Consider the following 214,329-nt stretch of genomic DNA (forward strand, 5'->3'; position numbering starts at 1 on the left):
CGATCGAGCAGCAGGCGGCGGTTGGGCAGGCCCGTCAAGGCGTCAAAGAAGGCCAGGCGTTCGATCTCTTGTTCTGCTCGCTTTCGGTCCGTGATGTCCATGGTGAAACCGTGGGACACCACCGAGCCATCGGGCTCGCGGTGGGGTATCGCATTGGTCATGTGCCAGCGCACGCTGCCGTCCGGCATGCGCACGCGGTACTCGCACTGCCAGGGCACCAGCTTGCGCACCGAGGTGATCGCAGAGCGCTGCACCTGCGGCAGGTCTTCGGGCAGCACGCGGTGCATGAGCACGCCATGGTCGGCGGTCACCTGGCTGGGCTCCACCCCCATGAAGTCGCGCACCGCATCGCTGATGTACTGCACGCTGGTGCCACCGTCCGCATGCAGGCGGTACTCGTAGATGAAGCCCGGAATGCGGCTGGCAATGCGCTGGATGAACAACAGCTGCTCGCGCAGCTGTTCTGCGGCGCGGTGCTCGTCCGTCACGTCCTGCACCACCCCCATCACCACCTGCACGCCGTCGCGCGGCAGCGTGCGCTGCACGCGGGACCGCATCCAGCGCACTTCGCCATCGGGGCGGCGCCAGCGGTACTCCACATCCAGTCCGGCACCTGGCACGCGGGGCGTGTCAAATACATGGCGGTCCTCGGGCAGGATGCCACTCACAGCGCGCTCAGGGTCCACCCATTCCTGCTGCTCAAAGCCCGCGATATCGCACAGGCCCGGGGACCACAGCAGCACCGTCTCACCGGGGTCTTCGATGCGGCGCCAGTGGCCAGTGCGTGCCAGGCTCTCCATGGTATTGAAGACCTCGGTCTGCTCGCGCAGTTCGCGGCGCACCTCTTCCAGGGCACGTTCGGACGCTGCCAGCGCGGCACGCAAGGTCTCGGCCTCGGTGGCATCGCGCACGGTGACCACAATACAGTCCGTGGTCACGCGGCGGGCTGACAGGTCCCAGGCCAGCAGCAGCCGACCCGGCTCGCGCACCACCTGGCGGCATTCGAGCGGCGCGCCCACGCGGGCCACACCCTGCAACTGGTCCATGAGGGGGGTGCCCGCCAGCAGGTCGAACACCTCGCAGGCGTCAGCGCCCGGGTTGCGCACCGCGCCCAGGCCGGGCATGCGCCGTGCGGCAGCGTTGGCGGCCAGCAGCAGCAGACGGCCGTGCTGCAACCGAAATTCCATCAAGGCCACCGGAACGGCGTCGACCAGCGCTTGCAGACGCGCCTGCGCCATCGGCTCTATGTGGCCCTCGCCGATGGGGGCCAGGAGATCGGTCAACAGTTCGGACGAGATCACGGTCGCTCTGAAACCTTTGAAGCCTGCGGTGGGTATGAATCCCGCCTGGGCAAGGCGGGGCCGACGGTCACAGTCAATGCGCCAGCATACAGGCAAGAGTATGTCAAAACGTAACAGTCATTGAAAACCTGTGGCATTTATCCGAGGGAAAACCCGAGACCCCCGGTACAGCACGTCGATGACCATGCGCACCTCTTGCACCGGGCTCCGACACCTGCCGCGCGCAGTGAAACCGGCCGGGGGCGAACTGCTACAGTCCACGCCTCATTTCCCGGCCCCCCAGCATGTCCGACACGCTTGAGCACCACACCCCCATGATGCAGCAGTACCTGGCCCTCAAGGCCGGGTATCCCGAGACGCTCCTGTTCTACCGCATGGGTGACTTCTACGAGGTCTTCTGGCAGGACGCAGAAAAAGCGTCGCGTCTGCTCGACATCACGCTCACCCAGCGCGGCCAGTCGGGCGGCCAGCCCGTGCTGATGGCGGGGGTGCCGTTCCATGCGCTGGAGAACTACCTGGCCCGCCTGATCAAGATGGGCGAGTCGGTGGCCATTGCCGAGCAAGTGGGCGAGGTCGGCGCGGCCAAGGGGCCGGTGGAGCGCAAGGTGGTGCGCGTGGTCACGCCCGGCACGCTGACCGATACCGAGCTGCTGTCCGACAAGTCCGAATCGCTGCTGATGGCCGTGCACCAGGCGCCCCGCGCGCGCTGCGGTTTGGCGTGGCTCAGCGTGACGCAGGGCCGCGTGTTCCTGGCCGAATGCGCGCACGACGAACTCGGCGCCTGGCTGGCCCGCGTGGCGCCCAGCGAGCTGATCTACAGCGCGGGCGTGACCGAACGCTTCGAGCAACAACTGCAGGTGCTGCGCCAGGGTGGCGCCTTCACCTGCCCCATGAGCCCCCGGCCCGACTGGCAGTTCGACAGTGCCTTGGGCGAGCGCAAGCTGCTTGAAAATCTGGGCGCCGCAAGCCTGCAGGCCTGGGGTGCGCAAGACCTGGGCGAGGCCCACGCCGCCGCCGCCGGGCTGCTGACCTATGCCGAGCACACGCAGGGCCGCACCCTCACCCATGTGCACAGCGTGCAGGTGCAGCGCAACGACGACCTCATTGACCTGCCCGCCACTACTCGGCGCAACCTGGAACTCGTCAAGACCCTGCGCGGCGACGATGCGCCCACGCTGTTTTCGCTGCTCGACACCTGCATGACCGGCATGGGTAGCCGCCTGCTCAAGACCTGGCTGCTGGAGCCGCGCCGCGACCGCGCCGAGGCGCGCCAGCGCCTGTCGGCCACCACCGCGCTGCGCGGTGCGGGCGGCGCCGGTGGCGGCAGCGGCCCCTGGGCCTTGCTGCGCGGCGAACTCAAAGGGGTGAGCGATGTGGAGCGCATCACCGCCCGCATCGCCCTGCGCCAGGTGCGCCCGCGCGAGTTGGTGGGACTGGGCAAAACGCTACAAAAAGCAGAGCTTCTAGCGCTTAATGGACAAGCGCTGGAGCCCTATTTGATTCAAATTTTTAGCCATCTGCAGCCGCCCGAGGGCTGCACCGGCCTGCTGCAGGCCGCCATCGCCGAAGAGCCCGCCGCCCTGGTGCGCGACGGCGGCGTGATCGCCAACGGCTTCGACACCGAGCTGGACGAGTTGCGCGCCATCCAGACCAACTGCGATGCCTTTCTGCTGGATCTGGAAACCCGCGAGAAGGCGCGCACCGGCATCCCCAACCTGCGCGTGCAGTTCAACAAGGTGCACGGCTTCTATATTGAAGTGACCGGCAGCCACCTCGACCGCGTACCCGACGACTACCGCCGCCGCCAGACGCTGAAAAACGCTGAGCGCTTCATCACACCCGAGCTGAAAACCTTCGAGGACAAGGCCCTGTCGGCCAACGAGCGTGCCCTGGCCCGCGAGAAATGGCTGTACGAGCAGATCCTCGACCAGCTCCAGCCCCACGTGCCCGCCCTCACCCGCCTGGCCCAGGCGCTGGCCACGCTGGATGTGCTGTGTGCGCTGGCCGAACGCTCACTCACCCTCAACTGGTGCGCGCCGCAGTTCGTGCCCGAGCCCTGCATCGAGATCGAAGGCGGCCGCCACCCGGTGGTCGAAGCCCGCCTGGCCGAGACATCCAGCGGCAGCTTCATCGCCAACCATACGCGGCTCAACGCCAACACGCGCATGCAGGTCATCACCGGCCCCAACATGGGCGGTAAATCGACCTACATGCGGCAGGTGGCGCTCATCGTGCTGCTGGCCAGCATGGGCAGCCATGTGCCCGCCGCCAGCTGCCGCCTGGGGCCCATTGACGCCATCCACACCCGCATCGGCGCGGCCGACGACCTGGCCAACGCGCAGTCCACTTTCATGCTGGAGATGACCGAGGCTGCGCAAATATTGCACGCCGCTACGCCCCACAGCCTGGTGCTGATGGACGAGATCGGCCGGGGCACCAGCACGTTTGACGGCCTGGCCCTGGCCAGCGGCATTGCCACGCACCTGCACGACAAGACGCGTGCCTTCACGCTGTTTGCCACGCACTATTTCGAGCTGACGGACCTGCCCGCCAAGGCGCGCCACGCCATCAACATGCATGTGAGCGCTACCGAGAGCGGCACAGACATCGTGTTCCTGCACGAGATCCAGCCCGGCCCGGCCAGCCGCAGCTACGGTATCCAGGTGGCCAAGCTGGCGGGCATGCCCTCGCCCGTGCTGCACCACGCAAGGCATGCGCTGGCGGCGCTGGAAGAGCGGGCGGGTGAAGATGAATTGCAGGTGGACCTGTTCGCCGCGCCCGAGGTGCCTGAGAGCGCGGGCGCCAGCCCGCTGGAAGCTGCGCTGGCAGGCATCAACCCCGATGCGCTGAGCCCGCGCGAGGCGCTGGATGCGCTCTACCAGCTCAAGAAGATGGCGGGCTGACGCAGCAACACAAACCCCACCGCTGGCGGGCGAAGGACGACCACCGTCCCGCGCCGCAGCCGACCTGTCCGGCTCAAAGGTCCTGCGCCACCGGCGCCAGCTGCCCCAGCATGAAGGTGATGAACGGCGGCACACATTGCAGGTGCCCTGCCACCGGTTGTGCGCGGCACTCGGTCAGGCTGACCAGGTCGCCCGCACCGCGGTCCCGCATGGCGCGCACGGTGCTGACCGAGCTGGCGTAGGGCACGGTGCGGTCATCGCGGCCGTGGTACAGGCGTACAGGCACGTTGGGTTTCCAGTCGTAGACGTTGCTGGCACTGGCGAGGGCCAACACGTCGTCGGCCAGAAAGTAGTCGATGAAGCGCGTGTCATAGGCCACGTCGGCATCGCCCGGGATCAGCGCGCGCAGCAGCAGGCGGCGCACCTCACGTTGCACACTGCTGCCCAGATGGCGCAAGAAACCGGGGTTGATGAGTGCGCCGATCACCGGCTGTTCTTGCCGCACCAGGTCCACCAGGCCATCCATGGTGGTCTGCACGTTGTAGGGCCCCGCGCCCGCCACCACCATGCGCAGCTGCTGCAGATGGGGCGATCCGCCCGCCTGCAGCGCGCGGTGCGTGGCCATGGTGACGTAGCCGCCTTCCGAGTAGCCAGTCAGAAAGAGCTGGCCGTTGTCCGCCACGTTGGCCTGGCCGCGCCAGGTGCGGGCGGCGGTCAGAAAATCCGCTGTGGCGGCGGCCGAGGGCGCCGCCAGCAGATAGGGGTGGGGTGTGCCCTTGGAGGCCCCAAAACCCACGTAGTCGGGCGCCAGCACGATATAGCCCAGTGACGCGAGCACCACCGACACCTCGGACGCCACCGCGTTGTTGCTGGGCGCCTCGGAGTCGCGGAAGATGGTGCCGTGCTGGTAACTGAGCACCGGGCTCTTGGCGCCGGCTGGCTTCTGTGGAACGCTGACCAGCCCCGAGGCGCGCACCTCCTTGCCGTCGGCATCGGCAGTGAGGTATTCGATCCGGTAGGAGGTGACGTTGTAGCGCGGCACCACATCCTGGGCCAGCGACTCCTTCGCGGCCAGGGCTGCGGCGATGCCAGCGGCCGGCACCGTGCCAAGCAAGGCGGCGGATTCGAGCTGGCCGGAACGCACCGGTGCGGGGGGTGGTGCCGGAGGGTTGCCGCCATCGCCAGGGTCTTCTGCGCCGCCCCCGCCGCAGGCCGCCAGCAATACAACCACGGCCAGCGCGCAGGCGCGGCGGGTTGCAGACAAGATCAGTGGGTTCAACACGGCAAGGCCCCTCCAGGTGAAGCGACGGATGATAGAAGCGGCGGACATCCGCTGCCTGGCCCGGGAGGAATAGCCCTTTGGCCCCGGCGATGGACGTCGCCTTGCCCGCCGCTGCGGCCCAGGACAGCCGCGAACGGCCGGGATCAAATATTTTTGATAAAAATGGCTTCTAGCGCTTATCTGAAAATCATTTATTGCTATCAATTTTGATTATCCGCTATTGAACACTGGATGGCCGTCCCGCACTACCTCCCGCGGGGGTGTTCCCACGCCGGACTAAACTCGCGGGTTTCCCTCTTCCAACGACCCCACTCCGCTCATGACGTATTGCGTCGCCATCAAACTCAACGCCGGGCTGGTTTTCCTGTCCGATTCGCGCACCAATGCCGGCCTGGACCAGATCAGCTCTTTCCGCAAGATGATGGTCTATGAGAAGGCGGGCGACCGCTTCATGGTGCTGCTGTCGGCAGGCAACCTGTCCATTTCACAGTCGGTGCGCGAGATCCTGCAGACCGAGCAGCTCAAGGACGGTGATTCGGGCGAGACGATCTCGATCTGGAACGCCAAGAGCATGTTCGACGCAGCCCGCGTGCTCGGTGCTGCGGTGCGCCATGTGCACGAACGCGACGGCGCGGCACTCAAACGCTCGGGCGTGGACTTCAATGTGTCCATGGTGTTCGGCGGCCAGATCAAGGGCGAGGGCATGCGCCTGTTCCAGGTGTATTCGGCTGGCAACTTCATCGAAGCGACCTCCGAGACGCCTTACTTCCAGGTGGGCGAATCCAAATACGGCAAGCCCGTGCTCGACCGGGTGCTCACACCCGAAACCCCGCTGGACGAAGCGGCCAAGTGCGCACTGGTGTCCATGGACAGCACGCTCAAGTCCAACCTGTCGGTGGGCCTGCCGCTGGACCTGGTGGTGTACGAGGCCGACAGTTTCTCAACCTCGAAAGTGGTCTGCATCGATGAGAACAACCCCTACTTCCGCATGTTGCACGACAGCTGGGGCCAGAAGCTGCGCCAGGTGTTCGACAGCATCGAAGACCCGGCCTGGGGCGGGGGCGCAACCACCGTACCCATCATGGTGAACCCGGCCCGCAGCAAGCCGCTCAAGAAGATCACCAACCACACTGACAAGCTGATCTGATTCCTCTGACGGCGGGGTTCGCTCTGCCGCCTTACCTGCAACCTGGTCCCCCGCCGGCCCCCCCATGCTCCCCATTGTTTTCTCGCACGCCAACAGCTTCCCGGCCAGCACGTACCGCGTGCTTTTCAAGCACCTCAAGGCCCGGGGGTTCGAGGTCAGCGCGGTGGAACGCTACGGACACGACCCCAAATACCCGGTGTCGAACAACTGGCCGCATCTGGTGCAGCAGCTGGCGGACTTCGCCACACCCCAGGTGGAGCGCCTGGGCCAGCCCGTATTCCTGGTGGGGCATTCGCTGGGCGGCTTTCTGAGCGTGATGGCCGCAGCCCGCCACCCCCACCTTGTGCGCGGTGTGCTGTTGATTGACTCGCCCCTGCTGGGCGGCTGGAAGGCCAACGCGGTCGATGTGGCCAAGCGCACCCAGGTCGTGGGCTCCATCTCGCCGGGCAAGGTGAGCCGGCAACGGCGCTTCAGCTGGGCCAGCAACGAAGAGGCGCTGGAACACTTCCGCAAGAAGAAGGCTTTTGCGCACTGGGACCCCGAAGTGCTGGGCGACTACATCACCCACGGCCTGGTAGACCACGACGGCAAGCGTGTGCTGGGGTTTGACCGCGCGGTGGAAACCGCCATCTACAACACGCTGCCCCACAACCTCGGGCGGCTGCTCAGCGCCCACCCGCTGCAGTGCCCCGCCGCCTTCATCGGCGGGCGCGATTCGGACGAGATGCGGCAGGTGGGCATGGCCATGACGCTGCGCATCACCGAGGGACGCACCATGATGCTGGACGGCAGCCACCTGTTTCCCATGGAGCAACCCGTGGCCACGGCGGCGGCCATCGAGGCGGCGCTGCTAAACCTGGCGGCCACAACCTGCCGCCGGTAGTCCTTTCTGCCATTTCACGGGCGCTTCGCGGGGCGCCAGAATGGGGTGAAGGGGCAAACAGAGGGAGAAAATGTGCGCTGTCGGCTGTTTCTCAGGGCAAATAGGCAGGAGCAATCTCGCCACAATCCCCTACACTGAGTGTTTGTAACAACATGTAGGTGCCTTATGCCCCCCAATTCACTGACCTTCCGGCTGCCAGTGCTGATTTCTGGGATAGCGTCGGCTTGCCTGATCTACAGCTCGATTGGCCTTGGTAAAACCGTCACTCTCGCTATTCGGTCCCGATCATGACTTTGCCCGCAGCTTCGTCGGTTCTACCGGAAACACCCGCCTACGATCCAGCAGCGATGCGTTATCAAGCTGATCCGCTGGCAGATGCAACCATCGCGGCAATCGTGGGCAGTTGGGAGTTGCCTGCCGGTGAAGCCAGTCTACAAACGCTGCTCGCGCTGAACGCCGACCGCATGCGCCATCTGCAGACCACGACGATGCTGTTGAATACCTGGACCAGCAACGCAGCGCTTGTGGATTGGACACCACCGGACGGCACGTCGCCGCACATCGTTGAGGCACTTCGCGGCTACCTTGACGCTGGGCGCGGATTGCCAGAGTGGAGCGATGCGGCAAAAATCACGCGTGGCGAAAACGTCTTTACTGAGCACGGCCCACTGTCGGTCATGTCGCTGTTTTGCGCGAGCTTGCCGGACTGCTACATTCAGCCGAAAGCCGCCGCCGTGTTGCAGATTTCCGGGCAGCTCACGACCAATGCCGACTACCGCATCCGCTCAACGGCGGCGATGGTGTTCCCGGTCATGCTGCGCGGTGGGCTAACGACACCTGAAGGACTGGGCGTTGCGCAAACACTCAAAGTGCGCCTCATCCACGCCACCATCCGCAACCTGATGCTGCATGGCGCGCCGCAAGAAATGGTCAATGCGGTGGTGCAGCCCATCGCCACCCCGGCCGCAGAGGCAAGCCAGCAATCCATGCATGGCGCATTTCTGGCGAACGGCTGGAACGTCTCGCGTGACGGACTGCCGAACAATCAGGAGCAGCTTGTGTTTACGCTCCTAACGTTTCACTTTGTCTTCCTGCGGGCCATGCGCACACTCGGCATCGGGCTGTGTGCGGAGGATGAGGAAGCCTATCTGCATTGCTGGAATGTAGTCGGCTGCCTACTGGGGATCGAGCCAAAGTGGATGCCATCTACCTACGCCGATGCCGAACGCTTGTTTCTCGACATCCAGACGCAATGCCTCGCTGACAACGTGTATCCGGGGGGCACCGACGCGCGCCCGGCGCTGGGCGGTGCGCTCATGGATTACATGAGCGATTCGATCCCGTTCAAACTGCTCAAACCCTTTCCCGCGTTGTTTACGCGCTACCTGTGCGGCGGCGTTGTCGCCGACGCGCTAGGCATCTCCAACAGGCTGCCGCTGGTTTCGCGCATCCTGTTCGCTGTGTTGATGTCCGTCAGCCGATTGATCGATTCGGTTGTTCGCCTTGTCGTTCCGCAGTTTTCGCTAAGTCGCATGTTCTCGCGGGTCGTCGGGTATCACCTGTTGACCAGTTTCCTGATGGATCAAACCCGTCCGCTGAAACTTCCAACGCAGCTGCTCACCCAGATGCATGCAACCGTCGGCACTTGGGACGACGACGCAAAGGCACCACGCTGGCTCAACCGCTTGGAAGATCGATTGACTGTACGCGGTCGGTGGGGCCGTCATGGCAGTTGACCGCATGTGGCTCGGGCGATGGCTGGCGTGGGTGCTCATTGCCGTGACGCAATGGGTCACTTCAACCTGGGCGGCCGAGGCGACCACCCCGGCCTCGCGACTTTTGCTTCAGCCCACAACACCGGTCAGCGAGGCCTGGCCCTTTGTGACGGTGCTATCGGAAAAGCAAACGCCCCTGACTTTGGCCGGTGCTCAGGCGGCAATCTCTGAATTCGAGCGTCCGCAAACAAGCTACGCCACGCTCGGTGTGCAGGCGCAGCCAACCTGGCTGCACGTTCCGTTCCGCGTGGGAGCAGTCAGCGGAGTGGCCTCCCAGCAATGGGTGATGAACATTGACTACCCCCCGCTCAACCGCATTGATGCCTACATCACCCAAGATGGGCACACCCTGCAGAAGGCAGAACTCGGCAGCCTGCGTACGTTCGCTTCCCGGCCCCTGTTCAGCCGTTCGCACGCGATGCCGCTGGATCTCGCCGCTGGCGACTACGACCTGATGCTGCGCGTCGAATCGCGCGGTGCGAGCATTCTGCCCATCGAATTCATGCAACCCAGCGCATTCCATCGCGCCAGCGTTGCCGAGCAGATGTTGCGTGGCATTCAAGTCGGGTTCTTCCTCTGCATGCTGATGTACAGCTTCGCGCAATGGGTGGGAACGCGGGAGTCACTATTCCTCAAATACGCGCTTCTGGTCACCGGATCGTTCCTGTTTGCCCTGCTCCTCTCTGGCGTCGGTGCGCAATGGGTCTGGCGCGACGTATTCTGGTTCGAAAGCCATATGGCAGGCATCGGCTCGCTGGTGGCAGTGGCAGGCACCTTCCTGTTTCTTGGGGACGTACTGCGCAAGCCACATATCGGCGCTGCCGGTGAACCTGCAGACCGTTTCCCGCGCCTCATGAACAGTGGAGCAGCGCTGTGCGGCGTGCTGCTTGTCATTTATTGCCTTGACGCATTCAATACACGACTGCTAACCGCCATGATCGTGCTGCTCGGACCGCTGCCGCTGCTGCTGAGCCTGCCGCGCTTCATGTCCAAAGTCACCAAGGGCGACGCGATTGGGCTCTACCTGTTGCTTGCATTCGCCTTCTATATCACCACCGTGGTGGTCACGACCACAACCATCCGCGGCAAGCTTCCCGCAAATGTGTGGACACTGCACTCGCTGACGTTCGGCGAGATGTGCCACATACTCGCCTTCACTTTGGTGCTGATCGTGCGTGCGACCGAACTGCGCAAAGCCAGCGAAAACGCACGGACCGAGCACGAGGTGATGCGTTCCATGGCGTACGCGGACGCTCTGACCGGACTGCCCAATCGCCGCAGTCTGACTGATGCCATGTCGCTGGCGCTGGTGAGTGCCTCACCGCACCACATGCTGGCTGTGTATCTGATTGATCTTGACGAATTCAAGGAGGTCAACGATACCCGCGGACATGAGGTTGGCGACCAGTTGCTGATTGAGGTGGCAAACCGCCTGCGCGCTGGTACGCGCAGCGGTGACGTCGTGGCGCGACTGGGAGGCGACGAATTTGTAATGATTGCCGGCGGCCTGCGCGATCCGGCACAGGCAAGGCAAATAGGAGAATATTTGCTCTCGCTATTCGAGACTCCGGTCCGCGTCGCAGGCGAGGAAATGCGAATCGGGCTCACCATAGGCTATGCCATCGCGCCAGAGGCTAGTCACGAAACAGCCACACTGTTACGAATGGCCGATGGTGCGTTGTATCAAGGCAAGCAGAGAGGCAAGGGACGATTGCAGCAGGCATGAGCGCGTCACGCCCGTGGCGGCCATGTGTCCTTAAAACGTTTCACGCAGTACAAATCAACGATATACAGCTGTGTTAAAGGTCACGCAGCGCTGCTGCCCTCCGGGAAATACGCGGGTGAATTGGTGCTCACCCCATTGCGCTGATCGCCCCGCATTGCCCAGCTCGTATCGCCTCGCGCCCCCACCGACATCGCCACTGCGGTGTGCTGCTCCGAACTCGCCCATCGCGAGGGGCGGAGTGACAGCGATGGCGCAGATGCCGGAGCCCACATACAGATCCAGGGCAGCGGATGCGAATACCGGAGCTAACCTGGTGATGATCGGCACAGCGAAGAGCCTGAAAGCCGTGGCCGTCCATGTACTGGGTCACAACAAAGACACAATGCCGGCGTCAGGACGTCAGAAGCATCTGGAAATGCTTGCGTTCAAGGACGTTCTGACCAGCAACTCGGCGTTTCGGACAGGACCAGCAGGCGCCGGTTGCGCGAGTCGATGGCAGGATCGTCGACTTCTTCAGTTTCTTTGCGAATGGCGAGGCGATGCAGCAATGTCACGGCGGCCTGGACTACGACGATTCACACGACGTGAAAGCCTATGCCAAGCTGATCAATGCCGCCATCGCGGCATGGAATCCATCCATGGTTTCAAGCGACTGACGATGGTGCACTCCACAACGAGACAAGCGCCGCGCCGGCTCGCATCTGATGCCGGTGATGATCCGCAGCAGCTGATCCGCCTCGCCAACACGGCCATGTACGCTGGCAAACAAAGCGGCAAGCATTCCATTCTTCGCAACCAGGGCGACCTGGCACTGTCGTCATGATGCAGGCGCACACCCAATGCCCCTGGCGGGTTCTGCCCCTGTTGCAGCGCCGGGCTCCAGGCTTGTTCCGTGGCCTGGGCTGGTGCCTGCCATGGCTGCTGTTGGTCATGGCGTTGACGCTTGCAGGCCCAACAGGTGCAACAGCGGCAACCCCACTGGAACTGCGCGACGACAGGCCTTCCATGGAGGCATGGCCCGCTGTGTCGGTGCTGGCCGATCCCTCGGGCACCCTGCTGGTGGAGGACATCCTGGCGTCGCTCTCGCGCTTCGAACCACCGCCGGGGACCAGCGGCACGCTGGGCGTGCGCACCGAGCCCGTGTGGTTGCACATCCCCGTGATGGTGTCGCCCAGCTCCAGCGGAGCCTGGGTGCTGGACATCGACTACCCGGTACTCCAGCGCATTGAGATATACCTCACCATCGACGGCCATGTGACCCAGCAGGCCACACTGGGCAGCCTGCAGCCCTACACCCAGCGCCCCCTGCGCAGCCGCTCTCACGCACTGGCGCTGAACATGCTGCCGGGGCACGCCTACGACGTGCTGCTGCGCGTTGAAACCCGGGGCGCCATGGTGCTTCCCATCACCCTGAGCAAACCCACCGAATGGCACAGCAAGGCCCTTAACGAGCAAATGCTGCAAGGCATCCTGACCGGCCTGGCGCTGTGCCTGATCATCTACAGCCTGGCGCAATGGCTCAATCTGCGGGACGTGCTGTTTATCCAGTATGCGCTGCTCATCACCGGCAGCCTTCTGTTTTCACTGCACCTGTTCGGCCTGGGCGCGCAGTATCTGTGGCGCGACATGCCCTGGATGGAGGTGCATGCCGCCAGCCTTGCAGCACTGGCCGCCACCTGCGGCTCCTTCCTCTTCATCAGCCAGGCATTGGCGGGCGAGCGCCCAGAGAGCTGGCTGCGGCGCTGCATGCGCGGCGGCGCCGTGGTGTGCGTGGCACTCGCCGTTCTGTATGCGCTGGACGTGCTGAGCACCCGTGCGGTCACCGGGATCGTCAGCATTCTGGGGCTGGTGCCGGCGCTCATGGGGATTCCAGGCTCTGTGCGCCGCGCCCGCAGGGGAGACCCCGTCGGCACGACCCTGCTGCTGGCCTGGTTGCTGTATTTCCTGGCCACCGCCACCGTCATCGGCGTGATCAGGGGGTGGGTGCCAGTCAACTTCTGGACCTTGCATTCCTTCCAGTTTGGGGCAACCCTCGACATGCTGCTCTTCATGCGTGTGCTGGGACTGCGCACCAAGGCCCTGCGCATGGCAGCCGTGGACGCCAACCGCGAACGCGACGCCATGCGATCCCTGGCACACACCGACCCCTTGACCGGCCTGCCCAACCGGCGCGGCCTGAACATCGCACTGGCCTCGGCCCTGCCTCGGTGCGGGCCCGACAAACTTCTGGCCGTGTATGTGATGGACCTCGATGGTTTCAAACCCGTGAACGACCAGCATGGCCATGACGTGGGCGATGAGCTGCTGGTCGCGGTGACCCGGCGCCTGCAGGGCCATGTCCGCCAGAGCGACGTGGTGGCGCGCCTGGGAGGCGATGAATTCGTGGTGATGACGGGCCATCTGGGCAGTGCACAGCAAGCCCAGGAACTGGGCCACAAACTGCTGGACGCCTTTCGCACGCCCTTCACGCTGGGGGATGTACAGGTGGAAGTGGGCTTGACCATCGGCTACGCGATCGCCCCGGACGACAGCAACGACGCCCAGGGCCTGCTGAAGCTGGCGGATGCAGCGATGTACAGCGGCAAGCAAGGCGGCAAATTCTGCCTTCGGCGCAATACGGGCGACCTGGCGCTGTCTTCGGCTTGAACACACAACGGATGCTCAGTGTCTGAGCAACAAGGGCCATTCCGAACTGGTCAAACGGCCGAGCTTCCGTTAAACACGGGACTTCGCGTTCTCACCAAGGATTGTTCACCATGGCCCATCGCAAAAGCCCCGCCCGCATTGCCAAAGACACCCGCATTGCACATTTCCAGTCGCTGGCAGCCAGCCAGGCCACAAAGAATGCGCTCGGTGCAACCCTGACCTGGGATGCCGTGGCGGCACTGGAGGCCAAGCTGGTGGGCCGCATCGTGTTGCCGTCCAGCCCCGACTACAACGCTGCGCGGCAAGAATCCAACCCCGCGTTTCAGGCCTATCCCGAAATCATCGTGTACTGCGCGTGCGAGCACGACGTGCTCGAATGCCTCGCCGTGGCCCGCGCCTACCAGGTATGGGTGGCCGTGCGCTGCGGTGGGCACAGCACGGCGGGCTACTCTGTCAACAGTGGCATGGTGGTGGATCTGAGCGATATGAGTGGTGTGGTGTTGGACCCACCCAGCGCCCGCGTGCACGTGCTGCCAGGCACCGACTTCGACCATTTCAACGGTGCCATGAACCATACCGGTTGGCATGTGCCCACGGGAGCGTGTGGCAGCGTGTGCGTGGGAGGCTTCGTGCAAGGTGGCGGCTACGGCTACACGTCGCGGGCCTTCGGCATCCAGAGCGATGTGGTGGAGTCGTTCCGGGTGGCGCTTGCCAATGGCACCATCGTCACCGCCAGTGCCCAAGAGAACCCGGGCCTCTACTGGGCCATGCGGGGTGGCACGGGGGGCAATTTCGGCGTCCTGCTTCAGGTTACCTACCGCATGCACCGGCTTGACCAGGTGTGGGCCTGGGCCATCAGCTGGGATGCCGCGCATGCGGCTGAGGTTCTCACGACGATGCAAGCCCATTACATGAAAACCGGCGCACCCGATGCCCTGGGCTACATGATGAATCTGGGCTACCAGAACAGCACACCGGTTTACATGGTGCAAGGCATGTTCTGCGGCACACGCGATGAGGGCATGAAGGCCATTGCGCGGCTGATGGCGATACCAAGCGCACAGCTGCTGGTGGACAAGACGGGCACCTACCCCGACATGAACATCTGGCTGGAAGACCACCCCTACACCTTGCCAGACAACCTGCCGGACGGCGTGGCGGAAACCAAGGCCTGCGGCTACATCAGCACACCGCTGTCAACGTCGGACTGGCAACGCATCATCGATTACTTCAAGACCTCGCCAAACCCATGGTCACTGGCTTATCTGGAGCCCTATGGTGGCGCAATCAACCGCTATCCCGTGGCAGACAGCGCGTTCATCCACCGCCATGTGGATGCGGATCTGGTGGTGGACGTGTTCTGGACCAATGCCACCGAGCGAGCCCAGATGGAGGCCTGGCTCGATGGATTCATGAACCTGGTCAAGCCCTTCCTGAACGGGCACGTGTACCAGAACTACCCCGACGCAGGACTGCAGGACTTTGCCCAGGCCTACTGGGGCCCCGCGTACCCGCAGCTGCAACAGATCAAGGCCCAGTACGATCCCGAGAATTTTTTCCACTTTCAGCAGAGCATCCGCCTGCCCACGAAGTAGAAACAGGGCTGCAGAAACCGGGCGACAGGGGCCAGGAGCCCTTGAGCTCAAGAACCCGTGATTTCAGCGTAGTGGAGCCGGCCCTTGCCCGCGCGCTTGGCGGAGTACATCGCCTGGTCGGCGCGGTTCATCAGAGCATCAATGTCACCCTCCAGCGGGGGATGTACCGCGACACCGATGCTCGCGCCGACAAACAAATCACGCCCCTCCACGGCCATGGGCTGGTGCAGGGCTTCGATGATGCGGTGGCCGATGGTGTCCGTCACATCGCGGGTGACATCCCGGTCCAGCATGACCAGGAATTCGTCGCCCCCCAGCCGCGCCATGGTGTCACCCGTACGCACGGTGCTGGCAATGCGTTGGGCAACAATGCGCAGCACCTCGTCCCCTGCGCGGTGGCCTTCGGCGTCATTCACGCCCTTGAACCCATCCAGGTCGATGAACAGCAATGCAACAGACCCGGCATTGCGCCGAGCCTGGGTCAAAGACTGTTCCAGGCGGTTCTGAAAAGCCGCGCGATTGAACAGTCCCGTCAGCGAATCGTGGTTGGCCAGGTAGTGCTGATGGCGCGCAATCTGGATCTTGGCCGATACATCCTGGACCAGCGCCATGATCGATGTGACCTGCCCCTGCGCATCGGTCAGCGCGGAGTTGAACCACTCGCAATGCACCTCGCTCCCGTCGTCCCGCACAAAGCAGGTATCCGCACGATTCTGGGACTCCTGCCCGGACTGCAAGCGCTGCAAAGCACTTTGAAGCCCTTCGTCCTGGGATGATAGGTTCACAAGTTCGGTCAGCAACCGCCCCTCCAGCCCCGCGACATGCAGCCAGCCCATGAGCTGCACGGCCCGCTGCGAACAGTGCAGGAGCCTGAGGTTGTGGTCCATCTCCAGCACCGCAAGCGGGCTGTTTTCCATGTGCGAGGACAGCCGCTGGTTGGCGGCGCGCAGTGCATTCATGGTGACCTGCAACTCGTGGACGTCGAGCGCCGTGGTCAGGAAACCATCCACAAGCCCATGCCGGTTGTGCCAAGGGGTCAGGCAGATGGTGCGCCATTCATCAATGCCATAGGGGGTGCGCAAAAGGCGCTGGTACTGCACCCGTTCGCCCTGCAGAACACGCTCGACAAAGGGCATGAAACGGGCGCAATCGCTCTCGCCATACACATCGACAAGAGATTTCCCAATCAGCTGCTGGGGCACCGTGCCGAACCACCGGGCGTATTCATCGTTGACATAGATCATGGTCAGACTGCGGTCGACCACGGCCATGGTTGCACCGGCGCTGCGTGTGATCAGATCCAGCAAATCCGCCTTGGACCAGGAATCCTTGGCGGCGGCGTTGGGGGGCTGCGACAACTCAGGCTCGTCTTGCATCATGCGGCGAAAGCCCCGGCGGGGAAATGATCATCAACAGAGGAGGCAATCCAACGCCGCCCTCCTTGGCGGTGGCCGCTTCGCATTGCCTTGCTACAGGTAACAGGGTGTCAACGCCAGCTTATCACTTTCGGCCAAAACCGTTGCCCACGCAAGCCGCAGGCGCCCACCGCAGAACGGCTCTAGCGGCAGCAGCGGTACGCCAGACCCACGGACACGGAATACCCGGTGGGTTCCACCGTGAGCGGGCTGCGGCGTGCATCACCCTTCAGTTGCGATACACGCGCCGCCCCCAGCGCCACCCAGTGGCGATTGATGGCGGACATAACCTCCACGCCGGCGTCCACGCTGTAGAGGCCCGCGCCCGGATCAAATGCCGGCAAAGCACCTGCACCGCCGCCAGGCACACCAAAATGGCCCCGGAGGTAGGTGTGATCCGCGAAGCTGGCACCGATCCCGAAGACCACCTTGGTTTGCTCCGTCACCGGCCATGTATAGCCTACGCTGGTGGACAGCTGCGCGCCGCCGTCTCGCCCCAGAATGTCTTGCGAGAGGCCCGCCCCCACCGACCAGCGTGGTGTCAATGCATAGCCTGCACTCACCCTCGCGCGCAGTGTGGACCGGACAGATGGCAGTCCCACCAGGATCGGGGCATCCGAGCCGTCCCGGCCTTTGTCGATGCGCAGCGATGCGCTCAGGTGGAATTGATCTCCCTGCGCCAATGTCGCACTGGCACCCGATTCGCGCGGGCCCAGCCCATGCCCCATGAAGGCACTGCCACGCGATGTACTCAGCCTGAAGCGTCCGTATTCAACAGCCCATGCAGGCCGCAGGCTGTTCTTGCGCCCGTCACCGCCCGCATAGTCCGGGCTGGAGCCAACAATGGCGCCCAGCGCATAGTTGAACAGGGGCTTGGGCGGCGCTTCGGGAGCAGGCACATCCTGAGCATACGCCAAGGGCCCAGCACAAAGGCCCGCAAATATAGTGGCGCATGAAACGAGAGAAACCAGCGGTGCAGGACGGCTCATCCGTGAATTATCAATCCGCCCAATGCACCCATCCAGTCCATGCGGTCACCAAAACAACGATGCCAAACACGATGCGGTAGTACGCAAACGGTACAAAGCTGTGGGTACTGATGTAGCGCAACAACCAGCGCACACACAGCCAGGCACTCAGGAAGGAAAAGACCAGCCCGGTGACGAACATGGGCAGATCGGCCGCTGAAAGCAGCGCGCGTTCCTTGTACAGGCTGTACACCCCGGCGCCAATGAGCGTGGGAATGGCCAGAAAGAACGAAAAGTCGGTGGCAGCCTTGCGCGACAAACCCAGCAGCATGCCGCCGATGATGGTGGAGCCGCTGCGGCTCGTGCCCGGCACCATGGCAAGACACTGCACCAGGCCCACCTTGAGGGCGTCCAGCGGCGTCATGTCATCCACCGACTGGATGCGGGTGGCGGCAGGCGATCGGCGCTCTGCCCACAAAATGATGAAGCCACCAATGATGAAAGTGCTGGCCACCACCACAGGGGTGAACAGATGGGCCTTGATGGCCTTGCCAAACAGCAGGCCCAGCACCACGGCAGGCAAAAAACCGATGACCACATTGAGCACAAGCCGCTGCGCCTGCCGCTGCGTGGGCAAGGCCACCAGCGTGGCGTGGATCTTCTGCCAGTACACCAGGATCACCGCAAAGATCGCACCGGTCTGGATGGCGATGTCAAACACCTTGGCCTTGGCATCATCAAACCCCAGCAGGGAGCCCGCCAGGATCAGGTGCCCCGTGGAGGAAATGGGCAGGAACTCGGTCAGGCCTTCGACCACGCCCATGATGGCGGCCTTGACCAGCAATACAACGTCCACGCACACTCCTTGAGATAAATTTGAATCAAATAAGGCTCTACCGCTTATCCATCAAGCGCTAGCAGCTATCAAAACAGGAGTATATGCCCAACAACCTGGCGCGGCCTTCAGGCAGGGGGTTGCCATGGTGACTGCCACCCGCCACCCAGCGCCTGCACCAGCGTCACCACCGCCAGCTGGCGGTTGACCTGCAGCTGCAGCAGCGCGCGTTGGGCGGACAGTGCAGACACTTGCGCTGTCACGACCTCGGTGTAGCTCACCTGCCCTTCGCGGTAGCGGTTGAGCAGTTGCTGCGCCGTGCGTTCGGCGGCCGACACGGCCTCGCGCCGCAAAGGCTCCTGTTCTCGCAGCGTGCGCAGCACGGTGAGCTGGTCTTCCACGCTCTGGAAGGCCGTCAGTACCGTCTGCCGGTAGACGGCCACACGGGCGTCGCGTGCAGCCTGCGCCTCATCCACGCGGGCAGCCGTGGCACCGGCATCAAACAAGGTCTGTGCAATGGAAAGCCCCAGCGACCACACGGTGCCCGACGCTTTGAAAAGATCCGCCACGCTGCTGCCACCGCTGCCGAGTGTGGCGCCCAGGCTCAGGCTGGGAAAATACGCCGCGCGCTGGATGCCGATCTGCGCATTGGCGGCGGCCACAGCCCGCTCCGCCGACGCGATGTCGGGGCGGCGCTGCAGCAAGGTCGACGGGACGCCTGACGGTACCTCGGGCACTTCGGCCACCCACGGTGCGCGGGGCAGTGCAAAGTCAGCGGGAGCCCGCCCCGTCAGCACCGCCAGGGCATGCTCGAACCTCGACCGGTTCTGGCGCACGGTGGCCAGGTCGGCCCGGGCGTTGGCCAGCTGGGTCTGAGCCTGCAGCACATCGGTCTGCGCCACCACTCCGGCTGCGTAGCGGTTTTTTGCGATCTGCAGGCTGCGCTCGTAACCCTCCACCGTGGCCTCCAGCAGCCCGATTTCAGCATCGGCCTCGCGCAGCTGGAAATAGGCCGATGCCAGGCTGCCCACAGCGGACAGGCGGGCCGACGCAAGGTCAGCCTCGCTGGCCTGTGCACTCGCCTGGGCATTGTTGACGCCGCTTTCGAGCCGCCCCCACAGGTCCGGGGCCCAGTCCACCCCCAACGAGGCTTGCGTGGTGGTGCCGGATCGGGTGGCCCCCTCGCCGCCCGAGCGCGTGGCTCCGCCCGACAGGCTGACGGAAGGCAGCAGCCCGGCGCGCTGCTGCCGCACCACGGCCTGCGCCTGGGCATAGGCGGCCACTGCCGCAGCGATGTTCTGGTTGGAAAGCTGCACCTGCTCTGCCAGTCGGTTCAGCTCGGCGTCGCCGAACAGCGCCCACCAGGGTCCACGGTCCAGCGCATCGGCTGGCACGGCAGGCGCCCAGGTGGCGCCCGCCTCCTTGAACGCCGCAGGCACCAGCATTTCGGGGCTCTGATAGGGCGGTGTGACAGAGCAGGCCGAAAGCAGCGTCAGCGCAAGCCCCAGGCTGGCCAGCCGGGCGGCATGTGCGCCCGAGGTAAGTGGGATGAAGGGAAAATTCATGGTGCGCAATCAGACAGCGGCACCGGGGGCTCCGGCACGGCTCAGTTGTTGTTCATTGGGTGCGGGCTTGCGCAGCTTGTCGAGCAGCACATAAACCACCGGTGTTGTCAGCAAGGTGAGCAACTGGCTGGCAATCAAGCCACCGATGATCGCCACCCCCAGGGGCTGGCGCAGTTCAGAGCCCTGGCCAAAACCGACGGCCAGCGGCAAGGCGCCCAGCGCCGCCGCCATGGTGGTCATGAGGATGGGCCGAAACCGCAACAGGCAGGCCTCGCGCACAGCTTCCAGGGCCGTGAGCCCGCGCGCGCGCTCGGCGTCCAGGGCGAAGTCGATGATCATGATGGCGTTCTTCTTCACGATACCGATCAGCAGAAACACCCCGATGAGCGCAATGATGGTGAACTGCATGTTGAACAGCAGCAGCGCCAGCACCGCACCCACGCCTGCGGATGGCAGCGTGGTGAGCACCGTGATCGGGTGGATGAGGCTTTCATACAGGACGCCCAGCACGATGTAGATCACCACGATGGCCGTGATGATCAAGAACGCTTGCTGCCCCTGCGACTGCTGGGCACTGAGCGCCGTGCCCTGAAAACTGCCTCGCACGTTGGTGGGCATGGCAATGTCAGCCTCGGCCTGCCCAATGACCTGGCGCGCCTGCGCAAGCGAGGTCCCCGGGTCGATGTTGAACGAGATGGTGGTGGCCAGTTCGCCATCCTGATGGCTGATGGAGGTGGGAGACGCCCGCTCCACCACGCGCGCCACTGCGCTGAGCGGCACCATGGTGGACGGCGTGGTGCTGATGACGTTGCCCGTGGACGCGCCGCGCTGGCCGGGGTTGGCCGCCGTACCCGTGGCGCCGCTGGGGTTCGCCGCCACGTAAATGTCCTTGAGGGCGGGCGGCCCCCGCGTATATTCAGGCCCCCATTCCATGATGACGGCGTACTGGTTGAGTTCACCATAGATCGTGGCCACCGAGCGCTGGCCAAACGCGTTGTACAGCGCGTTGTCGATGGCCGATGCGCTCACGCCCAGGCGCGACGCACTCGCGCGGTCCACCTCCACATAGGTCTCCACGCCGTTCTCGGCCTGGTCGGTGTCCACGTCCTTGAGCAAGGGCTCGTCCTTGATCCGATCGGCCAGCTTGCCCGCCCACTGCTTGAGGTCCGCCATGTTGTCGCTCTTGAGCGTGTACTGGTAGGTGGAGTTGCTGGACCGGCCGCCCATGCGAAGGTCCTGCACGGGGTTCAGGAACACCCTGAGGCCAGTGATCTGGTTGAGCTGTGGCCGCAGACGGGCGATGACGGCAGGCGTACTGTCGGTACGCTGCTTGAGCGGCTTCAAGTTGACGAACATGAAGCCGCCACCCGCCCGGCTGCCGCCCGAGAAGCCCACCACCGTATCCACAGCCGGGTCCTTGCGGATGATCTCCACCGCCTCGCGCAACTTGCGCGCCAGGGCATCGGACGAGATGCTCTGGTCGGCCCGCAGGCCGGCATTGAGCTGCCCATTGTCCTGCTCGGGAAAGTACCCCTTGGGGATCTTGGCGAACAGGTACACGTTGAGCCCGATCACCGCCAGCAGGATGAGCACCACAAGACCCTTGCTGGCCAGGGCCCAGTCCAGGCTGTGTTCGTACCCACGCAGCACGCCCTGGTAGCCCCGCTCTGCCCAGCGTGCCAGGCGCGATGGGGGCTTGTCGCTGGCCGGGTCGTGCGCCCGCAGCAGCCACGCGCACATCATGGGCGTGGTCGTGAGCGAGATCACCAGCGAGATCATCACCGCCGCCGACAGCGTGACCGCGAACTCGCGGAACAGCCGGCCCACCTGCCCGTCCATGAACAGCAGCGGGATGAACACCGCTACCAGCGACAGGCTGATGGACAACACGGTGAAGCCCACCTCACGCGCACCTTGCAGCGCTGCCTCCATGCGGTCCATCCCGGCCTCGATGTGCCGCATGGTGTTCTCCAGCACCACGATGGCGTCATCCACCACAAAACCTGTGGCCACGGTCAGTGCCATCAGGCTCAGGTTGTTCAGGCTGAAACCCAGGAAGTACATCACCCCGAAGGTGCCCAGCAACGACACCACTGTGGCCACAGCCGGGATCACCGTGGCGCGCGCCTTGCGCAAGAAGAGGCCTACCACCAGCACCACGAGGGCAATGGACACCATGAGTGTCAGCTCGATCTCATGCAGGGACGAACGAATAGAGTTGGTGCTGTCGGACGCCACGGCCACCTGGATGTCCTGCGGTAGCTGGGCCTGCAAATCGGGCAACAGGGCACGCACGGCATCCACGGTCTCGATGATGTTGGCCCCCGGCTGGCGCGTGACCAGCACGATGATGGCGGGGTCGCCATTGAACAGACCCACCGTGCGGCGGTTTTCCACACCGTCCACCACGCGCGCCACATCCCCCAGCCGCACGGCGGCGTTGTTGCGCCAGGCAATCACGAGCGACTCGTACTCTGCCGCTTTGCGCGCTGGGGATGGCGTGTAGATCTGCAACCGGCGGCCATCCCCTTCGATGGCGCCCTTGGGCCGGTTGGCGTTGGAGGCCTGGATGGCTGCGCGCACATCTTCGGTGCTGATGCCATAGCGATTGAGCGCGAAGGGCAGCAACTCAACGCGCACGGCGGGCAGCGACCCGCCCCCGATCTCCACCTCGCCCACACCGTCCACCTGTGAAAGGCGCTGGCTCACCACATTGGAGACGGCGTCGTAGATCTCGCCTGGCGTGCGCGTCTTGGAGGTGAGTGCCAGGATGATGACCGGGGACGCCGCCGAGTTGCGTTTGCGGTAGGTGGGGTTGCTGCGCAGTGTGGCGGGCAGATCGGCCCGCGCCGCGTTGATGGCGGCCTGCACCTCGCGCGCTGCCGCGTCGATGTTGCGGTTCAGGTCAAACTGCAGGCTCACACGGGCCGATCCGTTGGAGCTGGTCGAGGTCATTTCGTTGACCCCGGCAATCACCCCCAACCGCCGCTCCAGAGGCGTGGCCACGCTGGTGGCCATGGTTTCGGGACTCGCCCCCGCGAGGCTTGCCGAGACCGAAATGGCCGGATAGTCCACCTGCGGCAAAGGCGATACAGGCAGCACAAAAAAAGCGGCGATTCCAGCCAAGGCCAGGCCAATGGTCAGCAGCACGGTGGCTACGGGCCGCTCCACAAAGGGGCGCGACAGGTTCATGGAGCCTCTCCGGCCTGAACCGGCGCCGCCGCCGTGCCCCGGCCTGACCATCGACGACCCAACCGGTCAAACGCCAGATAGATCACCGGGGTGGTGAACAGCGTGAGCATCTGGCTCAGGATCAGCCCCCCAAAAATGGCCAGCCCCAGGGGCCGGCGCAGCTCGGCCCCTTCACCCCAGCCCAGCATCAGCGGCAGCGCCGCAAACAGCGCCGCCAGCGTGGTCATGAGGATGGGGCGAAAGCGCAGCAATGCAGCCTGGTGGATGGCTTGCTGCGGCCCCATGCCCTGGTGGCGCTCCGCGTCGATGGCGAAGTCGATCATCATGATCGCGTTTTTCTTGACGATGCCGATCAGCAGGATGATCCCGATGATGCCGATCACCCCGAGATCATTGCCCGACACCATGAGCGCCAGCAGGGCCCCCACCCCGGCGGAAGGCAGGGTGGAGAGGATCGTGACCGGGTGGATGTAGCTCTCGTACAGCACGCCGAGCACGATGTACACGCACACCATCGCCGCCAGGATGAGCCACAGCTGGCTGGACAGCGATTTTTCGTAAGCCCCGGCAGCCCCCAGAAACTCCATCGACAGGCCCTGTGGCATGCCGATCTCCTTGGCGGCAGCGCGGATGGCGTCCACCGCGCTGCCCAAAGATACGCCCTCGGCCTTGTCAAACCCCAGCGTCGCCGCCGGGTACTGGGCCACGCGCGTGACCTGCAGCGGTGCCAGTTGCTCGCGGATGGTGGCCACGGCCGCCAGGGGCGTGGGTGTGCCAGAGCCCGTGCGCAACTGCAAGGTGCCCAGGGCCTCTGGCGTGTTCATGCCTTCCTGCTGCGCCTCCAGAATCACCCGGTACTGGTTGGTCTCGGTAAAGATGGTGGACACGATGCGCTGGCCAAAAGCGCTGTAGAGCGTGTCGTCCACCGAGCTGGCCGTGATCGACAGGCGCGATGCCGTGTTGCGGTCAATGTCCACGAAGGCCGAAAGCCCTTGCGCACCCGCGTCGGTCGTGGCGTTGCGCACCTTGGGCTCGCTCTGCAGCCGCAGGGCGAGTTTGCGGGTCCAGCCATTGACCTGCTCAGCGTCCACTCCGCCAATCGACACGCGGTACTCGGTGGGCCCGGTTTCCGCATCGATGGTCAGATCCTGCGTGGGCTGCAGGTACAGCGTGACACCCGCCACAGACCGCACATGCTCACGCAGCCGCTGCATGATGGCTTCCTGCGCATCCCGCTGCGGCTTCAAGTTGATCAGCATGCGCCCGGCGTTGAGCATGGTGTTGTTGGCCGCATCGACACCCACAAACGAGCTGAGCGACAACACATCCGGGTCCTGCAGGATGGCACGCACGGCCGCTTGCTGCAGTTCGGTCATGCGGGCATATGAGACATCTTGCGATGCCTCGATGCGCGCCTGAAGTTGCCCGGTGTCCTGCGTGGGGAACAAGCCCTTGGGAATCACCACATACAGCAGTGCCGTGAGTGCCAGCGTCATCACAGCCACGACCATGGTTGCGCCCTGGTGGCGCAGCACCCATTGCAGCCAGCGGTCGTAGCCCCCGATCACCCGCTCGAACCCCCGGTTGATGCGCCCTGCGACGCCCTGCGGGCCTCCCACGGGCTCCGGGCGCAGCCAGCGCGCCGCCATCATGGGCACGAGCGTGAGCGACACCACGCCGGAGATCAGGATGGTGATGGCCAGCGTGACCGCAAACTCGCGAAAGAGCCGGCCCACCACATCACTCATGAAGAGCAGCGGGATGAGCACCGCGATCAGCGACACGGTCAGCGAGATGATGGTGAAACCGATCTGCGTGGCCCCCTTGAGCGCCGCCTGGAACGGCGACTCCCCCTCCTCCAGGTAGCGTGCAATGTTCTCGATCATCACGATGGCATCGTCCACCACGAAGCCTGTGGCAATCGTCAGCGCCATCAGGCTCAGGTTGTTGAGGCTGTAGCCCAGCAGGTACATCACGCCACAGGTGCCGATGAGCGAAATGGGCACGGCCAGGCTGGCAATCACCGTGGCGCGCAGGCTGTGCAGAAAGAAGAAGATCACCAACACCACCATGAGCACGGCCAGAACCAGTTCCAGCTCCACATGGTGCACCGAGGCCCGGATGCCCGTGGTGCGGTCAGACAACACCTGCACCTTGAGCGACGCGGGCAGGCCCGCCTGCAGCTCGGGCAGCAGCTTCTTGATGTTGTCCACCGTGGCGATCACGTTGGCGCCCGGCTGGCGCTGCACGTTGAGGATGATCGCCGGAGTCTCGCCCGCCCAGGCGCCCAGGCGGTTGTTCTCGGCGCTGTCCACCACCCGCGCCACCTCCAGCATGCGCACCGGCGCACCGTTGCGCCACGACACGATGAGGTTCTTGTAGTCGTCCACCGTCAACAACTGGTCGTTGGCGTTGATGGTGTAAGAGCGCTGCGGGCCATCAAAGCTGCCCTTGGCACTGTTGGCATTGGCCGACGTGATGGCCGTGCGCAGGGTGTCGAGGCCAATACCGTACGACGCAAGCGCCTTGGTGTCGGCCTGGATGCGCACCGCAGGCCTCTGCCCGCCCGCCAGCGACACCAGCCCCACGCCTGATACTTGGCTGATCTTCTGCGCCAGGCGCGTGTTCACCAGGTTCTGCACCTCGGTGAGCGGCAACGTGTCAGAGCTGATGGCCAACGTCAGCACCGGTGCATCCGCCGGATTGACCTTGGCGTACACCGGTGGCGCGGGCAGGTCCGCTGGCAGCAGCGAGTTGCCGGCATTGATGGCGGCCTGCACCTCTTGCTCGGCCACATCCAGCGCCAGCCCCAAGCCAAACTGCAGCGTGATGATGGACACCCCCGAGGCGCTGGTGGAAGCCATGCGCTCCAGCCCCGGCATCTGGCCAAACTGCCGCTCCAGCGGAGCACTCACGGTGCGGCTCATCACCTCGGGGCTGGCCCCAGGGTACAAGGTCTGAACCTGGATGGTGGGATAGTCCACCTCGGGCAGTGCCGACAGCGGCAGGAAGCGGAAACCCAGCAACCCTGCCAGCACGATGGCAATCATCAGCAGCGCGGTGGCCACGGGCCTTTCAATGAACGGACGCGATGGGCTCATGCTGGCATCCGCGCTCAGGGGTTTTGCGCAGGGCGCTGACGGCGCTGGCGACCTTCACCCGAAGCGCCGCTGCGCGGGCTGCTGGCCCCCGCGCGGGGTGGGCGTGCGGCCTGCGCACCCGGCAGCTGCACGGCCATGCCATCCTGCAAACGGTCCCCGCCCTCGGTCACCACACGCTCGCCCTCCTTCAGGCCCTCGGTGATCGCCATCAGCCCCACCGTGGCCTGGCCGCGCTTGACCTTGCGCAGCGACACCGTGCGGTCTTCGTTGATGACATAGACATAGTCGCCATTGGCACCGGTGCGCACGGCAGTCACGGGCACCACCAGCGCAGGCACATTGCGCAGCAGCAGCTGCACGTTCACAAACTGATTGGGAAACAGCGCGCCCGCCGCATTCTCGAACCGCGCCTTGGCCTTGACGGTGCCTGTAGTGGTATCGACCTGGTTGTCCAGCGTAGAAAACCGGCCTTTGTCGAGCTCGGCCTTGCGGGTGCGGTCCAGTGCCGTCACGGCCAATGCATCCGCGCCGCCATGAGTGGCCTGGGCGGCCTGGATGTCTGCCACACGATCCTGCGGCACCGAAAACTGCACATCAATCGGGGCCACCTGGGTGATGGTGGCCAGGCCCGCCGCGTCCCCCGAGGTCACGTAGTTGCCCGCATCCACCGCGCGCAAGCCAATCCGCCCTGTGGCTGGCGATGTAATGCGCGTGTAGCCCAGGTTCAACCGCGCTGTGCCCTCCTGGGCCTTGTCGGTCACTACCGTGCCTTCCAATTGCTTGACCAGCGCCGCCTGGGTGTCCACATCCTGGCGCGCGATGGAGTCTTGCGACAACAGGGTGCGGTAACGCTCCAGGGTCAGGCGGGCGTTCTCCAGCTGCGCCTCGTCGCGCTGGCGGGTGCCCTGGGCCTGCATCAGTGCCTGCTCGAAGGGCCGGGGGTCGATCTGCGCCAGCAACTGTCCCTTCTTGACCATCTGGCCCTCGGTGAACAGCACCTGGGTCAGCATGCCCGACACCTGGGGCCGCAGCGTGACCGTGGTGGCCGGAATCACCGTACCCAGTGCGTCGACGATCACCGGCAAATCCGCCTTGCGCACCAGGGCGTCCCCCACCGTCACCATGGGGCGTCCACCCCCTGGAAAGCCCGGGCCGCCGCTGGATTCGCCATTGGCCCGCTCGATGAGATACCACGCGGCCCCCCCCACCAGCGCCACTAGTACCAGGGCCAGAAGACTCCCTACCCAGCGGGAACGTCGTGGCGGTTTGCCAGAGGGGGCGGGGGGAATCGCCGATGGCGGGGGCGCGTTGACTTCTTGGGGATTCATGGCGGTCCTGATTCGTGTTCTCGGGTGCAGGCTGGGCCGGGGTCCAACCGTACCGGATCGTAGAGGCTCATTTCGCGCTCTGCCTTGAACGCTGTGCGAAGAAAAGTAAACCTTGGGGTCAAAGCCATGGGAGCGGGGAGACCCATGCCCCAGCGACCGCCCCCGGAAGCACCCACAGATCACGCCGCGCTTCTGCATTTCGCGGCAGTCCATCCGCATTTCGTCGCAAGCCGCTGGAATCACTCCGGCGGTGGCGGCAAAGTCCGCTCCATTGAAGAACGAGCCCGGAGCACCGCCATGCAACTCACCCCCGTCATCGCCATCCACCTCGCCGCTGCGCTGGCAGCCACCGCCATCGGCCCCATCGCCCTGTGGGCCCGCAAGGGCGCTACCCAACGCCCCCGCCTGCACCGCGCCGCCGGGTACGCCTGGGTGACCCTGATGGTGGCCGCGGCTGTCTCTGCCATTTTCATCAATGGAGGCCATGGTCCCCGCTGGGGGAGCTTCGGGCCCATCCACCTGCTGATTCCGGTCACGCTGGGCCTGCTGGTGCTGTCCTTTGTCTTCCTGGCCCGCCGCAACATCGAAGGCCACCGCCAGACCATGCAAAAGGTCTACATCGGCGCCTGCGTGGTGGCCGGTGGCTTCACCCTTCTTCCCGGACGCTTTCTGGGGCACTCGCTCTGGTCTGCACTGGGCGTGATCTGACTCTTTCCTCCACCCCCCTATCCATCCCTACCCAGGAACCACACCATGCTGCTCAATATGATTGTTCACCAGCCTCAGGCGCTGATCCAGGTCGTCACCCACACCCCCTACTGGGTCTGGGGCCTGCTGGCTGCCTTGGTGGGGCTGGGAGCCAGCCAGCTGTACGACCGCACCGCCAGCCTGCGCCGGACCCAGCTCATGCCCCTGGGCATGGCCGTCTTTTCGGTCGCCGGCGTCCTGTCGGCATTCGGCAGTTCGGCGCCCATGGCCGCACAGGCCGTAGGCGTCTGGCTGGCTGCCGCCGCCGCAATCACCGCGCTGGCACTGTGGTTCCAGCCCACGGCCCCCACCGGCACGCTCTACGCATCCTCGTCGCGCAGCTTCTACGTGCCAGGCAGCGCCATGCCGCTCGCACTGATCGTCGGCATCTTTCTCACCAAGTATTTCGTGGGGGTCGAGCTGGCCATGCAGCCCTCCCTGGCGCGGGACGGCGACTTTGCCCTGCAGATATCGGCCCTGTATGGCGTGTTCAACGGCCTGTTCGCCGCCCGTGCACTGCGGATGTGGCGCCTGGCACAGCAAAGCGTGGTCTACGGCGCAGCCCCCGTGGGCACCTGAGCCCCGCCAGAACCCGCCACTTCCATCGAACTGCCTCACCTTGCCTGGAGACATCACCATGCGCTACGCACACCTCACCCAAGACCCCATCGAACGCCTGGCCCGCAAGCGCGCCGGGGCCAAGCTGGGCTGGTACATGCACGCCGGGGTCTATCTGCTGGTCAACCTGCTGCTGATCACCCTGTCGGCCGCCAGCGGCCGGCATTGGGCGGTGTACCCCGCACTGGGATGGGGCATCGGTCTGGTGGTGCATGGGGCGGTGGTGTTCCTGGTCGCGGGCGGCGGGCTGCATGAGCGCATGGTGCAGGCCGAGCGAGACCGCCTGGCACAGCAGGGCCCACGTCCTTGAACCCGCCAACACCCTCCATCCGCACGAAAGAAATCCCATGAAGATGCTTCGACGCCTGACCCTCGCCCTGCTGGCCCTGGGCGCTGCCGCCGCATGCCAGGCTGGCACCGGCCTGGCGGAACTGCCGGGCTTGCCGGGGGATGGCCCCGTCACGGTGTTCTACCCCAGCAGCAGCGCCGACGAACCCGTGCAACGCGGCCCCTTCCAGCTGCAGCTGGCCTGGCAAGGCACCCCCGTGCGGGGCAACGGCCGCCTGATCGTCATCACGCACGGGTCGGGCGGCAACCCGTGGGTACACACCGATCTCGCGCGCGCAATGGTGGCCGCAGGTTTTGTCGTGGCATTGCCCGAACATGCGGGAGACAGCTCCAAGGACCCGTCCACCCCCGGCCCCGAGAGCTGGAAGCGCCGCCCCGCAGAGGTCTCCCGCGCCATCGACACCGTGGCCCAGGACAACCGCCTGGCCCCGCTGCTGGCCCTGGACAAAGTGGGGGTCTTCGGCGGTTCCGCCGGTGGCCACACTGCCCTGAGCTTGGCAGGCGGCGCGTGGTCGCCCGCACGCTTCCGCCAGCACTGCGAGGCCCACATTGCCGAGGATTTTTCCTCTTGTGTCGGGTTTATTACCCGGCTGCACGGCGACTTGCTGGATGGCCTGAAGAAATGGTTTGCACTGGCCGTGATACGCCACCGTTTTGGCGATGAAACCGCCTACACGCACCAGGACCCGCGCGTGCAGGCGGCTGTGGCCAGCGTGCCCTTTGCGGCAGACTTTGACATGGCTACCCTCGCCACCCCGCGCATCGCACTGGGGCTGGTGACCGCTGGCATGGATGTCAACCAAATTCCGCGCTTTCACAGCAGCGCTGTGCTCTCTGCCTGCCAGGACCGCTGCACCCATGTGGCCCACCTGCCGGGCGCCAGCCACGGCGCCATGCTCTCGCCCATGCCGCCGCTGCACCTGCTCAACGATGTGCAAACCGCGCTGCTGGGCGATCCCCCCGGTTTTGACCGCAAGGTGCTGCCCGACGTGGATGCACGGATCGTGGCTTTCTTTGCGGGGCACCTGCTGCCACTGCAAGCGCCGCCACCGCTGCAGGTGGCGCACTGACCGGGCCTCAACAATCCACTCGCACCTCCCATCATGCTGCTCCTCTCTGCCGCCACACTCGGCCTGCTAGCCACCATGACGCCGTCCGCCACACTGCGGCCCCGCCGCCGGTACCCCATGCTCATCACAGCCATCCTCCTGACCGCAGGCCTTGCAGGCCTTGCCGCCGCCATTGCCTGGGGCGGCCCCAAAAACATCCCGCCACTGACCAGCGTCAACGACCCGTTCAAGGGCGTGGACTACAGCCGCGTTCCTCCGGCCCAGCGTTACACAGCGCGCGATGGCACATCGCTGGCATGGCACAGCTACAGTCCCCCCCAGGCAACGGCAGACGCCCCAAAACACCGAGTGGTGCTGGTGCATGGGTCTTCCGCGCGCGGACAGTCCATGCATGTGCTGGCGCAGGCACTGGCGGCCGAGGGGCATGCCGTGGCGACCCTGGACATACGGGGGCACGGCGCATCCGGCCCTCGGGGCCAGGCCGCCTATGTGGGCCAGCTGGAAGACGACATCGAAGACTTTCTGCGCGCCGTGCCGCACGCTGGCCCGCAAACGCTGATGGGGTTTTCGGCAGGCGGCGGGTTTGCGTTGCGTTTCGCAGGCAGCGCGCGGCAGGACCTGTTTGACCGCTATGTGCTGCTGTCGCCTTTTTTGCACCACAACGCACCCACATCGCGGCCTGACAGCGGCGGCTGGGCGTCGGTAGGCCTGCCCCGCATGGTTGCCATCACGATGCTCAACCAGATCGGTATCACCCGATGGAACCACCTGCCCGTGCTGAGCTATGCCCTCAACGATGCAGCACGCGAGCTGCTCACTCCCCGCTATTCATATACGGTAGCCACCAACTTCCGCCCCCACAACGACTACCAGGCTGACATCCGCAATGCCCGGGGCACCGTCTGCATCGTGGCCGGACAGGACGACGAGCTTTTCTACGCAGACCGCTTTGCCGATCTGTTTGCCCAGGCCGGCAAGCCCGTGCCCGTCACCCTCGTGCCTGGCGTCAACCACATCGGGCTGACGCTGGACGCCCAGGCTGTGGCCACGGTGGCGCGCCACGCCTGCCCTGCATAGCCCCGCCCCTAGAATCCCTGCAGCGCCACCCAGCTTCCAACCCTACCCCCCCGCCACTGCCATGTCCTCACCCCTGAGCCCCGAAGAGATCGAAGCGCTGGCCCGCCGGCGCGCCAGTGCCAAGCTGGGCTGGTACGTGCACGCCGTGGCGTTCGTGCTGGTCAACGCGGCGCTCTTTGCCATGTCGCGCTATGCGTTCGGTACGCGGCCCTGGTCGGTCTACCCGCTGCTGGGCTGGGGGCTGGGGCTGGGGCTGCATGGGGTATCGGTATTCCTGCTGGGCAGCGGCAGCGGCCTGCGCGAGCGCATGGTGCAGCGCGAGCGCGAAGCCCTGCAGCGCGCGCAGGCGCAGAAGCAAGACCCGCAGCGCCACAACCGGCCATGACACTGCGACACCAGTTCAACGGCATCAGCAAGCTACGGCACTACCTGCAGGTGGTGGCCTTCACGCTGGTCGTGGCCACCCTCCAGTACGCCTTCATGCCCGACAAGCCCTACGGGCCACCGGTGGTGTATTCGGTGCTGATCGGCACCTTCACCTGGGCCATCATCGACCTGGGCCGCGAGCTGATCCCATCGGCCGCCGAGACGGGCTGGCCGCAGGGCTGGCAGGGCATTGCGCTGGTGATTGCGGGCATCGTCATCGGCTACCTGGCGGGCACGCTGCTGGCGGATGCGCTGTGCGTGTACTACTTCCGCTTCTACCCGGCGGGCACCTCCTTGTCCGGGGCGGACCAGCGCACCTCCATCCTCATCACGGCCATTGCCGGGCTGGTGGGCAGCTACTACTTCTACGCCATGCACAAATCGGCGTACCTGGAAGACAAGATGGCCGAGGCGCGCATGCACGCCAGCGAGGCCCGCCTGAAACTCCTGGAAACCCAGCTCGAACCCCACATGCTGTTCAACACGCTGGCCAATCTGCGCGTGCTGATCGGCACCGACCCCGTGCGTGCACAGGAGATGCTGGACCGCATGATCGCCTACCTGCGCGCCACGCTCACCGCGTCGCGCAGCACCCAGCATCCGCTGGCCAACGAGTTTGACCGCCTGCGCGACTACCTGGAACTGATGGCGGTGCGCATGGGCCCGCGCATGGCCTATACGCTGGACTTGCCGGATGCGCTGCGGGATGTGCCCGTGCCCCCGCTGCTGCTGCAGCCGCTGGTGGAAAACGCCATCCGCCATGGCCTGGAGCCCCAGGTGGAAGGCGGCCACATCACCGTGCGCGCCAGCACGCGCCCGGGCCCCAGCGGCCCACTGCTGGTCGTCGAAGTCAACGACACCGGCGCGGGCCTTCCCGACACCCTGCCCATCTCGGGCCCCGGCCAGAGCTTTGGCCTGGCCCAGGTGCGCGAACGCCTGGCCACCTTGCATGGTGCTGCAGGCACTCTTGATTTGATAGCTGCCAGCGCAGGTGGAACAAGCGCCAGCGTCGTTTTTCCTTTGAAATCTGTCACCCCCCCATGAACCAGCCCGCCCCCCGCGCCCTGATTGCCGAGGACGAACACCTGCTGGCCGCCGCGCTGCAGCAGGAGTTGACCCGTGCCTGGCCCGAGCTGCAGATTGCCGCCACCGTGGGGGACGGCCTGTCGGCCGTCAAGCAGGCCCTGGCCTTGCTGCCCGACGTACTGTTCTTTGACATCCGCATGCCCGGCCAGAGCGGCCTGGACGCCGCCGTGGAGCTGGCCGACGCCTGGCCCACCGAAGGCCCCTCGGGCCGGCCCTTTCCCGCGCTGGTGTTCGTGACGGCCTACGACCAGTACGCCGTGCAGGCGTTTGAAGCGCAGGCCGTGGACTACCTGCTCAAGCCCGTGCAGGCGGCCCGGCTGCAAAAAACCGTGCAAAAACTGCAGCTGGCGCTGATGAATAAAGCGCAACCAGCTATCAATTTAGAAGCAACCATGGAGCAGCTGCGCCACCTGCTGACAGCTCCCGGCATCGCGTCGCCGCCCGCTGCAGCGGCACCGAGCAGCACCGCGCCCCTCACCCTCATCCAGGCCAGCAGCGGCAGCCAGATCCACATGGTGCCCGTGGCCGACGTGCTGTACTTTGAAGCGGCCGACAAATACGTGCGGGTGCTGACTGCGGCGCGCGAATACCTGATTCGCACGCCGCTCAAGGACCTGATCGGCCAGTTGGACACCCAGGTGTTCTGGCAGATCCACCGCAGCACCCTGGTGCGCGCCAGTGCCATCACCACCGTGACCCGCGACGAGGCGGGCAAGCTGCATCTGGAGCTGGCGGGCCGCGCTGAAAAGCTGCCGGTGAGCCGCCTCTACGCGCACCTGTTCAAGGCGATGTAGTCCCTAAGAACGTGTTCACGATCTCCCAGGAGTCGCGCAGCGGCCTTGGCGGGATGGGATGCTAGGCACGGTGCGCAGCCAATAGCCCGGCTATTGGCAAGCGCCGCAACGCCGCAGACCGCCCGCCAAGACCGCTGCCCGAAGGGTTGGAGCGAAATCGGGTGATTGGAAGCCCCGGCTGCTTGCATGGGCATGAGCCCATGCGGCGCATCCGAAGCATCCACTCCTCCCGATTGCGCTCCAACGCGACCCCTGCGAGATCGTGAACACGTTCTAAGAGTTTTTACCGATTGGTGGCCAGCAGCAGGCCACCCGCCCCCATGAAGAATCCGCCGGTGGCCTTGTTGAGGCGCACCACGCCCCGCGAGGTGCGGATAAACCGGCGGATCTGCCGGCCCCCGGCCGCGTAGACCGCCGTGGACACAAACTCGGCCCCCAGGTACACAGCCCCCAGCACCACAAACTGGCGCAGGGCCGGCTGGCTGGGGTCGATGAACTGCGGAAAGACCGCCGCAAACAGGATGATGGCCTTGGGATTGGTGATGCCCAGCAAGAACTCCTGCGCGATGAGCGACTGCAGACGCACCGGTGCGCCGCCTGCTTTCACCACACCTCCGTCTGCGCCGTCCACCACGTCCAGCCCACTGAACTCGCGGCTGCGCCACGCGCGCCAGCCCAGCCAGAACAGGTAGCAGGCCCCGACCCACTTCACGGCCGTGAAGGCGGCCTCGGACGCCAGCAACATCGCCCCCAGGCCCACCGCAGACACCGTCAGGAAAATCGCGAACGCCGCCACCCTCCCCAGCGTCGCCACCATGGCCGCACCAATCCCCGCGCGAATGCCGTTGTTGAGGCCACAGAAATTGTTGGGTCCGGGCGTGAGCGCAATGGCAACCGCCACCGGGGCAAAAAGAAGCGCGTCCATGGAACAGTCCTTCAGGGAACGGAAAAACACAAAACAGCAGTGCAGTCTAAAACAAGCGGAGGTTGCCGGCCACGGCGTCCGGCGGCGAGGACCCGGTTCAACCGTGGAGTTCCACCACCGTGCCCCAGGGCACACCCGGCAAGGCCTCGTAATGCGCTACCACCACCACGCGCCCGGGCTGGATGGCCACCTGCGCCAGGGCGCGGCCCAGGTAGGCCATCGATGGCTTGTCGAGCCCGCCCACCGGTTCGTCGATCAGGGTCAGCGGCGCCCCCGAGGCCAGCGCCCCGGCCATGAGCACCTTGCGTTTGCTGCCGGTGGACAGCGCATAGAACGGCTTGTCCAGATGTTCATGCAGGCTGAACCCTTCGGTGTGGACCGCCAGTGCAGCGGCATCCCACGATGGGTAACGCGCCGGAAGGCTGCCTAGCCAGCCACGGGCCGTGAGTTGGTCCAGGTCGCCCGAGCGGGGGTCGGCCCAGAAGACTTGTTGGGCATAGGCCTTGGGGGTTTCGCGCGCGTTCACACCCTGCAGCGTGATGCGCCCAGCCTGCGCGGTGAGTTCCCCCGCCAGCAGGCGCAGCAGCGTGGTCTTGCCACTGCTCTCGTCACCACGCACGAGCGCCAGGCCTGCGGGCAGCGCCGCCGACCACTGGTCCAACACCCCACATTCGGGGTAGGCAAAACACAGGCCCTCCACCTGCAACACCACGTTCTCAGACATCCTGCTCCCTTGGGTTGATGGATGGCGCAGGGCATTCTTCTTCTACAGCCTGCGCCGCCCTGCGATTCTAGAGAGCGGTTGGGTTTGTCTCGGCTGCGCCCGCAGCCAACCCCTGGCCTGGTTGACGCACAACCCCCACAACGCGGCGTCTGCGCCCGCCCATTGCAGCGGACCTACCGGGTGCGCGAGCCGGTCAGCACTCCACAATCGCCTTGATCACGCCGGCCTTGGGGTCCAGCAGGTCCTGGAACTTGGTGGGCACTTCGGCCAGGGTCAGACGGTGGGTGTTCAGTGCCTGTGGAATCAATCCTGCACGCATGGCGTTCAGCACGGTCTCAAAATCTTCGGCGGTGGCATTGCGGCTGCCCATCAGGGTCATTTCGCGTTTGTGGAATTCGGGGTCGGAAAAGGTGATGTTCGCGCCCACCACCGAGATCAGCACATAGGTGCCGCCATGCGCGACAAATTGGAAGCCGCGCTCCATGGCCTTGGGGTTGCCGGTGGCGTCAAACACCACGTCATAAAACTCACTGTCTGTCAGTGCTGCGAGTTGCGCCTCATCGGACTCACCCAAAGAAACACCGGCTCTCACTCCCAGCGACTGCGTGCAGAAGTCCAGTCGGTCCTGGCGCCCGTCCAGTGCAGTGACCGTGGCGCCGCGCAGCTGCGCAAAAATCATGGCCGCCATGCCAATCGGCCCAGCGCCCACCACCAGCACCCTCTGGCCTGGCCCCACGCCCGAGCGGCGCACGGCATGTGCGCCGATGGACAAAAACTCCACCATGGCGGCCTGGTCCAGCGACACACCCTCGGCCTTGTGCACAAACTGCTGGGGCACGCACAGGTATTCGGTAAACGCGCCATCGGTGTGCACGCCCAACACCTGGATGCGGGTGCAGCAGTTGGTCTTGCCGGCGCGGCAGGCAATGCAGGTGCCGCACGAGAGGTAGGGCATCACGTACACCGTGTCGCCGGATTGCAGGGCGCTGCCCGCAGGCGCGGTTTCCACAATGCCCGACAACTCGTGCCCCATCACGCGGGGGTAGCTCAGGTAAGGCTGGTTGCCGGTAAAGATGTGCAGGTCGGTGCCACACACGCCCACGCGCTTGACGCGCAGCAACACTTCGTCCGTCGCGCGTTCGGGCAGGGGGCGGTCGTGGGCACGCAGGGTGCCGGGGGTTTCGCAGACAACGGTCAGCATGACGGGTTCCTTCGGTTCAATCCAAATTCTGTGCATTCAGTTCGGCGCGCGTGGGCAGGCCTTCCATGTCGCCCACCACCTGCAGTGCGCGCGAGGCAATCCAGTTGGCGCGGCGCACGGCCTGCGGCCAGCCCAGCCCTTCAAGCTGCGCGCTGATGATGCCCACGGCAAACGCGTCACCGGCACCCACGGTGTCCACCACCACAGGCACGGTCACACCGGGCACCCGCCCTTGTTCGCCGCTGGCGGTGCGGAAGTAAGCGCCTTCAGCGCCTTGCTTGATGACCACGGCCTTGGCGCCCCGGTCCAGATACCAGGCGGCAATGTCGGCCGGGGTGGTTTGGCCGGTCAGCAGCCGGCCTTCGTCAATGCCCGGTAGCACCCAGTCCGCATGGCGGGCCAGGTCGTTGAGGGTGTTGCGCATGGTGGCCACATCGGGCCACAGGCTGGGGCGCAGGTTGGGGTCAAACGACACGCTGCGGCCGGCGGCACGCAAGGTCTGCATGGCGTGGGCCACCAGCTCGCGGGCGGCGGGCGACAGGGCGGGCGTGATGCCCGTGGTGTGCACATGCCTTGCGCGCAGCGCGTAATCGGTCTTCAGGTGCGCCACACTGAGCTGGCTGGCGGCCGAGCCGCGGCGGTAGTACTCGATCGCCGGGTCGCTGCCGTCCACGCTGCGCGACTTGAGCATGAAGCCGGTGGAGCGTTGCGGGTCCAACTCCACCTGCGAGGTGTCCACGCCCTCGGCCTCAATCGTCTTGCACACATAGCTGCCAAACGAATCCGTCCCCAGGCGGCTCACCCAGCCAACTTTGAAGCCCAGGCGCGCCAGGCCGATGGCCACATTGGTGTCGGCACCGGCAATGCGTTTGCTGAAACTTTGTACCTCGGCCAGTGGGCCGGGCTCTTGCGCGACCAGCATCGCCATGGTTTCGCCCAGGGACAGAACGTCGAGTGTGTCGGGCATCGTGCTCATGCGGTCAACTCCCCGTGGTTCACCGCTTCCAGGGTGGCCGCAACCCCGTGTGCTTGCAGCGACTGCAGCAAGGGCACCAGCGCCGCCGTGAGTGCTGCATGGCCCGCCAGGTCGCCAAACACCGGCGCATAGGCCAGCATGGCTTGCACGGTGTGCGGACTCACGCCTTGACCCAGCGACTGCTGGTACAGCGCGGTGAGCTGGGTGGCATGCGGGTCGTCAATGCCGTAGGCCTGGCCCAGTTCGTCCACGCCACGCAGGTAGTGCATCCACGCGGCCAGACCCAGGGCCATGCGCGGCACGGGCAGTTGCCGGGCCAGGCGGTCGCGCAGCGTGCCCAGCAGGCGCTGCGGCAGTTTTTGCGAGCCGTCCATGGCGATCTGCTGCGTGCGGTGGGCCAGGGCCGGGTTACCGTAGCGGGCCAGCAGGTTGTGGCGGTAGGCCGCCAGGTCCAGGCCCGGCAAGGCAGGCAGGGTGGGTTCAATCTCGTCGCGCATCAGCGCTTCGATGTGCGTGCGCAATGCGGGCTGCGCAATCGCCTCGTCCACGGTCTGCCAGCCGGCCATGGCGCCCAGGTAGGCGAGGCTGGAGTGGGTGCCATTGACCATGCGCAGCTTGAGCCTCTCAAAAGGTTCGGCATCGGGCACAAAACGTGCGCCGCCCAAGGTCCAGTCCGGTCGGTCTGCGGCAAATTCGTCTTCAATGGCCCAGTCAAAAAAAGGCTCGCCCAGCACGGGCCAGGCGTCAACGCAACCCAGCGCAGCACACACCATTGCACGGTCGCCATCGGTGGTTTTGGGCACGATGCGGTCCACCATGGAGCATGGAAAACGGCACTGGCGCTCTATCCACGTGCGCAAGGTGCTATCAATTTCTTCAGCAAAGCGCAGTACGGCGGCACGCAGCACACGCCCGTTGGCAGGCAGGTTGTCCAGTGACATGAGCGTGAGCGGCCCATGGCCTTGGGCGTGGCGCAGCTGCAAGCCGTAGACCAGCATGCCGATGGCGGAGCGGGGGGCGTGCGGGTGGGTCAGGTCGTGCACGATGTCCGGGTGGTCCAGGCGCAGCGTGCCGGTAGCGGGGTCATGGCAATAGCCTTTTTCGGTCACCGTCAGGCTCACGATGCGGGTGTCGGGGGCGGCTATCGCCTCCAGCACGGCTTGCGGGTTCTCGGGTGCTACCAGCAGGTTGCGCACGGCACCAATGACTTGCAGGCGCTGGCGGGGTTGGCCTTGCGCATCCGCATCACGAATCGCCAGTGTGTACAGCCCGTCCTGCGGCGCCAGGGCATCGCGGGTATCGGCTTGGCGCAGCGACACGCCGGTGATGCCCCAGCGCAGGTCGCCGGCGGCAATGGCGGCCTCGGTGGCAGCGGCCATGTGGGCGCGCATGAAGGCCCCTATGCCGAGATGCACGATGCCGTTTTTCAACGCACGGCGGTTGTAGGGCGGGCGCACCACGGCGGCAGGCAATGTACCCACCGTGGTGTCGTTCAATCGGTTCATGGCCGCCATCACCAGTTGGTCAGCGTACCGTCGTGCTGCAGGCGGTTGACCGGCAGGTAGGCACGTTTGTAGGGGTACTTGGCGGCCAAGGCCTCGTCGATGGTCACGCCGTGGCCCGGTGCCTCGCCGGGATGCATATAGCCGTCCTTGAAGCTGTAGGCGTGTGGGAACACGGCGTCGGTCTCGTCGGTGTGGCGCATGTATTCCTGGATGCCGAAGTTGGGCACCCAAAGGTCAAAGTTGAGCGCGGCGCCCATGCACACGGGCGACAAATCGGTGGCGCCATGCGAGCCGGTACGCACCTGGTAGAGCGCGGCCAAATCCGCAATGCGGCGCAGGTGGGTGATGCCGCCGGCGTGGACCACGGTGGTGCGGATGTAGTCGATCAGCTGGTTCTCGATCAGGTCCTTGCAGTCCCAGATGGTGTTGAAAATCTCGCCCACCGCCAGCGGCGTGGTGGTGTGCTGTCGGATCAGGCGGAAGGCCTCCTGGTTTTCGGCAGGCGTGGCGTCCTCCATCCAGAACAAACGGTAGGGCTCCAGGTCTTTGCCCAGGCGGCCGGCCTCGATGGGCGTGAGGCGGTGGTGCACATCGTGCAGCAGGTGGATGTCTGGCCCCACGGCCGCGCGCACCTTGTCAAACAGCTCGGGCGTGTGGCGCAGGTATTTCTCGGTGGACCAGTCGTGCTCGCTGGGCAGGTCGGCATCGGCCGGTTCGTAGAACATGGTGCCGCGGCCCACGCCGTACACCTTCTCCAGACCGGGCACACCACTCTGCGCGCGGATGGCGTTGTAGCCCATCTCCTTGTAGCGCAGCACTTCTTCCACGGTCTGGGTGATGTCTTTGCCGTTGGCGTGGCCGTAGACCATCACGCCGGTGCGGCTCTTGCCACCCAGCAGTTGGTAGAGCGGCATGTTGGCAGCCTTGGCCTTGATGTCCCACAGCGCCGTGTCCACCCCGGCAATCGCACTCATGGTGACCGGGCCGCGGCGCCAGTAGGCGCCCTTGTAGAGGTACTGCCAGATGTCTTCGATCTGCTGCGGGTCGCGACCGATCAGGCAGGGAATGACGTGCTCGGTGAGGTAGCTGGCCACGGCCAGCTCGCGGCCGTTCAAGGTGGCGTCGCCGATGCCGGTCAGGCCCTCGTCGGTTTCGATTTTCAGGGTGACAAAGTTGCGGCTGGGTGCGCAGATGATGACTTTGGCGGAAGTGATTTTCATGGTTTTGTCGGATGAGGAGGGGGTTACATCACGGCGCCCAGCGCCCAGGGGACAAATTCGTTTTGGCCGTAGCCATGCCGCTCGCTTTTGGTCTTGCGGCCCGAGGCTGCGGCCAGCATTTCCAGAAAGATGCGCTCGCCCAGCTGCTCCACGCTCTCACTGCCGTCGATCACGGTGCCGCAGTTGATGTCCATGTCCTCTTCCTGCTTGGCCCACAGTGCGCTGTTGGTGGCCAGCTTGAGTGAGGGCGAGGGGGCGCAGCCATAGGCCGAGCCACGGCCGGTGGTGAAGCAGATGAGATTGGCGCCACCCGCCACCTGGCCCGTGGCCGACACCGGGTCGTAGCCCGGCGTGTCCATGTAGACAAAACCTTTGGCGGTGATGGGCTGGGCGTATTCGTACACGTCCACCATGGGCGTGGTGCCGCCCTTGGCAATGGCGCCCAGGGATTTTTCGAGGATGGTGGTCAGGCCGCCGGCCTTGTTGCCGGCGGACGGGTTGTTGTCCATCTCGGCGTGGTGGCGGGCGCAGTAGTCGGTCCACCACTGCAGGCGGGCCTCGAGTTTGTCGGCCACGGCTTGCGACACGGCGCGCTGCAGCAGCAAATGTTCGCCGCCATAAATCTCGGGGGTTTCGGATAGCACGGCCGTGCCACCGTGGCGCACCACCAGGTCCACCGCAGCACCCAGGGCCGGGTTGGCGCTGATGCCGGAGTAGCCGTCGGAGCCGCCGCATTGCAGGCCCACCACGAGGTGGCTGGCAGGCACCGGTTCACGCTGCACGGCATTGGCCTCGGGCAGCAATTGCTTCACCACCTCAATGCCACGCGCCACACTTTTGGCGGTGCCGCCCGTGTCCTGGATGCTGAAAGTCACCAGCTTGGCACCTTCGCGCAGGCCTTCCTGCGCCATCAGTCCCTGGATCTGGTTGGTCTCGCAGCCCAGGCCCACCACGATGACTGCGGCAAAGTTGGCATGGCGGGCGTAGCCTGCGAGTGTGCGGCGCAGTACCTGCAGGCCTTCGCCCTCGCTGTCGGTGGCGCAGCCGGCGCCGTGGGTCAGGGCCACGATCCCATCCACCTGGGGAAAGGCAGCCAGGGCCTCGGGGTGGATGTCGCGGCGGAAGTGGTCGGCAATGGCGCGCGCCACTGTGGCCGAGCAGTTCACGCTGGTCAGCACCCCAATGTAGTTGCGCGTGGCCACACGCCCGTCGGGGCGTTTGATGCCGTCGAACGTGGCCGGGGTATCGACATAGGCCACGGGCCGCACATCGCCGCCCACGGCGTGGCCACGGTCAAAGTGGCTGAACGCCAGGTTGTGCGTGTGCACATGCTGGCCGGCCGCAATGGGCTGCGTGGCGGTACCAATGATCTGGTTGTAGCGCCGCACCGGCGCACCGGCCGCAATGGCGCGCACCGCGATCTTGTGGCCTGGCGGCACCAGGCCAGAGACGGTGATGCCCTCGGATTCGATGCGGGTGCCGCCCAGCAGTTGCTGCCGGGCGATGACCACATCGTCTTGCGGGTGAATGCGGATCACCGGATTCACTTGACCAACCCCATTTGCTGCGGCAACCACAGGGTGAGCGCCGGAATGTAGGTGATGGCGATCAGCGCCAGCATCAGCGGTACCAGCCAGGGCAGGATGGCGACGGTGGTGCGCTCGACCGAGAGCTTGGAGATGCGTGCCAGCACAAACAGCACCATGCCCAAGGGAGGATGCAGCAGGCCAATCATCAGGTTCAGCGTCATGATCAGGCCGAACTGGATGGGGTCAATGCCGAGCTTGAGCACGATGGGCAGGAGGATGGGCACCAGGATGGTGATGGCCGCAATCGTGTCGATGAAGCAGCCCACAAACAGGATCAGCAGGTTGGCCAGCAGCAGGAACACCCACTTGTTGCTGGTGATGGACAAAATCCAGTCCGCCAGGGCTTGGGCGGCCTGGGTGGTTGTGAGCAGCCAGGCAAAGATGGACGCCGCGGTCACGATGAACAGCACCGAAGCGGTGGTTTCAATCGTCTCGAACGTGGCCTGCGCCAGCGTGCGGAGGGTCATGGAGCGGTAGCGCACCAGGCCCAGAAACAGCGCCCAGATGACCGCTGCCATGGCAGCCTCGGTGGGGGTGAACCAGCCCATGGTCATGCCGCCAATCAGGATGACGGGCGCCATGAGGGCCAGCACGGCCGAAAAGTTGAAGCGCCAATCCAGCACCAGCAGGGCCACAAAGGCCAGGCCCGCGGCCACGTTGACCGACATGCCTGCTTTGACCGCCAGCCACACCGTCATGGGGAAGGCCAGCACCACCAGAATCTCCAGCGTGGCACTGCCCAGGCGAGCCCATTGGAAGGCGACGTCCCCACCCCAGCCATTGCGGTGGGCAAAGTAGGCCACCGTGGCCATCATCAGCACCGTCATGAACAGGCCCGGAATGATGCCCGCCACGAACAGCGCGCCGATGGACACGTTGGCCATCATCCCGTAGATCACAAAGGGCAGCGAGGGCGGAATGATGGGGCCCAGCGTGGCCGAGGCCGCAGTGACGCCCACGGCAAATTCGGTGCTGTAGCCGTGCTCTTTCATGGCCTTGATCTCAATCGCGCCCAAGCCGGCAGCATCCGCAATGGCCGTGCCGGACATGCCCGAGAAGATGACCGAGCCGATGATGTTGACCTGCCCCAGGCCGCCCTTCATCCAGCCCACCAGCGCCACGGCAAAGTTGTAGATGCGGCTGGTGATGCCGGCAATGTTCATCAGGTTGCCAGCCAGGATGAAGAAGGGTACGGCCAGCAGCGGGAAAGACTCGATGCCCGCAATCATGCGCTGGGCCAGCACGATGTCGGGCACGCTGCCCGACACCAGGATGTAGACCAGCGAGCCGCCGGCCATGGCCACCGCCACCGGCAGGCCACACAGCATCAGCCCCAAAAAGGAAACAATCAGGATCAGCATGGTGCAGGTTCCGTTCAGTCGGTGGAGCCGTCAAAGAAGCCAGGGTTTTGCAGTGCCGAGAAGCCGCGCCGCCAGTTTTCGATGGCCACCTGCACGGCCCGCAGGGCCATGAGGGCAAAACCGGCAAACGCGAGCCAGTACACATGGCTCTTGTTCCAGTCGATGGTGGTCATGGGTTCGTTGTTCACGGCCAATGCATAGCGTGCAACGAGCCAGGCCCCATAGCTGTAGAAGGCAATGGCGGCGATGTCTACCGCCGTCGACAGGGCCCGGCCTGCAGGAACGGGCAGGTAGCGGTAGACCAGGTTGACCTGGATGTGCCGCACCCGCCGCACACACATGGACGCCCCGATGAACACCACCGGCATCAGGCAGTACACGGCCAGCTCCTCGGTCCAGGCGAACGAGTCGTTCAGCACATAGCGGCTGAAGAACTGCAGAAATACCAGGCCGGCCATGGTCCAGAAAAAGCCCAGGCAAATCCAGTCTTCGACGCCGTAGACGGAAAGGTCGACCGTGTGCTGGTCGGCCTCCGCGAAGCTGGCCACCAGCGCTTCCGCGCTGGTTTCGACGGGATGCGACTCCGCCGCGCCGCCCGACAGGGGCAGGGAGCTGTGAAGCGTCATGGTGTTGCCTTACTTGATTGCCTGGATGCGGTCCCAGTCGGCTTTCTGGTAGCCGTACTGCTCAAACGGCACGTTCTTGAGCACGGTGTCGCGGAACTCCCCGGTGTTCACCTCGGTCACGCTGATGCCCTTGCTGCGGAACACGGCGGCCAGTTCGCTCTCGCGGGCGGCCACTTCCTTGGAGGCCTTGGCAGCGGCTTCGAGCGCCACTTCCGAGAACATCTTCTTGTCGGCGTCCGACAGTTTTTTCCACAGCCCACCCGCCACCACGGTGTTCAGGTGGTCCACGATGTGGCCGGTCAGCACGATGTGTTTTTGCACTTCGTAGAACTTCTTGGCCTCAATCGTGGGCAAGGGGTTTTCCTGCGCTTCCACGGTGCCGTTTTGCAGCGCCAGGTAGACCTCGGCAAACGCGATGGGCGAGGTGTTGGCACCGCAGGCGCGTGGCATGGCCAGGTAGGCCGGCACGTCGGGCACGCGCATCTTCAGGCCCTTGAGGTCGGCGCACTTGGCAATGGGTTTGTTGCTGGTGGTATGGCGGGTACCGTAGTAGGTGGTCGCAATGATCTGGTTGCCGCTTTTCTGCTCGTAGCCGGCGGTCAGCTCTTTGTAGATGTCACTCTTGGTGTAGGCCAGCAGGTGGTCCACGTTGCGGAAGGTGTAGGGGTAGTAGGTGACACCAATGCGCGGAAAGGCCTTGGCCGCAAAGCTTGAGCCCGAGATGATGATGTCCACCGTGCCCAGGCTCAGGCCCTGGTTGATGTCGTTCTCCTTGCCCAGTTGCGACGCGGGGTACACATCGATCTGGTAGCGGCCGGCACTGCGCTTCTTGATCTCTTCGGCGGCCCACACCGATGCGGTGTGGAAGGGCTCGCCCGGCTCGTACACATGGGCCCACTTGAGCTTGGTCTGCGCAAAGGCGGGGGCCGCAACCAAAAGGCTTGCAGCCAGGGCCAGGGTAATCCGTTGGAATGTCATGCTCTTTGTCTCCTGTTGTTGTGAATGTTGCGCAGCCGGGTCGTCACCGGGGTTTAGCCGGGAACAAGCTGCACCTTGGTACTGCGGCCTCTGTCCAAAGCCAGATCGAAGGCCGCTTTCGATTGGCTGATCGGCAACTGGGCGCTGATGAGCGGGCGCACATCGGCCCGCCGGCTGCGAATAGCCTGCACGGCCCAGTCAAATTCGATGTCGGCGCGGAAGGCGCCCACGTAGTCCAGCTCGCGCGACATGATGTCGTTGGCCGGGAAAGGAATTTCGGGCGGCAGCGTGCCCACCTGCACCACGCGCCCGCCGCGGCGCACTGCCGCCAGGCAGCTGGCCAGCGCGGCAGGGTGGCCTGCGGCTTCCAGCGCCACATCCACGCGGCCCTTCCAGGCCGTGGCATTGGGCAGGGCTTCGTCGGCGCCCACGGTCAGGGCCATTTCGCGGGCGCGCTCGCTGGGGTCGCAGGCAATCACGCGGCCGGCACCGGCCAGGCGCGCGGCAATGACCGACATGCAGCCGATGGTGCCCGCGCCGGTGACCAGCACGGTGGCGCCCAAAATTGCGCCCGCGCGGCGCACTGCATGCAGGCCCACCGACAGGGGCTCGGCACAGGCAATTTCGCCCAGGCTCACATCCTCGTCAATGGCAGTGAGCTGGGCCTCGTGCATCACAAAGTGCTCGCGGAAGAAACCGGGGATGTGCGGAAAAATGGCCGCGCTTCCCAGGAACACCATCTTCTCGCACAGGTTGCTGCGTCCGGCGCGGCACGCGGGGCACACGCCACAGGGGTGGGCAGGATTGACCGCCACTTTTTGCCCCGTTTGCACCTTGGTCACCCCTTCGCCCACGGCGTCCACCACGCCCGAGGCTTCATGCCCCGGCACAAAGGGCGCGCGGATGGCGAAGATGCCGGCGCGGCCATGCTGGTAGTAGTGCAGGTCCGACCCGCAGATGCCACCCGCACCCAGGCGCAGGCGCACCTGGCCGGGGCCGGGCTCCTGAAGGGCAAGTTGTTCCACGCTGAGGTTCAGCGGGCCATTCAGGGTGCAGGCAAGGCTCATGGTCAGGCGTCCAGTGGGTTCACGCGTCGGCGGGGCTGTTCCAGCCGGCCGAAAAACGTTGGTGCGAGCGGTCCAGGTGGCCGCTCATGGCGGCGCGGGCCATGTCGGGGTCTCGGGCGGCAATGGCGGCGACTACGGTGCGGTGCTCGTCCACCGCCTCTTTCCAGGTGGCTTCGCGCTCGAAGTGGCCGCCCAAGGCGGTGAACAGCGGACCGTTGCGTTCGTCAAAGAGCTGGGTCACCACCGCTTGCAGGGCACTGTTGTCGCTGGCCTGGGCAATGCGGATGTGGAAAGCGCGGTCGCCGCGGATGGGCAGGGTGCGCGCGGCAATGTCGGCCTCCATGTCGCGCAGGGTCTCCAACAGGTCGGGCACCAGCGTGGGGTCGGTGCTTTTAGCGGCCAGCGCGGCCAGTTCACATTCGATGAGCTGGCGTGCGCGGATGATTTCCAGCGGGCCGTGCGCGTTGTCCAGCAGGCGCACGCTCTCGCGGCCAATGACCACAATGCCCGAGCCCATGCGCACCTCGATCAGGCCCTCCACCTCCAGCGCAATCAGCGCTTCCCGTACCGACGGGCGGGACACGCCCATTTTTGCGGCCAGGTCGCGCTCGGCGGGCAGTTTGGATCCCACGGCAAATTCGCCGCTTTGAATGAGCTGGCGCAGCTGGTCGGCAATCTGGCGGTACAAGCGTCGGGGCTCTATGGGTTGAAAAGGCATGCGGAAATTGGCTCAAAGGTAAATTGGTCAGACCAGTTGGCCGCATTGTGAACGGATGGAAGTGCGGAAGGTTCAGGGTTTTCCCGGCAGGTGGTGCTGCGATACCAAAGCCGCCACAAAGGCTTTGCTATTAATTTAGGAGCTATAAAAGCTTATACAGATTGCGCTAGAGACCAAAAATAGTGCAAATTCGACACCGACACCGGCACCGTCAGGGGAGACTGGTGATAGGCGCAATTTGGTCGGCGTCCGGCGCAGCACCACACAAGCCTTGAGGGGCGAACTCCTCCCGGCCAAAGACTCCATCCAAGACAATCGGAGCGGGGGAGCCAAGACCTCGGCAACGAGTCGCTTCGTTCCCCTAGAGCGAGACACTGCTGACCTGTTGCCGCCGTTTGAGCAACCCGTTCTGACCAAACTGGCCCGGCAATACTCTTGGCGTGGCCCGCCGGCACATCACCCCGACGGCGTTGCTGGGGTGCTGGTCCTCGGCTGCGCCGGCCTCACCCGGGCATGGCGCCCTCTTGAATGACAAACATGAAACTGAGCTACCTGGACTTTGACTACAGCGAGGATGCGGACGGTGTGGGTACTTTTGATGCCATGGCCAGCGTGTCGTCCGCACAGATTCCCGCATTGCACGCGGAGATCAGTGCCGTGCTGGCCTGGGCACATCAGCATTTCCCCGATGCCTGCGGCCCCTCGGAAGATGGGGGCGAATGGCAATACGACCTGCAGGGTGCGCAGGAAGTCAGCACACCGCTGGTGCTGACATTTGATGAGTCCGCCGGGCAGCTGCACGCGGCGGCAGGCAGCCCCGCCCCACCCCGGACCACGATCACCCTGACGGTCAGCGGCAATGCGGCCTTTTGCGATGCGCTGCGCGAAGCCTTCGCGGTCGAATAAGCCTCCGCCAAGGGGTTAACCCCAGTTACCCGCAAAAGCCCCACGTTGCGCACAGGTTAGCGCATCGGCAAACGGCAAACTCTTGGCACCGCTACAGTTGCGACTCATCAGTTCAACTCATTACCGGAGAGTTTCATGCTGTCTCGTCGCCACTTCCTGGGTGCAAGCCTGGCCACCACCGTATACGCCGCGGGATCCTTTGTGCCCGTCTGGGCCCAGAACGCGCCCAACTTCGGCACGCCCACCCTGCCCAGCCCCGCCTTCCGCCGCATGAAGGTGGGCGATGCGGAAGTGATCGCGTTGAACGACGGCATCACGCGCCGCCCGCTGGGCGCGGAGTTTGTGAAGAACGCACCGCTGGCCGAAGTGCGCGCGCTGCTGGCCTCCCAGGGCCTGCCCACCGACTACATCGACGTGCCCTACACGCCGTTCCTGGTGTTGACGGGCGGACGCAAGATCCTCATCGACACCGGCCTGGGCGAGTTTGGCGGCGCCACCACGGGCAAGCTGCTCGACAGCCTGCGCGCCGCCGGCTTGCAGGCAGCCGACATCGACACGGTGCTCATCAGCCACTACCACGGGGACCACATCAATGGCATCCGCAACAAGGCCGGTGAGCTGGTGTTCCCCAAGGCCAAGGTGATGGTGCCCGCGGCCGAACACGCGTTCTGGATGGACGATGCCCGCATGGCCGCAGCGCCCGCAGGCATGAAGGGCGCGTTCGAGAACGTGCGGCGCACCTTTGCCACCATGCCCGCCGACACGCTGGTGCAGTTTGTGGCCGATGCGGAAGTGGCGCCGGGCATCAAGTCTGTGGCGGCCTACGGCCACACGCCAGGACACACGCTGTTTGAGCTGACTTCGTCAGGCCAGAAGTTCTTTTACGTGGCGGACCTGACCAATGTGCCTGCGCTGTTTGCCCGCAACCCCGACTGGGCCGTGACGTTTGACATGGACGCCGAGGCCGCGCGCAAGGTGCGGCGCGAGGTGTTCCAGCGCATTACCGCCAGCAACGCCATGCTGGGCGGTTTCCACTTCCCCTTCCCGGCCTTTGGCCGCGTGGCGGCGTCGGGCAACGGCTATGCCTTCCAGCCTGCCGCCTGAGCCCCGCGTTGCCCGCCGTGCGGTGTTGGGCGCCGGGCTGGCCTTTGCCAGCCTGCGCAGCTGGGCAGCCCAGGACGCGGATGCCGAGGCCCTGTTGCGCAGGGGTGGTGTGGTGGCAGCCTTCCGCCACTCGCTGGCCCCTGGCACGTTTGACCCACCCGGGTTTCGCCTGGGTGACTGCAGCACCCAACGCAATCTGAGCGAAGAAGGCCGGGCGCAGGCGCGGCGCGTGGGCATGTGGTTTCAACAAAGGCAACTGCAGCCGGGCAAGGTTTTTTCGAGCCCCTGGTGCCGCTGTGTGGACAGTGCCACCCTTGCCTTTGGTACGCCCCAGGTCTGGCCTGCGTTGGGCTCGCCCCACGGCAGCCCAGAGACCACGGGAGCGAGCCATCTGCGGGAACTGCGCGCGGGACTCTCTGCTGCATCGCTGCGGGCGGGCCGTTTTGAAGTGTGGTTCACCCATATGTTTGTGCTGTCCGATCTGGCAAAGACCAACACCAGTTCGGGTGAAGGGCTGATCCTGCGAGCAGATCGCAGCGGCAAGACCGAGGTGCTGGCACGCCTTGCGGTACCGGCCTGACGAGGTGACCTGCCGGCGCCCCTGAATGGGTAACGGGCGGGCATTGCAGCGGGCCGTTCGCCTACATCGGGCGCGAAAGAAGAGACTATCCTCAAGTCACGCTGCTGTGCCGGATGCCCCGGCATGCAGCGCACGAAGGACATGCCCATGGCAAACACCCAAAGCCCTCCCCTGCAGTTAAATACCCGCAACGCTGCCACCTGGCCCGCCCCCTACCCCGCGCCAGCGGCCCCGGAAGCCCAACCGAGCCATGACCGCGTGCGCATGGAACTGCAGATTGATCTGAGCTACGAGGTGGACCAGCACGGCGCTGATTTTGTCTTCAACATCCACGCTGCGCAGACACCCAACCAGTCTGTGAGTGCGGAACGCCTGGTCATCAACCAGCCCATCGCCCACCACGTTCATACCGATCCAGCCACGGGCAACCGCTACCTGCGGTTGCATGGCGAGCCTGGCACGCTGGAGCTAACGTATTCCGCCACGGTGGATATCAACCACTACCGCGTCGACCCCGCCCAACTGCCAGAAGTGCCGGTGAGGCGTCTGCCACAGGAGGTGATGGGCTACATCTACCCCAGCCGGTATTGCCAGTCCGACCGGCTGCTGCGCCTGGCTACGAATGAGTTTGGAGCCCTGTGGCAAGGGCACAGCCGGGTGCAGGCAATATGCGACTGGGTGCAGCGGCATGTGGCGTTCACGTCCAACACGTCCAACTCGAACACCTCTGCGGTGGACACGCTGGTGGAGCAGGTGGGCGTCTGCCGCGACTTCGCCCATCTCATGATTGCGTTGTGCCGCGCCATCAACATCCCGGCCCGCTTCACCACCGGAACCGACTATGGCGCTGACCCGGCCCTCGGACCGCCCGATTTTCATGCATATGTGGAGGTGTACCTGGGCGACCGCTGGTACATCTTTGACCCGTCTGGCACGGCGATCCCCATGGGCCTGCTGCGTTTTGGCGTGGGGCGGGATGCGGCGGACGTCGCCTTTGCCACCATCTTTGGTGGCGTGTGGGCCAAGCCGCCCGTCATCCGCACGACTGCCATCCAAGACGCAGCGCGGGGTTTTGAACTGCCTCGCCACTGCACGCAGGCCCTGTCCACCGACCATGGCGCGGGTGTGGCTGCAGGCGTGGCTGCAGGTTTTGTCACCCCCTAAAGGTCCTGCCAAACACCGGTCAAAATCCCGGCGACCCGGCTGTGGCCTAAAATCTCCCTTTTTTCCACCAACTCTGAGACCTACCATGGGCAACAAGATCGTCACCGAAGCAGACCGCAAGCGCACTCCCCGCCCTACGCCCGTGCCCGGCTACACCCTGCCAACCGGCGGCCGTGGCCAACGCGTGAGCCTGGAGCGCGGTGTGGCAACCCGCAGCAAGAAGAACCCTGGCAAGCGCTCCAAGAAGGGCGGCTGATCGCCAGATCGCCAAGGGCCGACTGCGGTGGGTCCTCTGCAAAAAGCCCTCGCCAGAGGGCTTTTTGCTTTTCAGGGCCGTCCTTGCCACCCGCAGGTTTGTACCGCGCCCCGGCAAACTGTTCAAATGTTCACCCATGATCACCGTCCACCACCTTGAAACCTCGCGCTCGCAGCGCGTTCTCTGGCTGCTCGAAGAACTGGGCGTTCCCTACGAGCTCAAGATCTACCAACGCGACAAGGCCACCAAGCTGGCCCCGCCCGAGCTCAAGAAGATCCACCCGCTGGGAAAATCCCCGGTGATCACTGACGGCAAGGAGGTCATCGCCGAGTCTGGCGCGATCGTCGAATACCTGGTGGAGACCTACGGCGCCCAGGCGGGCGGTGACCTGGCCCATCTGCAACCAGCGCCGCGCACGCCAGAGTACCGCCAGTGCCGCTTCTGGATGCACTACGCCGAGGGTTCGCTCATGAACTGGCTGGTGATGAAGCTGGTGTTCATGACGATTCCGACCCAGCCCATGCCCTTTTTCGTCAAGCCCATCGCCAAAGCCCTGTGTGGCAAGGTACAGGAAAAGGTGATTGACCCCAACGTGAACACCGCGCTCGACTTCATGGAGCAACACCTGGGCAACCACCGCTGGTTTGCGGGCGAGCACCTCACCATGGCGGATTTTCAGATGAGCTTTGCGGTGGAGGCCGCCCTCTCGCGCGCCAGCAAGGCCAGCGCCTGCCCCAACCTGCAGGCCTACAAACAGCGCATGGAGGCGCGCCCCGCCTACCAGCGTGGCATTGCCAAGGGCGGCCCGGTGGTGATGTCGGCCTGAGAACCTGCGGACAAGACATGCAAGACGAGCACGCGCCTGCGGCCACCTACTCCGTGCTTTTTGTGTGCATGGGCAACATCTGCCGCAGCCCCACGGCCCACGGCGTGTTCCGGCACAAGGTGGTTCACAGTGGTTTGGCCGATCAGGTGCGTGTGGACTCGGCGGGCACCCACAATTACCACCCCGGCGAGGCGCCGGATGACCGCAGCCAGCGGCACGCGGCGCAACGGGGCTACGACCTTTCCAGCCTGCGCGCACGGCAGATGCTGCCCAGGGACTTCGGGCAACACGACCTGATCCTGGCCATGGACTGGGACAACCTGACACTGGCGCAAGAGCGTTGCCCGCCAGAGCACGCCCATAAGCTGCGCCGCATGACCGAGTTCTGCCAACAGTTCGACAGCCCCGTGGTGCCTGACCCTTACTACGGCGGGGCCGCTGGCTTTGAAGAGGTGCTGGACCTGGTGGAAGACGCCTGTGAAGGGCTGCTGCACCACGTGCGGCAGCAGTTGCAGTTGCGGGCCCGGCCCCGTTAGTGCACATCTAAGCCGCGCGCACCCCACATACCAGCACACCCGGGTCGTTGTGCGCCAGTTCCCGGTCGTTCTTGGCCTGGGCTACTTCCATGTCGCGCGGCAGGGTCACGCCGTTTTTGACGGCCAGGATTTCGGCCATCACGCTCACCGCAATCTCGGGCGGCGTCTTGCTGCCGATGTAGATGCCAATCGGCCCACGCAGGCGCGCCAGGCTTTCTTCGGTCTGGTCGAAGTGTTCGATCATGCGGGCATGGCGCGCCTCGTTGTTGCGGCGCGAGCCGATGCCGCCTACATAAAACGCGTCGGTGTTCAGCGCCTCCAGCAGCGCCAGGTCATCGAGCTTGGGATCGTGTGTGAGGGCCACCACACAACTGCGCCGGTCTGGCTTGAAGGCCAGCACCACGTCGTCGGGCATGTCGCTCACCACGGTGGCAGCGGGCACGTTCCAGCTGCCACGGTATTCCTCGCGGGGGTCGCACACTGTCACCGCAAAACCATTGAACAACGCCATGGTGGCCAGGTACTCCGCCAGCTGGCCTGCGCCGATCAGCAGCATCCGGTACTCGGGGCCAAAGGTGTTGGTCAGCTTCTCGGCATCCACCACCAGCTCGGTCGGCGCTGCCGCAGGCGTCAGCGTGGCCACCCCATCGGCCAGGCGCACACTGCGCTGCATCAGGCGCCCGGCTTCCAGCGCGGTGATCAGTGTTGCCAGGCTATTAGGGTCAGGGTCGTACTCCAGCAGCAACTCCAGCGTGCCGCCACAAGGCAGCCCGAAGCGGTGCGCCTCGTCCGCGGTGACGCCGTATTTCACAAATGTCGGCGGGCCACTCGGAATGCAGTGGTCTTTGCCCACATTCGCCGTGGGAACGCCCTGCGCATAGGCCCGTGTATGGCGGTCAATCAGGTCGTCCTCAATACATCCGCCCGAGACCGAGCCCACCACAGACCCGTCTTCACACAGCGCCATGATGGAGCCCACCGGCCGGGGTGAAGAGCCCCAGGTGCGCACCACCGTCGCCAGCAGCGCCCGCCGCCCGGCGGCCCGCCAGCCCTGCAGCGTGCGCAACACCATTACATCCAGATTTTCCATCGTTTCATCACCCATTCATTGCCACGGCTCACTCAGAATTCCGCCATCCACACCCGCCGCGTATGAAGCCGCACGGCACCCATACCAGCGCCACCGTGGATCCGGCTTTGCCGGTCCACCGGAGGCGTCCCCCTCAGGGGGATGACGCGAAGCGGCACAGGGGGAGCCCAGTCCCCGGCACAGGGGGAGTCAATTGATCGCCCAGGCTACCAGCACCAGCGCCGCCGCGCCCACCACCCACACCCAAACCGGTATGCCGCTGGGGGGAATATCCTCCCCCGCCGACGCCGCCAGCGCCCCAGGCTCGGTGGGCGCTTCGGAAGAGGCCGCACCATCGTCCGCCGCTGCGCGCGGATGGCGGCGCTGCATCTCGTTGTCAAAGCGCTTGAAAAAATCCTCGGCCATGCTCTTGGCGGCGCCGTCGATGAGCCGCTGGCCCAGCTGCGCGATCTTGCCGCCCACCGTGGCATGCACGGTGTAGTGCAGCTCGCAGCTGGCCTGCCCTGCGGCATCGGCGGGCAAAGGCACCAGTTTGACTTGTGCATTGCCTTTGCCAAATCCAGCCACGCCACCCGACCCGTCAAAGGCAATGGTGTAGCTCTCGGGCGGCACGATCTCCGACAGCGTGATCTTGCCTGCGAACTTGGCAGACACGGGCCCAATCTTGAGCGCCATGGCGACGGCGTACTGGTTGTCACCGGTCGCCTCGACCTTGTCGCAGCCAGGGATGCACAGCTTGAGCACTTCAGGATCGTTGAGCGCCTCCCAGGCCTGCTGCTGGCTCACGGCAAGGGTGCGGCTGGCTTGCATTTCCATGGTGGATTCCTCTCGGTGTATGGACGATGGTTGTCTCTGAAATCAGTCACTGCCGGAGCACGGCAGCCAGGCTGGCCGCCAGGTCCTGCAGGCGGCTCAGGTTGTGCACGGCCACCATGCCGTGGGCCTGGCGGTGCAGCTCGGCCGCGCCGCGTGCCGTGGGCGCATAGCCCTCAAATCGCAACAGCGGGTTGAGCCACAGCAACCGGCCACAGTGGCGCCGCAGCCAGCCCAGTTCCTGCGCCAGCACCTCGGGCGTGCCCGTGTCCAGCCCGTCGCTGATCAGCAGCACCAGGGTGCGCCGCCCCACCAACCGCCGGGCATGCTGCAAACGCAGCTGCGCCAGGCTGTCACCCATGCGGGTGCCCCCGGCAAAGTCACTGATCGAATGGCTGGCCACCTGCAGCATCGCGTCGGTGTCGGCCAGGCGAAAGGCCGGCGTGAGGTCGGTCAGCCCGGTGCCGAACGCGAACACATCCCGGCGCACGGCGTCACCGGTGTGGCGCGGCGCGGTGGCTGCATGCAAAAAGGCGAGCAGCAGCCGCGCGTAGCGCTCCATGGAGCCCGACACATCCACCAGCACCAGCAGCGGCAGCGGTTGCTGACGCCGCTGCAGCAGCGGGATGCGCAGCACCTCGCCCCCGTTGCGGGCCGCGTGGTGCATGGCGCCCGGCCAGTGCGGGCGGCTTCCGCGCCCACCGGGCCGGGTACGTCGGGCCGCGTAGCGCGGCAGGGGCAAGGGCACCTCGCGCGCCAGGCGCTCCACCAGCAGGTATTCGCTGGCCGAAAGTTGGTTGAAGTCCGCGTGGCGCAGGCGCTGCAGGTCGCTGGCCGTCATGGCCGCATCGAAATCGATCTTCTCGTCCTCGCGCGGCGGGGGCGCGTTGCGGGCCGCACGCACGGGGGCCAGCGCCTCACTCACGCGCGGGCGGCGCTTGGCGGGCTCGGCCTTGGACTCCGCGCTGGGCAGCATCTGCGCGAGCAGCTTCTGCGCCACGTTGGGGTTGCGAAAGTACGCGTCGAACAACTCGCGGAACACCAAACGGTCCTGCTCGCGGCTGACCAGCACCGCCTCTAGTGCGGCGCTGAAATCCTCACGCCGCAGGCCCACCAGCATCACCGCCTGCTGGGCCAGCGCCATGCGGGCGGCGTCCACGCGCACTCCGGCGCGGCGCAAGGTACGGCCAAAGCCGCTCAGGTTGTCGGCCAGCTTGCCAGTCCGGGCATCGCCCAGTTGGGAAATGGTCTTGCCCTCTGCCACGGCTGCGCCCTCAGGCATCGACATCAGCGGGCTGCAGCAATTGCACCGCCATGTCGCGCGTGAGCGCCGCCACATCCTCGCGCTGCTTGAACAAAATGCCTGCGGTGTCGGACACCACTTCCGGGTCCACCACGATGGTGTCGAGCGCCACCAGCGCCTTGGCCCATTCCACGCTTTCGGCAATGCCCGGCGCGCGCTGGAAGGCGTTGGCAAAGGGCTGGCTGCGCAGCCGGTGCACAAAATCCGCCACCTGGATGGCCAAGGCGGCGCTGGCATCCGGCACCTGCGCACGCACGATGGCCAGTTCGCGCTCGCGCTCGGGGTAGTCCAGCCAGTGGTACAGGCAGCGGCGCTTGACGGCGTCGTGCAGGTCGCGCGTGCGGTTGCTGGTGAGCAGGGTGACGGGCGTGGCGCCGGCGCGCACGGTGCCGATCTCGGGGATGCTGACCTGGTACTCGCCCAGGTATTCAAGCAAGAACGCCTCGAAGGGCTCGTCGGCACGGTCCACCTCGTCGATGAGCAGCACCGCGCCCGGCGCCGGGGCCTGCAGGGCCTGCAGCAGGGGGCGGCGGATGAGGTAGCGGTCCTGGTAGACCTCGCGCTCGACCTGCGCCATGTCTGCCCCGCCTTGGCCCTCGGCTGCACGCATGTGCAGCAACTGGGCCGCGTAGTTCCATTCATACAGCGCCTCGCGCTGCTCCAGCCCGTCGTAGCACTGCAGGCGGATCAGGCTGCGCGCGAGCACCTCGCTCAGGGCCCGGGCCAAAGCGGTCTTGCCTACGCCAGGTTCGCCCTCCAGCAGCAGCGGGCGCTGCAGCTTGAGCGCCAGGTACACCGCTGTGGCCAGGCGCCGGTCGGCAAAGTAGCCCACGCGCTGCAAGGCCTGCACCAATGCGTCGATAGAAACCGGAATGGGTGCGGCGCTGGAGGAAGTCATTGCTACGTAATTAATAGCTACAAGCGCTTATGAATCAAGCGCTGGAGGCCAATTTCATTCAAAAACACCCACCCCCAGGTGCCGCGCGGTGGTGGCGGGTTCTCCCACCCATCAACCCAACATCTGCTCCACGGCCCGCTGGGTTTGCACGCTGATCAGGTTGGCGCGGTAGGCAGCACTCGCGTGGATGTCGCTGTTCAAGTCACCCGCGTCGATCTGCACCGCCGCGGCCGATGCTGGCGTGAAGTTCTGGTTGAGCGCAGCTTCCAGCCCTGCATGGCGGAACACGCTGCTGGCGGCGCCAGTCACAGCCACCCGCACGCCGCCATCCGTCTGAGCGACAAACACGCCCACCAACGCGAAGCGCGACGCCGCCTGCTTGAACTTCAGGTACTTCGCGCGCTTCGGAATCGGAAAGCGGATCGCGGTGAGGATCTCGCCCTCTTCCAGCGCGGTGGTGTACATGCCCACAAAGAAATCATCCGCCGCAATCTCGCGCTGGTTCGTGATCACCGTCGCACCCAGGCCCAGCACGGCGCTGGGGTAGCAGGCCGCAGGGTCGTTGTTGGCCACCGACCCGCCCAGCGTGCCGCGTGCCCGCACCTGCCTGTCGCCGATGTGCGCGGCCAGGTTGGCCAGCCCGGGGATGGCGGCTTTCACATCCGCGCTGTTGGCCACGTCCATGTGGCGCGTCATGGCGCCGATGACCAGCGCGTTGCCCTCGCGGCGGATACCGGCCAGTTCGGCGATGTTGTTCAGGTCGACGATCTTCTCGGGGTTGGCCAGGCGCAGGCGCATCGACGGCAGCAGGCTCTGCCCGCCCGCCAGCAGCTTGCCACCCTGGGCGATGAGCTGCGCGGCGGCGGTGGTGGACGATGGGTTTTCGAAGGTGAAGGCGTACATGGTGTGTCTCCTTAGGCCTTGGCTTGTTGGATGGCTTCCCACACGCGGTGCGGCGATGCGGGCATGTCGAACTCCTTCACACCCAGCGGGTGCAGCGCGTCGAGCAAGGCGTTGATCACCGCAGGCGGGGACCCAATGGCCCCGGCCTCGCCGCAGCCCTTGGTGCCCAGCGGGTTGTGCGTGCAGGGCGTGCACACGTGGCCCAGCTTGAACTCGGGGAAGTCATCAGCGCGCGGCATGGCGTAGTCCATGAAGCTACCGGTGAGCAGTTGGCCTGTCTCGCGGTCGTACACACAGTTTTCCATCAACGCCTGGCCGATGCCCTGCACCAGGCCGCCGTGCACCTGGCCTTCGACGATCATCGGGTTGATGATGGTGCCGAAGTCGTCCACGGCGGTGAACTTATCCACGCGCGTGCTGCCGGTGGCGGGGTCCACCTCCACCTCGCAGATGTAGGTGCCTGCGGGGAAGGTGAAGTTGGTCGGGTCGTAGAAGGCTGTTTCGTTGAGCCCGGGTTCGAGCTTGTCGAGCGGGTAGTTGTGCGGCACGTAGGCCGTGAGCGCCACCTGGCCGAACGGGATCTTCTTGTCCGTGCCGCGCACCGTGAACTCGCCGCCGCTGAAGTCGATGTCGGCGTCGCTCGCCTCCATCAGGTGGGCCGCGATCTTCTTGGCCTTGGCCTCGATCTTGTCCAGCGCCTTCATGATGGCCGCGCCGCCCACGCTGATGGAGCGCGACCCGTAGGTGCCCATGCCGAAGGGCACACGGCCCGTGTCGCCGTGCACGATGTCCACGTTCTCCACCGGGATGCCCAGGCGCGCGGCCACCACCTGTGCAAAGGTGGTCTCGTGCCCCTGGCCGTGGCTGTGCGAGCCGGTGAACACCGTCACGCTGCCCGTGGGGTGCACGCGCACCTCGCCGCATTCGAACAGGCCCGCGCGCGCACCCAGGGCGCCTGCGATGTTGGATGGCGCGATGCCGCAGGCCTCGATGTAGCTGCTGTAGCCGATGCCGCGCTTCAGGCCCTTGGCCTCGCTGGCCGCCTTGCGCGCGGCAAAGCCCGCCACGTCGGCCAGCTCTTGCGCCTGCGTCATGCACGCGTGGTAGTCGCCCACGTCGTACTGCAGCGCCACGGGCGTCTGGTAGGGCCAGCTGGTGATGAAGTTGCGCTTGCGGATCTCGTCCTGCGGCAGGTTCATCTCCCAGCCGCAGCGCGAGACCAGGCGCTCGAGCAGGTAGGTGGCCTCGGGCCGGCCCGCGCCGCGGTAGGCGTCGACCGGCGCGGTGTTGGTGAACCACGCGTCCACCTCCACATAGATCTGCGGCGTGGTGTACTGGCCCGCCAGCAGCGTGGCGTACAGGATGGTGGGCACGGCACTGGCAAAAGTGCTGAGGTAGGCGCCCATGTTGGCGTCGGTGTGCACGCGCATGGCCAAAAACTTGCCGTCCTTGTCCATCGCCATCTCGGCATGGCTCACATGGTCGCGGCCGTGCGCGTCCGACAGGAACGACTCGCTGCGGTCGGCCACCCACTTGATGTTGCGGTTGAGCTTCTTGGCCGCCCAGGTCAGGCACACGTCTTCGGCATACAAGAAGATCTTGGAGCCAAAGCCCCCGCCCACATCGGGTGCAATCACACGCACCTTGTGCTCGGGCAGGCCCATCACAAACGCCGTCATCAGCAGCCGCTCCACGTGCGGGTTCTGGTTGCTGACGTACAGCGTGTATTCGTCGTTGGCGCGGCTGTACGAGCCAATGGCGGCGCGCGGCTCCATCGCGTTGGGGATGAGCCGGTTGTTGACCAGATCCAGCCTGGTCACATGCGCGGCGTTGGCAAAGGCCGCATCCACGGCGCCCTTGTCGCCAATGGCCCACTTGTAGCAGTGGTTGTCGAGCGCGGCATCGTGCAGGCCTGCGCCGGCTACGGTGCCTGCTGCGGCATCGGCCACACTGACCACGGCGGGCAACACGTCGTAATCCACCTCCACCAGCTCGGCCGCGTCGCGCGCTTGCTGCTGCGTGAGGGCCACGACCATGGCCACGTGGTCGCCCACATAGCGCACCTTGCCCTGGGCCAGGATGGGGTGCGGCGGCTCCTTCATGGGCTGGCCATCGGTGCTGGTGATGAGCCAGCCGCAGGGCAGGCCGTTGATGTTGTCAGCCGCCACGTCGGCACCGGTGAACACGCCGAGCACGCCGGGTGCGGCCTTGGCTGCATCCACGTTGATGCTGTTGATCTTGGCGTGCGCGTGCGGCGAACGCACAAACACCGCGTGGCTTTGCGCCGCCAGCACCACATCGTCGGTGTACTGGCCCGCGCCGGTCAGGAAGCGATAGTCTTCCTTGCGCTTGAGCGATTCGCCGATGTGCGGCAGCTTGGAAAAGTCGGATGCACCCATGGTTCTTCTCCTTTGTGTTTAGGCCGACGCCATGGCTTTTTGGCCAACCTGCACTGCGCGCACGATGTTCTGGTAGCCCGTGCAGCGGCAAATGTTGCCTTCGAGCAGCTCGCGGATCTCGCCTTCGCCAACGTTGGGGTGGTTCTTGCACAGGTCCACCGCGCTCATCACCATGCCGGGGGTGCAGAAGCCGCACTGCAGGCCGTGGCATTCCTTGAACGCCGCCTGCATGGGGTGCATGGTGCCGTCAGCGGCTGCCATGCCTTCGATGGTGGTCACCTCGGCCCCCTGGGCCTGCACCGCCAGCATCGCGCAGGATTTGACGGCCCGGCCGTTCACATGCACCGTGCACGCCCCGCACTGGCTGGTGTCGCAACCCACATGGGTGCCGGTGAGCAGCAGGTGCTCTCGCAGCGCATGGACAAGCAGGGTATTGGGGGGGACGTCAACACTGGCAGCGCGCCCGTTGACCGTGAACTGGACTTGCATCTGGCTGTCTCCTGGAATGGTTTTGGCTGGATTGGCATTGCGCATCTTCTGCCGCGCCCCACCACCCATCCCTAGGGACAACCCTAGATTTCCGAGGGTCCTCGCTGGATATTCTCAAAATGAAACATGTTGCAGCGCACACCGGCGCATCATGCGCAGCTCAAGGATTCGGTTCACCATGCTGTCCTCCGCGCCCACCTCCCCCACCCACCGCCATGCGCTCATTGCACAAGCCCGCCAGACCTTGCTGGCGGACGGCGCAGCGCCCCTGCGCGCAGAGGTGGAGCCTTGGATTGCGCGGTCGTGGCAACGCTGCCTGGCCCAGGGGCTCCATCCCACCCAACGTGTGGCGTTTGATGCCGTCAGTGCCACGGCGCTTCGCCGCAGCCGGGAGCAGAACCAACACTTGCTGCGCGCGGCACGGCCCGTGCTGCAGCAGCTCACCCGCGCCATTGCGGGCATGCACTACTTCGCCATGCTGACCGACGCACGCGGCATCGTGGTCGATGTGCAAGGCCATTGCGACCAGGGCGACCCGCGCGCCAGCGCCATCGGCCGCGTGGGCATCGACCTGTCCGAAGCGGCCGTGGGCACCACCGCCATCGGCGCAGCGCTGGCCGAGCTGCAGCCCGTGTGGCTGCACCGGGGCGAACATTTTTTTGACGACAACGCCAGCTACAGCTGCGCAGGCGCCCCCCTGTTCGACCCCCAGGGCCAGTGCGTGGGCATGCTGGACCTGACCGGCGTGGATGTGCCGGAGCGGCCCGAGCTGCGCCACCTGGTGGCCCGGTCGGCCCGCGCCATGGAAGACGCCTTGCTGCGGCAGTTGCCCCATGCCCTGCTGCTGCGCGTGAACTGGCCCGGTTGCCCGCTGGGCAGCGAGGGCGACGGCCTGCTGACGCTGGACGGCGATGGGTTTGTGGTGGGCGCCAACAGCATGGCCCGCCAACTGGTGCCCCAGCCGCTGCGCACGCCGGGGGCACCCACCCATGCCAGCGACCTGCTGGCCCTGCCATGGGCCATGTTGTTCGATGCTGCCCGGCGGCACCCGGCGCAGCCGATCGATTTGCCCCTGTGGTCGGGCCTGCGCCTGCAGGCTTTGGCGCAACTGCCAGAACACGCCCGTGGCGCCAGCCCTGTCGCCACCCTGTCCCCGGTGCTGGCGGGGCCCCCCCCCGCCGCAGCGCCACTGCGCGAGGCCGAAACCGCCCTGATTCGCCAGGCCGTGCAAGACGCCCGTGGCAACGTGGCAGAAGCCGCCCGCGTGCTCGGCATCAGCCGCGCCACGGTGTACCGCAAACTAGGCCATCCCAAGGGGTTTTGATCGGCAGCGGGGACGCTGATCGGCGGTGCACAGCGAAAAATTTGAGCCAAATTTGCCCCTAGCGCTTACTAGAAAAGCGCCAATAGCTATCAAATAAATAGCAAACCACGCCAGCGACAGGTCTGGCGTCAGACCTCGGCCAAGGCCAGTACCACGGCGTTGTCTTCCACCACCAGCACGACCGGGCTGCCCGCGCGCAGGCCACTGCCGGGCGCCGCAAAGCCCACCATCTGCAAGCCACCCACAAGTTCGGCAGACACCTCGTCGCCGGATTCGCCCCGCACCACGCGCGTGGCTTTTGCTGGCAGGCGATGGGTACCGGGGGCATTGACCAATGCCCCCGCAGACGCCAGGCGCCCTCCCCGCTCCACCCGCACTGCCGTGGCCTTGCACAGCGCCTGCACGGCCAGCCCAGGCTGCAGATCCAGCAGCTCTGCGCTCTCACGGGTGATGCGGGAGGCCAGCACCGCACCATCTGCACCACCGGCACCATCGACCCCGAGGCGCAGCTGCACCCCCACGATCTGCCCCTGCATCAACAGCCGCTCGACCACACAGGGCAATTGGTTGCGCATGCTGGTGCGCACCGCCAGCCGCGCCAGCGCAGGGCCCGCGTGCGGCGTGGCCTGCCAGCGCGAGAGCACGGCCCCCCGCGCCTGCGCCATCGCATCGGCCGCCGCCAGCAGCTGGTGCCCCGCCTCGGTCAGCTGCGCGCCGCCGCCCCCCGCCCCGCCCACGGCCCGGGCCACCAGCGGCGTGCCCGCCAGGTTGGTGAGCGTGTCCACGGCCTGCCACGCCGCCTTGTAGCTCACGCCCACGGCACGCGCGGCCTGCGAGATGGAGCCACAGACGCCGATCTGGCGCAGGATGTCGATGCGTTTGTCGGCCAGGGCATGGCCCAGCGCATCCGTGAGGGAATGAGAAACAACAGGCATCCGTGGATGATGCCTGAGCGGCCCCTTCACGCGTTCTCTTCACGCAGCCTTGCGGTGCAGCCCCGTGACCGGTTTTGCAAGCTTCTGCTGGCGCGCCAGCGCGCCGTCCGCAGCAGCCTTCAACAACCGCTGGAACGAGGGGCATTGCGCGTGGCTCTCCGCCGGGCAGGCCGCCGCGTGCCGCAGGCCATTGCTCATGGCCTTGAGGCGTTTGACCATGGCATCGAGTTCATCGGCCTTGGCCGAGAGCAGTTGCCTGTCGATGCTGGGCTCGCCGCTGGGCAAAAACATGGCGCGGATGTCATCCAGCGAGAAACCCGCCGATTGACCGAGCGCGATCAGCGCCAGCTGGTCCAGCACGCCCGGCGCAAACCGGCGGCGCTCTCCGGGCTGGCCCACGGAGCGCAGCAACCCTTTTTCCTCGTAATACCGCAGCGTGGATGCCCGCAGCCCGGAGCGCTTGGCGACTTCCGCAATGTCCATCAAAAACCCCTTGACTTCAAGTTGACTTGAACTTCTATATTCCATTCAAAACCTCCTTCCGTCAACTTTTCGAGGTGTTTTGATGACTCTCTCACTGCAAGACATTCCACTCGCCATGCTCCTGGGCATCGGCGCCACCGCCGTCATGGATGCCTGGCTTTTGTTGCTCAAAAGGCTGGGTGTGCCCACGCTCAACTTCGCTTTCATCGGCCGCTGGGTAGGCCACCTGGTGCGCGGCCAGATCGCCCACGCCGCCATCGCCAAGGCAGCTCCGGTCCGGGGCGAACTGGCCTGGGGCTGGCTCACGCACTACGCCGTGGGTGTGGCCTTTGCCGGGGTGCTGCTGTTCCTGCAGGGCGCCGCCTGGGTCCACAGCCCCACCCTGCTGCCCGCGCTGGCCGTGGGCATGGGCACCGTGGCGGCGCCGCTCTTGGTGATGCAGCCCGCCATGGGCTCGGGCTTTGCCGCATCGCGCACCGCTACGCCGCTCAGGAACTGCCTGCGCAGCCTGGTCAACCACACCGTGTTTGGCTTTGGCCTGTACCTGTCCGCGCTCGCCATCGCCCTGGTGTGATGTCGCGACGACGCATCCCCACTCTTTTCCCCCTCGAAACCACCTGTCTGGATTCCATGCAATGAAAACCATCGCCATCATTTATCACAGCGCCCACGGGCACACCGCCCACATTGCCCGCCAGGTGCTGGAGGGCGCCCAGGGCGTGCCCGGCATCCGGGCCGATCTGCTCCAGGCCGAAGACCTGGCCCATACGCCCGATGATCTGCTGCGCTACGACGGCTTGATCCTCGGCTCGCCCACCTACCTGGGCGGGGTGTCCGGGCCGTTCAAGACGTTCATGGACGCCACCGGGCGTCTGTGGAAAACGCAGCAGCTCAAGAACAAGCTCGCGGCGGGCTTCACCGTGTCGTCACTGCCTGCGGGCGACAAGCAGTCCACGCTGCTGTCGATGTTTGTGTTTGGCATGCAGCACGGCATGGTGTGGGTGGGCAACCCCATCCTGCCGGAACAGCATTCCGGGGTGCCGTACGACGAAGCGGCCAACCGGCTGGGCTCCTGGTCGGGCCTGATGGCGCAGGCGGGCCATGGTGCAGCGCCAGACGCATTTGTGCCAGGCGACACCAAGACCGCCCGAATGTTCGGCCGGCATTTCGCAGAGACCCTGCAGCGCCTGGGCGGTGTGGCCATGACTGAGCAGCCTGGCGAGCAGGTCGCGGCATGATTCCCGCCCGCTACGGCCCCGTGCTGTTCAGCCTGATCCTGTCGGGCGTGATGTCGCTGCTGGTGTCCGGCATCTCCACGTTTCGTACCGTGCCGGTGGACCAGGGGTTTCTGGGTCTCTGGGCGGGTGCTTGGCTCACGGGGTGGCTGCTTGCCTTTCCTGCAGTGATGCTGGCGGCGCCGCTGACGCGCAAGCTGGTGACGCTGCTCACGGTCCGGGACCCCAACGGATCAGGACACGGATGACGTGTGGTGGCAACACCCATCGCTGCAGGGAAACGGCGTTTCGCACCGTCCAAAAAGCCGGTACGCTGTGGCCCCATGTCCTTGCCCGCGCTGCCCGCCCCACCCACCCTGCGCCTGAACCTGCGCACGTGGCTGCTGGGCCTGTCGTTGCTGACCACCCTGCCCCTGCTGGTGTTTGCGCTTTCGGTGGTGTGGGAGTTCAAGGAGTTCCAGCAGCGCGCCCTGGTGGAGCAGCTGGAACGCCACAGCGATGAACTGGCCCACGCCGTGGCCGAAAAGCTGCACAGCACCCTGGGCACCCTCAACGCGCTGGCCGAGTCCGACGCCGCCCTGGCGGTGGACGTGCCGAGCCTGTACGCACATGCGAAGCGCATTGTCGCGCGCGACCCCGACATCCGCGCCATCACCTTGGTCACCCAGGACCGCATCCTGTTTCTGACGGCCGCGCCCCTGGGCCGCACTGGCATGCCCGTGAACGCCGCCGACCGCGTAGAAGCGGCGCTGCGCACCCAAAGCCCCAACGTGTCGGGGCCGTTTTCCTCCCCGGTGAGCCCGATCCAGGTCGTGGCCCTCACCGTGCCATTGGCACGCGAAGGCGAGGCCACGTACGCCCTGCGCGGCATCTTGGCCGTGGAATCCCTCAACAGCCTCGTGGCAGCAGAACGCCTGCCCAAAGGCTGGATTGCCGGCATTGCCGACGCCGAAGGCACCGTGGTTGCGCGCAGCCATGATGCCGCGCGGTACGTGGGCCACCCGGCCAGCGCCTCGTTCCGGCAGGGCATCCTGGCCACAGGAAAACCCACCGCATTCCTGGGGTCCACACTGGAAGGCACCCCCACCATGAACCTGGTGCGGCCCGTGTTCGGCTTCGACTGGTACCTGGGCATGGCCGTGCCACAGACCATCCTGCACGCCCCTCTCGCAGAAATGCTGTGGCACATGGCCGGGCTGGGGTTGCTCTGGGTGGGCCTGTCGCTGGTGGCGGCCATGACGTTCTCGCAATATCTGCTGCGCCAGATGAAAACCGTGGCCCGCGCCATCAATCAAACCGGCGAAGCGCCGCTGCAGTCCAGCACGCCATTGCGAGTATCAGAGCTGGCCGCTCTCGTAGGGAAGTTCCACGCCACCCAACGCAGCGAAGCCGCCATGCGGGGCGACCGCGACGTGGCCGTGATCGCGCGCGAGCAGGTGCAGGACCTGTACGACCACGCACCCTGTGGCTACCACTCGTTGGACCAGGAAGGCCGCGTGCTTCGCATGAACCTGACCGAGCTGCGCTGGCTGGGCCTTCCTCTCGCGCAGGTTCAGGGCCGCGCCTACGCCGACTTCCTGACACCCACAAGCCAGCAGATCTTTCAGGAGCGCTTTCCCCAGTTCATGCGCGAAGGCCACGTCAAAGACCTGGAGATGGAGCTACAAAACGCCTCAGGCGCGGCCATGCCCATTCTGGTGAGTGCCACCGCGATCCAAGACACCCAGGGAAACTTTGTGGCCAGCCGTTCCACGGTGTTCGACCACACCGAAAAGAAGAGGGTGCAGGCCCAGCTGGAACGCATGGCACGCAGCGACGCGCTGACCGAGCTGAGCAACCGGCGCGACTTCTACGACAAGGCCGAACACGAAATCGCGCGCAGCCACCGGTCTGGCCAGCCGTTTTGTGTGCTCATGCTCGACGTAGATTTTTTCAAGAAGGTCAACGACCACTATGGGCATGCTGGTGGCGACGACGTGCTGCGGCAACTCGCTCGGCTTCTAGTGGCGCAGCTGCGCGTGGTGGACATGCCCGCCCGCTTCGGGGGCGAAGAGTTCGCAGTGCTCATGCCGGGCACCCCGCTGGCCGAGGCTACCCACGCAGCCGAGCGACTGCGCATTGCCCTGCAGGCCACGGCGGTCGCCCTGCGCGATGGCCAGGAGGTCTACATCACTGCCTCCATCGGGCTGGCGCAGTGGTGTGCCGACGACACGGGCATCGACGCCACACTGAAGCGGGCCGATGCGGCCCTCTACCGCGCCAAGGCGACGGGACGCAACCGGGTGTGCGTCGAAAGCTGAGGCCACGCGCAGGAGACTGGCGCCGAAGGGCGCGTCTATACTTTCGCTATTCACAAACAGAATAGCGCTTCTTGCGCCCTGCCCCCATGCCACATCCCTTCGCACACGCCGCTCGCACCTTCGTGGCGGTTGGCTTCGTTTTCGGCGCACTTCAAACGGCGCAGGCCGACACCGTTTCCGTCGCGGTGGCCGCCAATTTCACAGCCCCCATGCAGAAGATCGCCGCCGCTTTTGAGGCCGACACCGGCCACAAGGCGGAACTCTCGTTCGGCGCCACCGGCAAGTTCTACGCGCAGATCACCCACGGAGCGCCGTTTCAGGTGCTGCTGTCGGCCGACGACACCACGCCCGCCAAGCTGGAGCGCGAGGCCAAGGCCGTGGCCCACTCGCGCTTTACCTATGCCGTGGGCACGCTGGTACTGTGGAGCGCGCAAGCCGGCATCGTGGATGCGCAGGGTGATGTGCTCAAGAAAGGCAACTTCAAGCACCTGGCCATTGCCAACCCCAAGCTGGCGCCCTATGGCGCGGCGGCCATGCAGGTGATGGACAAGCTGGGCGTGGCCGACGCCCTGCAGCCACGCTTGGTGCAGGGGGAAAACATCGCCCAGACCTTCCAGTTTGTCTCCACCGGCAACGCGCAGCTGGGCTTCGTGGCGCTGTCGCAGGTGATGGCCGATGGAAAGATCCGCAGCGGCTCGGCCTGGCAGGTGCCCGCCAGCCTGCACGACCCCATCCGCCAGGATGCGGTGTTGCTGGCACCCGGCAAGGACAGCGCGGCGGCCACCGCACTGCTCACCTACCTGCGCGGCGACAAGGCGCGCGCGATCATCCAGTCGTACGGCTATAGTTTCTGAGGGAGCGCGACTACCAAAGCCCTTCTGGCGTGGGTGCCCCGTCTTGCCGTACCTCTGGTACTGTCTGCGCCGGAGCGCCCGGCCAGAGCCGCTTTGCTGAGCTTTGCCCGCTGCTCAACAGTCAACAAACATCCCCGACAATCCACTCGCTACAACCATGCCGTTTTCCAGCGCCGATCTGGCGGCCATCGGCCTCACGCTGCGGCTGGCGGGCACCACCATGGTGCTGCTGCTGGTGCTGTGCACGCCGCTGGCCTGGTGGCTGGCGCACACGCCTTCGCGCTGGCGCGGCCCGGTGTCGGCCATGGTGGCGCTGCCGCTGGTGCTGCCGCCCACGGTGATCGGGTTTTACCTGCTGGTCACGCTGGGCCCCAACGGACCCTTGGGGCAGTTCACGCAATGGCTGGGGCTGGGCACCCTGCCCTTTACGTTCTGGGGGCTGGTGGTGGGCTCGCTCATCTATTCGCTGCCCTTTGCCGTCCAGCCGCTGCAACACGCTTTTGAAGCCATTGGCCAGCGCCCGCTCGAAGCGGCGGCCACGCTGGGTGCGGGGCCGCTGGACCGGTTCTTTACGGTGGCGCTGCCGCTGGCGCGTCCGGGATTCATCACCGCCGCGATCCTGAGCTTTGCGCACACCGTGGGCGAATTTGGCGTGGTGCTCATGCTGGGCGGCAACATCCCTGGCGTGACGCGTGTGGTGTCGGTGCAGATCTATGACCATGTCGAGGCGCTGGAATACACCCAGGCCCACTGGCTGGCCGGGGGCATGGTGCTGTTTTCATTTGTGGTGCTGCTGGGTTTGAACCTCACTCGCCGCAAAACATCGTCGATGGTGCAGTGATGGAAGCCCCCGCCTCTTCCTCGCAGATCACCGCGCAGCTGAAGCTGGCCCACCCCGGCTTCACGCTGGACGTAGACCTGCAACTGCCCGGCCGTGGCGTGACCGCTCTCTTCGGTCCCTCAGGCTGCGGCAAGACCACCTGCCTGCGCGCCATTGCCGGGCTTACGCGCGCACAGCCTGGCCGTGTGGTGGTCAACGGTGATGTGTGGCAGGACGATGCACAGAAAATATGGCGGGCCGCACACGAACGCGGACTGGGTTATGTGTTCCAGGAGGCCAGCCTGTTCGACCACCTGAGCGTGCGCGGCAACATCGACTATGGCCTCCGGCGCACGCCCCCCCCACGCCGCAAGGTGGCGCTCGAGCAAGCGGTGGAGCTGCTGGGCATTGGCCCCCTGATGGATCGCAGGCCCCAGGCCCTGTCGGGCGGCGAGCGCCAGCGCGTGGCCATGGCACGCGCGCTGGCCACCAGCCCCCGCTTGCTGCTCATGGATGAGCCCCTGGCCGCCCTGGACGCGCAGCGCAAGGCCGAGGTCCTGCCCTATCTGGAACGGCTGCAACGCACCCTCGACATCCCCATGCTGTATGTGAGCCACGCCATCGACGAGGTGGCCCGGCTGGCAGGGCACATGGCGCTGATGCGAGAGGGCCGCGTGCTGGCCCAGGGCCGCACCGATGAACTGATCGTACGACTGGACCTGCCCCTGGCCCATGGCGACACCGCCGCTACGGTGATCGAAGGCACCGTGCAACAACACGATGCACACGACCACATCACCACCGTGGCATTCGGCGGCGGGCACCTGCTGCTGGTCAGCCCCGCGGCACGCGCCAGGGGTGAGCGCATCCGGCTGCGCGTGCAGGCGCGCGATGTGAGCCTGGCGCTCACCGCTCCGAGCGACACCAGCATCCTCAACGTCCTGCCAGCCACCGTGGTGGCCCTGGGCGAAGACAGCCCCGGACAGATGATGGTGGCACTGGACGCGGGCGCCATACGGCTGCTGGCGCGGGTCACCCAGCGTTCCGCCCAGGCGCTGGCGCTGTCCCCAGGGCTGGCCGTTTTCGCGCAGGTGAAGGGTATTGCCATCGTGAACTGACTGCGACATCCCAGGACCCTGCCCAAGCGCTCCAAGTGCGGCAAGGAAGCCGCGAGCCCCACCCGAGGGTCGTATGATGACCGCCAATAACAAGGGCGGGAACAAGGGGAGGAAATGGTTGCAAACTGGCATAACGCCACACTGGCGTTTGCGGTGGGATTTCCACCGCTGCTCCAAAGTCTGCTGTTCTGGATCTTCGCGTCGCTGGTGGTCCATGTGTGCCAGCGCCTGGTCGAACACACGGCTTTTTCAGTCGATCCATCAAGCCGTCGCATCAGCGCGTCGCAGGCCGCCCTGTGCATTGGCTGCATTGTCTGGGCCTTGGATGTGGTGGGCCTGTTGATGTATGCCGAGCTGGCGCACCATGTGCTGGAACTGGTGCCCGCGCTCAGCGGTCTGCTCATCATGGCCGTGAGTGCGCGCTTGACCATCCCCACACTCAGCACGAGCTCCAGCAAGGCACGCATCGTGTGGGCGGGGGCATGGCTTGCGGCCGGCATGCTGGCCGCGCACTTCACCATCACCTGGGGCCATGTGCAGAGCTTCTCGCAGGTGAACGGGCTGGCCATTGCGCTGTCGATGGCAACCGCCGTGGGCATTGCCGCCTACACGTCCATTCGCCACCGCTCAGCCAAACTGAGTGTGCTCACGCCCCATTACCGCACGCAAACCTGGGAAGACAAGGTATCGTGCGGCGCCGCCATCCTGGTGCTGCACTGGATGCTGGTCAACACCTTCGCACCACATTCGGGCAACCCGCATGGCGAGTCCGACGGCATTGCACTGTTGGTCATCGTGCTGGTGTTTGCCATCGCGGTCGCCATGGAGCAAATGAGCAATATGCGCTGGGACGCAGGCCGCCAGCAGCTCTTGCGGCGCGGGCTGTCGATGATGCGGTCATCGGCCAGTGCACAAGATGCCCAGCGCGACATGCAGCTGTCGCTCATTGCAGACCATCTGCACAGGCTTCTGCACCCGGAAAACCTGGCGCTGCACTTTCAGCCCATCGTTGATTTTCAGCAGCATGGGGTGCAGTTCGAGGCCCTGCTGCGCATGACCGACAAGACCCTGGGCGCCATCAACCCCGAAACCTTCCTTTTGGTGTGCGAGCTGCAGGGCAAGACGGCTGAGGTGGATCGCATGATCCTTCGCAACGCACTCGACAGCGCAAAGGCGTGGCAAGCCCGGGGCCTGGCCGACATGGCCATCAGCGTGAACGTGGCCCCCATCACACTGCTGGACGAGCGCTTTGCCCACTGGCTGCGCGAAGAACTGGCCCAGCGTGCCCTGCCGCCAACCACCCTCAAGCTCGAAATGACCGAACACGCCATCATTGCGCTGGGTTCGGAGATGGTGACCGCCATCCAAGACCTGAGCACCATGGGTATTGCCGTGTGGATGGACGACTTTGGCGCGGGCTACTCGTCGCTGGGCATGCTGGCCGACCTGCCGATTGCAGGCATCAAATGCGACCGCCTCTTCGTGCGAAAGCTGCCGCAGGACAGCCGACGCCAGAGGCTGCTGCGGCACATCAGCGCATTGGCCGGGGAGTTCGGCCTGTCGGTAGTGGTGGAAGGTGTGGAGACCGTGGAGGAGCTGCAGACACTGGCCGCCATCGGGCTGCACTGCATCCAGGGCTATGTGTTCAGCAAGCCCATTCCGGCAGCCAACGTGCCCGACTGGTACCACACCCACATGCTGCCCCAGCGCGCCGTGCTGCAGGCCTCGCTGCACCCGGCCGGTTCGGCCACGGCAGTGGTACACACACCGTTTTCAGCACCCCGAGCGGCCCTGGCACCGTCGTCCACCCACTGATCCATGGCAACACTCAAAACGCTGGTCCTGGGCGGCTACGGCAACTTTGGCGCACGCATCTGCCGCGCGCTGGTGGGCGACGCGGCCACGCGCCAACACATTGCCTTGCTGGTGGCAGGCCGTGATGTATCCCGTGCCCAAGCCTTGGCGAACACGCTGGGCCACGGCGCCCGGGGTGTGGCCCTCGACCACCAGGCCCCGGGTCTGGCAGCCACCTTGCGCCAGTGGGGGGTGGGCCTCGTCATCCATACCGCAGGGCCGTTCCAGGCGCAGGGCTACAGCGTGGCCCAGGCTGCCGCCGAGGCGGGCGCGCACTACATTGACCTGGCCGATGGCCGCCGCTTCGTGTGCGACTTTCCAGCCGCGATGCAGGCCGCGTTTGCTGCTGCCGGGCGCACAGCCATCGCTGGCGCCAGCACCGTGCCCGCGCTGTCCTCGGCCGTCATCGACCACCTGTGCGCCGGCTGGCAGCACATCGACAGCATCGATATCTGCATCGCCCCCGCGCAGCGTGCGCCGCGCGGCCAGGCCACGCTGGCGGCGGTGCTGAGCTACTGCGGCTTGCCCATTGATGTGTGGGCCGGCGGCCGCTGGCACCCCCAGCGGGGCTGGGCGCATCCCGAGCCCGTGCAGTTTCACCGGCTGCAGCCGCGCCTGGGGGCGGTCTGCGACATCCCGGACCTGGAGATCTTCCCGGACCACTACCAGGCCCGCGACCGCGTTACCTTCCGCGCCGCGCTGGAGGTGGGCCTGGCCCAGCGCAGCTTTGCCGCCATCGCGGCGCTGCGCCACTGGGGCGTGCTGCGCCAGCCCGAGAAGCTGGCCTGGCTGATGCACCACACCGGCGGTGTGCTGGACTTCCTGGGCACACCCCTGGGCGGCATGGTGGTGCGCGTGGCAGGCAACGATGCACAAGGCCAGCCGTGCCGCCGCGCATGGCACATCGCAGCCGACCACGACCACGGCCCCGAAATCCCCTGCATGGCCTCCATCCTGCTGGCCCGCCAGCTGGCGGCCGGACAACCCCTGCCGACCGGTGCGCATACCAGCACCAGCCTGCTGCCGCTGGCGGCCTTTGCGCCGGAGTTTGCAAAGTGGGGCATGGTGACGGATGTGGTGGATGAACCGGTAACACCATGAGCCTTGCACAACACAAGCTGCTGCGCTACAGCCTGGTGGCCGTCTGGCTGGCCACCGCCCTGGTCAGCGTATGGGAACTCCACGGCCAAAGCCGCGAGCTGCTGGTGGGCCTGCCCTCTGTGTGGACGGAAGGCCGCGCACCGTGGCTGCCCACAGCCATCATCCTGGCCGGGGCGGCTGCCGATGCCGCGCTGGGGCTGTGGCTGGCGTTCCGACCCGGACGCAGCGCATATTGGGCAGCGCTGCTGCTGATGGCCGCGATGACATTGTTGGCCACGCTCATCCACCCCGCGTGGTGGTTGCACCCCTTCGGGCCGCTCACCAAGAACCTGCCCATCGCCGCCATCCTGTGGGTGCTGCTGCAGGACACCACCACCTCGCCGCCCTATCCATGAGCCTGTACCTCACCCTCAAGTGGCTGCACATCATCTCCAGCGTGCTGCTGGTGGGCACCGGGCTGGGCTCGGCGTTCTACATGTTCTTCACCAACCGCAGCGGCAACGTGCAGGCCCAGGCGGTGGTCAGCCGCCTGGTAGTGCGCGCGGACTGGTGGTTCACAACCCCTACGGTGTTCATCCAGCCCGCCACGGGGCTGGGCATGGCGGCCATGGCCGGGCTGCCCTGGAGCACGCCGTGGCTGGCCGTGTCCATCGCTCTGTATCTGGTGGCCGGTGCCTGCTGGTTGCCCGTGGTGTGGCTGCAGCTGCGCATGCGCGACATCGCGGCGCAGGCGGCACACGGCGATGGCGTACTGCCCCCGCTGTACTGGCGCTACGCGCGCTGGTGGGAGGCGCTGGGCTACCCGGCCTTTGTGGCGATGGCCGTGGTGTTCTACCTGATGGTGAACAAGCCCAGCCTGGGGTTCTGAGAACTATCATCGCCCCATGCTGATCGAGACGCTGGACACCGCCCGCGACCTGGGGCGCCTCAAGGAAATTCTGGGTGTGATGGTGCGCCACGGGTTTGGGGATACCGTGCGCCGCCTTGGCCTGGCAGACCGGCTGGAGCGCGCTGGCCAGGCCCTCAACTGGACCCACGCGGCCGACCTGGCCCGTGTCGAGCCCCCCGTGCAGGTGCGACTGGCGCTCGAAGAGCTGGGCCCGGCGTTCGTGAAGTTCGGCCAGATCCTGGCGGGCCGGGCCGACCTGTTCGGACCCGAGTGGATCGCCGAATTCGAAAAGCTGCACAGCCAGGTGCCCTCGGTTCCCATTGACGCCTTGCGTCCGCAGCTGCGCGAAGACCTGGGCGCCGAGCCCGAAGCTGTGTTTGCCTGGTTCGACACCACACCGCTGGCTGCAGCCTCCATTGCACAGGTGCACCGTGCCCGGCTGCAGGATGGCACCGAGGTCATCGTCAAGATCCGCCGCCCCGGCATTGCCGACACCATCCACGCCGACCTGCGCCTGCTGCTGCGCCTGGCCGCGCTGGCCGAGGCCGAACTGCCCGCGCTCAAGCCCTACCGGCCCCAGCAACTGGTGCGCGAGTTCGCACGTTCGCTGCGCCGCGAACTGGATCTGGCGGGAGAGTGCCGCCAGGCCGAGCGCATTGCGGCCCACATGGCCACGCTCCCGCACATCGTGATCCCACGCGTGCACTGGGCCCACACCAGCGAACGCATCAATGTGCAGGACTTCATTGACGGCACCCCTGGCGGTGCACTGACTGCGCTGACGCCCGAGGCCGGGTTTGACCGCGCGGTGCTGGCGCGACGGGGTGCACAGGCGGTGCTCAAAATGATCGTGCAGGACGGCCTGTTCCATGCCGACCCACACCCCGGCAACGTGTTTTACCTGCCGGGCAACCGCATTGCTTTCATCGACTTTGGCATGGTGGGCCGCCTGTCGCAGCGCCGGCGTGACGAGCTCCTGCAACTGCTGCTGGGCATGGTGGAGCACCAACCCCAGGCAGTGGCCGATGTGCTGCTGGACTGGACCAGCGACGGGCCAGGCGTGAACCTGGGCCAGCTGGAAACCGAGGTGGAGGCCTTCGTGGACCAATACCACGGCGTGCCGCTGGCCCAGCTGAGCCTGGGCCAGATGCTGGCCGACGTGAGTGCCATCCTGCGCGAGCACCACCTGGGCTTGCCGCCGGATCTGGCACTGCTGATCAAGGCCTTCATTTCACTCGAAGGCATGGGCCGCAACCTCGACCCCCAATTCCACATGGCCACCGAGGCCCTGCCCCTGCTCAAGCAGGTGGTGCGCGAGCGCTACCAGCCCCAGGCGCTGGCCGGGCGTGCCTGGAGCACCTTGCGGCGTGCGCTGGCCACCGTGGAACAACTGCCGGACGACTTGGGACGGCTGCTGCGCAATGCGCGGCGCGGGCACCTGCAAGTGGGCATTGAGCTGGCCCACCTCAAACGTGTTGGCGACCAGATCGACCGGTCGGCCAACCGGCTCGCGATGGCGCTGGTGATTGCGGCGCTGATCATCGGCTCGTCCATCGTGATGACCGTCAAGGGCGGGCCCACGCTGTTCGGCCTGCCTGCCTTTGGCTTCCTGGGGTTTTTTGGCGCGGTGGTGGGTGGCCTGTGGCTGGTACGGGCGATCTGGCGCAGCAGCCACCACCGTGATGACGACTAATGTGGCAGCCCGCACAGCTTCCCCCGGCTAGAAACTGGCGCAACCCAAGCCAGTGCCACCGTGGAACCGGCTCTGCCGGGCCACCGGTGGCGTTCCCCTACGGAGGAGGTCCGGAGCGACTCAGGGGGATTTACTTGCCCGCGTTCGGGAAAAACAGCTGCTCGCCCCCAATCTTGTAGCCCGCGATAGCCTGCTGGCCAGCGGGCGACACCACCCAGTCCACAAACTTCTGCGCGTCTTGCGACTTCACATGCGGGTGCTTGGCGGGGTTGACCACCATCACGCCGTACTGGTTGAAGAGCTTGGTGTCGCCCTCGACCAGCACGGCCAGGTCGGCACGGTTCTTGAAGTTGAGCCAGGTGCCCCGGTCGGCCAGCACATAGGCGCCACTCGACGCGGCGATGTTGAGCGCAGGGCCCATGCCGCAGCCACATTCCTTGTAGCCGCTGCCCTTGGCGGCGTCGGCGCCCGCAAGCTTCCAGTAGCGCAGCTCGGCCGCGTGGGTGCCGCTCTTGTCGCCGCGCGAGATGAAGTTGCCGTTGGCAGCGGCCAGTGTCTGCAGGGCCTGCACGATGTCCTTGCCCTTGGCGCCCACCGGGTCGTTCTTGGGGCCCACCAGGATGAAGTCGTTGTACATCACGGCATAGCGCTTCACGCCCCAGCCATCCGCCACAAACTTCTCTTCGGCCCCCTGGTCGTGCACGAACAGCACATCCGCATCGCCCCGGCGCGCCATGTCCAGGGCCTGCCCGGTGCCCAGCGCCACCACCTTGGTGTCGAGCCCACTGGCCTTCTTGAACTCGGGCAGCAGGTAGCCGAACAGGCCCGATTGTTCGGTGGACGTGGTGGATGCCATGGTGATGCTCTGTGCGAAGGCAGGCCCATTTGCTAGCAAAATAATAGCTGAAATCGCTTTATACAAAAGCGCTGGGGCACAAAAAGGCTTGAAACTTGTCATCGCGGAGCCGCCCCAAGATGAAAAAGCCCCCCTGGTGGGCAGCGACCACACGAAGTGGGGAGCGTGGGGGTCAATTCTCGTCATACCAGTTCTCCTTTGACAAACAGACGGGCGGCCTCGGGCAAGGGGCCGTTGAAGAAATCGTGCACCGGCAGGTCGGCCACCAGGCGGCCGTGCTCCAGGTAGATCACGCGGCTGGCCAGGCGCTTGACCTGGCCCAGGTTGTGGCTGCTGAACACCATGGTCACGGGGTGCGCCGGGCCTGCCGCACTGTGGCTGGCCGCAAAGTCGGCCATCAGCGCCTCCACCTCGCGCTTGGCATGGGGGTCGAGGCTGGCGGTGGGTTCGTCCAGCAGCAGCACATCGGGCCGCAGCGCCCAGGCACGGGCCAGCGCCACACGCTGCTGCTGGCCACCCGACAGGGTGCGTGCGTTCTGCGCGGCAATGTCCTGCAGCCCCACACGCTGCAAGGCGGCAATGGCCTGCAGCCGCGCATCGCGCCACCGCGTGCCGCGCAGCCACAAGGCAAGTGCCACGTTGTTCTGCGCACTCGTGCGCAGCATGTGCGGGCGCTGGAACAGCATGGCCTGGCGGAAGGCCGCGTTGCATTGAAAGCCGCCGCCGCTGGCGTCGGCCAGGCCGTTGAGCACGCGCAGCAGTGTGCTTTTTCCACTGCCATTGGCGCCCACCAGTGCCACGTGCTCGCCGGGCGCGATGCGCAGCGTGACCTGGTCCAGCGCCTGCACGCGGCCGTAGCGCACCGTCACCTGGCGCAGATCGACCCAGGGGTTTGCCAAAGGCCCGCTCATGCCGCCACCCCCACGGGCGTGCTGGACGCAGAACCATCCACGCGTTCGCGCCAGCGCCGCACCAGCGCGATCAGCACATTGAGCGCCAGCACCACGGCCAGCAGGATGATGCCCAGCGCCAGCGCCAGGGGCAGGTCGCCCTTGCTGGTCTCCAGCGCGATGGCGGTGGTCATCACGCGCGTGAAGCCGTCGATGTTGCCGCCCACGATCATCACCGCGCCCACCTCGGAGATCGCGCGGCCAAACGATGCCAGCAGCACCGTGAGCAAGGCATAACGTTCGTCCCAGGCCAGCAGCAGGCTGCGCAGCAACGGGCCAGCGCCCATGGAGCGCAGCTGTTCGCCATGCGCGCGTTCGGCATCTTCCACCACCTGGCGCGTGAGCGCCGTAACCACCGGCAAGACCAGGATGGCCTGCGCCAGCACCATGGCCTTGAAACTGAACAACCACCCCAGCGAGCCGAGCGGCCCGCTGCGCGAAAGCACCAGGTACACCACCAGCCCCACCACCACCGACGGCACCGCCAGCAAAGTGTTGAGCACCGCCAGCGCGGCTCCCCGCCCGGCAAAGCGGGCAACGCCGAGCCAGGCGCCCAGCACCAGGCCCACGCCGCAGGCAATCAGGCAGGCGGTGGCGCTGACAGACAGGGAACGGCCCACGATGGTCCAGAGGACGGGGTCGGACGAGAGGGTGAGTTGCAGCGCTGTGCTCGCGCTTTCCGAGAGAGTGGACATGGGTTCGGCTATCGTAGGCACCCAAGCAATGTCCAGCGATATGAACTCCCGTGCATAGGGTCCAACTTCACTACACACTCAGCCGCGATGCAGGCAACGCTCTGATCCGCAACCCGCTGCCCGAACTGCTGCAGGCGGTGGCAGAACAAGGCTCCATCTCGGGTGCTGCACGGGGGCTGGACCTGTCGTACCGCCATGTCTGGGGCGCGCTCAAGCGCTGGGAGGAGCAACTGGGCGGCGAGCTGATCATCTGGGGCAAGGGCCAGTCGGCCCAGCTCAGCGAGTTCGGCACCAAGCTGCTGTGGGCCGAGCGCCAGGCCCAGGCGCGGCTGGCACCACAGATTGCCGCACTGCACGCCGACCTGGAGCGCGCGTTTGCCGTGGCCTTCGACCCCAACGCCCATGTACTCACCATGTACGCCAGCCATGACGATGCCCTGGTGGCGCTGCGCACCCACGCCGCCGCACAGGCCGATGCAGGCGCGCTGCACCTCGATATCCGCTTCACCGGCAGCGTGGACGCGATCCGCGCGCTGAACGAGGGCCGATGCACGCTCGCGGGCTTTCACACGGTGGAGCAACCCGCCGCCGATTCATTGACCGCACGCACCTACAAGCCGCTGCTGCAGCCCGGGCTGCACAAGATCATCGGCTTTGCCCAGCGCACCCAGGGCCTCATCGTGGCACCGGGCAACCCGCTCGGGCTGGGCAGCCTGGCCGACGTGGCGCGCACCGGCGCCCGTTTTCTCAACCGGCCGCTGGGCACGGGCACCCGCGTGCTGCTCGACGACCTGCTCGCCCAGGCGGGCCTTTCTGCCTCGGCCATCCAGGGCTACGCGCTCAACGAACCGTCGCACACCGCCATCGCCCAGGCCGTGGCAGCGGGAGCAGCCGATGTGGGCATGGGCATCGAAGTGGCCGCCCGGGCTCGCGGGCTGGATTTTGTGCCGCTGGTGCACGAGTGCTACCACCTGGCTTGCCTGAAATCCAGCCTGGACCAGCCCGCCACACTGGCACTGCGCACCTTGCTGCAGACCCCCGAATGGCTGGCCCAGATGGCCACCCTGCCGGGCTACGCCCCCTGGCACTGCGGCGAGGTGCAGGCCATGAACACGGTGCTGCCGTGGTGGCGCTTCACACGCCCTAAGCTCGCCCCGCGCGCACGGGCTTGAAGGCTGGCGGACCTCCGCCCAGCGCCCTCCCGGCGCCGGTCATAGCAAAAGAGATGCCGCCGGCAGTCCCCCTGAGGCTTTGCGGGCCTATCCCGGGTGCAAAACCCTTGCAGGCTGGAAACAGAGGATGGGGGGTTGCGCCAACGACGGGAAGGTCTGGTGAGAGGGGCTGTGGGGGAAGACGGCACAACCCCACCTAAGGAAAACCCCAGGTTTCCGCGTCAGGCTTTCTTCAGCGGCAAAGGGGTAGTATCCGCGTAACTTCCAGACACCAGCAGACCCAACAGCGCATTGGGCCTGCATCACCGTTTTTATACTCGCAGGAGACACCAAGTGTCAGCACTACTCAAATTGGCCCTGGGCATGGACTGGATTTCCAGCCAACTCAGCAAGATTGCAACCTGGACCGTCCTCGCCGCGGCGCTCATATCGGCAGGCAACGCCTTCATCCGTTACGGGCTGGACCTCAGCTCCAACGCATGGCTCGAAATCCAGTGGTACCTGTTTGCCGCGACCGTGATGCTGGGCGCCCCCTTTGTGCTGTACATGAACGAGCATGTGCGCGTGGACATCATCTACGGCAAGCTGCGTGGCAACAAACAGGTGTATGTCGACATTGCAGGGCTGGTCGTCTTTCTGCTGCCGGCCATGGCACTGATCGCCTACCTGAGCTGGCCGCTGTTCACCCGCGCACTTTTCTCTGGCGAGATGTCGAACAACGCCGGGGGCCTGATCCGCTGGCCCGCCATCATGCTCATGCCAGTTGGCTTTTCACTGATGTTCCTGCAGGGCCTGGCGGAGATCACCAAGCGCGTGGCTTACCTGCGCGGCATCTACGAGATGAACACCCACTACGAGAAACCGGTTCAGTAATCAGGCCCATCGCGCCCAACCATGAACCTGCGTTGCCGCTGAGCTGCCAAGCCACCCGCACCGCGATCTCAATTCCGGATTTTCAGGAACAACAAAATGCAAATGGAAAACTTTGCCCCGATCATGTTCGCGGGCTTGGTGGTGGTGATGCTGATCGGCTTCCCCGTCGCCTTCTCGCTGGCCGCGCTGGGGCTGGCCTCGGGCTTTTTCGCCATCGAGATGGGCTGGTTCCCGGCCGTCTTCATGGCCAACCTGCCCATCAACATCTTCGGGATTCTGAGCAACGAGCTGCTGCTGGCGATCCCGTTCTTCACCTTCATGGGCGCCATCCTGGAGAAGTGCGGCCTGGCTGAAGACATGCTCGACTCCATGGGCCAGCTCTTTGGCACCGTGCGCGGCGGCCTGGGTTACTCGGTGATCATCGTGGGCTTCATCCTCGGCGCCATCACCGGCACCGTGGCTGGCCAGGTGATCGCCATGGCGCTGATCTCGCTGCCCGTGATGATCCGCTACGGCTACAACATGCGCTACGCCACGGGCGTGCTGGCGGCCTCGGGCACCATCACGCAGCTGGTGCCGCCCTCGCTGGTGCTGATCGTCATGGCCGACCAACTCGGCCGTTCCGTGGGCGACATGTACCGCGGCGCCTGGGGTCCTTCGATCCTGCAAGTGCTGATCTTCGCGGGCTACACCTTCATGCTGGGTGTGTTCAAGCCCCAGCACGTGCCGGGCATCCCGAAGGAAGCGCGCACCATGTCGGGGGCCAAGCTCTGGCTCAAGTGCCTGCGCGGCATCATCCCCTCGGCCCTGCTGATCTTTGCCGTGCTCGGCTCCATGGGTGGCTTGCCCGGCATCGACACCGCCATCGCGACCCCCACCGAAGCCGGTGCCATGGGCGTCGTGGGCGCCATGATCCTGGCTGCCATCCACAAGCGCCTGACCTTGTCGCTGATGTGGGAGGCCATGCAAGGCACGATGCGCCTGACTGCCATGGTGGTGTTCATCCTGATCGGTGCCCGCGTATTCTCGATGGTGTTCCAGGGCGTGGATGGCGCCAAGTGGGTCGAGCATCTGCTGTCGGGCCTGCCCGGCGGGCAGATCGGCTTCCTGATCGTCGTGAACCTGTTCATCTTCTTCCTGGCGTTCTTCCTCGACTTCTTCGAAATCGCCTTCATCATCTTGCCGATGCTGGGCCCGGTCGCGGACAAGCTGGGCATCGACCTGATCTGGTTCGGTGTGCTGCTGTGCGTGAACATGCAAACGAGCTTCATGCACCCGCCCTTTGGCTTCGCGCTGTTCTACCTGCGCGGTATCGCCAACACGCTGTTCAAGGAAGGGCGTATTCCCAAACCCGTGCTCTCCAGCGACATCTACATGGGTGCGATCCCCTGGGTGATCATGCAACTGCTGCTGGTGACCATCGTGATCTTTGTGCCGCAGACGGTGACCATGTTCCTGCCCAAGCAGGAGATCATCGATACCGACAAGGTCCAGATCGACGTACCCGCCGATGACCTGATGCGCTCGGAAGGCACGCCCAATGCTGGCGGAGAAACCGCCGGCGAGAACCCTTTCGGCAACGCCCCGGCGGAAGCAGCGTCGGAACCGGCAAAGTGATGCACAGGCCCTCTCCAGCCCCCTCATTGCCATGCTGAACTTCACGCCACTGCCCCTGCCCGAGCCCTTTCGATTTGCACCAGAGGGCGGCACGGTCGTGGGACCCGCGTTTTCGCGCTCCTTCCGGCTCCTGGCCACCGTGATCGTGGGTGGATGCGCCCTGTGGTTCGCCCAGTTGTGGACGCGGGGCGCACTGGGCACTTCAGTGGGCACCGGCACCGGGTGGTTCATTGCGGGGCTTGCACTGATGGCCTGGACCTGGTGGAGCATCATGGTGAGCACCACTCGCCTGGACCAGCGAGGCCTGCACCAGCGCTGGGTGTGGGACAAGGAAATGGCCTACGACGACCTGGCCTACGTGCGGCTGATCCGGGTCCGTGGATTCAGCTGGCTCATCGCGCCGCGTCTGTATGTGCGCACCCTGGCGGGCAAATTCACCGTGTTCTATGGCGCTACACCGGCCTTGATCCAGGAGTTTGAACGCATGAGGACAGAGCTCAGCACCTTCCGGCAGTTCTGAGCTCTCACGGTTCGCAGCAAGGCGGGCATCCCAAAAGGGATGCCCGCCTTTTTTCATGGACCTTCGCAGGGCAGGCGAGCGTTCCATGCGGCCCCCAAGGCCTCGTGAAGACACTCCTGCACTCCTGCATGCCTTCGCCAGCTGAAGGCCTCTTTCGGAGCCTGCTGCACTGCACTCTTTCAAGGCACTCAAGGTGCTCTTTCACCTATCCGCAGTGCCACGCTAGAAGCACCTGCCGCTGCAGCAGAAACCAACTGACCTGGACCTGCCGACAAAGGGGACGGAGCCCCCTATGAGCACTATGAGCACTATGAGCACTATGAGCACTATGAGCAGTGAAAAGCCTGCTCTGTGTATGCTCCCGGCCCCACCCAGGAAGGCTGGCCAGCACTGCCTGTCTGGCCATTTCTGCCACGCTCATGTGGGTGCCTGAGACCCTGGCCCAGCCCCTTCGCCCGATCGCGGCGCTCTCTCCGCAAGATAGCCTGGAAGGCCCACTCGCCACACGCTCCAACGGCGCCCATAAAAAAACCGCGCCGAAGCGCGGTTTTTGTGTCGTGGTGATTAACCCGGACTCAGAGCTTGACGGTCTGCATGTAGCTGTCGAAGCGGCCTTCGGCCACGCGGAACCATGCCACCTGGTCACGCTGGAAGTTGCGGAAGTCCGCGTAGATCTTCTTCCACTCGGGGCTCTTGGCATCGTTCTCGGCATACACCTCTTGGGAAGCCTTGAACGAGGCGTCCAGCACATCCTTGGTGAAGGGCAGGAGCTTGATCTTGGCGCCAATCAGTTGCTTCAAGGCGACGGGGTTGCGGGCATCGTACTTGGCCAGCATGTCCACGGCGGCGTGCGACGACGCGGCCTGGATGATGGCCTTGTTTTCGGGGGACAGTGCGTCAAATGCCTTCTGGTTGATGAAGAAGTCCACCTCGGGACCACCTTCCCACCAGCCGGGGTAGTAGTAGTGAGGCGCCACCTTGTTGAAGCCCAGCTTCTGGTCGTCATAAGGACCGACCCATTCCGCCGCATCGATGGTGCCCTTTTCCAGAGCTTGGTAAATTTCGCCACCGGGCAGGCTCTGGGGCACCACGCCCATCTTCTGCATCACTTCACCCACCAGGCCGCCGCCCAGGCGCATCTTCAGGCCCTTGAGATCAGCGACCGACTTGATTTCCTTGCGGTACCAGCCACCCATCTGCGTGCCGGTGTTGCCACCTGCGAAGCTCAGCATGCCGTAGCCTGCATAGAACTCGTCCATGAGTTTGCGGCCGTTGCCGTGCATCATCCACGCGTTCATCTGGCGCGAGTTCATGCCGAACGGAATGGCCGAGCCCAGCGCGAAAGCGGGGTTCTTGCCGTAGAAGTAGTACGGCACGGTGTGGCACATTTCCACCGAGCCCTGCTGCACGCCGTCAGCCACGCCCATGGCAGGCATCAGTTCGCCGCCAGCGTGCACCGAAATTTCGAACTTGCCGCCCGACATGGCTTTCACCGCATTGGCAAACACCTCGGCACCGCCGTAGATGGTGTCAAGGGGCTTGGGGAAGCTCGATGCAAGGCGCCAGCGCACAGCAGCCTGCGCGTGAACAGCAGGCGCCACCCCGGCGGCCAGCACGCCAGCAATGCCCGCATGCTTGATGATTGAACGACGATCCATGTGGTTATCTCCGAAAACTCGATTGCACAACTTGGCGCGCAGGGCGGTAACCCTTGGCCCAAGAACTTTCTTACCGGAATCGATTGTAGGAACATGCCCTGTGCAGGATTTGCGGGTTTTCCCGTGAAATCCCGGCCATCGCCGAAGGGCTTCAGGGTTCTGCAAGCATCGGCCCCGATCAGTCAACAACGGCTGTTGAGTGCACGGCGCGCAAGCGCCACCGCAGACCGGCGAAACTGGCACGCCCCATGCCAGGGCAGCCGTGCAAGGGCCGCCCCGCCGCACTGGCTGCGTCCCCCTTCCCGAATAGCGCAGCAATTCGAGAGAAGGGGGAAGGCGCGAAGCGCCTCAGGGGGGGCCCCTATATCTTCTGCGCCGACATGAACGTGTCGTATCGCGCTTCGGCAAAACGAAACCACAGGATCTGGTCGCGCTGAAAGTTGCGCATGTCTCCGTAGATCCTTTTCCACTCGGGGCTTTTGGAGTCGTTGTGCGCGAAGACTTCCATCGAGGCCTTGAATGCGGCGTCCATGACGCTTTGCGAGAACGGCAGCACCTTGGTCTTGGCCGCCACCAGCTGCTTGAGGGCGGTGGGGTTCAGGGCATCGTACTTGGCCAGCATGTCCGTGTGTGCGATGGCAGCGGCCGCCTCGACAATGAGCTTGTTGTCGGCCGACAGGCTGTCAAATGCCTTGCGATGGATGAAGAAGTCGATCTCCGGCCCCCCTTCCCACCAGCCGGGGTAGTAGTAGTAAGGGGCCACTTTGTTGAAACCGAGCTTCTGGTCGTCGTAGGGCCCTACCCATTCGGCCGCATCGATCGTGCCTTTTTGCAGGGCCTGGTAAATCTCGCCCCCCGGAATGCTTTGCGGAATGGCACCGAGCCGGGACATCACATCGCCCACCAGACCGCCGCCCAGGCGCATCTTCATGCCCTTGAAGTCGCTGGGGCTCTTGATCTCGCGCAAGTACCAGCCCCCCATCTGTGTGCCCGTGTTGCCGCCTGCGAAGCTCACCATGTTGAAGCCCGCATAAAACTCGTCCATGAGCTTGCGGCCATTGCCATGGAGCATCCAGGCGCTCATCTGGCGGGCGTTGAAGCCAAATGGAATGGCCGAGCCCAGCGCAAAGGCCGGGCTCTTGCCATAAAAGTAGTACGGCACGGTGTGGCACATCTCGACTGCACCGCCCTGTACAGCATCCACCACACCAAACGCCGGCATCAACTCGCCCCCGGCGTGAACGGAGATTTCGAAGCGGCCGTTCGTCATGATTTTCACGGCCCTGGCGAACACCTCGGCGGCGCCATAAATGGTGTCCAGCGACTTGGGGAAGCTGGAAGCGAGCCGCCACCGGATGGATGCCTGCGCAAACACCGCCGGCGCCGCACCGGTGGCCAGCACCCCTGCGATACCTGCGTGTCTGATGAGAGAACGGCGATCCATAAAACTTGTCTCCAGGGGTGTTGTTGACAGGCAGGAACGCATGGTGCCATTGCGACGCCACGCAGGCCGGGGCCTGTTGCCTTTTGTCGCAATTGTAGAAGTAGGGAGGGCGGCGGCCCCTCTAGGTTTTCCCCTGCACAGCCGCCGCCACGCACAGCCGCCGTGTGCCGCCACGGAGGTCACCCGCTGGAAGGGCTGGCCAAAAAAGGAGACAACCGGAACGGGAAACAAGCGCGGCCACCCCGTACAGCGTCACAGGCAAAAACAACGCTCCCAGGCCGCCCCTTCGCCTGAGGGCAGGCCGCCGCCAAAGCCGCTGGAGAGCGCGCTAAGCCTGCAGAAAACGCTGCGCTATCGCGCGCTGGATGCCTGCGGCATCCAGACCCTGCAGCGCAAGCAGTTTGGCAGGCTCGCCATGTTCGATGAACACATCCGGCAGGCCCAGTTGCAGCACCGGGCGCACGATGCCCAGGGTGTTGAGCGCTTCGGTCACTGCACTGCCCGCGCCGCCCATGATCGCGCCCTCTTCCAGCGTGACCAGCGCATCGTGGCGCTCGGCCACTTCACGCAGCAGCGCCGCGTCAATGGGCTTGGCCCAGCGCATGTTGACCACGGTGGCGTCCAGCGCCTCGGCCGCTTCGAGCGCAGGGTACAGCAGCGTGCCAAACGACAGGATCGCAATGCGCGGCGCCTTGGCGTCGGTGCCCTGGCCCTCGCGGCGGATCTCGCCCTTGCCAAAGGGCAGGCTGTCCAGCCCCGCCAGCGGCGCCACACCGGCACCGCTGCCACGCGGGTAGCGCACGGCCACGGGGTGGTCCTGCTCGAAGGCGGTGCTGAGCAACTGGCGGCATTCGCGCTCGTCGGCCGGGCAGGCCATGCTCATGTTCGGGATGCAGCGCACAAACGGGATGTCATACGCCCCGGCATGCGTCGCGCCGTCCGCCCCCACCAGGCCTGCGCGGTCCAGCGCAAACACCACGGGCAGGTTCTGCAAGGCCACGTCGTGGATCAGCTGGTCGTAGCCACGCTGCAAAAAGGTGGAGTAGATCGCCACCACGGGCTTGACGCCCTCGCAGGCCATGCCGGCAGCGAACGTGACGGCGTGCTGCTCCGCGATGCCCACGTCGTAGTAGCGGTCGGGGAAGCGTTTTTCAAACTCGACCATGCCTGAGCCCTCGCGCATGGCGGGCGTGATGCCCACCAGGCGCGTGTCGTGTGCGGCCATGTCGCACAGCCACTGGCCGAACACCTGGGTGAACGTGGGCTTGGGTGGCGTGGCGGGCTTGGTCAGGCCCACGCTGGGGTCGAATTTGCCCGGGCCGTGGTAGGCCACGGGGTCGGCCTCGGCCAGCTTGTAGCCCTGGCCTTTCTTGGTGACCACGTGCAGGAACTGCGGGCCTTTCAGGCTCTTGATGTTCTCCAGCGTGGGGATCAGCGAATCAAGGTCGTGCCCATCGATGGGGCCGATGTAGTTGAAGCCGAATTTCTCAAACAGCGTGGCGGGCACCACCATGCCCTTGGCATGCTGCTCGAAACGCTTGGCGAACTCCAGCAGCGGCGGCACGGGGCGCAGCACGGTCTTGCCCACGTTTTTGGCGGCAGCGTAAAACTGCCCGCTCATGAGCTGGGCGAGGTAGCGGTTGAGCGCCCCCACGGGCGGGCTGATGCTCATGTCGTTGTCGTTCAACACCACCAGCAAGTTGGCATCGGCCACACCGCCGTTGTTGAGCGCCTCGAACGCCATGCCGGCGCTCATGGCGCCGTCACCGATGATGGCCACGGCATGGCGATTTTCGCCCTTGCGCTTGGCGGCCAGCGCCATGCCCAGGGCGGCGGAGATGCTGGTGCTCGAATGCGCGGTGCCGAATGTGTCGTACGCGCTCTCGGCCCGCTGCGGAAAGCCCGAGATCCCGCCCAGTTGGCGCAGCGTGTGCATGCGGTCGCGGCGACCCGTCAGGATCTTGTGCGGATAGGTCTGGTGGCCCACGTCCCACACCAGGCGGTCTTCGGGGGTGTTGAAGACGTGGTGCAACGCAACCGTCAGCTCCACGGTGCCCAGGTTGGAGCTCAAATGCCCGCCCGTCTGCGCGACACTTTCGATCACGAACCCGCGCAGTTCGGTGGCCAGGGCCTTGAGGTCTGCGCGCGAAAGCTTGCGCAGATCTGCCGGGTCATTGATGGTCTGCAGCAGGGGAAAGGACGTAGTTGACATTAGCTATTCTTTTTATAGCTACCAGCGCTTTACAGTCAAGCGCTAGCGGCCAATTTTGCATTGATTTCACTGCATGGGGCATGAACAGGGTGCAGCACGGATCATCGGGCCTGGCTCAATGCGAGCGGCGCACCACCATGTCCGCCAGCGCGCCCAGCGCACGGGTGTCGGGCAGGCCGCTGTGGGCCAGGGCCGCATGCGCCTCGGCCAGCAGTTCCTGGGCGTAGGCCTGCGCCCGCGCGAGCCCCAGCAAAGACACGTAGGTGGGCTTGTCGGCTGCGGCATCCTTGCCAGCGGTCTTGCCCAGCGTGGCGGAATCGGCCACCACATCCAGAATGTCATCGACCACCTGGAACGCAAGGCCCATGGCCGCGCCGTAGTCGGACAGCGCCTGGTAGGCCGCGCCCACGGCGTGGCCACACACCGCCCCCATGAGCACACTGCCCTGCAGCAACGCGCCGGTCTTGAGGCGGTGCATCTGGCGCAGCTGCGCTTCGGTCAGCGCAACCCCCACGCTGGCCAGGTCGATCGCCTGCCCGCCCGCCATGCCGGCCGAGCCCGCGGCCCGCGCCAGCAGCCTGCACAGCGTGGCCTGGGTGGCCGCGGGGATGAGGGTGTTGTCGGGCGTGAGCAGTTCAAACGCAAAGGCCTGCAGGGCGTCGCCCGCCAGCAGCGCCTGGGCTTCGCCAAACTGCACGTGCACGGTGGGCTTGCCACGGCGCAGCACATCGTTGTCCATGCAGGGCATGTCGTCGTGCACCAGCGAGTAGGCGTGGATCAACTCCACCGCACAGGCCGCGCGCAGCGCGGCATCGTCATACACCGCAGAGGCCGATGCGCCACTGCAGACCGCCTCGTAGGCTGCCAGCACCAGCAGGGGCCGCAGCCGCTTGCCGCCATCGAGCACCGCGTAGCGCATGGCGTCGCCCAGCCCGGCGGGTGCGCCATCGCCCACCCATTGCGACAGGGCCTGCTCCACGCGGGCCAGGTGGTTCTGGCTCCAGAGATTTATATCCAGGGGCTGGCTCGCAGAAGTCATTGGCACCGCGCTCATTCCTGGTTCCATGGTTGCAGTTGCCCTTCGTCCAGCACCTTGATCTGGTCCTGCACGGCATCCAGCCGCTGGCGGCAAAACGCCAGCAGCGTGGCGCCGCGCTGGTAGCCAGCCAGCATCTGGTCCAGCGGCAACTGGCCCGACTCGATGCGGGCCACGAGTTGCTCCAGCTCTTCCAGGGCTGCCTCGTAGCTGGCAGGTTCGGCGGGAGGAGCGGGGGTTGCAGGGGCCTTGGGCATGGAGGGGGCGGCAGAGCGCGGGTGAAAAACCGGTGATTTTAGGCGCACCGGTACACCATCCGTGTCAGATGCGGTCCGATCCGTGACGCCGCTCTATTTTCAGAAAGCGATGTTTTCTATTCACGTAGCAGGGGTGCGGGAATAACCCCACCGCCTATAATCCCATTCCAGTCGAGCCGGCTAGCCCCCTAGCCGGTTTCCTTTTTTCCAGATGCGCATTCCCAGGCGCACCTCCCGCACTTTCCCCCTGTGGGGAGTCTTTAGGTCAGGTCACCCATGTCTGATTTAAGTCTTCAACTGCAGCAGGCCGCAAGCCAACTACCAGTTTCAAGCTACTTTGACGATGCGCTGTTCCAGCGCGAGCTGGATTCCATCTTCCAGCGCGGGCCCCGCTACGTGGGGCACCAATTGGCAGTGCCCAATACGGGCGACTACTACGCCCTGCCCCAGGAGGGCGAGGGCCGTGCCCTGGTGCGCAACGCCCAGGGTGGCGTCGAGCTGGTCTCCAACGTCTGCCGCCACCGCCAGGCCGTCATGCTCAAGGGCAAAGGGTCGCTGAACACCCAGCAAAAGGGCAGCGCGGGCGGCAACATCGTGTGCCCCTTGCACCGCTGGACGTACAACCCCCAGGGCGAACTGCTGGGCGCACCCCACTTCGCGCACGACCCGTGCCTGAACCTCAACAACTACAAGCTGCGCGAGTGGAACGGCCTGCTGTTTGAAGACAATGGCTACGACGTGGCCGCCGACCTGGCCCAAATGGGCCCGCGCGCCGACCTCGACTTTGGCGGTTACGTGCTCGACCACGTGGAGCTGCACGAGTGCAACTACAACTGGAAGACCTTCATCGAGGTCTACCTGGAGGACTACCACGTCGGTCCCTTCCACCCCGGCCTGGGCAGCTTTGTGACCTGCGACGACCTGCGCTGGGAGTTCGGCAAGAACTACTCGGTGCAGACCGTGGGCGTGGCCAACCGCCTGGGCAAGGCCGGCAGCCCCGTGTACGAACGCTGGCACGAAGCCCTGCTGGCCTACCGCGAAGGCAAGCCGCCCAAATATGGCGCCATCTGGCTCACGCTGTACCCGCACATCATGGTGGAGTGGTACCCGCATGTGCTCACGGTGTCCACGCTGCACCCCATCAGCCCCACCAAGACGCTGAACATGGTGGAGTTCTATTACCCCGAAGAGATCGCGGCGTTCGAGCGCGAATTCGTCGAGGCACAGAAGGCCGCCTACATGGAGACCTGCATCGAGGACGACGAAATCGGCGAGCGCATGGACGCAGGCCGCAAGGCGCTGCTGGCGCGCGGCGACAACGAGGTCGGCCCCTACCAAAGCCCCATGGAAGACGGCATGCAGCACTTCCACGAGTGGTACCGTGAGGCGATGGGCTCGGACACCATCGACCCGGCCACGCCAAAACGCTGAATACGGCGGCAAAACCCCGCCAATCTGCAGGCCCGCCGTGGTCTGCTCTCATTACAATAGCTGCCAGTGCTTAAAAAATAAGCGCTGGCAGCTATTTTCATTTCTGCGCCCCACGGCGCGCTTCAAGAGATCACAACCCGATGCAAGCCCTCTGGATGGTGTTGGCCGCGTTCCTGTTTGCCAGCATGGGCGTGTGCGTCAAGATCGCATCGGACTTCTTCAACTCGGCCGAGCTGGTGTGCTACCGGGGCCTTATCGGCATGTTCATCCTGTGGCTGCTGGCGCGCTCGCAAAAGGTGCGGCTTGCCACGCAATACCCTGGCATGCACGCCTGGCGCAGCCTGGTGGGTGTGACATCGCTCGGTGCCTGGTTCTTTGCCATTGCCCACCTGCCACTGGCCACGGCCATGACGCTCAACTACATGAGCAGCGTGTGGATCGCCGCCTTCCTGATCGGGGGCACGCTGCTGGCCTGGCGCCCCTCGCCAGCCACCCCGCGCCCTGCCCTGCAAGGCCCGCTGGTGCTGACCGTGCTGGTCGGTTTTGTGGGCGTGGTGCTGATGCTGCGCCCCAGCCTGGACCAGAACCAGGCCTTTGCCGGACTGATCGGGCTGATGTCCGGCCTGACGGCTGCGTTTGCCTATATGCAGGTGGTGGCGCTGTCGCGCCTGGGCGAACCCGAATCGCGCACCGTCTTCTACTTCGCCGTAGGCTCTGCGGTGGCGGGCGGCGTGGGCATGCTGTTCACCGGCACCTCGGACTGGCCGGGCTGGCAGGCGTTGTGGCTGCTGCCCATCGGGGTTCTGGCAGCGGGCGGCCAACTGTGCATGACCAAGGCCTACGCCAGCGCCAAGACCCAGCGCGGCACCCTGGTGGTGGCCAATCTGCAGTATTCGGGCATCGTGTTTGCCGCTGTCTACAGCGTGCTGTTGTTTGGCGACAAGATTCCGCCCGTCGGCTGGATCGGCATGGCACTCATCGTGGGCAGCGGCATTGTGGCCACCATCCTGCGTGCGCGGGCTGCGCCCGGAGCACCTGCCGAAGAACACTGATGGATACGAAGTGACGAGCACACCGCGTACCAAGATGGCCACAATGGAACCCCTTTCGACGCACTCCGTCACTTTGCCCATTTTCTGCCGATGACCCCCTACACCACGCTCATCTCCGCCCCCGACCTGCAAGCCCTCATCGCCAGCGGTGCGCCGCTGATGGTGTTTGACTGCAGCTTCGACCTGATGCAACCCACGGCAGGCGCGCAGCAATATGCGCAAGCCCATATTCCCGGCGCCGTGTACGCCGACCTGAACAACGACCTCAGCGCCAAGCACGGTGCACCCGGCGCCACCGGCACGCTCACGGCACAAGAGGCCGACCAGCCCGCATCCGGCGGCCGCCACCCGCTGCCCAGCCGCGAGCGTTTTGCCATGTGGCTGTCCAGCGTGGGTTTTGCCAACGGCATGCAGGCCGTGGTGTACGACCGCCAGGGCGCGAACTACTGTGGCCGCCTGTGGTGGATGCTCAAGTGGGCGGGCCATGACGCGGTGGCAGCGCTCGACGGTGGGCTGCAGGCCTGGCAGGCCAACGGGGGTGCCGTGAACAGCGGCGACGAGCCCGCACATTTCCAGTCCAACTTCCAGCTGGGCGAACCCCTGCGCCAGCTGGCCACGGCCAGCGACGTGCTCGCACGCCTTCAGCAGCCCGGCCAGACCGTGATCGACGCCCGCGCTGGCGCCCGCTACCGGGGCGAAGTGGAGCCGCTGGACCCCGTGGCGGGCCACATTCCAGGCGCGCTCAACCGCCCCTTTGCCGAGAACATCGGCACCGACGGCCGCTTCAAGCCTGCCGCCGTGCTGCGCGCAGAGTTCGACGCCCTGCTGGCCGGCCGCAACCCCGCCACCGTGGTGCACCAGTGCGGCAGCGGCGTGAGTGCCGTGCCCAATCTGCTGGCGATGGAGGTTGCAGGCCTGGGCACGACCGCACTCTTTGCGGGCAGCTGGAGCGAGTGGTGCAGCGACCCCACGCGGCCCGTCGAAAAAGGCTGAGAGCAACCCCAAAAAAACTTCAGGCGCCGTGGCTGCGTCTTGCCGCACCACGCGCACTGCCTTGCGACACAACGCCTGGCCAAAACCGCCTCGCTGGGTTCTTTTTGCCGCTCTGAACGGGGGGGTGCCGGTCCGTATCAGGCGGCAAGGGTTGCAAAAGCGCAAAAAAGATGGTTTTGCAGGCGCTATCAAAACCATGAGCAGATCCCGCACACCCGGGCCCGAGGCCGCAGCAAGCCACACCCTGTGAAATGCCGGACGGTGCCTGATCGGCTTGTAGGGCAAATTCCTACATGGCCCACCGCGAAACCAGACACGCGGCACAGCCAAACCCCGACTTAATTTCTGATTGGGGCGGTTTCACAATCCATTTCAACGGATCACGCAAAACCTGCAATCAGCAGAAAACGCAAGACCCGGTACTGGAAAAAAGGAAGCTGCCATGACCAACGAACAACTCCTCGCTGAAATCCGCGAAGCCAACCTCACCTACCTGATGTTGGCCCAGACCCTGATTCGCCAGGACAAGGCCGAAGCCGTGTTCCGCTTGGGCATGAACGAAGAGTCTGCCGATATTCTGGCATCTCTGTCGGCAGCGCAAGTGATGAAACTGGCCTCCCGCAACACGCTGCTTTGCAGCTTCCGCGTGGACGACAACCTGGTGTGGAGCTTGCTCACCAACCACTCTGCCAAGAAGGTGGGCAACGAAGCCACCAACACGCTGCACGCCAACATCCTGATGGCCAGCCGCGTGTCGGAAGTGCTCTGAAGCATCTGCCCACGGCCTTCTTCTCCCAGTCTCCACCGAAAGCCCGCCATGTCCACCAACGCCCCCGCTGCCAAAGCCCCCGCCAAGAGCGTGCTGAACGAATCCAAACAGATCGAACGCGCGGCCATGCTGATCCAGATGGGTGCCCGCATGCAAGTGCTCGAATCGGAAACCACGCTGTCGTACGAGCGCCTGATCCGGCTGTACAAGGAGATCGCGGGCAAGTCACCGTCGAAGGGCCAGTTGCCCTTCTCCACCGACTGGTTCCTGACCTGGCAAGAGAACATCCACAGCTCGCTGTTCTTGAACATCTACGAATACCTGTCCAAGGGCGTGGACCTGGATTCGGTGGAGCTGCTGACCAAGGCCTACCGCCTGTACAACGAGCAAGTGGCCACGGCCGAGATCGAACCCCTGCTGTCGTTCACCCGCGCCTGGCGCCTGGTGAAGTTTGTGGATGCCGGCATGTTGACGCGCACCAAGTGCAGCCAGTGCAGTGGCCAGTTTGTGACCGAGCTGTACGAGAACCGCCACTTCACCTGCGGCCTGTGCAACCCACCCGCCCGCGCTGGCAAGAGCAAGACAGCCGGTGCACTGATGCTGCATTGAGAAATTGATGGAAAATAGCCTCTAGCGCTTTATTCACAAGCGCTAACAGCTATATTTTTTATAGCAAAAAAGAAACAGCCCCTCAAAGGGGCTTTCCTGCATGTGGCATGCAGTCCTCCATGCTCACCGCTCAACGCCCGGCCAGCAGCGCCCGCACGTTTTCATCCATCGGCACCGCATAGTTGTGCGCCGCCACCACGGTGTTGCCCACCGGGTTCACCAGCTTGAGGCTGATGTACACCACCGACGTGGACACCGCATACGTGCCCACCACCACGGCCTGCGCGTCCTGCGCCTGGCTCACCTCGCGCACCTCGCGCGAGAGCAGCAGCTCGCCCTGGTCGCGCTGCAGCAGCAGGTTCTCGCGCAGTTTCACCTCGGTCACCTTCAGGCCCCGGTGCACCATGCGGCCCGCGATCTGCTCGGAGAAGATGCGGCCCAGCCGCGATGACTCCGTGAGCCGATCCACACTGACCAGCGTGGCCACCAGCACGGGCTGGTTGGCGTCCAGCGGTGCGTATTGCAGCAGCGCATCGGTGGCGCGGTCGTTCAGCTCGATGAGGTTGCTGCGCGATATTCCGCCCGCCCGGTCACCGTAGTAGTAGCTGTGCATCGGGTTGGTCACGCAGCCCTGCAGCAGGCCCATTGCCACGAATGCCACCAACGAGAACGCCACAGCGGGCGCCCGGGTCGGCACCCTGTCGCAGAAGGATGGCCGGGCCGTCATGGTGCAACCACCCGCCAGGTTTTCACGGGCGTGGGCGGCGGGGGTGCGGGCGGGGGCGGCGGGGGCATCTCGGGCGCCTTGGTCTTGTAGAGCACCGAATCCTCCTGCTCGATGTAGTACACATCGGCGGTGCGCGCCAGATAGCGGTCCCCGCCCTCCAGCGACGTGGTGATCAGCACCTCGGTGCGCGTGGGGCCGCCTGCGGCCGGCCCGCTGATGGCGTACTGCGTGAGGTCGGTCACCAGGCCCAGGGCCGTGACACCGGCCAGCATCGAGCCCGCGCTCTGGTGGTACAGGTACCAGTCGCGCGCCACGCCCACGCCCAGCGCCAGGCGCGTCCAGGGCAAGGGGCCCATGCTGTTGACCCGCGCCTCGTGCTGCACCAGCTGCGTCTCGAACGTCATGGTGACCGCCGTAGGCTGGGTGGACAACGTCACGCCCTTGTCCAGCAGCCGCGTGATCAGCAGCTTGCGAAACCCGTTGTTGAAGCTCGTATCGCCCGCGGACGGCGCCACATAGATGGGGTACTCACCCGCAGGCCAAGCGCTAATCTTGCCGGCCACGCGGCTGGCCACGTCGTCGGCCAGCACATCCCAGTGGTGCACGGCGCGCGCCTTTTTCTGGTCGCTGACGGGGTAGTTGTCGGCACGCGGCACGTCCAGGGACGAGCAGCCCCCCAGCAGCAGCACGGCCGCCACGGCGGCGGTGGCAGCCGCCCAGAACGGCACCCGGGCGAGGGATCGGTGGTGTTTCATGCGCACGAGCCCCTGGTAGTGGTGGTATTGAAGGTGTCGGCGAAAAGGTGCATGCGGTCCAATGGCATTGCGCCATCCTAGTGGGGGGAGGCAGCGGCCATCGGCCAATAAGCGCCGGATTTGCATCGCACTTTGGCGGCGCCCCCTGCACAGCAGGGGTGGGCACCTACACAACCCCGGCAACACCTGCCGCACAATCCGCGCATGACCGCGCCCGCCGCCCCCCCGTTGCCGCCCAACTCATCCCCCGCCCCGCTCGCGGCCGAGCCCGCACCGGAGGCCGCGCCGGCAACCGGCAGCCCCGGCGCAGGCACGCCGCACCCACCGGCGCCACCACCGTTGGCCCCCACGGCCCAGCCCGCCCCTCCCCCACCATCCACACCCGAAACCACGGCAGCCGCCACCGGGGCCACCACTGCCCAGGCGCCCGCGCAGGCTGCCGCCGCGCCCACCCTCCACCCCGATGCGGCCGCCACCGCCTCCACCCCCGCCAGCGCATTCCTCCCCGGCCCGCTCATGCTCCACATGCCCGTGGACGTGCGCAACCTCTCGCTCGCGCTGCTGGCGCTGTTTGCCAGCGTGGCCCTGCTGCACTGGGCCAGCGCCGTGTTCATCCCCATCATGCTCAGCCTGCTGCTCACCACGGCGCTACGGCCCGTGGTGGAAGTCTTGCGGCGCTGCTACGTGCCCCGCTGGCTGGGGGCCGGTGTGCTGCTCATCGCCATCGTGTTTGGCCTGGCCAGCGCCGCCTGGTCGCTGAGCGACGGCGCCGCACAACTGGTGGACTCGCTGCCCGTGGCCGCCAAGAAGGTGCGCGACAGCATCAAGGCGCGCAGCGGCGCCAGCAGCCCGCTCGACACCATGCAAAAGGCCGCCACGCAGATCGAACAGGCCGCCAACGAAAACAGCGCCGCCGCCAGCCCACCCCGGCGCGGCGTGCAGCGCGTGGTGGTAGAGCGCCCCCCCTTCAACATCCGCGACTACCTGTGGAGCGGCACCATGGGGCTCATGTCTGCGCTGGGGCAGCTCACGGTGGTGGTGTTTCTCACCTTCTTTGCGCTGGCCTCAGGCAACCTGTTTCGCAGCAAGCTGCTGCGCATCGCGGGCACCAGCCTGGAGCGGCGCAAGGTCACCATCCACGTGCTGGAAGACATCACCAACCAGATCCAGCGCTACCTGATGGTGCAGGTGTTCACCAGCGTGCTGGTGGGTGTGGCCACCGGCCTTGCCTACTGGGCCCTGGGCCTGGAGAACGCCGCCGTGTGGGGCGTGGTGGCCGGGGTGCTCAACCTCGCACCCTACATAGGCTCGGCCCTGGTCACCGGCGCATCGGCCCTGGTGGCCTTCCTGCAGTTCGGCACCCTGGACATGGCCCTGGCCATCGGCGGCGCATCCATGGTCATCCACACGCTGGTGGGCAACCTGCTCACCCCCTGGCTCACCAGCCGCACCAGCAGCATGAGCCCCGTGGCCGTGTTCGTCAGCGTGCTCGCCTGGGGCTGGCTGTGGGGCCTGTGGGGCCTGCTGCTGGGCATCCCGGTGATGATGGCCGTCAAGGCCGTGTGCGACCGGGTGGAAGATTTGAAGGCGGTGGGGGAGTTGCTGGGGGATTGACGCGGCGCATGCAAGAGGTGCCGCCGATGCTGGCGCTGCGGCAGCGTGATCGTACGGAACGAGTGCCTGCGCCGCCCGGTACAGCCGCTATCGCCACGCGCGGCGATTGCGCATGCCCATCATTGCCAACAGGCCGCCCAATACCATCAGCATCCAGGTGGACAGGGTCGGAATCCCCTGGCTCAACAACTGCACAGAACCCGCATCGATGCAACTCCCCGAAACCCGTTGGAACCCACGCTGATCCTGCGTGATGCCACCCGGCAAAAGAGCCGTCGAGCCTGCGCAGATCGCCGCGCCGCCCTGAACCGGCAACATTGTTTGCGTCAAGCCTCCATTGTTGGCCAGCGGCCCCAGGGGCTGGGTGGCCGTGGTGACAAAGTTCAGCGTTCCCTGGCCGGTCTGGTCGTCTGCAACACCCGCAGCCAGATTGTGGAAGAACACGTTGTTGCTCGATGTGGTGAAGCCGCCGGAAAGCACGCTGGGGGAACTGCTTGCCGAGTTGTCGGCAAACACATTGTTGTGCAGCGTGGCGTTGGCATTGCCTGTCGCAAGCGCGGCGCCAGAACTGGCCACATTGGCCGAGAACGTGTTGTTGATGGCGGTGGTGGTTCCCAGATTGGAAAGCGCACCGCCCAGGCTCCCGGAGGTATTGGCGCGGAATGTGTTGTTGATGGCGGTCAGCAGGCCGCTGGGCTGGACATTGATGGCTCCGCCATTGGTTGGCGCGGTATTGCCAACAAACGTGTTGCCCGTCACCGTTGCGCTCCCAATGGCAATGATGGCACCACCGCCGACGCTGGAAGTCGTGTTGTTCGCAAATGTGGAGCCGGTCGCGGTCAACGTGCTGCCAGCCCCCACCCCTATGCCACCTCCATTGCCGGCGCTGTTGCCTTGCAACACGCTGTCCCGAAGATTCACCGTACCCGCCGTGATGTTGATCCCGCCCCCAAAGCCCCCTGCAGCCGCCCCGTTGGCGATGGTGACGGCCGACAGGGTGAAGACGCCCCCCGAAACGCTGAAGACACGCAAGGCGCTGGAGCCGCTGATGGTCAGGTTGGCTGCGCCAGGCCCCTGGACAATGAGGTCCTGCGAAACCGCCAAGGTCGATGCCAGAGAGATCGTTCCTGTCACTCCGGGCGCAAAAACAATGGTGTCCCCCACCGCCGCCGTAGCCATTCTGTCGCGCAGCGACCCCGCTCCGGCATCGTTCGTGTTGAGCACCGTCAACGTCGCCGCGCTGACGGGCCATCCGATCATGGCGAGCGCCAGCGCGCCCGTGAGTACAAAAGACCTGAAATACTGCATAGAGTCACCTGACGGGCAAAGGGAGCAGACGCCAAAACACGCCGCGTGGGCGTGCTTGTTACTCATTGTATCGATGAGACCCTCTTCCACTACTGCAGGAAAACGCCGTCTCGCCGCCTTGGTCGGCGCATGCCGGGGCCTTCGCATGCAGGGTCCGCGGAATGGGTGGGGGTCCACAAAGGGGTCCACAAAGCACAAAGGGGTCAAAAGCACAAAGGGGTCAGGTCTTGCCTTTTGCCATCCCAACCCCTTCAGATAAGAAAAGCACAAAGGGGTCAGGTCTTGCCTTTTGCCATCCCAACCCCTTCAGATAAGCACTACTCAGAACCAGCCAATATCGCAGCCCGATGTGCCGACACGATACGGCTGACCCGCGACACGGACAAGCCCAATTGGCGCGCGATCTCTGACAGGCTGATTTGTGACGCGTAGTGCGCCTGCACCAAGGCCTGATCCCTCGTGGGGCACTCGGCAAGCCAGTCTTGCAGGCTCTTGGGGCTGGCACGCTGTTGTTTGGGGATTTCTTTGGCGCTCACGGCGCGGTCACTGGTCAGCGCCTGCATGCGCAGCACGAAGTCTTCATTGCCTAGATACATTTGCTGGCGCAAGCCCTGGGCCCAAAGTTGAACCCCCTGCCCCGCTTGCACCAACGCGACATAAGCCTGGGCCGCCTGAGCCCTTGCCTGTGCATCCTGTGCATCGCGCCCCAGCAGATAGCCCCACACGGCCTGCGCATCCAGCCAATCAGGCGCAGGGCTCAGACCCGCCAGCGCGTGGTAACTGCACCACGGCCACTGGGCAGGATGCTCTACCAGGTGGGCGCGCACCCTGTTCAGCTCCACATAGCGGCACACCTCCAGAAGGTAGGCATCCCGGTCCACCAAGATGGCTTTGAACCGCCCTTGAAAAAGATGCCCCACCTTGCCGTGGCGCCGATTAAAGCGCTGGGTATAGACACCATTGATATGGCGCATCAAAAGCGACAAGTTGGGTTGCCGGGTGTGCAGCACAAAGTGGTAGTGGTTGTCCATAAAGCACCAAGCCACAGCACATGCATCAAAGCGATGCAGCGCTTGACCCAAAACGCTCAACAGGTTTTCGCGGTCAACGTCACCCAGAAAGATGGGTTCACGCCGGTCTCCCCGCGAAGTCACGTGATACACCGCACCTGGAAACTCGATTCGCAGGGGTCTTGCCATGTTCAATCCTTTGGAAACTCACTGATCAACCTGATGGTGCGAGAGAGTTTCTAGCGATTGAAGGCAAAAGGCAAGACCTGACCCCAATGATGCTCCGCCCCATGCCAGCCATGACCGGGCAGCGCCCCGGCATGTGCCTATGGATTGCACGGCGGTCATACTGCAGCCGCTGCCGGTGACGGTGCGCAAACGAGGGAAAATCGTCTAACCGAACAGTATTGAGACCTGAACCCAACGTTCAATGAGCAATAGCTATGACCGTGTGAACCTTCCCTGCAACAGCTTATTCACCTTGTTGTATAGAAATTCCATCACTACAAGGCTCACAACATAAAACGGCAGGAAGAGAAGTGCCCTCCATGAAAGATAGTAATCAACGATAGGTTGCCCATCCCCAAAAAAATTGGCAAAAATAAAAGCCAGCAATAAAAAAACCCCCACTCCGATCAAGTAGAAAAAGTATCTAATATTTTTCTCAAAATTCATACTCAAGCCTACCTTAACGGAACTGGAGTTCCTGGCGTCCTAAATGTTCCGGGAAACGGTGTTGGACGGAACGGTGCAGTATTATTTATAATAATTTTCGCCTCAACGCTATTGGCCCCTTGAATTCTGGCCATAAGCCCATTATCAAATCGAGTGGCATAAACCCCTCGACCATACAAATTATTTTGCCCCACACGTATTAAGCCGTCTTGTGTGATTTTTTGAGCAGCTTCGCGCGTAGTGAAATGATAAAGGGTCTGTGGCACCCTATAGCACGCCGCGATCCCCACAGCCGCCTCAATACCCACAGCGCCAACAATAGGCGCAGCTATTGCGCCAGCAATAACAGGCCCTCCGACACCTCGGAAACCCTCTCCTCTTTGAATAGCCTCATCCAAAGTGACACCGTTCTTTGCTCCCTCAAACGTTGTCAGATCGAGAAATAGCAGCCCATCTGGATCAACGAAGCTCAGTGGGTTTGCCGAGGCGTAGAGGTATCCATTCCACCCCCCATCCAACCCAATCGGATCCCCCTGCGTATACCGCCCCGTCCCCGGTGCGTAGCTGCGGTGGTAGTTGTAGTGCAGCTTCGTCTCCTTGTCGAAGTACTGCCCCGGATACCGCAGGTTGAACGTGACTTCAGGAATGCTGGTGGCCCCCGTCGTCGGTGTGGTCGTCTCGTTCGTGAACCGCTTGGCCCCAATGGTCGGCTGCTCATCCCCAAACGCACTGTATGCCCACTGCCATGCGGTTTGCCCATCGGCCTGGGTGAGTTTTCTGGGGGTGTTCAGGTGGTCGCTGTGGACGGCGTAGGCGGTCCCCTTGATCACTGCCGCTATCGGCATGGGGCCGCTGGCGGTGGGCAGGTAGATGTATTGCGCGGTGCCACTGCTGTTGCTGCCGCCTGAGCCGTATTCGCCCAGCAGGCTGCCGTCTTCTGCATACACGTAGCTAAAGCCCAGTTTCTCGGCGTCGCTGGTGCTGGGGCTCCAGAGTCTGCTCCAGAAGCTCAGGAACCATTGGACCAGGCCGGGCTGCTCGGCCTTGGCGGTGGTTTCTGCCTCGTCGTCATCGGCCAGCAGGTTGTTCAAGTTCTTGCCGGTTTTGCTGCTGGTGCTGCCGCTGCTTTGGGTGCCGCTGCTGTACAGCGGCTCGGTCTTGAACACGCGCTGGCCCAGGGCGTTGTTGGCGTATTTGGTGGTGGGCGCGTCTTCGCCTTCTCCCGTGCTGGCGCTTTCCAGGCGGCCTTCGCTGTCGTAGCGGTAGGTGGTCAGGCCGTCGCCCAGCAGGTGCGGGTGGTTGTGGCTGTGGCTGGCCGGGGGAATGCTGGGGAGGCTGATGGCCTGTGATGTGGCCCCGGCAAAGACAAAGGCGAAGGCCAACTGGGCGCCAAGCCTGCTTGCATTGCCGGGTTTGAAGCCAAATTGGCCGCTGGCGCTGGATGGGCAAGCGCTAGCAGCTATGAAGTTAGGAGTTTTCAATAGCTACGGGCCAGCATGAGTGGAGCATGTTGCGCTTCAGTTTTGAATCCGTACTTTTCCCTCCTCGCTTCTGCTTGAGGTTCCTCAACTAACGAACTCTTCCGTCTCCATCAAAAATCACGGTGTATTTTGATTTATTTCCATTATTGGAGTATGTATAAAACAATATTTGAGTGGGATACTCATCGTCGCTACATTTATCAGCACAAACAACCTTCAGTATTTTCATGCCTCCTCCATCTCGATCAATCCAGTTTAAAAACTGTTTTTCGGAAACATCATCATCGGGTTTGCCAAATAGCAACTTCAATTCATAAATTTTCTTCCCGGAGTAATTGATTCTCCACTTCTCAGGAGGTACATTATTTTTTAACTCACAACTTGACAAAAAAACAGTCCCCATCAAAAAAAACAATTTGACAAAGAGATGTTTTTGAGCACTTCGACTTATTGAATTCACTGGCACGTGCACCTCCTATATACGGCGATTCCTTGGGGGAATTTGTTTAAGTCCCAAGGCCAACTGGTCGTGTGAGAGCCCGCTTCAGTGCCCGCTCCAATTGTCGAAACCCCCGGAACTTTCACGATTGCTACATGCCCCGAGGAGTCAGGTGTCCAACGAGCTATAGCGACGATATCGCCCGGTCGAGGATCAGTCACCACCGGAAAATTCGGTATGGTTGCAGTAGGGTCTGCCCATTTTCCTGCACTAATCGGCATGCTCAACCAATTGCGCCGAGGTGCAACACCAGTTGATTCAAGAACATCATCAACGAAGGTATTGCATTTATTGGTATTTGGACCGGGGCGATACGGGGCACGCAACGAATAACGAGAGTCATTATTGAGTAATTCAGCTTGCTCAAGAATGTTTTCACACCGACAAAGACCGAAGGAATCAAAATAGCTCAGGGGGTCGGCATCTACATACCCAAACCGATTCCACCCCCCATCCAATCCAATCGGATCCCCCTGCGTATACCGCCCCGTGCTCGGCGCGTACGTGCGGAAGTAGTTGTAGTGCAGCTTGGTCTCGGGGTCAAAGTACTGCCCCGGATACCGCAGGTTGAAGGTGACTTCCGGGATGCTGGTGGCGCCCGTGGTGGGGGTGGTGCTCTCGCTGGTGAATCGCTTGGCCCCAATGGTGGGCTGTTCGTCTCCAAACGCACTGTACGCCCACTGCCATGCCACCTGGCCGTCGGGCTGGGTGAGTTTGCGGGCGGTGTTCAGGTGGTCGCTGTGGACGGCGTAGGCGGTTCCCTTGATCACTGCCGCTATCGGCATAGGGCCGCTGGCGGTGGGCAGGTAGATGTATTGCGCGGTGCCTGAGCTGTTGGTGCCGCCCGAGCCGTATTCGCCCAGCAGGCTGCCGTCTTCTGCGTACACGTAGCTAAAGCCCAGTTTCTCGGCGTCGCTGGTGCTGGGGCTCCAGAGTTTGCTGAAGAAGTTGAGGATTTGCTGGACGAGGCCGGGGGCTGGTTCCTGCTTGCTGTGTTCTTCTCCGTCGTCGTCTTCGGCCAGCAGGTTGTTCAGGTTTTTGTTGCTGCTACTGCTGCCGCTGCTTGGTGTGCTGCTGCTGTACAGCGGCTCGGTCTTGAACACGCGCTGGCCCAGGCCGTTGTGGGCGTATTTGGTGGTGGGGGCGTCTTCGCCTTGGCCGGTGCTGGCGCTCTCCATGCGGCCTTCGCTGTCGTAGCGGTAGGTGGTCAGGCCGTCGCCCAGCAGGTCGCCTGCGCTGTTGTATTGGTAGGTGACGCTGGTGTTGGCGGTGTTGCTGCCCGCCGTGGTGGTTTGCGTAAAGCCCAGCAGGCGGTTGTGGGTGCTGGCACTGCCGTAGGTGCGGCTGAGGGTGCCAGGGGTGCCCACGGTGGTGGTCTGGACGCTGGTTTTACGGTTGCCGTTGGCATCGTAGGTGTAGGTGGTGGTGCGCCCTGTGTCTCCAAACTGGATGATGCGGCCCGCCAGGTCGTACTTGACGGTCCAGAGCTTGGTGGCGTGGCTGAGGGTGCTGTCTTGGGGGTTGGTGCTGGCAGGCTGCCACAGGTCTTGGCTGATCGCTGTGATGCGGCCCGCTGCGTCGTACTGGTAGCCGCTGAATTCGGTGCTGGACACCTGGCCCGCGGTGTTGTAGCTGCGGGTGGCCGGGATGGCGGCCGCACCCCCGGGCAGGCTCCAGTTCCAGCCCGTGGGCTGGCCCAGGGGGTTCCAGGTGATGCCGGTGACCAGCGGCTGGCCCGCCCAGGTCAGGCCGGTGATCTGGCCGGTGGTGTCGTAGACGTTTTGCAGCACTTGCCCGCCGGGGTAGGTGGTGCTGGCGAGCAGGCCCTGGGCGTTGTAGCCGTAGCTGACGCTGCGGGTGTCGCCATTGATCAGGACCTGGGTCTTGGTGGTGACGCGGCCATGGGCGTCGCGCTGGTAGGTGGTGGTGCCGCTGGCGTCCACGATCTCGCCCAGGAACCCTTTACCCGTGGCCGTGAGGTCGTAGCGCAGGCTGGTGATGCGCCCTCCGGCGTGGGTGATGAGGGTGGGGCGGCCCAGCAGGTCGCGTTCGATGGTGGTGGCTTGGCCCAGGGCGTCGGTGATGGTGCTGGGCAGGCCCAGGGCGTCGTACTGGGCGCTCTCGGCACCGCTGTCGGGGCTGGTTTCTGTGGTGGCGTTGCCCAGGGCGTCGCGGGTGTAGGTGGTGGCTACGTTCTTGGCATCCAGGACTTTGGTGACTTGGTCCAAGGCGTTGTAGGTGGGTATGACGCCCCCCACTTGAGGGTTCCCCAACCAGCGCACGCGCCCCAGATAGTCGCGCGTGGACTGCGTAGCAAGGCTCTCACTACCCACGGCCTGGGTGCTGCCGGTGAGGTCACCATTGTTGTCATAGGTGTAGACGGTAGGCGCCGCGCCACTACCTACGGTCATGCTGGCTATGCGGTTGATGTTGTTGATAGTACGCGCCAGCTTCCAAACCAATTGCCCCTGGGCGTTGCGAACTTCTTCGTTCAGGCGATTGCCCATGTTGTCCAGCTCATAGGTGCCGCTGTTGCCCCGGTTGTCGCTCCAGCTAGTGAGGCGCTGGGCCGCGTCATACCCGAAGGTGACTTGGTAACCGTGGGGCTGCGTGGCGGTGGCGATCTGACCACTGGGCCGGTAAGTAAATGCAGTGACCAAACCACCACGATTAGCGCTGAGCACCCTGCCCAATGGGTCATAGGTGTAGGTGGACACCAGCCCATTGGGCGCGGTGTGGGTAAGCACACGGCCCGCGCCGTCGTGGGTGTAGGTGTCCACATGGCCCAAAGCGTTGGTTGCGCTGGTGAGGTTGCCAAGGCTGTCGTACTGGAACCCGGTGGTGGCGCCGTTGGGCGCTGTCTCTGTCGCCACAAGGCCCGTGGCATGGTAGGTCCAGCGGGTGGTGCGCGCCACACCGCCCGCACCGCTTTCTGAAACCGTCTGCGACAGCGGGTTGCCCTTGCTGTCATAGGTGTAGCTGATCACCCGCCCCTGTTCGGTGATGGTGGCGGGCGAACGGAACTGTGGGTGCCAGGCGGTGGTGGTGGTGCGGGTTTCGGACCGGTTGGAAGCCTCGGTATACGTGGTGGGTAGACGCCGGGTGGTATCCCAGGTGGCGCCGTCCGTGGTCCACAGCATGTCGTAGCTGAAGTCCATGAGACCTTGGGCGTTGTAGCTAATAGAGGTTGCTGGGCGCTTTTCTCCCGATGCCGGGGCCAGTGATGTTCCCGAGTAGAGCATCAAGTTAAATCTGGGTGAATATGAAAGCTTTCTTCTTGTCCCCAGAGGGTCAGTCACCCAGAAATTATCCGGTTCTGCAGGCTGAACCTGGTATCTATTCACACCGCTTGCGGACTCCGTCGCAGTAGCCCACCCCTCGGAGTCATATTGAAACGTGGAAATCCTTGTGCGATTTTCATCCAACACACCTGTCAGCAGGCTTGGCGCGGACGCTAGTTCATACAAATACTCTATGGCATTGCCATCGGCTTTACGAACAGCAATTAATCTATCTCGATCATAGACAAATGAAACCGTTTGGCCGCTGGAGCTGCGCACGGATTCAATTTTATCAGAGGCATCATAGAAAAACTCCAGCGAACGCCCAAAATTATTCTCTACCCGAAGCAGCTTGATTTCATCCTTGTAAAAATAGTCAGTGGTCCAGCCATTTCTCTGGGTCTGCCGAACGATTCGACCTTTGCGATTGAAAATATATTGCCTTTCTTGCTCCATATCATCAAACGACCAACCACCATTTGGCTGAATAATTAGGCTATGAAGCGAATTTCTGGCAATATAAGACCCGCCATTTTTTCGAAAGAAGTAATGATGTGATCCATCAGGCATCTGTATGCGAATCTGATCAAAAGCACCCCCCTCATCCTTGCGAACTCGCGTATAGGTGAGATTGAAATCATGATTATGAAGCCACCCTGCGCCTATATCACCCTTGTGTAGATTCTCGTAATTCCCTCCAAACCACAGCACTGCGTCGCGAACACGGTGACTGCGATAAAAACGCGTAAATTCAAGAGCATGAGGACGTTCGTCAACCAGGTCTTTTACAATTTCCACCTTCTCACGAATCGACGGCACAATAGGATTTCCAACCTTACCTGCATTACAAAGATCGCAAGCCATCGGATAGCGAGTGGTACTGGCCATACAGCCCGATGAATTGATATCAGAGAAATACGCCCCCGCAAAAGGTGAACACTGGGCAGTTCGATCTCCCCAAATATCGGCACCATAAGTAGTAGGCTCCATGCAGCGCCCCGTACTATCAGCGACGGATATTTTTGCAAGCAATAGACGCTTTGTCCTGACAGGCTGTCTCGACTGAACAAACGTGTCTACCACAACAATTTCTTCAGGACCAATTTCGTGACTTACACCACAGAGTTTTGTCATCCCCCTGGTCCAATATGCTATGGTGCTCTCAACCACCTCTTGCACTGTCGGAAAGAATGACCCGCTGGGAATCCCAGAGCGGTAAACCCAATCCGTAAATTCAGTGGGATGGAGAAGACAGTGATTCCGTCCTTTCGAATTTGTTTCAAGACAAACCGAATCGTACCGAGTTTGGGCAGCAACATTGCCAATTGATCCAGCGGAAATCGCCAACCCTATCAAAATCAATCGTGCAACTCTGCTTTTGAATAATTTTTTGAACAACAAAAAAATTGCTGCAGAAAAATAAATCCTCATACGACCCTCTCCATTTTATTTATTTCCTTGCAACTATTCTTAAATAGGCTGCTTATTTTTGCCACCCACCAGGCCCTACGACTTTGCGCATAGCTGCGGATTCCACCGCATTTCGACCATGAAATGGGAATACCCAGCCACCCGCCGCAGCGCCATTCTGGTTTATCCCGTATTCCTCAACCCCGCAGCAATCCCATTAATGGAAATATGAATCCCCGTCTGCACCCGTTCATCCCCCTGCCCCGCGCGCCAGCGGCGCACCAGTTCCACTTGCAAGTGGTGCAGTGGGTCGATGTACGGAAAGCGGTGTTTGATGGAGCGGGCCAGGGCCGCGTTGTGCGTGAGGCGCTGTTTTTCGCCGGTGATGCGCGTGAGGGCGTCGGCCGTGCGGTGCCATTCGGCTTCGATGCTGGTGAACACCTTTTTGCGCAGGCGTGCGTCGGTCACGAGTTCGCTGTAGCGTGAGGCCAGGGCCAGGTCGCTTTTGGCCAGCACCATGTCCATGTTGGACAGCAGCGTGCGGAAGAACGGCCATTGGCGGTACATCTTTTGCAGCAGGGCCAGCTGGGTCTTGGGGTCTTTGCCTTCCAGGTTCACAAACGCATCGACGGCCGAGCCAAAGCCGTACCAGCCGGGCAGCGTGAGGCGGCACTGGCCCCAGCTGAAGCCCCAGGGGATGGCGCGCAGGTCTTCGATCTTCTGGCTGGCCTTGCGGCTGGCGGGGCGGGAGCCGATGTTGAGCTCGGCGATCTCGCGGATGGGGGTGGAGTTGAAGAAATACTCGGTGAAGCCCGGGGTCTCGTACACCAGCGCGCGGTAGCTGCCCATGCTGGCCAGCGAGAGCTGCGCGGCGGCATCCAGAAAGGCCTTGGTGGCGGGCTTGGTGGGCTGCAGCAGCGTGGCTTCGAGCGTGGCGGCCACCAGGGTTTCGAGGTTGCGGCGGCCGATCTCGGGGTTGGCGTATTTCGACGCGATGACTTCGCCCTGCTCCGTCAGGCGGATCTGGCCACGCACGGTGCCGGGGGGTTGGGCCAGGATGGCCTGGTAGCTGGGGCCGCCGCCCCGGCCCACGGTGCCGCCCCGGCCGTGGAACATGCGCAGCTGGATGCCGTGGCTGGTGGCCAGTTCGTCAAACAACTCCACCAGCGCGATCTCGGCGCGGTACAGCTCCCAGTTGCTGGTGAAGATGCCGCCGTCCTTGTTGCTGTCGCTGTAGCCCAGCATGATGTCCTGCTCGCCGCCGCTGCGCTGCACCAGGGCGGCCACGCCGGGCAGCGCATAGAACTCGCGCATGATGGGCGCGGCATTGCGCAGGTCTTCGATGGTCTCGAACAGGGGCACCACGATGAGGTGGTTCTTGGACTCGGCATCCAGGGTGCCGCTCATCAGGCCCACTTCCTTTTGCAGCAGCAGCACTTCGAGCAGGTCGCTCACCGTTTCGGTGTGGCTGATGATGTAGTGGCGGATGGCCTCGTGGCCGAAGCGCTCGCGCATCACGCGGGCGGTTTCGAAGATGGCCAGCTCGCCCTGGGCATGGGCCGAATACTGGGCCCCCACCACGCGCAGCGGGCGGGCGTCGTTGAGCAGCTTGATGAGTAATGCGCGCTTGGCGGCTTCCTGCAAGCCTGCGTAGTGAGGCTCGATGCGGGCCGTGGCCAGCAGCTCGGCCACCACTTCTTCATGTTTGTCGGAGCTTTGGCGCAGGTCCACCGTGGCGAGGTGAAAGCCGAACACCTGCACGGCGCGGATCAGCGGGTGCAGGCGCTCTGCGGCCAGGGCTTCGCCGTGGTGCGACTTCAATGACGCTTCGATCACACGCAGGTCGGCCAGGAATTCATCTGCGCTGCCGTAGGCGTTTTGCGGGGCCACGGCGTGGCGTGCGGCCTCGCCGCCGGTCAAGTCCTTCAGCGACGCTGCGAGGCGCGCATAAATGCCGGTGAGGGCGCGGCGGTAGGGCTCGTCCACGCGGTGTTCGTTGGTGTCGGGCGAGCGCTGGGCCAGCGCCTCCATCTCGGCGGACACCTGCACCAGGCGGGCCGACAGCGACAGCTCGCCGCCCAGGTAGTGCACCTCGGTCAGGTAGTGGCGCAGGGCCACCTCGGCCTGGCGGCCCAGGGCGTAGCGCAGGGTTTGCGCCGTCACGTTGGGGTTGCCGTCGCGGTCGCCACCAATCCACTGGCCCATGCGCAGAAAGCTGTGCACGGGGTACTGGCCCAGCTCGTTTTCCAGGTCGGCGTAGATCTTGGGGATCTCGCGCAGGAAGGTGGCTTCGTAATACGACAGCGCGTTCTCGATCTCGTCGGCCACGGTCAGCTTGCTGTAGCGCAGCAGGCGCGTTTGCCACAGCTGGGCCACCCGGGCGCGCAGCAGGGCTTCGTTGGCGGCCAGCTCGCGGGGGGTGAGTGCGTCTTTGGCGCTGTTGTAGAGCTGGGCGCGCACCTGGATGTCGTCGCGCGTAGCGAGCAGCTGGGCGATGTCGCGCTCGGCGTCCAGAATGCTCTTGCGCTGCACCTCGGTGGGGTGGGCAGTGAGCACGGGGGCCACGTAGCTGCCCGCCAGCGTCTGCGAGATGGTCTTGGGCGCAATGCCAGCCCAGCGCAGGCGCGACAAGGCGACTTCGATGCTGCCCTCTTGCGTGTCGCCCGCGCGTTCGTGCACGGCGCGGCGGCGGATGTGGTGGCGGTCTTCGGCCAGGTTGGCCAGGTGACTGAAGTAGGTGAAGGCGCGGATCACGCTCACCGTCTGGTCGCCCGACAGGGACTTGAGCAGCTTCTTGAGCGCGCGGTCGGCCTCCTGGTCGGCATCACGGCGGAAGGCCACCGAAAGCTTGCGCACCTGCTCGACCAATTCGTAGGCGGCCACGCCCTCCTGGTCCCGGATCACATCGCCCAGAATACGGCCAAGCAGGCGGATGTCGTCAATCAGGGGCTGGTCCTTGTCGGATCGTTTCATGGTGCGTGGGTCTCCGGAGGTGGGTAGGTGACCTGGCGCCGCCTGCCCCCGCATCCCCCGGGGCGCACCGGCCCCAGTGCGGGCGCATGCTAGCATCGCCCGCCCCTGAATGATTACAAACAGGTTACGAACTTGAGCCTCGCCCATTCCCCCCTTTCCATCGTCATTGCCACCCGAGAGAGCCGCCTGGCGCTGTGGCAGGCCGAGCATGTACAGGCTCTTTTGCGCGCACGGGGCCACACGGTGGAGCTGCTGGGCATGACCACCAAGGGCGACCAGATCCTGGACCGCTCGCTCAGCAAGGTGGGCGGCAAGGGCCTGTTTGTGAAAGAGCTGGAGGTGGCGCTGGAAGAAGGCCGCGCGCACATTGCCGTGCATTCGCTCAAGGATGTGCCCATGGAGCTGCCCGACGGTTTTGCCCTGGCCTGCGTGATGGAGCGCGAAGACCCGCGCGATGCGTTTGTGTCACCCAACTACCCGAACATTGATGCCCTGCCCCAGGGTGCAGTGGTGGGCACCTCCAGCCTGCGCCGCCAGGTGCTGCTGCAGGCCCTGCGGCCCGACCTGAAGATCGAGCCGCTGCGCGGCAACCTCGACACCCGCCTGCGCAAGCTGGACGAAGGCCAGTACGACGCCATCGTGCTGGCGGCGGCGGGCCTGAAACGCCTGGGGCTCGAATCCCGCATCCGCTCTGCGTTTGCGCCCACGGCCATGTTGCCAGCGGCGGGCCAGGGCGCCTTGGGCATTGAGGTGCGCAGCGACCGACAAGACCTGATCGACGCGTTGGCGCCACTTGCGCACCAACCCACCTGGCTGACCGTGGCCGCAGAACGCGCCGTGAGCCGCGCCATGGGCGGCAGCTGCTCGATGCCGCTGGCGGCGCATGGCACGTTCACCGACGGCGTGCTGCAGCTCGACGCCGCCTGGGGCGACGTGGACACACAGGCCCCGCTGGTGCGCGCAGCGGCCAGCGCCGCCGTCACCACGCTGGCACAGGCCGAGGCGCTGGGCGACGCGATTGCGCAGCGCCTGCGTGCCGGTGGCGCGCGGGCGCCGAACCCCTGAATTGATTGGCCAAGCCATGCCCCGGGTGATCGTCACGCGGCCCGCCCGCGAGGCTGCACACTGGGTCAAGCTGCTGAGCGCGCGCGGTGTGGATGCCGTGGCCCTGCCACTCATCGCCATCGGCCCCTGCTGTGATGCGGCGGCAGAGCAAGCACTCACCTTGGCGCATGCCCGGCTTTCGCAGTACCGGGCGCTGATGTTTGTCAGCGGCAATGCGGTGGTCCATTTTTTTGAGGCGAATAAGGCCCCAGCGCTTGATGGACAAGCGCTAGCAGCTATAAAAACAAGAGCATGGGCACCTGGCCCCGGCACGGCGCGAGCGCTGGAGCAGGCCGGTGTGCCGCCTGGCTGCATCGATGGCCCGGCGCCGGATGCCCCCCAGTTCGACTCGGAAGCGCTGTGGCAGCAGGTCTTTGCACAGATACGGCCCGGCGACTGCGTGCTGATCGTGCGCGGGAGATCCGACACGCCCCAGGGTGTGCATGAAAGCCAAGGCAACGGCCGCGACTGGCTGGCACGCCAGATCGAGGCGGCGGGCGGCACAGTGGAGTTTGTGGTGGTCTACCAACGCGGCGCACCGCATTTTTCGGCGCACGAGGTGGCGTTGGCGCAACAGGCGGCGCACGACGGCTCCATCTGGCTGCTGAGCAGCTCTGAAGCCGTGGCCCACCTGGCCGAAGCCCTGCCAGGCCAGCACTGGGGCGCCGCGCACGCGCTGGCCACCCACCCGCGCATCGCCGAAGCGGCCCGCGTAGCCGGATTTGGCACGGTGCGGGAATGCCGTCCGGCGCTGGAAGACGTGGTGGCCTCGATAGAATCGGCCGCATGAGCTCCGCGCCCCCCAACGAACTGCCCCCCGCACCACCCGCAGCGCCCATGGCGGCACCCACAGCCCCCGGCCGGGGCGGTGCGGTGACGCTGCTGCTGGGCGCAGTGGCCGCGGCAGCGCTGGTGAGCAGTGGCCTGCTGTGGCAAAAGCTCAGCTCCATCCAGGAACAACTGGCCCGGCAGTCTGCAGACTCGGGCGCGCAGGCCATCGAGGCCCGCACCATGGCGCGCCAGGCCGAAGAACTGGTGCGCGAGACGGCCGCCCGCCTGTCGGTGGCCGAAGCGCGGGTGAGCGAAGTGGCACTGCAGCGCAGCCAGCTCGAAGAACTCATGCAAAGCCTTTCGCGCTCGCGCGATGAAAACCTGGTGGTGGACATCGAATCCGCCATTCGCCTGGCCCAGCAGCAGGCCCAGCTCACCGGCAGCCTGGAGCCCCTGGTGGCCGCCCTCAAAAGCGCCAACCAGCGCATAGAACGCGCCGCCCAGCCCCGTCTGGCACCCGTGCAACGCGCCATCGGCCGCGACCTGGACCGCCTGACCCGCGCCACGGTAACCGACACCGCCGGCCTGCTGGGCCGCCTGGACGACCTGGTGCGCCAGGTGGACGAGCTGCCCGTGCTCAACGCCGTGGCCCAGGCCGCCGCCACGCGCCGCCTGGCCGCAACACCCGCCCCAGAAGGCACCCCGCCACCCAACCAGGGCAACCTGGCCTGGTGGCAGGCCGCCCTGCAGCGCAGCTGGGAGGTGGTGCGCGACGAGGCCCGGGGCCTGGTGCGGGTGAGCCGCATCGACCAGCCCGAGGCGATTCTGCTGGCGCCCGAGCAGACCTTCTTCCTGCGCGAGAACCTCAAGCTCAAGCTGCTCAACGCGCGCCTGGGCGTGCTGGCGCGCCAGTTTGAATCGGCCCGCGCCGACCTGGCGGCCGCCACGGTGGCACTGAACAAATACTTCGACCCGGCCTCGCGCCGCACGCAGAACGCGGCCAGCACGCTGCAGACCGCCCAGGCCAGCATGAAGGCGGCCGAGCAGCCGCGCCTGGACGAAACGCTCTCTGCGCTGGCTACCGCTGCTGCTGGACGCTGACGACATGCGCGCAGCACTCTGGCTTTTGGCATTGTTTGGCGTGGCCGTGGCGGCCGCGCTGTTCGCGGGCAACAACCAGGGCACCGTCACCCTGTACTGGCCGCCCTACCGCATCGACCTGTCGCTGAATATGGTGGTGCTGCTGCTGGTGGGCGGCTTCGTCACCGTCTACGCGGCTCTGCGCGCCCTGGCGGCGCTGCTGGAACTGCCACACCAGGCCCGCCGCTGGCGCGTGCAGCAAAAGGAGCGCACCATGCACGCGGCCTTGCTGGATGCCCTGACCCACATGCTGGGTGGCCGTTTCATCCGCTCGCGCAAGGCGGCGGTGGCCGCGTTGTCACAAGAACACGCGCTGGCCAGCGCCGGGGAGGCCGTGCCCCACGGCCGCCAGCTGCGCGCCCTGGCCCACATGATTGCCGCCGAGGCATCGCACGCCCTGCAAGACAGCGCCACGCGCGAAAGCCATCTGCAGGACGCCTTGCAGGAGGCGCCGCTGCGCGGCAGCGTGAACGAGCAGGAAATGCGCGAGGGCGCCCAGATGCGTGCCGCCCGCTGGTCGCTGGACGACCGCGATGCCAACGCTGCGCTCGACCGCCTGGCCGCCCTGCCGCAGGGTGCCGCCCGGCGCACGCTGTCGCTGCGCATCAAGCTCAAGGCCACGCGCCTGGCACGCCAGACGCAGGACGCGCTGGACACCGCGCGCTTGCTGGGCAAGCACCGTGCGTTCTCGCCCGCAGCGGCCCAGAGCATCGTGCGGGGCCTGGCCATCGAACTCATCAACAGCGCACACGACACCGCACAGCTGCAGCAGACCTGGATGTCGCTGGAGTCGTCCGAGCGCAGCATGCCCGAGCTGGCCATCCACGCCGCGCAGCGGCTGGCCGCCCTGGGCGGCGATGCCACGCAGGTGCGCGCCTGGCTGCTGCCCGTGTGGGACCGCATGGTGGACCTGCCCGACGCACTGGCCGAACACCATGCGCTGAAGCTGGTCCGCGCGCTGGAGGCGGGGCTGGATGCGCTCGACGCCCCCTGGCTGGCCCGCATCGAATCAGCCCAGCAGGCCAACCCGCGCGACGCCCGCCTGCAGTACCTGGCGGGCATGGCCTGCCTCAAGCGCCAACTGTGGGGCAAGGCCCACCAGCTCCTCACGCAGGCGGCGCAGCAGCTGAGCGACAGCAGCCTGCGGGCCAGCGCTTGGCGCCACCTTGCAGAACTGGCAGAGAAACGCGGCGACGAAAATGCCGCTGCCGAGGCCTGGAAGAAGGCCGCGCTCAGCCGGTAAACGGCCTTTTGCAGGGGCTGCGCTTTCCGAGTGCCGTCCTTTGCCGCCCAAAGAACATCCCTCGCAGCCTGCCCAGACCGCAACGGTGGGGGCCACACCCAACCAGGGCATTCCTGGTGCATTCACCGCCGCCACTCCCCCGCAAATGCGCGCAGGTGCAACTTGCACAGCATTGGGGAACTTTGAGCGCTCAGGCCCTATCAATTCATTTTTTTTGAATTGAAGCATCAATCTGCCTGAAGCCGAATGCGGCGACGGCTTCCTACACTGCCCCATCGCTTGACGGATGTCAGCCCCGAACGGGCTGGCAGGTTCGCCCAGCACCCTGTTTGCCAGACCCTCCCATTCTTTCCCGATGACTGCCACCGCCACCCGCACCGCCGCCGACGCACCGCCCCGCCGCTACACGCGCACCGCCATGCTTTTGCACTGGGTGCTGGGCCTGGCGCTGATCGGGCTGTTTGGCGTGGGCATCTACATGACGGGCCTGCCGTTTTCGCCGCAGCGGCTCAAGCTCTACAACTGGCACAAATGGGCGGGTGTCACCCTCCTCGTGCTGTCGGTGCTGCGCCTGCTGTGGCGCGCCACGCACCGGCCCCCGGCCTTGCCGCCAGCCATCGAAAAGGCCATGCCGGGCTGGCAAAAGCTGGCGCACCACGCCACGCACGGGCTGCTCTATGCGCTTTTTTTTGCCGTGCCGCTGATTGGCTGGGCCTACAGCTCGGCCGCTGGGTTCCCCATCGTGTTCCTGGGCCTCTGGCAGCTGCCCGACTTCGTACCCGTGAGCAAGGAACTGGCCGAGGCCATCAAACCCTGGCACCAGATCACCGCATTTGCGATGGCGGGCCTGGTGGTGCTGCACATCGCGGGCGCGCTCAAGCACCAGATCGTGGACCGCGACGGCCTGCTCTCGCGGATGCTGCCTGGTAGATGAGGCCCCCCCCTCTGAACCGCTTCGCGTCCTCCCCTTCTCCTGCGGGAGGGGGACGCACCCGGTGGCCCGGCAAAGCCGGTTCCACGGATGCACTGGCGGATGCGCACCTGTCATGCACCAGCTGACCGCCCCACCTTCTCTTTTCTGTCTTTTGAACGGAGTTTTCGAATGAACCTGTCTTCTTCCACCCTGTCCCGCATCGTGCTGGGCGCCGCCCTTGCCATGGGCGCCCAGGCCGCCCTGGCCCAGCAACAACTGGTGCCCGCCCAAAGCGAAGTGCAGTTCACCGCGCGCCAGATGGGTGTGCCGCTGGACGGCCACTTCAAGACGTTCAGCGCCCAGGTGGCGTTTGACCCGGCCAAGCTGGCAACCAGCAAGATCGCGCTCACGGTCGATACCGGCAGCGCCACGCTGGGATCGCGCGAGACCGATGCCGAGCTGCCCAAGCCCACCTGGTTCAACGTGCCCAAGTTCCCGCAGGCGCAGTTCGAATCGTCCAGCATCAAGGCGCTGGGCGGTGGCAAGTTCGAGGTGGCGGGCAAGCTCACCATCAAGGGCAACGCGCAGAACGTGGTCGTGCCCGTGGCCCTCGTCCAGAGCGGCGCCACCACCACGGCCACCGGCACGCTGCCCATCAAGCGCCTGGCGTTCAAGATCGGCGAGAACGAGTGGGCCGATACCTCGATGGTGGCCGACGACGTGACGGTCAAGTTCAAGCTCGCGCTGACTGGGGTGGCCAAGCTTTAGCACCCGAGTCCCCGCCCACCAGCGTTTCACTCGTTTTTGTTTTCGGTTTCGTTCCGCGTTTTTCCTCTGTCGTCTCTATTCAGGAGTATTCACCCATGCGCAAGTCCCTGTTCTCCCTGCTCGTCGTGGCCGCTGCCACCGCCATGACCGCCGGTGCGGCCCAGGCCGCCAACTACGCCATCGACCCCACACACACCTTTGTGACGTTCGAGATTGGCCACTTCGGCGCCACCACCAACCGCGCCCGCTTCGACAAGAAGCAAGGCACGGTGGAGTTCGACCGCGCAGCCAAGAATGGCAAGGTGGACATCACCATCGACACCACTTCGGTGAACTCGGGCACGCCTCCCTTTGACAAGCACCTGCAAAGCGCCGACCTGTTCGATGCCGCCAAGCACCCCACCATCAAGTTCGTGTCCGACAAGTTCAGCTTCAACGGCGACAAGGTCAGCGAAGTGACCGGCCAGCTCACGCTGCTGGGCAAGACCGCCCCCGTGACGCTGAAGGCCACGCAGTTCAACTGCTACGACAGCCCCATGCTCAAGCGCGAAGTGTGCGGCGGCGACTTTGAAACGACCATCGACCGCACCCAGTGGGGCATGAACTACGGCGTGGAATGGGGCTTCCCCAAGAACGTACGCCTGGTGGTGCAGATCGAAGCCGTGAAGCAGTGAAGCAGTGAAGCAGTAAAGCCGCACAGCGCAAAGGCAGCAGGGGATGCGCGGCGCCCCCTGCCCCTCAGTGCAAGAACAAGAAGCCACCCGCAGCAGCGATGCTGCAGGTGGCTTTTTCTTTGGCAGTCCGTTACGTCCCCTGCGGATGCAGCGCATGCCACAGATCAGTCAAAAATTAACTTAACGTAAATCAATTACGAATAGTAGAATTGCAAAACCAATTCGAGGAGACTCTGCATGAACGCTGTCCTGAAGAACCCTGACCTGGCCACGCTTCCCCCGCCGGCCGCCATCCAGCAGTTGCACCACTACGCCTACAAGGCGCGTGATGCCGAGGAGACGCGCCAGTTCTACGAGGACATCCTGGGCCTGCCGCTGTACCACATCATCCAGAGCGACTACGTGCCCAGCACGGGTGAATACTGCCCTTACACGCACTTCTTCTTTCGCCTGCGGGACGGCTCGTTCATCGCCTTCTTCGACCTGGGCGACGACGTGAAGGCCGAGCCTTCGCCCAACACTCCGCTGTGGGTCAACCACATTGCTTTCCGCGTGGACACCGTGCAAGAGCTGGAGAACACCAAGAAGCGCCTGGAGGCCCACGGCATCGAGGTGCTGGGTGTGACGGACCACCACATCTTCCACAGCATCTATTTCTTCGACCCGAACGGCATCCGCCTCGAACTGTCGGCCCAGCTGGCGGACGAAGCACAGATGGCCAAGGACAGCACCGTGGCCCACGCCCGCCTGAACGAGTGGACGGCGCGCAAGCAGCAGTGGCGCAAGGAGCGCGCCGAAGGCAAGGCGGTAGAGCCGCTCAAGCCGCAGCAGAATGATCGGCCGGAGTTTGCGCAGCCGTAAGAACCTGCGTCGGGGGCCACGGGGTTCCCGGCAAAGAGGCTGGCGTGAAATTGTCGGGTGCCAATCCGCCAAAGAATTGAAAAAATAGCCACCAGCGCTTTTCTGTATTGATTTTTTAGCTATCAATACAGAAGCAACCTCACCCTCAGACGCAGGGGAGATGGCCAGGCACCTCCCTCGTGCGGATCATGCTTCCTGTTGCTGTTGTGCCCGCATGATCTGGTGGCGCTGCCAGTAGTGGCCCACCGTGGCGTTGAAGGAGTCTTTTTCCTTCTTCAGGCCAGCCAGTTTGATCTTGCTGGTCTTGGCGCCCAGGCCCAGGGCATTTTTCTCGGGGTGGGTCACGATCAACGCGTTGCCAAAGCTGCTCTCTTTGTATTCGAGCGCCTTCACCGCATCCCAGAACACGGTGGTCTCGTCGGCGCTCGTGCGGATGCCCTCGATGCTGACCTCTACGGTGTTGTCCCCCTTGAGCGCAAACACCACGGGTGGAAAGTAGCGCAGCACCAGTGCGCGCTCTTCATCGGTGGCGGGCTCGTAGCGGTAGGCAAGGCTGCGCTCGTGGTCTTGCGCGAACTGCTGCTCGTAGTCGCTCCACAGGCGCTGCTCGATCGCATCGGCCGTCAGGATCTCCTGCACCCAGGTGGCGGCAGGCGCACGCACGGCGATGGCGCCGTAGTCCTGCTCTTTCAGCGCCATGCCCACGTTGCGCAGGCGCTCTGGCATCGCGGGGTGCGTGTCAAAGGGGTGCGGCACATTAGCCGTTTTCATGGCGTCCAGAAAATCATCGGAGGCCGCATAGGGTGCCAGCCCCTGTGCCACAAAGCGGGCGATGCCCAGCGTGGTGTCGTCGTGCCGCTCATTGCGGCCAAACAGCTCAGTCTCGATCTTGTAGCGGTACTGCGCGTAGGCCGCGATCTTCACCAGCGACTGCGCAATGGCCGCAGGCGAAATGAGCTTGGCGGCCAGCCGGTCGGCCTTGAACTCACGCTCGCGGCTGTCGCGCGCCAGCGCGATCTCAAAGATCATCCGATACAGGTCCAGCAGCGGCGAGACCATGACCGTGAGCCCGCCCGTGCGCATGGCGTGCCGGTAGTGGTCGTACTGCACGAGCTTGGGGCCCAGCCGGGCGCTGCTCTGGGTATCGCCGCCACGCAGGTGGGCCAGCTCATGGCCGAACACGGCATCGGCTTCGGCCTGGTCCAGGATGCGCAGCAGGGGCAAGCTGACAAACAGCGTGCGGCCTGTGAGCGTCTGGTTGCCCACTGTGAGCGGCGCCTCGGTCACGAAAAAATTGGCGTCGATGCCGGCCACGATGTGCTGGGGCGGCTCGGTCTTGAGGCGCTGGGCCATGTGGCGGATGCGCTTCCACAGCAGGGGTGCATCGTCTTCGGACACCAGTTCGCCCACGGCCTGGTTGCTGGACTCCACCCGTTTGAAGATGCCCCTCACCGCCACCAGCACGCCCGCCGACACCACAAAACCCACGAGAAGCACGAGCTTGGGCGAATACTTGTGAAAGAAGAATGCCGTCACCCAGAACGACAGCCACACTGCCATCGCCCCTTGCACCAGCAGCGCGGCGGCGCTGGCATAGGTGGTCAAGCGCCAGCCGGTCACAAAGCTGGTGTACTGCAGCGTGCGGTCGGCAAAGGCCAGTGCGCCCAGGCCCAGCACGGCCAGCAGCAGCACGCCGCCGGCCACCAGGGTCCAGAACGACACCAGGCGTGCCATGTGGAACTGCCACACGTCGGAGTAGCGCTCGCACAGGGCTTCGCGGTAGTCCTGAGCCTCGGGCGAGGTGTTGTCGCAAATGGTGGAGGGTGGGTTGCTGCGGTAGTAGTCCTTGCGCGCCTGCTTCTCGGCGGGAGGCATGCCCTTTTCGGCGTCGATGCGCTGGCTGATGCCGGCCACAAAGCTCGCGTCCTGGTCGTGCTGGGCGTAGAGGGTGAACCCATAGGTCACCGCAGGGATGAGGAAAAGCGCCAGCAGCGCATAGACAAAGACCTTGGCCAGGCCCACGCGGAGTGCGGATTGAAGATTCATGAATGGGACCGATTGGTTGTATGTTTCATGACTTGCGCAAAACAAGGCTCAAGCAAGCGGATCACCCCAAGGCGAGGTGGCTGTTGCATCCCGATTTGCGGAAGTCTTATGTTTTTTGACCCGGATAAACGCATGGAGCCACGCCCCTCCTCTCCAGGGGCTCTCTCTCGCTCCACCGGGCGGGATTATCAAGACGCCACAGCGGGCCGGTCCAGCGACAAGGTAACAATTGGCGAGAAATGCCCGACAGGCGGGATGTGGGTGGGATGCGAGCGCGAGGGGAAGAACGTCTAACGCCGGTCGGCACTCCCGTAAAATGCCCGGTCAACCCTCTTGACCGTTGAGGCGCGCCCCGTGCCTGCCTCCACCTTCTGCCAAACCCCATGAGCACGCCCCAAGCACAACCCGGCCTCGACAGCCTGTCCAAGTCTTTTGAACCTGCCGCCCTGGAAGCCCACTGGGGCCCCGAATGGGAACGCCGTGGCTACGGCGTCGCGGGGTTCCGGGGCACCGGCGCCGCCCAGGCGGGCGAGCCAGCGTTTTCCATCCAGCTGCCGCCCCCCAACGTCACGGGCACGCTGCACATGGGCCATGCGTTCAACCAGACGATCATGGATAGCCTCACGCGCTACCACCGCATGCGTGGCTTCAACACGGTGTGGGTGCCGGGCACCGACCACGCGGGCATCGCCACGCAGATCGTGGTGGAGCGCCAGCTGCAAGAACAAGGCATCAGCCGCTACGACATGGGCCCCACCCCGCCCGAGGCGCGCAAAAACTTTGTGAGCAAGGTGTGGGAGTGGAAGGAAAAGTCGGGCAACACCATCACCACGCAGATGCGCCGCATGGGCGACAGCGTGGACTGGAGCCGTGAATACTTCACCATGGACGACAAGCTCTCCAAGGTGGTGACCGACACCTTCGTGAAGCTGTACGAGCAGGGCCTGATCTACCGCGGCAAGCGCCTGGTGAACTGGGACCCGAAGCTGCAATCCGCCGTGTCCGACCTGGAAGTCGAGAGCGAAGAAAAAGACGGCTCGCTGTGGCACATCGCCTACCCGCTGGCCGATGGATCGGGCAGCCTGACGGTGGCCACCACCCGGCCTGAGACCATGCTGGGCGACGTGGCCCTGATGGTGCACCCGGAGGACGCGCGCTACACCCACCTCATCGGCAAGATGGTGAACCTGCCGCTGTGCGACCGCCAGATCCCCATCATTGCCGATGACTACGTGGACAAGGAGTTCGGCACTGGGGTGGTCAAGGTCACCCCCGCGCACGACCAGAACGACTACGCCGTGGGCCAGCGCCACAAGCTGCCGATGATCGTGGTGCTGACGCTGCAGGCCACCATCAACGAAAACGCACCCGCCAAATACCAGGGGATGGACCGCTTCGTGGCCCGCAAGGCCGTGGTGGCCGACCTCGAAGCCATCGGCGCGCTGGTCGAGGTGAAGAAGCACAAGCTCATGGTGCCGATCTGCACCCGCACCGGCCAGGTGATCGAGCCCATGCTGACCGACCAGTGGTTCGTGGCCATGAGCAAGGTGAGCGACCAGGACCCCACCGGCAAGAGCATCGCGCAAAAGGCCATCGACGCGGTGGCCACGGGCGAGGTGACCTTCGTGCCCGAGAACTGGGTGAACACCTACAACCAGTGGATGAACAACATCCAGGACTGGTGCATCAGCCGCCAGCTGTGGTGGGGCCACCAGATCCCTGCCTGGTACGACGAAGACGGCAACGTGATCGTGGCCCGCACGGAAGCCGAGGCCCAGGCCAAGGCGCCCGGCAAGACGCTGCGCCGCGATGAAGACGTGCTCGACACCTGGTACTCGTCGGCCCTCGTGCCCTTCAGCACCATGGGCTGGCCTGAACAAGGCGACGCGCCCACCGACGACTTCAACCTGTACCTGCCCAGCACCGTACTGGTGACGGGCTACGACATCATCTTCTTCTGGGTCGCCCGGATGATCATGATGACCACGCACTTCACCGGCCGCGTGCCGTTCAAGCACGTGTACATCCACGGCCTGGTGCGCGACGCGCAGGGCAAGAAGATGAGCAAGTCCGAAGGCAACGTGCTCGACCCGGTGGACCTGATCGACGGCATCTCGCTGGAGCCACTGCTGGACAAGCGCACTACCGGCCTGCGCAAGCCCGAGACCGCACCCACCGTGCGCAAGAATACGCAAAAGGAATTTCCCGAGGGAATCCCGGCCTACGGCGCCGATGCGCTGCGCTTTACCTTTGCGGCGCTGGCCAGCCTGGGCCGCAGCATCAACTTCGACAGCAAGCGCTGCGAAGGCTACCGCAACTTCTGCAACAAGCTCTGGAACGCCAGCCGCTTTGTGCTGATGAACTGCGAAGGCCAGGACTGCGGCTTGAAGGAGCACACCAAGGAAGAGTGCCAGCCCGGCGGCCCGGCCCACGGCTACATGCACTTCAGCCAGGCCGACCGCTGGATCTCGTCGCTGCTGCAAAAGACCGAGGCCGAAGTGGCCAAGGGCTTTGCCGAGTACCGCCTGGACAACGTGGCCAACACGATCTACGACTTTGTCTGGAACGAGTACTGCGACTGGTACCTGGAGATCGCCAAGGTGCAGATCCAGAACGGCACCGAAGCCGAGCAGCGCGCCACGCGCCGCACGCTGATCCGCACACTGGAAGCCATCCTGCGCCTGGCCCACCCGATCATCCCGTTCATCACCGAAGCGCTGTGGCAGACGGTGGCACCCGTGGCAGGCATCCCTGGCGAGTCGGTCAGCATTGCCCGCTACCCCGAAGCCCAAGCCGCCAAGATCGACGAGGCTTCCATCGCCCACATGGGCCGTGTGAAGGGTCTTGTGGACGCCTGCCGCGCGCTGCGCGGCGAGATGAATGTCTCGCCCTCCACCCGTCTGCCGCTGTACACCGTGGGCGACACCGACTTCATGCGCGGCGTGGCACCCGTGCTGCAGGCCTTGGCCAAGCTCAGCGAAGTCAAGGTGTTCGAGGACGAAACCGCCTGGGCCGCCGCCGCCCAGGCTGCGCCCGTGGCCGTGGTGGGCGAAGCCCGCCTAGCGCTGTACATGGAAATCGACGTGGCCGCCGAGAAGGCCCGCCTGTCCAAGGAAATCGCCCGCATCGACGGTGAGATCACCAAGGCCAACAACAAGCTCTCCAACGAAGCGTTCGTGGCCAAGGCCCCCCCTGCCGTGATCGACCAGGAAAAGAAGCGCATCGCCGACTTTGGCGCCACGCTGGCCCGCCTGCGCGACCAGCTGGCACGCCTGGGCTGAAAGGCCGGGCAGCCTCTGGCCTGACACTTGCATATCCAAGACGACCACACAACACCCCGAACCCCGCCTTCAAGGAGCCCCATGACTGTTGCCACCACCGTCCGCAAAGCCGTTTTCCCCGTCGCTGGCCTGGGCACCCGTTTTCTGCCCGCCACCAAGGCGTCTCCGAAGGAAATGCTGCCCGTGGTCGACAAGCCGCTGATCCAGTACGCCGTGGAAGAAGCCTACGCCGCTGGCATCCGCCACATGATCTTCGTGACCGGCCGCAGCAAGCGCGCCATCGAAGACCATTTCGACACGGCGTATGAGCTGGAGGCCGAACTCGAAGCCGCCGGCAAGAAGGAACTGCTGGCGCTGGTGCGCTCCATCCAGCCCGACGACATGGACTGCGCGTTCGTGCGCCAGCCCCGCTCGCTGGGCCTGGGCCACGCCGTGCTGTGCGCCGAGCCGCTGGTGGGCAAGGAGCCGTTCGCCGTGCTGCTGGCCGACGACCTGATGGTGGGCCCCCCCGGCGGCCAGCCTGTGCTGGCCCAGATGGCCACCGCCTTCCGCCAGCAAGGCCGCTCGGTCATCGCGGTGCAGGAAGTGCCGGAAGACCAGGTCCACAAATACGGCATCGTGGCCGGCGAGCCCGCTGGCGGCCCGCTGATCCGCATTGAACGCATCGTCGAAAAGCCCAAGGCCGATGTCGCCCCCTCGCGCATGGGTGTGGCCGGCCGCTACATCCTCACGCCCGGCGTGTTCGACGAGATCCGCAACCAGCCACGCGGCGTGGGCGGCGAAATCCAGCTCACCGACGGCATCGCCCGCCTGATGCAACACGAAGCCGTGTACGCCTTTCAATACGAAGGCAAGCGCTACGACTGCGGCAGCAAGGAAGGGTTTCTGGAAGCGACGGTGGAGCTGGCTTTGCAACACCCGCAGGTGGGCGCGCAGTTCCGGGAATATCTGAAGACCTTGGCGCTGTAAGCCACAGTCCGAAATCACATTGGAAGCGCCTCAAACGCTTCCAAATTAATAGCTGCCAGCGCTTATCCAGAAAGCGCTGGCAGCTATTTTTACATCTAACGACGGCGCAGGATGTGGATGTATTCCTCGCCCACCGTCTGCTGCTCCACCAGCTCGTTGCCCGTCTGTTTGGCAAACGCCTGAAAATCCCGCAGCGACCCGCCATCGGTGGCCACCACCTTCAGCAACTGGCCGCTGGCCATGTCGGACAGCGCCTTCTTGGCCTTGAGGATGGGCAAGGGGCAGTTCAGGCCCCGGGTGTCGATTTCTTTGTGAATGTCCATGGTCGTCAATCCTTTGGCGGCCGCGGTGGTTGCTCGTCCAGGCCACGCCGCCGTTCTGCATTTTCTTCGGCGGTAAAAAACACGGGCTCATGCCCCCGCGTGCGCAACCAGTCGGCCAGCGCGTAGCCCGTGCCCGCAGGCCAGCATTTGAGGTCCGCCAGATCGTACAGCCGGTAGTCCACCAGCTCGGGCGACAGTTGGACCCGCCCCGTGGCCACCACATGGTAGGCAATGATGATCTGGTTCATGCGCAGGAACTCGTAGGCCCCCACGAGCGATGTGGACTGCACATCGAGGTTGGTTTCTTCCTTCACCTCGCGCGCAATGCCCTCCTGGGGCGACTCGCCCGCCTCCATGAAGCCGGTGATCAGCGCAAACATCTTGCCCGGCCAGGCCGCATTGCGCGCCAGCAGCACCTTGCCGTCGATCTCCACGATGGCGGCCAGCACGGGCGTGGGGTTGTTCCAGTGCGTCCAGCCGCAGGCGGGGCAGCGCAGCCGCTCCTTGTCGCCCCCATCTTCGGCCAGGGTGATCGGCTGCAGCGCGGTACCGCAGTGGGTGCAGTGGCGGACTTCGTAGTGCATGGTAATACTATTATTTTTATAGCTACTAGCGCTTACCCTTCAAGCGCTAGCAGCCAATTTGATTCAAATTCTCGAACCCGGCAGCCGGTGGCAACCCATCACGCCGGAAACACGCCGGTAGACAAGTAACGGTCGCCCCGGTCGCACACCACAAACACGATGGTGGCATTGCTGTCGCGCGCGGCAATCTGCTGCGCCACCCAGCACGCGCCCGCAGCCGAGATGCCCGCAAAGATGCCCTCTTCGCGCGCCAGGCGGCGGCACATGTCTTCGGCGCTGTCCTGGTTCACGTACACCAGCTCGTCCACCGTGCTCGCGTCATAAATCTTGGGCAGGTACTCTTGCGGCCACTTGCGGATGCCCGGAATGCGCGATCCCTCTTCAGGCTGCGCGCCGATGATCTGGATGGCCGGGTTCTTCTCCTTGAGGAACCGCGACACCCCCGTGATCGTGCCCGTGGTGCCCATCGCGCTCACAAAGTGGGTGATGCGCCCGCCGGTCTGCTCCCAGATCTCGGGGCCGGTGGTCTCGTAGTGGATGCGCGGGTTATCGGGGTTGGCGAACTGGTCCAGCACCTTGCCCTCGCCGCGCTTTTGCATGGCCTCGGCCAGGTCACGGGCATGCTCCATGCCGCCGCTCTTGGGCGTGAGCACCAGTTCCGCGCCAAAGGCCTTCATGGTTTGCGCGCGCTCGATGGAAAGGTCTTCAGGCATCACCAGCACCATGCGGTAGCCCTTGATCGCCGCCGCCATCGCAAGCGCAATGCCGGTGTTGCCCGACGTGGCTTCGATGAGCGTGTCGCCGGGCCGGATGTCGCCCCGCTCCTCCGCGCGCCGAATCATCGACAGCGCGGGCCTGTCCTTGACCGAACCCGCCGGATTGTTGCCCTCCAGCTTGCCCAGCACCACATTGCCCCGCGCCGTGTTGTCCTGGGCCCCAATGCGCTGCAGCGCCACCAGCGGTGTGTTACCAACCGCGTCTTCAATCGTCGGATATTTCATGCGCCCTACTGTGCCATAATTTGGGGCTTCACGAATTCCAGCCCGGGTGGTGAAATTGGTAGACGCAGGGGACTCAAAATCCCCCGCCGCAAGGCGTGCCGGTTCGATTCCGGCCCCGGGCACCACGAACAAGTCCGTAAGAGCGCAGGCTCTTGCGGACTTTTTTTTGCGCCTTTGAAATCAGCACCTTAGCTGTCCGTGCCCGCCAAGACCCATCCACCCCCGTCCGGAATTTTGGGGGGCATATCTGGGGGCACATTGATATGTTCCCGGTGCCCACAGCCGGTACCTCTGCGATACCGATCGCCTTGTCGTGGCAGATGCCATCGCCGTGCCCCGCTCAATCCTTGAGAACCACCCCCAGGGCAGCTAGCTTTTCCGCATACGAATCCCTGCGCTTCGCTGCTTTGGCCGCCGTATCGACAGCCGCCTGAATGGCTTTTGGGCCCTTGGCGCCCACAGCCTTGATGAGGCCCTGCTTGTGGGCGGCGTCTGCCTGCGCCCTTTTGAAAGTGGCGATCAGCTCGGCATGGGCAACAGGTTGATTCACAGGGGATTTCCATTTTCTAAAGCGCCATTTTCAGCGCATTTTTTGGGGATCTGCGAGGCCGATAGCCACCGGCACACAGAATCCAACAAGCCCCTGCCCCGGGTGCATTTCTACGCCCGCAATCTGGCGTAGAAATCTCTCAGCCCCCAGCGTGACGCCGAGCCTGTAGGCCGTGGCACGGCTCCTGCAGTCCACTCGCCGTTCAGCGGTTTGCCTCGCTTCTCAACTTGCGCAACTGCTCCTCGGCAGCTTCAAGCTCTGCCCGGAGCACCCGGACTTCCTTCTCCAGCCTTTCAATATTCGCCGCGCGGCCCGGGTCGACCGCGAGCGGCTGACAGCTCGCTTGCAGCGCCCCCAGTTGGTCCGCCAGCTGCCGGCGTAGCAGCATCTGTCCCTTGGACCGGGCGACTTCCATGCGTTTTTCGACGTCGGCCTTTTCTGCAGTGCACGCAGTGTGGTTCTCCACCGGATTCGCGGGCTGTGCGATGGCGGAACCTGTCACGGTTATCGCGATGACCAACGTGCAACAACCGCTGAAATGCATACAAGTAAGTACCTGAGGGAATGAGGGCTGAGCATGACAGCAATTCGCGCTGGCGACCAAGATGCGGAGCGCGAGAATTTTCAGGCGTCACAGGAGCCCCCAGAACAAGGCCACGCCGCTTCAGCGGCAGTGCAGCCTTTTGTTTGTCTTTCTATCCTCCAGCGCTCACTGCGCCGCCAGCACTAGAAAGTCCTGCTCATACCCCTTCACCGAATGCACGGCCTTCAACCGCTGTACTGCCGTCATCGCGTTGTGCACGCGCGAATAGCCTTCGCAACCTTCTTCCACCAGCGTCTGTGCATAGCGCTGGTAGGCCGCGTCGGGCGATGCATTGAAGCGGGCGAGGTAGCCACGCAGCAGGCTGCGGGCCTGGTCGGTGTTGGTGCGGTCTTCGGCGATTCTCTGCAGCACCTGAACCAGGTCTTTCTGGCGGCGCAGGCGTTCGGCATAGGTGCGTTGCGGGTCAAACGATGACTGGGCGACAAAAGCGCGCAGTGCAGCTTTTTGCGGCTCGTCCAGGGTTCCGTAAAAGGTTTCTGCGCGTGACAGGAGCTGTTTGAAGCGCTGCTCACGCAGTTTTTCGGGGGTCACGTCGACCCATTCCTTTTTCCAGTCGGCATTGCTGCTGGCCTGTTTCTTTTGCAGGTTGCGGACCTGGGCATCGGTGAGTTGGGCTGCCAGCCACACCAGCTTGGGCTCGGCCTGGGTGACCACCTTGTCGATCTGGGCGCGCACATCGTCATAGGTGCGGCAGGCCTGGTCGGGCGATATGGCTGACGGCAGTTGTTGCTGCACTTTCTGCAGCAGCTCGGCATGCCGGGGCAGCATGGTGTCGCGGTGCCATTGGTGCAGGTCGCCCAGTTCGTCGCGCACGCGCTCGGTTTGGATTTCTGAGAGATCGAGGTAGCTGTTCAGCTGCCAGTAGGCCAGTTGCGGCACCTGGTTGTAGGCCAGCTTGACGGCACTGCAGCCTTGCATCAGCAGGCCACATGCCGCCAGGGTGGCAACACACAGTGCTTTGCGAATGGGGGACGGTGCGCGCACAGAAGCTCCTCGTGAATGAAGGACGGCAAGAGAGGCAGGATAGGGCCAACGCGGCGCGGGGAAACTTGCGGGGCGCAATACCCCGGCGGCTGCGCGAGGATTGACCGCAGCCCCGGCGCTAAAAGGTGGCCCGCGCGGGCGCCTTGCCGTCAGTGGCGCTCTGTGGCGCCGTAGAGGCTAGTTGTCCTGTCGGCGGATCAGTTGCCGGCCGCTGGCCGTGATGGCCAACTCGCCGCCGGAACCCTTGGTGATGAAGCCCCACTCCAGCAGGCGACCGGACACATGGTCCTTGATGGCATGGGGCAGCGTGATGACTTGGCCCATTTCGAGTTGTTTCAGGGTCTCGATCTCGTCCACGGTGGGGTCGAAATGCGGGGCATGGTAGGTGGTCATGGGGTCACTCCCGGGTCGGTATGTGCAGACAGACTCCAGCGCCACCAGATTAGTTCAGCCCCTGGGCGGATGCAAGCGCGTCATCCCTTGCCGTCTGCCCCGGCCACCGGCGGCACACCCCCTGCCGCCGTAGCCATGCCCTGCAGCCACTGCGCAAACGCCGCCAGCACGGGCGGCTGCGCTTGCGCGGGGCTGATAAGGTAGTAGGCGCGCTCGCCCCGCAGCGGGCGGTTGCAGGCGACCACCAGCTCGCCGCTGGCCAGTTCGGCCTCGATCAACAAAGGCGGCATCAGCGCCACGCCCATGCCGTGCGTGGCCGCCACGGCCAGCATGGAAAACAGCTCGTAGCGCGGGCCATCGAGCGCGTGGGGTGCCTGGACCTCCATCGCGTCGAACCACTGCCGCCAGCCATAGGGGCGCGTGCTTTGCTGGAGCAGGGGCAGGTCGGCCAACGCCTCGGCGGCCACGGGCTGGTGGGCGCGGCCGCGTCCACGTGGCGCGGCGGATTCGAGCAGGCGCGGGCTGCACACGGGCACCACGTCTTCGTGCATCAGCAGCAGGGCCTGCACGCCGGGCCAGTTGGCCACCTGCTCGGGCGTGCCCGCGTACAGCGCGGCATCGAAGGTGGTGTCGGCAAACAAGAAAGGGCGTGTCTGCGTGTCGATGTGCACCACGATGTCGGGGTGCTGCTGCGCCAGCTGCGGCAGGCGCGGGATGAGCCAGCGGGTGGCAAAGGTGGGCACTGCCGCCAGGGTGATCGTGCCGCCCTCGCCCTGGTGCGCCATCACATCGAGCGTGTCACGCTCCAGCCCCTGCAGCCAGCGTGCCACCTGGCGGCCGTAATGCGCGCCGGCGGGCGTCAGCACCACGCCGTGGCGCGTGCGGCGAAAGAGCTGCACGCCCAGGAATTCCTCCAGCGCCTGGATCTGGCGCGAGACAGCGCTCTGCGTCAGTGACAGCTCTTGCGCGGCGCGGGTGTAGCTTTCGTGGCGGGCGGCGACTTCAAAGCATGCCAAGGCCTGGGTCGATGGGATGTTGCGGCGCATGATGAAGAGGAACTTGAAGCAAGGGTAGCTACGCCTTGGCGTATACGGCAACAGTATTCCATACATTCCATAAACGCATGTCTGAATGAAAAGAACTCGCTTGCGGGGTGCTACGCCAAAGCCTACGATGCATCCCAGTCGATTCGTTTTCGCCTCTTTTCCTTCTTGTTTGACCTGGAGACACACATATGGCCCACGCCGCTTTTCAATGGGATGACCCTTTCCTCCTGAGCCAGCAACTGACCGACGACGAGCGCGCCATCCAGGCCGCCGCCGCCGCCTACTGCCAGGACAAGCTGGCGCCCCGCGTGCTGGACGCCTTCCGCCACGAAAAGATGGACGTGAGCATCTTCCGCGAGATGGGCGAAGTGGGCCTCTTGGGCCCCACCATTCCCGAGCAATACGGCGGCCCCGGCCTGTCGTACGTGGCCTACGGCCTGATCGCCCGCGAAGTCGAGCGTGTGGATTCGGGCTACCGCTCCATGGCCAGCGTGCAGTCGTCGCTGGTGATGGTGCCCATCCATGAGTTCGGCACCGAAGCGCAAAAGCAGAAGTACCTGCCCAAGCTCGCCAGCGGCGAGTGGATTGGCTGCTTCGGCCTGACCGAGCCCGACCACGGCTCCGACCCCGGCAGCATGGCCACGCGCGCCTACAAGGTCGATGGCGGCTACAAGCTCAAGGGCAGCAAGATGTGGATCACCAACAGCCCCGTGGCCGATGTGTTCGTGGTCTGGGCCAAGGAAGTCTCCGAAGGCGGCGCCGTGGGCCCCATTCGCGGCTTTGTGCTGGAGAAGGGCATGAAGGGCCTGACGGCCCCTGCCATCCACGGCAAGGTGGGCCTGCGCGCCTCCATCACCGGCGAGATCGTGATGGACGATGTGTTCGTGCCCGAAGAAAACGCCTTCCCCGAAGTGCAGGGCCTCAAGGGGCCCTTCACCTGCCTGAACAGCGCGCGCTACGGCATCGCCTGGGGCGCCCTGGGTGCGGCCGAGTTCTGCTGGCACACCGCCCGCCAATACACGCTGGACCGCAAGCAGTTTGGCCGCCCCCTGGCCGCCAACCAGCTCATCCAGAAGAAGCTGGCCGACATGCAGACCGAAATCGCCATCGGCCTGCAGGCCTGCCTGCAGTTCGGCCGCATGAAGGACGCGGGCACGGCCAGCGTGGAAGGCACGTCCATCATCAAGCGCAACAGCTGCGGCAAGGCCCTGGACATCGCCCGCCTGGCGCGCGACATGATGGGCGGCAATGGCATCAGCGACGAGTTCGGCGTGGCACGCCACCTGGTGAACCTGGAGGTGGTGAACACCTACGAAGGCACGCACGATGTGCATGCGCTGATCCTCGGCCGCGCGCAGACGGGCATTGCGGCGTTCGCCAACTGAGCGCCCGCATCACTCCCCTCTCCCCTCGCGGGAGAGGGGCCGGGGGAGAGGGGGTTGCGGCGTGTGCGTTGTGCCGGTGCTCTCCCCCTCTCCCCAACCCTCTCCCGCGAGGGGAGAGGGAGTTAAAACGGGGCTTTCATAAGCACATTTCAAGTGTTTTAGGCATCTAGCGCTTGATAGAAAAGCGCTACCAGCTATCAATTTCATAGTATTCAGCCCCATGACCACATCCCCCTCCTCCCCAGGCGCCCTCGCTGGCATCAAGGTCCTCGACCTCTCCCGCGTGCTCGCCGGCCCCTGGTGCACCCAGATCCTGGCCGACCTGGGCGCGGATGTCGTGAAGGTGGAGCGCCCCGGCGCAGGCGACGACACGCGCCACTGGGGGCCACCCTTCTTGAAGGACGCGGAGGGCAACGACACCACGCAGGCCAGCTATTTCACGGCCTGCAACCGCAACAAGCGCTCGGTGACCATCGACATGGCCACGGCGGAGGGGCAACAGCTCATCCGCCAGATGGCCCAGCAAGCCGACATCCTGGTGGAGAACTTCAAGGTGGGCGGCCTTCAGCAATACGGGCTGGACCACGAGAGCCTGCGCGCGCTCAACCCGCGCCTCATCTACTGCTCCGTCACCGGCTTCGGGCAAGACGGCCCCTATGCCGAACGCGCTGGTTATGACCTGATGATCCAGGCCATGACCGGGATGATGAGCATCACCGGCCGCGCCGATGGCGAGCCCGGCGGCGGCCCGCTGCGCGTGGGCGTGGCGCTGACCGACCTGTTCACCGGCGTGTACGCCAGCACCGCCATCGTGGCCGCGCTGAACGTGCGCGACAACGCTACCAGCGGCACCGGCCTGGGCCAGCACATCGACATGTCGCTGCTCGACGTGGGCATGGCCATCCTGGCCAACCAGGCCGCCGGCTTTTTGGCCACGGGCACCGCGCCCACACGCCAGGGCAACAGCCACCCCAGCCTGGCGCCGTACCAGGACTTCCCCACGCAGGACGGCGCCATGCTGCTGGCCATCGGCAACGACGGGCAGTTCCAGCGCTTTTGCGCCGCAGCCGAACAGCCCCAGTGGGCCACCGATGCGCGCTATGCCACCAACACGCTGCGCGTCAAACACCGCACCGACCTGATCCCTGCCATGGAAGCCGTGACGCGCACACGCACCACGGCCGACTGGATCACGCTGCTGGAAGACAAGGCCGTGCCCTGCGGCCCGATCAACACCATCGCCCAGGCGTTTGACGATGCACAGGTGAAGGCGCGCGGCCTGGCCGTGGCACTGCCGCGCTGGGCGGAGGGGGACACCGCCCAGGACGGCGTGCAGCAGATCACCGGCGTGGCCAGCCCGCTGCGCCTGTCGGCCAACCCGCCCGTGCTGCGCAACGCCCCCCCCGCGCTGGGCCAGCACACCGACGAGGTGCTGGGCGAGCTGGGGCTGGATGCAGCGCGCATTGCGGCGCTGCGGGCCAACGGGGTTTTGTAGCCACCGGGCCAACACGGGCCAGGCCCACGGAGAATCCACCCACGCTGTGCACCAACAGCGGAACGGCCTTGCCCAACTCGGCAAGGCCGTTTTGTTTTTCAGTTCAGCATCAAATTGGCCACCAACGCTTATCCATAAAGCGGTAGTAGCTATCAAATTGATACTAACCGCATGGATGCACCGCACCGCCACGCGCTCGGCCATGGGTGAAAATTCATGTACAAAAATTTACATCCCTCTCCATAATGGCAGCGGGAATCTCTCCGGCACGACACACCGCGCGCGCCGGTTGACCGAGACGGGGGGCGCAGCCGAACCACTGCCACCAAGCATGGCAGGGCAAGGCCAGGGCCCACCGGGACTTGCCCGCGACTGCGGTGATTTGTGGACCCAACAGGAGTTCCCCATGAAGCTCAGCCTCAAGCTCCCCCTGGCCTTTACCGTGTCGCTGCTTTTGCTGTTTGCAGCGGCGCTGTTTGGCATCAGCCGCCTGAACCAGGCGCTCGACACCTACCAGACCACCGTGGCCCAAAGCTTTGAGCATGAGCGATTGGCATCCAGCATGCTCAACGACTTCAAGGTGCAGGTGCAGGAGTGGAAAAACGTGCTGCTGCGCGGCAAGGACCCGGCCCAGCTCACCCGCTATTGGGCTGCGTTTGAAAAGCAGGAAAAGTCCATCAAGGACCATGCGCAGAAGCTGACAGCCGCCCTGCCCCCGGGTGAAGGCCGCGAGCGTGTGGTGCAGTTTGCCAAGGCCCATGAAAACATGGGCGCGGCCTACCGCAAGGGGTTTGAAGCCTTCAAGGCCGCCGACCACGACCCGCAGGTGGGCGACAAGGCCGTGGCGGGCATGGACCGCGAGCCCTCGCAGCTGATCGACCAGGCTGGGGATCTGATCGCCAAGGCCAGCAGCGAAGTGGCGGCAAGCGCAGCAGCCACCGCACAGCGCGCCACCACCATCAGCCTGGTGGTGATGCTGGTGGTGTGCGCGCTGGGCATTGCCGGGGCCATTGCCTTCAGCCGCACGGTGGTGAACCCGCTGGACAACGCGGTGCGTGTGTCGCAGGCCGTGGCCGGGGGCGACCTGACGGTGGCGCGGCATGTGGCGGGCAAGGACGAGATTGCCCTGCTGCTCAACGCCCTGCACGACATGCAGATCAGCCTGTCGCGCGTGGTGAGCAACGTGCGCAACAACGCCCACAGCGTGGCCGCCGCCAGCACCGAAATCGCGCTGGGCAACAACGACCTCTCGGCCCGCACCGAGCAGCAGGCCAGCGCGCTGGAGGAAACCTCGGCATCAATGGAAGAGCTCAGTTCCACCGTGCAGGCCAACGCCGAAAACGCGCGCCAGGCCAACCAGCTGGCGGTGAGCGCGTCCACCGTGGCCGTCCAGGGCGGCGATGTGGTGGCCGAGGTGGTGACCACCATGAAGGGCATCAACGACAGCAGCAAAAAGATCGCCGACATCATCAGCGTGATCGACGGCATCGCCTTCCAGACCAACATCCTGGCGCTGAACGCCGCCGTCGAAGCCGCGCGGGCGGGTGAACAAGGGCGCGGCTTTGCCGTGGTGGCCAGCGAGGTGCGCAGCCTGGCCCAACGCAGCGCCGATGCGGCCAAGGAGATCAAGACGCTGATACACGCCAGTGTGGAGCGTGTGGAACTGGGCACCGCGCTGGTGGACAAGGCCGGAGCCACCATGACCGAAGTGGTCGCCTCGATCCGCCGCGTGACGGACATCGTCGGCGAGATCAGCGCCGCCAGCAGCGAGCAGAGTGCAGGCGTGGCCCAAGTGGGCGAGGCGGTGATGCAGATGGACCAGGCCACCCAGCAGAATGCGGCCCTGGTGGAAGAAAGCGCTGCGGCCGCCGACAGCCTGAAGGGGCAGGCGCAGCAGCTGGTGGACGCGGTGTCGGTGTTCCGCCTGTCAACCGGCGAGCACGCAGCGGCGGGAGTGCACGTGCCCCGCCTGGCTGCCGCCTGACAGGCTGGCCAAGGGCTGGTGCGCCCTGTGGCGCCGGGGCACCGATACGGCTATCGGCGCCTGCGGGCGACCGGTACGACTTCGCTGCGCGCAGGGCCCCATGCATGGGCCAACGCAGAGAAGAAAATCCGATAAAAAGGCCTCTAACGCTTTCCTATCATGCGCTATAAGCTATGTTTTTTATAGCAACCAAGCCTATTCAGGTTCCACTGCTCGCTGCAAGGCCTGCAGCGCCTCGATCAATGCCGGCGCCACCAGCGGGTGCGTGGCCATCTCGTTTTCTGCCAGGTGTGCGCCCAGCAACGGAAGGCTCAGGCACGCAGGCTCGACGATGTGCGCAGACATCGTCCGCAGTGTTTCGCGCAGCGCATCGTCGGCGTGGTGCGCGCGGGGCGAGGCATTGAACACCGCCACCGGCTTGTTCACAAAGGCCTCCTGGCTCACCAGCCAGTCAAGCGCATTCTTGATCACCCCCGTCACGCCGTGGGCGTATTCGGGGCTCGCGATCAGCAGCGCATGGGCCCACGCCACATCGGCCTGCAGACGCAGCGCGGCGGGTGGCGGTTGTGCCTCCAGGTCGGGGTTGAAAAGCGGCAGCTCACCCACCGCCGCGCACCACGCGACCTCCATGCCAGGTGGAGCAACACGTGCCGCCGTGCGCAGCAACGCAGCGTTGATGGAGGCAGCGCGCAGGCTGCCGCACAGGGCCAGAATTTTCATGGAGCCATTCTGGCCCAGCCGCACGCCCAAGCCGGTGGCGGCAACCGGTTGCGCGCCGCTCAATCCCCGTGCGCGGGCTCCAGCGCCTTGAACTGGGCCATGGTGTCCAGGCAGGCGCGCGCCACTTCTGCGCCCTTCTTCACAAAGTGCTCGCGGAAGAACTTGAGGTGGTCTTCGTGCTCATGAAAATCGCGCGGCGTGAGAACGGCGGACATCACGGGCACGTCGGTGTCGAGCTGCACGCGCATCAAACCGTCGATGACGGCGGTGGTCACAAACTCGTGGCGGTAGATGCCGCCGTTGACAATGAGCGCGCAGGCCACGATGGCGTCGTAGCGCCCGCTTTGCGCCAGCCGCTTGGCCAGCAGCGGGATCTCGAACGCGCCGGGCACCTCGAACTGGTCGATCTGCCCCGCAGGCAGCCCGCTGCGCGCGAACTCGGCCACGGCGGCATCACGGGCCTGGTCAACGATGTCCCGATGCCAGCTGGCGCAGATGACCGCAACCCGTTCGCTGCGGTGCGCAATCGCTGTGCGGCCGCTTTGGTCGGCGTTGGCAGCAGCGGCATGGTGGGAATGGAAGGACTGATTCATGGATTTTCTCGAACAAAGAAAAGGGTTACCAGAATCAGGGCGCGCGCGAACAGAGCTCCTTGCATGGCAAGGCAGCTGCCCACACGCATGCGGCCCAGCGAACAGCCCCTGGCCCTGCAGGCACACGCCCGACCTCACGATCAGACAGCCCCGCACAGCCCGGCACCGCGCACCCGACACGCACACAGGCAACCACCCCGGCGGGAGGCCCATGGCTTCGCGATCTCTTTCATCCGGACTGTGACCGTCGGCTCTGGCATCGCACCAGATCTGCTGACCCTGCGGGGCTTAAGAACCTGATCAATGTCTTTTTGGAGATCGCGTTGGAGTGCAATCGGGATGAGTGGAAGCCTCGGATGCGCCGCATGGGCTCATGCCCATGCAAGCAACCAAGGCTTCCAATCGCCCGATTTCACCCCAACCCTTCGGGCAAGAGCCTTTTCGGGCGGTCTGCGGTGTTGCGGCGCTTGTGGATAGCTGGGCTATCCACTGCGCCCCGCGCCTAGCATCCCATCCCGAAAAGGTTCTTGCGCGACTCCAAAAAGACATTGATCAGGTTCCAACTGCCCTGCAGGCGCTCGCGGGCTGCTGCAGGCTTTTTCAGCCCGCAGATACCGCCGGTGGGGAATTTCGCCCCGCCCTGAGAACGCAATCGGCCCCGGAAACACTCCGGGGCCAACGAGCGAATTCTAGGGGCTTACCCTGTGGTCACCGGTCACCCATGCGATTGGCAACACCGGCAGTGCCGTTTTTGCAGCCACCCAGGGTTCATTCAGCGCGGCTTTTCGAACCCGCCCTGGGCCCAGGCCGTGGCACTGTGGGTGGTGAGCTTGAACGTGGGGGGCACGGGCACACGTGCCAGCTCCTCCCCCAGGTCGTCCATGGCACTCAGCGTGGCGGTGGCGCCTTCTTCGTCCGGCACGATGGCGAGGGCCACGCGCAGGCGCTGGCCGTCGGCCGTGGTGATGCTCACGTTCTTGTTGAGCTGCGCGTGCAGCTGCTGCTCGTGGCGGCGCAGCACCTCGCTGGCGGTTTTGACCAGCGTGTTGAAGGCCGACACATCCAGGGGCTTCGGGTTCTTCTTGTCACGCCCCATGGTCCACGGGCCCACCAGCGCAGGCTCGGACTCGCCATGCAGCGTCATGGACACGGCCCAGCCATCGTCATCCTCGTTCTTGATGACCCGCGCCATCCAGCGCTCGTCGCTCCACAAGCGGGGTTCCTGGATGGGGGTGGGGGTGTCGTCGGCAGAGTCGGTCATGGGGCAACAGGCAGGTTCGGTCAAAGGGCGCAGAGCATAACGGCGTGGTGAGGAAGGACGGGGATGCAAACCGTCCCAACGGGATGGACAAGCCCCAAAAAGCCGTCGTTTTCGATAACTTTTGGTTATTGCCAAAGTGAGACGACCATCGGCCATCACGGCTCGTCAAAGCCAGCGCCCGCCGTCTCGCGCAGCACATCGATGAAGGCCTGCGCGGCGGGTGTCGGCGGCTCCCCCAGCCGCGTGATGAGGCCATAGCTGGGCATGCGGTCTGGCAGGTCCACGGGGATGCGTGACAGCAGTCCTTTGTTCACGTATTTCTCAACCAGGGCGGCGGGCTGCAGCGACATCATGTTGGTGGTGTTCATCAGCTCCAGCGCAAACAAAAAGGACGGCGTCTCCACCACCCCCGCCGTGAGCGCCAGGCCTGCGCCGCCAAACAGGTCGTCCGACACCTTGCGCACGGCGGTAGAGGCGGGGTACAGAATCCACGGCCAGTGGGCCAGCTCGGTCAGGGCCAGGTCCGCCCCTCCGCGCAGGGGGTGGTGCAGTCCGCCCACCACGGCCAGCGGCTCGGCCGACAGGCGCTCGTAATGGAACTGGCTGCGCTGGGCCTCGTCGGTAAGGCGCCCGATCATCAGGTCGATCTTGCGCTCGGCCAGCCATTGGATCAGCTGGTCGCTGCTTTGCTCCAGGATCTTGAGCACCAGCAAGGGCCGCAGGCGCTGGATCTCGACCACCGACGCCACCAGCAGATGGGCCGCCGAGCCCGTGATGGCGCCAATCGTCAGGTGGCCATGGCCGCCTTGTTTGAGGGCATTGAACTCGTCCACGAATTGGCGCTGGCCATCGAGCGCGGCACTGGCATAGCGCAGCGTGAAAAGCCCCAGTTCGTTGGGCCGCATGCCACGCGACAGGCGGTCGAACAAACGCGCCTCCAGGATCTCTTCAATGTCCATCAGAATCTTGGTGGCCGCAGGTTGGGTGACATGCATCTGCTCGGCCGTCAGGCGCAGGTTGCGCGTGCGCCCCAGGATGTCCAGGAACTGCAAATGCCGAAACCGCAGCCGCGCACAGGCCTGCGCCAAAGACAAGGGTTTACCCGGAAATGCGTCTGGACTCATAAGCGTTTGGAATGGATCGTAGCAAAAGATTCAGTGGACCCCGGCACGCGCGCTACCTAACCTGTGGCCTGCGTCGATGACGGTCCTGCAAAAGGACTGCAGGGCGCCGATGACCTCGGCCATCGAGACCCCAGCCATTCCAAAACGGAGACAAAAGCATGCAATTCAAAACCCTCGCCGTGGTCGCCACGGTGCTGGCCGCTCTGGCCGCCCCGGTTTCTGCACAAGTCAAGGAACACACGTTCAAGGTTGGCATCGGCCTGAGCGACGACCACCCCCAAGCGCAGGCGGTCAAGCACTTTGCCGAAAGGCTCCAGGCCAAGAGCGGCGGCAAGATGAACGCCAAGCTGTTTGCCAGCGGCTCCCTGGGCAACGACGTGAGCATGACGTCGGCCCTGCGCGGCGGCACGCTGGAGATGACGGTGCCAGATTCGTCCACGCTGATGTCGTTGATCAAGCCGTTTGGCGTGCTCAATCTGCCGCTCACCTTCAACAACGAGCAGGAAGCCGACGCGGTGCTGGATGGCCCCTTTGGCCAGAAGCTGCTGGCCATGCTGCCCGAGAAGGGACTTATCGGCCTGGGGTTCTGGGAGAACGGCTTTCGCCACGTGACCAATTCGCGCCGCCCCATCAACAAGGCTGACGATCTGGCAGGGCTCAAGCTGCGTGTCATTCAGAGCCCCTTGTTTTTGGACACCTTCAACGCCCTGGGCGCCAACGCCACACCCATGCCATTCACTGAGCTGTACACGGCCATGGAACAAGCTGCGGTGGATGGGCAGGAGAACCCACCGGCCACCATCCTGGCCAGCAAGTTCTACGAAGTGCAAAAGCACCTGGTGTTGTCGCGCCACATGTACAGCGCCTGGGTGCTGCTGATATCCAAAAAGGCCTGGGATGGCTTGTCAGCCGAGGAGCAGAAGATCGTGCAGGAAGCCGCGCGCGAAGCCACGTTGTTTGAGCGCAAGACCATCCGCGCTTTCAGCGAAACCGCATTGGGCGAGCTGAAGAAGGCGGGCATGCAGATCACCGAGCTGCCTGCTGCCGAACAGGCCAAGCTGCGCACCAAGCTGCAGCCGGTGCTGACAAAGTACGGCAAGGAATTTGGCGAAGCAACCACCAGCGAACTGATGGGCGAACTGGCCAAGGCGCGCGGCGGCAAGTAAGCAAAGCCCGGCCCCGTCGGCGCGCCGCCAAATGCTGCGCGCTGGCAGCGGCGGTTTTCCCTTCCTTCACAGCGTTCTTCTGACAACCCCATGCAAAAGACACCCCGACGCCCCTTTCGCTCCCGCGACTGGTTTGCCGACCCCGCGCGCTCGGACATGACCGCGCTGTATCTGGAACGGTTCATGAACTACGGGCTCACGCCCGAAGAGTTGCGCTCGGGCCGACCCATCATTGGCATCGCGCAGACGGGCAGCGACCTGTCACCCTGCAACCGCATTCATCTGGACCTGGCGCGCCGCGTGCGCGATGGCATCCGCGATGCGGGGGGCATTCCGATGGAGTTTCCGGTCCATCCCATCTTCGAGAACTGCCGCCGCCCCACGGCGGCGCTGGACCGCAATCTGGCCTACCTGGGCCTGGTCGAGATCCTGTACGGCTACCCCATCGACGCGGTGGTGCTGACCACGGGCTGCGACAAGACCACACCGGCTGGCATCATGGCCGCGTCCACCGTGGACATCCCGGCCATCGTGCTCTCGGGCGGGCCCATGCTGGACGGGTGGCACGACGGCGAACTGGTGGGTTCGGGCACCGTGATCTGGCGCAGCCGTCGCCAGCTGGCAGCGGGCGAGATTGACGAAGAAGAGTTTCTGCAGCGCGCCTGCAGTAGCGCACCCTCGGCGGGCCACTGCAACACCATGGGCACTGCCTCGACCATGAACGCCGTGGCCGAGGCGCTGGGCCTGTCGCTGCCTGGCTGCGCCGCCATTCCTGCGCCCTACCGCGAGCGTGGCCAGATGGCCTACGAGACCGGGCGCCGCATTGTCGAGATGGCGTATGAAGACCTGCGCCCTTCGCGCATCCTGACGCGCGAGAGTTTTTTGAATGCGCTGTCGGTGGTCAGCGTGGCCGGGGGTTCCAGCAACGCGCAAGTGCACATCATGGCCATGGCACGCCATGCGGGCGTAGTGCTGGAGGCCAAGGACTGGACCGAACATGCCTACGACCTGCCCCTGCTGCTGAACATGCAGCCTGCAGGCAAGTTCCTGGGCGAACGGTTCTTCCGCGCGGGGGGCGTACCCTCCCTGATGTGGGAGCTGCAGCAGGCGGGCCGCCTGCACAGCGATTGCGCCAGCGTGACGGGCAAGACCATCGGCGACAACCTGCAAGGCCGCGAAACGCGCGACCGCGAGGTGATCCGCCCCTTCAGCGCGCCACTGATGGAGAAGGCGGGCTTCCTGGTACTCAGCGGCAACCTGTTTGACTTCGGCATCATGAAGACCTCGGTGATCTCCGAAGCGTTCCGCACAAGCTACCTCAGCCGCCCCGGGCACGAAGGCATCTTTGAAGCCCGTGCCGTGGTGTTTGAAGGCGCTGACGACTACCACGCACGCATCAACGACCCGGCGCTGAACATCGACGAGGGCTGCATTTTGGTGATGCGCGGTGCGGGGCCCATCGGCTGGCCGGGCTCTGCGGAGGTGGTCAACATGCAGCCGCCCGACGCGCTGATCCGGCGTGGCATCAACACACTGCCCACCCTGGGCGACGGGCGCCAGTCGGGCACGGCAGACAGCCCCTCCATCCTCAACGCGTCGCCCGAAAGCGCGGTGGGCGGGGGGTTGAGCTGGCTGCTGAGCGGCGACACGATCCGCATCGACCTGAACACCGGGCGTTGCGACGCGCTGGTAGCGGCGGATGAGATCGAACGCCGCCAACGCGAGCTGCCCGCGCCGCCCGTGCCTGCCAGCCAGTCACCGTGGGAAGCGCTGTACCGCGAAAAGACAGGCCAGCTGGTCGATGGCGCCACGCTGGACTTTGCGCTGACCTTTCGGCGCATCTCCGAAAAAACCCCGCGCCACAACCACTGAAGCTGGCGACAACGCCTGCCGCACCGCACAAATTGTGCGGGCCGCGCAATGAACCTTTGAAGGATTTCAAATGAACAACATGACAGCGGCCCACGCGGCCGGTGCGGACACGCACGCCCAGGTTTTGCCAGACGACGGCCTGCAGGGCACGCTGGTGGGCCGCGTGTGGACCCACGGCGCAATCCCCGGCCCGGCCGTGGTGGCGCTGCGGCCCGAAGGCGTTTTTGACCTGAGCGACAGCTACCCGACCATGAGCACACTGCTCGATACGGAGTTGCCCGCACAGGCTGCGCACAACACGCCCGGGCGGCGCATTTGCGGTGTCGATGAACTGATCCAGAACAGCCTGCCGGGCCAACGCCAGCCCACGTTGCCCTGGCTGCTCGCCCCTTGCGACCTGCAGGTGGTCAAGGCGGCAGGCGTCACGTTTGCAGCCAGCCTGATTGAACGCGTGATCGAAGAACAAGCGCGGGGCGACGCGACCCGCGCGCAGGGGCTGCGCAGCCAGGTGATCGGGCTGATCGGCGAGAACCTGGCCGACATGCGCCCCGGATCGCCCGAAGCCATGGCCCTGAAGGCGCTGCTGCAGGAAAAAGGGCTGTGGTCCCAGTACCTGGAAGTGGGCATTGGCCCCGACGCCGAGGTGTTCACCAAGGCGCCGGTGCTGGCGTCCGTGGGCTGCGGCGATGACATCGGCATCCGCGCCGATTCGGCCTGGAACAACCCCGAGCCCGAGGTGGTGCTGGCGATCAACAGCCGGGGCGACATCGTCGGCGCCACATTGGGCAACGACGTGAACCTGCGCGACATCGAGGGCCGCAGCGCACTGCTGCTGGGCAAGGCCAAGGACAACAACGCATCGTGTGCGCTGGGCCCCTTCATCCGCCTGTTCGACGCTGGCTTCGGCATGGACCAGGTGCGCAACGAAACCGTGCACCTGCGGGTGGCGGGGGTGGACGGCTTTGAGCTGCGCGGCATCAACACCATGGCCAGCATCAGCCGCGACCCGACGGACCTGGTGGCGCAAACGCTGGCCGCACACCAGTACCCCGACGGGTTCATGCTGTTCCTGGGCACGCTGTTTGCGCCCATTGAAGACCGCGACCAGCCGGGCAGCGGCTTCACCCACAAGCTCGGTGATGTGGTCACCATCCAGAGCGCCTGGCTGGGCGGCCTGCACAACCGCGTGACCCACAGCGAAACCGCCGCGCCCTGGCAATTTGGTTTGCGCGCCTTCATCAGCAACCTGGCGCAGCGCGGCCTGCTGCGCGCAGCGCTTTAGCCCGCACAGGCCGTCGTTGACCCGCAGCGCCGCGTGCGCCGGGCCCACAGCTCGACTCCCCTCACCAAAAATCAAATGGCCTTGCCATGACGGAGACACAACCATGCTGAACGCCTTTATCGACCGGTGCTGCCGGTGGATCAATCTGCTGATCGCCTTGGCCCTCGCGGTGATGGTGCTGCTGGTGTTTGGCAACGTGGTGCTGCGCTACGTTTTCAACTCCGGCATTTCCGTCAGCGAGGAGCTCTCGCGGTGGCTTTTTGTATGGATCACCTTCCTGGGGGCCATCGTGGCGGTCAAGGAGCACGGCCACCTGGGCACCGACATTCTGCTGACCCGGTTGCCCCCCATCGGCAAGCGCATCTGCCTGGCGACCAGTTATGGGCTGATGCTGTTTTGCACCTGGCTGCTGTTCAGCGGCGCCCTTGCACAGGCCCGCATCAATTGGGATGTGGAGGCACCCGTCACCGGCGCATCGGTGGCCATCTTCTATGCATCCGGGGTGGTGTTTGCGGTGGCGTCGGGGCTGTTGCTGTTGATGCACCTGTGGCGCCTGTTGTCTGGCCAGGTGCCGGACGACCAGCTGGTGCAGGTCACGGAATCCGAAGAGGTGGCAGCCATCCCGCACCTGCATCTGGACCGCACCAGCGGCCCGAAGTGAATCGCCCCGGAGCAACATCCCATGACCATTTTCATCTTCCTCGGCTCCCTGCTGGCCGCCATGGCCATTGGTGTGCCCATTGCCTACGCGCTGCTGGTGTCTGGCGCAGCGCTCATGTGGCACCTGGACCTGTTTGACGCCCAGATCCTGGCGCAGAACGTCATCAACGGCGCAGACTCGTTTCCGCTGCTGGCGGTGCCGTTTTTCATGCTGGCGGGCGAGATCATGAACGTGGGCGGCCTGTCCCAGCGCATCGTGAAGCTGGCCCTGACGCTGGTGGGGCACAAGCGCGGCGGGCTGGGTTTTGTCGCCATCCTGGCGGCGTGCATGCTGGCCGCACTGTCCGGATCTGCCGTGGCTGACACTGCGGCTCTGGCCGCCCTGCTGCTGCCGATGATGGTGAAGGCAGGGCACGACAAGGCCCGTGCCGGAGGGCTGATTGCGTCGGCGGGCATCATCGCGCCCGTCATCCCGCCGTCCATCGGGTTTGTGGTGTTTGGCGTGGCCGCCAATGTGTCGATCAGCAAGCTCTTTCTGGCCGGCATCGTGCCGGGGCTGCTGATGGGCGTGGCCATCGCCATCGCGTGGTACTGGGTGTCACAGCGCGAAAACATCACCCCACCCCCCAAGGCGACTACCGCAGACAAACTGCAGGCCCTCAAGGAATCCACCTGGGCGCTGTTTCTGCCGGTCATCGTGATCGTGGGCCTGAAGATGGGCGTGTTCACTCCCACCGAGGCGGCAGCCGTGGCAGCGGTGTATGCGCTGCTCGTGGCCACGCTGGTCTACCGTGAGCTGCACTGGCGCCAGCTCACCGCCGTGTTCGTGAGCGCCGCCAAAACAACGGCCGTGATCATGTTCCTGGTGGCTGCGGCCATGGTCAGCGCCTGGCTGATCACCGTGGCCGACATCCCCCGCCAGCTCGTGGATCTGCTGCGCCCCTTCATGGACAACCCCACGCTGCTGATGATCGCCATCATGCTGCTGGTGATGGCCGTGGGCACCGCCATGGACATGACCCCCACCATCCTGATCATGGCTCCCATGCTGATGCCAGTGGTCAAAGCCGCAGGCATCGACCCGGTGTACTTCGGTGTGCTGTTCATCATGAACAACGCCATCGGCCTGATCACGCCGCCGGTCGGCACGGTGCTGAACGTGGTGGCGGGGGTGGGCAAGATGCGCATGGACGAGGTCACCCGGGGGGTGCTCCCCTTCATGGGCGCGCAGTTCGCCATGATGTTCCTGATGGTGCTGTTCCCATCCATCGTGCTGGTGCCGATGCGGTGGTTTTTGGGATGACGGCTCTTCGCAAACAGTCCAGCGGAATCGCTGCGGGAGATTAATCGCGGACTATTTCACGCCGGGGCACTTGGCGACGCAAATGGCACGGCCATTTCTCGGGAAGATGGGCCGTCCCCACTTCGGCCAGCGCTTCCCCTGACGTCTGAACGGGACCACCACAAAACTTGATTCCGGAGGGGCGCTTGATCTCAACACAGAAACGGCCATTTGCTCTCAACACCCGCCAGCAGGTCCTGGTGGGCTGGGCCCTGCTACCGGCGTTGGCGGTCTGGCAGCTCAACGGCTTTTACCTGCCCGTCGTGGGGCGCGGAGGGGCACTGCTCTTTTGGGCCGTTGACGGGGTTCAGTGGATAGTGCTTCCTGCTGTCATGCTTGGACTGCTGGCCCACAGCGCAGCGCTACGCCCCCAACACTACGGACTCGCACTACCAGAAAAGAACCTTTGGCCCCTTGCAGGACAGGGCCTGATGGTGTTTGTCACCGCAGGGCTGGTTTTTCTGGTGGCGCGGAACCTGTCATGGCGGGTGCTAGGCCCGTCACCCGGTAGCTTTCAGCTGGCGCAGTTTTTCCCTCAGGGCCTGGCAGGTGCGGCAGTGCGAATCTACGCAGCGGTCAGCGCCGGGCTGGTGGAGAGCATCTTTTTCATCGGGCTGCCATGGCTCTGGTATTCGAGTGCAAGCCAACGCCCTTCGGAACTACAGTTCACAATCGCCGTATCGGCCATCTTTGCGCTGGCGCATTGGGAACACGGTAGACACGGCGTGATTGCGGCCTTCTTTGCGCATGGTGTGATGTGCCGATGGTTCCTGCGCTGGAAAACCCTGTGGCCCGTGGTGCTGGGCCACACGCTGATCGACTTGGCGGTCTTTGCCTGAAGAGACAAACAAAGGGACAGCACCCGCCGGTTGCTGCCCATGGATCTCGATGGCGTTTCAGCTCGCCACCGTGAACCGCTTCTGCACATGGCGGGGCGTTTCCAGTTCGTCGGCAATGGCCACGGCCAGGTCGGCCACGCTGATGCTGCCAGGCTGGTCGCCATTCATCAGCGGTGCCTCATCACCCAGTCGGTACTGGCCGGTGCGTTCACCGGGCTGCAGCAGGATGGGGGGCGACAGGAAAGTCCAGTCCAGCGTGTTTTCGGTACGAATCCAGTTCAGCGTTTCGCGGGCGGCCAGGGCGCCCTGCTTCCATTCGGCGGGGAACTGGGGCGTGTCCACCAATTGCAGGCCGGGCGCCACAAACAGGCTGCCGGCGCCGCCCACTATGAGGAAGCGGCGCACGCCAGCCGCCTTGGTGCCGTCGATGATGGCGCGGGTGCCCTTCAGGAATTCGTCGTGGATGTTGGGGTTCTCCCAGCCTGGGTTGTAGGCGCTCACCACGGCATCGTGGCCCGCAGCGGCCTTGGCGACCTGGGCGGTGTCTTGCGCGTCGGCCGCCACCACCGTCAGGCCTTCGCGCGCGGCGAGCTTGGCGGGGCTGCGGGCCAGTACGGTCACGCGGTGGCCGCGTTGCAGCAGTTCATTCAGCACGGCAGAGCCGACAAAGCCAGAGGCGCCAATCAGGGCGATGTTCATACGGTGTCCTTGGTTTCAAAGTTGCGATGCAGTGAGAATAGGAGCTTGTCAAAGCGGGCGGTAGATGGCTAAAACTGCCTTCTCTTTGAAGCTCAACTTCACAATCACGTTTTTTCACCCATGGAAGACCTCAAACGCATGGCGGTATTTGCCGCCGTGGTGCAGCACGGCTCGATGAGCGGTGCAGCCCGCGCTTTGGGCATGAGCACCTCGGCCGTGAGCCAGCAGGTGCGCAAGCTCGAAAGCGAGGGCGGCGTCACCCTGCTGCACCGCTCCACGCGCAAGCTGGCACTTACCGAGGCGGGCCAGCGCTACCACGCCCGCTGTGCGGCCATGTGTGCCGCAGCCGACCAGGCACGCGCAGAACTGGCAGCGTCACGCGATGCGCCCAGCGGCGAGCTGCGCCTGTCGGCCACGGTGGGCTTTGCCCGGCACATCGCGCCGGCGCTGGGGGAGCTGCTGGCGGCCCACCCGGCGCTGCGCCTGCGGCTGCTGGTGGACGACTCCACCATCGACCTCATCAATGCGCGCATCGACCTGGCCGTGCGCTATGGACGTCTGGCCGATTCCACCTGGGCGGCGCGGCGCCTGGGTGGCATGCAGTGGTTTCTGTGCGCGTCGCCCGGCTGGGTGGCTGCCCACGGCATGCCGCAGCACCCGGACGCGCTGCTGTCGCACAGCTGGCTGGGCTTTGCGCGCGAGAACGGCGGCCTGCTGATCGATCTGCGCAGCCCCACGGGCGATCCCCGGGCCTTGCGGGTGGAGCCCCGCATTGCCAGCAACAACCAGCTTTCGATCCAGCAGATGTGCGAGGCCGGGCTGGGCCTGGCCCTGGTGGGCAGCATGGATTCGCACGATGCGCTGCAGGCCGGGCGGCTGGTGCGGCTGCTGCCCGACTGGTCGTTTGGCACGCTGGACATCTGGGCGGTGACACCCCAGCGCGATACCCAGCCCGCCAAGGTGCGCCAGGCCATCGCGGCGCTGCACCGCTATCTGGGCCAGGTGCCTGGCGTCACGGAATGAGATGGGAGCAGCCCCGAAGCAGCTGCCTTCGGCGCTTTCTCCCGCAGCAAGACTGCATTCACTTTTTATCCATCATTTTTTTATCGTTTCAGCCCACAAATTCCATCGTTGTGCGGGCCGCGCGTGCTGCCTACAGTCGCCTCCCAGAACCTGCTTCTGAGCCTTTAACCCCCCGACTGGAGAGCGCACATGACGACCAACCCCACCACAAACTTCCCCATCGACCGCGTGCTGGCCGCCTTTGAAAAAGGCGATGTGCCCACGCTGCTGGGCAGCGTTGCCGATGACATGGATTTCCGCATCGACCACTACCGCGATGACGCAGACACCAGCTGGCAAGTCGCCCGCAACAAGGCCGACCTGCTGGCCGTGGTGCAGCGCCTGGGCACCGAGATTTTTCCGCGTGGCACAAAAATCGTGCATACCCACAGCCAGCCCCTGGGCAACGACTGGGTGATCACACAACTCCACCAGCGTTTCTTTTATGCGGTACAACAGCGCGAAGTGGAATCGCTGACCTGGATCGTGAGCCATTCCCAAAACGGCCAGCTCGACTACTTCCGCGAAACCGTCACCACCATCACCCCGACCTGACTGCTGCCTCGGCCCCTGAAACCTGCATGCTGTTTGACCTGCGCGCCCTCGGCTACTTTGTGGCGGCCTACGAAGAACGTTCCGTGACCACGGCGGCGCGCCGCTGCTTTGTGGCACAGCCGTCGATCAGCATGGCCATCAAGGGGCTGGAGGATGCGCTCGACACCGTGCTGTTCGAGCGCAGCCGCCAGGGCCTGGCGCCCACCCCCGCCGCCCACCGGCTGTACCCGCGCGCCTGCAGCCTGCTGGCGCAATCCAGCGCCATGGTGCGCGACTTTCGCGACGCGCCACGCGAAACGCTGGGCGTGTTCCTGCAGGACGATTTGATGGTGGGTCCGGCCGCGCCGCTGTTTGCGCAGATTGCCGACCTCCTGCCCAACACGCTGGTCCGGCTCACTGCCAGTGCGCAAGAGGCGCGGCTGCGCCTGGTGGCGGAGCATTGCAAGCCGCCTGGCGACACCTTCGTGTCTTTGTGGCGCGAGCCCTATGTGATGCTCTTGCCCGAACAGCATCCATTGCGTTTCAAGAAAAAATTCGGCATGGCTGACCTGCAGGGTGTGCCGCTTCTCGAGTGGCCCTACTGCCCGCTGCACCAGTCGTTCATCCGCCTGCTGGCCGAGCGCGGCATTGCCCTGGAGGTGCAGGCCAGCGCCGCGCGCGAAGAGCTTCTGCTGCACATGGTGGACAGCGGCCTGGGCGTGGCGGTGGTGCCTCAGTCTCATGCGGCGCATGCACGCCGCTCGGTCACGCGGCCGCTGGATGGGCCTCTGGCGTTCTCGCGCCACCTGGGTCTGGCGTGCGATGCATCGGATGCGCCCATGCTTGCACTGCTGGGCCGCCTGGCCGACAGCTTGAAGGCATCCGCGATCCCCCAGAGCAGCGTTGCCTGAGCCCACCCTGTGCTTGCGGGAAGCGGGCGGGTTGTTGCGCACGGTCCTTTCAGCTGGTCCATGCAGTAAAAAGGGGGCACCTCCATCCTGCGCAGCGCGCCACTGACCACCATGGTTCTCGAAATCGCCCACCTCACCATTCGCCCCGGCCAGAACGCCGCCTTCGAGCAGGCCTTTGCCCAGGCGCAACGGATCATTGCCTCCATGCCCGGCTATCTGTCGCACGAGCTGGGCCTCTGCCTGGAACGCCCGCAGGACTACGTGCTGCTGGTGCGCTGGGCCACGCTCGAAGACCACGAGATCGGTTTTCGCCAGTCGGCGCAATACCAGGAATGGAAAAAGCTGCTGCACCACTTCTACGACCCGTTCCCCTCGGTGGTGCACTTTGAGCCAGTGGCCCTGCCACCCGTGGCCTGAACCGCCCCCCGCGCCACCCGACCTGTGACGGCGCTGCCACGCCACGATGCTGCGGTGCACTATTCGGGTATTGCCTGAACATTTAGCCCACTGCGCATGCCGTTCTGATCCTAGAATTTGTAAACGCGCGTATCTTCTTCTTTTCTGCGCGAAGGACCCATCATGAAAGCAGTGCAGCAGGACATCGACGAGCGGACCAACCTCACCAGCACCAACAAGTTCGAGCTGCTGCTGTTTCGCCTGGGCACCGACAGTGCGCTGGGCAAGTCCGAGCTGTTTGGCATCAACGTGTTCAAGATCCGCGAGATCGTGGCCATGCCCAGCATCACGCCGATTGCGGGCACGACGCAGTACTCGCTGGGCGTGGTCAACCTGCGCGGCCAGGTGATCCCGGTGCTGGACCTGCCCGCCATCGTGGGCTGCAAGCCCCAGACCGGCCTGAACATCATGCTGGTGACCGAGTACGCGCGCACCACGCAGGCGTTTGCGGTGGAATCGGTGGAAGACATCGTGCGCCTGGACTGGAAGCAGGTGCTCTCGGCCGAAACCAGCGGCGCCGCTGGCAAGCTGGTCACCAGCATTGCCCGCCTGGACGGCAATACCGACGAATCCCGCCTGGCCCAGGTGCTGGACGTGGAAGCCATCCTGCAGATGGTGTCGCCCTCGGACGGTCATGAAGTCACCGAAGAAAAAGTCGGAGCCAAGCTGGTGCTCAAGCCGGGCACCATCATCCTGGCGGCAGACGACTCGTTTGTGGCGCGCTCGCTCATCGAGCAAGAACTCAAAGTGCTCAAGGCCCCCTATGAAATGGTGAAATCGGGCAAGGAAGCCTGGGACCGCCTCAATGCCATTGCCAAGAGCGCCGAGGCCGAAGGCAAGAGTGTGCTGGACCGTGTCGCCATGGTGCTGACCGACCTGGAAATGCCAGAGATGGACGGGTTTACCCTGACACGTAACATCAAGCAGGACTCGCGCTTTCATGGACTGCCCGTGGTCATCCACTCTTCGCTGTCGGGCTCGGCCAATGAAGACCATGTGCGCAGCGTCGGGGCCGACGGTTACGTTGCCAAGTTTGTGGCCGAAGATCTGGCAGAGACCATCCGCCGGGTGTTGCCCAAGTAAAGACCATTGAGGAAGCTCGCCTGAATTGGGTGCCGCGTCTGGCCGCGGTGAGAAATTGAATAGAAATTGGCCGCTATCGCTTTGCGCATAACAATCGATAGCTATCATTTTTGATACTTCTCACCCGTGCCTCCCGCACCAGCGGGCTGGACAATAGGCGCCGTCCTACCCTGCGCATCGGCATGCAGGTCAACCAAACCGCAGGCCCACGCGCTACATTGGGAGCGGCTTTAATGCGCAAGCCTTCGAAACTTGTAACACCCCGCCGGGGTGCTTTTCGGGGGCTTTACGAGCAGGGTGGAACGGCCACGCCTTGCCAGGGTCTGACCAGCATGACATACACACTCGCCCGCCTTATTTCTGTCGCGGTTCTGGGCGCCGCGGTAACCGGCTGCGCCACGGTGCCGGGTGACCCGTATTACGAGCCAGCGCCGTACCGGGTCTACGAGCAGCCAGGCTACATCCACAGCAACGCCCCCCCGGTGTATTCCAGTCCACAGCCGGTTTACCCCGCTTATTCCGCACCCCCTCCCGTCATTTACTACGGCGGACGCGACCGGGATGACCGCTGGGAGCGCGACCGCAACCGCGGTGACTGGAGAGAGCGGGAACGCGAACGGGAACGTGCCGAGCGCGACAGGCAGGCCCGGGAACGCGAGCGCGACCGCCGCGACCAGCAGGCCCGCGAGGCCGACCGCCGCCAGCGCGACCGTGACCAGGCCCTGCGCGACCAGGCTGAACGCGACCGCCGTGCCGCCGACGACCGCCGCAACCGCGAAGCCCAGCCCGGCCGCATGGCACCAGGCAGCTACACGCCGCACCCCCAGGACTGGCGCTCCCGCCAGCAGTCCAACAACCCCGACAAGCCCTGACCAACCCTGGCAAAGGGTGAGAGGGGCGAGCCCACTGCCACCTTTTTAGCCTCCTTGGCTGCAACAATGAGCATCCCGATCCGCCATCTCGTTCCATTCCTGTGTGTGTGCGCTGCCTGGTGGGGCGCAGTGGCCCACGCACAGGTGGTGCGCTGCACAGATGCCCGCACCGGCAAGGTGACCTATACCGATGGCGCCTGCGCCGGCGGCTCTGCGGCACGCGAGGTGGAAGCGCGCAAAACACCCGAAGAAATCCAGCTGGATCGCGAGCTTGCCGCAGAGGCGCTGGAGCGCAAGCAGCAGCGGCTGCAGGCCGAGGCCACCGCCGCAGAGACCGAGGCGCGCCGTAACGCCGAGCGGGATCGGGCACGCGCCGCACAGGCCGCTGCAACCGCCCCCCAGCCCCAGGACTACGCCCGCTCCCCGGAATGTGCGCGCTCGCGCCGCAATTTCGATATGGTGGCGGCAGGCCTGTCGCGCTCGACCCATGAACAGGAACTGCGGCTGGAAGCAGCCCAGCGGCAGGTGGACCTGGACTGCCTGGGCCCCCAGGGCTATGCCGAAGTCGAAAAGGCCCGTGCCAACCAGCCGCGTGTCGTGGTGGTTCCGCCCTCCAGGCACCGCCCCCTCTACCCCGACCCGTTTCCCCAGGCAGGCACCCCGCAACCCCCGCCACGGCTCACGCAGTGTGGCGACTTTCGCTGCACCGACAACCTGGCCAACACCTATCCCCGCGCAGGCCCGGGGCGGTTTCCTGGGCCCGGCGGGGTCTGCCGCTCGAACGGCGGCCAAGCACCCTGCTGATCCAGCAGGCCACCCGCAAAAGGCCTTACCTCACAGGCCCCCTCGCAACCCCTCGGCCACGCTGGGGTAGCACAGCCGCACACCCAGCTCCCTCAACATGCGCTGATTGTCGAGTCGGCGTGACTCGCTCATGAAGCTCAGCAGCATCAGCGACAGTTGCTCCTGCGCAGCGCTGCGCGGCACACGCGGGGGTCGCGGCAGGCCATACAGGTCGGCGGCCAGGTCAAAGTAGTCGCCCATCTTCATGTGGGTGGAATCGCTCACGTTGTAAGTGCGCTGTGGCCGCCCTTTCCACAAGGCGGCCATGCAAGCCCGCGCCAGGTCATCGGCATGGATGTGGTTGGTATACACGTCGTCCTCGGGCACGAGCACCGGTGTACCCCTGCGCAGGCGGGCCTCGGGCGTGCCACCTTCGCGGTCCGGCGCGTAGATGCCCGGGATGCGCAGCACGCTGGCCCGCACTCCGGTACGGCCCAGGTGGCGCACGGCACCTTCAGCGTTCACCCGGCGCTGCGCCCGCGGAGTGCCAGGGGCTACGGCCCGGGTCTCGGGCACCAAGGCACCCTGGCAGTCGCCATAGACCCCGCTGGTCGAGGCATAGACCAAGGACACCGGCAGGCTGCGTTGCCGCAGCATGCGGGTCAGCGCCACCGTGCGCGGGTCCAGCCACCAGGCACTTCCTCCAGCCCCTTCGCCCGGCGGGGGGGCGAGATGCAACACCCGGGTGGCCACGCCCGACAACCGTCGCACTGTGGTTGCATCGTCCAGGTTGCCCACCAGTGGACGAACTCCCAGCTTGCGCAGCCCCAGCACCCGGGTGGGACTGGACGTGAGTGCCAGCACCTGCAAGCGCCCGGCGCCAGGACCGGTGTTCAGGTCGCGCGCCACACGTTGACCCACATCACCGCACCCTACGATCAACAGGCGTTCGCGGCGAAAGCGCGCTGGCAAGGCGCCGAGGGGGTTTTGGTTTGAGGGCAAAATCGGTTCCGTTTGCTTAGCTTGAGACGATTCCAAGGATACCCACAACATGACCAGCGCCGAGGCTGCCCCGACTGCAGCGTTCCAGATCACCGTGCAGCCCAGCGGCCGCGCTTTCAGTGCCAATGCGGGCGAGGCCATCCTGTCCGCCGCCATCCGCAGCGGCGTGGGCCTGCCCTATGGCTGCAAGGACGGCGCCTGTGGCTCGTGCAAGTGCAAGAAGCTCAGCGGCGCCGTGCACCACGGCGAACACCAGTCCAAGGCACTGACAGCCGACGAAGAGGCCGCAGGCCTGGTGCTGACCTGCTGCGCGCAGCCACTGACCGACGTGGTGCTCGAATCACGCCAGGTCACCGACGAAAGCGCCTACCCGATCAAGAAGATGCCGGTGCGCGTATCGACGCTGGAGAAAAAATCGCACGACGTGATGCAGGTGCGCCTGCAGCTGCCCGCCGCCGACACCTTCCGCTACCACGCGGGCCAGTACATCGAATTCATCCTGCGCGACGGCGCCCGCCGCGCGTACTCGATGGCCAACGCACCCCACACACAGGCCGAGACGCCGGGCGTGGAGCTGCACATCCGCCACATGCCAGGGGGCAAGTTCACCGACCATGTGTTTGGCGCCATGAAGGAAAAGGAAATCCTGCGGGTGGAAGGCCCCTTCGGCAGCTTTTTCCTGCGCGAGGATTCCAACAAACCCATCGTGCTGCTGGCCTCGGGCACGGGCTTTGCGCCCATCAAGGGGCTGATCGAGCACATGCAGTTCAAGGGCATCACCCGCCCCACCACGCTGTATTGGGGTGGCCGCCGCCCGGGTGATCTGTACCTGCACGACTGGGTGCTGGCCCGTGCGGCCGACATGCCCCACCTCACCTACGTGCCCGTGGTGTCCGACGCCTTGCCCGAAGACGGCTGGACAGGCCGCACCGGCTTTGTGCACCAGGCGGTGATGGACGATGTGGCCGACCTCTCGGGGCACCAGGTGTATGCCTGCGGCGCCCCCATCGTGGTCGATTCCGCGCGTGCGGCCTACAGCACGCAGCGCGGCCTGCCAGAGGAAGAGTTCTATGCGGATTCCTTCACCTCCGAGGCAGACAAGCACGGCGGTTGACCGGGGCGCGCATGCCGACCACCCCGGCTGAGCCAGCGGCCCCTCCTCCTGCCCCCCCGCCTCCCCAGGGGGGGCGATCGCGCTGGCGCAATGCGCTGCGCGGCACGGGCCCCATGGCGGCCGTGGTGGGGCTGGCGGTGCTGCTGGTGCTGGGGGCCGGTGAATGGGCGACCCGCAATGAACTCGACAACCAGTGGGACAACCTGCGGCGCTCGGGGGAGGTGCAGGCCCTGGCCCTGCGCGGCGTGGCCACCCGATACAGCTATCTGCCCTTCACAGCAGCACAGCAGCCGTTGATTGCCGAGCTGCTGCACCACCCCGGCGCGCAATCACTGCGCAACGCTGCCAACGCCTACCTGCAGGCCATAAACGCCAATGCAGGCTCGGACACGCTCTACGTGATCAACACCGACGGGCTCACGGTCGCCTCCAGCAACTGGGACACGCCCACCAGTTTCGTGAACCAGAACTACGGCAACCGTCCGTATTTCCGCGATGCGCTGCAAGGGCAGCCTGGGCGGTTCTACGGCGTTGGCAAGACCACCGGCGAGCCGGGTCTTTTTGCGTCGGCACCCGTGGTGGAAAACGGCCGGGTGATCGGCGTCGTGGCCGTGAAGGTGTGGATGCAGCCCATCGTGGACACCTGGGCGCAACTGCGCGACCCGGTCTTTGTGACCGATGAGCGTGGCATCGTCTTCCTCGGCTCCGTATTCCCCTGGCTGTACAAGACCACGCGCTCACTGCCCGAGCAGGACGTGCAACAGGTGCAGTTCGACGAGCAGTATGGCGCGCGCTGGGCACCACAACCCGTGCCCTGGAAAACACTCCAGCGCGACAGCCAGCCTGGCACCGAGATTGTCGTGCCCGGCACCGGCAAGCGCTATCTGGCCTTTGAAGAGCGCCTGCCCGACCTGGGCTGGACCCTGACCCTGACGGCCGACAGCAAGGCCATTGCCCTGGCCCGGCAGCAGGCCTGGGCGCTCGCCAGTCTCGCCTCTGGCCTGCTGGTGCTGGGCGCGCTGTACTGGCAGCTGCGCGAACGGCGACTGGCCGAGAACCGCCAGGCCCGCATCGAGCTGGAACAGCGTGTGCACGAACGCACCTACGCGCTGCAGCAGGCGCAGGCGTTCAGGCAGTCGATGGAAGACTCGTTGCTGGTCGGCATGCGCGCCCGCGACCTCGAGGGCCGCATCGTCTACGTGAATGCCGCGATGTGTGACATGGTGGGCTACGCTGCCTCCGAACTCATCGGCTCCCTGCCGCCCTACCCCTACTGGCACCCCGACGACCTCGATCGCCACTGGAACGACAGCGACACTGTGCTGGCCGGCAAGGCCTCGCCCCAGGGCCGCGAGAACAGGTTGCGGCACAGAAACGGCTCCGACGTGCACACCATGTTCTACACCACACGGCTCATCGACGGCAACGGCCAGCACATTGGCTGGATGAGCTCGGTGGTGGACATCACCGCCCAGAAGCGCGCCGAAGAACAGCAGCAGCAGCGCGAGGCCCAACTGCAGCGCGTGCAGCGCGTGATCACCGTGGGCGAGATGGCGTCCACCCTGGCGCACGAGCTGAACCAGCCGCTGGCAGCCCTGGTCAACTATGCGGCCGCAGCGCGTTCGCTGGCCGCACAGGGCAAAACCGAACTGTTGAACGACAGCCTCACCGCGCTGTCCGCCCAGGCCCTGCGCGCAGCCGACATCGTCGGGCGCATCCGCCGCTGGGTGCGCCAGCATCCAGAGGCCCGCGAGCCCTGCGACCTCAATGCCGCCGTGGACCAGTCGCTGGGCCTGCTGCTGCGCGCCGAAGCACGGCGACACGGGGTGGCGGTGCGCCTGGACCTTGCCCAGGGCCCGCTGCACGTGAATGCCGACCGTGTGCTGCTCGAACAGGTGGTGCTGAACCTGGGCCTCAATGCCTTGCAGGCCATGCAGACGCACGCCACGCCCCCCACCGAGCACGAACTGCTGTTGCGCACCACGGCCGATGCAAGGTTTGCCAGCCTCGAAGTGCTGGACCGGGGCCCCGGCCTGGCGCCCGAGATCGCCGAGCGGCTGTTCGAGCCCTTCTTTACCACCCGCTCCGACGGCTTGGGGCTGGGCCTCAACATCTGCCGCTCCATTGTGGAAAGCATGGGCGGCGAATTGCGGGCCAACAACCGGGACGGTGGCGGCGCGGTGTTTGAAATCCGGTTGCCCCGCCTCTCCTCCCCGCCATGACCGACAGCCCCCTGATCCCCGCCCCCCCCAATGTTTACGTCGTGGACGATGACGAGGGCGTGCGCAACTCCCTGGCCGCCCTGTTGCTCGCTGGCGGTCATATGCCGCGCACGTTTGCCAGCGGTCCCGAGTTCCTGGCCAGCGCCGACCTGGCACACCCTGGCTGCGTGCTGCTGGACCTGCGCATGGACGGCATGAGCGGCCTGCAGGTGTTCGATGCCCTGCGCGAACGCGATGCCGTGCTCAAGACCGTGTTCCTGTCTGCCCATGGCGAGTTGGCCTCGGCCGTCGCCGCCGTCAAGCAAGGTGCGGTGGACTGGCTCGAAAAGCCCTGCGACGAACAAACCCTGCTGGCCGCCGTGCTCAAGGCTGCACGCCTGTCACAGGAAACCGCACAGCACGCCCGGCGGCGCAACACCTTGCGGGAGCGCTGGAACACGCTGAGCCCCCGCCAGCAGGAGGTGGCGCGCCTGCTGGCCACCGGCATCAGCAGCAAGGAGGTGGCCCGCGCCCTGGCCCAGCTGGACCCGGAACGCCCCATCGACCCGCGCACGGTGGACACGCACCGCTCCGCCATCTTTCTCAAGCTGGACATCCGCTCGTCGCATGAATTGGGGATGCTGGTGGAAGATTTGGGGCTGGCAGACGGCGCTTCGCGCACGACATGACCGGCCTTCCACCGGTTTTCGTAAGCAGTCTTATTATTTTTTGCACAATGGCACCATGAACCGCAGAAACCACCTCATCGCCAGTGCCGCTGTTGCAGCGGCTTTTTCATCCCCCTTCGCGGCCTCGGTCGCGCTTGCGCAGGACTCCGGCCAGCCCATCCGCCTGATCGTGCCCTATGCCCCCGGCGGGCCCATTGACGTGACCGCCCGTGCGCTGGCCGAGCGCGTGCGGGAGTCGCTGGGCACAGTGATCATCGACAACAAGGGCGGCGCAGGCGGCAACATCGGCGCCGACGCCATTGCCAAGGCCGCGCCAGACGGCCTGACCATCGGCATCGCCGCCACGGCCACCCACGCAGTGAACCCCTGGCTGTATTCCAAGATGCCTTACGACGCGGCCAAGGATTTCGCGGCCATCACGCAGATGGTGCGCGTGCCCAATGTGCTGGTCATCAACGCGGCCAAGGCCGAGCAGCTCAAGATCCACACCGTGGCCGACCTGATCGCCTACGCCAAGGCCAACCCCGCCAAGCTCAACTACGGCAGCGGCGGCAACGGCAGCGCCGGCCACCTGGCGGGCGAGATGTTCAAGCAGCGCGCAGGCATCTTTGCGCTGCACATCCCCTACCGGGGCGCCAATCCTGCGCAACTGGCCCTGCTGGCGGGCGAGGTGGACTTCAACATCGACAACCTGGCGGCCGCCGCGCCCAACATCCGGGCGGGCAAGCTCAAGGCCTTGGCGGTAACCTCGCTCGACGCCTCGGCCTCGCTGCCGGGCGTGCCACCGCTGTCTGCCACGTTCAAGGGCTTTTCCATCGACACCTGGTGGGGCCTGGTGGCGCCTGCGGCCACGCCCAAGCCCATCATCGACAAGCTGAACAAGGCATTTGTGGCAGCCCTCAATGCGCCCGAGACCAAGACCCGCTTCGGCGCCCTGCTGGCCGAGCCCGTGCCCACCACCCCCCAGCAGTTCGACAGCTTCATGGCCACCGAGCGCGCCAAGTACCAGCAGGTGGTGAAGGCCTCCGGGGCGAAAGTCGACTGACCCCCTGAGCGGCTGCGCCGCTTCCCCCAAAGGGGGGACGCACCCGCTGGACCGGCGAAGCCGGATCCACGGGTGCACTGATGGGCGCCGCGCCGGGAATGACGGGTGAGGCTGGTTTTGAATAAAAATAGCCTCCAGCGCTTATCCATCAAGCGCAAACAGCTATTAAACAGATAGCAAATCTATGCAATGCGGTGAAACTGCCGCCGGTAGGCCGAAGGTGCAATGCCCACGCTGGCCGAGAAGTGCTGCCGCAACGACACCGCCGAACCAAACCCCGCTTCGACGGCCACGGCTTCGATGGACTGGTCCCCGCCCTCCAGCAGGCGCTGCGCGAGGGCGATGCGCTGGTTCTGCAGCCACTGGCCCACGGTGGTTCCGGTGGACTGCCGAAAGCGCCGGGTGAAGGTGCGCGGGCTCATCACCGCGCGCTCGGCCAGGGCCTCCAGGGTGTGCGTCTCGTGCAGGTGCTCGCCCAGCCACTGCAGCAGCGGTGCCAGCCGGTCGCCGCGCACCGACGGCGCCACCGGCTGCTGGATGTACTGCGCCTGCCCGCCCTGCCGGTGGGGCGCGACCACCATGCGGCGCGCAGCGCGGTTGGCGGCCTCAGCCCCATGCTGCTGGCGCAGAAGGTGCAGGCAGCAGTCGATGCCCGCCGCGGTGCCAGCTGACGTGAGCACCAGTCCGTCCTCCACGTACAACACCTCGGGCCTGAGCTGCACCTGCGGATAGCGCCGCGCGAATTCCGCTGCCAGCGCCCAATGCGTGGTGGCGGCCCGGCCATCCAGCAGCCCTGCGTCGGCCAGCACGAAGGCCCCCAGGCACAAGCCCACGATGCGCGCCCCTCGACGGTGCGCGGCCCGCAGCGCGGCCCGCAACGCAGGGGGCACAGGTGCCAGGTCATCGCGCCACGAGGGCACCACGATGGTCTGCGCACGCTGCAGCACCTTGAGGCCATGGCCCACATCGATGCCAAAGCCAGCGGAGGTGCGCAGCGGGCCGGGTTCCACTCCACACACCACCAGCCGGTAGCGGTGCACGCCCTCTGCCGTGCGGTCCTCGCCAAAGACCAAGCAGGGCACCGAGAGGTGAAAAGGGCTGATGCCGTCAAAGGCCACCACCGCGACGGTATCCGGGACGAGGGGGGAAACAGGGCGGGTGTCAGGTTGGACAGGGGTGGGCATGATGGCCTGATTCTATCGATGAGTGTCAATCAAGCCACTTTCGACAACTGGCCGAAGCGCGAACAATTCACCCTATCCCTTCCACACAACCCACTTTTTTCTTCATCTTCCAAGGACCGTGACCATGACCTCTTCCACCACCGCCCCCCGCCGCGCCCTGATCGTCATCGACGTGCAAAACGAGTATTTCGCGGGCGGCAACCTGCCCATCGAATACCCACCCGTGGCCGACACCCTGCCCAATATCATCCGTGCAATGGATGTCGCCCAGGCCGCGGGCGTGCCCGTGGTGGTGGTGCAGCACACCGCGCCGTCGGGTGCGCCGGTGTTCGACAAGGCCACCGAGCGCTGGCAGCTGCACCCCGAGGTGGCACGCCGCCCCGCCGACCACCATATCGAGAAAAACTTCGCGAGTGTCTTCACGAACACCGGCCTGGCCGAATGGCTGACAGAGCGCGGCATCGACACCCTGACCGTGGTGGGCTACATGACGCACAACTGCGACGCCAGCACCATCTACGAAGCCTCGCACCGGGGCCTGGGGGTGGAGTTTTTGAGCGACGCAAGCGGCGCCCTGCCCTATGCCAACGCGGCAGGCAGCGCCAGCGCCGAAGAAATCCACCGCGTCTTCAGCGTGGTGTTCCACAGCAACTTTGCCGCCGCCGCTTCGACCCGCGACTGGGTGGCGGCCGTGCAGGCCGGCCAGGCTTTGCCCAAGGACAACGTGTTTGCGTCGAACCAACGCGCTAGAAAGGGGTAACCCCCAGAAAGAGCAGCCCCCTGAGTCGCCTGCGGCGCCTCGGTGCCACCGCCGCTGCGGAGGCTGCGTCTCTTCGGGCACACCCAAGCCTGCGCAGGCAGGCTTGGAGCCGCAGCCCTCAACCCAGAGGGAGAGAGCCACCTGTGGCCTGGCGGAGCCGGTTCCACGGCGGCACGGGGGTGGGCTGCGCCAGTTGCCGGCGACTGCGATGAACGGGTGCAGTGGATGGGTGAGAAATGCCATTCGTCCAACGGCAGGCAACCAAAAATTCAGGTATTTTTGGCCTCTAGCGCTTATTGAGAAAGCGCCAGTAGCTCCTATTTCAGGAGCAACCTACACCGGCGTCAGGTCTGCCGCCCAGTGCGGCCCTTCCAGCACGTGGATGTCTTGCGTCGCCACGGCCTGCAGCCACGCGGCATCCACGCGCTCCGGTGCCAGGTCGGCCAGCGGGCGCAACACGAACGCGCGCTCGGCCATGCGGGGGTGGGGCACAGCGAGTTCGGGGGTGTCGATGACCTGGCCGCCGAACCACAGGATGTCTAGGTCGAGCGTGCGCGGAGCGTTGCGGTAGGGGCGCTCACGACCGGCGGCTTGTTCGATGGTTTGCAGGGCCTTCAGCAGCGCCTGGGGCGCCTGCGTGGTAGCCAGCTCGGCGACGGCGTTCAGGTAGTCCGGGCCTCCGGCATCGACCGGTGCGCTGCCGTAGAGCGGCGACACACGCAGCAACTGCGTGCCGGGCAACTGGACGATGGCAGCCAGGGCGGCGCGCAGGGCGGCCCTGCGGTCACCCAGGTTGGCGCCCAGGCCGATGAATACGGATACTGCGGGGCGGTCCCCCTCGGTGCGGTCATTGACGCGATCCACCCCGGAGTTGGGCCACTCAGCCACGGACACTGCCAAGGCTTGCTGCGTCACTCGCCCGCAGCGGCGGGTGCGGCGCCTTCGCCACCACCGGCCCCGCCCGGCTTGCGACGGCGGCGGCGGCGCTTCTTGGGGGCGCTGCCTTCGTATGGAAACGCGGCGTCGCCGTCGGCTGGTCCGGCATCTGGCGCAGCACCTTCGGCACTTGGCAGACCGCGCGGGTCGGCGGCAGGCGCGGCGCGGGGCACGCGCTTGACCACGGGTTGGGCCTTCTGGCGAGCCTTCTGCTCTTCGCGGGCCTGGTCCATCAGGTCTTCGCGGCGCTCGTCGTCGGCCGCCTGGAAGTCCTGCCACCATTCGGCCAGCGCCTCTTCGACCTCGCCCACATCGGCGCGCAAGCGCATGAAGTCGAACCCGGCACGAAAGCGCGGCTGCATGACCATGCCAAACGGCGTACTGCCCACGCGCTTTTCAAAGCGGGGCTGCATGACCCAGATCTCGCGCATGTCGGCCGCCAGCTTGCCCCGGCCGGACACGTCGCCAATCCGCTTGTCGAACACCTCGTCGATGGCCTCCTGCAGCGCAGGCAGGGGGTGTTGGCGCTGGTTCAGGCGTTCCGTCCAGCCATTGCGCACGTCTTCCCACAACACGCAGGCCAGCAAGAAGCTTGGGGCCACGGGCTTGCCCTCGTTCACGCGGCGGTCGGTGTCCACCAGAGCGGCTTTGACAAAGGCGCTGTCGGCGCGCTCCACGGCCACATCCAGCAGTGGGTAGATGCCCTTGGCCATGCCCAGCTTGCGCAGCTGCTCGATGGTGGCAATCGCGTGGCCCGTCTGCAGCAGCTTGAGCATTTCGTCGAACATGCGGCTTTGGGGCACCTCGGCCAGCAGCGTCTGCGATTGCACCAGCGGGGCAGCGGTCTTGGCTTCGATGCTGAAGCCCAGGGCACTGAGCTTGGCCGCAAACCGCACGGCGCGGATGATGCGCACCGGGTCTTCGCGGTAGCGTGTGGCGGGGTCGCCAATCATGCGCAACGTCTTTTTCTTCGCGTCCTGCAAGCCCTTGTGGTAATCCACCACGATCTGGCTCACCGGGTCGTAGTACATGGCGTTCACGGTGAAATCGCGCCGCGTGGCGTCTTCGTCCTGCGGGCCCCAGACGTTATCGCGCAGCACGCGGCCACTGGCGTCCACGGCATGCTGCATGCCAGACAGCTGGGCCTTGCTGGTCTTTTCGTTGCCGGCCACCTGGCCGGCGGCGGCGTTGTCGAGGTAGGCACGGAAGGTGGAGACCTCGATCACCTCGTGTTCGCGCCCCCGGCCATGCACGACGTGCACGATGCGAAAACGCTTGCCGATGATGAAGGCGCGGCGGAACAGGCCCTTGACCTGCTCGGGCGTGGCGTTGGTGGCCACGTCAAAGTCCTTGGGGCGCAGGCCCAGCAGCAGGTCGCGCACGGCACCGCCCACGATGTAGGCCTCAAAACCTGCCTGCTTGAGCGTGGCCACCACCTCGGCGGCGCGGCGGTCCACCAGCTCGGGGTTGATGCCGTGGACCGAGGCAGGCACCTCTTCGCGCTTGCCGAAATGGGGCTTTCCGCCCGAGGTGCCGGGCGTCGATTTGCCCATCAATTTGTCTAAGAACTTCTTGATCATGGAGTGAGAGTATTCAGGAGATCTGGCACGAAACGGCGGCTGGAGGGGGCTGAAAAGCGCTCAGAGGCTGAGAGTTTTTGAGCCGAGCCCGAAAGGCGCGCGAAACCACCTCGGATCTAGGCGCAAAGCACAGCCATAGCTCGGGCTATGGCGAGCATTTGCAACGACGAGCCGGGGCGTTTTGGCGTGCAAGGCGGGCATGGGTAAAAGACTCTCAGCCTCTCAGGCAGCAGGTGGTGCAGGCGTTTCGGCATCGGCCGCAAACAGGTCCAGTATGCGCCAGCCGCGCTCCTGGGCCAGCGCGCGCAGGCGGGGGTCGGGGTTGGTGGCGACCGGGTGGTTCACCTTCTCCAGCAGGGGCACGTCGTTCATGGAATCACTGTAGAACGTGCTTTCGACATCGCCCCAGCCCAGTTGCCGCTCGGCCAGCCATTGTTCCATGCGCCGCACCTTGCCTTCGCGCATGGTGGGAATGCCATCGATTTCGCCGGTGTACCAGCCACTGGCGTCGCGCGCCAGCTGTACGGCCAGCAGTTGTTCCACGCCCAGCGCCCGGGCGATGGGCGTGGTCACAAACTCATTGGTGGCGGTGACGATCAGCACTTCGTCGCCAGCGGCCTGATGCTGGCGAACGAGGTTGAGCGCCTGGGGCTGGATGGCCGGGCCGATCACATCCCGCATGAATTGCAGGTGCGCCGCAGCCGCCGCCTCGGGGCCGCGCAGGCGCACGGCCTCGGTGGCAAAACGCACATAGTCATGCACGTTGAGTGTGCCCGCCTGGTAGTGGGCATAGAACTCGTCGTTGCGGCGCGCGAACTCCACGGGGTCATTCCAGCCGATGCGGATGGTGAACTCGCCCCACTCATAGTCGGAGTCAAGCGGGAGCAGCGTGTGGTCGAGGTCGAACAGCGCAAGCCGCAGGCGGGGTTCAGAAGTCATTCGGGTTCACAAATAAAAGGAATGCATGGACCGGCATCATTCCGATTCCAGCATCGTCTTGAGCAAGGGAATCGTGATGGCCCGCTGGGTGCGCAGCGCAAAAGCGTCGAGCTGGTCGAGCAATTGCATGAGGCTGCCCAGATCGCGCGAGAAGCGGTTGAGCATGTAGTCCATGACCTCATCGCCCAGGAACACGCCGCGGGCGTCGGCCTCCTGGCGCAGCACGGCGCGGCGCTCGGCCTCGCCCAGCAGCTGCAGCTGGAACACATGGCCCCAGCCCAGGCGGCTGCGCAGGTCGTCGCGCAGGGGCAGGTCGGCAGGTGGCAGGTTGCCAGCGGCCAGCACCCAGCGCTGACTGCCGCTGGCGGGGCTGATGGCGTTCACAAACCAGTTGAAGGCCGTGGCCTGCTGGGCGGTGCTGTACAGGTGCACATCGTCCATGACCACGGCAGCCCAGTTCTCGTCGAAATCCGGGGGCTCGGCCACCGAAGGGTCCAACCAGCCCACGCTGGAGCCCTGCTCGCGCACGGCCTGGCGCACGGCCTGAAGCAGATGGGTCTTGCCACTGCCCGGCTCTCCCCACAGGTAGGTGGGCACTGGCGACCGGGTGGCCTCGCTGCTGCCCGCACCCGCTGCCAGGCGCAGGTGTTGTAGGGCCGCCTCATTGGGGCCCGCATGAAACCGGGCCAGCGTAGGCCCTGTGGCCAGGCCAATGTCCAGCGCCAGCTGCTTCATCATGCGCGGCGCCCTGGCAGCAAGGGCAGGCCCGAGGCAGCAGGAGCAGGAACGGTGGACAACAAGGGGATCGGCAGCTGCATCACAGGTGAATTGGAAGGCGCCTGGCCGTATGTGACTGCGGCGGGGCGCCGCAAAAAAAGTGCTTCGGGCGCGTTGTCGCAACGCATCCTCTTCTTGCAAAGAGGTTTGGCGACAATGGGCGCGATTTTAGTCTGTGGCAAATGCCCTGCGCCAACCGTCCGGCCCCGCCTTGGGAATCCACCCTCCCATGCCCCTGTCCCGCCACAGGAGTCCCTGAGGTGAGTCAGCCTGCCGATGGAGCTTTCATCGCATTTTTCCCGGCCATTGCAAGGCCCGCAACGAGCCCAGCGATGTTCCGCTTCAAGCGATCGCCTCCCAGCGACCTGTGCGCTCGGACAGCCAGAGGGCATCGATCACCCGCGCCTGGGCGACCGCATCCTCCAGTCCTCCGGCCTGCGGGCTTGCACCATCGCGGACGCGGCGGCAAAAGGCCTCGACCTGCAGCCGGTACTGGTCGGCCGCTGGCAGGGTTTCGACAGTGACACTGCTGCCATCCAGAAGGCCTCCCTCGTCCAGCGCCAAGTGCATCTGCTCGCCCCGGGCTGCATTGAATGGAATGAACAGCTCGATGCGGCCAAGGGTACCCACCACCTGCACCCTTTGAAACCGGACGCTTTGCGTCGATACCGTGAAATTGAGCTGCCGTCCGGCGCCAAAATCCAGCAACGCGCTGGTGAGCCGGTCGGTCCCCAACTGCGGGTCGCGGTCGACCAGCGAGACCGCCCGCCGAGGCTCGCTTTCAAACAGATAGCGTCCGGCCAACACCGCATAGCAGCCGATGTCGTAGAGCGCCCCGCCCCCAATACCAGGCTGGTTGCGGATGTTGCCTGGATCGTCATTGAAGTACGAGAAAAACACCTGCACCGCCCGCAATTCGCCGATGCGCCCGGCACGCACAAGCTCCCGGGCTCGCCGCCACTGGGGATGGTGGCGCACCATGAAAGCCTCTTCAATGTGCACCCGGGCCGATGCAGTTTGCAGTGTCTCGGCCTCGGCGGCGGAGAGCGCCACCGGTTTCTCGCACAGCACGTGCTTGCCCGCAGCCGCCGCCTGCAGGGTGAGCGGCACATGCAGATGGTTGGGCAGCGGGTTGTAGACGGCCTCGATAGCCGGGTCGGCCAGCAGCTCTTCGTAGCTGCCGTAGGCCTGGGCAATGCCCAGGGACCGCGCAGCCTCCTGCGCGGGAGGCAGGGTACGCGAGGCGATCGCGCGCAGTTCGACCAGCGGGCTGGACAACATCGCAGGGATCACATGCTGGACACCGATCTTGGCCGTGCTCAGCACGCCCCACACCACAGGTTTCATGGGTACCCCCGGTCCTGGTGATCCATCAGAGATAGCTGTTGAGCAGGTTCTCGAGCAACTCCTGCCGCCCGGAAACTGGCCGTGTGTCCTGGTTGCGCTCCAGGGCGCGCGCCGCCACCTGGTCCAGCCCGAGCCGTCCGCCCAGCAGATCCTGGCCAAACGCCTCGCCCCAACCCGCGTAGCGGACATCGACATGGCGGGCCAGGCGCCCGTCCGTGATCATTTTCTCGGCAATCAGCAACGCCCGGGCTGAAACGTCCATACCGCCGATGTGGCCGTGGAACATGTCCTCGGCATCCAGCGACTGGCGCCGCACCTTGGCGTCGAAGTTGAGGCCCCCGGTGGTAAAGCCGCCGGCCTGCAGGATCAGGTACAGGGCCAGCGCGGTCTCGGGGATGTTGTTGGGGAACTGGTCGGTGTCCCAGCCGCACTGCATGTCGCCGCGGTTCATGTCGATGGAGCCGAAGATGCCCAGGTCGATGGCCGTGGCGATCTCGTGCTCGAAGCTGTGCCCCGACAGCGTGGCGTGGTTGGCCTCGATGTTGACCTTGATCTCCTTGTCCAGCCCATAGCGGGCCAGAAACCCGTAGACCGTGGCGGTGTCGAAGTCGTACTGGTGCTTGGAGGGCTCGCGCGGCTTGGGCTCGATGAGGATGGTGCCGGTGAAGCCGATCTTGTGCTTGTACTCCACCACCATGTTCAAGAAGCGCCCCATCTGGTCCAGCTCGTGGCCCACGCGGGTGTTGAGCAGGGTTTCGTACCCCTCGCGGCCGCCCCACAGCACGTAGTTCTCTCCGCCGAGCTTGAGCGTCGCGTCCATCGCCTCCTTCACCTGCAGTGCGGCCAGCGCAAAGATTTCGGGGTCGGGATTGGTCGATGCGCCCGACATAAAGCGCCGGTGGCTGAACAGGTTGGCCGTGCCCCACAGCAGCTTCACGCCCGTCTGGGCCTGCTTGGCCTGCAGCACTTCCACCATCTCGTGCAGGTACTTCACGCTCTCGCGGGGCGTGCTGCCTTCGGGCGCCACGTCGCGGTCGTGAAAGCAGTAGTACGGCGCGCCCAGCCGGGCGAAGAAGTCGAACGCCGCGTCGGCTTTCAGGCGCGCGGCGGCCATGGGGTCGGCCACCTGCTGCCACGGGCGCTCGAAGGTGCCGTCGTAGCCAAAGGGGTCGAACCCGTTCCAGCAGAAGCTGTGCCAGTAGCACACGGCAAAGCGCAGGTGGTCTTCCATGCGCTTGCCCAGCACCAGGCGGTCTTTGTCGTACCACTTGAAGGCCAGCGGGTTGGTGGAATCGGGGCCTTCGTAGGCGATGGGGGAAATGTCGGAGAAGTAGGTGCTCATGGTTTTCTCGGCTAAGGACGGAACATGGCTCAGGACAGGCTCGGGACAACGCTCGGGGACATCAGGGCCTGCGGTACAGGCTGCGAAACAAGGCGTGGCGCGGCGCCAGCAAGGCGCGCTCGGCAGGATCAGGCAGGTAGACGGTGTCGATGGGCGGCGGCAGGCACACCCACTCCAGGGGTGTGCCGACGCTCAGGGCGCCCAGGCGCGCGGCACCCAGCGCGCCGCCCACGGCCGAGCCGCCGTGGGTCACGATCTCCACGTTCAGCGCGCTGGCCAGCATCTGCGCCCAGAAGGCGCTGCGGGCGCCACCGCCCACCAACGACAGGCGCGACACCTCGCTGCCGGCGGCATGCAAAGCCGCCAGGCCGTCCCGCAAGCCAAAGCTCACGCCCTCCATCACCGCATAGCCCAGGCGTGCGGCGTCCGTGTCCATATCCAGCCCGTGGAAGCTGCCGCGCACCCGGGCGTCGTTGTGGGGCGTGCGCTCGCCGCTGAGGTAGGGCAGAAACACCGGCGCTGCCTCGCGGTCCTGGGCGCTCAGTGCGGCGGCGCGTGCGGCCACCTCGCCCGCGTCCGCAGCGCCCAGCAGGTGGGCCACCCACTGCAGCGCGCTGGCGGCGGCCAGCATCACGCTCATCTGGTGCCAGCGGCCCGGCACCGCGTGGCAGAACGCGTGCGTGGCACTGGCGGCATTGGGCTGGTACTGCGGCGTGACCACAAACAGCACGCCGCTGGTGCCCAGCGACAGGAACCCCTGGCCGGGCTGCACCGCGCCCATGCCCACGGCGCTGGCGGCGTTGTCGCCCGCGCCACCGGCCACCACTGTGCCGGGCCGCAGACCCAGCGATTGCGCCACATCGGTCCGCAGGCGCCCGCTCACTGCGCTGCCCTCCACCAGGCGCGGCATGTGCTGGCGCGACAGGCCGGTGAGCGCCAGCAGTTCATCCGACCAGTCGCGGCGCTGCACATCGAGCCACAGGGTGCCGCTCGCGTCCGACAGGTCGCTCACATGCTCGCCGGTCAGCATCAGGCGCACATGGTCCTTGGGCAGCAGCACCTTGGCGATCTGCCGGAACACCGCGGACTCGTGGCGCGCTACCCAGCGCAGCTTGGGGGCCGTAAAGCCGGGCATGGCCAGGCTGCCGCCCAGACCGCTCAGCGCCGGCAGCTCGCGCATCATCTCCGCGCACTCATCGGCGCTGCGCGTGTCGTTCCAGAGGATGGCCGGGCGCAGCACGCGGTCGTGTGCATCGAGCAGCACCGCGCCATGCATCTGGCCCGACAGGCCGATGGCCTCGGTGGCTGCGTATTCCTCCGGGTGCACGGCCCGCAGGCTGGCCAGGGCGTCCTGCGTGGCGACCCACCAGTCGGCCGGGTCCTGCTCGCTGTGGCCGGGGTGGGGGCGTGACACCGACAGGGGCGCGCCCGCCGCCCCCAGCACCCGCTGGTCCGGGCCGAGCAACAAAGCTTTCACTTCCGAGGTGCCGATGTCGATGCCGATGTACATGGTGGATGGATGCGTTCAGTGAAGAAGGGCGGGCGGTGTGGCGCCTGCCGGTGGTGGGGCCAGGGCCCGGTCATCGGCCCCCGTCGCGGCGACTGCCGGCGCGTGCATGGGCCGCAGCTCGTGGTGCAGCACCAGCGCGGCCGCGCCCACGGCCGAGGCCAGCAGGCCGTAGCGGGCTGCGCGCACGGCGGGCGCCGCCACGCCGGCACTGGCTGCGTAGGCATCGAGCGTGTCGCGGGCCTGCTGCACGATGCCGGGGTGCCGCTCGCACGAGGGCCCGCCCACCACCAGGGCGCCGGGGTTGAAGGTGGTCCAGAGGTTTTGCAGTACCACGCCCAGGAACACGCCGCCGCGCGCCGGGTCGCTCTGGCGCTCCAGCGCCCGGGCCCCGAAGAAGGTCTCGGCGCACCCCCTGCGCCCGCAGGAGCACGGCGGCCCGTCGATCTGCAAAATGCTGTGGCCGATTTCGCCGGCCATGCCCTGCAACCCGGTGAACAGCCGGTCGTTGAGCACAATGCCCGCCCCCACGCCCACGCCGCAGGTCACGAAGATCAGCGAGTCCGTCGCGTCCCCGTCCGCAAACTCGTACTCGCTGAGCGCGGCGGTGTCCGCCTCGTTCTGCACATGCACTGCCACCGGCGGGCTGCCCGCGTCGGCCAGCGCACGCGTGATCAGCGGCAAAAAGGCCACGTCGCGCCAGCCCAGGTTGGGCGCAAAGCGGATGGTGCCGGTGGCCTCGTCGAACGCGCCGGGCACGCCGATGCCCACGCCCGACACCGTGACCGGCCTGGCCGCCAGCTCGGCCTGCGTGCGCACCACCAGCGCCGCCACCTGGCGACACACGGCGGCGGGGTCGCGGTCGGCCAGAGGCTCCTCGGACGCGCACAGCACCTCGCCGGTGACCGACACACCCACCACCCGCAGTGACTCGACGCCAATCTCCACGCCCACCATGGCGCGGCGGCTGCCGTCCAGGCGCAGCGGTGTGGACGGGCGGCCCATGCCTTGCGCGGCGGCCAGCCCGGTTTCGGCGAGCCAACCTTCGTCGATCAGTTCCCGCACCAGCAGGCTCACGGTGGATTTGGTCAGGCCGCTCTCGCCGGCCAGTTGGGCGCGCGAGAGGCTGCCGCGCTGGCGCAGCAGCCGCAGCAGGACGCTGCGGTTGATGCGTTTGACAAGTTGCTGGTCGCCGGTGGTCTTCATGCGGGTGTGGTGGAAGGCGCGGGCTCGCCGAGGCGGTGGGCCTGCGCTTTTCCTTCGGGTTGTTTGCCTGCGATGATCATGCCCAGAACCTCGTCCTCGGTGACATCAGTCGTGCGGTAGGCGCCCACCATGCGCCCGTTCTTCATCACCGCCAGGCGGTCGCTGAGCCCGAACACGTCGGGCATGTCGTGGGTGATCAGGAAGATGCCCACGCCGTCGGCCTTGAGCTGGCGCACCAGGCGGCCCACCATGGCGGTCTCCTCGGGGCCCAGCGCGGCGGTGGGCTCGTCCATGATCAGGATACGGGCGTTGAAGTAGATGGCGCGCGAGATGGCCACCACCTGGCGCTGCCCGCCCGACAGGCGCCGCACCGGCGTGCGCACGTTGCGGAAGTTCTTGTTCAGGCGCTCGAAGACCTTGCGGGCTTCGGCGTCCATGCGGTGGTCGTCCAGCGTGTTCCAGCGGGTGAGCAGCTCGCGGCCCAGAAACAGGTTGGCCACCGCGTCCAGGTTGTCGGCGAGCGCCAGCGTCTGGTAGATGGATTCGATGCCCAGCCGCTGCGCGTCGGCCGGCGTGCGGATGTGGGCGCTCTGCCCCTGCACCAGCACCTCGCCGCTGTCGATGGGGTAGGCGCCGGCCAGCATCTTCATCAGCGTGGACTTGCCCGCGCCGTTGTGCCCCAGCAGGGCCACCACCTCGCCCGGGTACAGGTTGAGGCTGACGTCGTCCGCCGCCCGCACGCCGCCGAACGACTTGCGGATGCCGCGCATCTCCACCAATGGCGCGTTCATGCGGTGTCTCCCGTCAGGCGGCGGTAGACCACGTCAAACACCACGGCCGCGATCAGCACCTGCCCGATGATCACGTAGCGCAGGCCGATCGAGATGTCGAGCAGCAAGAGCCCGCTGTCGATGCTCTGCATGATGAGCGCCCCCAGCACCGACCCCAGGATGGAGCCGCTGCCGCCTGCCAGCGCCGTGCCGCCGATCACGGCCGCCGCGATCACGAACAGCTCCATGCCGGTACCCAGCGAATTGGTGCCTGCATTGAGCCGCGCAATCGAGACCATGGCTGCAATCGTGATGAGCACGCCCATCAGCGCAAACAGCATCAGCGTGACGCGCCGCACCGGAATGCCGACCAGGGCTGCGGCCTCCGGGTTGCCGCCGATGGCGAACACGTAGCGCCCAAAGCGCGTGCGCCGCACGATGAACGACAGCACCACCGCCACGCCGCCCCAGATGAGCACGGGGATGGGCACGCCCTGCGGCGCATCCTTGGTGGGTATCTGGTACGCGTTCATCGTGGCGACAAAGCCCACGGCGATCACGGCCGGCACGGCTGCCACCAGCGCATCGAGCCACAGCGCGGGGTTGGGCACACCGTACGACGCCTTGGCCCGGCGCCGCAACCAGGTCTTCAAGCCCAGCGCCACCACCAGCACCACGGCCAGCACCCAGCTGGCCTGCACGCCGATGGCGCCATCGAAGCCGCCGCCCAGGCGCTGAAAAAAGCTGTCGCTGACCGGCTGGGTCTTGCCGTCGGCCACCATGAAGGCCGCGCCGCGAAACGACATCAGCCCGCCCAGAGTAACCACGAAGGACGGCACCCCCAGCATCGCCGTGAGCGCGCCCTGGTAGAGCGACACGCCGATCGCCACCGCCAGCCCGGCCAGCGACGCCGCCACCCAGTGCCAGCCGGCGGTGTACATCAGCGTGGCGATCAGCACGCCGACAAAACCCATCACCGAGCCCACCGAGAGATCGATGTGGCGCGCCACGATCACCAGCACCACCACCGTGGCCACGATGCCGACCACGGCCGTCTGCTGGGCAATGTTGTAGAGGTTCTCGGGCGACAGGAACAAGCCGCCCGAGAGGATGTTGAACACGATGGCGGTGACCATCAGGACAGCGCCCATCAGCACCAACCGCCAGTCGATGGCCAGTTGCCTGAGGGCATGGGGAACAGGACTCACAAGCGCACTCCGCCAGAAATGAGAAGGGACCGGGTTCAGGCCTGCCCGCCGCGCACGGCAATGCCCCGCTCCCGGTCCGGGAGCTTCAAAACATGTTGTTCAGCAGCCGGGCGGCACGCAGCGCCGCGCCGGGCTCACTTGCAGGCGGCGGGCGCCTTGGCAGCGTCCACGCCCTTGCACAGTGCATCCTTCTGGATCCAGCCGGCCTTCACCACCAGATCGAGGTTCTTGGCAGTGATCGGCACGGGTTTCAGGAACTGCGCCTGCAGCGACACCTTTTTCTCCCCGCCGTTCCAGGTCTGGGCGCCCGCCACCTTCTGGCCCTTGGCCAGCGCGACGGCTGCTGCGGCGGCGTCGCGGCCCAGGTCGCGGGCGTCCTTCCAGACCGACACCGTCTGCGAGCCCTGGGCCACGCGGTTCAGTGCAGCATGGTCGCCATCCTGGCCGGACACCGGGATGCCCTTGATGCCCTTGGCCGTCAGCGCCGCCACCACACCGCCGGCCGTGCCGTCGTTGGAGGCCACCACGGCGTCAATCTTGCCGCCGCTCTTGGTGATGATCTGCTCCATGTTCTTTTGCGCGACCTCGGGCTTCCAGCCTTCGGTGTATTCCTCGCCGACGATCTTGATGTCGCCCTTGGTGATGGCCGCCTCGATCACCTCCTGCTGCCCGCCGCGCAGGAAGTTGGCGTTGGGGTCGGTGGGCGATCCCTTGATCATCACGTAGTTGCCCTTGGGCTTGGCCTCGAACACGGCGCGGGCTTGCATGCGGCCGACCTCGACGTTGTCAAAGGTGATGTAGAACACACCCGGGGCCTCGATCAGGCGGTCGTAGGCCACGACCGGGATCTTCTGCTGCGCGGCCTTGTTGACGGCTGGCAGGATCGCGTCCTTGTCCATCGCCAGCACGATCAGCACCTTGGCGCCTTTGGCGATGAGGGAGTCGACGTCGGACAGTTGCTTCTCGGGCGACCCGCCCGCATCGGCGCTGATGTAGCTGGCGCCCAGCTTGGCCAGTTGGTCCTTGATGGCTTTCTCGTCGGTCTTCCAGCGCTCTTCCTGGAAGTTGGACCAGCTCACGCCCACCACCTGGGCGAACGCACTGGCGCTAGACAGGCCCAGCACCAGGGCTGCCAGGGCGGTCAAGGTTGTCTTCAATTTCATTCTTGTCTCCATTGATTGGCCTCGTGCGGGCCTTGGTTGGTGTGAACGACGTTGACTGTCGCGCCGCAATCCCTCTCGCTGAACCCTGCAGGCTTCAGTCCGCCGCAGGCGTTTTCCGGTGCCAGGCAACGACTTCAACCCGACATAGTGCGGACGACGAACTAATTATGAAAGGATCGTACGGGTGCACACATCCGGGCAAACCCGACATAGTTTGATGAGTGAACTTATTAGTTGAGCAGCGATAAAAAGTGCAGCCATGGATGTCACGCCCGGCCTTGTGACCAGCCCTCGCCGCATTCGATGGCCGCTGTGTGCGAGTTGGTGCCCCGCCCCGGTTGCGGCTCCAAAGCCCCCGCCCAGACAGGGCTGAGAAAGCCCGCCCGGGCGGTGCCCCTTAAAATCCCCGGATTCCAGCCCGCCCGGCGGGTCTACCAGCACCAAAGCCCCTTCCATGAGCTCCTCTGCCTCCTCCACCCCCATCTCCTACAAAGACGCCGGCGTTGACATCGACGCGGGCGACGCGCTGATCGAGCGCATCAAGCCGCTGGCCAAGAAGACCATGCGCGAAGGCGTGCTGGCGGGCATCGGCGGCTTCGGCGCCCTGTTCGAGGTGCCCAAGCGCTACAAGGAGCCCGTGTTGGTGTCTGGCACCGATGGCGTGGGCACCAAGCTCAAGCTGGCGTTCGAATGGAACATGCACGACACCGTGGGCATCGACCTGGTGGCCATGAGCGTGAACGACGTGCTGGTGCAGGGCGCCGAGCCTCTGTTCTTCCTCGACTACTTCGCCTGCGGCAAGCTCGATGTGGACACTGCGGCGGCCGTGATCGGCGGCATTGCCAAGGGCTGCGAGCTGTCCGGCTGTGCCCTGATCGGCGGCGAAACCGCCGAGATGCCCGGCATGTACCCCGCAGGCGAATACGATCTGGCCGGCTTTGCCGTGGGTGCGGTCGAAAAGGCCAAGATCCTGACTGGCCAGGACGTGAAGCCCGGCGACGTGGTGCTGGGCCTGGCCAGCCACGGCGTGCACTCCAATGGCTTCAGCTTGGTGCGCAAGTGCATCGAGCGTGCAGGCGCCACCGCCCCGGCCACGCTGGACGGCAAGCCCTTCAAGCAGGCCATCATGGAGCCCACCCGCCTGTACGTGAAGAACGTGCTGGCCGCACTGGCTGCCCACCCGCATACGCAGGATGCCGGCGGCATCAAGGCCCTGGCCCACATCACCGGCGGCGGCCTGTTGGAGAACATCCCCCGCGTGCTGCCCGACGGCACCGCCGCCCACCTGGCCAAGGGCAGCTGGCCCCAGACCGAGCTGTTCGCCTGGCTGCAGAAGACGGCCGGTATCGACGACATCGAGATGAACCGCACCTTCAACAACGGTATCGGCATGGTGGTGGTGGTGGATGCTGCCGCCGCAGAAGCCACGGCCGCCACGCTGCGCGCCGCGGGCGAGCAGGTGTACGCCATCGGCACCATCGCCGCACGCGGCGACGGTGTGGCCGTGGTCGTGGCCTGAGGTGAAGCAACACCCCCCTGAGCCGCTTCGCGGCTTCCCGCCGGACTCGGCCGCGCCAGTGTCGAGCCATGCAGGTGATGTGCAGCGCCGTGACTGACCAACACCCCACCACGCTACCGCCCCGCGCCCTGAACCTGGGCATCGTGGCAGCCAGTTACGTGCTGATGGCTGCTGTGCTGCTGCTGGTGATGTGGCGCGGCCTGTTACCCGGCCTGTTGTGTGTATGCCTGGGCTTCCTGCTCACCCGCGCCCTCACCGGCTGGTTTGCCCAGGGGCTGGGCCGCATCCAGCGGCAACCCACCCCCTCCGCCACCAGCCTGCGCGTGGCGCAGGTGACGGCGGCGGGCCTGGTGATGCTGCTGCCGCTGGCGCTGCTGGCGGCGGGCCTCACCCACTCGCGCGGCTACCTGGTCAGTGCGCCGCAGCAATACCAGGAACTGCTCACCTACATGGCACGCACGGTGCTGGAGCTGCGCCTGAAGCTGCCCGCCGATGTGGCCTCGCACCTGCCGGAGGGCGTAGCCGATATTCAGCGCATCATCGCCAACTACCTGGGCGCCAAGGCGGGGGCCCTGGCCATGGCGGGGCGTGCCTGGCTGGCGGGGGTGCTGTTTGCCTATGTGGGCCTGCTGATTGGCGCCCTGGCTGCCGTGCGGCCGCCAGTGCTGGCGCGCGGCCCGCTGGCCCAGCAGCTCAAGCTGCGCATCACGCTGTTTGGCGAGGCGTTCCGCCAGATCGTGGCAGCGCAGTTCTGGATTGCAGCGTTCAACACGCTGCTGACCGCGCTGTTCCTGCTGTTTGTGCTGCCGCTGTGGGGCCTGCAACTGCCTTACACGCCTGTGCTCATCACCTTCACCTTTGTGGCGGGGCTGGTGCCCATCGTGGGCAATCTGGTGTGCAACGTGGTGATCACGATCGTCGGCCTGTCAGTGTCGCCGCTGGCGGCTGCGGCATGCCTGGGCTTCCTGATCCTGATCCACAAGGCCGAATACGTGATCAACGCCAAGGTGGTGGGGCGCCGCACGCAGATGGGCGTGTGGGAGCTTCTGAGTGTGATGTTCGTGGCAGAGGCCGTCTTTGGCCCCGCCGGGCTGGTGGCGGCGCCGCTGTTCTACGCCTACCTCAAGAAGGAACTGGTGGCGTCGCGGCTCGTATAGTGGCCCCGCCTCCCGCCGGGCACTGCAGCCGCAGCAGCCTGGCCCCTCCCTCCCCTCTGAGCCCAGCGGCTCACCGAGGGCCATGTGCCCGCCATGCCCCCTGCAGGGACTTTCCCGTGCAAGGCCAGTGCGGGTTATCGCCATGCTGAAAGCCAGCACTCCGGGGCTACCCTGCTCTTTGAACAGATTCTTGATGCCGCGCCCACTCGCCGGACGGCGACAGCGCCTGGTCTCCACTTTTTTCAGGGGCTCCCCATGACCATTGCACGAAAACTGGCACTTCTGGTGCTGAGCGCCCTCCTCGGCATCGCCGTCCTGACCGCGTGGTTCCTGCTGTCCGAGCGCCAGTTGATCCTGGAGGAGCGCCAGACGGGCGTGCGCCAGGTCGTGGAATCCGCCCATGGCATTGCCACACACTTCCACGACCTCAGCACCAAGGGTGGCATGCCCGATGACGAAGCCCGCAAGCGCGCGGCGGCGGCCATTCAGGCGGTGCGCTACAGCGGCAACGAATATGTCTGGATCAACGACATGCACCCCCGCATGGTGATGCACCCGATCCGCCCCGAGCTCAACGGACAAGACCTCACGGCCAACAAGGACCCCAACGGCAAGCAGCTGTTTGTCGAGTTCGTGCGCACTGTGCAGGCCAGCGGCGCGGGCTTCGTGCCCTACCTGTGGCCCAAGGCCGGCAGCGACACGCCGGTGGAGAAAACCTCCTACGTCAAAGGCTTTGCCCCCTGGGGCTGGGTGATCGGTTCGGGCGTCTACATCGACACCGTCAACACCGCCATCTGGCAGCGGGCACTGCGGTTCGGCGTGCTGGCCCTACTGCTGGGGGCCGCCCTGCTGGTACTGGGCACCCTCATATCGCGCAACCTGCTGCGCCAGCTGGGCGGCGAGCCCGGCTACGCGCGCAGCATTGCCCGCAGCATCTCTGAAGGGGATCTGTCGGTGGCAGTCGCCACGCGTGCGGGCGACAGTTCCAGCCTCATGCTGGACATGCAGTCCATGCGCGACAGCCTGCACCGCATCGTGCAGCGGGTGCGCGACGGCACCGAACACATTGCCAGCGCGTCGCAACAGATCGCCGCGGGCAACCACGACCTGTCTGCCCGCACCGAATCCCAGGCCAGCGCGCTGGAGCAGACCGCTGCGTCCATGGAAGAGATGACCTCCAACGTGAAGCAGAACGCCGACAACGCCCGCCAGGCCAGCGTGCTGGCCCAGACCGCCTCGGACGTCGCCCGCAAGGGGGGCGCGGTGGTCGAGAAAGTCGTGCAGACCATGGGCTCGATCGACGCGTCTTCGCGCAAGGTGTCCGACATCACGGGCGTCATCGAGGGCATCGCGTTCCAGACCAACATCCTCGCGCTCAACGCGGCGGTGGAAGCCGCCCGGGCCGGCGAACAGGGGCGGGGCTTTGCGGTGGTGGCCACCGAGGTGCGCAGCCTCGCGCAGCGCTCGTCCGAGGCGGCCAAAGAAATCAAGGCGCTTATCGGCCATTCGGCCGAGCAGGTGAAGGCGGGCGCACAGCTGGCGCAAGAGGCCGGGGCCACCATGCAGAACGTGGTGGACAGCGTGCTGCGCGTGTCGGCCGTGATCGAGGAGATCAGCCAGGCCAGCCGCGAGCAGACCGATGGCATCGAGCAAATCAACGAAGCCGTCTCGCAAATGGACCAGGGCACGCAGCAAAACGCGGCCTTGGTCGAGCAGGCCACCGCCGCCGCCGCCGCCTTGCAGCAGCAGGCCCATCAACTCAAGGAAGTGGTGGCCGCCTTTCAACTGCAGGCGGGTGCACACGCAGAACCATTGGCCGACAGGCGCCAGCCCCGGCTGACCTGAGCCGCTCAGACCATTTACTGCATATTTGATAGCAGAAAATGCCCTACAGAAAAGCGGCAGTGCCTGATCTGATGGCTATTTTTCTTTGAACTGGCGGGCTACAAAGGCCCAGACCAGTGCCGAGGCATCGGGCCCCTGGGGATCGCTGTACGACAGCTGCGCGGCACCACCGCTCCAGGCATGGGCCAGCCCGACCACTTCGCGCAACGCCACAACCGTTCGGCCACGCGCCCGGAACTCGGTCACCCGCATGGCGTGGCGCTGCCCGCGCTGCAAGGTGCGGATGGCGCCCGCCCGCGCACCCAGCGCCTGTGCCCACAACTGTGCCGTGGCGGCCGCATTGCGCACCGACACCACACCATCCGCGTCGCCATGCAGCACCAGCAACGGCGGCAGCAGGCTGCCCGTCGGACTTTTTCCGCCCACAGCGGCAACCGATTCGACAGGTGCCCCGGCCGCCAGGGCGTCAGGCAGATGGGCATCACGCCGCCCATGCATGGCGGCGATGGCGGTGGCCGCGGACTCGGCCGTGCCCGGAGCCACACCCGAATGCATGGCCACGGCGCAAAACCGGTCGGGGTAGAGCGCCGCCATCAGCACGGCCATGCTGCCACCCGCCGACAGGCCCGCCACGGCCACGCGAGAAAGATCCACCGGGTGGCGGCGTGCGAGCTGGTCCACGGCGGCCAGCAGCGTGGCGGCTTCAGCCTCGGCCTTGCCACTGCGGCGTTCGAACCAGTTCCAGCAGCCATGCGCGTTGGCCATGCGTTCCTGCTCGGGGTAGAGCACCAGAAAGCGCTCACGCGCGGCGAGCCGGTTCATGCGCGACACGGCGGCCAGGTCCCGTCCGGTCTGGCCGCAGCCGTGCAGCATGACCAGGAGGGGCAGCTTCTCATCCACCGCCAACGCCAGGCCGGGCGGGGTGTACAGCTGAAACCGCCGCGCGCCCGCAGGCCCTGGTGCAATGCCCGCCAGCCATTTGCCGCTGGCCGGCACCGGCTTGCGGGCGGGGCGAGGGGTTCGCGTGCTGGACGGTTTTTGGGCAGCCACCACCCGCAGCTTTGCCGGCGCCTTGGCGCGCACGGGCTGCACCGCCCGCGTCGCCCGTGCAAACGCCTTCAGGTTGCGCTGGTACGCCCGCGTCAGCGCTGACATCGAAAACAGACGGGAACGGCGGGGCATGGGTGTTTGGGGCAGGACGGGCAAGGAGTTAAGGGAAAACCCTAGTCACCATAACAGCTTATGGCGAACAATTGCACATTGCTACCATATTTATAGCAATAATCCATTACAGGATAAGCGCCAGAGATTGTTTTTATCTCAAAGAATGCCCCACCCGCCCAGCATACCGAAGGCAGCGGGCAGACTACCCCCTCCAATATGGCCTAAATTGATCGAAGCTTGTCTCCAGGAGACGGGACGCCATCTGGTTGCGCTGAGAAGATTCAACCTTCATTTCAACCCGCCTTCGAGTTCACCATGAAAACCTGTCTGATTGTGATTGACGTCCAGGAATCCTTCCGCCACCGCCCCTATTTCACAGCCCAGGATCTGCCGGCCTATCTGCGTGCCCAGAACGCGCTGATCGAAGGCTGTGTGGCACGCGGCGTGCCCGTGGTGCGGGTGTTCCATGCAGAAGGCCCGGCTGTGCCCGAGAACGCTTTCTCTGTCGCGTCGGGCCATGTGCGGGCGCTGGAGGGCCTGGTGGACTTCGAGGCAGCCGCCACCTTCACCAAATCTCGCCACAGCGCGCTGGTGGGCACGGGGCTGGACGTGTGGCTGACACAACACGGCGTCCAGCGCCTGATCGTGAGTGGCATCCGCACCGAGCAGTGCTGCGAGACCACCACCCGCCACGCCTCCGACCTGGGCTGGGAGGTGGACTACGTCACCGACGCAACCCTGACCTGGGACATGGAGCAACCCGACGGCCAGACGCTGGCGGCCGCAGACATCAAGACCCGCACCGCCACCGTGCTGCAGGGCCGGTTTGCCACCCTGAGCACGGTTCAGCAGGCCATCGACCGGGCCGCAGCATGAGCCCGGCCATGAACACCTTCTCCGCACCCCACCCCCTGCAGATCTCCATCCTGTTCTTCGACGAAGTGGAGGCCCTGGACCTGGGCGGCCCCTACGAAGTCTTCACCACTGCCAGCCGCATGCACCAGCGCCTGTACCCCGGCGCGCCCGCACCGTTTGGGGTGCAGTGCGTGGCCCGCAGCATGGCCTCGGTGCGCGCCCGCGCGGGCCTGCGCGTGTTGCCCGATGCGGACTTTGCCACCGCCGCCACGCCCGATGTGCTCATCGTGCCGGGTGGTGTGGTCGATGCCGCCGCTGCCTGCCAAAGCACCCGCGCGTGGGTTGCCCAGGCGGCGGGCGGTGCGCAGATCACAGCCTCGGTGTGCACGGGCGCCTTTATTTTGGCGGCGGCAGGTGTCCTCACCGAGGGGCCCGCCACCACGCACTGGGAGGACATTGCCGACCTGCGCGCTCAGTTTCCTGCGCTCGACGTGCGGGAGAATGTGCGCTGGGTGGACCGGGGTGCGCTGGTCACGTCCGCGGGCATCAGCGCCGGCATCGACATGAGCCTGCACCTGGTCACGCGCCTCGTCGGCGCCGCGCTGTCCGAGCGCACCGCCCGCCAGATGGATACCCCGTGGAACAACAAGCCTTGACCCCCCTGTGCCGCTGCGCGTCACCCCCCCGAGGGGGACGCCGCCCGTGGACTGGCAAAGCCCGTTCCACGGTGGCACTGGCCTCGGTTGCGCCAGTTTTATGACGGGTCAACAGGAACAAGTGATGTCCAACACACTGCCCCAGCCCATCCACGTGTACTTTGCTTTGCTACCGGGCAGCCTGGTGCTGGACTGGGCGGGCCCGGCCGAGGCGCTGCGCATTGCCAACCAGACCCTGGTCAACCAGGGCCAGCCCGCGCGGTTTGTGCAGCACTTCGTGAGCCCCACTCCCCAATCCGTGTCTTCGGTGGGCGCCGTGCTGACAGGGCTGGAGCCGCTGCCCGCCACCTTGCCCTCACCCGCGTGGGTGGTGCTGGTGGGGCTGGCGGGACAACACATCGACGTGGAAGGCGAAGAGGCGCGCGCCCTGCTGCACTGGCTGCGCGGGCTGCGGCCCGTGGCGGGGCAGCTGGACCTGATCACGGTGTGCGCCGGGTCGGTGCTGGCCGCCCATGCGGGCCTGCTGACGGGCCGCCGCGCCACCACCCACCACCAGCACCTGGATGAACTGGCTGCCGTGGACCCGCGCTGCGACGTGGTGGCCAACCGCGTGTTTGTGGCCGATGGCGCCGTGTACAGCAGCGCGGGCGTGACCACGGGCATCGACCTGCTGCTGCACCGTCTCTCCGACACCTGCGGCCCCGCGCTGGCGGCCCAGGTCGCGCAGTCCATGGTGGTGGCGCTGCGCCGGGGACCCAACGACCCCGAGTTTTCCCCCTTTCTGCACCACCGCAACCACCTGCACCCCGCCCTGCACCGTGTGCAGGACGCCGTGGGCCAGCAGCCGCAGGCCGACTGGAGCGTGCCGCAGATGGCCGAGGTGGCCCACACTTCGCCCCGGCACCTCACGCGGCTGTTTCTGGAGCACGCGGGCATTGCGCCGCTGCAGTACCTGCGCCGCATCCGCCTGGCCACGGCCGAGGCCGCGCTGCGGTCTGGCCAGAACGTGACGCAGGCGGCGCTGATGGCAGGCTTCAGCTCGGACACTCAGCTGCGGCGCGCCTGGCACCAGTTCGGGCGCGGCGGCACGCCGTCGCAGGGCACCTTCCGAGGGCACACGCACTGAGCGTCCGCAAGCGCGCATTTCACGCCCACGGCCCATAATCAATGTCCATCGCGACTGCCCCATACCGCCATGAAAGAGCCCCCTCGCCCCGCCAATGAGGACGACCGCCTGCAGGCCCTGCGCCAGTTGCTGATACTGGACACCCCTCCCGAGGAGCGTTTTGACCGGCTCACGGCATTTGCCGCGCAGGAGTTCGACATGCCCATCGTGCTGCTGTCGCTCATCGACGAGCAGCGGCAATGGTTCAAGTCGCGCCACGGGCTGGATGTGTGCGAGACCGCACGTGGCATCTCGTTTTGCGGCCACGCCATCCTGCAGGACGACACGCTGGTGGTGCCCGATGTGGCGCTGGACGACCGCTTTGCCGACAACCCGCTGGTCACCGGCGATCCCCACATCCAGTTCTACGCCGGCGCACCACTGAAGATGCCGGGCGGAGAGAACATCGGCACGCTGTGCCTCATCGACCGCACACCGCGCCAGCTGGACGCGATCGACCTGGCCATCCTCGCGTCCCTGCGCGACCTGGCGGTGGAGGAGCTGGTGCGCCGCGCCCACGGGGAGCCCGCACGATGAGCAGCGCATCCCCATTGGACATTCTTCTCGTGGAGCCCAGCTCGCTCACCGGCAGCATCATCGTGGCCACGGCGCGCCAGTTGAACCTGCCTGCAGTGCGCCAGGTGGGCACGGTGCGCAACGCGCAGCAGCAACTCGCGGCCAAGGACTTCTCGGGCGTCATCGTCTCGCTGGACGAAGCTCCCGAAGCCGTGGCACTGCTCGAACAGGTGCGCAGCGCCCAGTTCGCAGTGGACGCCCAAGTGCCCGTGGCGGTGACCACGACCCAGGTCGATGCATCGACCGCCGTGCAGATGAAGGCGTTGCAGGTGCGGCGCGTGTTGCTCAAGCCCTTCAAGGTGCGGGACGTGATCTCGACCATCGAGATGCTCAAGGGCTCGGCCCAGACGTAGAAATTCAGGCCTTTTTGGCCGCTAGCGCTTGATGGACAAGCGCTACCTGCTATTCAAAAAATAGCAATGGAACTACTGAGCTGCGTGGCGCGGGCAGCACCGGCGGCGGCATCAGGCGTCTTGCACCAGCCACCCTGCGCAAAGCGCGCTCAGTACATCTCAGGCACATACATCGGCGCGGGCACGGGTTGGCGCAAATACTCAGGGTTGCGCACCCGGTCCGGCAGCACCACCGCCGGGTGGGGCACATCCTGGTAGGGCAGTTGCGACAGCAGGTGGGCGATGCAATTGAGGCGCGCCTTTTTCTTGTCCACCGCCTGCACCACCCACCAGGGCGCCTCGGGGATGTGGGTGCGCTCCAGCATGGTTTCCTTGGCCTTGGTATAGGCTTCCCAGCGCACGCGGCTTTCCAGGTCCATGGGGCTGAGCTTCCACTGCTTGAGCGGGTCGTGGATGCGGCCCAGAAAGCGCAGGTGCTGCTCTTCGTCGGTGATGGAGAACCAGTATTTGACGAGTGTGATGCCCGAACGCACGAGCATCTTTTCAAACTCGGGCACGGTGCGGAAGAACTCTTCGTATTCGTCGTCGGTGCAAAAGCCCATCACGCGCTCCACACCCGCGCGGTTGTACCAGCTGCGGTCAAACAGCACCATCTCGCCAGCGGCGGGCAGGTGCGCCACGTAGCGCTGGAAGTACCACTGCGTGCGCTCGCGGTCATTGGGTGCTGGCAGCGCAGCCACGCGGGCCACGCGGGGGTTCAGGCGCTGGGTGATGCGCTTGATCACGCCGCCCTTGCCGGCGGCGTCGCGCCCCTCGAACAGGATCACCACCTTCTGGCGGCTGTGCTGCACCCAGTCCTGCAGCTTGACGAGTTCGCCCTGCAGGCGAAACAGCTCCTTGAAGTAGAGCTGGCGTGCCAGCTTGTCCGTGGACTGCAACGCTCCGAGGTCATCGACATCGCGGTCCTCGATCTCCAGCTCCAGCTCTTCGTCATAGCTGTCGATCAGGTCGTTGGCGATGCGTTGCATCAAGTCCTGGGTATCAAGGGTGTTCTGGTGAAACATGGGCAACAGATCCGAGCGGGCAAAGAGACAGACAGATGCGCCATCGTGGGGCCGGCCGGTGACAGTGTTGTGACACCGGCGTGATCTGTCACGGGGTTGTCACGCCCGCGCCGCACCATGCAGCCGTGCCCGCTGTTGTTTGTCCACTCCCGTCCGCCCCTTTCCCGCCGTGAACACCCACCTGAACTACGGCGGAGATGCCGCCGGGCTGATCTGCGGCTACCTGCTGGGCGCAGGCACCGCGCCACACGAAGTCGATACCGTGCAGGCCGCACAGTGGTTGGCGGGCCTACACCCCCATGGCACGGCCAGCGGCCACCGTACGCCGCCACCACAAGGCACCTTCCTGTGGCTGCACTTCAACCTGAGCCACGCCCAGGCCGTGCGCTGGATGGAGCGGCATGCCGACCTGCCCGAAGCCTTTTTTGATGCGCTCAAGGACCGCTCGGTGTCCACCCGCATCGAGCGCGACGACGACACGCTGATTGCCGTGCTCAACGACGCACACTTTGATTTTGCGTTCGAGCCTTCGGACATTGCGACCCTGTGGACCAGCGTGGCGCCGCACCTGATGGTGACGGGGCGCACCCGCCCGCTGCGCTCGGTGGACGCACTGCGCACGGCGGTGCGCAGCGGCAACGCGCCCTGCTCCAGCGTGGCCCTGCTGGCCGAGCTGATGCGCACGCAGGCCTCGGGCCTGGTGGACATCGTGCGCGGCGTGACCCAGCGCATCGACGATGTGGAGGACGCGCTGCTGGCTGGCCGGCTGGACCACAAACGCGCGCGGCTCGGCGTGCTGCGGCGCCTGCTGGTGCGCCTGCAGCGGCTGCTGGCGCCCGAGCCGGCGGCGCTGTTCCGCCTGCTGCAGCACCCGCCTGCCTGGATGGGCGCAGACGATGCGCAAGAGCTGCGCGATTCGACTGAAGAGTTCTCGGTGGTACTGCGCGACATGCAGGGCCTGCAGGAGCGCATCAAGCTGCTGCAGGAAGAAATCGCTGCCAGCGTGCAGGAGGCGAACAGCCGCAGCCTGTTTGTGCTGACGGTTGTGACCGTGCTGGCCCTCCCCATCAACATCCTTGCGGGGCTGTTCGGCATGAACGTCGGCGGCGTGCCGCTGGCCGACAACGGGCATGGCTTCTGGATCATCGTGGCCGTGGTGGCGGCCTTCACGGCGGTGGCGGGCTGGCTGGCCTTGCGGGGCACGGGGGACTCATAGGAGCCTGGCTCCGGGCGCTGACGGAGCCCTCTACAATCGCGCCCCTTGCCCGCTCCCGATTGCCTCCTCTGCCATGAACATCGTCGTCAACGAAGAACTCAAAGCCTACATCGAACCCCTGACCCCCGACGAGCATGAGGCGCTGGAGCGCAGCATCCTGGCCGAAGGTTGCCGCGACGCGCTGGTGCTGTGGGGCGACGTGCTGGTGGATGGGCACAACCGCTATGGCATCTGCCAAAAGCACAGCCTGCCCTTCCAGACCGTGCAAAACCCGCGCTTTCAGTCCATGGAAGACGTGCACCTGTGGATGATCGACCAGCATCTGGGGCGCCGCAGTGTGTCGGACTTCCAGCGCGGCGTACTGGCCCTGCGCAAGCGCGAGATCATGGCCGACCGCAAGGCCCGCGCAGCGACGTCCCCAGAGGCCGAAGCAGCCACCGCAGCCCCTGACACTCCCGAGGCAACCGCCGCCCTGCCCGCACCCGATCCACTGAACAGCCGCGAGGCCATTGCCAAGGCCGCACGCCTGAGCAGCAGCCAGGTGGTGATGATCGAAAAAATCCAGAAGCAGGCCGCCCCCGAACTGGTGGCGGCCGTGAAGTCCGGCACCATCTCCATCAACGCCGCCGCCGCCGTGGCCACGCTGCCCGCCGAAGAGCAGGTGGCGGCCGTCGTTGCGGGCAAGGACGAACTCAAGCAGGCTGCCAAGCGCGTGCGCGAACTCAACAAGCGCAAGCCGCGCGACGAAGCACCTTCCGAAGAAAGCCCCGCAGCAGAGGCAGGCACCAGCGCCGAGGGAACTACCGACGAGTTGCAGGCCCTGCGCCACCGCGTGGCAGAACTCACCGCCGAAAACACCGAACTGCGCCAGCAACTGGCGCAGCTACAAGCCGACCAGCCGGCGAGCAGTGCGCCGTTCTAGCTGCGCAGTGCGTTGAGGCGGTCGGCAATCAGATCGATGTCCAGCCCGTCTTCCGCATGGGCCAGATAGGCTTCCAGGTCGGCCATCGCTTCGAGGGTGTTGCCGCGCTCGGCATGGGCCAGTCCCCGGTCACGCCGCTCGCCCCAGGCGTCAGGCAGCAGCACGATGAGCCGGTCAAGCACGGTGATCAGGCGCTGCCAGTCCTGCTGCGTGCGATGCACCTCTTTCAGGTTGCGCAGCATGCGCGCGATGATGTCGCGCGGCGTGGCGGCCTGCAGGTACAGGCCCAGCGGCACATCGTAGTCGTCCACCAGGCCGTTGCGGCGCTTGTAGGGTTCCAGCCGCTCGGCCAGCTCTTCGCGGCTGAGGGATTGGCCCGAGATCGGGTCCAGCACCACCTGTCCTTTGGGCAGCAGCACCTTGACCATGAAGTGCCCAGGGAATGCAATGCCCCGCGCATGCAGGCCCAGTCCCTGGGCCAGCTCCATCCACAACACGGCCAGCGAAATCGGGATGCCCCGGCGCGTGCGCAGCACAGCGTTGAGGTAGCTGTTTTCGGGGTCGTAGTAATTGTTGATGTTGCCGCCAAAGCCCAGGTCGGCAAAGAAGAACTGGTTGAGCGTGCGCAAGCGCTGCAGCGCCGGGGCATCGGCAGGCAGGCGGCGCTTGATGCGCGCGAGCAGCTGGTCCATATCACCCAGCAATTGCTGCATGTCGAGCTCGGGGTATTCGTCTTGCGCCAGGCTGGCTGCAGCCTCCAGCAGCGGGAAGTGGTCATCGCTTTGCACCAGCGATGCAAAGTACTCCAGCGAGGTGGGTACGGAATAGCTCAGGGACATGGTGGAGTTGTAAGTGCCCCGCCGGATGGCGTCAAGCGACAGAAAGCCCCTCTTGACAGGGCATTTGCGGCCTTCGCTGGAATCAGCGCCGCAACAGCTGGCGCAGCTTGAGCCCGGCTGCCCACAGCGCGCCAAAGTACACCACGGCAGCAGCAGCCATGAGCGCCGCCAGCAACCCTATTCGCCGAAGGGTTTGCCCCTTCATTTCCACCCAATCGAAGTGCTGCGCACCCCATACCAGCAGCACCGCCAGCAAGGCGCTCGCAGCGATCACCTGCAGGGCGAACTTGCCCCAGCCTGGCAGAGGCCGGTAGCTGCCGCGCCGCAGCAGACCGATCAACAGCCAACCGGCATTGATAAGTGCGCCAATGCCGATGGTCAATGTCAGGGCGGCATGCTGCAGATAACGCACCAGCACCAGGTTCATCAACTGGGTCAACACCAGCACCGCCACCGCAATGAGCATGGGGGTGCGCATGTCATGTTTGGCATAGAAACCGGGCGCCAGCACCTTGATGGCCACAATGCCCACCAGGCCCACGCCATAACCCGTCAGGGCCAGGGTGGTCTTCCGCACGTCTTCGTCACCAAACGCGCCATAGTGGTACAGCACCGCCACCAGCGGCTCTGAAAAGACCAGCAAGGCCACCATGCAGGGCACTGACAACAGCACCACCAGGCGCAGCCCCCAGTCAAGCATGGCCGAGTACCTTTCGTCGTCCTGCTTGGCGCGGGCGCTGGCCAGCTGCGGCATCAGCACCACCCCCAGTGCGACGCCCAGCAGCGCGGTCGGCAGCTCCATCAGACGGTCTGCGTAGGTGATCCAACTCACGCTGCCGGTGGCGAGGTGCGAGGCAATCTGGGTATTGATCAGCAGCGATATCTGCGCCACGCTCACCCCCAGCAGCGCGGGCAGCATCAGGCGCGCCACCTTGCGCGTGGTGGGGTCGGCCCAGGCGGCACGAATGGCCGCCCAGCGCACCCCAATGCGCGGCAGCAGCCCCAGGCGCACCAGCGCAGGCACCTGGATGGCCAGTTGCAGCAAGCCACCCAGCATCACCCCCGCCGCCTGGGCGTAGATGGGCTCGATGCCATGGCGGGAAAACCAGGGTGCGCCCACCGTGATGGACAGGATCAGGGCGATGTTGAGCAGCACGGGCGACGCCGCCGGTACCGCAAACTTCTTCCAGGTATTGAGAATGCCCCCCGCCAGCGCCACCAGCGACATGAAGCCGATGTAGGGAAACATCCAGCGCGTCATCGTTACGGCAGCGTCAAAACCCTGGGGCGACTGCTTGAGCCCGCTGGCCATGCCCCACACCATCCAGGGAGCGCCCAGCACACCGGCAATACACAGCAGCACCAGCGTCCACGCGAGCAAGGTGCCTACATGGTTGATCAGTGCACGGGCCCCCTCGTCGCCCTCCTGGGCGCGGGTGGCAGACAGCACCGGAACAAAGGCCTGGCTGAAGGCGCCTTCGCCCAGGACTCGGCGGAACAGATTGGGGATGCGGAACGCTACGTTGAACGCATCCGTCATCGCACTGACCCCGAAAACCGAGGCCATAAGCAGCTCTCGCACCAGCCCGGTGATGCGGGAGACAAAGGTCAGAAGGGAAACGGTAGAGGCGGCTTTGAACAGTGACACCGCAGGGAGTGTATTCCCCCTGAGTCGCTTCGCGTCTTCCCCCGGAGGAGGACGCGCCCAGCGGCCAGGCAGGGCCAGTCCGACGGGTGGGCTCGCGATGGCGCTGCGCCGGTTGTGAACACCGCGGCGATGAACAAACTGCCTTGGGCTATAATCGCGGGCTTTGCTGGCATCATCCACAGACCCAAGGAACTAAATCATGGCATCCGCTAAACCAAAGAAGAAGAACCCGCGCCTGGCGTCGGGCCGCAAGCGCGTCCGTCAGGACATCAAGCTCAACGCTGCGAACACCTCGCTGCGCTCCAAATACCGTACCGCTGTCAAGAACGTCGAAAAGGCTGTTCTGTCCGGCGACAAGACCAAGGCGACCGAACTGTTCGCCAAGATGCAAGCCGTGGTGGACACCGTGGCTGACAAGGGCATCTTCCACAAGAACAAGGCTGCTCGCGACAAGAGCCGCCTGTCTGCCAAGGTGAAAGCCCTGGCACTGGCAGCCGCCTAACCAACCCACCGCCTGCCCCGGCAGGCAAACAGCCCGAACGGTATGTGCCGTTCGCCGTTTGTAACGGGTGCGCTGCCAGCAAAAAAACGAATTAAACCGCCTTCGGGCGGTTTTTTCGTTTCTGGACGGGAAAGAAGCGCCAAGCCAGCAGGGGCGGCGCATATGAGGGCACGGCTTCAGGCCACCCAATATTGAAATCCGAGAAAGGATAGAGAGCGCGCGGGCCGAAAAAGACGCCCTTCAGCCACAAGCTGCCAGGTCACAGGCCAGATCAGGGCTTGACGGACGGGAGATCGGGCAGAAGGCAAGCTTCGGCCACCTGCAGGTTGTTGTCGCGCGCGAAGTTGATGACGAAGTCCCAGGCCATGGGCTCATGGCCCTGCAGGTCGCGGTGCACCACCACACATTTCACGCCATTGAGCGTGGTGGGAATGCACCAGGGCGAATAGCTCAGATGGCTGCCAGGGCGCGCGCCACCCGGGCGGAAACTGCTCATCACCCCGGCCAGACGCTCGGCCCAGTCGCTGGGCCGAAAGGTTTTCCCGTCGTGGGTGATGCCCTGAATGAAGACTTCTTTGGAGGAGGGGGAAACCATCGGGGAGTGGAGTGGTAATGAGCGCGCCAGACACAGGATCACTGCATGCTGCACCGCAGCGCGACATTCTAACTCTTATATAAGAGCTAGCTCCCTAATCCCCGTGCCAGGCCATAGATAGACACCGAAATTCAGGGTTTGGCCCGCATTGCAGTAATGCGCAATCGTCAACAGCCATTCACCGTGCTCCCCCTAGAATCGTGCTTCGTTTTTCCGGGTTTATGGCCACCAGCCAACCCATCACCGCACCGTCTGGAGATTTCTGCATGACCGCTACCACCCCGGCAGCTTCGCCCCACGTGATGAACACCTATGGCCGCGTACCCATTGCGCTGGCCCGTGGGCAAGGCTGCCGAGTCTGGGACGTCAACGGCAAAGAATACCTCGATGGCCTGGGTGGCATCGCCGTGAACACGCTGGGGCACAACCACCCGAAGCTGGTGCCCGCACTGCAAGACCAGATCACCAATCTGATCCACACCTCCAACTACTACCACGTGCCCCTGCAGGAGCAACTGGCGGCCAAGCTGGTGGAGCTGTCGGGCATGAGCAACGTGTTTTTCTGCAACTCGGGCCTCGAGGCCAACGAGGCCGCCCTGAAGATTGCACGCAAGTTCGGTGTGGACAAGGGCATCGCCAAGCCCGAGATCGTGGTGTATGAGAAGGCCTTCCACGGCCGGTCGATTGCCACGATGTCAGCCACCGGCAACCCCAAGATCTACAGTGGCTTCGGCCCGCTGGTCGAAGGCTTTGTGCGCGTGCCGCTCAACGATATCGAGGCGATCAAGAAGGCCACCGAAGGCAACCCCAATGTGGTGGCCGTGTTCTTCGAAACGATTCAGGGCGAAGGCGGCATCAACCCCATGCGGGTCGAATACCTGCAGCAGCTGCGCAAGCTGTGCGACGAGCGCGGCTGGCTCATGATGATCGACGAAGTGCAGTGTGGCGTGGGCCGCACCGGCAAATGGTTTGCCCACCAGTGGGCAGGCATCGTTCCCGACGTGATGCCACTGGCCAAGGGCCTGGGCTCGGGCGTGCCGATTGGCGCCGTGGTGGCCGGCCCCAAGGCCGCCAATGTGCTGCAGCCCGGCAACCACGGCACCACCTTTGGCGGCAACCCGCTGGCCATGCGTGCAGGGGTCGAGACGATCCGCATCATGGAAGAAGAAGGCCTGCTGCAAAATGCGGCCAAGGTGGGCGACCACCTGCGGGCCGCGCTGCAGCGCGAACTGGGCAGCCTGCCCGGCCTGAAGGAGATCCGGGGCCAGGGCCTGATGCTCGGCATTGAGCTGAACAAGCCCTGCGGCGCACTGATTGGCCGTGCGGCCGAAGTGGGCCTGCTATTGTCCGTGACAGCCGACAGCGTGATCCGCCTGGTGCCCCCGCTGATCCTGACCACTGCCGAAGCCGACGAGATCGTCGCCAAACTGACCCCGCTGGTCAAAGCCATACTGGCTGAATGAAGAGCAAAGCAACACCGCCATGACGACGCTGAAACATTACCTGCAGTTCAACGACCTCACCGCCGACGAATACACCTACCTGTTCGAGCGCGCCGCGCTCATCAAGAAGAAGTTCAAGGCCTACGAAAAGCACCACCCCCTGGTGGACCGCACGCTGGCCATGATCTTCGAGAAAGCCAGCACCCGCACGCGCGTGAGCTTTGAGGCCGGCATGTACCAGTTGGGCGGCTCGGTCGTGCACCTGACCACGGGCGACAGCCAGCTGGGCCGCGCCGAACCGATTGAAGACAGCGCCAAGGTCATCAGCCGCATGGTGGACCTGGTGATGATCCGCACCTATGAGCAGAGCAAGATCGAAAACTTCGCCGCCAACTCGCGCGTGCCCGTCATCAACGGACTGACCAACGAGTACCACCCTTGCCAGATCCTGGCAGACATCTTCACCTTCATCGAGCACCGCGGCTCCATCCAGGGCAAGACAGTGGCCTGGGTGGGCGACGGCAACAACATGGCCAACACCTGGTTGCAGGCGGCTGCGCTGCTGGGCTTCAAGGTGCATGTGAGCACGCCCCGTGGCTACGAAATTGATGAGAAATTGGCCGTTGGCGCAGGCGGGATAAGCGCAAGCAGCTATCAATTTTTTAGCAACCCGCTCGAAGCCTGCCAAGGCGCCGACCTCGTCACCACCGACGTGTGGACCAGCATGGGCTACGAGGCCGAGAACGAAGAGCGCAAGAAGGCGTTTGCCGACTGGTGTGTGGACGCCGAGATGATGGCCGCCGCCCAACCCGACGCATTGTTCATGCACTGCCTGCCTGCACACCGTGGCGAGGAAGTCGAGGCCGATGTGATCGACGGACCGCAGTCCGTGGTGTGGGATGAGGCTGAAAACAGGATGCACGTGCAGAAGGCACTCATGGAGTACCTTCTGCTCGGCCGCGTTGCATGAAATGCAATGCGGGGGCGCGACAGCGCCAGCAGACTGTTTCGGCGCAGGCTCATGTCCGCAGCGCGGACGTGAAGCAGTCGCAGACTGCGTGCCGCAGCCAAAATCGCATGCACGTGCAGAAGGCACTCATGGAGTACCTTCCGCTCGGCCGCGTTGCGTAGCGCCTCGCCCCCAATGCCCTGGCGCCGCCAGCCTGCCCACGCCACCGAACTGCTTGCGCATTGGCAGGCCCTGGGCCAGGCGCTGGACCGGGATTCTCCGGCGTGGCGCACCGAAGGCCGCCGCCTCATCCTGAGCTGGGCCCACTGGCCCCGCGCGTACCACGACACCACGCACCTGTGGGCCTGCCTGCGGCATTGGCAGGCCGTGCAGGACCAGCAGCCCGGCACACTGCAAGACCCCCATGCCGTCGCTCTGGCCCTGTGGTACCACGACGCCATTTACTGGCCGTGGAGCAAGCACAACGAACAACGCAGCGCCGACTGGGCACATCGATTCGTTCTGAACCAAAAGCTACCAGCTACGCTGGCAGAGACTGTGCACCAGCACATTCTGGATACCTGCCACACCCCCGGCCCTCTCGCGGGCGATGCGCAGTGGGTGGTGGATATCGACCTGGCCATCCTCGGACAAAGCGATACGGTGTACCGCCAGTTCGAGCGCCATGTGCGGCGCGAATACTTCTTTGTGCGCTGGCCACGCTATGTAGCGGGGCGCAGCGCCGTACTGCAGGGGTTTCTGGACCGTCAGAGGATCTATGGCACCGATCTGTTTTTTCAGCGCTACGAAGCACAGGCACGCGCCAACCTGAGCCGCGCTCTGGCGTCGCTCTCAGCGGGACGGCTTTACCGCTGACCACAGACGCAGACACAGACCGCAGGCCGCAGCCCCATAGCCAGCGCTACGCATCCAACAGCAAACTCATCTGCGCGCCGCTGTAGTAAGTGCCGCCGAGACACACCGCCTCTGGCTCGACGCCGTAGCGCACAAAACCAAGCGAGTCATACAAGCGCTCGGCAGCATCGTTGGGCAGGTACATCGTGAGATTGACCCGCCGCACCGCATGATCCCGCGCATGTTCAATGGCGCGCTCCACCAGCAATCGGCCCAGGCCCCGCCGCCGAAGTCGCGGCGATACAAAAGTGCCCCATAAGATGACTTTGTGCCGAGACGATGCAAATGTGCTCTGCCAAGCCACCGCGGCACTCCCCACCAGTTGTCCATCGCAAAACGCACCGAACGCAGCATTCGGGGCCGGGTAAGAAAGCTGCTCCTTGAAACTTTCAAGCGTGCGGCTCAGTTCCTCCTGAAAGGTTAGTCCCATCGGGATAGGGTTGTGCGCAGTCACCTCCCGGCGCAGCAAAGAGAAGGCCTGCGCGTCAGACGCTCCAAGCGCTCGCACGCCAGCAGCAAAAGTGCTTGGAACGTTTGAGCTGCCGTGTGGAGGAAGGTCAGAATAAATATCCATGTCGTTCGCTTTTACCGGGAAGGTTCAGACGATATCTGCGCAAGGTAGCTGTCCAATTCTGCCTTCCACAATGCTGGATGGCCGTGAATGTTGTGGCCGTTCTGCCCCGATGGCAACGCATAGCTGACCATCTTGCCCTTTCCCCCTGCAGCGCGAAAAGCTTCAAAGCTGGCACGGCTGTGGTCCAGCGCATAGTAGGAATCCCGCTCTCCATACAGCCACAGCGTAGGCTGCGGCATGGCCGCGCCTCGAAGGAAGCCGGTGCGATTGACGAGTGCAGCCTCCTTGCACACATCACCTATCCAGCCGCCCACAAAATTCACAACGCCCAAAAACATGTCGGGTCGGGTGCCAGCATAGGCCACCGATAGGATGCCACCACGCGACACGCCGCCGATCAGCAGTCGGGCACTGTCCACATCGGAGCGTTGCTGAACGTGCGCCATCACTGCATCCAGGTCAGCCAGCGCCCGGTCCAGCCCCGCGAGGGATGGTTCTGGCTTGCAGGTGTAGCCCGCCGCACGGTTGGCACCAAAACCTTCGTCATACAAACCATCAGATTTGCCACGCCCTCGGCGTTGGGGGAGCACGACCTGCCAACCCTTGGCGGTGAAGTACTGCGCCACCTCCGGACTGGTCCAGGTAAACGTAAACCAGCTGGGGCGATTGCCATCGCCCGTGGAGCCGTGGTTGAAGACCATCGTCGGCAATGGACCTTTCGCGCCTAGAGGGCGATACACGACGGCCTCCAGAGTCTGGGCACGGCCATCGGCATCCTTCCAGGGCGTTGGGATACGTTCCACCACGCGCGTATAGATCGGTGCGACGGGTTTGTTGCTCAGCACACCCGCCAGTAGCAACTGCGTTTCCGGGCGCCACGCGGCCATTTCCATCTCCGTCGCTCCCACGGCCTCGCGAAGCCGCAGCACCAGCCGCGCACCCGTGTGCAACCGCACCTGCAATTCATTACCAACAAACTGGCCTTGCGCCCGATCGGTCACTTGGGGTTGCTGGTCGCTCACGCCCACATACACAACCGTCGCGCCACTGCCGGTCACTGCTTCGATGGCAATGCGGATATCGCAGGCTCTGGCCATGCAGCCCCAACCCTGCCAGATACCGCTCCAGCGCGCCTTGTCGGCGGGCACCGAGACATCGGGTGGCGTGACCACTACGTCCGCCGGCAAAACAGCCGCTACCGAACTCTCTGGCGCGCCCGCTACCAAGTCGGCCATGTAGCTCGGCCATGCAGTTGCCGCAGTCGACGTGGCCTCCAGCTGTTGCGCCGCGGCAGCGCCGCACCAGAGGGCCGGAACAAGCAAAACCGCAGCAACTCGGCCCATCAGCCAAGCTGAGGCTTGACCGCATTCGTGTGTGATGTTTTCTTGACGCATCCAGCCATTGTGCAAACAGTCCCTTAACGCACGCCTAAGAAGACAACTACCTAAGTCGCAAGCCTGTCAGAAAAACGCGCAACCGCCCGCGCCGTCTGCGAGTCTCCTCCGTCAGTCACAGGCCTGAAACCGGCGGCACTCTTCCACAACGTGGATCGACGTCAGCGTGTTCTCACCATCAATACTTCGGGTCGTGAACTTGACCCACGAGCCTTCGGATATGCCGTCCAGATGCGCCTGGTCCAACACCCTGAAAGTCTGCGTGGTGAAAGGAAGCTTGGCGCGAGGCAGCAACTTCAGCCGCACATACACCCGACCTCCTCGTTCCTGATGAATCGACACCAGGCGAGCCCGCGTAAAAACCGTCTCGACCGCAGGCTCTGTGCCGGATGCTGACGCGGGCGCAGTCGCTGCGACCGCCGCCATGGAAGAAGCGAGCGCCATCCAGGTGGCAAGCACGGCGCACCGGGCCGCATGCCCTGCCGGGCATCCCGCGGCAGTCAAAACTGCGTCCCCACCGTGAGGTACGCGCGCGGCGTCCACTGCATGCTGCTGGTGCTCAAGACTGGTACCGCACCCGACGCGTCGACGCGATCCCGGCGGAAATGGGCGTCACCCACGTTGTAGACCCCCAACCGCCAGTAACCCAGCCCGCGTACCAGCTGACCCACATACAGATCCAGCATGGCGCTTGCGCGATTCTTCCCGGTCAGCGTCCCATTGATGTCCTGGTCGGCCGGCCCCGTCATCAACAGCGTGGCGCCGCCATACCAGCCGCCATTGCGCGGCATGGGTTTTGCCGCTGTCAGCGTGGCCACATAGCGTGCCTGCCCCGGAATGCGCCGTCCTTCGTTGGGCCCACTGGTCATGCGTGACTGCAGCGCACTGGCATTGGCCGACAGCGTCCATTCGCTCCCCAGGCCCACCCAGCCCAACCCCGTGCGGGCATCGGCCTCCAGGCCCCACACGATGGCGTCTCCCACATTCCCACGTTGCTCCACCCAGCGTGCACCGATCAACTGCAGTGTGGGCGCAAGAACGTCGCTCATCCGGCGCACGAACAGGTTCACGCCCGCGTGGCCAGTGGCAAGACGCCGCTCAAAACCGGTGTCCAGTGTCCAGGCCACCTGGGGACGCAAGTTCGGATTGCCAATGGTGTCAGGGTTGTTCAGGCTGTTGCTGCCCTGGCTGGGGATGGCGCGGTCCACCAGATCCCACACGCGCGGCAACTGGGTGACGCGCGCGAGATTCACGCGCCACTGCAGGTCCTCGGACAAGGGCGTGCGTGTATGCAGCGATGGCTGCAGGATGTTCCACTGCTTGCTGCCCGTCACGGCAGCGCTTCCGCCGCTCAGCTCCACGCGCTCGCCGCGCAGGCCCAGCGTGAGCGTGGTGGTCGTGGGCAGCTCCCATTCGTTCTGCCCCCAGGCCACCCACCGGCGAATGCCGGCATCCAGACCCGAGTTCACCGGCAGGTCGCCACTCGCCGTCGTGTTGACAAAAAGTTTGCGGTCTTCCAGCTGCGCCCCGGCGCTCCACAGCAGTGCGTCGGCCGTACCCGTGAGCTTGGTGCTGAGGTTCCAGACGTCTTCACGCCGGTCGTCCACAAAGCTATAGCTGTCCGTGACTGCAGCACCGCCAACGCCGATGTTGCGCAGAAGGTCGCCCCTGCGGTCCACGGTGTCGCTGGCACGGCTCGCTGACAACGTCGTTTCGAGCTTGCTGGCCGCAAAGCGGTGCGTCCAGTCGGCTGCGGCCTGCAGATAGCGCCGGTCGTAGTTGTGCGCTTCATGCGAACGCGCCGCATACGTACCATCGCCGCTGCCCACGCTGTCCGCGGTACCGCCAAAATCGGCCTTGCTGAGCGTGGCACGCAGCGTCAGCTGATCCGCAACACCGATCTTTCCGCTGACACGCGGCACCAGCGCGTAGTCGGTGCGCTTGTAGCGGGCACTGGTATCGGACTGTGCGACCTCCGCACCGCCGACCTGCGTGCTGCGGTGGGTGTCCGAGCCCAGCAACAAACCCGTCGCGGAGGCCGCGACGAAATAGGACCACGGCTCCCTGTTCTCCGCCTCGAGCACCTCCTCGGCGCCATCGGAGCCTTGGGCGCTCTTGGCAGGCTTCACAGCGGCGCCCAAAGGTCCCGTGCGCGAAAAGAATGCCTGGCCCGCATTGCGCCCCCACACATGGTTGTCGGTGAGGCGCAGCACCGTCTCGCGCTTCACCGTGGCCTGGCGCAGCACGATATTGAGCGTGCCCCCGGTGGCACCCGAAAACTCTGCGCTCGGCGCTCTCACCACCTCGATGCGTTCGATCAGTTCAGGCGGCAATTGGTCAATGGGCAACTGGGTACGCTTGCTGCCCACGCGCTGGCCGTCGATCAGCAACTGCGTGGCGCCGCGTTCCATGCCGCGCATGCGGATCTCGACACTGCCATCGGCAGATGGCACTACCTGCACGCCTGGCAACTGGCGCAGCACATCGGCCACCGAGAACGCACCCATTTGCTCGATGTCGGCGCGGTCCACCACGACCAGCGAACCGGCGGCAAAAAAACGCTGCTCCAGCGAGCGGCGCGCGGTCACCGTGACACCATCGAGCTGCGGCGTTGATGATGCCCCGGCCCCCGCTCCCTCGGGCGACGCTTGGGCCCATGCGGCGCCACCTGCCAGGCACGCCGCCCAGACGACGACGCGGTGGGTGTGTGTTTTTCTCATAGACATCCTCTCTGCCAAGGATTGTCTGGGGACAAGGCTTAAGCGCAGCCTAAGACCAGCACGTTCTGCCCCATGGCGTCGCGGAGCTGCTGTATTCCTGCGACAGGCAAATTGCGGCGCCAGCGCACGTTGCGCCTATACCTCGGGTACCACTAGCGGTTTTCGGTAGATCGTGTTCCGCTTGACCGTGTGGAACCCACAGTCCTCATACACCCGGTTGGCGCCCGTCAGGTTTTCGCCGTCCACCACCAACGCAGACTCCGACATGCCCTCCTGCGCCAGCAGGCGCAGGCTGCGGGCAATCAGCGCTCTGGCAAGGCCACGGCCACGCCAGCGGCGACCCACGCTGATGAACTCGGTGTAGCCCCGTCGCCTGGACAGATGGCGGTTTTCGTCCTCGTTGATATACGTGCGGACCTGGCCTGCGACCTCTTCGCCGTTCCATGCCACCTGCCAGCGCGCGGGCTGGAAAATCAGGCTCTCCAGCCACGTGTCGTAGTCGCGTGGCAATGGCGGCACCATCCCCCAATGGTCCTCAAACGCGGTGTGGTGCGCATCCCAGATGGCGCGGTAGTGCTCGGGCAACACGGGCCGCAGTTCCAGCCCTTCGGGCATGGGAAAGTCGGGCACAGCATGCAACTGCGTCTGCAGCATTTCGAAGAAATACCGCATCGGCGCATAGCTGCGGGCCTGCAGCAGCCTGGCGCGCGCATCTTCGCCTTGCTGCACATAGGCATGGTGCACATGCGGGCCGCCCGGCTGCAGCGCTGCCACGGTGTGGTGCCGCTGCTCGATCCAGCCCTGCAGCAGACGGCCAATGCCGCGTCCGCGCCAACGCCCTGGCACAAAGCCGATTTGGGAGTGAAGCGTCAACCCGTCGGCCTGTGTGAATCGCCAGCAACGGCCATAGCCCACCAGTTCACCGTCCAGCTCGGCCATCACCGCATCCTGATACGGATCGCACTGGGTGAACGCGGCGTAGTCGCGCGCCAGGTCTTCGGGTGTACGCCGTGCGAGCACCCCATCGGCATCAAAGCTGGCGTTGGCCACCTCGGCCATGCCCGGGAAGTCCGATGGGCCGCGAAAGGGCCGCAGCACCAGCCGTGAAGGTGCCGATAGACCCATCATCGATTTGTCCTCACCCACAAGGGCATCCTCCCCAGTTTCTTTCGTTCATTCTTCTCTCTCAAACGTCGGTGAGCAAGCCACGTTGCGCTGCGCGCGCTGCCATTGTGCAAACTGCTGCCTTAACGCCAGCCAAAGGCGGACCTTCTGGCCCCGCCCGGCAGGCACCGCACCCGCCACAATCTCGCCATGCACATCCTGCTCATTGAAGACGACCTGGACCTGGGCCGCGCGCTGCAGTCCGCGCTGAAGGTGGAGGGCCTGACCAGCGAATGGCTGCGCCGTGCAGTGGATGCGCCCGCCACGGTGGATGCGACCACCGTGGACTGCGTGCTGCTCGACCTGACGCTGCCCGACGGCAGTGGTTTTGACCTGCTCGCGCGCTGGCGCAACCAGGGCGGGCACGGCGGGCAGGTGCCCATCATCGTGATCACTGCGCGCTCGGCCGTGGAAGACCGGCTGGCGGGGCTGGATGGCGGGGCGGATGACTTTGTGATCAAGCCTTTTGCCACGGCCGAGCTGATGTCGCGCATCCGCGCCGTGCTGCGCCGCAGCGCACGCCAGGCCAGCGAGCGCTGGGTGCTGGGCGAGCTGGTGATCGAGCCGCGCCGCCACGCTGCGCAGCGCGGTGGCGCGGCGCTCGACCTTTCGCCACGCGAATTTCAGCTGCTGCTGGAACTGGCACGCGAGCCTGGCGTGGTGGTGTCCAAAAGCCTGCTGTCGCAGCGGCTGGACCCACTGGGCGAGCCCGTGGACTTTGGCGCCATCGAAGTGCATGTGTCCAACCTGCGCCGCAAGATCGGGGCGGAGCTGATCCGCACCGTGCGTGGTGTGGGCTACCTGCTGCAGGCATGACCCGCACCATGACGGACCCACGCACGCCGCACACCGCCTGGACAAGGCTGACCGAACCCACGCTGGTACGCCGCAGTGTGGTGTCGGTGGTGCTGGCCTTTGTGCTGGTGTGGGCGGTGCTGCTGGGCTACATCTTCATCACTTACAAACACACCATCACCAATGACCCCGGCCTGCAAAAGTATGGCGACGCCCTGCTGGTATCTCTGCAGGACTTGACCGACCCCGCACACGCCGCAGCGGCCATCGCCTCTACCGAAATCTGGACCTACATCCGCCGTCGCCAGAGCGGCATTTTTCCCGGCAAGACACTGCATGCACTCAGTGATGCAGCCGGCAACCCGGTATTTGCATCGCCCGAGTTGAAGACCCTGAATCTGCCCCCCAGGCAGCCTCAGGCGGTGGGCGTGATCACCGAAGCCAGCGCACAGGGCTCCGTGTACCGCATCTACACCGGCCACAACGCCCGCTGGGCCTTGCAGGTGTTTGAGCCCAAACGCACGGATGCAGCCTTTCTGGCCTACAACGGGCGCTTCATCCTGCCCTACCTGTTGCTGGCCATGCCCTTTGTGCTGGTGCCCGTGTGGCTGTCGGTGCGCAACGGCCTCAAGCCCCTGCAGCAGTTGGCCAGCCGCATTGCCCGCCGCAACACCGACGACCTGCAGCCCGTGGGCTTCAACGCGCTCCACCGCGAGCTCAAACCCCTGGAGCAGTCGCTGGACACCCTGCTGGCCCGCATGCGCCAGAAGGTCGAGCGCGAACGCGCCTTTGTGCAGGATGCCGCACACGAGATCCGCACACCGCTGGCCGTGATCACGGCCCAGGCCCATGTCATGGCGCGCTCGCAGATCGAAGAGGAACGTACACAGGCCCAGGCGCACATGGAGCAGGCCATCGCCCGCACCTCGCACCTGGCGCAGCAGCTGCTGGACCTGGCCGCGCTGGACGAAGCCCAGCGCCCTGCGCCGCGTGAACTTGATGTGGCCCAGTGGCTGCGCGCCGCCCTGGCGCAGGCGGTGCCCCAGGCCATGGCGCGGCAGATCGAGCTGTCGCTGGACGCACCCGACACCCTGCCCACACGGCTGGACCTGCCCGCGCTCGAATCCATCGTGCACAACCTCATCGACAACGCTGTGCGCTACACCACGGCCGGCGGCAATGTGGCCGTGGGCCTGCGGCAAGACGGTGCCCTGCTGCACCTGGTGGTGCAGGACGATGGGCCTGGCATCCCCTTCACCGAACGCAGCCGGGTGTTCGAACGCTTTTACCGGGGCCTTGGCCATGCGGCCAATGGGTCCGGCCTGGGCCTGGCCATCGTGCGGCAGGCGGCCCTGCGCATGGGGGGGCAGGTGCAGATAGGCGAAGGTTTGAACGGCCAGGGCGTGGGATTTTTCGTGAGCATTCCCCTCCCCCACAGCGCCTGATTCCGCCTGTACAGCGCACCCCGTTTTCCCCTGCCGTTTCTTCTCGCTTGTAGGCCCGACTAAGTTCACCCTTGCCTGACCTGCTGCGCCCGCTTTCGTGTGGGCTTTGTGGTGGAAGAAATGGACGGTCTCATCTCCGGATCTGCGACCCCAGAGATCGTTTAAGCCTCAACAAAAACTGCTGAGCTGTTGGAAATAACCGACACCACGGTTTTTCCGGGACATGCAAACTTTGTCCCATGCCAGCAAGCCAACCTTCCAACGCCCGCCCTCTGTGGGACATCTCGCCGCCCGTGCACGCGGGCAGCCCCGTGTTTCCGGGTGACACAGCCTACAGCCAGGCGTGGTGCGCCACCATTGGCCCAGGTTGTCCGGTCAACGTCAGCGCCATCACGCTGTCGCCCCATGTGGGCGCCCATGCCGATGCACCGCTGCACTACGACGCACAGGGCGCCACCATTGGCGATGTATCGCTCGACGCCTTCCTCGGCCCGTGCCGCGTGATTCACGCCATCGGCTGCGGCCCGCTGATCAACTGGGATCACATTGCCCACGCTGTCGAGAGCGCCCTGCCCGCCCGCGTGCTGGTCCGCACCTACGCCCAGGCCCCCGCGCAATGGGACGGCCAGCTCACCGCCTACGCCCCCGACACCATCGAGCGCCTGGCCGACCGGGGCGTGTTGCTGGTGGGCATCGACACCGCCAGCATCGACCCGGCCGACAGCAAGACGCTGGACAGCCACCAGGTCATCCGCCGCCGGGGCCTGCGGGTGCTGGAGAACCTGGTGCTCGACCACGTGCCCGAGGGCGACTACGAGCTGATCGCCCTGCCGCTCAAGCTGACCACGGCGGATGCGTCGCCCGTGCGCGCCGTGCTCAGAGCGTTGTGATGCATTGATTTCAAGCATTTTTTGCCTCTAGCGCTTACCAGACAAGCGCAAGCAGCTATCAAAACAGAAGTAACTGACCTGGACCGCCATGACCACAACCCTCCAAGACTGCCGCGCCCTCGATGCGCAAGACCCGCTCGCCCCGCTGCGCGGCCACTTCAGCCTGCCTGCAGGCGTGATCTACCTCGACGGCAACTCGCTGGGCGTGTTGCCCAAGGCGGCCGCAGCGCGCGTGGCCGATGTGGTGGCGCGCGAATGGGGCACCGACCTCATCAAATCCTGGAACACCGCAAGCTGGTTTGACCTGCCCCAGCGCCTGGGCAACCAGCTGGCCCCGCTGATTGGCGCGGGCCAGGACGAAGTGGTGTGCACCGATAGCACGTCCATCAACCTCTACAAGGTGCTGAGCGCCGCGCTGAACATCGCCCGCGAGGACAACCCCGCGCGCAAGCGCATCGTGAGCGAGCGCAGCAACTTCCCCACCGACCTCTACATCGCCGAAGGCCTGTGCAAGGAGCGTGGGCTGGAGCTGGTGCTGGTGGAACCCGAGGAGATCGCCACCGCGCTGACCAGCGACGTGGCCGTGCTGATGCTCACCCACGTGAACTACCGCACCGGTGCCATGCACGACATGGCGGCCATCACCGCTGCCGCGCACGCCCAGGGCATTTTGTGTGTATGGGATTTGGCGCACAGCGCGGGCGCCGTGCCCGTGGACTTGAACGGCGCAGGCGCTGATTTTTCGATTGGCTGTGGCTACAAGTACCTCAATGGCGGGCCGGGCGCTCCGGCCTTTGTGTGGGTGAATCCACGCCACGCCAATCGCTTCTGGCAACCGCTGTCGGGCTGGTGGGGCCACGCGGCTCCGTTTGCCTTCACCCCCGACTACACACCCGCACCAGGCATCACGCGCTACCTGTGCGGCACCCAGCCCATCATCAGCCTGTCGGCATTGCAGTGCGGGCTGGATGTGTTCACCGCCGCAGAAAACCTGGGCGGCATGGCCGCGCTGCGCACCAAGTCGCTGGCACTCACCGACCTGTTCATAAAGCTCGTGGAAGAGCGCTGCGCAGGCTACGGCCTGGGCCTGGGCACACCGCGTGACCATGCACAGCGTGGCTCGCAGGTGTGCCTGACGCGCGACGAAGGCGCGGGCGTCAATGGCCAGGGCAGCGGTGCCTACGCCATCGTGCAGGCGCTGATTGCGCGCGGTGTGATTGGTGACTTCCGCAAGGGTGACGGGGGCAAAGGCCCGCACAAGGACATCCTGCGCTTTGGCTTCACGCCGCTGTACATCGGTTTTGAAGACGTGTGGAATGCGGTGGAGCATCTGCGCCAGGTGCTGGAGGCGGCCGAGTGGCAACGCCCCGAGTTCAACCAGACGCACGCAGTGACCTAAGAAGGTGCGAACGAACCCGCCATGCCCGCTCATTCCGCAAAAACGCACACCATCGTCGTTGCAAATACTCGCCATAGCCCGAGCTATGGCTGCACTTTGCGTCTAGACGGAGCACGTTTGTGCGGCCTGCTCGGACACGCCGGGTCCCTTCACACCTTTTAAGCAACGGAGACCCAACGATGTGCCCCTTTTCCCAAACAGCCGCCCCCGCTGACGGCAACAACAAGGCATCAACCGCCCTGCCCGAATCCATCGTGCACGAGGAGCGCGCCCAGCTCGACTTCAGCAAGTCCATGAGCTACGGCGACTACCTGCAGCTCGATGCCATCCTCACCGCGCAAAAACCGCTGTCGCCCGCACACGACGAGATGCTGTTCATCGTGCAGCACCAGACCAGCGAGCTGTGGATGAAGCTCATGCTGCACGAGCTGCGCGCGGCCATTGCGCACATTGCCAACGACGAACTGCAGATGGCCTTCAAGATGCTGGCACGCGTCAGCAAGATCATGGAGCAGCTGGTGCACGCCTGGGACGTGCTGGCCACCATGACACCGCCCGAGTACACCGCCATGCGCCCCTACCTGGGCCAGTCCAGCGGGTTTCAAAGCTACCAGTACCGCAGCATCGAGTTTGCCCTGGGCAACAAGAACCGCGCCATGCTCAAGCCCCACGAGCACCGCGCCGACCTGCTGGCCCAGGTGCAGGCCGCGTACGAGGCCCCCTCGCTGTACGACGAGGCCCTGCGCCTGCTGGCGCGCCGTGGCATTCCCGTGCCCACCAGCCACCTGGAGCGGGACTGGACGCTGCCCTATGCGGAAAGCGACGGCGTGGAGCAGGCCTGGCTGGTGGTGTACCGCAACCCCAAGGAGCACTGGGACCTGTACCAGCTGGGCGAGGAACTCACCGACCTGGAAGACGCGTTCCGCCTGTGGCGCTTTCGGCACGTGACGACGGTGGAGCGCGTGATCGGCTTCAAGCGCGGCACGGGCGGCACCGGCGGCGTGAGCTACCTGCGCAAGATGCTGGACGTGGTGCTGTTCCCCGAGATCTGGAAGCTGCGCACGGACCTCTAAGGGTCTGAAAGCCTCTTGCCCATGCCCGCACAACGGGGGCATTGGGCATAAAAATAGCCGCCAGCGCTTTATGTATCAGCGTTGGCAGCTATTATTTTTACAGCGCCCTGCCAAATACAGGGCTCGCCCACCGGCGAAGGAATTGGGGATTACTGCACGCCCGCCACCATCATGGGGCGGTTGCTGCGGCACCAGATCGGTGCCAGGTGACCAATCTGGATGGTCAGCTCGTTGCCCTTGCCCAGCACCGTCGTTGGGCCGTTGCTGAAGGCATAGCCCGTTTCAGCGGCCTGCTTGGGCAGGTCTACCGTCCAGCCGCTGCGCCGCAGCACGCTGCGCCCCTGATCGGGGTAGAACTGCATTTCCACCTTTTCGCCATTGCCACACGCAAACTGCATGCTGCTGCGGTCTGTCGGCTCGGAGAAAGCCTGCAGTGCAGGGGGTTGGCTTGCACATCCCGTCAGCATGAGGGTCACCAGCGCACCCGAACCCAGCGAAACCATCTTCTTCATCGGTCACTCCTGACATCGCGGTGGCCTTGGCGGCACACCCGAAAACCTTGCAACATCCAACACCTTGGGGCCACCGGCCACACAGGCCCCTGGTTGCCACCAAGCACAAACCTTGCCACTACCACCTGCCTGCGCCGCCTTTGTGAAAACACCGAGCTGTGCGCATCTGCCCAGACTGCTTGCGAGAGACCGAAACCACCGACTTCAGAACTTTCCCAACACCCGGCGAGGCGTGCCCACAAGAGTGCCCCAGGGCCCCTGCCCCGTCATTGGGGTGATCCCCACGTCGAGAGCCTCCTCTAAAGTCTGCCCCGGCCTGTGGCGCCTCCATGACGGTGCAAAAAGCCCTTTGACCTGCGCCTATTGGGAATACAGGCCAGCACAATCCGCCGCAGAACTGCTGGATTGCAAGCAGTTGTTGCAAAGAAAGCACCCCCGCAGGGGGGCGTGGTGCGCGGCCCGCAATGGATCAGGACATACCCTAGGAAGTGGCTGCGGGGACCCATAACCGGCCTTGAACACGGGTTGGAGACGATCCGGGCGCCGGATGTGAAGCCGCGCGTTCAAACGCCACCCGCACCGGCGACAGCGCCCGTCCCGATCTGCAGGTACCCTCGCTGGAGAGAGCGTCCCCGGCACATGGCCCGGGAGCCGCTGTTTCTGGAGCCCCCACTTGCCAGCGCCCCCTTCCCCTTTCGCACCACCGCTTCTGCCTGCGCGCACCGCGTGGGTCATGCTGCTCGCGCTGGTCTCCGGCTTTGGCCTGAGCCAGGCGTTTCGCACCATCACGGCGATCATGGCGACCGGGTTGCAGGCGGAGTTCGGCCTGTCGGCGCAGGCGCTGGGCGTGTTTGCAGGCGCGTTTGCGTTTGCCTTCGGCACCATGCAGCTGTTCATGGGCATCGGTATCGACCTGTACGGCGTGCGGCGCACGCTGCTGGCGGCGTTTCCGCTGGCGATTGCGGGCTCGGTGCTGTCGGCGCTGGCGCCCGGCTATGGCGGGGTGCTGCTGGGGCAGGTGTTGATCGGCGTGGGCTGCGCGCCCGCATTTTTGGTGTGCACGGTGTTCATCGCGCGCTACTTTCCCGCCAGCCGGTTTGCGATGGTGTCGGGGGTGGCCATGGGCGTGGGCGGGCTCGGCATGCTGTTCACGGGCACGCCGCTGGCCTGGCTGGTGCAGCTATCGTCCTGGCGCATGGGTTTTGCCGTGCTGGCTGGCCTGGCCGCGCTGGCGTGGCTGCTGATTTTCTGGAAGGTGCACGAGCCCCCGCAACCGACGCACGATGCACCTCCCCGCGAATCGGTGCTGCAGGCAGTGCGGGGGTTTGGCGCGCTGTTTTTGCTGCCGCACACCGCCGGCATCATGCTGCTGGCGCTGACGACGTATGCCTCCTTCCTCACGCTGCGCGGGCTGTGGCTGGGGCCGCTGTTGATCGAGCGGCACGGCTATTCGCTGGTGGCCAGCGGCAACGTGGCCATGCTGTCATCGCTGGTGTCACTGTTCAGCCCAGCCTTCTTCGGCCGCCTGGACCCGGGGCCCACACGGCGCAGGCGCTGGATCACCGGCTTTACGGTGCTGCTGGCCGCCCTGTTCGCGGCCATCGGCTTTCTGCACCGGGAGTGGCTGGATGTGGGCGGCGCCATCGCCGTGGGCCTGCTGTCGGGCTACATGGTGCTGCAGTATTCAGACGTGCGCTCGGCCTATGCCCCCGCCGTCACAGGGCGTGCCATGGCGGTGTTCACCATGGCCCTGTTCCTCGGGGTGGCGCTGATGCAGTGGATGACCGGCGTGGCCGCCTCCATCGCCGCCGCGCAGGGTGCCGACCCGTATGTGGCGGTGATGCTGACCATTGCCGCCATGCTGGCGGCGGGCGCCCTGGCGTTCAGGTGCCTGCCAGCGCCTGCGCGCTGATCTTGGGAGCCTGCGGGGCATCCGCCACACGCCACCACTGCAGCACGCCAAACAGCAGCTCAAACAGCGTGAACCCCAGCACGATGGCATTGGCGCCGTGGGCCACGGCGTAGATCTGCCAGGCCGAAAACAGAACCCGGGCCACGCCATCCAGCCGCCCCAACAACACGGTGGGCGCAGCGATGCGTGCGATAGACCACACCACGACCACCGAGCCCAGCAGATTGGCCAGCAGCATGTGGGTGGTATCCAGCGGATACAAGGTGCCTGGCAGGCCCAGCTGGGCATACAGCCAGGCAAAGGTCCACGGCAGCGCAAACGGCCAGGTCACCAGCAGGTCGTACCAGCCGCTGGCGCGCACGATGCGCAGGTAGCGCGGAGTAGAAATTGAAGAAAGGGACATGGGGATCAACGTTGGGATGAAAGAAGCCCCGAGGTTCAGCCCTGAAGTACGCTTCAGGGTCAAGCCACTTTCAGGGGTGGCATTTGTTTTCACGCCACAAGGACATCGCCATGCTGATTGGTGAACTCGCCTCCACCTCCGGCCTGAGCCGCGAGGCCCTGCGCTTTTATGAGCAGCAGGGCCTCATCCGTTCACGGCGCCTGGCCAACGGCTACCGTGACTACCCGGCCGAAACGGCGATGCTGGTGCAGTACATCCGCACCGCACAGCAGCTGGGCTTTACGCTGGCGGAAATTGGCGACCGGCTGCCCGCCATCTGGGATGCCGCCGACCCAGGCCCTGCGCTGGCCCAGGTGCTGGCGGTCAAATTGCAGGAGATCGACACACGCATCGCCGCGCTCCAAGCCCTGCGCCAGACACTGGCCGAGCGTGTGGCTACCGATTGCCCGCTGCGTGGGGCCACGATCACCTGAAGGGCGCAGCAGCTCCGTCACCCGGGGTTGTCACCAAAATTTGACAAAAAACAGGACCTGGCGCTTATCCATCAAGCGCCAATAGCTATATTTTTAATAGCAATAAGTCCTTGCAATGAAATGGAACTTGGCCCCTGGGCGTCCAGCAGGCCTGCACCCACGCATGGCGCTGCCATCACCTTCCATACCGGCTCACGCGGCAGATGCGGCCACCGAGTGCAGTAGCACGGGGTTGTTGCCGTAGGCGTCCACACTCTCGATCTGCACGCCAAAGCCCCACAGGCGGGCCACATGCCGCAGCACCTCCTGCGTGTCGTCGGCCAGCGGGCGGCCCTGGTACTGGGTGTGGCGCAGGGTCAGGCTGCGGTCGCCGCGCAGGTTCACGTTCCAGACCTGGATGTTGGGCTCGCGCGTGCCCAGGTCGTATTGCTGCGACAGGATCTGGCGCAGGCTGCGGTAGCCGTTCTCGTCGTGGATCTCGCTGACCACCAGCTCGCTCTGGCTGGTGTCGTCGTGCAGGGCAAACAGGCGCATCTCGCGCATCAGGTGCGGGCTGAGGTACTGGCCTATGAAGCTCTCGTCCTTGAAGTTGCGCATGGCATGGTCCAGCGCGGGCAGCCAGGGCGTGCCCGCAATGTCGGGGAACCAGCGGCGGTCCTCCGGGGTGGGGTTCTGGCAGACGCGCTGGATGTCGCGGTACATGGCAAAACCCAGCGCGTAGGGGTTGATGCCGCTGTAGGCGCGGTGGCCCACGGGGGGCTGGAAGATGACGTTGGTGTGTGAGCCCAGCCACTCGATCATCAGGCCGTCGCTGAGGTGGCCCTCGTCGTACAGCGTGGTGAGCAAGGTGTAGTGCCAGAAGGTGGCCCAGCCCTCGTTCATGACCTGGCTTTGGCGCTGCGGGTAGAAATACTGCGCGATCTTGCGCACGATGCGCACGATCTCGCGCTGCCAGGGCTCCAGCAGTGGCGCGTTCTTCTCGATGAAGTACAGGATGTTTTCCTGCGGCTCCTTTGGAAAGCGGTTGTGCTCCTGCGCCGTGCCATCCTTGCCGGGGCGCGTGGGCAGGGTGCGCCAGAGTTCGTTCACCTGCTGCTGGGCGTAGGCCTCGCGCTGCTCGCGCTCCAGGCGCTCGCGCGTCAGGTTCTTCTTGGAGGGACGGCGATAGCGGTCCACGCCAAAGTTGGCCAGCGCGTGGCAAGAATCCACGAGTTGCTCCACTTCGTCAAAACCGTAGCGTTCTTCGCACTGGGCGACGTAATCCTTGGCGTACACAAGGTAGTCGATGATGGAGGAAGCATCTGTCCACATGCGGAACAGGTAGTTGCCCTTGAAGAAGCTGTTGTGCCCATAGGCGGCATGGGCAATCACCAGTGCCTGCATGGCCGTGGTGTTCTCCTCCATCAGGTAGCTGATGCAGGGGTTGGAGTTGATGACGATCTCGTAGGCCAGCCCCATGTGCCCGCGCCGGTAGCGCCGCTCGGTGGCCAGAAACTCCTTGCCGTAGCTCCAGTGGCGGTAGTTCACTGGCATGCCCACGCTGGAATAGGCATCCATCATCTGCTCGGCGGTGATGACCTCCAGCTGGTTGGGGTAGGTATCGAGGCCAAAACGCTCGGCGGTGGCGGCGATCGCGGCGTGGTAGCGGTCGATCAGCTCGAACGTCCAGTCGCTCGGATCGGGCAGCGGCTGTGCGGGCCGCTCCCCGGCAGGCAGAAGCTGCTCTGGCGCGGCACGGTGGCGGCGCTCGCCCACGGCGGCGGCCTTCCACGGGTTGTCGCGCAAGCGGCGCTCCAGCACCGGATACTGGGTCATGTTCATACCTGCACCCCCTCTTTCTTGAAGAGGTCGCGGAACACGGGGTAGATGTCGCCCGGCTCGGACACCTTGCGCATGGCGAAGTGGGAAAACAGCGGCAGCAACTGGCTGTATTCCTCCCACAGGTTCTGCTCTACCTCGGTCACCTGCACATAGGCAAAGTAGCGCACCAGCGGCAGGATCCGGTCTACCAGCAGGTTGCGGCAATTGCCGCTGTCATTGGGGAAATTGTCGCCATCGCTGGCCTGGGCGACATAGACGTTCCAGTCACCTTGCGGGTAGCGCGCGCGAATGATCTGGTCGAGCAGCACCAGCGCGCTGCTGACCACCGTGCCGCCACTTTCGGTGGAGTGGAAGAACTGATCCTCGCTCACCTCGGCCGCCTGGGTGTGGTGGCGGATGAAGACGATGTCGATCTTTTCGTAGTGCCGCGTGAGGAACAGGTAGAGCAGGATGAAGAAGCGCTTGGCCAGCTCCTTGCGCCCCTCGTCCATGGAGCCCGAGACATCCATCACGCAGAACATCACCGCCTGGCTGTTGGGCACGGGCACCTGGACACGGGCCCGAAAGCGCAAATCGATGGGGTCCAGGTACGGGATCCGGCCGATGCGCGCCGCAAGCCCGTCGATGCGGCGCTGCAGCTCGGCCACCACCTCGCTGGTGCCGTCGTCCTGTGCCAGCAGGGCGTCGAGCTGCAGCTGCAGCTCTATCAACTCGCGGTGCGACGCCTTGCCCAGGGCGATGCGCCGCCCCAGGGCCCCGCGCATGGTGCGCAGCACTGCCAGGTTGTTGGGAATTCCGTCCTGGCTATAGCCGGCGCGGCGCGACTTCCACTGCGGGTTCTCGCCGATGTGCGTGCGCAGCAGGCGCGGCAGCGCGAGGTCCTCGAAGAAGATCTGCATGAACTCTTCCTTGGTCAGCGTGAAGGTGAAATCGTCTTCGCCCTCCCCGCTGTCGCTGGCCTGCGAGCCGCGCCCGCTGCCCCCCTTGGGCCGCTCGATGCGGTCGCCGCGCACATGGTCCGCATTGCCGGGGTGCACCACGTCGCGGATGCCGCCCTGCCCATGGTGGAACACCGGCTCGCCGATGTCCTTCCTGGGAATGGTGATGCTCTCGGCCTGCTCGATGTCGCGGATGCCGCGCTGCGACACCGCACGGCGCACGCTGTCCGCAATCTGCTCCTTGAAGCGGCGGACAAAACGTTCGCGGTTGCCCACAGATTTGTTCTTGCCTGCGAGCCTGCGGTCGATGATTTGCAGTGCCATCCCCTTGCTCCCCTGCGTGGACCAGTGCCCCGGTGGGATGCACTGGCAAAAACCTTCAAGAGCTTTTTTGGCCGCTGCGCTAGCTGCTCTTGCGAACGCGCAAATACCACTCACACAGCAACCGCACCTGTTTCGGGGTGTAGCCCTTGTTCACCATCCGCGTGACGAAATCTTCGTGCTTGCGCGCCTCCTCGGCGCTGGCTTTGGCATTGAAGCTGACCACGGGCAGCAGCTCTTCGGTGTTCGAGAACATCTTTTTCTCGATCACCAGGCGCAGCTTCTCGTAGCTGGTCCAGCTGGGGTTCTTGCCCTGGTTGTTGGCACGCGCGCGCAGCACGAAGTTGACGATCTCGTTGCGGAAATCCTTGGGGTTGGCAATGCCTGCGGGCTTCTCGATCTTCTCCAGCTCGGCGTTGAGCGCGCCACGGTCGAACACCTCGCCGGTGTCGGTGTCGCGGTATTCGTTGTCCTGGATCCAGTAGTCGGCGTAGGTGACGTAGCGGTCGAAGATGTTCTGCCCGTATTCGCTGTAGCTCTCCAGGTACGCCGTCTGGATCTCCTTGCCGATGAACTCGGCATAACGCGGCGAGAGGAACTCCTTGATGTAGCTGGTGTACTTGGTTTCCAGCTCAGCCGGGAACTGCTCACGCTCGATCTGCTGCTCCAGCACATACATCAGGTGCACCGGATTGGCCGCCACCTCGGCGCTGTCAAAGTTGAACACCTTGGACAGTATCTTGAACGCAAAGCGCGTGGAGATGCCGTTCATACCCTCGTCCACGCCACCGTAATCGCGGTATTCCTGATAGCTCTTGGCGCGCGGGTCGGTGTCCTTCAAGCTCTCGCCGTCGTACACCTGCATCTTGCTGAAGATGCTGGAGTTCTCGGGTTCCTTGAGGCGCGTGAGCACCGAGAACTGGGCCATCATCTTCAGCGTGCCGGGGGCGCACTTGGCGGCACCCAGCGAGGATTCGCGGATCAGCTTCTCGTAGATGCGGGTCTCCTCGCTCACGCGCAGGCAGTACGGCACCTTGACGATGTAGATGCGGTCGAGGAAAGCCTCGTTGTTCTTGTTGTTGCGAAACGCCTTCCACTCGCTCTCGTTGCTGTGGGCCAGCACCACGCCGTCAAACGGGATGGCACCAAAACCCTCCGTGCCCTTGTAATTGCCTTCCTGCGTTGCAGTGAGCAGCGGATGCAGCACCTTGATGGGCGCCTTGAACATCTCGACGAATTCCAGCAGGCCCTGGTTGGCCAGGCACAGGCCGCCGCTGTAGCTGTAGGCGTCGGTGTCGTCCTGCGCAAAGGTCTCCAGCTTGCGGATGTCCACCTTGCCCACCAGGCTGGAGATGTCCTGGTTGTTCTCATCGCCCGGCTCGGTCTTGGCGATGCCCACCTGCTTCAAGATGCTGGGGTAGCGCTTGACCACCCGGAACTGGCGGATGTCGCCGCCGAACTCCTCCAGCCGCTTGACCGCCCAGGGCGAAAGCACATGCTGCAGGTAGCGCCGGGGAATGCCGAACTGCTCCTCGAGCACCGGGCTGTCCTCCACCGCATCAAACAGGCCCAGCGGCGACTCGTTCACCGGCGAGCCCTTGAGCGCATAGAACGGCACCTTCTGCATCAGGTACTTGAGCCGCTCGGCCACCGAACTCTTGCCCCCGCCCACGGGGCCCAGCAGGTAAAGGATCTGCTTGCGCTCCTCCAGCCCCTGCGCGGCATGGCGGAAAAAGCTCACCACCTGCTCGATGGAATCTTCCATGCCATAGAACTCGGTGAAAGTGGGGTAGCGCTTGATCACCTTGTTGGCAAAGAGGCGCGAAAGGTGGGGGTCGTTGCGCGTATCCACCATCTCGGGCTCGCCGATGGCGGCCAGCATGCGCTGGGCTGCCGTGGCGTAGACCATGGGATCACGCTTGCACTCGGCGAGGTACTCGTCAATCGACATTTCCTCTTCGCGGCTGCGGGCATAGCGCGCGGTGAAACTGCTGATGGCATCCATACGACCTCCTGTGGCGGCACCCCCGGCGGGCTCGGGTGGTGCCACGGTGTTGCAGTGGGAATCGCTACCGGCTTAGCCCTTTGTAGCACCACGGCCCGCCATTGAACAGGGTATTTGTCCATGCAAACAACGCTTTTTCGCAGCATGCATACACAGGGATAGAGCTCGGCACACGGCGCAAAGTTCACCACACACCGGGTTTCCAAGGCACGTTGCCAATGAGGCCCTGGCACAACAGCCTGCTGGACGCGAGAGCCCGGCCATCCAGCGTGAGGAGCTACCAAATAAAGAGCATCACAGCGAACTGGCGCTCGACCCGTCGCCCCGGTACAGCCAGGGCACATCCAGCACCCTTTCACCCAGCAGCCGCAGCGAAAGGTCTCGCCCCCAGCGCGTGGGCCCCGTGGCATGAAAGATGCGGCCGTTGCGGGTGGAGCGGGCCTGCACACGCGCATTGCGCTGCCAGCGGTTGAGGGCGTAACGGGTGAGTCGCAGGGGCACGTCCAGGTCGTGCATGGCGAGCGCACGTTGCAGCTCGGCGGCGTCTTCAATGGCCATGCCCGCACCCTGGGCCAGATAGGGGCGCATGGGGTGGGCGGCATCGCCCAGCAGCCCCACTAGGCCTTGGGCCATCTCGCCCGCATGTTGCACCGGCGGGCGGTCACACAGCGGCCACAGCCTCCAGCCGGGGCCACCCGCGGTGCTGACGCTGCGCACCACATCCTGCAGCGCGGTGCAGGTGCCCTGCAGGGCGTGGTCGAGGCCTGCCGCGTTGGCTGCATGGTCCCAGCTTTCCAGATCCTGCGGCGCGGGGCCCTGCACGATGACAACGATGTTCTGCAACTCGCCCCGGCGCACAGGGTACTGCACGGCATGCAGGCGCGGGCCGAGCCAGGCGGTAACCTGGCCAGTGCGCAGCGCATCGGGGAGCGCATGCTGTGGCACCAGCGCGCGGTAGGCCAGGTGCCCAGTCACGCGGGGCGGCACGGCGCCCAGCAGCTGGTTGCGGGTGCGGCTCCACAGGCCATCGGCGCCAATGAGCGCATCCCCTTCCACCTCTTTGCCCCGGCTGGTGCGCACGGTAACAACCCCATCGCCGTCAACAAAGCCGTCAATGGCGTGCTCCAGATTCAATTGCGTGTCGGTGTATTTGGTGACAGCGGCCAGCAGCAGTCCATGCAGGTCGGCGCGGTGGATGGTGGTGTAGGCCGCGCCATAGCGCTGCACCGCCGTGGGGCCCAGCGGCAGCACGGCCAGTTCCTTGCCACTGACGGCGTTGCGCACCTGCAAGCGGCTGGGGAACGCGGCCACAGCCTGCAACGGCTGCTGCAGGCCCCAGGCCTGCAGGCGGCGCACCACGTTCGGCCCGATCTGCACGCCAGCGCCCACTTCGCTGAACGCTGCCGCGCGCTCGTACAGCCGCACATCCCATCCCGCGCGCGATGCGCCCAACGCCGCCGCCAGCCCGCCGATGCCACCACCTGCCACCAGAACCTGTTTCTTCATGCACCCATTGTCGCGCCTGCGTGGCGTAGCGGCTTTATCACAACGCAGGCCGCAGCGCTCGCTCCAGAATCTCCGGTGGCATGGGTCGGCCGAACAGGTAGCCCTGGAACGCCTGGCAGCCGTGGCGCTGCAGGAATTCAAGCTGCCCCGTCGTCTCCACGCCTTCGGCCACCACGGCCAGGTCCAGGCTGTGCGCCAGCGCAAGGATGGTGCGCACGATGGCCGCGTCGTTGGGGTCGGTCTGCAGGTCGCGCACGAAACTCTGGTCGATCTTGAGCTGGTCCAGCGGCAAGCGCTTCAAGTAGCTCAGCGACGAATAGCCGGTGCCAAAGTCGTCCAGCGAGAAGCCCACGCCATAGCGCCGCAGGTATTCCATGCGCGAGATCACATCCTCCACATCGGCCAGCAACAGGCTTTCGGTCAGTTCCAGCTTCAGGCGCTCGGGGTTGGCCCCGCTGGCCTGCAGGGCACCCAGCACCTGCTCCACAAAATCGGGCTGGCGAAACTGCCGCACACTCACATTCACCGACAGGAAAAACTGCCTTGTGAGCGAGCTGCGGGACCACACCACCAGTTGATCGCAGGCGGCCTCCAGCACCCACTGCCCCAGCGGCAGGATGAGACCCGTCTGCTCAGCCAGCGGGATGAATTCGGCCGGCGACACCAGGCCACGCCGGGGGTGCTTCCAGCGCACCAGCGCCTCGGCCCCCAGCAGGCGGCCCTTGCCGTCCACGATGGGCTGGTAGTACAGCGCCAGCTCCTTGTCTTGCAAGCCCCGGCGCAGGTCGGCCTCGAGGGCCGATCGGTTGCTGACGGCGGCCTGCATGTCGGGATCGAAGAAGCGCTGGGTGTTGCGACCTGCCGCCTTGGCCTGGTACATGGCCAGGTCGGCATGTTTGAGTAGTTCGTCCACGCTGACGGTCTGCTGGCCAAACAGCGCAATGCCAATGCTCGGCGTGCTGTGGTGTCCCGTCTCACCCAGCGCATAGGGCTTGCCCAGCGTGGTGGCGATGTGGCTGGCCACCAGCGCGGCCTCGGCGCTGGCGTGGGGGCCATCCGCACTCAGGCCTTCCACCAGCACCACGAATTCATCCCCGCCGAAGCGGGCCACGGTGTCGGCCTCACGCACGCAGGCCTTCAGGCGCTGGGCCACCTGCACCAGAAGCTGGTCGCCGGTGTCGTGGCCCAGGGTGTCGTTGAGGTCCTTGAAGTTGTCGAGATCGATGAACAACAAGGCCCCTTGCGCTCCTGAACGCACCACGGCAGCTGTGGCGCGCTGCAGCCGGTCCACCAGCAGGCGGCGGTTGGGCAAGCCGGTGAGTACGTCGTAGAACGCCAGCTGCTCAATCTGGCTTTCCACCCGCTTGCGTTCGGTGATGTCGCGGCCTACGCCCCGGTAGCCCCACAGCGCGCCCTGCGCGTCAAAAACGGGTACGCCACTGACCGAGATCCAGTGCATGCTGCCATCTGGCCGCTGGCGCTGCAGTTCCAGGTCGCGAAACGGCTGATGGGTCTGCAACACCGCACGGTGTGCCGCCCAGTCGGCCTCGGTCATGTTGAGCGCGCCGATCTCCCAGCGTGTGCGGCCCATCACGGTCGACAGCGGGATGCCGTTGACGCTCAGATCGCCCGCAAGCTGCACGAACCGGCCTTCTGCATCATGCTCCCAGTACCAGTCGGACGACAGATCGCTCAGCGAGCGAAAGCGCGCCTCGCTTTCGCGCAGCTCATTCTCCACACGCACATAGTCGCTCACGTCGGCAAAGGTGCGCACCAGGCCACCATCGGGCAGGTCGGTGGTACGCACTTCGAACGTGCGGCCATCGCGTGTGGTGCGCCAGTACACAGTCGGTGCGGGGACCACGGCGCCGCCCGCCACATAGTCGTGCCCGCGCCGGTCTACCAGGCGATGGCCTTCGCCAAAATCTCCACGCTCCGCCTGGATGCGCGTCAGGTCGGCCAATGTGGGCCGCGTGGCCATCAACGATTCGGGCAGGTTGAGCAGCTCCAGCACGCGCTGGTTGTAGACGGTGATGCTGCCGTCCGCCGCTGTCTTGAAGATGCCCTGGCTCATGCTGGCCAAAGTGGCCTGCAGGGCCGTGCGCTGCTCCTGCAGCAGGGTCAGCGCCTCTTGCCAGACGCGGGCGTCCACCATGCGCCCGGGCTGGCCCCGACCCTGTGCGCCTTGCAGCAGCACGGCCAGCCGGTGCAGCAGCTCGACCAGGTGGGCCACCCCGTCGGCCTCGCGCACCATGTAGTCCCCCAGCCCGCAACGGAACGCGCGTGCAGCCAGCGCCTCCTGGTGGGCATCGACGCACATCAGCACCGGGCGGCCCGCGCACAGCTCCAGCACGCCGGGCAAGTCCTGCACCGAAGGCTTGAGGCACAGCACCACGGCATCCCAAGCCTGCGACGCAAGCGGCGCCCGGGCCGCCTCGGGCGTTGGGCTGTTCACCACACGCCAGTCCGGGTAGCGCGCTGAGATAAGGTGCCGCGCCGACGCCGCATGCTGCGTATCGCCGTCGACCCAGAGAATGCCGGGGCCGGTCATGGCTTGCACCCTTCAGGAAGGGCCACCGCAGGCTGTGCGAACAGGCCCAGCTGGTGCTCGCGCGCAAACACATCGATAGGCACCGGCCGGCCAAAAAGAAACCCCTGAAACCCCTCGCACCCGTGCAGCCTCAGAAAACTCAGCTGCCCCGTCGTCTCCACCCCCTCGGCCACCACCTCCAGGTCCAGGCTCTTGGCCAGCGCCAGGATCGTCCTCACGATCGCCGCGTCGTTCGGGTCCGACAGCACGTCCCGCACGAAGCTCTGGTCAATCTTCACCTGGTCCAGCGGCAGCCGCTTGAGGTAGCTCAGGCTGGAGTAGCCGGTGCCGAAGTCATCCAGCGCAAACCCCACGCCTTCGCTTTTGAGCTGCACCATGCGGGCGATGGTGTCTTCGATGTCTCCCAGCAGCAGGCTTTCGGTGAGTTCGAGTTTG

The 214,329-nt window shown here is 65.2% G+C and carries 189 protein-coding genes and 1 tRNA gene; 99 read left to right on the forward strand and 91 right to left on the reverse strand.

Going from position 1 to position 214,329, the window contains the following annotated elements; translation table 11 throughout:
* On the reverse strand, window positions 1–1,301 hold a 1,301-nt coding region (locus ASE39_RS24580; protein WP_242421562.1), incomplete at its 3' end, for a PAS domain-containing protein.
* 284 nt (window positions 1,302–1,585) lie between these two features.
* On the opposite strand from ASE39_RS24580, the gene mutS reads away from it, so the two are divergent.
* Window positions 1,586–4,204 (forward strand): DNA mismatch repair protein MutS, encoded by a 2,619-nt coding sequence (mutS, locus tag ASE39_RS24585; RefSeq protein ID WP_057272855.1) that lies wholly within the window; start codon window positions 1,586–1,588, stop codon window positions 4,202–4,204.
* A gap of 73 nt (window positions 4,205–4,277) precedes the next feature.
* On the opposite strand, the gene ASE39_RS24590 is transcribed toward mutS, so the two are convergent.
* Window positions 4,278–5,486, reverse strand: a complete 1,209-nt coding sequence (locus tag ASE39_RS24590; protein ID WP_242421563.1) for a prolyl oligopeptidase family serine peptidase — start codon at window positions 5,484–5,486, stop codon at window positions 4,278–4,280.
* 319 nt (window positions 5,487–5,805) lie between these two features.
* Here ASE39_RS24590 and ASE39_RS24595 point away from each other — a divergent pair, with 319 nt between their 5' ends.
* The 7 genes from ASE39_RS24595 (at window position 5,806) to ASE39_RS24620 (ending at window position 15,258) form a co-directional block, all read left to right on the forward strand.
* On the forward strand, window positions 5,806–6,633 hold the full coding sequence (locus ASE39_RS24595) for a proteasome-type protease (protein WP_010459683.1): 828 nt from the start codon (window positions 5,806–5,808) through the stop codon (window positions 6,631–6,633).
* Window positions 6,634–6,697: 64 nt separating this feature from the next.
* Window positions 6,698–7,516, forward strand: coding sequence for an alpha/beta hydrolase (locus ASE39_RS24600; RefSeq protein ID WP_057272856.1), 819 nt, complete (start codon window positions 6,698–6,700; stop codon window positions 7,514–7,516).
* A gap of 287 nt (window positions 7,517–7,803) precedes the next feature.
* Window positions 7,804–9,252 (forward strand): oxygenase MpaB family protein, encoded by a 1,449-nt coding sequence (locus ASE39_RS24605; protein WP_057272857.1) that lies wholly within the window; start codon window positions 7,804–7,806, stop codon window positions 9,250–9,252.
* The gene (locus ASE39_RS24610) at window positions 9,242–11,017 is read left to right on the forward strand and encodes a diguanylate cyclase (RefSeq protein WP_057272858.1); all 1,776 of its coding nucleotides are present in this window, start codon (window positions 9,242–9,244) and stop codon (window positions 11,015–11,017) included. The genes ASE39_RS24605 and ASE39_RS24610 overlap by 11 nt, the downstream gene beginning before the upstream one ends.
* A 625-nt stretch (window positions 11,018–11,642) precedes the next feature.
* Window positions 11,643–11,840: a hypothetical protein gene (locus ASE39_RS26685; RefSeq protein WP_140426879.1), complete on the forward strand. Its 198-nt coding sequence runs from the start codon at window positions 11,643–11,645 to the stop codon at window positions 11,838–11,840.
* Window positions 11,837–13,663, forward strand: coding sequence for a diguanylate cyclase (locus ASE39_RS24615; protein ID WP_082615569.1), 1,827 nt, complete (start codon window positions 11,837–11,839; stop codon window positions 13,661–13,663). Before ASE39_RS26685 ends, ASE39_RS24615 begins: the two co-directional genes overlap by 4 nt.
* Before the next feature lie 110 nt (window positions 13,664–13,773).
* Window positions 13,774–15,258: an FAD-binding oxidoreductase gene (locus ASE39_RS24620; RefSeq protein ID WP_057272958.1), complete on the forward strand. Its 1,485-nt coding sequence runs from the start codon at window positions 13,774–13,776 to the stop codon at window positions 15,256–15,258.
* A 47-nt stretch (window positions 15,259–15,305) separates the two neighbouring features.
* On the opposite strand, the gene ASE39_RS24625 is transcribed toward ASE39_RS24620, so the two are convergent.
* From ASE39_RS24625 to ASE39_RS24655, 7 genes are all read right to left on the reverse strand, one after another.
* On the reverse strand, window positions 15,306–16,634 hold the full coding sequence (locus ASE39_RS24625; RefSeq protein WP_242421564.1) for a diguanylate cyclase: 1,329 nt from the start codon (window positions 16,632–16,634) through the stop codon (window positions 15,306–15,308).
* A gap of 182 nt (window positions 16,635–16,816) precedes the next feature.
* Window positions 16,817–17,572: a MipA/OmpV family protein gene (locus ASE39_RS24630; protein WP_242421565.1), complete on the reverse strand. Its 756-nt coding sequence runs from the start codon at window positions 17,570–17,572 to the stop codon at window positions 16,817–16,819.
* A gap of 100 nt (window positions 17,573–17,672) precedes the next feature.
* A complete protein-coding gene (locus ASE39_RS24635; protein ID WP_057272860.1) occupies window positions 17,673–18,497 on the reverse strand; it encodes an undecaprenyl-diphosphate phosphatase in 825 nt (274 codons plus the stop codon).
* A 107-nt stretch (window positions 18,498–18,604) separates the two neighbouring features.
* Window positions 18,605–20,041, reverse strand: coding sequence for an efflux transporter outer membrane subunit (locus tag ASE39_RS24640; protein ID WP_140426880.1), 1,437 nt, complete (start codon window positions 20,039–20,041; stop codon window positions 18,605–18,607).
* Window positions 20,042–20,050: 9 nt separating this feature from the next.
* The gene (locus ASE39_RS24645) at window positions 20,051–23,233 is read right to left on the reverse strand and encodes an efflux RND transporter permease subunit (RefSeq protein WP_057272861.1); all 3,183 of its coding nucleotides are present in this window, start codon (window positions 23,231–23,233) and stop codon (window positions 20,051–20,053) included.
* Entirely contained in the window at window positions 23,230–26,334 is a 3,105-nt protein-coding gene (locus ASE39_RS24650) for an efflux RND transporter permease subunit (RefSeq protein ID WP_029413350.1), read from the reverse strand. Before ASE39_RS24650 ends, ASE39_RS24645 begins: the two co-directional genes overlap by 4 nt.
* A 14-nt stretch (window positions 26,335–26,348) precedes the next feature.
* Window positions 26,349–27,662: an efflux RND transporter periplasmic adaptor subunit gene (locus ASE39_RS24655; protein ID WP_199864330.1), complete on the reverse strand. Its 1,314-nt coding sequence runs from the start codon at window positions 27,660–27,662 to the stop codon at window positions 26,349–26,351.
* Between the two features lie 297 nt (window positions 27,663–27,959).
* On the opposite strand from ASE39_RS24655, the gene ASE39_RS24660 reads away from it, so the two are divergent.
* The 8 genes from ASE39_RS24660 to ASE39_RS24695 all read left to right on the forward strand — a co-directional run bounded on the left by ASE39_RS24660 (window position 27,960) and on the right by ASE39_RS24695 (window position 33,828).
* The gene (locus ASE39_RS24660) at window positions 27,960–28,370 is read left to right on the forward strand and encodes a DUF2306 domain-containing protein (protein WP_010459712.1); all 411 of its coding nucleotides are present in this window, start codon (window positions 27,960–27,962) and stop codon (window positions 28,368–28,370) included.
* A 45-nt stretch (window positions 28,371–28,415) separates the two neighbouring features.
* Entirely contained in the window at window positions 28,416–28,988 is a 573-nt protein-coding gene (locus tag ASE39_RS24665) for a DUF6622 family protein (protein ID WP_057272863.1), read from the forward strand.
* A gap of 58 nt (window positions 28,989–29,046) precedes the next feature.
* Entirely contained in the window at window positions 29,047–29,337 is a 291-nt protein-coding gene (locus ASE39_RS24670; protein WP_057272864.1) for a 2TM domain-containing protein, read from the forward strand.
* Window positions 29,338–29,374: 37 nt separating this feature from the next.
* The gene (locus ASE39_RS24675; RefSeq protein ID WP_082615570.1) at window positions 29,375–30,445 is read left to right on the forward strand and encodes a dienelactone hydrolase; all 1,071 of its coding nucleotides are present in this window, start codon (window positions 29,375–29,377) and stop codon (window positions 30,443–30,445) included.
* Window positions 30,446–30,478: 33 nt separating this feature from the next.
* Window positions 30,479–31,522: an alpha/beta fold hydrolase gene (locus ASE39_RS24680; RefSeq protein ID WP_082615571.1), complete on the forward strand. Its 1,044-nt coding sequence runs from the start codon at window positions 30,479–30,481 to the stop codon at window positions 31,520–31,522.
* Between the two features lie 61 nt (window positions 31,523–31,583).
* Window positions 31,584–31,907: a 2TM domain-containing protein gene (locus tag ASE39_RS24685; protein ID WP_057272865.1), complete on the forward strand. Its 324-nt coding sequence runs from the start codon at window positions 31,584–31,586 to the stop codon at window positions 31,905–31,907.
* Window positions 31,904–32,992 (forward strand): histidine kinase, encoded by a 1,089-nt coding sequence (locus tag ASE39_RS24690; RefSeq protein WP_057272866.1) that lies wholly within the window; start codon window positions 31,904–31,906, stop codon window positions 32,990–32,992. Before ASE39_RS24685 ends, ASE39_RS24690 begins: the two co-directional genes overlap by 4 nt.
* Window positions 32,989–33,828: a LytTR family DNA-binding domain-containing protein gene (locus ASE39_RS24695; protein WP_057272867.1), complete on the forward strand. Its 840-nt coding sequence runs from the start codon at window positions 32,989–32,991 to the stop codon at window positions 33,826–33,828. The genes ASE39_RS24690 and ASE39_RS24695 overlap by 4 nt, the downstream gene beginning before the upstream one ends.
* Before the next feature lie 283 nt (window positions 33,829–34,111).
* On the opposite strand, the gene ASE39_RS24700 is transcribed toward ASE39_RS24695, so the two are convergent.
* The 12 genes from ASE39_RS24700 to ASE39_RS24755 all read right to left on the reverse strand — a co-directional run bounded on the left by ASE39_RS24700 (window position 34,112) and on the right by ASE39_RS24755 (window position 46,718).
* Complete coding sequence (locus ASE39_RS24700; protein WP_057225529.1) at window positions 34,112–34,753, reverse strand: LysE family translocator; 642 nt, start codon at window positions 34,751–34,753, stop codon at window positions 34,112–34,114.
* A 97-nt stretch (window positions 34,754–34,850) separates the two neighbouring features.
* Window positions 34,851–35,477: an ATP-binding cassette domain-containing protein gene (locus tag ASE39_RS24705; protein WP_010459730.1), complete on the reverse strand. Its 627-nt coding sequence runs from the start codon at window positions 35,475–35,477 to the stop codon at window positions 34,851–34,853.
* Between the two features lie 193 nt (window positions 35,478–35,670).
* A complete protein-coding gene (locus ASE39_RS24710) occupies window positions 35,671–36,678 on the reverse strand; it encodes a zinc-binding alcohol dehydrogenase family protein (protein ID WP_057272868.1) in 1,008 nt (335 codons plus the stop codon).
* A gap of 16 nt (window positions 36,679–36,694) precedes the next feature.
* Window positions 36,695–37,645: a sugar kinase gene (locus ASE39_RS24715; RefSeq protein ID WP_057272962.1), complete on the reverse strand. Its 951-nt coding sequence runs from the start codon at window positions 37,643–37,645 to the stop codon at window positions 36,695–36,697.
* 5 nt (window positions 37,646–37,650) lie between these two features.
* The gene (locus ASE39_RS24720) at window positions 37,651–39,168 is read right to left on the reverse strand and encodes a mannitol dehydrogenase family protein (RefSeq protein ID WP_082615572.1); all 1,518 of its coding nucleotides are present in this window, start codon (window positions 39,166–39,168) and stop codon (window positions 37,651–37,653) included.
* On the reverse strand, window positions 39,168–40,379 hold the full coding sequence (gene manD, locus ASE39_RS24725) for a D-mannonate dehydratase ManD (protein ID WP_057272869.1): 1,212 nt from the start codon (window positions 40,377–40,379) through the stop codon (window positions 39,168–39,170). The genes ASE39_RS24720 and manD overlap by 1 nt, the downstream gene beginning before the upstream one ends.
* Window positions 40,380–40,402: 23 nt before the next feature.
* Window positions 40,403–41,926, reverse strand: a complete 1,524-nt coding sequence (locus ASE39_RS24730) for an altronate dehydratase family protein (protein ID WP_199864331.1) — start codon at window positions 41,924–41,926, stop codon at window positions 40,403–40,405.
* Window positions 41,923–43,329, reverse strand: a complete 1,407-nt coding sequence (locus ASE39_RS24735) for a TRAP transporter large permease (protein WP_010459741.1) — start codon at window positions 43,327–43,329, stop codon at window positions 41,923–41,925. Before ASE39_RS24735 ends, ASE39_RS24730 begins: the two co-directional genes overlap by 4 nt.
* Before the next feature lie 14 nt (window positions 43,330–43,343).
* Window positions 43,344–43,955, reverse strand: coding sequence for a TRAP transporter small permease (locus ASE39_RS24740; protein ID WP_010459743.1), 612 nt, complete (start codon window positions 43,953–43,955; stop codon window positions 43,344–43,346).
* A gap of 9 nt (window positions 43,956–43,964) precedes the next feature.
* Entirely contained in the window at window positions 43,965–44,933 is a 969-nt protein-coding gene (locus ASE39_RS24745; protein ID WP_010459745.1) for a sialic acid TRAP transporter substrate-binding protein SiaP, read from the reverse strand.
* A 53-nt stretch (window positions 44,934–44,986) separates the two neighbouring features.
* On the reverse strand, window positions 44,987–46,000 hold the full coding sequence (locus ASE39_RS24750; protein ID WP_057272871.1) for an L-idonate 5-dehydrogenase: 1,014 nt from the start codon (window positions 45,998–46,000) through the stop codon (window positions 44,987–44,989).
* Between the two features lie 19 nt (window positions 46,001–46,019).
* On the reverse strand, window positions 46,020–46,718 hold the full coding sequence (locus tag ASE39_RS24755; protein ID WP_057272872.1) for a FadR/GntR family transcriptional regulator: 699 nt from the start codon (window positions 46,716–46,718) through the stop codon (window positions 46,020–46,022).
* 537 nt (window positions 46,719–47,255) lie between these two features.
* Here ASE39_RS24755 and ASE39_RS24760 point away from each other — a divergent pair.
* From ASE39_RS24760 to ASE39_RS24785, 7 genes are all read left to right on the forward strand, one after another.
* Entirely contained in the window at window positions 47,256–47,624 is a 369-nt protein-coding gene (locus ASE39_RS24760) for a hypothetical protein (RefSeq protein ID WP_057272873.1), read from the forward strand.
* Window positions 47,625–47,759: 135 nt separating this feature from the next.
* Entirely contained in the window at window positions 47,760–48,728 is a 969-nt protein-coding gene (locus ASE39_RS24765) for an MBL fold metallo-hydrolase (RefSeq protein ID WP_057272874.1), read from the forward strand.
* The gene (locus ASE39_RS24770) at window positions 48,706–49,308 is read left to right on the forward strand and encodes a histidine phosphatase family protein (protein WP_057272875.1); all 603 of its coding nucleotides are present in this window, start codon (window positions 48,706–48,708) and stop codon (window positions 49,306–49,308) included. Before ASE39_RS24765 ends, ASE39_RS24770 begins: the two co-directional genes overlap by 23 nt.
* Before the next feature lie 264 nt (window positions 49,309–49,572).
* Window positions 49,573–50,472, forward strand: coding sequence for a transglutaminase family protein (locus ASE39_RS24775; RefSeq protein ID WP_035196774.1), 900 nt, complete (start codon window positions 49,573–49,575; stop codon window positions 50,470–50,472).
* Window positions 50,473–50,557: 85 nt separating this feature from the next.
* Complete coding sequence (locus ASE39_RS26960; RefSeq protein WP_010459758.1) at window positions 50,558–50,728, forward strand: hypothetical protein; 171 nt, start codon at window positions 50,558–50,560, stop codon at window positions 50,726–50,728.
* Between the two features lie 136 nt (window positions 50,729–50,864).
* Window positions 50,865–51,554 carry a glutathione S-transferase gene (locus tag ASE39_RS24780; protein WP_057272876.1) on the forward strand — a complete coding sequence of 230 codons (690 nt, stop codon included), beginning with the start codon at window positions 50,865–50,867 and terminating at the stop codon, window positions 51,552–51,554.
* 17 nt (window positions 51,555–51,571) lie between these two features.
* Window positions 51,572–52,090, forward strand: coding sequence for a low molecular weight protein-tyrosine-phosphatase (locus ASE39_RS24785; RefSeq protein WP_057272877.1), 519 nt, complete (start codon window positions 51,572–51,574; stop codon window positions 52,088–52,090).
* A 7-nt stretch (window positions 52,091–52,097) separates the two neighbouring features.
* Here the strand turns inward: ASE39_RS24785 and ASE39_RS24790 are convergent, their stop codons facing one another.
* The 7 genes from ASE39_RS24790 to ASE39_RS24820 form a co-directional block, all read right to left on the reverse strand.
* Complete coding sequence (locus ASE39_RS24790) at window positions 52,098–53,180, reverse strand: XdhC family protein (RefSeq protein WP_057272964.1); 1,083 nt, start codon at window positions 53,178–53,180, stop codon at window positions 52,098–52,100.
* A gap of 189 nt (window positions 53,181–53,369) precedes the next feature.
* Window positions 53,370–53,996: a carbon monoxide dehydrogenase subunit G gene (locus ASE39_RS24795; protein WP_010459765.1), complete on the reverse strand. Its 627-nt coding sequence runs from the start codon at window positions 53,994–53,996 to the stop codon at window positions 53,370–53,372.
* A gap of 46 nt (window positions 53,997–54,042) precedes the next feature.
* Window positions 54,043–55,281: a VWA domain-containing protein gene (locus ASE39_RS24800; RefSeq protein ID WP_057272878.1), complete on the reverse strand. Its 1,239-nt coding sequence runs from the start codon at window positions 55,279–55,281 to the stop codon at window positions 54,043–54,045.
* Window positions 55,268–56,194, reverse strand: a complete 927-nt coding sequence (locus ASE39_RS24805; RefSeq protein WP_057272879.1) for a MoxR family ATPase — start codon at window positions 56,192–56,194, stop codon at window positions 55,268–55,270. Before ASE39_RS24805 ends, ASE39_RS24800 begins: the two co-directional genes overlap by 14 nt.
* Window positions 56,195–56,305: 111 nt before the next feature.
* Window positions 56,306–57,097, reverse strand: a complete 792-nt coding sequence (locus tag ASE39_RS24810) for a xanthine dehydrogenase family protein subunit M (protein ID WP_057272880.1) — start codon at window positions 57,095–57,097, stop codon at window positions 56,306–56,308.
* Window positions 57,098–57,108: 11 nt separating this feature from the next.
* Window positions 57,109–59,496, reverse strand: a complete 2,388-nt coding sequence (locus tag ASE39_RS24815; protein ID WP_057272881.1) for a xanthine dehydrogenase family protein molybdopterin-binding subunit — start codon at window positions 59,494–59,496, stop codon at window positions 57,109–57,111.
* Between the two features lie 18 nt (window positions 59,497–59,514).
* Entirely contained in the window at window positions 59,515–59,985 is a 471-nt protein-coding gene (locus ASE39_RS24820; RefSeq protein WP_057272965.1) for a (2Fe-2S)-binding protein, read from the reverse strand.
* 178 nt (window positions 59,986–60,163) lie between these two features.
* On the opposite strand from ASE39_RS24820, the gene ASE39_RS24825 reads away from it, so the two are divergent.
* Window positions 60,164–61,309: a helix-turn-helix domain-containing protein gene (locus tag ASE39_RS24825; RefSeq protein WP_057272882.1), complete on the forward strand. Its 1,146-nt coding sequence runs from the start codon at window positions 60,164–60,166 to the stop codon at window positions 61,307–61,309.
* A gap of 128 nt (window positions 61,310–61,437) precedes the next feature.
* On the opposite strand, the gene ASE39_RS24830 is transcribed toward ASE39_RS24825, so the two are convergent.
* Window positions 61,438–62,244 (reverse strand): TOBE domain-containing protein, encoded by an 807-nt coding sequence (locus ASE39_RS24830; protein WP_057272883.1) that lies wholly within the window; start codon window positions 62,242–62,244, stop codon window positions 61,438–61,440.
* A gap of 39 nt (window positions 62,245–62,283) precedes the next feature.
* Window positions 62,284–62,727, reverse strand: a complete 444-nt coding sequence (locus ASE39_RS24835) for a helix-turn-helix domain-containing protein (protein ID WP_057225491.1) — start codon at window positions 62,725–62,727, stop codon at window positions 62,284–62,286.
* A gap of 82 nt (window positions 62,728–62,809) precedes the next feature.
* On the opposite strand from ASE39_RS24835, the gene ASE39_RS24840 reads away from it, so the two are divergent.
* The 12 genes from ASE39_RS24840 to ASE39_RS24895 all read left to right on the forward strand — a co-directional run bounded on the left by ASE39_RS24840 (window position 62,810) and on the right by ASE39_RS24895 (window position 74,591).
* On the forward strand, window positions 62,810–63,301 hold the full coding sequence (locus ASE39_RS24840; protein WP_057272884.1) for a DUF2938 domain-containing protein: 492 nt from the start codon (window positions 62,810–62,812) through the stop codon (window positions 63,299–63,301).
* A 61-nt stretch (window positions 63,302–63,362) separates the two neighbouring features.
* Window positions 63,363–63,965 carry a flavodoxin family protein gene (locus ASE39_RS24845; protein ID WP_057272885.1) on the forward strand — a complete coding sequence of 201 codons (603 nt, stop codon included), beginning with the start codon at window positions 63,363–63,365 and terminating at the stop codon, window positions 63,963–63,965.
* Window positions 63,962–64,210, forward strand: a complete 249-nt coding sequence (locus ASE39_RS24850; RefSeq protein ID WP_057272886.1) for a DUF2798 domain-containing protein — start codon at window positions 63,962–63,964, stop codon at window positions 64,208–64,210. The genes ASE39_RS24845 and ASE39_RS24850 overlap by 4 nt, the downstream gene beginning before the upstream one ends.
* Before the next feature lie 75 nt (window positions 64,211–64,285).
* Window positions 64,286–66,262, forward strand: coding sequence for a diguanylate cyclase (locus tag ASE39_RS24855; protein WP_057272887.1), 1,977 nt, complete (start codon window positions 64,286–64,288; stop codon window positions 66,260–66,262).
* An 86-nt stretch (window positions 66,263–66,348) separates the two neighbouring features.
* Window positions 66,349–67,116: a molybdate ABC transporter substrate-binding protein gene (gene modA / locus ASE39_RS24860; RefSeq protein WP_242421566.1), complete on the forward strand. Its 768-nt coding sequence runs from the start codon at window positions 66,349–66,351 to the stop codon at window positions 67,114–67,116.
* A 157-nt stretch (window positions 67,117–67,273) separates the two neighbouring features.
* A complete protein-coding gene (gene modB, locus ASE39_RS24865) occupies window positions 67,274–67,957 on the forward strand; it encodes a molybdate ABC transporter permease subunit (RefSeq protein ID WP_010459794.1) in 684 nt (227 codons plus the stop codon).
* Entirely contained in the window at window positions 67,957–69,054 is a 1,098-nt protein-coding gene (gene modC, locus ASE39_RS24870; RefSeq protein WP_057272888.1) for a molybdenum ABC transporter ATP-binding protein, read from the forward strand. The genes modB and modC overlap by 1 nt, the downstream gene beginning before the upstream one ends.
* Window positions 69,055–69,168: 114 nt before the next feature.
* A complete protein-coding gene (locus ASE39_RS24875; RefSeq protein ID WP_057272889.1) occupies window positions 69,169–70,869 on the forward strand; it encodes an EAL domain-containing protein in 1,701 nt (566 codons plus the stop codon).
* A gap of 3 nt (window positions 70,870–70,872) precedes the next feature.
* Window positions 70,873–72,009, forward strand: a complete 1,137-nt coding sequence (locus ASE39_RS24880) for a saccharopine dehydrogenase NADP-binding domain-containing protein (RefSeq protein ID WP_057272890.1) — start codon at window positions 70,873–70,875, stop codon at window positions 72,007–72,009.
* Complete coding sequence (locus ASE39_RS24885) at window positions 72,006–72,404, forward strand: DoxX-like family protein (RefSeq protein WP_057272891.1); 399 nt, start codon at window positions 72,006–72,008, stop codon at window positions 72,402–72,404. Before ASE39_RS24880 ends, ASE39_RS24885 begins: the two co-directional genes overlap by 4 nt.
* Complete coding sequence (locus ASE39_RS24890; RefSeq protein ID WP_057272892.1) at window positions 72,401–72,877, forward strand: DUF2269 domain-containing protein; 477 nt, start codon at window positions 72,401–72,403, stop codon at window positions 72,875–72,877. The genes ASE39_RS24885 and ASE39_RS24890 overlap by 4 nt, the downstream gene beginning before the upstream one ends.
* A 16-nt stretch (window positions 72,878–72,893) precedes the next feature.
* Window positions 72,894–74,591 carry an AarF/UbiB family protein gene (locus ASE39_RS24895; RefSeq protein WP_057272893.1) on the forward strand — a complete coding sequence of 566 codons (1,698 nt, stop codon included), beginning with the start codon at window positions 72,894–72,896 and terminating at the stop codon, window positions 74,589–74,591.
* A gap of 130 nt (window positions 74,592–74,721) precedes the next feature.
* Here ASE39_RS24895 and ASE39_RS24900 read toward each other — a convergent pair whose 3' ends face one another.
* The 3 genes from ASE39_RS24900 to ASE39_RS24910 form a co-directional block, all read right to left on the reverse strand.
* Window positions 74,722–75,549, reverse strand: a complete 828-nt coding sequence (locus tag ASE39_RS24900; protein ID WP_057272894.1) for a substrate-binding domain-containing protein — start codon at window positions 75,547–75,549, stop codon at window positions 74,722–74,724.
* Window positions 75,550–75,629: 80 nt separating this feature from the next.
* Window positions 75,630–76,358, reverse strand: a complete 729-nt coding sequence (locus ASE39_RS24905) for a phosphate ABC transporter ATP-binding protein (RefSeq protein WP_035196750.1) — start codon at window positions 76,356–76,358, stop codon at window positions 75,630–75,632.
* A complete protein-coding gene (locus ASE39_RS24910) occupies window positions 76,355–77,092 on the reverse strand; it encodes an ABC transporter permease (RefSeq protein ID WP_057225464.1) in 738 nt (245 codons plus the stop codon). The genes ASE39_RS24905 and ASE39_RS24910 overlap by 4 nt, the downstream gene beginning before the upstream one ends.
* 50 nt (window positions 77,093–77,142) lie before the next feature.
* On the opposite strand from ASE39_RS24910, the gene ASE39_RS24915 reads away from it, so the two are divergent.
* From ASE39_RS24915 to ASE39_RS24930, 4 genes are all read left to right on the forward strand, one after another.
* The gene (locus ASE39_RS24915; protein ID WP_057225462.1) at window positions 77,143–78,264 is read left to right on the forward strand and encodes a substrate-binding domain-containing protein; all 1,122 of its coding nucleotides are present in this window, start codon (window positions 77,143–77,145) and stop codon (window positions 78,262–78,264) included.
* A 333-nt stretch (window positions 78,265–78,597) separates the two neighbouring features.
* A complete protein-coding gene (locus ASE39_RS24920) occupies window positions 78,598–79,137 on the forward strand; it encodes a TRAP transporter small permease subunit (RefSeq protein ID WP_029413374.1) in 540 nt (179 codons plus the stop codon).
* A gap of 96 nt (window positions 79,138–79,233) precedes the next feature.
* Window positions 79,234–80,754 (forward strand): TRAP transporter large permease subunit, encoded by a 1,521-nt coding sequence (locus ASE39_RS24925; protein WP_010459817.1) that lies wholly within the window; start codon window positions 79,234–79,236, stop codon window positions 80,752–80,754.
* Between the two features lie 31 nt (window positions 80,755–80,785).
* Window positions 80,786–81,274: a hypothetical protein gene (locus ASE39_RS24930; protein ID WP_010459819.1), complete on the forward strand. Its 489-nt coding sequence runs from the start codon at window positions 80,786–80,788 to the stop codon at window positions 81,272–81,274.
* Between the two features lie 575 nt (window positions 81,275–81,849).
* Here the strand turns inward: ASE39_RS24930 and ASE39_RS24935 are convergent.
* The 5 genes from ASE39_RS24935 to xseB all read right to left on the reverse strand — a co-directional run bounded on the left by ASE39_RS24935 (window position 81,850) and on the right by xseB (window position 87,881).
* On the reverse strand, window positions 81,850–82,932 hold the full coding sequence (locus ASE39_RS24935) for a TRAP transporter substrate-binding protein (RefSeq protein ID WP_010459821.1): 1,083 nt from the start codon (window positions 82,930–82,932) through the stop codon (window positions 81,850–81,852).
* Between the two features lie 361 nt (window positions 82,933–83,293).
* Window positions 83,294–84,376, reverse strand: coding sequence for a TRAP transporter substrate-binding protein DctP (dctP, locus tag ASE39_RS24940; RefSeq protein WP_010459823.1), 1,083 nt, complete (start codon window positions 84,374–84,376; stop codon window positions 83,294–83,296).
* A 328-nt stretch (window positions 84,377–84,704) separates the two neighbouring features.
* On the reverse strand, window positions 84,705–86,588 hold the full coding sequence (gene dxs / locus ASE39_RS24945; RefSeq protein ID WP_057272895.1) for a 1-deoxy-D-xylulose-5-phosphate synthase: 1,884 nt from the start codon (window positions 86,586–86,588) through the stop codon (window positions 84,705–84,707).
* Between the two features lie 115 nt (window positions 86,589–86,703).
* On the reverse strand, window positions 86,704–87,642 hold the full coding sequence (locus tag ASE39_RS24950; protein WP_057225456.1) for a polyprenyl synthetase family protein: 939 nt from the start codon (window positions 87,640–87,642) through the stop codon (window positions 86,704–86,706).
* A complete protein-coding gene (xseB, locus tag ASE39_RS24955) occupies window positions 87,639–87,881 on the reverse strand; it encodes an exodeoxyribonuclease VII small subunit (protein WP_057225454.1) in 243 nt (80 codons plus the stop codon). The genes ASE39_RS24950 and xseB overlap by 4 nt, the downstream gene beginning before the upstream one ends.
* Window positions 87,882–88,157: 276 nt before the next feature.
* On the opposite strand from xseB, the gene ASE39_RS24960 reads away from it, so the two are divergent.
* From ASE39_RS24960 to flhC, 5 genes are all read left to right on the forward strand, one after another.
* The gene (locus tag ASE39_RS24960; RefSeq protein WP_010459831.1) at window positions 88,158–89,312 is read left to right on the forward strand and encodes an aromatic ring-hydroxylating dioxygenase subunit alpha; all 1,155 of its coding nucleotides are present in this window, start codon (window positions 88,158–88,160) and stop codon (window positions 89,310–89,312) included.
* 140 nt (window positions 89,313–89,452) lie between these two features.
* Complete coding sequence (locus tag ASE39_RS24965) at window positions 89,453–90,364, forward strand: DMT family transporter (RefSeq protein ID WP_057272896.1); 912 nt, start codon at window positions 89,453–89,455, stop codon at window positions 90,362–90,364.
* A 90-nt stretch (window positions 90,365–90,454) separates the two neighbouring features.
* Window positions 90,455–91,357, forward strand: a complete 903-nt coding sequence (locus ASE39_RS24970; protein WP_057272897.1) for a sulfurtransferase — start codon at window positions 90,455–90,457, stop codon at window positions 91,355–91,357.
* Between the two features lie 442 nt (window positions 91,358–91,799).
* Window positions 91,800–92,126 (forward strand): flagellar transcriptional regulator FlhD, encoded by a 327-nt coding sequence (gene flhD / locus ASE39_RS24975; protein WP_008902803.1) that lies wholly within the window; start codon window positions 91,800–91,802, stop codon window positions 92,124–92,126.
* 48 nt (window positions 92,127–92,174) lie between these two features.
* Complete coding sequence (gene flhC / locus ASE39_RS24980; protein ID WP_010459839.1) at window positions 92,175–92,735, forward strand: flagellar transcriptional regulator FlhC; 561 nt, start codon at window positions 92,175–92,177, stop codon at window positions 92,733–92,735.
* 130 nt (window positions 92,736–92,865) lie between these two features.
* Here the strand turns inward: flhC and ASE39_RS24985 are convergent, their stop codons facing one another.
* Window positions 92,866–93,462, reverse strand: a complete 597-nt coding sequence (locus tag ASE39_RS24985) for a FlgO family outer membrane protein (protein WP_241776961.1) — start codon at window positions 93,460–93,462, stop codon at window positions 92,866–92,868.
* On the reverse strand, window positions 93,459–94,217 hold the full coding sequence (locus ASE39_RS24990) for a hypothetical protein (RefSeq protein ID WP_029413384.1): 759 nt from the start codon (window positions 94,215–94,217) through the stop codon (window positions 93,459–93,461). Before ASE39_RS24990 ends, ASE39_RS24985 begins: the two co-directional genes overlap by 4 nt.
* 204 nt (window positions 94,218–94,421) lie before the next feature.
* On the opposite strand from ASE39_RS24990, the gene ASE39_RS24995 reads away from it, so the two are divergent.
* On the forward strand, window positions 94,422–95,831 hold the full coding sequence (locus ASE39_RS24995) for an AI-2E family transporter (RefSeq protein WP_057272898.1): 1,410 nt from the start codon (window positions 94,422–94,424) through the stop codon (window positions 95,829–95,831).
* Between the two features lie 87 nt (window positions 95,832–95,918).
* Here ASE39_RS24995 and ASE39_RS25000 read toward each other — a convergent pair whose 3' ends face one another.
* The 6 genes from ASE39_RS25000 to ppc form a co-directional block, all read right to left on the reverse strand.
* Window positions 95,919–97,139: an IPTL-CTERM sorting domain-containing protein gene (locus tag ASE39_RS25000; RefSeq protein WP_057272899.1), complete on the reverse strand. Its 1,221-nt coding sequence runs from the start codon at window positions 97,137–97,139 to the stop codon at window positions 95,919–95,921.
* A 317-nt stretch (window positions 97,140–97,456) separates the two neighbouring features.
* The gene (locus ASE39_RS25005) at window positions 97,457–98,338 is read right to left on the reverse strand and encodes a transposase (protein ID WP_057272900.1); all 882 of its coding nucleotides are present in this window, start codon (window positions 98,336–98,338) and stop codon (window positions 97,457–97,459) included.
* 494 nt (window positions 98,339–98,832) lie between these two features.
* Entirely contained in the window at window positions 98,833–100,305 is a 1,473-nt protein-coding gene (locus ASE39_RS25015; RefSeq protein WP_140426883.1) for an RHS repeat-associated core domain-containing protein, read from the reverse strand.
* An 88-nt stretch (window positions 100,306–100,393) separates the two neighbouring features.
* Window positions 100,394–100,771, reverse strand: a complete 378-nt coding sequence (locus tag ASE39_RS26695) for a hypothetical protein (protein WP_140426884.1) — start codon at window positions 100,769–100,771, stop codon at window positions 100,394–100,396.
* Window positions 100,762–103,962, reverse strand: coding sequence for an RHS repeat-associated core domain-containing protein (locus tag ASE39_RS25020; RefSeq protein ID WP_057272903.1), 3,201 nt, complete (start codon window positions 103,960–103,962; stop codon window positions 100,762–100,764). Before ASE39_RS25020 ends, ASE39_RS26695 begins: the two co-directional genes overlap by 10 nt.
* A 1,716-nt stretch (window positions 103,963–105,678) precedes the next feature.
* A complete protein-coding gene (gene ppc, locus ASE39_RS25025) occupies window positions 105,679–108,468 on the reverse strand; it encodes a phosphoenolpyruvate carboxylase (RefSeq protein ID WP_010459854.1) in 2,790 nt (929 codons plus the stop codon).
* Window positions 108,469–108,600: 132 nt separating this feature from the next.
* On the opposite strand from ppc, the gene hemC reads away from it, so the two are divergent.
* The 8 genes from hemC to ASE39_RS25065 all read left to right on the forward strand — a co-directional run bounded on the left by hemC (window position 108,601) and on the right by ASE39_RS25065 (window position 115,942).
* Window positions 108,601–109,533, forward strand: a complete 933-nt coding sequence (gene hemC / locus ASE39_RS25030) for a hydroxymethylbilane synthase (protein ID WP_057272904.1) — start codon at window positions 108,601–108,603, stop codon at window positions 109,531–109,533.
* A 16-nt stretch (window positions 109,534–109,549) separates the two neighbouring features.
* Window positions 109,550–110,362 (forward strand): uroporphyrinogen-III synthase, encoded by an 813-nt coding sequence (locus ASE39_RS25035; RefSeq protein ID WP_057272967.1) that lies wholly within the window; start codon window positions 109,550–109,552, stop codon window positions 110,360–110,362.
* Window positions 110,359–111,444, forward strand: a complete 1,086-nt coding sequence (locus ASE39_RS25040) for a uroporphyrinogen-III C-methyltransferase (RefSeq protein ID WP_057272905.1) — start codon at window positions 110,359–110,361, stop codon at window positions 111,442–111,444. Before ASE39_RS25035 ends, ASE39_RS25040 begins: the two co-directional genes overlap by 4 nt.
* A gap of 4 nt (window positions 111,445–111,448) precedes the next feature.
* The gene (locus ASE39_RS25045; protein ID WP_057272906.1) at window positions 111,449–112,726 is read left to right on the forward strand and encodes a heme biosynthesis HemY N-terminal domain-containing protein; all 1,278 of its coding nucleotides are present in this window, start codon (window positions 111,449–111,451) and stop codon (window positions 112,724–112,726) included.
* A 355-nt stretch (window positions 112,727–113,081) separates the two neighbouring features.
* Window positions 113,082–113,660, forward strand: coding sequence for a cytochrome b (locus ASE39_RS25050; protein ID WP_010459864.1), 579 nt, complete (start codon window positions 113,082–113,084; stop codon window positions 113,658–113,660).
* A 168-nt stretch (window positions 113,661–113,828) separates the two neighbouring features.
* Window positions 113,829–114,407: a YceI family protein gene (locus ASE39_RS25055; RefSeq protein ID WP_057272907.1), complete on the forward strand. Its 579-nt coding sequence runs from the start codon at window positions 113,829–113,831 to the stop codon at window positions 114,405–114,407.
* A gap of 95 nt (window positions 114,408–114,502) precedes the next feature.
* Window positions 114,503–115,081, forward strand: coding sequence for a YceI family protein (locus ASE39_RS25060; RefSeq protein ID WP_057272908.1), 579 nt, complete (start codon window positions 114,503–114,505; stop codon window positions 115,079–115,081).
* Window positions 115,082–115,318: 237 nt separating this feature from the next.
* Entirely contained in the window at window positions 115,319–115,942 is a 624-nt protein-coding gene (locus ASE39_RS25065) for a VOC family protein (protein WP_010459870.1), read from the forward strand.
* A 186-nt stretch (window positions 115,943–116,128) separates the two neighbouring features.
* Here ASE39_RS25065 and ASE39_RS25070 read toward each other — a convergent pair whose 3' ends face one another.
* Window positions 116,129–117,988, reverse strand: a complete 1,860-nt coding sequence (locus ASE39_RS25070; RefSeq protein ID WP_057272909.1) for a M48 family metallopeptidase — start codon at window positions 117,986–117,988, stop codon at window positions 116,129–116,131.
* A gap of 383 nt (window positions 117,989–118,371) precedes the next feature.
* Here ASE39_RS25070 and ASE39_RS25075 point away from each other — a divergent pair, with 383 nt between their 5' ends.
* Together ASE39_RS25075 and galU are read left to right on the forward strand one after the other, a co-directional pair.
* Window positions 118,372–121,269: a valine--tRNA ligase gene (locus ASE39_RS25075; RefSeq protein ID WP_057272910.1), complete on the forward strand. Its 2,898-nt coding sequence runs from the start codon at window positions 118,372–118,374 to the stop codon at window positions 121,267–121,269.
* Between the two features lie 81 nt (window positions 121,270–121,350).
* Window positions 121,351–122,238: a UTP--glucose-1-phosphate uridylyltransferase GalU gene (gene galU / locus ASE39_RS25080; RefSeq protein WP_055401640.1), complete on the forward strand. Its 888-nt coding sequence runs from the start codon at window positions 121,351–121,353 to the stop codon at window positions 122,236–122,238.
* A gap of 95 nt (window positions 122,239–122,333) precedes the next feature.
* Here galU and ASE39_RS25085 read toward each other — a convergent pair whose 3' ends face one another.
* From ASE39_RS25085 to cysM, 3 genes are all read right to left on the reverse strand, one after another.
* Window positions 122,334–122,561: a sulfurtransferase TusA family protein gene (locus ASE39_RS25085; protein ID WP_010459874.1), complete on the reverse strand. Its 228-nt coding sequence runs from the start codon at window positions 122,559–122,561 to the stop codon at window positions 122,334–122,336.
* A gap of 5 nt (window positions 122,562–122,566) precedes the next feature.
* Entirely contained in the window at window positions 122,567–123,145 is a 579-nt protein-coding gene (locus tag ASE39_RS25090) for an NUDIX domain-containing protein (protein WP_057272911.1), read from the reverse strand.
* Between the two features lie 98 nt (window positions 123,146–123,243).
* Window positions 123,244–124,146, reverse strand: coding sequence for a cysteine synthase CysM (gene cysM / locus ASE39_RS25095; protein WP_057225410.1), 903 nt, complete (start codon window positions 124,144–124,146; stop codon window positions 123,244–123,246).
* Between the two features lie 40 nt (window positions 124,147–124,186).
* Between cysM and ASE39_RS25100 the strand changes: the two genes are divergently transcribed.
* Window positions 124,187–124,271: transfer RNA gene (locus ASE39_RS25100), tRNA-Leu, on the forward strand.
* A gap of 215 nt (window positions 124,272–124,486) precedes the next feature.
* Here ASE39_RS25100 and ASE39_RS25105 read toward each other — a convergent pair.
* The 5 genes from ASE39_RS25105 to ASE39_RS25125 form a co-directional block, all read right to left on the reverse strand.
* Window positions 124,487–124,696 carry a hypothetical protein gene (locus ASE39_RS25105; protein ID WP_010459877.1) on the reverse strand — a complete coding sequence of 70 codons (210 nt, stop codon included), beginning with the start codon at window positions 124,694–124,696 and terminating at the stop codon, window positions 124,487–124,489.
* A 202-nt stretch (window positions 124,697–124,898) separates the two neighbouring features.
* A complete protein-coding gene (locus ASE39_RS25110) occupies window positions 124,899–125,240 on the reverse strand; it encodes a DUF1090 family protein (RefSeq protein WP_082615576.1) in 342 nt (113 codons plus the stop codon).
* A gap of 165 nt (window positions 125,241–125,405) precedes the next feature.
* Window positions 125,406–126,284, reverse strand: coding sequence for a DUF6279 family lipoprotein (locus tag ASE39_RS25115; protein ID WP_057272912.1), 879 nt, complete (start codon window positions 126,282–126,284; stop codon window positions 125,406–125,408).
* A 177-nt stretch (window positions 126,285–126,461) separates the two neighbouring features.
* On the reverse strand, window positions 126,462–126,677 hold the full coding sequence (locus ASE39_RS25120) for a hypothetical protein (protein ID WP_010459881.1): 216 nt from the start codon (window positions 126,675–126,677) through the stop codon (window positions 126,462–126,464).
* A gap of 80 nt (window positions 126,678–126,757) precedes the next feature.
* Window positions 126,758–127,723 carry a LysR family transcriptional regulator gene (locus ASE39_RS25125; protein WP_057272913.1) on the reverse strand — a complete coding sequence of 322 codons (966 nt, stop codon included), beginning with the start codon at window positions 127,721–127,723 and terminating at the stop codon, window positions 126,758–126,760.
* A 188-nt stretch (window positions 127,724–127,911) separates the two neighbouring features.
* On the opposite strand from ASE39_RS25125, the gene ASE39_RS25130 reads away from it, so the two are divergent.
* The 3 genes from ASE39_RS25130 (at window position 127,912) to ASE39_RS25140 (ending at window position 132,587) form a co-directional block, all read left to right on the forward strand.
* Window positions 127,912–129,108, forward strand: a complete 1,197-nt coding sequence (locus ASE39_RS25130; RefSeq protein WP_057225402.1) for an acyl-CoA dehydrogenase — start codon at window positions 127,912–127,914, stop codon at window positions 129,106–129,108.
* A 220-nt stretch (window positions 129,109–129,328) separates the two neighbouring features.
* A complete protein-coding gene (locus ASE39_RS25135) occupies window positions 129,329–130,603 on the forward strand; it encodes a CaiB/BaiF CoA-transferase family protein (protein WP_057225400.1) in 1,275 nt (424 codons plus the stop codon).
* A 406-nt stretch (window positions 130,604–131,009) separates the two neighbouring features.
* Complete coding sequence (locus tag ASE39_RS25140; protein WP_057272914.1) at window positions 131,010–132,587, forward strand: methyl-accepting chemotaxis protein; 1,578 nt, start codon at window positions 131,010–131,012, stop codon at window positions 132,585–132,587.
* A 195-nt stretch (window positions 132,588–132,782) separates the two neighbouring features.
* Here the strand turns inward: ASE39_RS25140 and ASE39_RS25145 are convergent, their stop codons facing one another.
* The 4 genes from ASE39_RS25145 to ASE39_RS25160 all read right to left on the reverse strand — a co-directional run bounded on the left by ASE39_RS25145 (window position 132,783) and on the right by ASE39_RS25160 (window position 136,285).
* Window positions 132,783–133,307 carry an NADPH-dependent FMN reductase gene (locus ASE39_RS25145; RefSeq protein WP_057272969.1) on the reverse strand — a complete coding sequence of 175 codons (525 nt, stop codon included), beginning with the start codon at window positions 133,305–133,307 and terminating at the stop codon, window positions 132,783–132,785.
* A gap of 59 nt (window positions 133,308–133,366) precedes the next feature.
* Window positions 133,367–133,900: a 6,7-dimethyl-8-ribityllumazine synthase gene (locus ASE39_RS25150; protein ID WP_010459295.1), complete on the reverse strand. Its 534-nt coding sequence runs from the start codon at window positions 133,898–133,900 to the stop codon at window positions 133,367–133,369.
* A 772-nt stretch (window positions 133,901–134,672) separates the two neighbouring features.
* Window positions 134,673–135,161 (reverse strand): hypothetical protein, encoded by a 489-nt coding sequence (locus ASE39_RS25155; protein WP_057225396.1) that lies wholly within the window; start codon window positions 135,159–135,161, stop codon window positions 134,673–134,675.
* A gap of 155 nt (window positions 135,162–135,316) precedes the next feature.
* Complete coding sequence (locus tag ASE39_RS25160) at window positions 135,317–136,285, reverse strand: LysR family transcriptional regulator (RefSeq protein WP_057272915.1); 969 nt, start codon at window positions 136,283–136,285, stop codon at window positions 135,317–135,319.
* 158 nt (window positions 136,286–136,443) lie between these two features.
* On the opposite strand from ASE39_RS25160, the gene ASE39_RS25165 reads away from it, so the two are divergent.
* From ASE39_RS25165 to ASE39_RS26825, 6 genes are all read left to right on the forward strand, one after another.
* A complete protein-coding gene (locus ASE39_RS25165; protein WP_057272916.1) occupies window positions 136,444–137,451 on the forward strand; it encodes a TRAP transporter substrate-binding protein in 1,008 nt (335 codons plus the stop codon).
* A gap of 90 nt (window positions 137,452–137,541) precedes the next feature.
* Entirely contained in the window at window positions 137,542–139,323 is a 1,782-nt protein-coding gene (locus ASE39_RS25170; RefSeq protein ID WP_057272917.1) for an IlvD/Edd family dehydratase, read from the forward strand.
* 70 nt (window positions 139,324–139,393) lie between these two features.
* Window positions 139,394–140,605, forward strand: coding sequence for a fumarylacetoacetate hydrolase family protein (locus tag ASE39_RS25175; RefSeq protein ID WP_057272918.1), 1,212 nt, complete (start codon window positions 139,394–139,396; stop codon window positions 140,603–140,605).
* A gap of 103 nt (window positions 140,606–140,708) precedes the next feature.
* Window positions 140,709–141,266 (forward strand): TRAP transporter small permease, encoded by a 558-nt coding sequence (locus ASE39_RS25180; RefSeq protein ID WP_057272919.1) that lies wholly within the window; start codon window positions 140,709–140,711, stop codon window positions 141,264–141,266.
* A 21-nt stretch (window positions 141,267–141,287) separates the two neighbouring features.
* The gene (locus ASE39_RS25185; RefSeq protein ID WP_057272920.1) at window positions 141,288–142,568 is read left to right on the forward strand and encodes a TRAP transporter large permease subunit; all 1,281 of its coding nucleotides are present in this window, start codon (window positions 141,288–141,290) and stop codon (window positions 142,566–142,568) included.
* Window positions 142,569–143,038: 470 nt separating this feature from the next.
* Window positions 143,039–143,446: a CPBP family intramembrane glutamic endopeptidase gene (locus ASE39_RS26825; protein ID WP_057272921.1), complete on the forward strand. Its 408-nt coding sequence runs from the start codon at window positions 143,039–143,041 to the stop codon at window positions 143,444–143,446.
* Between the two features lie 57 nt (window positions 143,447–143,503).
* Here ASE39_RS26825 and ASE39_RS25195 read toward each other — a convergent pair whose 3' ends face one another.
* The gene (locus ASE39_RS25195) at window positions 143,504–144,145 is read right to left on the reverse strand and encodes an NAD(P)-dependent oxidoreductase (RefSeq protein ID WP_057272922.1); all 642 of its coding nucleotides are present in this window, start codon (window positions 144,143–144,145) and stop codon (window positions 143,504–143,506) included.
* Window positions 144,146–144,265: 120 nt separating this feature from the next.
* Here ASE39_RS25195 and ASE39_RS25200 point away from each other — a divergent pair, with 120 nt between their 5' ends.
* From ASE39_RS25200 to ASE39_RS25230, 7 genes are all read left to right on the forward strand, one after another.
* The gene (locus tag ASE39_RS25200; protein WP_057272923.1) at window positions 144,266–145,168 is read left to right on the forward strand and encodes a LysR family transcriptional regulator; all 903 of its coding nucleotides are present in this window, start codon (window positions 144,266–144,268) and stop codon (window positions 145,166–145,168) included.
* 189 nt (window positions 145,169–145,357) lie between these two features.
* Complete coding sequence (locus ASE39_RS25205; protein ID WP_057272924.1) at window positions 145,358–145,762, forward strand: hypothetical protein; 405 nt, start codon at window positions 145,358–145,360, stop codon at window positions 145,760–145,762.
* 26 nt (window positions 145,763–145,788) lie between these two features.
* Window positions 145,789–146,652 carry a LysR family transcriptional regulator gene (locus tag ASE39_RS25210; RefSeq protein WP_010459273.1) on the forward strand — a complete coding sequence of 288 codons (864 nt, stop codon included), beginning with the start codon at window positions 145,789–145,791 and terminating at the stop codon, window positions 146,650–146,652.
* A gap of 111 nt (window positions 146,653–146,763) precedes the next feature.
* Window positions 146,764–147,069: an antibiotic biosynthesis monooxygenase gene (locus ASE39_RS25215; RefSeq protein WP_057272925.1), complete on the forward strand. Its 306-nt coding sequence runs from the start codon at window positions 146,764–146,766 to the stop codon at window positions 147,067–147,069.
* Between the two features lie 162 nt (window positions 147,070–147,231).
* Complete coding sequence (locus tag ASE39_RS25220; protein ID WP_010459269.1) at window positions 147,232–148,191, forward strand: chemotaxis protein; 960 nt, start codon at window positions 147,232–147,234, stop codon at window positions 148,189–148,191.
* A 332-nt stretch (window positions 148,192–148,523) separates the two neighbouring features.
* Window positions 148,524–149,063 (forward strand): hypothetical protein, encoded by a 540-nt coding sequence (locus ASE39_RS25225; RefSeq protein ID WP_029413205.1) that lies wholly within the window; start codon window positions 148,524–148,526, stop codon window positions 149,061–149,063.
* Window positions 149,064–149,129: 66 nt separating this feature from the next.
* Window positions 149,130–149,867: a DUF4124 domain-containing protein gene (locus ASE39_RS25230; RefSeq protein ID WP_057272926.1), complete on the forward strand. Its 738-nt coding sequence runs from the start codon at window positions 149,130–149,132 to the stop codon at window positions 149,865–149,867.
* A gap of 30 nt (window positions 149,868–149,897) precedes the next feature.
* Here the strand turns inward: ASE39_RS25230 and ASE39_RS25235 are convergent, their stop codons facing one another.
* On the reverse strand, window positions 149,898–150,848 hold the full coding sequence (locus ASE39_RS25235) for an SDR family oxidoreductase (protein ID WP_057225387.1): 951 nt from the start codon (window positions 150,846–150,848) through the stop codon (window positions 149,898–149,900).
* Window positions 150,849–150,897: 49 nt separating this feature from the next.
* Between ASE39_RS25235 and ASE39_RS25240 the strand changes: the two genes are divergently transcribed.
* From ASE39_RS25240 to ASE39_RS25255, 4 genes are read left to right on the forward strand one after another with little or no spacing between them, the layout of a single operon-like run.
* On the forward strand, window positions 150,898–151,962 hold the full coding sequence (locus ASE39_RS25240) for a CDP-6-deoxy-delta-3,4-glucoseen reductase (protein WP_057225385.1): 1,065 nt from the start codon (window positions 150,898–150,900) through the stop codon (window positions 151,960–151,962).
* 11 nt (window positions 151,963–151,973) lie between these two features.
* Window positions 151,974–154,184 carry a PAS domain S-box protein gene (locus ASE39_RS25245; RefSeq protein WP_057272970.1) on the forward strand — a complete coding sequence of 737 codons (2,211 nt, stop codon included), beginning with the start codon at window positions 151,974–151,976 and terminating at the stop codon, window positions 154,182–154,184.
* On the forward strand, window positions 154,181–154,852 hold the full coding sequence (locus ASE39_RS25250; RefSeq protein WP_010459259.1) for a response regulator: 672 nt from the start codon (window positions 154,181–154,183) through the stop codon (window positions 154,850–154,852). Before ASE39_RS25245 ends, ASE39_RS25250 begins: the two co-directional genes overlap by 4 nt.
* A gap of 55 nt (window positions 154,853–154,907) precedes the next feature.
* Window positions 154,908–155,897, forward strand: a complete 990-nt coding sequence (locus ASE39_RS25255; protein ID WP_029413200.1) for a tripartite tricarboxylate transporter substrate binding protein — start codon at window positions 154,908–154,910, stop codon at window positions 155,895–155,897.
* A gap of 182 nt (window positions 155,898–156,079) precedes the next feature.
* Here the strand turns inward: ASE39_RS25255 and ASE39_RS25260 are convergent, their stop codons facing one another.
* Window positions 156,080–157,081 (reverse strand): helix-turn-helix domain-containing protein, encoded by a 1,002-nt coding sequence (locus tag ASE39_RS25260; RefSeq protein WP_057272927.1) that lies wholly within the window; start codon window positions 157,079–157,081, stop codon window positions 156,080–156,082.
* Between the two features lie 124 nt (window positions 157,082–157,205).
* Here ASE39_RS25260 and ASE39_RS25265 point away from each other — a divergent pair, with 124 nt between their 5' ends.
* Window positions 157,206–157,841 (forward strand): cysteine hydrolase family protein, encoded by a 636-nt coding sequence (locus ASE39_RS25265; RefSeq protein ID WP_057272928.1) that lies wholly within the window; start codon window positions 157,206–157,208, stop codon window positions 157,839–157,841.
* Window positions 157,842–158,174: 333 nt separating this feature from the next.
* Here the strand turns inward: ASE39_RS25265 and folK are convergent, their stop codons facing one another.
* The 11 genes from folK to xylF form a co-directional block, all read right to left on the reverse strand.
* Window positions 158,175–158,705: a 2-amino-4-hydroxy-6-hydroxymethyldihydropteridine diphosphokinase gene (gene folK / locus ASE39_RS25270; RefSeq protein WP_057272971.1), complete on the reverse strand. Its 531-nt coding sequence runs from the start codon at window positions 158,703–158,705 to the stop codon at window positions 158,175–158,177.
* A 47-nt stretch (window positions 158,706–158,752) separates the two neighbouring features.
* A complete protein-coding gene (pcnB, locus tag ASE39_RS25275) occupies window positions 158,753–160,357 on the reverse strand; it encodes a polynucleotide adenylyltransferase PcnB (protein ID WP_057225379.1) in 1,605 nt (534 codons plus the stop codon).
* A 222-nt stretch (window positions 160,358–160,579) separates the two neighbouring features.
* A complete protein-coding gene (locus ASE39_RS25280; protein WP_057225377.1) occupies window positions 160,580–161,296 on the reverse strand; it encodes an HAD family hydrolase in 717 nt (238 codons plus the stop codon).
* 36 nt (window positions 161,297–161,332) lie between these two features.
* Window positions 161,333–162,031, reverse strand: a complete 699-nt coding sequence (hda, locus tag ASE39_RS25285) for a DnaA regulatory inactivator Hda (RefSeq protein WP_010459245.1) — start codon at window positions 162,029–162,031, stop codon at window positions 161,333–161,335.
* Window positions 162,032–162,415: 384 nt separating this feature from the next.
* A complete protein-coding gene (locus ASE39_RS25290) occupies window positions 162,416–163,420 on the reverse strand; it encodes a Gfo/Idh/MocA family oxidoreductase (protein WP_057272929.1) in 1,005 nt (334 codons plus the stop codon).
* A 25-nt stretch (window positions 163,421–163,445) separates the two neighbouring features.
* Entirely contained in the window at window positions 163,446–164,762 is a 1,317-nt protein-coding gene (xylA, locus tag ASE39_RS25295) for a xylose isomerase (RefSeq protein WP_057225373.1), read from the reverse strand.
* Window positions 164,763–164,823: 61 nt separating this feature from the next.
* Window positions 164,824–166,272, reverse strand: coding sequence for a xylulokinase (xylB, locus tag ASE39_RS25300; protein ID WP_057272930.1), 1,449 nt, complete (start codon window positions 166,270–166,272; stop codon window positions 164,824–164,826).
* A 15-nt stretch (window positions 166,273–166,287) separates the two neighbouring features.
* The gene (locus tag ASE39_RS25305) at window positions 166,288–167,475 is read right to left on the reverse strand and encodes an ROK family transcriptional regulator (protein ID WP_057272931.1); all 1,188 of its coding nucleotides are present in this window, start codon (window positions 167,473–167,475) and stop codon (window positions 166,288–166,290) included.
* On the reverse strand, window positions 167,472–168,266 hold the full coding sequence (locus ASE39_RS25310) for an ATP-binding cassette domain-containing protein (protein WP_057272932.1): 795 nt from the start codon (window positions 168,264–168,266) through the stop codon (window positions 167,472–167,474). The genes ASE39_RS25305 and ASE39_RS25310 overlap by 4 nt, the downstream gene beginning before the upstream one ends.
* A complete protein-coding gene (locus tag ASE39_RS25315) occupies window positions 168,263–169,453 on the reverse strand; it encodes an ABC transporter permease (protein ID WP_035197422.1) in 1,191 nt (396 codons plus the stop codon). The genes ASE39_RS25310 and ASE39_RS25315 overlap by 4 nt, the downstream gene beginning before the upstream one ends.
* A gap of 134 nt (window positions 169,454–169,587) precedes the next feature.
* Window positions 169,588–170,616 (reverse strand): D-xylose ABC transporter substrate-binding protein, encoded by a 1,029-nt coding sequence (xylF, locus tag ASE39_RS25320; protein ID WP_057225367.1) that lies wholly within the window; start codon window positions 170,614–170,616, stop codon window positions 169,588–169,590.
* 454 nt (window positions 170,617–171,070) lie between these two features.
* Between xylF and purM the strand changes: the two genes are divergently transcribed.
* The 3 genes from purM (at window position 171,071) to ASE39_RS25335 (ending at window position 175,137) form a co-directional block, all read left to right on the forward strand.
* Window positions 171,071–172,135 (forward strand): phosphoribosylformylglycinamidine cyclo-ligase, encoded by a 1,065-nt coding sequence (gene purM / locus ASE39_RS25325; RefSeq protein WP_057225366.1) that lies wholly within the window; start codon window positions 171,071–171,073, stop codon window positions 172,133–172,135.
* Between the two features lie 77 nt (window positions 172,136–172,212).
* Window positions 172,213–173,292 carry an AI-2E family transporter gene (locus ASE39_RS25330; protein ID WP_010459228.1) on the forward strand — a complete coding sequence of 360 codons (1,080 nt, stop codon included), beginning with the start codon at window positions 172,213–172,215 and terminating at the stop codon, window positions 173,290–173,292.
* 255 nt (window positions 173,293–173,547) lie between these two features.
* Window positions 173,548–175,137 (forward strand): methyl-accepting chemotaxis protein, encoded by a 1,590-nt coding sequence (locus tag ASE39_RS25335; RefSeq protein ID WP_057272933.1) that lies wholly within the window; start codon window positions 173,548–173,550, stop codon window positions 175,135–175,137.
* A 75-nt stretch (window positions 175,138–175,212) separates the two neighbouring features.
* Here the strand turns inward: ASE39_RS25335 and ASE39_RS25340 are convergent, their stop codons facing one another.
* Window positions 175,213–176,319, reverse strand: coding sequence for a PHB depolymerase family esterase (locus ASE39_RS25340; RefSeq protein WP_057225364.1), 1,107 nt, complete (start codon window positions 176,317–176,319; stop codon window positions 175,213–175,215).
* Window positions 176,320–176,616: 297 nt separating this feature from the next.
* Here ASE39_RS25340 and ASE39_RS25345 point away from each other — a divergent pair, with 297 nt between their 5' ends.
* The 5 genes from ASE39_RS25345 (at window position 176,617) to ASE39_RS25365 (ending at window position 179,906) form a co-directional block, all read left to right on the forward strand.
* On the forward strand, window positions 176,617–177,177 hold the full coding sequence (locus ASE39_RS25345; protein WP_057272934.1) for an isochorismatase family protein: 561 nt from the start codon (window positions 176,617–176,619) through the stop codon (window positions 177,175–177,177).
* Window positions 177,178–177,185: 8 nt separating this feature from the next.
* Window positions 177,186–177,812: a DJ-1/PfpI family protein gene (locus tag ASE39_RS25350; RefSeq protein WP_057272972.1), complete on the forward strand. Its 627-nt coding sequence runs from the start codon at window positions 177,186–177,188 to the stop codon at window positions 177,810–177,812.
* A gap of 124 nt (window positions 177,813–177,936) precedes the next feature.
* Window positions 177,937–178,938, forward strand: a complete 1,002-nt coding sequence (locus tag ASE39_RS25355; protein WP_010459217.1) for a helix-turn-helix domain-containing protein — start codon at window positions 177,937–177,939, stop codon at window positions 178,936–178,938.
* Between the two features lie 69 nt (window positions 178,939–179,007).
* Complete coding sequence (locus ASE39_RS25360; protein ID WP_057272935.1) at window positions 179,008–179,514, forward strand: GAF domain-containing protein; 507 nt, start codon at window positions 179,008–179,010, stop codon at window positions 179,512–179,514.
* On the forward strand, window positions 179,511–179,906 hold the full coding sequence (locus tag ASE39_RS25365) for a histidine kinase (protein ID WP_057272936.1): 396 nt from the start codon (window positions 179,511–179,513) through the stop codon (window positions 179,904–179,906). The genes ASE39_RS25360 and ASE39_RS25365 overlap by 4 nt, the downstream gene beginning before the upstream one ends.
* 149 nt (window positions 179,907–180,055) lie before the next feature.
* Here the strand turns inward: ASE39_RS25365 and ppk2 are convergent, their stop codons facing one another.
* Complete coding sequence (gene ppk2 / locus ASE39_RS25370; RefSeq protein WP_010459211.1) at window positions 180,056–180,970, reverse strand: polyphosphate kinase 2; 915 nt, start codon at window positions 180,968–180,970, stop codon at window positions 180,056–180,058.
* 169 nt (window positions 180,971–181,139) lie between these two features.
* Between ppk2 and ASE39_RS25375 the strand changes: the two genes are divergently transcribed.
* Together ASE39_RS25375 and ASE39_RS25380 are read left to right on the forward strand one after the other, a co-directional pair.
* A complete protein-coding gene (locus ASE39_RS25375; RefSeq protein WP_057272937.1) occupies window positions 181,140–182,186 on the forward strand; it encodes a transporter in 1,047 nt (348 codons plus the stop codon).
* Window positions 182,187–182,259: 73 nt separating this feature from the next.
* Window positions 182,260–183,108 carry a hypothetical protein gene (locus ASE39_RS25380; RefSeq protein WP_057272938.1) on the forward strand — a complete coding sequence of 283 codons (849 nt, stop codon included), beginning with the start codon at window positions 182,260–182,262 and terminating at the stop codon, window positions 183,106–183,108.
* Here ASE39_RS25380 and ASE39_RS25385 read toward each other — a convergent pair.
* Together ASE39_RS25385 and murJ are read right to left on the reverse strand one after the other, a co-directional pair.
* Window positions 183,105–183,947, reverse strand: a complete 843-nt coding sequence (locus ASE39_RS25385; RefSeq protein ID WP_057272939.1) for a transglutaminase-like domain-containing protein — start codon at window positions 183,945–183,947, stop codon at window positions 183,105–183,107. The two genes, ASE39_RS25380 and ASE39_RS25385, sit on opposite strands and share 4 nt — an antisense overlap.
* Before the next feature lie 82 nt (window positions 183,948–184,029).
* Entirely contained in the window at window positions 184,030–185,595 is a 1,566-nt protein-coding gene (murJ, locus tag ASE39_RS25390; RefSeq protein ID WP_057272940.1) for a murein biosynthesis integral membrane protein MurJ, read from the reverse strand.
* Window positions 185,596–185,794: 199 nt separating this feature from the next.
* Between murJ and rpsT the strand changes: the two genes are divergently transcribed.
* Complete coding sequence (gene rpsT, locus ASE39_RS25395; RefSeq protein ID WP_010459202.1) at window positions 185,795–186,097, forward strand: 30S ribosomal protein S20; 303 nt, start codon at window positions 185,795–185,797, stop codon at window positions 186,095–186,097.
* A 271-nt stretch (window positions 186,098–186,368) separates the two neighbouring features.
* Here the strand turns inward: rpsT and ASE39_RS25400 are convergent, their stop codons facing one another.
* On the reverse strand, window positions 186,369–186,692 hold the full coding sequence (locus ASE39_RS25400) for a DUF3579 domain-containing protein (protein WP_010459200.1): 324 nt from the start codon (window positions 186,690–186,692) through the stop codon (window positions 186,369–186,371).
* Between the two features lie 266 nt (window positions 186,693–186,958).
* Here ASE39_RS25400 and ASE39_RS25405 point away from each other — a divergent pair, with 266 nt between their 5' ends.
* The 3 genes from ASE39_RS25405 to ASE39_RS25415 all read left to right on the forward strand — a co-directional run bounded on the left by ASE39_RS25405 (window position 186,959) and on the right by ASE39_RS25415 (window position 189,959).
* A complete protein-coding gene (locus ASE39_RS25405) occupies window positions 186,959–188,155 on the forward strand; it encodes an aspartate aminotransferase family protein (RefSeq protein WP_057272973.1) in 1,197 nt (398 codons plus the stop codon).
* Between the two features lie 19 nt (window positions 188,156–188,174).
* Window positions 188,175–189,104, forward strand: coding sequence for an ornithine carbamoyltransferase (argF, locus tag ASE39_RS25410; protein WP_057272941.1), 930 nt, complete (start codon window positions 188,175–188,177; stop codon window positions 189,102–189,104).
* Between the two features lie 174 nt (window positions 189,105–189,278).
* Window positions 189,279–189,959: a hypothetical protein gene (locus ASE39_RS25415; protein ID WP_057272942.1), complete on the forward strand. Its 681-nt coding sequence runs from the start codon at window positions 189,279–189,281 to the stop codon at window positions 189,957–189,959.
* Between the two features lie 46 nt (window positions 189,960–190,005).
* Here the strand turns inward: ASE39_RS25415 and ASE39_RS26175 are convergent, their stop codons facing one another.
* The 5 genes from ASE39_RS26175 to ASE39_RS25440 all read right to left on the reverse strand — a co-directional run bounded on the left by ASE39_RS26175 (window position 190,006) and on the right by ASE39_RS25440 (window position 195,814).
* Window positions 190,006–190,572, reverse strand: a complete 567-nt coding sequence (locus tag ASE39_RS26175; RefSeq protein ID WP_082615581.1) for a GNAT family protein — start codon at window positions 190,570–190,572, stop codon at window positions 190,006–190,008.
* Window positions 190,573–190,583: 11 nt separating this feature from the next.
* Window positions 190,584–191,966, reverse strand: coding sequence for an alpha/beta hydrolase (locus tag ASE39_RS26710; protein WP_140426886.1), 1,383 nt, complete (start codon window positions 191,964–191,966; stop codon window positions 190,584–190,586).
* A gap of 111 nt (window positions 191,967–192,077) precedes the next feature.
* Entirely contained in the window at window positions 192,078–192,425 is a 348-nt protein-coding gene (locus ASE39_RS25430; RefSeq protein WP_158004271.1) for a copper-binding protein, read from the reverse strand.
* Between the two features lie 41 nt (window positions 192,426–192,466).
* Window positions 192,467–194,686 carry a TonB-dependent receptor gene (locus ASE39_RS25435; protein ID WP_158004272.1) on the reverse strand — a complete coding sequence of 740 codons (2,220 nt, stop codon included), beginning with the start codon at window positions 194,684–194,686 and terminating at the stop codon, window positions 192,467–192,469.
* 135 nt (window positions 194,687–194,821) lie between these two features.
* Entirely contained in the window at window positions 194,822–195,814 is a 993-nt protein-coding gene (locus ASE39_RS25440; RefSeq protein ID WP_140426887.1) for a GNAT family N-acetyltransferase, read from the reverse strand.
* Between the two features lie 186 nt (window positions 195,815–196,000).
* Between ASE39_RS25440 and ASE39_RS25445 the strand changes: the two genes are divergently transcribed.
* The 5 genes from ASE39_RS25445 (at window position 196,001) to kynA (ending at window position 201,452) form a co-directional block, all read left to right on the forward strand.
* A complete protein-coding gene (locus tag ASE39_RS25445) occupies window positions 196,001–196,666 on the forward strand; it encodes a response regulator transcription factor (RefSeq protein ID WP_057272946.1) in 666 nt (221 codons plus the stop codon).
* Window positions 196,663–198,090 (forward strand): ATP-binding protein, encoded by a 1,428-nt coding sequence (locus ASE39_RS25450; RefSeq protein WP_057272947.1) that lies wholly within the window; start codon window positions 196,663–196,665, stop codon window positions 198,088–198,090. Before ASE39_RS25445 ends, ASE39_RS25450 begins: the two co-directional genes overlap by 4 nt.
* A gap of 239 nt (window positions 198,091–198,329) precedes the next feature.
* Window positions 198,330–198,980, forward strand: a complete 651-nt coding sequence (kynB, locus tag ASE39_RS25455; RefSeq protein WP_057272948.1) for an arylformamidase — start codon at window positions 198,330–198,332, stop codon at window positions 198,978–198,980.
* Window positions 198,981–199,068: 88 nt separating this feature from the next.
* Window positions 199,069–200,379 (forward strand): kynureninase, encoded by a 1,311-nt coding sequence (gene kynU, locus ASE39_RS25460; RefSeq protein WP_057272949.1) that lies wholly within the window; start codon window positions 199,069–199,071, stop codon window positions 200,377–200,379.
* Between the two features lie 179 nt (window positions 200,380–200,558).
* Window positions 200,559–201,452, forward strand: coding sequence for a tryptophan 2,3-dioxygenase (gene kynA / locus ASE39_RS25465; protein WP_057272950.1), 894 nt, complete (start codon window positions 200,559–200,561; stop codon window positions 201,450–201,452).
* A gap of 149 nt (window positions 201,453–201,601) precedes the next feature.
* Here kynA and ASE39_RS25470 read toward each other — a convergent pair whose 3' ends face one another.
* On the reverse strand, window positions 201,602–201,964 hold the full coding sequence (locus ASE39_RS25470) for an MliC family protein (protein ID WP_010459175.1): 363 nt from the start codon (window positions 201,962–201,964) through the stop codon (window positions 201,602–201,604).
* A gap of 733 nt (window positions 201,965–202,697) precedes the next feature.
* Here ASE39_RS25470 and ASE39_RS25475 point away from each other — a divergent pair.
* On the forward strand, window positions 202,698–203,876 hold the full coding sequence (locus ASE39_RS25475) for an MFS transporter (protein ID WP_140426888.1): 1,179 nt from the start codon (window positions 202,698–202,700) through the stop codon (window positions 203,874–203,876).
* On the opposite strand, the gene ASE39_RS25480 is transcribed toward ASE39_RS25475, so the two are convergent.
* Window positions 203,848–204,279 carry a hypothetical protein gene (locus tag ASE39_RS25480; RefSeq protein WP_057272952.1) on the reverse strand — a complete coding sequence of 144 codons (432 nt, stop codon included), beginning with the start codon at window positions 204,277–204,279 and terminating at the stop codon, window positions 203,848–203,850. The genes ASE39_RS25475 and ASE39_RS25480 overlap by 29 nt on opposite strands.
* Before the next feature lie 110 nt (window positions 204,280–204,389).
* Between ASE39_RS25480 and ASE39_RS25485 the strand changes: the two genes are divergently transcribed.
* Window positions 204,390–204,752, forward strand: coding sequence for a MerR family DNA-binding protein (locus ASE39_RS25485; protein WP_057272976.1), 363 nt, complete (start codon window positions 204,390–204,392; stop codon window positions 204,750–204,752).
* A 192-nt stretch (window positions 204,753–204,944) separates the two neighbouring features.
* Here ASE39_RS25485 and ASE39_RS25490 read toward each other — a convergent pair whose 3' ends face one another.
* The 6 genes from ASE39_RS25490 to ASE39_RS25515 form a co-directional block, all read right to left on the reverse strand.
* Window positions 204,945–206,573, reverse strand: a complete 1,629-nt coding sequence (locus ASE39_RS25490) for a SpoVR family protein (RefSeq protein WP_010459167.1) — start codon at window positions 206,571–206,573, stop codon at window positions 204,945–204,947.
* Window positions 206,570–207,835, reverse strand: a complete 1,266-nt coding sequence (locus ASE39_RS25495) for a YeaH/YhbH family protein (RefSeq protein ID WP_057272953.1) — start codon at window positions 207,833–207,835, stop codon at window positions 206,570–206,572. The genes ASE39_RS25490 and ASE39_RS25495 overlap by 4 nt, the downstream gene beginning before the upstream one ends.
* A 79-nt stretch (window positions 207,836–207,914) precedes the next feature.
* Window positions 207,915–209,837, reverse strand: a complete 1,923-nt coding sequence (locus ASE39_RS25500) for a PrkA family serine protein kinase (protein ID WP_010459163.1) — start codon at window positions 209,835–209,837, stop codon at window positions 207,915–207,917.
* A 294-nt stretch (window positions 209,838–210,131) separates the two neighbouring features.
* On the reverse strand, window positions 210,132–211,343 hold the full coding sequence (locus tag ASE39_RS25505) for an FAD-dependent monooxygenase (RefSeq protein ID WP_057272954.1): 1,212 nt from the start codon (window positions 211,341–211,343) through the stop codon (window positions 210,132–210,134).
* Window positions 211,344–211,380: 37 nt separating this feature from the next.
* Window positions 211,381–213,894, reverse strand: a complete 2,514-nt coding sequence (locus tag ASE39_RS25510; protein WP_057272955.1) for an EAL domain-containing protein — start codon at window positions 213,892–213,894, stop codon at window positions 211,381–211,383.
* Window positions 213,891–214,329 (reverse strand): EAL domain-containing protein (locus ASE39_RS25515; RefSeq protein ID WP_140426889.1); only part of this gene is annotated, 439 nt, incomplete at its 5' end. The genes ASE39_RS25515 and ASE39_RS25510, both read right to left, overlap by 4 nt.

The organism is Acidovorax sp. Root267, from assembly GCF_001429215.1.
Lineage (GTDB): Bacteria > Pseudomonadota > Gammaproteobacteria > Burkholderiales > Burkholderiaceae_C > Acidovorax > Acidovorax radicis.

Excerpts from the sequence above, each read along its gene's own strand:
- mutS (WP_057272855.1), top strand. The coding sequence starts at position 1,586 with ATGTCCGACACGCTTGAGCACCACACCCCCATGATGCAGCAGTACCTG.
- ASE39_RS24595 (WP_010459683.1), top strand. The coding sequence starts at position 5,806 with ATGACGTATTGCGTCGCCATCAAACTCAACGCCGGGCTGGTTTTCCTG.
- ASE39_RS24600 (WP_057272856.1), top strand. The coding sequence starts at position 6,698 with ATGCTCCCCATTGTTTTCTCGCACGCCAACAGCTTCCCGGCCAGCACG.
- ASE39_RS24605 (WP_057272857.1), top strand. The coding sequence starts at position 7,804 with ATGACTTTGCCCGCAGCTTCGTCGGTTCTACCGGAAACACCCGCCTAC.
- ASE39_RS24610 (WP_057272858.1), top strand. The coding sequence starts at position 9,242 with ATGGCAGTTGACCGCATGTGGCTCGGGCGATGGCTGGCGTGGGTGCTC.
- ASE39_RS26685 (WP_140426879.1), top strand. The coding sequence starts at position 11,643 with ATGGAATCCATCCATGGTTTCAAGCGACTGACGATGGTGCACTCCACA.
- ASE39_RS24615 (WP_082615569.1), top strand. The coding sequence starts at position 11,837 with ATGATGCAGGCGCACACCCAATGCCCCTGGCGGGTTCTGCCCCTGTTG.
- ASE39_RS24620 (WP_057272958.1), top strand. The coding sequence starts at position 13,774 with ATGGCCCATCGCAAAAGCCCCGCCCGCATTGCCAAAGACACCCGCATT.
- ASE39_RS24625 (WP_242421564.1), bottom strand. The coding sequence starts at position 16,634 with ATGCAAGACGAGCCTGAGTTGTCGCAGCCCCCCAACGCCGCCGCCAAG.
- ASE39_RS24640 (WP_140426880.1), bottom strand. The coding sequence starts at position 20,041 with ATGAATTTTCCCTTCATCCCACTTACCTCGGGCGCACATGCCGCCCGG.
- ASE39_RS24645 (WP_057272861.1), bottom strand. The coding sequence starts at position 23,233 with ATGAACCTGTCGCGCCCCTTTGTGGAGCGGCCCGTAGCCACCGTGCTG.
- ASE39_RS24650 (WP_029413350.1), bottom strand. The coding sequence starts at position 26,334 with ATGAGCCCATCGCGTCCGTTCATTGAAAGGCCCGTGGCCACCGCGCTG.
- ASE39_RS24655 (WP_199864330.1), bottom strand. The coding sequence starts at position 27,662 with ATGAATCCCCAAGAAGTCAACGCGCCCCCGCCATCGGCGATTCCCCCC.
- ASE39_RS24660 (WP_010459712.1), top strand. The coding sequence starts at position 27,960 with ATGCAACTCACCCCCGTCATCGCCATCCACCTCGCCGCTGCGCTGGCA.
- ASE39_RS24665 (WP_057272863.1), top strand. The coding sequence starts at position 28,416 with ATGCTGCTCAATATGATTGTTCACCAGCCTCAGGCGCTGATCCAGGTC.
- ASE39_RS24670 (WP_057272864.1), top strand. The coding sequence starts at position 29,047 with ATGCGCTACGCACACCTCACCCAAGACCCCATCGAACGCCTGGCCCGC.
- ASE39_RS24675 (WP_082615570.1), top strand. The coding sequence starts at position 29,375 with ATGAAGATGCTTCGACGCCTGACCCTCGCCCTGCTGGCCCTGGGCGCT.
- ASE39_RS24680 (WP_082615571.1), top strand. The coding sequence starts at position 30,479 with ATGCTGCTCCTCTCTGCCGCCACACTCGGCCTGCTAGCCACCATGACG.
- ASE39_RS24685 (WP_057272865.1), top strand. The coding sequence starts at position 31,584 with ATGTCCTCACCCCTGAGCCCCGAAGAGATCGAAGCGCTGGCCCGCCGG.
- ASE39_RS24690 (WP_057272866.1), top strand. The coding sequence starts at position 31,904 with ATGACACTGCGACACCAGTTCAACGGCATCAGCAAGCTACGGCACTAC.
- ASE39_RS24695 (WP_057272867.1), top strand. The coding sequence starts at position 32,989 with ATGAACCAGCCCGCCCCCCGCGCCCTGATTGCCGAGGACGAACACCTG.
- ASE39_RS24700 (WP_057225529.1), bottom strand. The coding sequence starts at position 34,753 with ATGGACGCGCTTCTTTTTGCCCCGGTGGCGGTTGCCATTGCGCTCACG.
- ASE39_RS24705 (WP_010459730.1), bottom strand. The coding sequence starts at position 35,477 with ATGTCTGAGAACGTGGTGTTGCAGGTGGAGGGCCTGTGTTTTGCCTAC.
- ASE39_RS24710 (WP_057272868.1), bottom strand. The coding sequence starts at position 36,678 with ATGCTGACCGTTGTCTGCGAAACCCCCGGCACCCTGCGTGCCCACGAC.
- ASE39_RS24715 (WP_057272962.1), bottom strand. The coding sequence starts at position 37,645 with ATGCCCGACACACTCGACGTTCTGTCCCTGGGCGAAACCATGGCGATG.
- ASE39_RS24720 (WP_082615572.1), bottom strand. The coding sequence starts at position 39,168 with ATGGCGGCCATGAACCGATTGAACGACACCACGGTGGGTACATTGCCT.
- manD (WP_057272869.1), bottom strand. The coding sequence starts at position 40,379 with ATGAAAATCACTTCCGCCAAAGTCATCATCTGCGCACCCAGCCGCAAC.
- ASE39_RS24735 (WP_010459741.1), bottom strand. The coding sequence starts at position 43,329 with ATGCTGATCCTGATTGTTTCCTTTTTGGGGCTGATGCTGTGTGGCCTG.
- ASE39_RS24740 (WP_010459743.1), bottom strand. The coding sequence starts at position 43,955 with ATGACGCTTCACAGCTCCCTGCCCCTGTCGGGCGGCGCGGCGGAGTCG.
- ASE39_RS24745 (WP_010459745.1), bottom strand. The coding sequence starts at position 44,933 with ATGACATTCCAACGGATTACCCTGGCCCTGGCTGCAAGCCTTTTGGTT.
- ASE39_RS24750 (WP_057272871.1), bottom strand. The coding sequence starts at position 46,000 with ATGAGCCTTGCCTGCACCCTGAATGGCCCGCTGAACCTCAGCGTGGAA.
- ASE39_RS24755 (WP_057272872.1), bottom strand. The coding sequence starts at position 46,718 with ATGCCTTTTCAACCCATAGAGCCCCGACGCTTGTACCGCCAGATTGCC.
- ASE39_RS24760 (WP_057272873.1), top strand. The coding sequence starts at position 47,256 with ATGAAACTGAGCTACCTGGACTTTGACTACAGCGAGGATGCGGACGGT.
- ASE39_RS24765 (WP_057272874.1), top strand. The coding sequence starts at position 47,760 with ATGCTGTCTCGTCGCCACTTCCTGGGTGCAAGCCTGGCCACCACCGTA.
- ASE39_RS24770 (WP_057272875.1), top strand. The coding sequence starts at position 48,706 with ATGCCTTCCAGCCTGCCGCCTGAGCCCCGCGTTGCCCGCCGTGCGGTG.
- ASE39_RS24775 (WP_035196774.1), top strand. The coding sequence starts at position 49,573 with ATGGAACTGCAGATTGATCTGAGCTACGAGGTGGACCAGCACGGCGCT.
- ASE39_RS26960 (WP_010459758.1), top strand. The coding sequence starts at position 50,558 with ATGGGCAACAAGATCGTCACCGAAGCAGACCGCAAGCGCACTCCCCGC.
- ASE39_RS24780 (WP_057272876.1), top strand. The coding sequence starts at position 50,865 with ATGATCACCGTCCACCACCTTGAAACCTCGCGCTCGCAGCGCGTTCTC.
- ASE39_RS24785 (WP_057272877.1), top strand. The coding sequence starts at position 51,572 with ATGCAAGACGAGCACGCGCCTGCGGCCACCTACTCCGTGCTTTTTGTG.
- ASE39_RS24790 (WP_057272964.1), bottom strand. The coding sequence starts at position 53,180 with ATGGAAAATCTGGATGTAATGGTGTTGCGCACGCTGCAGGGCTGGCGG.
- ASE39_RS24795 (WP_010459765.1), bottom strand. The coding sequence starts at position 53,996 with ATGGAAATGCAAGCCAGCCGCACCCTTGCCGTGAGCCAGCAGCAGGCC.
- ASE39_RS24800 (WP_057272878.1), bottom strand. The coding sequence starts at position 55,281 with ATGTCGATGCCTGAGGGCGCAGCCGTGGCAGAGGGCAAGACCATTTCC.
- ASE39_RS24805 (WP_057272879.1), bottom strand. The coding sequence starts at position 56,194 with ATGACTTCCTCCAGCGCCGCACCCATTCCGGTTTCTATCGACGCATTG.
- ASE39_RS24810 (WP_057272880.1), bottom strand. The coding sequence starts at position 57,097 with ATGTACGCCTTCACCTTCGAAAACCCATCGTCCACCACCGCCGCCGCG.
- ASE39_RS24815 (WP_057272881.1), bottom strand. The coding sequence starts at position 59,496 with ATGGGTGCATCCGACTTTTCCAAGCTGCCGCACATCGGCGAATCGCTC.
- ASE39_RS24820 (WP_057272965.1), bottom strand. The coding sequence starts at position 59,985 with ATGCAAGTCCAGTTCACGGTCAACGGGCGCGCTGCCAGTGTTGACGTC.
- ASE39_RS24825 (WP_057272882.1), top strand. The coding sequence starts at position 60,164 with ATGCTGTCCTCCGCGCCCACCTCCCCCACCCACCGCCATGCGCTCATT.
- ASE39_RS24830 (WP_057272883.1), bottom strand. The coding sequence starts at position 62,244 with ATGCCTGTTGTTTCTCATTCCCTCACGGATGCGCTGGGCCATGCCCTG.
- ASE39_RS24835 (WP_057225491.1), bottom strand. The coding sequence starts at position 62,727 with ATGGACATTGCGGAAGTCGCCAAGCGCTCCGGGCTGCGGGCATCCACG.
- ASE39_RS24840 (WP_057272884.1), top strand. The coding sequence starts at position 62,810 with ATGACTCTCTCACTGCAAGACATTCCACTCGCCATGCTCCTGGGCATC.
- ASE39_RS24845 (WP_057272885.1), top strand. The coding sequence starts at position 63,363 with ATGAAAACCATCGCCATCATTTATCACAGCGCCCACGGGCACACCGCC.
- ASE39_RS24850 (WP_057272886.1), top strand. The coding sequence starts at position 63,962 with ATGATTCCCGCCCGCTACGGCCCCGTGCTGTTCAGCCTGATCCTGTCG.
- ASE39_RS24855 (WP_057272887.1), top strand. The coding sequence starts at position 64,286 with ATGTCCTTGCCCGCGCTGCCCGCCCCACCCACCCTGCGCCTGAACCTG.
- modA (WP_242421566.1), top strand. The coding sequence starts at position 66,349 with ATGCCACATCCCTTCGCACACGCCGCTCGCACCTTCGTGGCGGTTGGC.
- modB (WP_010459794.1), top strand. The coding sequence starts at position 67,274 with ATGCCGTTTTCCAGCGCCGATCTGGCGGCCATCGGCCTCACGCTGCGG.
- modC (WP_057272888.1), top strand. The coding sequence starts at position 67,957 with ATGGAAGCCCCCGCCTCTTCCTCGCAGATCACCGCGCAGCTGAAGCTG.
- ASE39_RS24875 (WP_057272889.1), top strand. The coding sequence starts at position 69,169 with ATGGTTGCAAACTGGCATAACGCCACACTGGCGTTTGCGGTGGGATTT.
- ASE39_RS24880 (WP_057272890.1), top strand. The coding sequence starts at position 70,873 with ATGGCAACACTCAAAACGCTGGTCCTGGGCGGCTACGGCAACTTTGGC.
- ASE39_RS24885 (WP_057272891.1), top strand. The coding sequence starts at position 72,006 with ATGAGCCTTGCACAACACAAGCTGCTGCGCTACAGCCTGGTGGCCGTC.
- ASE39_RS24890 (WP_057272892.1), top strand. The coding sequence starts at position 72,401 with ATGAGCCTGTACCTCACCCTCAAGTGGCTGCACATCATCTCCAGCGTG.
- ASE39_RS24895 (WP_057272893.1), top strand. The coding sequence starts at position 72,894 with ATGCTGATCGAGACGCTGGACACCGCCCGCGACCTGGGGCGCCTCAAG.
- ASE39_RS24900 (WP_057272894.1), bottom strand. The coding sequence starts at position 75,549 with ATGACAAGTTTCAAGCCTTTTTGTGCCCCAGCGCTTTTGTATAAAGCG.
- ASE39_RS24905 (WP_035196750.1), bottom strand. The coding sequence starts at position 76,358 with ATGAGCGGGCCTTTGGCAAACCCCTGGGTCGATCTGCGCCAGGTGACG.
- ASE39_RS24910 (WP_057225464.1), bottom strand. The coding sequence starts at position 77,092 with ATGTCCACTCTCTCGGAAAGCGCGAGCACAGCGCTGCAACTCACCCTC.
- ASE39_RS24925 (WP_010459817.1), top strand. The coding sequence starts at position 79,234 with ATGCAAATGGAAAACTTTGCCCCGATCATGTTCGCGGGCTTGGTGGTG.
- ASE39_RS24930 (WP_010459819.1), top strand. The coding sequence starts at position 80,786 with ATGCTGAACTTCACGCCACTGCCCCTGCCCGAGCCCTTTCGATTTGCA.
- ASE39_RS24935 (WP_010459821.1), bottom strand. The coding sequence starts at position 82,932 with ATGGATCGTCGTTCAATCATCAAGCATGCGGGCATTGCTGGCGTGCTG.
- dctP (WP_010459823.1), bottom strand. The coding sequence starts at position 84,376 with ATGGATCGCCGTTCTCTCATCAGACACGCAGGTATCGCAGGGGTGCTG.
- dxs (WP_057272895.1), bottom strand. The coding sequence starts at position 86,588 with ATGTCAACTACGTCCTTTCCCCTGCTGCAGACCATCAATGACCCGGCA.
- ASE39_RS24950 (WP_057225456.1), bottom strand. The coding sequence starts at position 87,642 with ATGAGCGCGGTGCCAATGACTTCTGCGAGCCAGCCCCTGGATATAAAT.
- xseB (WP_057225454.1), bottom strand. The coding sequence starts at position 87,881 with ATGCCCAAGGCCCCTGCAACCCCCGCTCCTCCCGCCGAACCTGCCAGC.
- ASE39_RS24960 (WP_010459831.1), top strand. The coding sequence starts at position 88,158 with ATGTCTGATTTAAGTCTTCAACTGCAGCAGGCCGCAAGCCAACTACCA.
- ASE39_RS24965 (WP_057272896.1), top strand. The coding sequence starts at position 89,453 with ATGCAAGCCCTCTGGATGGTGTTGGCCGCGTTCCTGTTTGCCAGCATG.
- ASE39_RS24970 (WP_057272897.1), top strand. The coding sequence starts at position 90,455 with ATGACCCCCTACACCACGCTCATCTCCGCCCCCGACCTGCAAGCCCTC.
- flhD (WP_008902803.1), top strand. The coding sequence starts at position 91,800 with ATGACCAACGAACAACTCCTCGCTGAAATCCGCGAAGCCAACCTCACC.
- flhC (WP_010459839.1), top strand. The coding sequence starts at position 92,175 with ATGTCCACCAACGCCCCCGCTGCCAAAGCCCCCGCCAAGAGCGTGCTG.
- ASE39_RS24985 (WP_241776961.1), bottom strand. The coding sequence starts at position 93,462 with ATGACGGCCCGGCCATCCTTCTGCGACAGGGTGCCGACCCGGGCGCCC.
- ASE39_RS24990 (WP_029413384.1), bottom strand. The coding sequence starts at position 94,217 with ATGAAACACCACCGATCCCTCGCCCGGGTGCCGTTCTGGGCGGCTGCC.
- ASE39_RS24995 (WP_057272898.1), top strand. The coding sequence starts at position 94,422 with ATGACCGCGCCCGCCGCCCCCCCGTTGCCGCCCAACTCATCCCCCGCC.
- ASE39_RS25000 (WP_057272899.1), bottom strand. The coding sequence starts at position 97,139 with ATGCAGTATTTCAGGTCTTTTGTACTCACGGGCGCGCTGGCGCTCGCC.
- ASE39_RS25005 (WP_057272900.1), bottom strand. The coding sequence starts at position 98,338 with ATGGCAAGACCCCTGCGAATCGAGTTTCCAGGTGCGGTGTATCACGTG.
- ASE39_RS25020 (WP_057272903.1), bottom strand. The coding sequence starts at position 103,962 with ATGGACTTCAGCTACGACATGCTGTGGACCACGGACGGCGCCACCTGG.
- ppc (WP_010459854.1), bottom strand. The coding sequence starts at position 108,468 with ATGAAACGATCCGACAAGGACCAGCCCCTGATTGACGACATCCGCCTG.
- ASE39_RS25035 (WP_057272967.1), top strand. The coding sequence starts at position 109,550 with ATGCCCCGGGTGATCGTCACGCGGCCCGCCCGCGAGGCTGCACACTGG.
- ASE39_RS25040 (WP_057272905.1), top strand. The coding sequence starts at position 110,359 with ATGAGCTCCGCGCCCCCCAACGAACTGCCCCCCGCACCACCCGCAGCG.
- ASE39_RS25045 (WP_057272906.1), top strand. The coding sequence starts at position 111,449 with ATGCGCGCAGCACTCTGGCTTTTGGCATTGTTTGGCGTGGCCGTGGCG.
- ASE39_RS25050 (WP_010459864.1), top strand. The coding sequence starts at position 113,082 with ATGACTGCCACCGCCACCCGCACCGCCGCCGACGCACCGCCCCGCCGC.
- ASE39_RS25055 (WP_057272907.1), top strand. The coding sequence starts at position 113,829 with ATGAACCTGTCTTCTTCCACCCTGTCCCGCATCGTGCTGGGCGCCGCC.
- ASE39_RS25060 (WP_057272908.1), top strand. The coding sequence starts at position 114,503 with ATGCGCAAGTCCCTGTTCTCCCTGCTCGTCGTGGCCGCTGCCACCGCC.
- ASE39_RS25065 (WP_010459870.1), top strand. The coding sequence starts at position 115,319 with ATGAACGCTGTCCTGAAGAACCCTGACCTGGCCACGCTTCCCCCGCCG.
- ASE39_RS25070 (WP_057272909.1), bottom strand. The coding sequence starts at position 117,988 with ATGAATCTTCAATCCGCACTCCGCGTGGGCCTGGCCAAGGTCTTTGTC.
- ASE39_RS25075 (WP_057272910.1), top strand. The coding sequence starts at position 118,372 with ATGAGCACGCCCCAAGCACAACCCGGCCTCGACAGCCTGTCCAAGTCT.
- galU (WP_055401640.1), top strand. The coding sequence starts at position 121,351 with ATGACTGTTGCCACCACCGTCCGCAAAGCCGTTTTCCCCGTCGCTGGC.
- ASE39_RS25085 (WP_010459874.1), bottom strand. The coding sequence starts at position 122,561 with ATGGACATTCACAAAGAAATCGACACCCGGGGCCTGAACTGCCCCTTG.
- ASE39_RS25090 (WP_057272911.1), bottom strand. The coding sequence starts at position 123,145 with ATGCACTACGAAGTCCGCCACTGCACCCACTGCGGTACCGCGCTGCAG.
- cysM (WP_057225410.1), bottom strand. The coding sequence starts at position 124,146 with ATGAAATATCCGACGATTGAAGACGCGGTTGGTAACACACCGCTGGTG.
- ASE39_RS25110 (WP_082615576.1), bottom strand. The coding sequence starts at position 125,240 with ATGCATTTCAGCGGTTGTTGCACGTTGGTCATCGCGATAACCGTGACA.
- ASE39_RS25120 (WP_010459881.1), bottom strand. The coding sequence starts at position 126,677 with ATGACCACCTACCATGCCCCGCATTTCGACCCCACCGTGGACGAGATC.
- ASE39_RS25125 (WP_057272913.1), bottom strand. The coding sequence starts at position 127,723 with ATGCGCCGCAACATCCCATCGACCCAGGCCTTGGCATGCTTTGAAGTC.
- ASE39_RS25130 (WP_057225402.1), top strand. The coding sequence starts at position 127,912 with ATGGCCCACGCCGCTTTTCAATGGGATGACCCTTTCCTCCTGAGCCAG.
- ASE39_RS25135 (WP_057225400.1), top strand. The coding sequence starts at position 129,329 with ATGACCACATCCCCCTCCTCCCCAGGCGCCCTCGCTGGCATCAAGGTC.
- ASE39_RS25140 (WP_057272914.1), top strand. The coding sequence starts at position 131,010 with ATGAAGCTCAGCCTCAAGCTCCCCCTGGCCTTTACCGTGTCGCTGCTT.
- ASE39_RS25145 (WP_057272969.1), bottom strand. The coding sequence starts at position 133,307 with ATGAAAATTCTGGCCCTGTGCGGCAGCCTGCGCGCTGCCTCCATCAAC.
- ASE39_RS25150 (WP_010459295.1), bottom strand. The coding sequence starts at position 133,900 with ATGAATCAGTCCTTCCATTCCCACCATGCCGCTGCTGCCAACGCCGAC.
- ASE39_RS25155 (WP_057225396.1), bottom strand. The coding sequence starts at position 135,161 with ATGACCGACTCTGCCGACGACACCCCCACCCCCATCCAGGAACCCCGC.
- ASE39_RS25160 (WP_057272915.1), bottom strand. The coding sequence starts at position 136,285 with ATGAGTCCAGACGCATTTCCGGGTAAACCCTTGTCTTTGGCGCAGGCC.
- ASE39_RS25165 (WP_057272916.1), top strand. The coding sequence starts at position 136,444 with ATGCAATTCAAAACCCTCGCCGTGGTCGCCACGGTGCTGGCCGCTCTG.
- ASE39_RS25170 (WP_057272917.1), top strand. The coding sequence starts at position 137,542 with ATGCAAAAGACACCCCGACGCCCCTTTCGCTCCCGCGACTGGTTTGCC.
- ASE39_RS25175 (WP_057272918.1), top strand. The coding sequence starts at position 139,394 with ATGAACAACATGACAGCGGCCCACGCGGCCGGTGCGGACACGCACGCC.
- ASE39_RS25180 (WP_057272919.1), top strand. The coding sequence starts at position 140,709 with ATGCTGAACGCCTTTATCGACCGGTGCTGCCGGTGGATCAATCTGCTG.
- ASE39_RS25185 (WP_057272920.1), top strand. The coding sequence starts at position 141,288 with ATGACCATTTTCATCTTCCTCGGCTCCCTGCTGGCCGCCATGGCCATT.
- ASE39_RS26825 (WP_057272921.1), top strand. The coding sequence starts at position 143,039 with ATGGTGTTTGTCACCGCAGGGCTGGTTTTTCTGGTGGCGCGGAACCTG.
- ASE39_RS25195 (WP_057272922.1), bottom strand. The coding sequence starts at position 144,145 with ATGAACATCGCCCTGATTGGCGCCTCTGGCTTTGTCGGCTCTGCCGTG.
- ASE39_RS25200 (WP_057272923.1), top strand. The coding sequence starts at position 144,266 with ATGGAAGACCTCAAACGCATGGCGGTATTTGCCGCCGTGGTGCAGCAC.
- ASE39_RS25205 (WP_057272924.1), top strand. The coding sequence starts at position 145,358 with ATGACGACCAACCCCACCACAAACTTCCCCATCGACCGCGTGCTGGCC.
- ASE39_RS25210 (WP_010459273.1), top strand. The coding sequence starts at position 145,789 with ATGCTGTTTGACCTGCGCGCCCTCGGCTACTTTGTGGCGGCCTACGAA.
- ASE39_RS25215 (WP_057272925.1), top strand. The coding sequence starts at position 146,764 with ATGGTTCTCGAAATCGCCCACCTCACCATTCGCCCCGGCCAGAACGCC.
- ASE39_RS25220 (WP_010459269.1), top strand. The coding sequence starts at position 147,232 with ATGAAAGCAGTGCAGCAGGACATCGACGAGCGGACCAACCTCACCAGC.
- ASE39_RS25225 (WP_029413205.1), top strand. The coding sequence starts at position 148,524 with ATGACATACACACTCGCCCGCCTTATTTCTGTCGCGGTTCTGGGCGCC.
- ASE39_RS25230 (WP_057272926.1), top strand. The coding sequence starts at position 149,130 with ATGAGCATCCCGATCCGCCATCTCGTTCCATTCCTGTGTGTGTGCGCT.
- ASE39_RS25240 (WP_057225385.1), top strand. The coding sequence starts at position 150,898 with ATGACCAGCGCCGAGGCTGCCCCGACTGCAGCGTTCCAGATCACCGTG.
- ASE39_RS25245 (WP_057272970.1), top strand. The coding sequence starts at position 151,974 with ATGCCGACCACCCCGGCTGAGCCAGCGGCCCCTCCTCCTGCCCCCCCG.
- ASE39_RS25250 (WP_010459259.1), top strand. The coding sequence starts at position 154,181 with ATGACCGACAGCCCCCTGATCCCCGCCCCCCCCAATGTTTACGTCGTG.
- ASE39_RS25255 (WP_029413200.1), top strand. The coding sequence starts at position 154,908 with ATGAACCGCAGAAACCACCTCATCGCCAGTGCCGCTGTTGCAGCGGCT.
- ASE39_RS25260 (WP_057272927.1), bottom strand. The coding sequence starts at position 157,081 with ATGCCCACCCCTGTCCAACCTGACACCCGCCCTGTTTCCCCCCTCGTC.
- ASE39_RS25265 (WP_057272928.1), top strand. The coding sequence starts at position 157,206 with ATGACCTCTTCCACCACCGCCCCCCGCCGCGCCCTGATCGTCATCGAC.
- pcnB (WP_057225379.1), bottom strand. The coding sequence starts at position 160,357 with ATGATCAAGAAGTTCTTAGACAAATTGATGGGCAAATCGACGCCCGGC.
- ASE39_RS25280 (WP_057225377.1), bottom strand. The coding sequence starts at position 161,296 with ATGACTTCTGAACCCCGCCTGCGGCTTGCGCTGTTCGACCTCGACCAC.
- hda (WP_010459245.1), bottom strand. The coding sequence starts at position 162,031 with ATGAAGCAGCTGGCGCTGGACATTGGCCTGGCCACAGGGCCTACGCTG.
- ASE39_RS25290 (WP_057272929.1), bottom strand. The coding sequence starts at position 163,420 with ATGAAACCTGTGGTGTGGGGCGTGCTGAGCACGGCCAAGATCGGTGTC.
- xylA (WP_057225373.1), bottom strand. The coding sequence starts at position 164,762 with ATGAGCACCTACTTCTCCGACATTTCCCCCATCGCCTACGAAGGCCCC.
- xylB (WP_057272930.1), bottom strand. The coding sequence starts at position 166,272 with ATGTACATCGGCATCGACATCGGCACCTCGGAAGTGAAAGCTTTGTTG.
- ASE39_RS25305 (WP_057272931.1), bottom strand. The coding sequence starts at position 167,475 with ATGAAGACCACCGGCGACCAGCAACTTGTCAAACGCATCAACCGCAGC.
- ASE39_RS25310 (WP_057272932.1), bottom strand. The coding sequence starts at position 168,266 with ATGAACGCGCCATTGGTGGAGATGCGCGGCATCCGCAAGTCGTTCGGC.
- xylF (WP_057225367.1), bottom strand. The coding sequence starts at position 170,616 with ATGAAATTGAAGACAACCTTGACCGCCCTGGCAGCCCTGGTGCTGGGC.
- purM (WP_057225366.1), top strand. The coding sequence starts at position 171,071 with ATGAGCTCCTCTGCCTCCTCCACCCCCATCTCCTACAAAGACGCCGGC.
- ASE39_RS25330 (WP_010459228.1), top strand. The coding sequence starts at position 172,213 with ATGTGCAGCGCCGTGACTGACCAACACCCCACCACGCTACCGCCCCGC.
- ASE39_RS25335 (WP_057272933.1), top strand. The coding sequence starts at position 173,548 with ATGACCATTGCACGAAAACTGGCACTTCTGGTGCTGAGCGCCCTCCTC.
- ASE39_RS25340 (WP_057225364.1), bottom strand. The coding sequence starts at position 176,319 with ATGCCCCGCCGTTCCCGTCTGTTTTCGATGTCAGCGCTGACGCGGGCG.
- ASE39_RS25345 (WP_057272934.1), top strand. The coding sequence starts at position 176,617 with ATGAAAACCTGTCTGATTGTGATTGACGTCCAGGAATCCTTCCGCCAC.
- ASE39_RS25350 (WP_057272972.1), top strand. The coding sequence starts at position 177,186 with ATGAACACCTTCTCCGCACCCCACCCCCTGCAGATCTCCATCCTGTTC.
- ASE39_RS25355 (WP_010459217.1), top strand. The coding sequence starts at position 177,937 with ATGTCCAACACACTGCCCCAGCCCATCCACGTGTACTTTGCTTTGCTA.
- ASE39_RS25360 (WP_057272935.1), top strand. The coding sequence starts at position 179,008 with ATGAAAGAGCCCCCTCGCCCCGCCAATGAGGACGACCGCCTGCAGGCC.
- ASE39_RS25365 (WP_057272936.1), top strand. The coding sequence starts at position 179,511 with ATGAGCAGCGCATCCCCATTGGACATTCTTCTCGTGGAGCCCAGCTCG.
- ppk2 (WP_010459211.1), bottom strand. The coding sequence starts at position 180,970 with ATGTTTCACCAGAACACCCTTGATACCCAGGACTTGATGCAACGCATC.
- ASE39_RS25380 (WP_057272938.1), top strand. The coding sequence starts at position 182,260 with ATGAACATCGTCGTCAACGAAGAACTCAAAGCCTACATCGAACCCCTG.
- ASE39_RS25385 (WP_057272939.1), bottom strand. The coding sequence starts at position 183,947 with ATGTCCCTGAGCTATTCCGTACCCACCTCGCTGGAGTACTTTGCATCG.
- rpsT (WP_010459202.1), top strand. The coding sequence starts at position 185,795 with ATGGCATCCGCTAAACCAAAGAAGAAGAACCCGCGCCTGGCGTCGGGC.
- ASE39_RS25400 (WP_010459200.1), bottom strand. The coding sequence starts at position 186,692 with ATGGTTTCCCCCTCCTCCAAAGAAGTCTTCATTCAGGGCATCACCCAC.
- ASE39_RS25405 (WP_057272973.1), top strand. The coding sequence starts at position 186,959 with ATGACCGCTACCACCCCGGCAGCTTCGCCCCACGTGATGAACACCTAT.
- argF (WP_057272941.1), top strand. The coding sequence starts at position 188,175 with ATGACGACGCTGAAACATTACCTGCAGTTCAACGACCTCACCGCCGAC.
- ASE39_RS25415 (WP_057272942.1), top strand. The coding sequence starts at position 189,279 with ATGCCCTGGCGCCGCCAGCCTGCCCACGCCACCGAACTGCTTGCGCAT.
- ASE39_RS26175 (WP_082615581.1), bottom strand. The coding sequence starts at position 190,572 with ATGGATATTTATTCTGACCTTCCTCCACACGGCAGCTCAAACGTTCCA.
- ASE39_RS26710 (WP_140426886.1), bottom strand. The coding sequence starts at position 191,966 with ATGCGTCAAGAAAACATCACACACGAATGCGGTCAAGCCTCAGCTTGG.
- ASE39_RS25435 (WP_158004272.1), bottom strand. The coding sequence starts at position 194,686 with ATGAGAAAAACACACACCCACCGCGTCGTCGTCTGGGCGGCGTGCCTG.
- ASE39_RS25440 (WP_140426887.1), bottom strand. The coding sequence starts at position 195,814 with ATGATGGGTCTATCGGCACCTTCACGGCTGGTGCTGCGGCCCTTTCGC.
- ASE39_RS25445 (WP_057272946.1), top strand. The coding sequence starts at position 196,001 with ATGCACATCCTGCTCATTGAAGACGACCTGGACCTGGGCCGCGCGCTG.
- ASE39_RS25450 (WP_057272947.1), top strand. The coding sequence starts at position 196,663 with ATGACCCGCACCATGACGGACCCACGCACGCCGCACACCGCCTGGACA.
- kynB (WP_057272948.1), top strand. The coding sequence starts at position 198,330 with ATGCCAGCAAGCCAACCTTCCAACGCCCGCCCTCTGTGGGACATCTCG.
- kynU (WP_057272949.1), top strand. The coding sequence starts at position 199,069 with ATGACCACAACCCTCCAAGACTGCCGCGCCCTCGATGCGCAAGACCCG.
- kynA (WP_057272950.1), top strand. The coding sequence starts at position 200,559 with ATGTGCCCCTTTTCCCAAACAGCCGCCCCCGCTGACGGCAACAACAAG.
- ASE39_RS25470 (WP_010459175.1), bottom strand. The coding sequence starts at position 201,964 with ATGAAGAAGATGGTTTCGCTGGGTTCGGGTGCGCTGGTGACCCTCATG.
- ASE39_RS25475 (WP_140426888.1), top strand. The coding sequence starts at position 202,698 with ATGCTGCTCGCGCTGGTCTCCGGCTTTGGCCTGAGCCAGGCGTTTCGC.
- ASE39_RS25480 (WP_057272952.1), bottom strand. The coding sequence starts at position 204,279 with ATGTCCCTTTCTTCAATTTCTACTCCGCGCTACCTGCGCATCGTGCGC.
- ASE39_RS25485 (WP_057272976.1), top strand. The coding sequence starts at position 204,390 with ATGCTGATTGGTGAACTCGCCTCCACCTCCGGCCTGAGCCGCGAGGCC.
- ASE39_RS25490 (WP_010459167.1), bottom strand. The coding sequence starts at position 206,573 with ATGAACATGACCCAGTATCCGGTGCTGGAGCGCCGCTTGCGCGACAAC.
- ASE39_RS25495 (WP_057272953.1), bottom strand. The coding sequence starts at position 207,835 with ATGGCACTGCAAATCATCGACCGCAGGCTCGCAGGCAAGAACAAATCT.
- ASE39_RS25500 (WP_010459163.1), bottom strand. The coding sequence starts at position 209,837 with ATGGATGCCATCAGCAGTTTCACCGCGCGCTATGCCCGCAGCCGCGAA.
- ASE39_RS25505 (WP_057272954.1), bottom strand. The coding sequence starts at position 211,343 with ATGAAGAAACAGGTTCTGGTGGCAGGTGGTGGCATCGGCGGGCTGGCG.
- ASE39_RS25510 (WP_057272955.1), bottom strand. The coding sequence starts at position 213,894 with ATGACCGGCCCCGGCATTCTCTGGGTCGACGGCGATACGCAGCATGCG.